The 230,686-nt window shown below is 48.1% G+C and carries 245 protein-coding genes, 1 pseudogene and 1 riboswitch (2 of these 247 cut by a window edge); of the genes and pseudogenes, 214 read left to right on the top strand and 32 right to left on the bottom strand.

Annotated features, from left to right (window positions below):
• From EHV15_RS05475 to EHV15_RS05465, 3 genes are all read left to right on the top strand, one after another.
• On the top strand, window positions 1-1,047 hold the 3' portion of the coding sequence (locus EHV15_RS05475; RefSeq protein WP_128630353.1) for a molybdopterin-containing oxidoreductase family protein. 1,023 nt of this gene lie to the left of the window's left edge; only the last 1,047 of its 2,070 coding nucleotides appear in the window; its start codon lies beyond the left edge, outside the window; the stop codon is at window positions 1,045-1,047.
• Window positions 1,048-1,182: 135 nt separating this feature from the next.
• Complete coding sequence (locus EHV15_RS05470) at window positions 1,183-2,409, top strand: MFS transporter (RefSeq protein WP_128630352.1); 1,227 nt, start codon at window positions 1,183-1,185, stop codon at window positions 2,407-2,409.
• An 85-nt stretch (window positions 2,410-2,494) separates the two neighbouring features.
• Complete coding sequence (locus tag EHV15_RS05465; RefSeq protein ID WP_128630351.1) at window positions 2,495-2,983, top strand: GNAT family N-acetyltransferase; 489 nt, start codon at window positions 2,495-2,497, stop codon at window positions 2,981-2,983.
• A gap of 83 nt (window positions 2,984-3,066) precedes the next feature.
• Here EHV15_RS05465 and EHV15_RS05460 read toward each other — a convergent pair whose 3' ends face one another.
• On the bottom strand, window positions 3,067-3,327 hold the full coding sequence (locus EHV15_RS05460; protein WP_128630350.1) for a DUF2164 domain-containing protein: 261 nt from the start codon (window positions 3,325-3,327) through the stop codon (window positions 3,067-3,069).
• 161 nt (window positions 3,328-3,488) lie between these two features.
• On the opposite strand from EHV15_RS05460, the gene EHV15_RS05455 reads away from it, so the two are divergent.
• The gene (locus EHV15_RS05455; RefSeq protein ID WP_128630349.1) at window positions 3,489-5,177 is read left to right on the top strand and encodes a glutamine--tRNA ligase/YqeY domain fusion protein; all 1,689 of its coding nucleotides are present in this window, start codon (window positions 3,489-3,491) and stop codon (window positions 5,175-5,177) included.
• A 717-nt stretch (window positions 5,178-5,894) separates the two neighbouring features.
• Here the strand turns inward: EHV15_RS05455 and EHV15_RS05450 are convergent.
• Together EHV15_RS05450 and EHV15_RS05445 are read right to left on the bottom strand one after the other, a co-directional pair.
• Window positions 5,895-6,875, bottom strand: coding sequence for a LacI family DNA-binding transcriptional regulator (locus EHV15_RS05450; protein WP_128630348.1), 981 nt, complete (start codon window positions 6,873-6,875; stop codon window positions 5,895-5,897).
• Window positions 6,876-7,102: 227 nt separating this feature from the next.
• Window positions 7,103-8,323: an MFS transporter gene (locus tag EHV15_RS05445; RefSeq protein ID WP_128630347.1), complete on the bottom strand. Its 1,221-nt coding sequence runs from the start codon at window positions 8,321-8,323 to the stop codon at window positions 7,103-7,105.
• A 130-nt stretch (window positions 8,324-8,453) separates the two neighbouring features.
• On the opposite strand from EHV15_RS05445, the gene mobA reads away from it, so the two are divergent.
• On the top strand, window positions 8,454-9,101 hold the full coding sequence (gene mobA / locus EHV15_RS05440) for a molybdenum cofactor guanylyltransferase (protein ID WP_128630346.1): 648 nt from the start codon (window positions 8,454-8,456) through the stop codon (window positions 9,099-9,101).
• Here the strand turns inward: mobA and moaA are convergent.
• Window positions 9,098-10,105 (bottom strand): GTP 3',8-cyclase MoaA, encoded by a 1,008-nt coding sequence (gene moaA / locus EHV15_RS05435; RefSeq protein ID WP_128630345.1) that lies wholly within the window; start codon window positions 10,103-10,105, stop codon window positions 9,098-9,100. The genes mobA and moaA overlap by 4 nt on opposite strands.
• Before the next feature lie 477 nt (window positions 10,106-10,582).
• Here moaA and EHV15_RS05430 point away from each other — a divergent pair, with 477 nt between their 5' ends.
• From EHV15_RS05430 to EHV15_RS05410, 5 genes are all read left to right on the top strand, one after another.
• On the top strand, window positions 10,583-11,272 hold the full coding sequence (locus EHV15_RS05430) for a TorD/DmsD family molecular chaperone (RefSeq protein ID WP_128630344.1): 690 nt from the start codon (window positions 10,583-10,585) through the stop codon (window positions 11,270-11,272).
• A 254-nt stretch (window positions 11,273-11,526) separates the two neighbouring features.
• The gene (cls, locus tag EHV15_RS05425) at window positions 11,527-13,035 is read left to right on the top strand and encodes a cardiolipin synthase (protein ID WP_128630343.1); all 1,509 of its coding nucleotides are present in this window, start codon (window positions 11,527-11,529) and stop codon (window positions 13,033-13,035) included.
• A 205-nt stretch (window positions 13,036-13,240) separates the two neighbouring features.
• Entirely contained in the window at window positions 13,241-14,269 is a 1,029-nt protein-coding gene (gene fni, locus EHV15_RS05420; RefSeq protein ID WP_128630342.1) for a type 2 isopentenyl-diphosphate Delta-isomerase, read from the top strand.
• A 928-nt stretch (window positions 14,270-15,197) separates the two neighbouring features.
• Window positions 15,198-15,758, top strand: coding sequence for an ECF-type riboflavin transporter substrate-binding protein (locus tag EHV15_RS05415; RefSeq protein ID WP_128630341.1), 561 nt, complete (start codon window positions 15,198-15,200; stop codon window positions 15,756-15,758).
• A gap of 110 nt (window positions 15,759-15,868) precedes the next feature.
• Window positions 15,869-16,357, top strand: a complete 489-nt coding sequence (locus tag EHV15_RS05410; RefSeq protein ID WP_128630340.1) for a GNAT family N-acetyltransferase — start codon at window positions 15,869-15,871, stop codon at window positions 16,355-16,357.
• Window positions 16,358-16,689: 332 nt separating this feature from the next.
• Here the strand turns inward: EHV15_RS05410 and EHV15_RS05405 are convergent, their stop codons facing one another.
• From EHV15_RS05405 to EHV15_RS05395, 3 genes are read right to left on the bottom strand one after another with little or no spacing between them, the layout of a single operon-like run.
• Window positions 16,690-18,156, bottom strand: coding sequence for a recombinase family protein (locus EHV15_RS05405; RefSeq protein ID WP_128630339.1), 1,467 nt, complete (start codon window positions 18,154-18,156; stop codon window positions 16,690-16,692).
• Between the two features lie 14 nt (window positions 18,157-18,170).
• Entirely contained in the window at window positions 18,171-18,371 is a 201-nt protein-coding gene (locus EHV15_RS05400) for a helix-turn-helix domain-containing protein (RefSeq protein ID WP_128630338.1), read from the bottom strand.
• A 17-nt stretch (window positions 18,372-18,388) separates the two neighbouring features.
• Window positions 18,389-19,048 (bottom strand): LexA family protein, encoded by a 660-nt coding sequence (locus tag EHV15_RS05395; RefSeq protein WP_128630337.1) that lies wholly within the window; start codon window positions 19,046-19,048, stop codon window positions 18,389-18,391.
• A gap of 148 nt (window positions 19,049-19,196) precedes the next feature.
• Between EHV15_RS05395 and EHV15_RS05390 the strand changes: the two genes are divergently transcribed.
• The 76 genes from EHV15_RS05390 to EHV15_RS05045 all read left to right on the top strand — a co-directional run bounded on the left by EHV15_RS05390 (window position 19,197) and on the right by EHV15_RS05045 (window position 64,021).
• Entirely contained in the window at window positions 19,197-19,445 is a 249-nt protein-coding gene (locus tag EHV15_RS05390; RefSeq protein ID WP_128630336.1) for a helix-turn-helix domain-containing protein, read from the top strand.
• Complete coding sequence (locus tag EHV15_RS36350; protein ID WP_178075771.1) at window positions 19,442-19,609, top strand: hypothetical protein; 168 nt, start codon at window positions 19,442-19,444, stop codon at window positions 19,607-19,609. The genes EHV15_RS05390 and EHV15_RS36350 overlap by 4 nt, the downstream gene beginning before the upstream one ends.
• Window positions 19,610-19,637: 28 nt before the next feature.
• On the top strand, window positions 19,638-19,901 hold the full coding sequence (locus EHV15_RS05385; RefSeq protein WP_128630335.1) for a hypothetical protein: 264 nt from the start codon (window positions 19,638-19,640) through the stop codon (window positions 19,899-19,901).
• Between the two features lie 216 nt (window positions 19,902-20,117).
• Window positions 20,118-20,366 (top strand): hypothetical protein, encoded by a 249-nt coding sequence (locus tag EHV15_RS05380; protein ID WP_128630334.1) that lies wholly within the window; start codon window positions 20,118-20,120, stop codon window positions 20,364-20,366.
• Window positions 20,347-20,532, top strand: coding sequence for a hypothetical protein (locus tag EHV15_RS05375; RefSeq protein WP_128630333.1), 186 nt, complete (start codon window positions 20,347-20,349; stop codon window positions 20,530-20,532). The genes EHV15_RS05380 and EHV15_RS05375 overlap by 20 nt, the downstream gene beginning before the upstream one ends.
• Window positions 20,529-21,326 (top strand): phage regulatory protein/antirepressor Ant, encoded by a 798-nt coding sequence (locus tag EHV15_RS05370; RefSeq protein WP_246061332.1) that lies wholly within the window; start codon window positions 20,529-20,531, stop codon window positions 21,324-21,326. Before EHV15_RS05375 ends, EHV15_RS05370 begins: the two co-directional genes overlap by 4 nt.
• Window positions 21,327-21,342: 16 nt before the next feature.
• Window positions 21,343-21,561, top strand: a complete 219-nt coding sequence (locus EHV15_RS05365; RefSeq protein WP_128630332.1) for a hypothetical protein — start codon at window positions 21,343-21,345, stop codon at window positions 21,559-21,561.
• 6 nt (window positions 21,562-21,567) lie between these two features.
• Entirely contained in the window at window positions 21,568-21,825 is a 258-nt protein-coding gene (locus EHV15_RS05360; RefSeq protein ID WP_128630331.1) for a DUF7667 family protein, read from the top strand.
• A gap of 48 nt (window positions 21,826-21,873) precedes the next feature.
• Window positions 21,874-22,902 (top strand): DUF7666 domain-containing protein, encoded by a 1,029-nt coding sequence (locus EHV15_RS37150; RefSeq protein ID WP_128630330.1) that lies wholly within the window; start codon window positions 21,874-21,876, stop codon window positions 22,900-22,902.
• Window position 22,903: 1 nt separating this feature from the next.
• Window positions 22,904-23,068, top strand: a complete 165-nt coding sequence (locus EHV15_RS36335) for a hypothetical protein (RefSeq protein ID WP_178075768.1) — start codon at window positions 22,904-22,906, stop codon at window positions 23,066-23,068.
• A 1-nt stretch (window position 23,069) separates the two neighbouring features.
• Window positions 23,070-23,264, top strand: coding sequence for a hypothetical protein (locus EHV15_RS36330; RefSeq protein WP_178075767.1), 195 nt, complete (start codon window positions 23,070-23,072; stop codon window positions 23,262-23,264).
• 59 nt (window positions 23,265-23,323) lie between these two features.
• Window positions 23,324-23,527, top strand: a complete 204-nt coding sequence (locus EHV15_RS36325) for a hypothetical protein (RefSeq protein ID WP_178075766.1) — start codon at window positions 23,324-23,326, stop codon at window positions 23,525-23,527.
• Between the two features lie 51 nt (window positions 23,528-23,578).
• The gene (locus EHV15_RS05350; protein ID WP_128630329.1) at window positions 23,579-24,067 is read left to right on the top strand and encodes a siphovirus Gp157 family protein; all 489 of its coding nucleotides are present in this window, start codon (window positions 23,579-23,581) and stop codon (window positions 24,065-24,067) included.
• 4 nt (window positions 24,068-24,071) lie between these two features.
• A complete protein-coding gene (locus EHV15_RS05345; protein ID WP_128630328.1) occupies window positions 24,072-24,713 on the top strand; it encodes an ERF family protein in 642 nt (213 codons plus the stop codon).
• Complete coding sequence (locus tag EHV15_RS05340) at window positions 24,710-25,108, top strand: single-stranded DNA-binding protein (protein WP_128630327.1); 399 nt, start codon at window positions 24,710-24,712, stop codon at window positions 25,106-25,108. The genes EHV15_RS05345 and EHV15_RS05340 overlap by 4 nt, the downstream gene beginning before the upstream one ends.
• A gap of 11 nt (window positions 25,109-25,119) precedes the next feature.
• The gene (locus EHV15_RS05335; RefSeq protein ID WP_128630326.1) at window positions 25,120-25,506 is read left to right on the top strand and encodes a hypothetical protein; all 387 of its coding nucleotides are present in this window, start codon (window positions 25,120-25,122) and stop codon (window positions 25,504-25,506) included.
• 1 nt (window position 25,507) lies between these two features.
• Window positions 25,508-25,906, top strand: a complete 399-nt coding sequence (locus tag EHV15_RS05330; protein ID WP_128630325.1) for a hypothetical protein — start codon at window positions 25,508-25,510, stop codon at window positions 25,904-25,906.
• Window positions 25,907-25,914: 8 nt separating this feature from the next.
• The gene (locus EHV15_RS05325) at window positions 25,915-26,721 is read left to right on the top strand and encodes a hypothetical protein (RefSeq protein WP_128630324.1); all 807 of its coding nucleotides are present in this window, start codon (window positions 25,915-25,917) and stop codon (window positions 26,719-26,721) included.
• Window positions 26,630-27,403 (top strand): ATP-binding protein, encoded by a 774-nt coding sequence (locus EHV15_RS05320; RefSeq protein ID WP_128635191.1) that lies wholly within the window; start codon window positions 26,630-26,632, stop codon window positions 27,401-27,403. The genes EHV15_RS05325 and EHV15_RS05320 overlap by 92 nt, the downstream gene beginning before the upstream one ends.
• Window positions 27,404-27,405: 2 nt before the next feature.
• A complete protein-coding gene (locus tag EHV15_RS05315) occupies window positions 27,406-27,681 on the top strand; it encodes a hypothetical protein (RefSeq protein WP_128630323.1) in 276 nt (91 codons plus the stop codon).
• Window positions 27,682-27,740: 59 nt separating this feature from the next.
• Window positions 27,741-27,989 (top strand): hypothetical protein, encoded by a 249-nt coding sequence (locus tag EHV15_RS05310; protein WP_128630322.1) that lies wholly within the window; start codon window positions 27,741-27,743, stop codon window positions 27,987-27,989.
• Window positions 27,990-28,160: 171 nt separating this feature from the next.
• Window positions 28,161-28,700, top strand: a complete 540-nt coding sequence (locus EHV15_RS05305) for a hypothetical protein (RefSeq protein ID WP_128630321.1) — start codon at window positions 28,161-28,163, stop codon at window positions 28,698-28,700.
• Window positions 28,701-28,855: 155 nt separating this feature from the next.
• A complete protein-coding gene (locus tag EHV15_RS05300) occupies window positions 28,856-29,458 on the top strand; it encodes a hypothetical protein (RefSeq protein WP_128630320.1) in 603 nt (200 codons plus the stop codon).
• The gene (locus tag EHV15_RS05295; RefSeq protein ID WP_128630319.1) at window positions 29,455-29,679 is read left to right on the top strand and encodes a hypothetical protein; all 225 of its coding nucleotides are present in this window, start codon (window positions 29,455-29,457) and stop codon (window positions 29,677-29,679) included. Before EHV15_RS05300 ends, EHV15_RS05295 begins: the two co-directional genes overlap by 4 nt.
• Window positions 29,666-29,932 (top strand): hypothetical protein, encoded by a 267-nt coding sequence (locus EHV15_RS05290; RefSeq protein ID WP_128630318.1) that lies wholly within the window; start codon window positions 29,666-29,668, stop codon window positions 29,930-29,932. Before EHV15_RS05295 ends, EHV15_RS05290 begins: the two co-directional genes overlap by 14 nt.
• Window positions 29,919-30,326: a hypothetical protein gene (locus EHV15_RS05285; protein WP_128630317.1), complete on the top strand. Its 408-nt coding sequence runs from the start codon at window positions 29,919-29,921 to the stop codon at window positions 30,324-30,326. The genes EHV15_RS05290 and EHV15_RS05285 overlap by 14 nt, the downstream gene beginning before the upstream one ends.
• Before the next feature lie 8 nt (window positions 30,327-30,334).
• Window positions 30,335-30,661, top strand: a complete 327-nt coding sequence (locus EHV15_RS05280; protein WP_128630316.1) for a hypothetical protein — start codon at window positions 30,335-30,337, stop codon at window positions 30,659-30,661.
• A gap of 470 nt (window positions 30,662-31,131) precedes the next feature.
• Window positions 31,132-31,935 carry a DNA adenine methylase gene (locus EHV15_RS05275; protein WP_128630315.1) on the top strand — a complete coding sequence of 268 codons (804 nt, stop codon included), beginning with the start codon at window positions 31,132-31,134 and terminating at the stop codon, window positions 31,933-31,935.
• Window positions 31,936-32,033: 98 nt separating this feature from the next.
• Window positions 32,034-32,429: a YopX family protein gene (locus EHV15_RS05270; protein WP_128630314.1), complete on the top strand. Its 396-nt coding sequence runs from the start codon at window positions 32,034-32,036 to the stop codon at window positions 32,427-32,429.
• Window positions 32,426-32,770, top strand: a complete 345-nt coding sequence (locus EHV15_RS05265; protein ID WP_128630313.1) for a hypothetical protein — start codon at window positions 32,426-32,428, stop codon at window positions 32,768-32,770. Before EHV15_RS05270 ends, EHV15_RS05265 begins: the two co-directional genes overlap by 4 nt.
• 277 nt (window positions 32,771-33,047) lie before the next feature.
• A complete protein-coding gene (locus tag EHV15_RS05260) occupies window positions 33,048-33,509 on the top strand; it encodes a hypothetical protein (RefSeq protein WP_128630312.1) in 462 nt (153 codons plus the stop codon).
• Window positions 33,502-33,885, top strand: a complete 384-nt coding sequence (locus EHV15_RS05255; RefSeq protein ID WP_128630311.1) for a hypothetical protein — start codon at window positions 33,502-33,504, stop codon at window positions 33,883-33,885. The genes EHV15_RS05260 and EHV15_RS05255 overlap by 8 nt, the downstream gene beginning before the upstream one ends.
• Window positions 33,882-34,187 carry a hypothetical protein gene (locus EHV15_RS05250; protein ID WP_128630310.1) on the top strand — a complete coding sequence of 102 codons (306 nt, stop codon included), beginning with the start codon at window positions 33,882-33,884 and terminating at the stop codon, window positions 34,185-34,187. Before EHV15_RS05255 ends, EHV15_RS05250 begins: the two co-directional genes overlap by 4 nt.
• A gap of 29 nt (window positions 34,188-34,216) precedes the next feature.
• Window positions 34,217-34,678 carry a hypothetical protein gene (locus tag EHV15_RS37145; RefSeq protein ID WP_246061329.1) on the top strand — a complete coding sequence of 154 codons (462 nt, stop codon included), beginning with the start codon at window positions 34,217-34,219 and terminating at the stop codon, window positions 34,676-34,678.
• A 174-nt stretch (window positions 34,679-34,852) separates the two neighbouring features.
• Window positions 34,853-35,188, top strand: coding sequence for a hypothetical protein (locus tag EHV15_RS05240; RefSeq protein WP_128630309.1), 336 nt, complete (start codon window positions 34,853-34,855; stop codon window positions 35,186-35,188).
• Between the two features lie 26 nt (window positions 35,189-35,214).
• A complete protein-coding gene (locus tag EHV15_RS05235) occupies window positions 35,215-35,472 on the top strand; it encodes a hypothetical protein (RefSeq protein ID WP_128630308.1) in 258 nt (85 codons plus the stop codon).
• A 20-nt stretch (window positions 35,473-35,492) separates the two neighbouring features.
• On the top strand, window positions 35,493-35,723 hold the full coding sequence (locus EHV15_RS05230) for a hypothetical protein (RefSeq protein ID WP_128630307.1): 231 nt from the start codon (window positions 35,493-35,495) through the stop codon (window positions 35,721-35,723).
• A 431-nt stretch (window positions 35,724-36,154) separates the two neighbouring features.
• Window positions 36,155-36,367, top strand: coding sequence for a hypothetical protein (locus tag EHV15_RS05225; RefSeq protein WP_128630306.1), 213 nt, complete (start codon window positions 36,155-36,157; stop codon window positions 36,365-36,367).
• An 81-nt stretch (window positions 36,368-36,448) separates the two neighbouring features.
• On the top strand, window positions 36,449-37,285 hold the full coding sequence (locus EHV15_RS05220) for an ArpU family phage packaging/lysis transcriptional regulator (protein ID WP_128630305.1): 837 nt from the start codon (window positions 36,449-36,451) through the stop codon (window positions 37,283-37,285).
• A gap of 469 nt (window positions 37,286-37,754) precedes the next feature.
• Window positions 37,755-38,024 carry a hypothetical protein gene (locus EHV15_RS05215; protein WP_128630304.1) on the top strand — a complete coding sequence of 90 codons (270 nt, stop codon included), beginning with the start codon at window positions 37,755-37,757 and terminating at the stop codon, window positions 38,022-38,024.
• A 47-nt stretch (window positions 38,025-38,071) separates the two neighbouring features.
• A complete protein-coding gene (locus tag EHV15_RS05210; protein WP_128630303.1) occupies window positions 38,072-39,256 on the top strand; it encodes a hypothetical protein in 1,185 nt (394 codons plus the stop codon).
• A gap of 213 nt (window positions 39,257-39,469) precedes the next feature.
• A complete protein-coding gene (gene terS / locus EHV15_RS05205) occupies window positions 39,470-40,255 on the top strand; it encodes a phage terminase small subunit (protein ID WP_128635190.1) in 786 nt (261 codons plus the stop codon).
• Window positions 40,242-41,531: a PBSX family phage terminase large subunit gene (locus EHV15_RS05200; protein WP_128635189.1), complete on the top strand. Its 1,290-nt coding sequence runs from the start codon at window positions 40,242-40,244 to the stop codon at window positions 41,529-41,531. Before terS ends, EHV15_RS05200 begins: the two co-directional genes overlap by 14 nt.
• A gap of 4 nt (window positions 41,532-41,535) precedes the next feature.
• Window positions 41,536-43,041 carry a phage portal protein gene (locus tag EHV15_RS05195; protein ID WP_246061327.1) on the top strand — a complete coding sequence of 502 codons (1,506 nt, stop codon included), beginning with the start codon at window positions 41,536-41,538 and terminating at the stop codon, window positions 43,039-43,041.
• Window positions 43,007-43,228, top strand: a complete 222-nt coding sequence (locus tag EHV15_RS05190) for a hypothetical protein (protein WP_128630302.1) — start codon at window positions 43,007-43,009, stop codon at window positions 43,226-43,228. Before EHV15_RS05195 ends, EHV15_RS05190 begins: the two co-directional genes overlap by 35 nt.
• Before the next feature lie 26 nt (window positions 43,229-43,254).
• On the top strand, window positions 43,255-45,897 hold the full coding sequence (locus EHV15_RS05185; protein WP_178075765.1) for a minor capsid protein: 2,643 nt from the start codon (window positions 43,255-43,257) through the stop codon (window positions 45,895-45,897).
• Window positions 45,894-46,055 carry a hypothetical protein gene (locus EHV15_RS36320; RefSeq protein ID WP_178075764.1) on the top strand — a complete coding sequence of 54 codons (162 nt, stop codon included), beginning with the start codon at window positions 45,894-45,896 and terminating at the stop codon, window positions 46,053-46,055. The genes EHV15_RS05185 and EHV15_RS36320 overlap by 4 nt, the downstream gene beginning before the upstream one ends.
• Window positions 46,056-46,110: 55 nt before the next feature.
• Window positions 46,111-46,383 carry a hypothetical protein gene (locus EHV15_RS05180; protein ID WP_128630300.1) on the top strand — a complete coding sequence of 91 codons (273 nt, stop codon included), beginning with the start codon at window positions 46,111-46,113 and terminating at the stop codon, window positions 46,381-46,383.
• A gap of 126 nt (window positions 46,384-46,509) precedes the next feature.
• Window positions 46,510-47,160 carry a phage scaffolding protein gene (locus EHV15_RS05175; protein WP_128630299.1) on the top strand — a complete coding sequence of 217 codons (651 nt, stop codon included), beginning with the start codon at window positions 46,510-46,512 and terminating at the stop codon, window positions 47,158-47,160.
• Window positions 47,157-47,516, top strand: coding sequence for a hypothetical protein (locus EHV15_RS05170; protein ID WP_128630298.1), 360 nt, complete (start codon window positions 47,157-47,159; stop codon window positions 47,514-47,516). Before EHV15_RS05175 ends, EHV15_RS05170 begins: the two co-directional genes overlap by 4 nt.
• A 14-nt stretch (window positions 47,517-47,530) precedes the next feature.
• Window positions 47,531-48,583 carry a major capsid protein gene (locus EHV15_RS05165; protein ID WP_128630297.1) on the top strand — a complete coding sequence of 351 codons (1,053 nt, stop codon included), beginning with the start codon at window positions 47,531-47,533 and terminating at the stop codon, window positions 48,581-48,583.
• A gap of 46 nt (window positions 48,584-48,629) precedes the next feature.
• Window positions 48,630-48,797, top strand: a complete 168-nt coding sequence (locus EHV15_RS36315; protein WP_178075763.1) for a DUF7210 family protein — start codon at window positions 48,630-48,632, stop codon at window positions 48,795-48,797.
• 4 nt (window positions 48,798-48,801) lie between these two features.
• The gene (locus EHV15_RS05160) at window positions 48,802-49,287 is read left to right on the top strand and encodes a hypothetical protein (RefSeq protein ID WP_128630296.1); all 486 of its coding nucleotides are present in this window, start codon (window positions 48,802-48,804) and stop codon (window positions 49,285-49,287) included.
• Between the two features lie 14 nt (window positions 49,288-49,301).
• Complete coding sequence (locus tag EHV15_RS05155) at window positions 49,302-49,682, top strand: phage head-tail connector protein (protein WP_128630295.1); 381 nt, start codon at window positions 49,302-49,304, stop codon at window positions 49,680-49,682.
• 4 nt (window positions 49,683-49,686) lie between these two features.
• On the top strand, window positions 49,687-50,082 hold the full coding sequence (locus EHV15_RS05150) for an ABC transporter ATP-binding protein (protein WP_128630294.1): 396 nt from the start codon (window positions 49,687-49,689) through the stop codon (window positions 50,080-50,082).
• Window positions 50,082-50,486, top strand: coding sequence for an HK97 gp10 family phage protein (locus tag EHV15_RS05145; protein ID WP_128630293.1), 405 nt, complete (start codon window positions 50,082-50,084; stop codon window positions 50,484-50,486). The genes EHV15_RS05150 and EHV15_RS05145 overlap by 1 nt, the downstream gene beginning before the upstream one ends.
• A gap of 4 nt (window positions 50,487-50,490) precedes the next feature.
• Window positions 50,491-50,925 carry a phage tail terminator family protein gene (locus tag EHV15_RS05140; RefSeq protein ID WP_128630292.1) on the top strand — a complete coding sequence of 145 codons (435 nt, stop codon included), beginning with the start codon at window positions 50,491-50,493 and terminating at the stop codon, window positions 50,923-50,925.
• Window positions 50,915-51,112, top strand: a complete 198-nt coding sequence (locus EHV15_RS05135) for a YqzN/YkzM domain-containing protein (protein ID WP_128630291.1) — start codon at window positions 50,915-50,917, stop codon at window positions 51,110-51,112. The genes EHV15_RS05140 and EHV15_RS05135 overlap by 11 nt, the downstream gene beginning before the upstream one ends.
• A gap of 2 nt (window positions 51,113-51,114) precedes the next feature.
• Entirely contained in the window at window positions 51,115-52,443 is a 1,329-nt protein-coding gene (locus EHV15_RS05130) for a phage tail sheath family protein (protein WP_128630290.1), read from the top strand.
• Window positions 52,444-52,456: 13 nt separating this feature from the next.
• Complete coding sequence (locus EHV15_RS05125) at window positions 52,457-52,930, top strand: phage tail tube protein (protein ID WP_128630289.1); 474 nt, start codon at window positions 52,457-52,459, stop codon at window positions 52,928-52,930.
• Between the two features lie 20 nt (window positions 52,931-52,950).
• A complete protein-coding gene (locus EHV15_RS05120; RefSeq protein WP_128630288.1) occupies window positions 52,951-53,355 on the top strand; it encodes a phage tail assembly chaperone in 405 nt (134 codons plus the stop codon).
• Between the two features lie 234 nt (window positions 53,356-53,589).
• On the top strand, window positions 53,590-54,234 hold the full coding sequence (locus EHV15_RS05115) for a hypothetical protein (RefSeq protein WP_128630287.1): 645 nt from the start codon (window positions 53,590-53,592) through the stop codon (window positions 54,232-54,234).
• A 48-nt stretch (window positions 54,235-54,282) separates the two neighbouring features.
• Window positions 54,283-56,466 (top strand): tape measure protein, encoded by a 2,184-nt coding sequence (locus tag EHV15_RS05110; protein WP_218571212.1) that lies wholly within the window; start codon window positions 54,283-54,285, stop codon window positions 56,464-56,466.
• A gap of 23 nt (window positions 56,467-56,489) precedes the next feature.
• Window positions 56,490-56,777, top strand: coding sequence for a hypothetical protein (locus tag EHV15_RS05105; protein ID WP_128630286.1), 288 nt, complete (start codon window positions 56,490-56,492; stop codon window positions 56,775-56,777).
• A complete protein-coding gene (locus EHV15_RS05100; RefSeq protein WP_128630285.1) occupies window positions 56,770-57,453 on the top strand; it encodes a LysM peptidoglycan-binding domain-containing protein in 684 nt (227 codons plus the stop codon). The genes EHV15_RS05105 and EHV15_RS05100 overlap by 8 nt, the downstream gene beginning before the upstream one ends.
• Window positions 57,454-57,470: 17 nt before the next feature.
• Complete coding sequence (locus EHV15_RS05095; protein WP_128630284.1) at window positions 57,471-58,424, top strand: XkdQ/YqbQ family protein; 954 nt, start codon at window positions 57,471-57,473, stop codon at window positions 58,422-58,424.
• Window positions 58,424-58,774 carry a DUF2577 domain-containing protein gene (locus tag EHV15_RS05090; RefSeq protein WP_128630283.1) on the top strand — a complete coding sequence of 117 codons (351 nt, stop codon included), beginning with the start codon at window positions 58,424-58,426 and terminating at the stop codon, window positions 58,772-58,774. Before EHV15_RS05095 ends, EHV15_RS05090 begins: the two co-directional genes overlap by 1 nt.
• Complete coding sequence (locus EHV15_RS05085; RefSeq protein WP_128630282.1) at window positions 58,771-59,166, top strand: DUF2634 domain-containing protein; 396 nt, start codon at window positions 58,771-58,773, stop codon at window positions 59,164-59,166. The genes EHV15_RS05090 and EHV15_RS05085 overlap by 4 nt, the downstream gene beginning before the upstream one ends.
• The gene (locus tag EHV15_RS05080; RefSeq protein WP_128630281.1) at window positions 59,159-60,238 is read left to right on the top strand and encodes a baseplate J/gp47 family protein; all 1,080 of its coding nucleotides are present in this window, start codon (window positions 59,159-59,161) and stop codon (window positions 60,236-60,238) included. The genes EHV15_RS05085 and EHV15_RS05080 overlap by 8 nt, the downstream gene beginning before the upstream one ends.
• Window positions 60,231-60,818 (top strand): putative phage tail protein, encoded by a 588-nt coding sequence (locus tag EHV15_RS05075; RefSeq protein ID WP_128630280.1) that lies wholly within the window; start codon window positions 60,231-60,233, stop codon window positions 60,816-60,818. Before EHV15_RS05080 ends, EHV15_RS05075 begins: the two co-directional genes overlap by 8 nt.
• The gene (locus EHV15_RS05070) at window positions 60,815-61,102 is read left to right on the top strand and encodes a ketopantoate hydroxymethyltransferase (RefSeq protein ID WP_128630279.1); all 288 of its coding nucleotides are present in this window, start codon (window positions 60,815-60,817) and stop codon (window positions 61,100-61,102) included. The genes EHV15_RS05075 and EHV15_RS05070 overlap by 4 nt, the downstream gene beginning before the upstream one ends.
• The gene (locus EHV15_RS36970; RefSeq protein WP_218571211.1) at window positions 61,102-62,442 is read left to right on the top strand and encodes a phage tail protein; all 1,341 of its coding nucleotides are present in this window, start codon (window positions 61,102-61,104) and stop codon (window positions 62,440-62,442) included. Before EHV15_RS05070 ends, EHV15_RS36970 begins: the two co-directional genes overlap by 1 nt.
• Before the next feature lie 181 nt (window positions 62,443-62,623).
• Window positions 62,624-62,836, top strand: coding sequence for a BhlA/UviB family holin-like peptide (locus EHV15_RS05060; protein WP_128630278.1), 213 nt, complete (start codon window positions 62,624-62,626; stop codon window positions 62,834-62,836).
• Window positions 62,833-63,126, top strand: a complete 294-nt coding sequence (locus tag EHV15_RS05055) for a hypothetical protein (protein ID WP_128630277.1) — start codon at window positions 62,833-62,835, stop codon at window positions 63,124-63,126. The genes EHV15_RS05060 and EHV15_RS05055 overlap by 4 nt, the downstream gene beginning before the upstream one ends.
• Before the next feature lie 5 nt (window positions 63,127-63,131).
• A complete protein-coding gene (locus EHV15_RS05050) occupies window positions 63,132-63,401 on the top strand; it encodes a phage holin family protein (RefSeq protein WP_128630276.1) in 270 nt (89 codons plus the stop codon).
• The gene (locus EHV15_RS05045) at window positions 63,398-64,021 is read left to right on the top strand and encodes a glycoside hydrolase family protein (RefSeq protein WP_128630275.1); all 624 of its coding nucleotides are present in this window, start codon (window positions 63,398-63,400) and stop codon (window positions 64,019-64,021) included. The genes EHV15_RS05050 and EHV15_RS05045 overlap by 4 nt, the downstream gene beginning before the upstream one ends.
• Window positions 64,022-64,066: 45 nt before the next feature.
• On the opposite strand, the gene EHV15_RS05040 is transcribed toward EHV15_RS05045, so the two are convergent.
• On the bottom strand, window positions 64,067-64,588 hold the full coding sequence (locus EHV15_RS05040; protein ID WP_128630274.1) for a type I-C CRISPR-associated protein Cas8c/Csd1: 522 nt from the start codon (window positions 64,586-64,588) through the stop codon (window positions 64,067-64,069).
• The gene (locus EHV15_RS36310) at window positions 64,585-64,755 is read right to left on the bottom strand and encodes a hypothetical protein (protein ID WP_178075762.1); all 171 of its coding nucleotides are present in this window, start codon (window positions 64,753-64,755) and stop codon (window positions 64,585-64,587) included. Before EHV15_RS36310 ends, EHV15_RS05040 begins: the two co-directional genes overlap by 4 nt.
• Before the next feature lie 349 nt (window positions 64,756-65,104).
• On the opposite strand from EHV15_RS36310, the gene EHV15_RS05035 reads away from it, so the two are divergent.
• Window positions 65,105-65,563, top strand: a complete 459-nt coding sequence (locus EHV15_RS05035; protein ID WP_128630273.1) for a Panacea domain-containing protein — start codon at window positions 65,105-65,107, stop codon at window positions 65,561-65,563.
• 12 nt (window positions 65,564-65,575) lie between these two features.
• Window positions 65,576-66,010 carry a hypothetical protein gene (locus EHV15_RS05030; protein WP_128630272.1) on the top strand — a complete coding sequence of 145 codons (435 nt, stop codon included), beginning with the start codon at window positions 65,576-65,578 and terminating at the stop codon, window positions 66,008-66,010.
• Window positions 66,011-66,084: 74 nt separating this feature from the next.
• Here EHV15_RS05030 and EHV15_RS05025 read toward each other — a convergent pair whose 3' ends face one another.
• The 3 genes from EHV15_RS05025 to EHV15_RS05010 all read right to left on the bottom strand — a co-directional run bounded on the left by EHV15_RS05025 (window position 66,085) and on the right by EHV15_RS05010 (window position 67,360).
• On the bottom strand, window positions 66,085-66,300 hold the full coding sequence (locus tag EHV15_RS05025; protein WP_128630271.1) for a hypothetical protein: 216 nt from the start codon (window positions 66,298-66,300) through the stop codon (window positions 66,085-66,087).
• Window positions 66,301-66,678: 378 nt separating this feature from the next.
• Window positions 66,679-66,936, bottom strand: a complete 258-nt coding sequence (locus EHV15_RS05015; protein WP_128630269.1) for a hypothetical protein — start codon at window positions 66,934-66,936, stop codon at window positions 66,679-66,681.
• Window positions 66,937-66,967: 31 nt separating this feature from the next.
• Entirely contained in the window at window positions 66,968-67,360 is a 393-nt protein-coding gene (locus EHV15_RS05010) for a hypothetical protein (protein ID WP_128630268.1), read from the bottom strand.
• A 333-nt stretch (window positions 67,361-67,693) separates the two neighbouring features.
• On the opposite strand from EHV15_RS05010, the gene EHV15_RS36305 reads away from it, so the two are divergent.
• Together EHV15_RS36305 and EHV15_RS05005 are read left to right on the top strand one after the other, a co-directional pair.
• The gene (locus tag EHV15_RS36305) at window positions 67,694-67,858 is read left to right on the top strand and encodes a hypothetical protein (RefSeq protein WP_178075761.1); all 165 of its coding nucleotides are present in this window, start codon (window positions 67,694-67,696) and stop codon (window positions 67,856-67,858) included.
• Window positions 67,859-67,947: 89 nt separating this feature from the next.
• Entirely contained in the window at window positions 67,948-68,325 is a 378-nt protein-coding gene (locus EHV15_RS05005; RefSeq protein WP_128630267.1) for a YhjD family protein, read from the top strand.
• A gap of 449 nt (window positions 68,326-68,774) precedes the next feature.
• Here the strand turns inward: EHV15_RS05005 and EHV15_RS05000 are convergent, their stop codons facing one another.
• Window positions 68,775-68,996 (bottom strand): helix-turn-helix transcriptional regulator, encoded by a 222-nt coding sequence (locus tag EHV15_RS05000; protein WP_128630266.1) that lies wholly within the window; start codon window positions 68,994-68,996, stop codon window positions 68,775-68,777.
• A gap of 107 nt (window positions 68,997-69,103) precedes the next feature.
• On the opposite strand from EHV15_RS05000, the gene EHV15_RS04995 reads away from it, so the two are divergent.
• From EHV15_RS04995 to EHV15_RS04980, 4 genes are all read left to right on the top strand, one after another.
• Window positions 69,104-69,346 (top strand): hypothetical protein, encoded by a 243-nt coding sequence (locus tag EHV15_RS04995; protein WP_128630265.1) that lies wholly within the window; start codon window positions 69,104-69,106, stop codon window positions 69,344-69,346.
• A 102-nt stretch (window positions 69,347-69,448) separates the two neighbouring features.
• Window positions 69,449-70,546, top strand: a complete 1,098-nt coding sequence (ychF, locus tag EHV15_RS04990; protein WP_128630264.1) for a redox-regulated ATPase YchF — start codon at window positions 69,449-69,451, stop codon at window positions 70,544-70,546.
• 230 nt (window positions 70,547-70,776) lie between these two features.
• Window positions 70,777-71,121, top strand: a complete 345-nt coding sequence (locus EHV15_RS04985) for a TM2 domain-containing protein (RefSeq protein ID WP_128635186.1) — start codon at window positions 70,777-70,779, stop codon at window positions 71,119-71,121.
• Window positions 71,121-71,585, top strand: a complete 465-nt coding sequence (locus EHV15_RS04980; RefSeq protein ID WP_128630263.1) for a TM2 domain-containing protein — start codon at window positions 71,121-71,123, stop codon at window positions 71,583-71,585. The genes EHV15_RS04985 and EHV15_RS04980 overlap by 1 nt, the downstream gene beginning before the upstream one ends.
• Window positions 71,586-71,617: 32 nt before the next feature.
• Here EHV15_RS04980 and EHV15_RS04975 read toward each other — a convergent pair whose 3' ends face one another.
• The 6 genes from EHV15_RS04975 to EHV15_RS04950 all read right to left on the bottom strand — a co-directional run bounded on the left by EHV15_RS04975 (window position 71,618) and on the right by EHV15_RS04950 (window position 77,535).
• Window positions 71,618-72,931: an MFS transporter gene (locus EHV15_RS04975; RefSeq protein ID WP_128630262.1), complete on the bottom strand. Its 1,314-nt coding sequence runs from the start codon at window positions 72,929-72,931 to the stop codon at window positions 71,618-71,620.
• Window positions 72,882-73,634: an isochorismatase family protein gene (locus EHV15_RS04970; protein ID WP_128630261.1), complete on the bottom strand. Its 753-nt coding sequence runs from the start codon at window positions 73,632-73,634 to the stop codon at window positions 72,882-72,884. Before EHV15_RS04970 ends, EHV15_RS04975 begins: the two co-directional genes overlap by 50 nt.
• 25 nt (window positions 73,635-73,659) lie before the next feature.
• Window positions 73,660-74,721 carry an ABC transporter substrate-binding protein gene (locus tag EHV15_RS04965; protein ID WP_128630260.1) on the bottom strand — a complete coding sequence of 354 codons (1,062 nt, stop codon included), beginning with the start codon at window positions 74,719-74,721 and terminating at the stop codon, window positions 73,660-73,662.
• A 48-nt stretch (window positions 74,722-74,769) separates the two neighbouring features.
• Window positions 74,770-75,639 carry an ABC transporter permease gene (locus EHV15_RS04960; protein WP_128630259.1) on the bottom strand — a complete coding sequence of 290 codons (870 nt, stop codon included), beginning with the start codon at window positions 75,637-75,639 and terminating at the stop codon, window positions 74,770-74,772.
• Between the two features lie 33 nt (window positions 75,640-75,672).
• Window positions 75,673-76,470, bottom strand: coding sequence for an ABC transporter ATP-binding protein (locus tag EHV15_RS04955; protein WP_128635185.1), 798 nt, complete (start codon window positions 76,468-76,470; stop codon window positions 75,673-75,675).
• 150 nt (window positions 76,471-76,620) lie between these two features.
• On the bottom strand, window positions 76,621-77,535 hold the full coding sequence (locus tag EHV15_RS04950; RefSeq protein ID WP_246061892.1) for a LysR family transcriptional regulator: 915 nt from the start codon (window positions 77,533-77,535) through the stop codon (window positions 76,621-76,623).
• Window positions 77,536-77,746: 211 nt separating this feature from the next.
• Between EHV15_RS04950 and prfA the strand changes: the two genes are divergently transcribed.
• The 20 genes from prfA (at window position 77,747) to EHV15_RS04850 (ending at window position 100,434) form a co-directional block, all read left to right on the top strand.
• Window positions 77,747-78,814, top strand: a complete 1,068-nt coding sequence (gene prfA, locus EHV15_RS04945; RefSeq protein ID WP_128630257.1) for a peptide chain release factor 1 — start codon at window positions 77,747-77,749, stop codon at window positions 78,812-78,814.
• 4 nt (window positions 78,815-78,818) lie between these two features.
• Window positions 78,819-79,706: a peptide chain release factor N(5)-glutamine methyltransferase gene (gene prmC, locus EHV15_RS04940; protein WP_128630256.1), complete on the top strand. Its 888-nt coding sequence runs from the start codon at window positions 78,819-78,821 to the stop codon at window positions 79,704-79,706.
• Window positions 79,707-79,809: 103 nt separating this feature from the next.
• Window positions 79,810-80,085 (top strand): hypothetical protein, encoded by a 276-nt coding sequence (locus tag EHV15_RS04935; RefSeq protein ID WP_128630255.1) that lies wholly within the window; start codon window positions 79,810-79,812, stop codon window positions 80,083-80,085.
• Between the two features lie 234 nt (window positions 80,086-80,319).
• Entirely contained in the window at window positions 80,320-81,519 is a 1,200-nt protein-coding gene (locus tag EHV15_RS04930) for an FtsW/RodA/SpoVE family cell cycle protein (RefSeq protein WP_128630254.1), read from the top strand.
• A gap of 138 nt (window positions 81,520-81,657) precedes the next feature.
• Window positions 81,658-82,392 carry a stage II sporulation protein R gene (gene spoIIR, locus EHV15_RS04925; protein WP_128630253.1) on the top strand — a complete coding sequence of 245 codons (735 nt, stop codon included), beginning with the start codon at window positions 81,658-81,660 and terminating at the stop codon, window positions 82,390-82,392.
• Window positions 82,393-82,887: 495 nt separating this feature from the next.
• Window positions 82,888-84,228, top strand: a complete 1,341-nt coding sequence (locus EHV15_RS04920) for an L-threonylcarbamoyladenylate synthase (protein WP_425464463.1) — start codon at window positions 82,888-82,890, stop codon at window positions 84,226-84,228.
• A 16-nt stretch (window positions 84,229-84,244) separates the two neighbouring features.
• Window positions 84,245-85,099: a DUF72 domain-containing protein gene (locus EHV15_RS04915; protein WP_128630251.1), complete on the top strand. Its 855-nt coding sequence runs from the start codon at window positions 84,245-84,247 to the stop codon at window positions 85,097-85,099.
• Between the two features lie 145 nt (window positions 85,100-85,244).
• Complete coding sequence (locus EHV15_RS04910) at window positions 85,245-85,805, top strand: manganese efflux pump MntP (protein WP_128635184.1); 561 nt, start codon at window positions 85,245-85,247, stop codon at window positions 85,803-85,805.
• Between the two features lie 104 nt (window positions 85,806-85,909).
• The gene (locus tag EHV15_RS04905) at window positions 85,910-86,497 is read left to right on the top strand and encodes a low molecular weight protein arginine phosphatase (RefSeq protein ID WP_128630250.1); all 588 of its coding nucleotides are present in this window, start codon (window positions 85,910-85,912) and stop codon (window positions 86,495-86,497) included.
• A 60-nt stretch (window positions 86,498-86,557) separates the two neighbouring features.
• A riboswitch (ZMP/ZTP riboswitch) is annotated at window positions 86,558-86,640 on the top strand.
• Between the two features lie 137 nt (window positions 86,641-86,777).
• Complete coding sequence (locus EHV15_RS04900) at window positions 86,778-87,368, top strand: TIGR01440 family protein (RefSeq protein ID WP_128630249.1); 591 nt, start codon at window positions 86,778-86,780, stop codon at window positions 87,366-87,368.
• Window positions 87,369-87,462: 94 nt separating this feature from the next.
• A complete protein-coding gene (gene glyA, locus EHV15_RS04895) occupies window positions 87,463-88,713 on the top strand; it encodes a serine hydroxymethyltransferase (RefSeq protein ID WP_128630248.1) in 1,251 nt (416 codons plus the stop codon).
• 518 nt (window positions 88,714-89,231) lie between these two features.
• Window positions 89,232-91,316 (top strand): BglG family transcription antiterminator, encoded by a 2,085-nt coding sequence (locus EHV15_RS04890; protein ID WP_178075760.1) that lies wholly within the window; start codon window positions 89,232-89,234, stop codon window positions 91,314-91,316.
• Window positions 91,313-91,606: a PTS sugar transporter subunit IIB gene (locus EHV15_RS04885; protein WP_128630246.1), complete on the top strand. Its 294-nt coding sequence runs from the start codon at window positions 91,313-91,315 to the stop codon at window positions 91,604-91,606. The genes EHV15_RS04890 and EHV15_RS04885 overlap by 4 nt, the downstream gene beginning before the upstream one ends.
• Before the next feature lie 44 nt (window positions 91,607-91,650).
• Complete coding sequence (locus EHV15_RS04880; RefSeq protein ID WP_128630245.1) at window positions 91,651-92,919, top strand: PTS ascorbate transporter subunit IIC; 1,269 nt, start codon at window positions 91,651-91,653, stop codon at window positions 92,917-92,919.
• A gap of 165 nt (window positions 92,920-93,084) precedes the next feature.
• A complete protein-coding gene (locus EHV15_RS04875) occupies window positions 93,085-94,152 on the top strand; it encodes an ABC transporter substrate-binding protein (protein ID WP_128630244.1) in 1,068 nt (355 codons plus the stop codon).
• Between the two features lie 19 nt (window positions 94,153-94,171).
• Window positions 94,172-95,827 carry an ABC transporter permease gene (locus tag EHV15_RS04870; protein ID WP_128630243.1) on the top strand — a complete coding sequence of 552 codons (1,656 nt, stop codon included), beginning with the start codon at window positions 94,172-94,174 and terminating at the stop codon, window positions 95,825-95,827.
• A gap of 31 nt (window positions 95,828-95,858) precedes the next feature.
• Window positions 95,859-96,920: an ABC transporter ATP-binding protein gene (locus EHV15_RS04865; RefSeq protein WP_128630242.1), complete on the top strand. Its 1,062-nt coding sequence runs from the start codon at window positions 95,859-95,861 to the stop codon at window positions 96,918-96,920.
• 50 nt (window positions 96,921-96,970) lie between these two features.
• Entirely contained in the window at window positions 96,971-97,993 is a 1,023-nt protein-coding gene (locus EHV15_RS04860; protein ID WP_128630241.1) for an ABC transporter substrate-binding protein, read from the top strand.
• A gap of 103 nt (window positions 97,994-98,096) precedes the next feature.
• The gene (locus EHV15_RS04855) at window positions 98,097-98,978 is read left to right on the top strand and encodes an ROK family protein (RefSeq protein ID WP_128630240.1); all 882 of its coding nucleotides are present in this window, start codon (window positions 98,097-98,099) and stop codon (window positions 98,976-98,978) included.
• Between the two features lie 448 nt (window positions 98,979-99,426).
• Entirely contained in the window at window positions 99,427-100,434 is a 1,008-nt protein-coding gene (locus EHV15_RS04850; protein ID WP_128630239.1) for an Rpn family recombination-promoting nuclease/putative transposase, read from the top strand.
• 113 nt (window positions 100,435-100,547) lie between these two features.
• Here the strand turns inward: EHV15_RS04850 and gtfA are convergent, their stop codons facing one another.
• From gtfA to EHV15_RS04825, 5 genes are all read right to left on the bottom strand, one after another.
• Window positions 100,548-101,990: a sucrose phosphorylase gene (gene gtfA, locus EHV15_RS04845; RefSeq protein WP_128630238.1), complete on the bottom strand. Its 1,443-nt coding sequence runs from the start codon at window positions 101,988-101,990 to the stop codon at window positions 100,548-100,550.
• A gap of 34 nt (window positions 101,991-102,024) precedes the next feature.
• Window positions 102,025-103,707, bottom strand: a complete 1,683-nt coding sequence (locus tag EHV15_RS04840) for a glycoside hydrolase family 13 protein (RefSeq protein ID WP_128630237.1) — start codon at window positions 103,705-103,707, stop codon at window positions 102,025-102,027.
• A 42-nt stretch (window positions 103,708-103,749) separates the two neighbouring features.
• The gene (locus tag EHV15_RS04835) at window positions 103,750-104,580 is read right to left on the bottom strand and encodes a carbohydrate ABC transporter permease (RefSeq protein ID WP_128635183.1); all 831 of its coding nucleotides are present in this window, start codon (window positions 104,578-104,580) and stop codon (window positions 103,750-103,752) included.
• Window positions 104,580-105,464 carry a carbohydrate ABC transporter permease gene (locus tag EHV15_RS04830; RefSeq protein ID WP_128630236.1) on the bottom strand — a complete coding sequence of 295 codons (885 nt, stop codon included), beginning with the start codon at window positions 105,462-105,464 and terminating at the stop codon, window positions 104,580-104,582. Before EHV15_RS04830 ends, EHV15_RS04835 begins: the two co-directional genes overlap by 1 nt.
• 91 nt (window positions 105,465-105,555) lie before the next feature.
• Window positions 105,556-106,875: an ABC transporter substrate-binding protein gene (locus tag EHV15_RS04825; RefSeq protein ID WP_128630235.1), complete on the bottom strand. Its 1,320-nt coding sequence runs from the start codon at window positions 106,873-106,875 to the stop codon at window positions 105,556-105,558.
• 244 nt (window positions 106,876-107,119) lie between these two features.
• Between EHV15_RS04825 and EHV15_RS04820 the strand changes: the two genes are divergently transcribed.
• From EHV15_RS04820 to murA, 15 genes are all read left to right on the top strand, one after another.
• On the top strand, window positions 107,120-108,112 hold the full coding sequence (locus EHV15_RS04820; RefSeq protein WP_128630234.1) for a LacI family DNA-binding transcriptional regulator: 993 nt from the start codon (window positions 107,120-107,122) through the stop codon (window positions 108,110-108,112).
• Between the two features lie 380 nt (window positions 108,113-108,492).
• Window positions 108,493-109,122 carry a uracil phosphoribosyltransferase gene (gene upp / locus EHV15_RS04815; RefSeq protein ID WP_036619220.1) on the top strand — a complete coding sequence of 210 codons (630 nt, stop codon included), beginning with the start codon at window positions 108,493-108,495 and terminating at the stop codon, window positions 109,120-109,122.
• 235 nt (window positions 109,123-109,357) lie between these two features.
• Window positions 109,358-110,512: a non-hydrolyzing UDP-N-acetylglucosamine 2-epimerase gene (gene wecB, locus EHV15_RS04810; protein WP_128630233.1), complete on the top strand. Its 1,155-nt coding sequence runs from the start codon at window positions 109,358-109,360 to the stop codon at window positions 110,510-110,512.
• A gap of 182 nt (window positions 110,513-110,694) precedes the next feature.
• Window positions 110,695-110,931 (top strand): AtpZ/AtpI family protein, encoded by a 237-nt coding sequence (locus tag EHV15_RS04805; RefSeq protein ID WP_128630232.1) that lies wholly within the window; start codon window positions 110,695-110,697, stop codon window positions 110,929-110,931.
• Complete coding sequence (locus EHV15_RS04800) at window positions 110,931-111,305, top strand: ATP synthase subunit I (protein WP_128630231.1); 375 nt, start codon at window positions 110,931-110,933, stop codon at window positions 111,303-111,305. The genes EHV15_RS04805 and EHV15_RS04800 overlap by 1 nt, the downstream gene beginning before the upstream one ends.
• A 34-nt stretch (window positions 111,306-111,339) precedes the next feature.
• Window positions 111,340-112,161 (top strand): F0F1 ATP synthase subunit A, encoded by an 822-nt coding sequence (atpB, locus tag EHV15_RS04795; protein ID WP_128630230.1) that lies wholly within the window; start codon window positions 111,340-111,342, stop codon window positions 112,159-112,161.
• A gap of 114 nt (window positions 112,162-112,275) precedes the next feature.
• Window positions 112,276-112,503: a F0F1 ATP synthase subunit C gene (gene atpE / locus EHV15_RS04790; protein WP_036619226.1), complete on the top strand. Its 228-nt coding sequence runs from the start codon at window positions 112,276-112,278 to the stop codon at window positions 112,501-112,503.
• Window positions 112,504-112,618: 115 nt separating this feature from the next.
• The gene (gene atpF / locus EHV15_RS04785) at window positions 112,619-113,107 is read left to right on the top strand and encodes a F0F1 ATP synthase subunit B (protein WP_128630229.1); all 489 of its coding nucleotides are present in this window, start codon (window positions 112,619-112,621) and stop codon (window positions 113,105-113,107) included.
• On the top strand, window positions 113,104-113,652 hold the full coding sequence (locus tag EHV15_RS04780; RefSeq protein WP_128630228.1) for a F0F1 ATP synthase subunit delta: 549 nt from the start codon (window positions 113,104-113,106) through the stop codon (window positions 113,650-113,652). The genes atpF and EHV15_RS04780 overlap by 4 nt, the downstream gene beginning before the upstream one ends.
• 15 nt (window positions 113,653-113,667) lie before the next feature.
• Window positions 113,668-115,182, top strand: coding sequence for a F0F1 ATP synthase subunit alpha (gene atpA, locus EHV15_RS04775; RefSeq protein ID WP_128630227.1), 1,515 nt, complete (start codon window positions 113,668-113,670; stop codon window positions 115,180-115,182).
• Between the two features lie 143 nt (window positions 115,183-115,325).
• The gene (atpG, locus tag EHV15_RS04770) at window positions 115,326-116,186 is read left to right on the top strand and encodes an ATP synthase F1 subunit gamma (protein ID WP_128630226.1); all 861 of its coding nucleotides are present in this window, start codon (window positions 115,326-115,328) and stop codon (window positions 116,184-116,186) included.
• 34 nt (window positions 116,187-116,220) lie between these two features.
• Complete coding sequence (gene atpD, locus EHV15_RS04765) at window positions 116,221-117,612, top strand: F0F1 ATP synthase subunit beta (protein ID WP_128630225.1); 1,392 nt, start codon at window positions 116,221-116,223, stop codon at window positions 117,610-117,612.
• Between the two features lie 62 nt (window positions 117,613-117,674).
• A complete protein-coding gene (locus tag EHV15_RS04760) occupies window positions 117,675-118,088 on the top strand; it encodes a F0F1 ATP synthase subunit epsilon (protein WP_128630224.1) in 414 nt (137 codons plus the stop codon).
• 358 nt (window positions 118,089-118,446) lie between these two features.
• Window positions 118,447-118,698 (top strand): DUF1146 family protein, encoded by a 252-nt coding sequence (locus EHV15_RS04755; protein WP_128630223.1) that lies wholly within the window; start codon window positions 118,447-118,449, stop codon window positions 118,696-118,698.
• 250 nt (window positions 118,699-118,948) lie between these two features.
• The gene (murA, locus tag EHV15_RS04750) at window positions 118,949-120,298 is read left to right on the top strand and encodes a UDP-N-acetylglucosamine 1-carboxyvinyltransferase (protein ID WP_128635182.1); all 1,350 of its coding nucleotides are present in this window, start codon (window positions 118,949-118,951) and stop codon (window positions 120,296-120,298) included.
• Between the two features lie 352 nt (window positions 120,299-120,650).
• On the opposite strand, the gene EHV15_RS04745 is transcribed toward murA, so the two are convergent.
• On the bottom strand, window positions 120,651-121,685 hold the full coding sequence (locus EHV15_RS04745; protein ID WP_128630222.1) for a zinc-binding alcohol dehydrogenase family protein: 1,035 nt from the start codon (window positions 121,683-121,685) through the stop codon (window positions 120,651-120,653).
• 179 nt (window positions 121,686-121,864) lie between these two features.
• On the opposite strand from EHV15_RS04745, the gene EHV15_RS04740 reads away from it, so the two are divergent.
• The 17 genes from EHV15_RS04740 (at window position 121,865) to EHV15_RS04660 (ending at window position 145,777) form a co-directional block, all read left to right on the top strand.
• Window positions 121,865-122,239, top strand: a complete 375-nt coding sequence (locus EHV15_RS04740) for a winged helix-turn-helix transcriptional regulator (RefSeq protein ID WP_128630221.1) — start codon at window positions 121,865-121,867, stop codon at window positions 122,237-122,239.
• 1,616 nt (window positions 122,240-123,855) lie between these two features.
• A complete protein-coding gene (gene spoIID / locus EHV15_RS38200) occupies window positions 123,856-124,749 on the top strand; it encodes a stage II sporulation protein D (protein WP_246061324.1) in 894 nt (297 codons plus the stop codon).
• A gap of 107 nt (window positions 124,750-124,856) precedes the next feature.
• Window positions 124,857-125,606 (top strand): M23 family metallopeptidase, encoded by a 750-nt coding sequence (locus EHV15_RS04730; RefSeq protein WP_128630220.1) that lies wholly within the window; start codon window positions 124,857-124,859, stop codon window positions 125,604-125,606.
• 604 nt (window positions 125,607-126,210) lie between these two features.
• Complete coding sequence (gene spoIIID, locus EHV15_RS04725; protein ID WP_009223751.1) at window positions 126,211-126,495, top strand: sporulation transcriptional regulator SpoIIID; 285 nt, start codon at window positions 126,211-126,213, stop codon at window positions 126,493-126,495.
• Between the two features lie 240 nt (window positions 126,496-126,735).
• On the top strand, window positions 126,736-127,734 hold the full coding sequence (gene mreB / locus EHV15_RS04720) for a rod shape-determining protein (protein WP_128630219.1): 999 nt from the start codon (window positions 126,736-126,738) through the stop codon (window positions 127,732-127,734).
• Between the two features lie 79 nt (window positions 127,735-127,813).
• Window positions 127,814-128,716 carry a flagellar hook-basal body protein gene (locus EHV15_RS04715; protein WP_128630218.1) on the top strand — a complete coding sequence of 301 codons (903 nt, stop codon included), beginning with the start codon at window positions 127,814-127,816 and terminating at the stop codon, window positions 128,714-128,716.
• Window positions 128,717-128,744: 28 nt separating this feature from the next.
• Window positions 128,745-129,569, top strand: coding sequence for a flagellar hook-basal body protein (locus EHV15_RS04710; protein WP_128630217.1), 825 nt, complete (start codon window positions 128,745-128,747; stop codon window positions 129,567-129,569).
• Between the two features lie 12 nt (window positions 129,570-129,581).
• Window positions 129,582-129,782, top strand: coding sequence for a DNA-directed RNA polymerase subunit beta (locus tag EHV15_RS04705; RefSeq protein WP_128630216.1), 201 nt, complete (start codon window positions 129,582-129,584; stop codon window positions 129,780-129,782).
• A 297-nt stretch (window positions 129,783-130,079) separates the two neighbouring features.
• Complete coding sequence (gene fabZ / locus EHV15_RS04700) at window positions 130,080-130,502, top strand: 3-hydroxyacyl-ACP dehydratase FabZ (RefSeq protein WP_128630215.1); 423 nt, start codon at window positions 130,080-130,082, stop codon at window positions 130,500-130,502.
• Window positions 130,503-130,528: 26 nt separating this feature from the next.
• Window positions 130,529-132,247 (top strand): phospho-sugar mutase, encoded by a 1,719-nt coding sequence (locus tag EHV15_RS04695; protein ID WP_128630214.1) that lies wholly within the window; start codon window positions 130,529-130,531, stop codon window positions 132,245-132,247.
• 203 nt (window positions 132,248-132,450) lie between these two features.
• Window positions 132,451-134,475, top strand: coding sequence for a DUF5693 family protein (locus EHV15_RS04690; RefSeq protein ID WP_128630213.1), 2,025 nt, complete (start codon window positions 132,451-132,453; stop codon window positions 134,473-134,475).
• The gene (csaB, locus tag EHV15_RS04685; protein ID WP_128630212.1) at window positions 134,448-135,656 is read left to right on the top strand and encodes a polysaccharide pyruvyl transferase CsaB; all 1,209 of its coding nucleotides are present in this window, start codon (window positions 134,448-134,450) and stop codon (window positions 135,654-135,656) included. Before EHV15_RS04690 ends, csaB begins: the two co-directional genes overlap by 28 nt.
• Before the next feature lie 8 nt (window positions 135,657-135,664).
• Window positions 135,665-136,426 (top strand): WecB/TagA/CpsF family glycosyltransferase, encoded by a 762-nt coding sequence (locus tag EHV15_RS04680; RefSeq protein ID WP_246061322.1) that lies wholly within the window; start codon window positions 135,665-135,667, stop codon window positions 136,424-136,426.
• A 115-nt stretch (window positions 136,427-136,541) separates the two neighbouring features.
• Complete coding sequence (locus EHV15_RS04675; RefSeq protein WP_128635179.1) at window positions 136,542-137,663, top strand: glycosyltransferase family 4 protein; 1,122 nt, start codon at window positions 136,542-136,544, stop codon at window positions 137,661-137,663.
• A gap of 196 nt (window positions 137,664-137,859) precedes the next feature.
• On the top strand, window positions 137,860-141,777 hold the full coding sequence (locus EHV15_RS04670; protein WP_128630211.1) for an S-layer homology domain-containing protein: 3,918 nt from the start codon (window positions 137,860-137,862) through the stop codon (window positions 141,775-141,777).
• 140 nt (window positions 141,778-141,917) lie between these two features.
• The gene (locus tag EHV15_RS04665; protein WP_128630210.1) at window positions 141,918-142,259 is read left to right on the top strand and encodes a hypothetical protein; all 342 of its coding nucleotides are present in this window, start codon (window positions 141,918-141,920) and stop codon (window positions 142,257-142,259) included.
• 506 nt (window positions 142,260-142,765) lie between these two features.
• Complete coding sequence (locus EHV15_RS04660; protein ID WP_128630209.1) at window positions 142,766-145,777, top strand: S-layer homology domain-containing protein; 3,012 nt, start codon at window positions 142,766-142,768, stop codon at window positions 145,775-145,777.
• A 271-nt stretch (window positions 145,778-146,048) separates the two neighbouring features.
• On the opposite strand, the gene EHV15_RS04655 is transcribed toward EHV15_RS04660, so the two are convergent.
• Both EHV15_RS04655 and EHV15_RS04650 read right to left on the bottom strand, forming a co-directional pair.
• Window positions 146,049-146,495, bottom strand: coding sequence for a hypothetical protein (locus EHV15_RS04655; protein WP_128630208.1), 447 nt, complete (start codon window positions 146,493-146,495; stop codon window positions 146,049-146,051).
• A gap of 498 nt (window positions 146,496-146,993) precedes the next feature.
• The gene (locus EHV15_RS04650; protein WP_128630207.1) at window positions 146,994-147,482 is read right to left on the bottom strand and encodes a hypothetical protein; all 489 of its coding nucleotides are present in this window, start codon (window positions 147,480-147,482) and stop codon (window positions 146,994-146,996) included.
• Window positions 147,483-147,749: 267 nt separating this feature from the next.
• Between EHV15_RS04650 and EHV15_RS04645 the strand changes: the two genes are divergently transcribed.
• The 6 genes from EHV15_RS04645 (at window position 147,750) to EHV15_RS04620 (ending at window position 156,661) form a co-directional block, all read left to right on the top strand.
• On the top strand, window positions 147,750-150,257 hold the full coding sequence (locus tag EHV15_RS04645) for a hypothetical protein (RefSeq protein ID WP_128630206.1): 2,508 nt from the start codon (window positions 147,750-147,752) through the stop codon (window positions 150,255-150,257).
• A 116-nt stretch (window positions 150,258-150,373) separates the two neighbouring features.
• Window positions 150,374-150,934, top strand: a complete 561-nt coding sequence (locus EHV15_RS04640; RefSeq protein ID WP_128635178.1) for a hypothetical protein — start codon at window positions 150,374-150,376, stop codon at window positions 150,932-150,934.
• Between the two features lie 111 nt (window positions 150,935-151,045).
• Complete coding sequence (locus tag EHV15_RS04635; protein WP_128630205.1) at window positions 151,046-151,315, top strand: alpha/beta-type small acid-soluble spore protein; 270 nt, start codon at window positions 151,046-151,048, stop codon at window positions 151,313-151,315.
• 207 nt (window positions 151,316-151,522) lie between these two features.
• Window positions 151,523-152,725, top strand: coding sequence for a methionine adenosyltransferase (metK, locus tag EHV15_RS04630; RefSeq protein WP_128630204.1), 1,203 nt, complete (start codon window positions 151,523-151,525; stop codon window positions 152,723-152,725).
• A 131-nt stretch (window positions 152,726-152,856) separates the two neighbouring features.
• Window positions 152,857-153,303, top strand: a complete 447-nt coding sequence (locus EHV15_RS04625) for a hypothetical protein (protein ID WP_246061320.1) — start codon at window positions 152,857-152,859, stop codon at window positions 153,301-153,303.
• A 250-nt stretch (window positions 153,304-153,553) separates the two neighbouring features.
• The gene (locus EHV15_RS04620; protein ID WP_178075759.1) at window positions 153,554-156,661 is read left to right on the top strand and encodes a SwmB domain-containing protein; all 3,108 of its coding nucleotides are present in this window, start codon (window positions 153,554-153,556) and stop codon (window positions 156,659-156,661) included.
• Window positions 156,662-157,008: 347 nt separating this feature from the next.
• Here the strand turns inward: EHV15_RS04620 and EHV15_RS04615 are convergent, their stop codons facing one another.
• A complete protein-coding gene (locus tag EHV15_RS04615; RefSeq protein WP_246061318.1) occupies window positions 157,009-157,689 on the bottom strand; it encodes a hypothetical protein in 681 nt (226 codons plus the stop codon).
• A gap of 375 nt (window positions 157,690-158,064) precedes the next feature.
• On the opposite strand from EHV15_RS04615, the gene EHV15_RS04610 reads away from it, so the two are divergent.
• From EHV15_RS04610 to pseC, 46 genes are all read left to right on the top strand, one after another.
• Window positions 158,065-160,794, top strand: coding sequence for a stalk domain-containing protein (locus tag EHV15_RS04610; protein ID WP_128630202.1), 2,730 nt, complete (start codon window positions 158,065-158,067; stop codon window positions 160,792-160,794).
• A gap of 48 nt (window positions 160,795-160,842) precedes the next feature.
• Window positions 160,843-162,015 carry a sensor histidine kinase gene (locus tag EHV15_RS04605; RefSeq protein ID WP_128630201.1) on the top strand — a complete coding sequence of 391 codons (1,173 nt, stop codon included), beginning with the start codon at window positions 160,843-160,845 and terminating at the stop codon, window positions 162,013-162,015.
• Complete coding sequence (locus EHV15_RS04600; protein ID WP_036619290.1) at window positions 162,008-162,736, top strand: response regulator; 729 nt, start codon at window positions 162,008-162,010, stop codon at window positions 162,734-162,736. The genes EHV15_RS04605 and EHV15_RS04600 overlap by 8 nt, the downstream gene beginning before the upstream one ends.
• A 666-nt stretch (window positions 162,737-163,402) precedes the next feature.
• Window positions 163,403-163,822, top strand: a complete 420-nt coding sequence (locus EHV15_RS04595; protein WP_128630200.1) for a hypothetical protein — start codon at window positions 163,403-163,405, stop codon at window positions 163,820-163,822.
• A 1,014-nt stretch (window positions 163,823-164,836) separates the two neighbouring features.
• Entirely contained in the window at window positions 164,837-167,356 is a 2,520-nt protein-coding gene (locus EHV15_RS37135; RefSeq protein ID WP_246061315.1) for a helicase-related protein, read from the top strand.
• Window positions 167,357-168,448, top strand: coding sequence for a ComF family protein (locus EHV15_RS04585; RefSeq protein WP_128630199.1), 1,092 nt, complete (start codon window positions 167,357-167,359; stop codon window positions 168,446-168,448).
• Window positions 168,449-168,547: 99 nt separating this feature from the next.
• Window positions 168,548-168,964 carry a TIGR03826 family flagellar region protein gene (locus EHV15_RS04580; RefSeq protein WP_128635174.1) on the top strand — a complete coding sequence of 139 codons (417 nt, stop codon included), beginning with the start codon at window positions 168,548-168,550 and terminating at the stop codon, window positions 168,962-168,964.
• A 133-nt stretch (window positions 168,965-169,097) separates the two neighbouring features.
• The gene (flgM, locus tag EHV15_RS04575) at window positions 169,098-169,385 is read left to right on the top strand and encodes a flagellar biosynthesis anti-sigma factor FlgM (RefSeq protein WP_128630198.1); all 288 of its coding nucleotides are present in this window, start codon (window positions 169,098-169,100) and stop codon (window positions 169,383-169,385) included.
• A 9-nt stretch (window positions 169,386-169,394) separates the two neighbouring features.
• Window positions 169,395-169,895, top strand: coding sequence for a flagellar protein FlgN (locus EHV15_RS04570; RefSeq protein ID WP_128630197.1), 501 nt, complete (start codon window positions 169,395-169,397; stop codon window positions 169,893-169,895).
• A 33-nt stretch (window positions 169,896-169,928) separates the two neighbouring features.
• Complete coding sequence (gene flgK / locus EHV15_RS04565) at window positions 169,929-171,500, top strand: flagellar hook-associated protein FlgK (RefSeq protein WP_128630196.1); 1,572 nt, start codon at window positions 169,929-169,931, stop codon at window positions 171,498-171,500.
• 43 nt (window positions 171,501-171,543) lie between these two features.
• A complete protein-coding gene (flgL, locus tag EHV15_RS04560; RefSeq protein WP_128630195.1) occupies window positions 171,544-172,431 on the top strand; it encodes a flagellar hook-associated protein FlgL in 888 nt (295 codons plus the stop codon).
• The gene (locus EHV15_RS04555) at window positions 172,428-172,820 is read left to right on the top strand and encodes a DUF6470 family protein (RefSeq protein WP_128630194.1); all 393 of its coding nucleotides are present in this window, start codon (window positions 172,428-172,430) and stop codon (window positions 172,818-172,820) included. Before flgL ends, EHV15_RS04555 begins: the two co-directional genes overlap by 4 nt.
• Window positions 172,817-173,245, top strand: coding sequence for a flagellar assembly protein FliW (gene fliW / locus EHV15_RS04550; RefSeq protein ID WP_128630193.1), 429 nt, complete (start codon window positions 172,817-172,819; stop codon window positions 173,243-173,245). Before EHV15_RS04555 ends, fliW begins: the two co-directional genes overlap by 4 nt.
• Window positions 173,246-173,485: a carbon storage regulator CsrA gene (gene csrA / locus EHV15_RS04545; protein ID WP_128630192.1), complete on the top strand. Its 240-nt coding sequence runs from the start codon at window positions 173,246-173,248 to the stop codon at window positions 173,483-173,485.
• Between the two features lie 28 nt (window positions 173,486-173,513).
• On the top strand, window positions 173,514-173,873 hold the full coding sequence (locus EHV15_RS04540; protein WP_128630191.1) for a flagellar protein FlaG: 360 nt from the start codon (window positions 173,514-173,516) through the stop codon (window positions 173,871-173,873).
• 23 nt (window positions 173,874-173,896) lie between these two features.
• The gene (gene fliD, locus EHV15_RS04535; protein ID WP_128630190.1) at window positions 173,897-175,297 is read left to right on the top strand and encodes a flagellar filament capping protein FliD; all 1,401 of its coding nucleotides are present in this window, start codon (window positions 173,897-173,899) and stop codon (window positions 175,295-175,297) included.
• Window positions 175,298-175,333: 36 nt separating this feature from the next.
• On the top strand, window positions 175,334-175,717 hold the full coding sequence (gene fliS, locus EHV15_RS04530; RefSeq protein WP_128630189.1) for a flagellar export chaperone FliS: 384 nt from the start codon (window positions 175,334-175,336) through the stop codon (window positions 175,715-175,717).
• Window positions 175,710-176,114, top strand: a complete 405-nt coding sequence (locus tag EHV15_RS04525; RefSeq protein WP_128630188.1) for a hypothetical protein — start codon at window positions 175,710-175,712, stop codon at window positions 176,112-176,114. Before fliS ends, EHV15_RS04525 begins: the two co-directional genes overlap by 8 nt.
• Before the next feature lie 105 nt (window positions 176,115-176,219).
• Window positions 176,220-177,041 (top strand): flagellin N-terminal helical domain-containing protein, encoded by an 822-nt coding sequence (locus EHV15_RS04520; RefSeq protein WP_128630187.1) that lies wholly within the window; start codon window positions 176,220-176,222, stop codon window positions 177,039-177,041.
• A gap of 115 nt (window positions 177,042-177,156) precedes the next feature.
• The gene (locus EHV15_RS04515; RefSeq protein WP_128630186.1) at window positions 177,157-177,747 is read left to right on the top strand and encodes a DUF8042 domain-containing protein; all 591 of its coding nucleotides are present in this window, start codon (window positions 177,157-177,159) and stop codon (window positions 177,745-177,747) included.
• The gene (locus tag EHV15_RS04510) at window positions 177,744-179,606 is read left to right on the top strand and encodes a motility associated factor glycosyltransferase family protein (protein ID WP_128630185.1); all 1,863 of its coding nucleotides are present in this window, start codon (window positions 177,744-177,746) and stop codon (window positions 179,604-179,606) included. Before EHV15_RS04515 ends, EHV15_RS04510 begins: the two co-directional genes overlap by 4 nt.
• Window positions 179,607-179,608: 2 nt before the next feature.
• Entirely contained in the window at window positions 179,609-180,622 is a 1,014-nt protein-coding gene (locus tag EHV15_RS04505; protein WP_128630184.1) for a UDP-N-acetylglucosamine 4,6-dehydratase family protein, read from the top strand.
• A gap of 335 nt (window positions 180,623-180,957) precedes the next feature.
• Window positions 180,958-182,001, top strand: coding sequence for an N-acetylneuraminate synthase (gene neuB, locus EHV15_RS04500; protein ID WP_128630183.1), 1,044 nt, complete (start codon window positions 180,958-180,960; stop codon window positions 181,999-182,001).
• A gap of 84 nt (window positions 182,002-182,085) precedes the next feature.
• Window positions 182,086-182,751 (top strand): TylF/MycF/NovP-related O-methyltransferase, encoded by a 666-nt coding sequence (locus EHV15_RS04495; RefSeq protein WP_128630182.1) that lies wholly within the window; start codon window positions 182,086-182,088, stop codon window positions 182,749-182,751.
• Between the two features lie 27 nt (window positions 182,752-182,778).
• A complete protein-coding gene (neuC, locus tag EHV15_RS04490; RefSeq protein WP_128630181.1) occupies window positions 182,779-183,912 on the top strand; it encodes a UDP-N-acetylglucosamine 2-epimerase in 1,134 nt (377 codons plus the stop codon).
• An 11-nt stretch (window positions 183,913-183,923) separates the two neighbouring features.
• Window positions 183,924-184,628, top strand: coding sequence for an acylneuraminate cytidylyltransferase family protein (locus tag EHV15_RS04485; protein ID WP_128630180.1), 705 nt, complete (start codon window positions 183,924-183,926; stop codon window positions 184,626-184,628).
• 622 nt (window positions 184,629-185,250) lie between these two features.
• The gene (locus tag EHV15_RS04480; protein ID WP_128630179.1) at window positions 185,251-186,969 is read left to right on the top strand and encodes a hypothetical protein; all 1,719 of its coding nucleotides are present in this window, start codon (window positions 185,251-185,253) and stop codon (window positions 186,967-186,969) included.
• 7 nt (window positions 186,970-186,976) lie between these two features.
• The gene (locus EHV15_RS04475) at window positions 186,977-187,498 is read left to right on the top strand and encodes a hypothetical protein (RefSeq protein WP_128630178.1); all 522 of its coding nucleotides are present in this window, start codon (window positions 186,977-186,979) and stop codon (window positions 187,496-187,498) included.
• A gap of 37 nt (window positions 187,499-187,535) precedes the next feature.
• Window positions 187,536-189,035 (top strand): phosphotransferase, encoded by a 1,500-nt coding sequence (locus EHV15_RS04470; protein ID WP_128630177.1) that lies wholly within the window; start codon window positions 187,536-187,538, stop codon window positions 189,033-189,035.
• Window positions 189,032-189,628: an SIS domain-containing protein gene (locus EHV15_RS04465; protein ID WP_128630176.1), complete on the top strand. Its 597-nt coding sequence runs from the start codon at window positions 189,032-189,034 to the stop codon at window positions 189,626-189,628. The genes EHV15_RS04470 and EHV15_RS04465 overlap by 4 nt, the downstream gene beginning before the upstream one ends.
• Window positions 189,609-189,998 (top strand): NIF family HAD-type phosphatase, encoded by a 390-nt coding sequence (locus tag EHV15_RS04460; protein ID WP_128630175.1) that lies wholly within the window; start codon window positions 189,609-189,611, stop codon window positions 189,996-189,998. The genes EHV15_RS04465 and EHV15_RS04460 overlap by 20 nt, the downstream gene beginning before the upstream one ends.
• A gap of 20 nt (window positions 189,999-190,018) precedes the next feature.
• Window positions 190,019-191,317, top strand: a complete 1,299-nt coding sequence (locus tag EHV15_RS04455) for a Rossmann-fold NAD(P)-binding domain-containing protein (RefSeq protein ID WP_246061891.1) — start codon at window positions 190,019-190,021, stop codon at window positions 191,315-191,317.
• A 63-nt stretch (window positions 191,318-191,380) separates the two neighbouring features.
• Entirely contained in the window at window positions 191,381-192,121 is a 741-nt protein-coding gene (locus EHV15_RS04450) for an SDR family NAD(P)-dependent oxidoreductase (RefSeq protein WP_128630173.1), read from the top strand.
• A gap of 6 nt (window positions 192,122-192,127) precedes the next feature.
• Window positions 192,128-192,688, top strand: coding sequence for a UDP-4-amino-4,6-dideoxy-N-acetyl-beta-L-altrosamine N-acetyltransferase (gene pseH, locus EHV15_RS04445; protein WP_128630172.1), 561 nt, complete (start codon window positions 192,128-192,130; stop codon window positions 192,686-192,688).
• Between the two features lie 69 nt (window positions 192,689-192,757).
• On the top strand, window positions 192,758-192,997 hold the full coding sequence (locus tag EHV15_RS04440; RefSeq protein ID WP_128630171.1) for an acyl carrier protein: 240 nt from the start codon (window positions 192,758-192,760) through the stop codon (window positions 192,995-192,997).
• A gap of 63 nt (window positions 192,998-193,060) precedes the next feature.
• Window positions 193,061-194,410: an AMP-binding protein gene (locus EHV15_RS04435; RefSeq protein WP_128630170.1), complete on the top strand. Its 1,350-nt coding sequence runs from the start codon at window positions 193,061-193,063 to the stop codon at window positions 194,408-194,410.
• Window positions 194,410-195,483, top strand: a complete 1,074-nt coding sequence (locus EHV15_RS04430; RefSeq protein WP_246061313.1) for a LuxE/PaaK family acyltransferase — start codon at window positions 194,410-194,412, stop codon at window positions 195,481-195,483. The genes EHV15_RS04435 and EHV15_RS04430 overlap by 1 nt, the downstream gene beginning before the upstream one ends.
• Window positions 195,480-196,685 (top strand): acyl-CoA reductase, encoded by a 1,206-nt coding sequence (locus EHV15_RS04425; protein WP_128630169.1) that lies wholly within the window; start codon window positions 195,480-195,482, stop codon window positions 196,683-196,685. The genes EHV15_RS04430 and EHV15_RS04425 overlap by 4 nt, the downstream gene beginning before the upstream one ends.
• 39 nt (window positions 196,686-196,724) lie before the next feature.
• Window positions 196,725-197,447: a cytidylyltransferase domain-containing protein gene (locus tag EHV15_RS04420; protein WP_128630168.1), complete on the top strand. Its 723-nt coding sequence runs from the start codon at window positions 196,725-196,727 to the stop codon at window positions 197,445-197,447.
• Between the two features lie 43 nt (window positions 197,448-197,490).
• Entirely contained in the window at window positions 197,491-198,564 is a 1,074-nt protein-coding gene (gene pseG / locus EHV15_RS04415) for a UDP-2,4-diacetamido-2,4,6-trideoxy-beta-L-altropyranose hydrolase (protein ID WP_128630167.1), read from the top strand.
• A gap of 41 nt (window positions 198,565-198,605) precedes the next feature.
• Window positions 198,606-199,526: a methyltransferase domain-containing protein gene (locus EHV15_RS04410; protein WP_246061311.1), complete on the top strand. Its 921-nt coding sequence runs from the start codon at window positions 198,606-198,608 to the stop codon at window positions 199,524-199,526.
• Between the two features lie 15 nt (window positions 199,527-199,541).
• Entirely contained in the window at window positions 199,542-200,588 is a 1,047-nt protein-coding gene (gene pseI / locus EHV15_RS04405; protein ID WP_128630166.1) for a pseudaminic acid synthase, read from the top strand.
• Window positions 200,589-200,645: 57 nt separating this feature from the next.
• Window positions 200,646-201,989 (top strand): DUF4910 domain-containing protein, encoded by a 1,344-nt coding sequence (locus tag EHV15_RS04400; RefSeq protein ID WP_246061310.1) that lies wholly within the window; start codon window positions 200,646-200,648, stop codon window positions 201,987-201,989.
• Window positions 201,986-202,783 carry a formyltransferase family protein gene (locus EHV15_RS04395; RefSeq protein WP_128630165.1) on the top strand — a complete coding sequence of 266 codons (798 nt, stop codon included), beginning with the start codon at window positions 201,986-201,988 and terminating at the stop codon, window positions 202,781-202,783. The genes EHV15_RS04400 and EHV15_RS04395 overlap by 4 nt, the downstream gene beginning before the upstream one ends.
• A 29-nt stretch (window positions 202,784-202,812) precedes the next feature.
• Window positions 202,813-203,760 (top strand): dTDP-glucose 4,6-dehydratase, encoded by a 948-nt coding sequence (locus EHV15_RS04390; protein ID WP_128630164.1) that lies wholly within the window; start codon window positions 202,813-202,815, stop codon window positions 203,758-203,760.
• A gap of 42 nt (window positions 203,761-203,802) precedes the next feature.
• Window positions 203,803-204,990: a UDP-4-amino-4,6-dideoxy-N-acetyl-beta-L-altrosamine transaminase gene (gene pseC / locus EHV15_RS04385; protein WP_128630163.1), complete on the top strand. Its 1,188-nt coding sequence runs from the start codon at window positions 203,803-203,805 to the stop codon at window positions 204,988-204,990.
• A 61-nt stretch (window positions 204,991-205,051) separates the two neighbouring features.
• On the opposite strand, the gene EHV15_RS04380 is transcribed toward pseC, so the two are convergent.
• Window positions 205,052-206,929, bottom strand: a complete 1,878-nt coding sequence (locus EHV15_RS04380; RefSeq protein ID WP_128630162.1) for a glycosyltransferase — start codon at window positions 206,927-206,929, stop codon at window positions 205,052-205,054.
• Window positions 206,930-207,080: 151 nt separating this feature from the next.
• Between EHV15_RS04380 and rfbH the strand changes: the two genes are divergently transcribed.
• Genes rfbH through EHV15_RS04360 form a run of 4 tightly spaced genes read left to right on the top strand, consistent with a single transcriptional unit; the run spans window position 207,081 to window position 211,422 of the window.
• Window positions 207,081-208,628, top strand: coding sequence for a lipopolysaccharide biosynthesis protein RfbH (gene rfbH / locus EHV15_RS04375; RefSeq protein WP_218571210.1), 1,548 nt, complete (start codon window positions 207,081-207,083; stop codon window positions 208,626-208,628).
• A gap of 12 nt (window positions 208,629-208,640) precedes the next feature.
• Window positions 208,641-209,444 (top strand): glucose-1-phosphate cytidylyltransferase, encoded by an 804-nt coding sequence (rfbF, locus tag EHV15_RS04370; protein WP_128630161.1) that lies wholly within the window; start codon window positions 208,641-208,643, stop codon window positions 209,442-209,444.
• Window positions 209,434-210,516 (top strand): CDP-glucose 4,6-dehydratase, encoded by a 1,083-nt coding sequence (gene rfbG / locus EHV15_RS04365; protein WP_128630160.1) that lies wholly within the window; start codon window positions 209,434-209,436, stop codon window positions 210,514-210,516. The genes rfbF and rfbG overlap by 11 nt, the downstream gene beginning before the upstream one ends.
• Window positions 210,517-210,534: 18 nt before the next feature.
• The gene (locus EHV15_RS04360; RefSeq protein WP_128630159.1) at window positions 210,535-211,422 is read left to right on the top strand and encodes an NAD-dependent epimerase/dehydratase family protein; all 888 of its coding nucleotides are present in this window, start codon (window positions 210,535-210,537) and stop codon (window positions 211,420-211,422) included.
• Between the two features lie 52 nt (window positions 211,423-211,474).
• On the opposite strand, the pseudogene EHV15_RS37130 reads toward EHV15_RS04360, so the two are convergent.
• Window positions 211,475-211,670 (bottom strand): annotated as a pseudogene (locus EHV15_RS37130) (fibronectin type III domain-containing protein); the annotation flags it as partial.
• 578 nt (window positions 211,671-212,248) lie between these two features.
• Here EHV15_RS37130 and EHV15_RS04355 point away from each other — a divergent pair.
• Entirely contained in the window at window positions 212,249-213,643 is a 1,395-nt protein-coding gene (locus EHV15_RS04355) for a cohesin domain-containing protein (protein WP_128630158.1), read from the top strand.
• Between the two features lie 678 nt (window positions 213,644-214,321).
• On the opposite strand, the gene EHV15_RS04350 is transcribed toward EHV15_RS04355, so the two are convergent.
• A complete protein-coding gene (locus tag EHV15_RS04350) occupies window positions 214,322-214,510 on the bottom strand; it encodes a hypothetical protein (protein ID WP_128630157.1) in 189 nt (62 codons plus the stop codon).
• A complete protein-coding gene (locus EHV15_RS38195; RefSeq protein WP_082207641.1) occupies window positions 214,507-214,638 on the bottom strand; it encodes a transposase in 132 nt (43 codons plus the stop codon). Before EHV15_RS38195 ends, EHV15_RS04350 begins: the two co-directional genes overlap by 4 nt.
• A gap of 1,090 nt (window positions 214,639-215,728) precedes the next feature.
• On the opposite strand from EHV15_RS38195, the gene EHV15_RS04335 reads away from it, so the two are divergent.
• The 11 genes from EHV15_RS04335 to secA all read left to right on the top strand — a co-directional run.
• Complete coding sequence (locus EHV15_RS04335) at window positions 215,729-216,793, top strand: glycosyltransferase family 2 protein (protein ID WP_246061308.1); 1,065 nt, start codon at window positions 215,729-215,731, stop codon at window positions 216,791-216,793.
• 45 nt (window positions 216,794-216,838) lie between these two features.
• Window positions 216,839-218,635: a glycosyltransferase gene (locus tag EHV15_RS04330; protein ID WP_128630156.1), complete on the top strand. Its 1,797-nt coding sequence runs from the start codon at window positions 216,839-216,841 to the stop codon at window positions 218,633-218,635.
• Between the two features lie 212 nt (window positions 218,636-218,847).
• Window positions 218,848-220,068: a Kelch repeat-containing protein gene (locus tag EHV15_RS04325; RefSeq protein WP_128630155.1), complete on the top strand. Its 1,221-nt coding sequence runs from the start codon at window positions 218,848-218,850 to the stop codon at window positions 220,066-220,068.
• A gap of 160 nt (window positions 220,069-220,228) precedes the next feature.
• Window positions 220,229-220,435: a hypothetical protein gene (locus EHV15_RS04320; protein ID WP_128630154.1), complete on the top strand. Its 207-nt coding sequence runs from the start codon at window positions 220,229-220,231 to the stop codon at window positions 220,433-220,435.
• Entirely contained in the window at window positions 220,386-221,495 is a 1,110-nt protein-coding gene (locus EHV15_RS04315; RefSeq protein ID WP_178075758.1) for a Kelch repeat-containing protein, read from the top strand. The genes EHV15_RS04320 and EHV15_RS04315 overlap by 50 nt, the downstream gene beginning before the upstream one ends.
• A 237-nt stretch (window positions 221,496-221,732) precedes the next feature.
• Window positions 221,733-224,669, top strand: coding sequence for a fibronectin type III domain-containing protein (locus EHV15_RS04310; protein WP_128630152.1), 2,937 nt, complete (start codon window positions 221,733-221,735; stop codon window positions 224,667-224,669).
• Between the two features lie 625 nt (window positions 224,670-225,294).
• Window positions 225,295-225,492, top strand: a complete 198-nt coding sequence (locus EHV15_RS04305) for a cold-shock protein (protein ID WP_007132290.1) — start codon at window positions 225,295-225,297, stop codon at window positions 225,490-225,492.
• Window positions 225,493-225,605: 113 nt separating this feature from the next.
• Window positions 225,606-226,121 carry a VanZ family protein gene (locus tag EHV15_RS04300; protein WP_128630151.1) on the top strand — a complete coding sequence of 172 codons (516 nt, stop codon included), beginning with the start codon at window positions 225,606-225,608 and terminating at the stop codon, window positions 226,119-226,121.
• A gap of 126 nt (window positions 226,122-226,247) precedes the next feature.
• Complete coding sequence (locus tag EHV15_RS04295; protein WP_128630150.1) at window positions 226,248-227,369, top strand: hypothetical protein; 1,122 nt, start codon at window positions 226,248-226,250, stop codon at window positions 227,367-227,369.
• A gap of 87 nt (window positions 227,370-227,456) precedes the next feature.
• Window positions 227,457-228,008 (top strand): ribosome hibernation-promoting factor, HPF/YfiA family, encoded by a 552-nt coding sequence (gene hpf / locus EHV15_RS04290; RefSeq protein WP_128630149.1) that lies wholly within the window; start codon window positions 227,457-227,459, stop codon window positions 228,006-228,008.
• 223 nt (window positions 228,009-228,231) lie between these two features.
• Window positions 228,232-230,686, top strand: partial view of a preprotein translocase subunit SecA gene (gene secA / locus EHV15_RS04285; protein ID WP_128630148.1) — the 5' portion only. Its footprint extends 53 nt past the window's final position; only the first 2,455 of its 2,508 coding nucleotides appear in the window; it begins with the start codon at window positions 228,232-228,234; its stop codon lies off the right edge, out of view.

The raw sequence follows: 230,686 nt of genomic DNA, 5'->3' as shown, positions 1-230,686 counted from the left end.
AACGCGGCCGCGCTGGAACGGGCCGACCTGCGGCCGAATCCGGGCGCCCGCACGGTAAACATGAACCAGCTTGGCGAAGCGCTGCTGACGCTCGATCCGCCGATCCGCGCGCTGTTCGTGTACTGCTCCAACCCGGCGGTGGTCGCGCCGAATACCGCGAAGGTGGAGCAGGGCTTACAGCGGGAGGATCTGTTCACCGTTGTGCACGACCTGTTCCTGACGGATACGGCCAAATACGCCGACATCGTGCTGCCGGCGACGTCCACTTTTGAGAATACGGACTTGTACAGCTCTTATTGGCATCATTATGTCCAGCTTCAGGAGCCGGTCATTCCGGCCCGGGGCGAAAGCAAAAGCAATGTCGAGACGTTCAAACTGCTGGCGGAGGCGATGGGTTTCGCGGAGGAAGCGTTCCAAGACAGCGAGGAGGATATGATCCGGCAGGCGCTGCAGTTCCCGCATAACCCTTATTTGGAGGGCGTCACGCTGGAGAAGCTGCAGGAGCAGCGCTTTGTCAAGCTGAATATGGAGCACAAGAAACATTATCTGGACGGCTTAACGACGCCTTCGGGCAAAATCGAGCTGTATTCCGCCGCGATGGAAAGGGCCGGCCTGCCGCCGCTGCCCGCTTATGTGCCGCTGCAGGAAGGCTATGACGGCGCACGCCGGCCGGGCGAGGGAGAGGTTTACCCGCTGATGTTCATCTCGCCGCCGAACCACAGCTTCCTGAACTCGACGTTCGGCAACGTGGAGAAGCTGACCGCGCTCGAGAAAAGCCCGCTGCTGCAAATCCATCCGCAGGATGCGGAGGAGCGCGGCATTGCCGACGGCGACGAAGTCACGGTGTGGAACGGCCGCGGCAGCTATCACGTAAAGGCATCCGTCACCAACAAAATGCTGCCTGGCATCGTCGTCAGTCAAGGGCTATGGTGGGAGCAGGAAGACGGACGCCGCACGCGGGCCAATGCCCTCACGCCCGACCGGCTTGCCGATATGGGCGGAGGTGCGGTGTTTTTTTCCACCGTCGTTAATGTAAAGCGGCAATAGATGTACTTGCCTGGCTTGCCCTTTTGAGCGATACTATTGTAATCTGGGCAATGTGCAAAAGTGCGGAGAGCCCCTGGGGGCTCTTTTTTTATGGATATACACAGAACTGCATGTACAGAGGGGAGGAGTAACGGAATGAAATGGCTGAGTTCTTACCCGCGCGAGGTTAAAGTTTTTTTGGCGGCCAGTCTGATCAATTCCGCCGGCGGTTCTTTAATGTGGCCGCTGATCACGATGTTCGTGTTTAAAATATTGGGCAGGTCGGTGACGGATGCCGGTCTGGTTATTTTGGTCATGTCCCTGGGCGGCATCGCCGGCCAGCTGTTGGGCGGGGCTTTGTATCACCGGCTGGGGGTGACGCGGCTGATTGTGGGCGGGCTTGGCCTGAACGCGTTGTTTTTGCTGCTTCTGCCTTATGGCAGCGGCAACTGGCATCAGTTTATGCTGCTGATTGCCATGGTTGGCTTTTTTAACGCGATGTCCATGCCGGCGATCCAGGCCTTCATCGGCTTTCGCTTCGCGGAGCGGCGGGGCGAGCTGTTTAACGTCATTTATGTGGCGAACAACATCGGCGTTGCCGTAGGAACGGCGCTCAGCGGGTTTTTGGCGCAGATTTCCTACGATTTGAGCTTTATTCTGAACGGGCTGACATCGGCGGCATTTGCGGTTTTTTTCTGGTTTTATTTGAACAAAGTTCAAAAAAGTCAAGGCGAGTTGCATGTGGAAAAACGTAAAACCGTAGCGGAAGGCCAGAGCGCTTGGACGTTGATGAAATGTTATCCGGTTTATTTGTTTATGGGGATTGGCTCATTTTTCCTGTGGCTGGCCAACTGCATTTGGAACAACGGCGTATCGCCGTTTACGATCTCCCAGGGGATGCCGGAATGGAATTACAGCGTGCTGTGGACGTTGAACGGGGTGCTGATTTTTGTGGGGCAGCCGTTCGTGCTCTGGATCAAACGCACCTTCGCCGGCTCGCCGCAAGCGCAGATGACGGCCAGCGCCTTGTTTTATATGCTCGGTTACGTGACCATCTTAGGCTTTCACACTTACCCAAGCATGGTGCTGGCGATGGTGCTGACGACGTTTGGGGAAATGCTCATATCGCCGGCGATTCCGTCGTTTATTTCCGACCGGACGGGCAAGGGCGCTCCTTTTTACCTCGGTTTGGTCGGAGGGATGGGGGTTGCGGGCCGGGTGGTCGGTCCTTACGCGATGGGCGTGTTGTTCGACTGGAACGGACTGGTCCCGGTGGCCTGGCTGGCGGTGGCGATTGCGGTGCTGGCGATCGGCGCGTTTCTGATCCATGTGTTTATGAACCGGGAAGACCGGGAGACGACAGGCATCGCATCGGGAATGTAAAACGGTTGAGGGTTGTTGTCCAAAACGGACCGCGAAACGTGTAAAATAAAGAAAAAAACGTGGCGACACAAAAGGAGGGAAGCGGATGAAAAGCGAAGTTTGGACCCGTTTGTCGGAAATGCGCGATGCGCCCGCTTTGATGGAGATCGACCGGCTTGTCTGGGATGAGCGGAACACGCCGGCCGGGCGGCTCGTTTGGAATTCGCGCGAGCAGTTTTTGCAAAGCTGCCCGCCGGGGAGCCAAATCGTGGCCGGAATCGGCGGGCGAATCTGCGGCTACATCGGCTTCAAACCGCCGACCCCGCTGCCAAGCAATTCCCATGTGCTCGATTTGAACATCGCCATCCATCCGGAATGCCACCGTATGGGAATCGGGCGCGCGCTGATGGAGGCGCTGCTTGCGCTCGCCGCGCAGCAGGGCGTACGCAAATTGTCCTTGCGCGTGCTGGCCAGCAATCCCGGGGCCGTGGCTTTTTACGAAAGCTGCGGATTTATGGAGCAGGGCCGGCTTGTTGACGAGTTTTTTATGGATGGACAGTATGTGGACGATATATTGATGTGGCGCAAGGTGTAGTGCCGCGAGGCGCCTCAAGCTCTGACAGCCGTCAGAGTGGGGTTGCCCGGGCATCTGCTTTCGAAAGAGGCGGGCAGCGCTAATTATCGCGGCAACTGGGGGCGAACCTCAAGGGCGTAAATATCTTCTTCCAGGGTGGCCATGCGCTCGTTCAACACCTGGCGGCAATCCGCCAACGCCTGATTGTATACATACGGCCCGATGCGGGTCAGAAAAAAGTCGAGCACCCCGTCCGCCGCAAGCTCTCCCAGCGTTTCGCCGCGTTCCTCCTCGAAAAATTGCTGAATTTGGGGGATTACCAGGTTGCGTTGCTCTTTTGTCAGATGGATGGGCTTTAAAGGCATGGTTCGGTCGCTTCCTTTCGCATGATGGTGTGATATATTGATTTTATATTAACAGAAAACAAACGCCAAAGCAGGCGAATGCGCCCGGCCATTGAACAATTGCGGAGATATCGGTATATTTAGAAGAAGAAAATCGGGGATAGTATACAGATACTTATGAAATGGAAAGGTTGATACCTGTGGTAAACAACAGCACCCCTCCCAATTTTATTAAAAACATTATCACGGAAGATCTGAAAAGCGGCAAAGTGCAAACCGTGGTGACGCGTTTTCCTCCGGAACCGAACGGTTACTTGCACATCGGACATGCCAAAGCGATCTGGATCAATTTTACGTTGGCCGACGAGTTCGGGGGACGGACGCATCTGCGGTTCGACGATACGAACCCGGTCAAGGAAGACGTCGAATACGTCAATTCGATCAAGGAAGACGTGAAGTGGCTCGGCTTCGAATGGGAAGAGCTGCATTTCGCTTCCGACTATTTTGAGGAAATGTACAACCGCGCCGTGCTGCTGATCAAAAAAGGCAAGGCTTATGTGGACGATCTTAGCGCCGACCAAATCCGCGAGCTGCGCGGCACACTGACCGAGCCAGGGCAAAACAGCCCTTACCGCGACCGTTCGGTGGAGGAGAACCTCGATCTGTTCGCGCGGATGCGGGCCGGCGAATTCAAGGACGGCGAAAAGGTGCTGCGCGCCAAAATCGACATGGCTTCGCCGAACATCAACCTGCGCGACCCGGTCATTTACCGCATCGTACATGCGACACACCACAATACCGGGGACAAATGGTGCATTTATCCGATGTATGCGTTCGCCCATCCGCTGGAGGACGCGATCGAAGGCGTGACCCATTCGCTGTGCACGTTGGAGTTCGAGGAGCAGCGTCCGTTCTATGACTGGACGATCGCCGAAACGGAAATGCCGAAGGTGCCGCATCAATACGAGTTCGGGCGGCTGAATCTGCTGCAGACGGTGACGAGCAAGCGAAAGCTGAAAATGCTGGTGGACGAAGGGTATGTGGACGGCTGGGACGATCCGCGCATGCCGACGATTTCGGGATTGCGCCGCCGCGGGGTGACGCCGGAAGCGATCAAGGCGTTCGTCTACGAAGCCGGGATTTCCAAAGCTTACGGCAGCATCGATCCGAAAACGCTGGAGCACTTCATCCGCGAGGATCTGAAGCTCAGAGCCCCGCGCACGATGGCGGTGCTCGACCCGCTTAAGGTGGTCATTACGAACTACCCGGAAGGGCAAACCGAAATGCTGGAAGCGGAAAACAACAGCGAAAACCCGGAAATGGGCAACCGCCAAATTCCTTTCTCGCGGGAAATTTACATCGAACGCGAGGACTTTATGGAGAACCCGCCAAGCAAATATTTCCGCTTGTTCCCGGGCAACGAGGTGCGGCTGAAGCACGCGTATTTCATCAAGTGCAACGACGTGATTAAAAACGCGGACGGCAACGTGGTTGAAATCCACTGCACGTATGATCCGGAAACGAAAAGCGGCAGCGGGTTTACCGGCCGCAAGGTGAAAGGCACGATCCACTGGGTGGATGCCAGCGCGGCGGTGCCGGCCGAGTTCCGTCTGTACGAGCCGTTGATTATGGACGAGGAGGCGGATGAGGACACCATCGAGGAGAAGTCGTTCCTCGATCTGGTCAACCCGAACTCGCTGACGGTGGTGCACGGTTTTGTCGAGCCGGGCTTGAAGGATGCGAAGCCGCAGGATAAGTTCCAATTTTTCCGCCACGGCTATTTTAACGTTGATACGAAATATTCGGAGCCGGGCAAACCGGTGTTCAACCTGGTCGTCTCGCTGAAGAGCTCGTTCCAATTGCCGAAGTAATGCGGGCGGCAGTGGGAGCGGTAACCGGGGAACCGGGGAAACGGAGAAACGGAGAACCGGCGTTTCAAGAAACGCTGCGCCGTGGGTTCCTCGCGGTCTGACACCACAAGCAGCGCAATGTTTTGATTGGATATTTCCAATAGATCAGGCTCGGCATGGTGTGAAACGGACGGTTTAAATGAAATCTATTGGATTTTTTCCAATGGACGCAGTCAGTAAATGCCGGAACTTAACGAAGGCGGTCTCTCTCAGCACAACAAACTGGGAGAGACCGCCTTTTCGTCATTGTAGATGAGTGGGTGAAAGAGGCGCATTTTGCTTTGGCATGTTACTTTGGGAGGAACGACCGCTGGAATGGATGGATCAACTGCAAAAGTGCATTTCATATGCTACAAATTCCCGGTTTTGAGCGGCTGAAATGCAAAAGTACATTTGATTAGAGACTATTCGATAAAAAAGTGACTTTTGAGCGGAATTGAACTGCACTTATGCATTTGAACCGTCCGTTTCGAGAGCTTTCGACAAAAGTCGCCTGCACTTTTGCATTTGGTGGGATTTCGCTTGGCCCCGGAACTGGCGTAATCTCGGAACTGGCATAACTGGCATAACCCCGGAACTGGCGTAATCTCAGCTGGCATAGCTGGGAATACCTCCGGACATGGCATAGCCCTGGATCTGACGTATCCTCAGATCGCCAGATTTGCCCCCCTCCCCCCTTCACACCGAGCCGCGCTTGATGAACCGGAAGCCGAGCTCCTCGCTGACCGGGCCCGGCTGCTGGCCGGCAAGCTGGCTGCGGACGCTATCGAAGGCGCGGGCGCCGATTTCCGACAGCCGGTTGTCGATCGTTGTGATGCCCAGGACGGCGGAGATCGGCTGGTTGTCGAAGCCGATGACGGCGAAATCGCCGGGGACCTCAAGCCCCCGGCTGCGCGCGGCCAGGATGAAGCCGGCGGCCACCTGGTCCCCGGTGATGAGCAGGGCATCGGGCCGCTCCGGCATGGCCAGCAGGTGCTCGACAAGCGCGGCGCCGTCCCCGATGTCATAGCAGCCGTCCAGCACCCATTCCTGGCGGGGACTGCCTCCCAAGGCTAGCAGCGTGTCGTTGTAAGCCTGCAGCCGGCGGCGCAGGCTGGGACTGTTGCGGCGGCGGCCCGCGGTGAATCCGATCCGGCGGCGGCCTTTTTCCCATAAATAAGTGATCGCCTTCTGGAAGATGGCATAATGGTCGATGTAGACGGACGACAGCGGCCGGTCCCGCACGGCTTCACATAACGCGATCGGGCCGTAAGCCGCGTAGGCTTCCACTTCGTCCAGCGACAGCGACCGGGAACAGATCACCAGCCCGTCGATCTGCTTGTTGCGCAGCATCTCCAGCACCTTCCGCTCTTCATCGGGCCGGTAGTCCGTTTGGCAGAGCATCAGCTGGTAGTTGTGAAGCAGCGCTTCCTGCGCCATCCCCTCCATCATCCGGGCGAAATAGTAGAGATTGATGCGGGGCAGGACAACGCCGATCGTCCGGGTCGTGCCTTTGATCAAATGAACGGCGTTCATATTGCGCGAATAGTTCAGCTTGCGGATCGCTTCCTCCACGGCTTTTCGCTTGGCTTCGCTCACATAGGGGTGATCGTTCAGCACGCGGGAGACGGTTGTGACGGAGACGCCGGCCGCCTCGGCGATTTGCTTGATATTCGGCAATGGGGCCACTCCTTTCCGGTTTGCAGGGCGGTATATCCGGGCAAAAGCCGGTTTAGCAAACACCGCAAAGCTTCAAACAGGCGAAAAATCCCAAATCAGCGCTTGCTCTGGAATGCATTTCATAATTTACAATGAATATGCAGTGAGAAAAACAATGCATTCCATCCGGCGTAACCTCGGCGGGAGGGCGTAACGCGTGGAATGCATTGTTTTTGTCGTATTCAAGGTTATCGGTGTTCGTTTCGCCCCATGACCGGCGAGTAGCCGTTTTTGTGAATCCGATACCACATGGCCGCGTATCCGAGCGCGCCGAAGAAGGACAAAGCCATGCCGATACGGTACATGACGCCGCCGCCGAAGTTCTGGTACATCCAGCCCCCGAAAAAACCGGCAATCAACGCGGCGAGCCCGCTGAGCGCAAGCGTATAAACCGCATGTCCGGCGGAACGCAGCGGGCGCGGCAGCAGCAGGGCGATCAGTTTGATGCCGACATAGAAGAAGCCGCCGAACGTAACCGAGTGCAGCAGTTGAATCAGCATGATCTGCACCGGCTGGGTCGCATCGGACATCAAATTCCATCTTAACGCGAACAGCAAGCTGACCGCCGTGATGCAGCCGAGCAGAAACGTGATTTTCCGCTTAAAATAACGGTCCAGCACGACAAAGACAAGTATTTCAAAAGCCGTGGACAGAAAAACCGCGCCCCCGACCTCCAGACGGGAACCGCCCAGGTCGGTGATAAACAGCGGCATGAAAATGACGTTGATTGCGTTGGGAACAGCCACCAGCATACCGAATAAGGCAAAAGCGACGAAATATCTATACTGCAGCGTCCGCGCCAGTTCAACCCCTTTCAGCCACGGCGTATTCGACGTTTGGCGGATGGACGGGAGCAGCAGCGCGGACCCGATCGCCAGCATCAGGCAGATGCTGAACAACAAAGAGATGCCGTTATGGCCCACCGCGTCAATGATCGGTCCGGCCCCCAGGGCGACGAGGCTCCAGCCGAGCGAACCCCATAAGCGGAAAGCGCCGAATCTCCGTTCGTTCCCTTCCGTGTAGCTTAAAACAAGACCGTTGTTTTGCGAGAGAAGCGGGCTTTGAAAAAAATAAAGCAAAATCATCGCCAGATACAGCGTATGAAACGTATTCGCTTTAAACACCAAATGGCCCATGACGAGCAGGCCAAGCATCATGGCGATCAGAGCGGCCCGCGGATTTTGGCGCAGATCGCTGATATACCTCCAAAACGGGTGAGCAAGCAAAGAGATGAGCGGCCCGATCGCCATCAGGCTTCCGATCTCCAGCTTGTCCATACCGATATCCTGCAAATATAATTGAAAAAAGGCGGCGAAAATGACCATCGTTCCGTAAACGAAAAAGTTAAGCAGCCTCAGCGGCATCCATGAGGAGGGCGAATATCGTTGATTGTCCCGCAAACGCGCCATTCCTTTCTGTCCGAGTCCATAACGCAACCGAAAATAATTGACTATGTTCTCAATGTAACACAGAGGTGAAAAGGGATACAAACCAAGTTTTCTACAATTTTCCAATATTTTATAAAAGGGAGGTCTGTTTGTGGAGACAACGGCCGTCATCCTGGCGGGGGGGAAATCCAGCCGAATGGGCGAAAACAAGGCGCTCATGGAGCTTGGGGGAATCACCGTGATGGAAAAAATCATCCGGGAGCTGGAGCCGATAGCCGGCCGCATCGTGATCGTAGCGGACGACAAGGAGGCGTACCGGGCGTTCGGCAAAGAGGTTATAACCGATATGTACAAAGGGGCTGGACCTTTGGCGGGATTGCATGCCGGCCTGACAAGCTCGGCTTCAACCTGGAATATCGCGGTGGCCTGCGATACGCCGTTTGCCAACCGCGGTTTGTTCCAAGAGTTGCTCCGGCAGGCCCGGCAGTCGGAGTCCAAAGCCGCGCGGGAAGGCGGTAGCTCCGGCCCCGAAGCGGTGATCGCCCGCACGGGAGACCGGGTTCACCCGCTGCTGGCGGTATACCGGCGCAGCGTGCTGCCGGGCCTGGAGCGGGAGCTTCGCCTCGGTCACTACAAAATGACCGTGTGGCTGGACGGGCTGCGGACCGAATATGCCGACGGGGAGAAACTCGCCGCCGCTGCGGGCCTCCCGCAGGAATGTCTGGCCTTCAATATGAACCGGCCGGAGGATTATGAAAAAGCCAAAGCTTGGCTCGAAAAAATGAAAGGCCCGCTTTAACCGCCGATTTGCGACATGCGGCGTACGGTTGGCGTATGGCTTTGCTGTTTTTTCTCCAGCGCCAGCGCCATTTCATGGTTTTTCGGCTTGCCGCCCAGCGCTTTCAGGAACATCGCCCGGATGCCTTCCCGGTCGCCGGCGGCGGCCAGCGGGCGGACATGCAGTTCGTCCGACCAGTACAGGCAAGCTTTAATGTGGCCGTCCGCGGTCAAACGCAGGCGGTTGCAGTTATCGCAAAAATGTTCGCTGACGGGATGGATCAGGCCAAACGTGCCGGCCGCGCCGACAACCCGCTTGCTTTCGGCCGGACCGTTTCCTCTTGGGCCGGTCACGTCCTCCGTTTCCCAGCCGGCTGCCCGGCATACCTCGTCAACGGTAGACAACGGCAAATAGGTGCTGCGCCAAGAGTCGGTAGCGCTGCCGATCGGCATATATTCGATGAACCGAACATGCAGCGGCTTATCCAGCGTCAAAGCGATAAAATCACGGATTTCATCATCATTGACCCCTTTCATCAGCACGACGTTCAGCTTGATAGGGTCAAGGCCGATTTCCACGGCGGCCTGCAGCCCTTCCAGGACTCTCCGCACTTCTCCCCCGCGCGTGATCATCGCGAACCGGTCCTGGCGCAGCGAGTCCAGGCTGATGTTGACCCGGTTCAGGCCCGCTTGTTTGAGCGCGGCCGCCTTGCTGGTCAGGAACATCCCGTTCGTCGTCATGGCGATATCTTCAATGCCCGGGATTCCCGAAAGCATGGTGATCAATTTGTCCAAATCTTTGCGAACCAGAGGCTCGCCCCCGGTAATCCGGAGTTTGCGCAGGCCCATCGGGGCAAGCGCCGAAACGGTTTCGGCGATTTCCTCATAGCTCATAATTTCTTCATGCGGTTGAAAAACCACACCCTCTGCCGGCATGCAATAAACGCAGCGGAGGTTGCAACGGTCGGTCACGGAAATCCGGAGATAGTCGTGTTTTCGGCCGAAAGAATCAAGAAGCTGCTCCATACGGGACGCCCCCTTTCTTTTTGGTGCTTCAAATTTAATATATATGCTGATGATCAGTCAATGCGTTGGCACACATTGTTCAAGTATATTTTGCGGCGCAGGGCGATAGAATGGTATCAGAGACAAGTGTAAAAAAAATCACATAAAGCGCTTACATTGCCTGTTATAATCAAAGCAAGCGATACGTGACCCCCTTAATCATGTGTCGGTATATGCGATTAAGATGATTTCCGGCATTGAAGGAAGTCATCTTTTTTTCAAAATGCGAGTTCAAAAAGTCAGATTTTCAGCACCGAGAAGGTTGGATGAAGTTAGGGACTGAGTAGCGGAGCGTACGTTTTGGGTACGTGAGCAACGGAAGGCCCGGCTGAATTCAAGATTCGACGTCGAGTCCGCTTCTTGACCTGCTTCGTGATCAAAAGATGACTTTTTGAACAACCTCTTAAGAAGAAATATTGGCAAGGAGATGACCTTCCGATGGCAATGACGTATCCACCGTTTGTTTTTACGCAGGAACAGGTTGAGTGGCTGGAGCGGCGCGGGTGGGGTTACCGGGTGTTGATGGATTTCCTGAGCCGTCCGCCGAGGATGTCCTTGATCGCCCATTGGCGATATAAAGCGGAGTTGATTGGCGTCATTCCGGCGAGCCGGGGCGGGCGCAAACTGATCGGCTATCTGAAAAGCATTCCCGAACAGCAATTCCGCCAAGTTTGCAGCAGAGAGGCGGCGGAATACGAACGCCTGTTTACGGGCCGTGACGCCGTAATGACTTCCTGCGAAAGCCTGTTTCGCCGCAGAACGGAAGGAGCCGACGCATTTGCCTGCATCTCCGAGGTGCGGAAAATATATATGGAAAACGGCGTTGTATTCAATAAATTAAACGGGGAGCGCGACGATCATATTGCGCTGGAGCTGGAGTTTATGGCCGTGCTGGCCGAAGGCATGCTCAGCAAGAGCAGCCTGCCGCACACCTGCCTGACGCTGGCAGACGCGCAGATCGGTTTTCTGGAATCCCATCTGCTGAAATGGGCCCGGCCGTTTGCCAGCGAGTTGATGTTGGCCTCGACAAGTCCGCTGTATACGGGGCTGGCGGAGCTGCTCGACGAATTTCTGGACCATGATCTGCGGCAGCTTCGGCGGTGGCGGGATACGCAGGCGCCGGCCTAGGACCTGGCGTCCTGGCCGATCATTTCCGGGCGTAAACGGCTCTGACCAATGTCCATCAGGCGAGCGATCGGCCGCAGGGCCGTTTACGAACTGACCACTCCGGTATTTCTCCTTTTTCTCTATCGCCCTCTTTTTAAAATCTCATCCTTCCAAACTCCCATCTCTATAATATTTGGCTCTTGCCAGTAGGAAGAAAAGCAACCTTCATGTAGAATAGAATCAGCATCACCTGAGAGAAAAAAAGGAGTACAGGCATGAGACGGGGACTTCAAATCATTATTATCGCGGGGATTTTGTTTGCTTTTTACTATTTCGGATTTGGCGTCTTCGGGAAATTCGGGGGGACCTTGGTCAGTATATTTCAGACGCTCACGGTCATTACGATCGGTATGGCGATTTTTATGGAGAACCGGAATCCGTCCAGTACGGTGGCCTGGATCCTGGTGCTGGCCCTGCTGCCGGTGGTGGGGCTGCTGCTTTATTTCTTGCTGGGACAAAACTATTTCAAGCGGCGCAAGTTCGACAAAAAGGCCGAGCAGAACCAGCTTAGCTTTGAACGGATCCACTTCAACGGCCACATGCTGCCCCGGGATTTGTCGCAGTTCAGCCCGAGCCAGCAGCGGCTGCTGCAATTGTCGCAGCGGCTGGCCCGCACGCCTTTTTCCATGGCCAGCCGCACCAGGGTGCTGACGAACGGGGAAGAGACGTTTTCGACGCTGCTGAAAGAGCTGAAAAAGGCGCGGCATCATATTCATATGGAATATTACATTTACCGTGCGGACGACATCGGCCGGGAAATTCAGAAAACGCTGATCCAAAAAGCCCGGGAAGGCGTTGAGGTGCGGTTTATGTTCGATGCGGTCGGGAGCCTGGGCCTGCCGAAATCGTTTATTAAGGAGCTGCGGGACGCCGGGGTCAAGGTCGGCATTTACGGGCAGGTGCGCTTTCTGGCGCTGTCTAGCCGGGTCAATTACCGCAACCATCGAAAAATCGTCGTAATCGACGGCAACACCGGATTTATCGGCGGGCTTAACGTCGGGGACGAATATTTGAGCCGCAGCAAAACGTACGGCTTTTGGCGCGATACGCATATGCTGGTCAAAGGCGAGGCCGTCCGGTCGCTGCAAATTATTTTTTTGCAGGATTGGCAGTACGTGAACGGGGAAGAAATTATCGACCTCGCTTATTTGTCGCCGGAGCTGGAGCAGGGCTGCAGCGGCGCGGTGCAGATCGTGCCGAGCGGACCTGACAACGAAAGCCGGACGCTGAAAAATATCTTTTTCGCCATGATTACCTCGGCCAAAAAATCGGTTTGGCTGGCGACGCCGTATTTTGTTCCGGATGAGGACATTTTGACCGCGCTGCGGGTGGCCGGGCTGGCGGGGATCGACGTCAGGATTTTGTTTCCGGCAAGGCCGGACAAATGGCTGCCGTTTCTGGCGTCGCATTCGTATTTTCCGTCACTGCTGGAAGTCGGGGTGAAGATATACGAATATGAAAAAGGCTTCCTGCATTCCAAGCTGCTGATCGTGGACGGCGAAGTGGCCACCGTCGGCACGGCCAATATGGACATGCGCAGCTTTCATTTGAATTTCGAGGTGAACGCGCTGCTCGTGCAAAGCGACAGCATCGCCAAAATCGTGGAAAATTTCGAACGCGACCTGCTGTCGACGAAAATGATCGACCGGGCAAGCTTTATGAACAAAAAAATCCTGGTCCGTTTTGCGGAATCCGCGGCCCGGCTGCTGTCACCGCTGCTGTAGCGCATCTTGCCGGCTGTGGCAGCCGGGAGAACCGCGGCGGGATCGGGAGAAACTAAGTTTGGAGCATAAGCGGCAACCTTAAGCAGAACTAAAGCAAACTCAAGCAGAACTCAAGTAACACTCAAGCAATACTCAAGCCAAACCTAGGCGGCATCTAAGCCGAACTAATTTACGATAGCCATCGCGGTTAAGGAGGGGGCGGAACATGGAGAATACGTCCGAACGCAAAACCGAACATATCCGCTTATGCCTGGAAGAGCAGGTCAATGCGGAGGGGATCCGCACGGGGTTTGAAAAATATGTGTTCCGGCATAACGCGCTCCCGGAGCTGAATTTTGACGACATCAGCCTGAAAACGACGTTTCTGGGCGCTCCGATTCGGACGCCGCTGCTGATCAGTTCGATGACCGGAGGCAGCAAGCTGGCCGGGGAAATCAACGTGCGCCTGGCCGAGGCCGCGGAGCGGCGCGGCTGGACGATGGGCGTCGGCTCGATCCGGGCCGCCGTGGAAAGGGAGGAGCTGGCACCTACGTTTGCGGTGCGGCGGTTTGCTCCGACCATCCCGGTCATCGCCAATTTGGGTGCGGTGCAGCTGAATTACGGTTACGGCCCGGAGGAATGCAAGCGGGCGGTGGACATCGCCGGAGCGGACATGCTGGTGCTTCATCTGAATGGCCTGCAGGAGGTGTTCCAGCCGGAGGGGAACACGGCCTTTGGCGGGCTGCTGGCGCGCATTGAGCAGGTGTGCAAGGCGCTGCCGGTGCCGGTCGGCGTGAAGGAGGTCGGCTGGGGCATCGACGGCGGCACGGCGAAACGGCTGCGCGAAGCGGGCGTCGCTTTTACCGACGTGGCCGGCGCGGGCGGGACAAGCTGGAGCCAGGTCGAGAAGTTCCGCAGCGGCGATCCTGTCCGCCGTGCGGCGGCGGAAGCATTCGCGGGCTGGGGCATCCCCACCGCCGAATGCATCCGCGAAGTGCGGGCGGCGGTCCCGGACGCCGCCCTGATCGGCAGCGGGGGCCTGAACACCGGCGTGGACGCGGCCAAAGCGCTGGCGCTTGGCGCGGACCTGGCCGGGTTCGGCCGGGCGCTGCTGGAACCGGCGGTGCATTCGGAGGAGCGGCTCGACGCGCTCTTGGAGCGCGTCGAGTTCGAACTGCGCACCGCCATGTTCGGCATCGGCGCCGGGAGCATACCGGCGCTGCGGAGCACGGCGCGGCTCGTGCGCCGGGAGTAGGCGCCGGGCCGGCGCGCTGGCTGGCTCCGCCGCGCTTAAGGCCGGCCTGCTCGGGGCCGGTTGGGGCGGCGCTCCCGGTGCAGGCGGGGGTGGGCGACCCAGGTATAGGCTAGGAGGCCAACGCTTCGTTACAAGTCGGGCCAGCCAGCCTATGGGCTAACGTCCCTAGGGGCCCGTTTGACCCCTGAGTTGGGGGATAGCCCCAAGCCAGAGCCTTCCTTTCAAAAATCCCGCGATTAGCGGTAATTTTTGTCGCTATTTTAATGTGAGAAGCCAAAAACCTCTGAATAACGGTAAAATTTTCCTCTATTTTATTGCGAAGGGGCTGAAATCCGCACTTTTCCCCCCGCCCCTACCCAATAACGACATAAAAGTCCGCTATTTTTCTCGTGCTGCATTTTGGCCCGTAATAGAGCCCTTTTTTACCGCTATTTTTGGCGCGGTGGCCATTTCCCGTAAAAGGTACCCGGAAATCTAACGGTTGTAACGGTTGTAACAGCGGCTATTTCCCGAAAAAAGACCTTTTCTAAATTCTAACGGTTGTAATCGTCGTTATTTGCCTGAATCTGAGCAAAAATAACCGGATTTAAGCGAAATAAGCACCATGGCAACCGTTACAATTTGAAATCAACGTTTTTGGTACAAATAGCGCTTGTGGCATCCGTTAGAATCGTTGTGTGGCTAGAAAATGTATCATGTTAGAAAACAGATTTGATGCAACGCTAGTGCGCGGCAGCGGTTAGTCCCCTATTTTTCGTTGCATTTCCGCAAATTCCCTATTATATTGAAGGGTAATATCGGCCTGCTGGGACGGCACCCTTCCATGAAACAGCGTATATGGTTGCAGACAGGCCGGCAAATTTACACAGGAATCGAAAACCGGAGTGCCCGGCTTTTCGTTTTTTCCGTAACGCAAGGGGGAACGGCTATGAAACCGTCATTGTGGACATGGAATACAAGAACGGTGGTGACGGTCGGCATCGGGGGCGTACTGTACGCGGCAACCAGTTGGATCGGCATCCCGATTGTGGCGGATACCCAGCTTCGGCCGGCGATCGCGCTGCTGGCGATATTCGGGGCGTTGTTTGGGCCGGTGGTTGGATTTATCGCCGGGTTTATCGGGCATGTCATCAACGACTTGATTACGAGCGGCACCGTGTGGTGGGGCTGGGCGTTGGGGTCGGGCATTACGGCGGCTTTTATGGGGCTGGTTTACATATTCAAGGATTTCAATGCAAGGGAAGGGCGGATGAATAAAAGCCATCTGGTTCTGTTTGCCGTTTGCGGAATCGTGGGGATTTTCGTTTCCCTGGCTTTTTCCGGCTTGTTTGATATCTTCGTTATGGGCGAGCCAAACGATAAAATCGTCGTGGAGGTCGTAACGGCAGGTCTCGCTAACGTCGCGGTATTTCTCATTCTCGGTCTTCCCGCCGTGTGGGCCTATGCCAAACGCAACCGGAGCAACACGAATTTGAGCGTGGACAGATAGGGGCCCGGCCCGTGAAGAGTATGCAGTATGTGATTTTTATCAGTATCCGACGCGATAGACCTGCGGGGGTATCCGTTTTAAAACAAAACAAATGATAAGGTGGGGACTTAATGGTTCAACTGATTCCGATGAGCGACGCCGATTACCGCGATTTCCGCAGCCGGTCGGTCCGCGATTACGCGGAGGATAAGGTGGCTGCCGGGACGTGGACGGCCGAGGATGCGCCGGCGCTGGCGGAAGCGGCTTTCCGCCGCTTTCTTCCGGACGGCAGAATTACGAAGGACGCTTTTCTCTACCTTGTACAGGACGCTTCGAGCGAGGAGGCGGTCGGGCATCTGTGGTTTAACGCCATGGAACAGGAAAAGGGGCGGATTGCTTTTATTTTGGACATCTTGATCTACGAGGAGCATCAAGGCAAGGGCTACGGCAAAATGACGATGGCCGCGCTGGAGGAAGAGGTTCGCCGGCTGGGTCTGGACACCATTTCGCTGCACGTTTTTGGCCACAATCAAAGAGCGTTTGAACTGTACCGGAAGATGGGGTACGAGGTGACGGACATCCAGATGACGAAAGTTTTGGCGGGGGAATCCGAGGCTTGACGGCGAGGATAAACTTGGGACGAAGGCAAGCTGCCAGTGACCTGTCAGCATCTAGCTGCGGGAATCGGCCGACAGTATCTTTCCAAGTGGTGTCTAGCCGCGAAAGGGTTTGACTGGTAGCGACCAACCGACGGTCCCGGCAGCCGGATGGCCTCCGTCATGCGCCAGTTAACATGCCGCCAAACCGCCGGTTTTCGCGGATGTCCTTGAAATATCTCCGGCGTATCGGTACTATGGTTGAAGGAAGATGAGCAATTACATGAATGAGGAGTTGTCATAAATATGGCTTTAAAGGCTGGCATTGTGGGTCTACCAAACACCCTGCGAGAGATTTAATCCGCGCGCCAAATAACAGCTATGTCGCTCCCGTTCAAGACCTCTATTTCATAAACCATTTCTCTAATAACTTCTTTCGTCTTTAAACGATCTCCAGATAATAAATCCTTAATGCTTGCCTTGGCTCTTCTAATAAGTTTTGTTTCTGCTTCATCTTCTAATTTTTCTGAACTCGATGCCTCTAACAATTTGTGGAGTTCTGCACGTTGCCTTTCTACCTTTTGGGTAGCTGCTTTGAGATCGTGTGCGGTTATAAGATCATCATTAAATGCATCTATTTGTTTTTGCATGTTTTTATCCAAACGGGCTAACTTTGCTTTAATTTCATCTTCGTTAATTGATTGGGATTTTGGTTTTGATAAAACTAGATTTAAAGTACCAGGAGAAGCTTCTGCCATCTTCTTTATTCTATTTAGTATTGCTGCTTCTATACCATCTCGACTGATGTAGTGGTGAAAACATTTTGCTCTTTTTAAATACCCGTCGCAGAGGTATTTGTAATGAATATTTTCTTGGTTTAATTTTTTTGAATAACTCCTGCTCATTTTTCCGTTCATTTTACTTTTGCAATGACCGCAAACAACAAGACCTGATAATAAATACCGGTCATCAGTAGTGTGTCTTCCTAATCTTCTTCTTGCTTGAAAAAGTTGTCCTAGTTTCTTGAAAGTTTCTTCATCTAAAATTGCGGAGTGATGGTTCTCGATATAGATCCATTCGTTTTCGGGTCTGGTTATTATTCTCGATCCATCTTTATAAGTTTTATTGTAAACAAAATCACCTATTAAGGTTTCGCGTTGAAATAATTCCCTAAACGTTTTTTCGTGCCATTCGTTACCCTCTTTGGTTTTGATATTGTCGACAAAGTTCCAACGTTTAATTATTTGTCGTAAAGGCGTCCCGGAAAGAAGTTCATTGGCCGCTTTAATAATTTCAGTTGATTCATCAATATTTATCACATATTCACCATTAATGATGTCATATCCAAAGCAAGGACGAGAGATAACCTTGGTGGTATTTCTCGCAATGGAAGTCATGTTATCACGTACTCGTTCTGAGTTGCGCTCCCTTTCAAACTCCGCCACCATTCCAAGCATTTGCAAAACCAACCTGCCGGCAGGTGTTGAGGTATCGAAACCTTCTGTAGCCGAAACATAATTGAAGCCGTGTTTATTGAAAAATTCGTTAAGAGATAAAATATCAAACAGTTTTCTTGAAAGCCTGTCCAATTTTGTTGTTAAAATAATTCCACCTTGTTTGTCCTTTTTTACACGATCCAACATCCGAGTTAATTCAGGGCGATTAAGGTCCTTTGCGCTATAACCATCATCAATAAAGAAAATCGGTTCATCCCATCCCATGGCCTTACAATATGCCGTCATTCTCTCCATCTGTTCACTAAGAGAGTTCCCCCTTTCTGCTTGTTCGTCGGTGCTTACACGTGGATAACCAAAAACCTGCATATAAAATCCCCCTATCAAAAAATTAAATCTGTAATTGTCACTCCAAGAGCTTCCGCTAATTTCTGAACGTTGCCCATTCGAGGCTCTTTTTTACCATCTTCCCAACACCCTATATCCTTCTTTTCAACCCCAATGATTATTGCGAGTTCTTCTTGGCTTACCCCTCTTTCTTCTCTGATTCGTTTCAGGTTCTCGCTTAGTTTTATTTCCTTCATAACTATTCCACCCTTTTTTATAATGAGTTATTGAGTTTGAAATGCCCCATATAAACACCACAAATGGTTATTTCATTAGGTAGCGCTTTAATCGATTTGTATTTTTCGTTTTCTGGCACCAAGTTAATAACGGGCGACCCCTCGCTCCACTTCATTCGTTTTAATGTCCCTTCTTCATCGCCATTAATCAACGCAACTACAACTTGTCCATTAAAATCAGCCCAACTACTTTTCTTAATGTAAACAATGTCTCCATCTTCGATTCCAATTCCACTCATGCTATCCCCCTTTACTCTCAAAGCAAAATCGGGCTGTATTTTGTTGGGCATTGGGTAATAAACGTAATCCTCAATATTTTGTTCTGCGAGCAATCCATCCCCAGCACAAACATTTCCGACTATAGGGATTAGGTTGGAATTATATATATTGTTTTTAGATTGAAATGTAGGGTCGATTTCGGCCTTACTGACTTTCAGATAATCAGCAATTTTTTGAATACTCCCAGGAGTGGCTAAAGTTTTTTCATTAAGGTAGTCAGAAATAACACTAGTGGAAAGTTCCGTACCTTCGGCTAATTCTTTTTGAGTAAGTCCTTTTCTTTTTAAGATTGCTCTTAAATTAAAAGCGATACCTTTCATTAGTTCCTTTTCCACTTCCGTGTATTTCTTTCTTGCCACTTTGTTTATCCTCCTAAAAAAATCATTATATATCCGTTATAAACCAATTTAATTCTGATTTCAAGTAAAAAATTTCGATAAAAACGTATTGACAATTCGATATTAACGGATTACGATGGAATCACACCGACAGAAAGGAGTTGATCAGATGTATCAAATCACACTGCGAGCAGCAAGAGTAAACAGAGGAATGACGTTGGAGAAAGTGGCAAAGGAGGTTAAAAGAAGCGCCAAAACAATAAGCAAATATGAAGAAGATTCAACTAAGATTCCTCGGGGATTATTTTTGTTGCTTGTGAAATTGTATGATGTTCCCGAATCGATGGTTTATTGCGGCAAAGAATCCGTTTTTATCGGATTTAATCGAAATTACAGAAAGAAAAGAAATGTGTCATGAGAAAGAATGAAATCAAAAAGGAAGTCAGGATTGTATCCGAGTCGGTAGTTGATCGTAATGGAAAAGTCATCGGAGAAAAGCCGGAGGATTTTCCATCATTGACCAACAAGGCTAAAGAACTGATTGCTTATTTAGAAACAGGTCGAATTTACAAAGTTATTTAATAACTAACCACAAGGAGGGAAAAGAGCAATGCACTACCAATGCACAGCATTTATTGAATCGGAAGAGGCGACCATCACCACGAACGATGTCAATGAGTTTGATCGCCTACTCGCTGCCGGAGGGACAATGTTATGCCATCCAGAGTTATTCAGTCAACAGGACGGGGGAAACGATTTAGATCAATTGGGATCGATTCCTTATGTCGTTCAAATCCCTCGGGATAAACTGGCTCTGCTTCGGTCGATTCCCACTGATACACTCGAAGGCTATGAGACCCTACTTTCTGATTAGGTCCCGCGATTATCCAACCGGCATCCGTAAATTTTTGATCGATTTCAGCCAGTTGTTCAATCGAAAGATGTTCGACTCGAAGCTTATACTGTGCTCTCAACGTACATTCTCCTTTCCTTGGAATGGATAGCTTAGACAACTTCCATCATACCAAAGAAAGGGGAAACTTAGAAACCGCGATAGAGCGATTAACCCCTAAGGAGGTGAGAAGAGAAGATGAAGGTTAGAAACCTAACTTTGATCAATGGCGAAATATACAACTTAGCGGAAATTGATTCACCAGGAATAGCGTTGCCGGAAGAAATGGACGCCATGGTAGCTGTGAAAACTGGCAATACCACCACTTACATTAATGCGGCAATGATCATGTCATTCGAGGCGGTGGTAGAGCCGCAAATAAGAGCCGCATGGACAAATGCGAATCCCATAAGAAAGGAGCAATCAAGTGATCCTTACCGACGATGAAAAGAAACTTATAATCTGGGCGCTTGAAGCGCGGGCGGCACAGTCAGCAGGTCATGTACACGCCTTCCAAGGGAAGGAACAGTACGAGAAGTACTACAAAGAATCACTAGCAGACCTTGAGAAAACCGTTGATCTGATAAAAAAGCTTGAGGAGGTGCCATTTTGAATCAATTAACAATCAGAAATGCGAACGGCAAGCTTTTGGCAGATAGCCGGGAAGTTGCTGAAATGACGGGAAAACGTCACGACCACTTAATTCGGGATATTGATTCTTATGTAAATATCCTCAATAAAGCAACCACCCCAGATTTGGGGGCGTCAAATTTCTTCATCGAATCAAGTTATGTTGACAGCAAGGGAGAGAAACGTCGGCGCTATGACTTAACCCGAAAGGGATGTGACATGGTGGCTAACAAAATGACTGGCGAAAAAGGCGTGCTATTCACAGCAACCTATGTGACGAGATTTGAAGAAATGGAGCATCAGTTGATTGAACAAACCGTTCCATCTTACATGATCGACGACCCAATCAAACGCGCAGAACGCTGGATAGAGGAACGCAAAGAACATCAGACGTTGCAAACCAAGTCACTCATGTTAGAACAGCGTGTAGCCGAATACGAACCTAAAATCAGCTACTTAGACCGCATCTTACAATCTAAAGGCACGTTGACCATCACGCAAATCGCAAAGGATTACGGCATGAGTGGTCAGGCGCTAAACCAAATCCTGCGCGAAGAGAAGGTCCAGTATAAACAGAACGGCCAATGGCTTTTATACCGGCAGCATCACGCCGAGGGCTATACCAAATCAGAAACGATTGATATAACGCACAGAAACGGCGATCCAGATACACGGTTAAATACCCGCTGGACGCAAAAGGGAAGATTGTTCATTCATGAGATTTTGACGAAGCGCGGAATCCTGCCGGTTATGGATCGCATTAAACAAATTAGCTAATCAAGGAGGAAAAAGAATGTTTTATGTAAAGGCGCAAATCACTGACGACATCGAAATTAAAGTACCCTTGTACGGAGATTGTATTTTTACCAATTGCGGAGAGTGTGGAAAAGAAATCCCTACAGACGAGACATTTTTAGCCGAATTGATTCAAGAAGGTGGGGATTTAATCGGAAGCAACCTCTTTTGTTCGGAGTGTTCTCTTAAAAAAACACGAAATCAAATAAGGAGTTGATACCCCTTGATCGGCATACATCCAATCCACCGCAAAATGGCGTTGATTACATGGATGTCGATGAATCAAGACGGAAAAATCAAATTGGATGAAGTCGCTATTCAGATGCTGAAACCACTCTTAAAACAAAACTTGATGATGATTCAGAGACTCGATGAGCTAAAAAGCCTCTCCTATATCGCTTATATGGCGAAGGAAAACGAATGGCACCATGACATTTGCGCAAGGATAGAGGCGCTTGAAAAGGACTTGTTTGAGGTTTAGACCAAGTTTTCAGATTGATAAACTAATAAATTTTAGGAGGAATTATCAATGATTAAAGGTTGGAAAGGTTTTAACAAGGATTTGAAATGCCGGGGAATGCAATACGAGATTGGAAAAACGTTTGAAGAACCGGAAGCAGAGGCATGTGAAAAAGGATTACACTTTTGCGAATACCCATTAGATGTGCTGGGCTATTACCCACCCGCCGAAAGCCGTTACGCAGAAGTTGAAGCCGATGGAGAGATTGACCGCGATGGGCAAGACAGCAAAGTAGCTACAACTCGCCTGCATATCAAAGCTGAAATTGGTTTGCCCGGGCTTATCAAAGCTGGTGTTGATTACATCAAATCAAAAGTAGACTGGGACAATGCAAAAGAATCCAATACAGGCGATTGGTCCGCAGCAACCAATACAGGCTATCAGTCCGCAGCAACCAATACAGGCGATTGGTCCGCAGCAACCAATACAGGCGATCGGTCCGCAGCAACCAATACAGGCTATCAGTCCGCAGCAACCAATACAGGCGATTGGTCCGCAGCAACCAATACAGGCTATCAGTCCGCAGCAACCAATACAGGCAATCGGTCCGCAGCAACCAATACAGGCTATCAGTCCGCAGCAACCAATACAGGCGATTGGTCCGCAGCAACCAATACAGGCTATCAGTCCGCAGCAACCAATACAGGCAATCGGTCCGCAGCAACCAATACAGGCGATTGGTCCGCAGCAACCAATACAGGCAATCGGTCCGCAGCAACCAATACAGGCAATCGGTCCGCAGCAACCAATACAGGCTATCAGTCCGCAGCAACCAATACAGGCGATTGGTCCGCAGCAACCAATACAGGCTATCAGTCCGCAGCAACTGTAGAGGGCAAGGAATCTGTAGCAATGGCAATCGGTTATGAAAGCAAAGCAAAGGGCGCTTTGGGTTGCTGGATCGTATTGGCCGAGTGGGAAGAGCGCGAAGATGAATATCACATTAAAGATGTACAGTCAGTGAAAGTTGACGGGGAAAAGATCAAGGCAGATACGTTTTATATGCTGCAAAACGGCAAATTCGTGGAGGTTGATTAATTTGAGCGCTCAACGTTTGTTAGAACGCTGGCATGCATGGCGCAGAATATGCGAGTTACGCCGGATGCTTGAAAGTGGCCGTGTAACGGACCTTTGTTGGATCAACTTTTTGAAACTGGAAATTGAGGAACTGGAAGCAGATTTAAGGGTATTGGAGGCGGCTTAACATGTGGGTGCATGAAATGACTGACGAACAAAAGCGGGAATATGGATTCTTTAAAATCCCTGAATCTACCTTGAAGAAGCTTGGCTATAAGCCCGTTCCCGAAGGTTGGAAGGCGGTGGAAAAGCGTGGTGATGTGCGGGTGTGGCAAGGAGGCAAAATACGAGTTATACGAATCAAACCAGCCCCATTGCCTTGAATGTCTTTTAGAAGCCATTGACTGTTCTGTATATGTCCATGTTAGGAGGTTAGATGCACTTGCATATGCCCGTGAGAATCAAAGCGAAGGATGATTTTGCTTCAATGTTAGCTCTGTCTCTTGTCGGTGGTCGGTACGTTGATGGTTCATTTCCAAGATTCTGCTTTAGTTCGCCGGTCCAGCGTGCCGAATACGAACGCATCAGAAGGGATCTACAAAAGAAAAATGACCGCTGCGCCAACAGCGATCATCCAGAGCTTTAACAAAATTTATCACGAACACAATATCACATTATTTAGGAGGTTGTAAAGCCCATGCGTTTATATGAACTGTCTGAACAGTATGAAACATTGCTTGAATTGGCAATTGATAACCCGGATAGTGAGCAGTTGCAAGAGTTTTTAGTCGGCCTTGAAGGAAAGATTGAGGAAAAAATCGAGAACACAATTAAAGTGATTCGCTCTTTGGAAGCAGAGGCAAAGGCCATCAAAGAAGAAGAGGAACGCCTTAATGCTCGTCGGAAATCTATCGAAAACAGTTCTGTAAGGCTAAAAGAAAACGTCGAAGCGATCATGAAAAGAATGGAAATGGAGAAGGTGAAGGGGCAACTCTTTACTATCTCCCTCCAATCTAATCCACCCAAGGTTGTTGTGCTGGACGAATTTCATATCCCACAAAAGTATTTTATTACGCCGCAGCCGGTTCCGCAGCTTCAAAAGAAAGACATCATCGAGGCATGGAAACGGGGCAAGGATATTCCCGGCGTGCAGGTTGTACAAGAAAAGTCTTTGAGAGTGCGGTGATTATATGAGTGAACTTAATTTGTGGCAAAAGCTTGTAAAAGTGCGAGAAGTGGCTGGGGGATTCTCCAAAGATACTAAGGGCTATGGTTACTCCTATGTATCGGGAAATCAGGTGCTGTCCAAAATCAAAGACAAAATGAACGAACTTAACCTTTTGCTTCTTCCTTCAACGCAAGTCGGCGAACACCATACCCACGCTTACAAGACAGCAAAAGGCAAAGACGCGCTAGATTTCGTGGTCAAGGGCGAAATGTCCTACACCTGGATAAATGGGGATAACCCCACAGAAAGGGAAACAGTCACCTGGGCCTATTACGGCCAACAAGACGAGATTTCCAAAGCCTACGGATCGGCATTGACTTATAGCGAAAGATACTACCTCTTAAAAAGCCTGGGCTTACCCACCGACGAAGATGATCCAGATGGTAAGGACAGCAAAGGCAATGAACCAGCAGCTAGAGAACAGCCAAAGCAACCGCCATCAGCACTTAAGGCGAAATGGAAACTTCTCAATAACAACAGCCTGGAAGGGTTCAATGAATGGGTTGCTAAAAAGACGGGAGAAAAATGGAGTTATTCCGATATGGAGCAGGCATTGATTAAGAAAATTCAAGAGAAAAAAGCCGGGGAGGAAAACAACCAATGATGAATAATTGGAGCGGAACGGGGCGTCTTACACGCGATCCTGAACTAAGATATAGCGCTAATGGTACAGCAGTTACAAAATTCACATTGGCGGTTGATCGCGGATACACTTCCCAAGATGGAACGAGTGCGGATTTTATTCCTGTCGTAACCATGAAGCAACTTGCCGAAACGGCGGCTAATTACCTTCGTAAAGGGCGCTTAGTTGGGATTGAGGGCCGTATTCAAACGAGAAGTTACGAAGGAAATGACAATAAAAGAGTATTTGTCACAGAAGTATTAGCCTATAGACTTCATTTTATTGAATCCAATAAAGAGAACAAGCCAAAGAGTGACGACCCTTTTCAAGATGACGGAAAGCCGATTGACATTTCAGATGATGATCTTCCGTTTTGAGGAGGCGCGCCATGGCTGACATCGATCACTACCTCGAACAGATCGTTAAATTGCGTCAGGAGGCTGATTCTCTTTCCGACGACAATCCCGGCGCACTTATGCAAAAGATCAATCTATTATCAACCTGCGTGATGTATATAGGGCGAGTATCTAGCCAAGTAGATGGCGATTATAAACGCCATTATGCCGATCGTAAACTGCAATATGCTTTAGCCTATCGTGAAGCCAAGGGCGGCAAAGCGGCAGCGGCAGAAATAGCGGTGGCAAAGATGCGGCAGAAAGAAGCCGACTTGTATCAAGACATGATGCGCTGGAGAAATGCCCTAACATCTACCACGGAAGAATTACATGCCTTGAAACTGAAAATGCGGATTGATTATCAGTTAGGGGTGAACTGATATGTATGATTTCGGATTTCATCCAGCGCCAAAGCCAGGGAAAACGGAAAGGCGCAACAAGGTTGAAACCCCTTCGCGAAAGCGCAAGAAAAAAGAGAGTGAATTGACCAAAGAACAGGTCCGGGAAGAAGTCAAAAAGCGCGACGGAAATTGGTGCCTCATTAGCGGCAAGCCCGGGCCTGGGCTTCACCTTCACAGAGTCGAGTATGGCGGAATGGGAGGCGGCGGTGGCAAATATGAGGTTTGGAATTGCGTCTTACTTTCAAACGAGATGCACCAAATCGTTCACTCCAACAAAAAGGTTTTTATGCCCTTATTGATACAGTATTTGAACGCTAAGAAGCACGGCCAAGACCCAAGCAACATTCTAGCAAAATTACGAAGTAAGGCAAAAGAGTAGGTGGTGACATGAAAGGCGCGTTTCAAACGAGCCGGGAAATTTTTGAAAATCCGATATGGCAAGACATCCCTAAGTTCCGAATTTTTTTCTATATCGTTGGCAATGCCGTTTATGCCGAGGAGGGGGCCGTTGTCGCTGGTGTACATTTACAGCGCGGCCAATTCCTCCGAGCATACCGGAACCTGATTAAAGATTTGGAATATATCGAGAACCGTTCCGTTAAAAGATACTCACTTTCAGTTATTTCAAGAAAAATTGATCAATTAGTCAAAGAAGAACGATTGAAAATTGAAGACACCGAACTTGGAACGCTGTTCACGGTCGTTAATTACGCGCAGTATCAGGGTTTTGACTACTACAAAAAGAGAACTTGGGACAGCGTTGGAACGGACTTGGAACGCAGTGAGAACGGGGATGGAACGGAGTTGGAACAGGGATGGAACAATAATAATAAAGAGAATAAAGATAAAAAAGAGAAAAATAAAAAAGATAGTATACCCAAAATTCAATTCTCGGAATCCGTTTCTCTTACTCAATCTGAATACGATCGGTTAGTTTCAGAGTTTGGGGAAGGAACGACTAAACAAGCAATAGATTACCTTACCTCTTACAAAGAGGAAAAAGGGTACAAAACGAAATCAGACAATCTTACAATTCGTCGCTGGGTAATCGACGCAGTAACAAAGAAAGGAGGATCATCCTTTGGAAAGCACCAAGGAAATAATGGCACAACTACAGGAACGAGTAAATTTGCTGCGGCAGACAAAAACAAACCATTCGACCCAAGAGAACTTGAAGAACTTGGACTCCAATGATTGTCCTAAATGCAAAGGTGCGGAAGGATTCTTCTACAAAGTCGATGGCGCGGAATACTGGCGAGATTGCGAATGTGTCGTAAAGCGTAGAACGGAACGTTTGATACAAGCCAGCCAGATAACGGATAGCTTCCGGCAAATGAGTTTTGACAACTTCGATTGGAAAACTAGACCGATCGTTGTACAACAAGCTTTTGCAACAGCTTTTAAATACTCAAAGGAGTTTGAAATGGTCCGAAAGGAACGCAGCAATGGACTTTGCTTGCTCGGGAATCCAGGAGCGGGTAAAACGCATTTGCTTATGGCGACAGCAAACAGCCTCTTAAATCGTGGGATTGAAGTCATTTACTTTCCTTGGGTTGAGGGGTGCGCAGACCTAAAAGCGAGCTTCGATCTTCTTCCGGAAAAGATTTATCGACTCCAAACGGTTGAAGTGCTTTATATTGACGATCTATTCAAAGGACGACAGAAACCTACAGACTTTCAACTTGAGCAAATATTCGCAATTATCAATTACCGCTATTTAAATCAACTGCCTGTCATGATCAGCAGCGAATGGACGATTGCCCGGATGTGTGAATTTGACGAGGCGACAGGAAGCAGAATTAACGAAATGTGCCGGGAGTACAAAGTCGTGCTAGATGAAGATGGGCTGAACTACCGGCTGAAAGACGAGGTGTAAAAGTGGGAGCTTGGACTTGGATAATTATTTACTTGGCGATCGGGTTAGCAATTGGAGCATTCATTCAACTTTTTGTAAACAACATTGCTAGAAAGGTAGACAATGCAGAATATGACGAGGAAGAACAGAGAGAGGTCCAAGAAGAAATTGAAAATATAAATAAACTGTTTCGGGATGCCAATGTTACTATGCCAGTTTACTACTCTTTACTGGCGTTGTTGTGGCCGTTAGCATTTGTTTTCTTGTTCAAGGAGGCATTTAATAGTGAATCACATTGACGATTACGAACTGTTCGATAAAGACCCGGAATTATTTATACAAAAAGGGCGTGAAGCGTTTGAATTCAAATCGCAAGAAATACGAAGCGAAGCGGCAGCAGCGGGAAATGAAAGCGACCTTCGATTCATTCGAATATTTACTCCGAGAGAAGTTAGAGGGCGCGGACCAGATTCTAGCGCGGATTGATTACGAGGTATCGGGCTTAGGTGTATCGGTAAAAATGCGCCGCGAATATGTACGGGCGCGGTTGATTGAGATGATCGCAGATATCGCAGAAAAACGGGAGGCGAAGAAAAATGCATTGTAGAATGCCAGGATGCACAAGGTTAGCAAGTAAGCATTGGCAGTTAGTGGACGTTTGCAGATATCATCACGAAGCTTTGCAAAAGGAAACCCAAAAATTTTACGCATACAAAATAACAGCGCCTGAACGGGTGCTATACCAACAAATCCAGAAAATTAAGGAGGAACAAAAACGATGACAAGATTCGTGGGAATTGACCCAAGTGGAGAAACGGGAATTGTGATTTTAGACAAAGACGGAAATTACTTGGATGGCTTTGAGATCGCATCTAAGGCCTTGGACAAAACAGAAAAGATCGACGATATAATAACGGAAATTGTAATCAACCTTGAATTTGACGATGTAATTGCAATCGAGGGTTTTAGCTACAGCTCCAAGGGGAAAGGGATTGACTTTCAATTCGGCCTAGGCCATGCGATCCGTCTCCAGTTATTTAGAACGGGAATGAAATGGATCGACGTTGCCCCGACACAAGTCAAAAAGTTTGCAACCGGCAACCACCAAGCAGCCAAAGATAATATGAGCGTCCCCATCTTCAAACACTGGGGCTTTGAGCATCCATCAAATAATGTCCGCGATGCCTATGTGCTTGCTCAAGTGGCCCGGGCGGTAAAGTTGGGTACAGCAACAACCAAATACCAACAGGAAGTCATACAGGCGATCCTATCACCTCAAAAGACGAAGCAAAAGAAAGGCAAGGTTGCAAACACGTGATGCGAGCGCCGTAATCGCCACGTACAGACGTTTTAATAGTTCGGTAGAGTATTTGCTAGGGTAAAACTTAGAGGCCCCTCACAAAGCCTCCTAGAGCGTCACAACCATAATACAAAGTATACAGGGATTGAAACTAAGTTAAGGAGATGGTAAGGATGCCAACAGGATACACAAGTTCGATTTATAACGGAGAAGAAGTAACGGTTAAGGATTTCGTTTTGAAATGTTCCAGAGCTTTCGGAGCGCTTGTCATGATGAGAGACGAACCGATGGATGCGGAAATACCTGTATTTGAGCCAAGTAGTTACTACCTTGAAAGTTTGGAAAAGGCAAAAGAACAATTGAAAAAATTAACATCACTGAGCAACGAAGAAGTCGAGAAACTGGCAGAAGAAGAATACCAAAATAAGGTTGAAGAATATCAAAAAAACCTCAAAAAAAGAAGAGAGTTAAGAAATCGCTATGAAAGGTTATTAGCCGAAGTTAACGCTTGGAATCCTCCATCAAACGAACACAAGGGACTAAAAGAATTTTGTATAAAACAACTTGAAGATAGTATCGATTGGGATTGCGACGAAAAATATCTAACCCCTCCGGTTCGACTTAGTGGCGAAGAATATCGGAAATCTGGAATTGTTAAGGCGCATAAGGAGATCGCCTATTACTCCAATGCACACGAAGAAGAAGTACAGCGTACGAACTCGCGCAATCTATGGGTTAAGCAATTAAAAGATTCTTTGGGGGAGGAATCCAAATGATAGGAAAAGCCAGTGAGATCAAAACAAAGAGAGTGTTCGATACTTTTGATACTAAAAATAGATATTTTGGAATTGACGAGATGATAAACCGCGCATTAAGTGAGCTTCAACCAAATGCTGAAATTTTGAAAATTGAATATCAGGCTGTTAGTTCGAACAGTGGTGACAATCACTATGCCCTCATCATCTACAAGGAGGCTAAAGAGGATGCCTTGGAATGAACTCAAGAAAATTGCCAAAACGAGAAGACGGCATGAATGCGCTGGTACTGGGAAAATCATACCGGAAGGTTCGAAATGTTGGCACTTTGTTGGTGAGTGGGAGGGCGAGTTTCAATCCTGGTACTTAAGCGAGGAAGCAAAACAATTTATGGATGCTCACCCCGAGTTTTTTAACAATCCCGAAGGTTATGAGTGTCAAGAAATCGGTGAAAGAATGCGAGAGTTTAAGGAGGTTTCCCATGATCAACAATGACCGGATACAAGAGATAAAAGATCGACAGGCGAATATAACGACCGGTAAATGGCACGTGCAACCAGGAGAGCATTACTATGCCGTATATTCTTCACAAGAAACAACATTGACTGTGGTGGCAAGCAGAATCATGCCTAATGATGTAATGGCTATCGCTCATGCTCCAAGGGATATAGCCTATCTCCTATCCGAAGTAGAACGCCTACAAACGGAACTGGAGCAATGGAAACAAGCAGCCGAGACACAAAAGAACAATAACCTAGCGATATTAAAAGAGCGCCGAGATTTGAAAGCAGCGTTGTCGAACATAGCCGAATCAGAAGATGAATGGTACGTAGGCAGAATTCCAATGCGAGAATATGCCCGTACTGCCCTATCCCACCTGAAAGGATGAATAAACGGATGAAAGAAATACGAGAGTTTTGGTCAAACATCGAAAACGTACGGAACGCAAGCCCGGAAGACATCCAAAGTGATGTACTGGCCTATCTGAATTTGCTTACCGAGAAGGACGCAACCATAAAACGGTTAGAAACCGCACTCTTTACACATCAAAGTTACGACCAGACGGCCGGCGAATTACATGAGGAAAATGAGAGACTTCGCAAAGCACTAGAAGAAATACTGTTCGAATGCGGACAAACCGGGCTAGAGAAGACGTACTATGAATCGATAGAGGGAATTATAAAAATTTGTCGTGCTGCTTTAGGGGAAAGTGATAAGGAATGAGATGGTCAGAAGCTGCCGTGTTAATTGTAGCATTGATTTGTTTCACCGCTTTGCTTATCGCACTCAATATTTTTTAGCCCCTATACGGATATAGAAGAGTAGACACAAAAAAGCGAAGGAGGATGAAAGAGTATGAACATTGAACACGAATGCCCGATATGTGGGGCTGACTTGGATTACTGGGGCGGTGTAGCATCTTGCCCGAATGATGATTGCAATTTCGAACGGCCAATGGCGCCTGATGAGTTGGAGGTTTGACACAAATAGCGAAGGAGTGAACGCATAATTGAAACGGCATGAGGTTTTAAAAGCCTTAGATAATATCTATGAAATGTCAGATGAATCCGTGAAAGAAAACTCTGAATATATCCGAAAGGTCGCGATTGCGGCATACAGCCTAATTAAACAGAAATATCCAAGTAAACCACGGGTTCAAAAGAAAAGGTAGCGCAAACGACAGGGAGGGACATATGAGTACACGAAGCCCATTGATTTGGTTTGGCGGAAAAGGGAAGGTGGCCCAACACATTATTAGCAGAATGCCAAATCACACATGTTACGTAGAGCCATTTGGGGGGGCTGCGCACGTAATAGCCCAAAAGCCGCCAGTATACAGCGAAGTTTACAACGACATTGATGGAGAAGTCGTCAATTTTTTAACAATGGCCATAAATGAACCGGATCGACTTCAAAAGGCTTGTGACGACCTTCCTTATAGCCGAGCGATTTATGAAAAGTGGAAGCGAGAGCAGCCGCCGGACGATGATTTTACTCGAACTGTACGATTCTTCTATATAAACCGGTCGGGGATTGCAAAAGGTAATTCAGATTCGGTATTCAGCACTGATACCGGTTGGCGACACAGCAAAGAGCATAACACGGCCCGGACCTATAGATCAGCTTGCGAGATCATACCGGAGTTCGCGAAGCGCATGAAATCGGTCATGATCGATAACCGAGATTTCCGGGACATTATCCGGGTATACGATGCGCCTTACACACTCTTTTACGTTGATCCGCCATATTTGGGCCGGGAAAAGTATTACGCCGGGAATTTCACAGAACAGGACCATCGGGATTTGGCGGAAATGATGAACAAAATCCAAGGCAAAGCAATCATTTCGTACTATGACGATCCGTTATTACACGTGCTGTACCCAAATTGGTATAGAGAAACGTTCCAAGCAGCACGGCAAGTGGTGAACGGAAATAACAATACAGCAACAGAACTGCTACTCATGAACTTTGATAATAGGCAATTAACGCTGTTTTAGCTAAAAGTATGCACTAGGCCGAAGGCCATCGTTTCCGACCGAATATGCACAGCGAAGCGATGGCCGAATAAGGTCTAGGTCAGGGAGGGAATAAAGCAATGAGAGATTATAAATTCAGAGCCAAGGCCATCGAACAATTTGTAGATGGAGATCAATGGGTTTATGGATTTGGTGTAAGTGTAGTAAAACTCACAAGTGGAAAATCGCAATGTTGGATGTACACAGATGGTGGAGTGTACGAAGTCGATCCCGAAACAGTAGGTCAATACACAGGAATCAAAGATAAGAACGGCAAGGAGATTTACGAGGGGGATATCTACCATCAAGGGGATAGAAACATTCTTTACGTTGTCGTGTGGGAAGACACCGGACTAATCGGAGAACAAATAGGCACTCGTAGTTATGCGGGGTTGCAACATTGGAAAGACAGAATCGAAATCATCGGCAATCGCTGGGACAATCCCGACTTATTAGGGGAGGTAAGAGAGAGATGAATAAACAACCAAAGCTAATAGATGAGCTTATAACTGACATGAAGTCAAAGGCGGCAAAGATAGCAAGGGAACGAGACGAAACCACAGATGCCGACCGCTTTATGTATCTGGATGGAAAAGAGAGTGTTTTGCGTTATTACATCACAGAATTGGAGTCTGGGAAGTTTTCCGATCCCATCCCCTTACCAACCATAAAGCCTAAAGATTGGGTTAGGCATAGATCAATTAGAACCAAAGGATTTGTTATTGAAACGTCTGATATTGGAGCGCTAATTTATTGGGAAACTGGGCAAAGATCGTGGTATCCATATGATTATTTGGAGGTAATATCCCATGACTAACAAATGCGGAGATAATCGAAAATTGAGAAGGAGTGACCTCCCTAAATTCGAAAGCTGGCTCAAGAAAAAGGGTTGGACGGTAGGAGTACCGTCAGGGAATTTTGTGGTCCTTCGTGCGCGGAAAGATAAGCGATTTGTCACTCTTTACGGGGCGCCAAATCATGAACACTTATCATGGACGAAGATACATGATGAAATCGTAAACGAGTTTATGGGGGAGGTATAAGGATGTTATGTCAAGATTGCCGAAGAGGAATGATCTACTGCGGCTCGTGCGATGAAGAAGCATATTTCAGATTCCATGAATACAAAGAGGCAAAATGTTTTGATTGTGATGGTAAAGGATGGATTGTTACCACGGGCGTTAATAACCTCCCCGAGCAGGAGAGGTGCCAAGTATGCGATGGAGAAAAAACACTTATGTACTCCAAAGAAGAATATGAGATACATTTTGGCAAAGGAGCAGATGTTAATGCATGACCCAAGTTGGACAAGGCAAATAACGATAATTTGCAATGGATGCAAAGAAACTCATGAGGCTGAAATATATGCCTCTGCAATTCCGCACCAAATCAATACTGTATATCAATTATGCGATAACTGTAAGCAAATACAAATTAATGAACCGTGCAAACATTGTGGATTCGACTATGGATTTATCGTGGATTATAGAGATGACGGTACGGCATATGAATTTTGTCATAATTGTGGTGCTGAAAAGGAGGTATCCCATGACTAAACAGGACAAATTCTTTGAAGGATATAAACCCGACTTTCTTTCTGCCATTGGTAACAAGCCCAACTATGAAACGGTTTGTACAGCCCTAAACAACACATGTGTCACCTTACAGAAACACAAAGAACGCGCTGATTTCGCCGAAAAATTAGCTGTTGAGCAGACTAAGTTAATCCTTCAAGCAGAAGCCCAGGAAAAGAAACTACGTGAAGCACGTCCTATTGACGAATGGCATGAAGATTATGGCGACGCGCTTTGGTGGGCGTTTCCCATTGAGGAATCCCCGTATTGCGGCAATCCCCTTGCCTCAGATTGGCCCGGATACCACACACACTGGACGCCTTTTGTAGTGCCAGATAAGGAGGAAGAAGCAAAGTGAAGGAACTAGCGCTAACCAAAGATCAATATGACAGAATTATGTCGGCTGTATGGGTTATGCATCGTTTTGGCGGTCTATCAGATGAAGCGTGGGACAACCCGGAACTAATGGATAAATGCAAGAACATTAAATATGTAAGACCAAACTGGGATATGCGCGATGGACTTTGTTTTTCCATCAGGTTCGATGGACTTTTCGGAAAAGACGGAACTATCACATTTAATTCAGGGTATGGCGAAACGGTACCAATGTACGACCGGATCATGGAGTGGCTAAACAGTTCAATGGTCAAGGAAAAATAAGCATTAGCTATGAAAGGTAGTGAAGAAGCATGAAAATGGATGAGGTTCAGAAGTTTATCGCAAATAATCAGCATCAATTAGGCTATATCATGGGTGAGGCAAGCGGGTTGTGGATTGCTAAAGACCCGATCGGAGCATTAACGGTGGGTGAATGCAATTATTTTATCCAAAAGCATGGGCAATATCACGAATTGCTAGAAAAAATCGAGAAGTTGGAGAAAGAAAAGTCGGGATTGATACCGTGGGTGAAATATGACCCAACAGACAGAAGCATAGAAAGCCACGTTGACCACATTGTTACAAACGGACATAAAACATTGATAGCCCAACGCGCAAGTGTTCCCGGAACCGGGAGATACAGTTGGATGATTAACAACACGTTGATAGATTGGGTAACTCACTACGCGAAAATAAACTTGCCGGAAAGAGAGTTACCGCCTCACTTTAAGGATATGACTTGGTTTACACCCGAAAGCGAGGGAGAGAAATGAGGATCGGTAAATGGGAATTGACGAAAAACTTTGAAATGAAAAGATTTGGACTCGGCACATACATCGATTTAAGAATTGGTTATATCGATATTTACCTTGGACCGCTCGCCTTACGCTTACGAGATTATGACGAATTGCCGTTTTAGGCCATATAAACCAAAAGGAGGGAATGCGATGAACAACCCTTCAATATTTGAAAACCCATGCCCTATATGCAAGAAAAAGGAAGCAACGCTGTTATGCGACTACGTAACCGAGTATCACAGCCAATCAATCATATTTGTTAATGGCCCCTATGCAGCCTTTAAAGCAGCCAATGAAGGACCTAGGCTGGATACATGTGATCTTCCGATGTGCGAGGAATGCGCGAAGCACATAACCGATGGAGTTGATTTCTGCCCTCATCATTACAAGTTGCACCAGCAAGTGCAGTTACCGGACAAGTTGAGGAAATATCAAAACAGGCAAAAGCAGCAACAGCGCAAAGAAATGTATGGCACTCAATCATAAACCAAAGGGAAGAGGAGTAGTAAAGAGTGAAATTGTACAAAAAAATCCTTGATATGAACCAATCAGGTTTCATCGCAAAAAGCTTGGCTGATTTGGACCTACATACTGAGTCCGAATCTGGATTTTGGACGGTCGGGATTGTGGGCGAAAACCTAATCTACCAGGATGAGGAAACTGCTGAGCATCATCGAACAGAATTTCTTGTAGCAATGGTTCCTGGTACACCGGAAGAATGCCGCGATCAAATGATAGCACTTGAATTATTTGCATCATCAACTGATTAAACCAAAAGGAGAGGATAACAATGGCAAAGTATAAAGTATGGGGAAACTTCACGGGAGCGGTATCAATAACCATAGAGGCTGACAGCGAAGATGAAGCTTTTGACAAAGCATATGCAGAGTTTCAAGGAATCGGTTCATTCGTCGGAAATGGTGGAATTGATAAGCTTATCGGGGTATACGAAGACAATGAATCTATCGATGCCGATGGCGCAGAAGTTCATTGGAATGAAGCAGAAAAAGTAGAAGAATAGGCCGAACGGCCTCCAATCTACTGAATACGCACTTTGAAAATTGAATAAGTACGGCGTTAGTAGTATATTTTTCTTGAGAGGTGATACCGATCTATACTCGAGAACAAGTGGATTACCTCCATGACACCTTGATAGATTTGTTAATCTCCTGTATGCGATCTGGTCACATTCCTATTGTAGTCCCTAAAATTGGTGATTGGTGCATTGAATGGACTTCATTAGTGATTGATCATGATCATTGTATAGGGAGATTAACAAAAATTCTCGCTGATGGAGAATATGAAATTACAACCATCGGTGGAAAGGTAGTCACATGGAGGAATGCTGAACTCGCAAAGATACCCGACAAGTACATGAGGAACAAAAATGATGCCGTACTGTTTGAATAAAGCAGCTACGGCATTTTTTATTTCTATTTTGGGAGGGATACCATGTCACCAGAACAAGCAAAGGTAACAGCGTCAAGTTATTGGGTGTGGACAGAGAAGGCCGAGAAAGCCGATCCAAAGCGCCATAGAGCCGGGGAAAGGGTTTGGGAGCATTATGCGCTTGAAGCGCCTCAAAAGTGGCTGGACGAGGGCTTGATAGTAGATAGAAGCGAATACACAGCGGAAGGGCAGGCGGATTTGTTTGAATTTATGTAGTATAATACAAGTAAATGGCAAAAATACTGACCGTTATATTTAAAAACCATGTAAAATAGTGCAAAAAAAAGGGGTGTAGACGTGAGAGCAGAAGCCAAAGACGTATATCAATTAGCTTTGATGGAAATTAACCGCGACGAAACCCGTAGACGTACAGAAAAAGAGCTTGAGACAGCGAGGGTATACCAAAAGATCGGCTTTGTCCGCAGAGAGATTAAAAACACTCCTAACTACGAACCGCGAGAACACCAGGGAACAAACGCAATCAGCAAACCGTGTGAAGACGTGGCTGTTTGGAACGTGGACAACGAGGCGCGGTTAAGGCAAGCGTATGAACGAGTGCAACGCGGTTTAAACGGGTTGAAGCGAGTAGAGCGGCAAATCATCGAAATGCGGTACTTGGAAGGTGAAGACATAACAGATTTCCAAGTATACATGGAATTGCACTTATCGGAGCGCAGTTATTACCGCAGAAAGTCGGGGGCGCTGTACAAGATGGCATTTGCTATGGGGCTTGAAGTGTACATCACAGATGAAACCGCAAACCAATATCTGAAAGGAGGTCAGGGTATGAATGAGGCCCGAGCATTTATCAACGATTACGGTAAATTTTGTGATGAGACTTACAAAATCGAAGGTCATCATAACGTTTTGATCTTGGCTAACCCTGATTTTAGGGGAGTTTTAATTAACGACGAACTTTTGAAAACTACATTCAGGATGACACCGAACGAAGATGGATCGTTTTATAACATGGTATTTGACCATCAAATCATTTTCACACCAGTTGTCGAAACCTATGAATTTGTAAATTGTGGTTATGACAACAACTTAAAGATTGCCTTGAAGCCATATCAAGAAAAAGAAAGAGAAAGAATAGCGCGTGAGTACCTGAAAAGACTAAGCAATGAGTATTAAAAAAAGTGGCAGGATTTTGGCAGACATTTGGCAGGATATTAGACAAAATACCTGTTATGATTGTATTGTGGGAAATTGAATAAGGGACACCATAGAGGTATGAATACCTTGGTGATATGGCTGGCGAATTAGCTGGCCTCTTTTTATTTGTGGTGAAAAGTTCCCGAGCGATTTCCCCTATGTGGGGCGGACTGGGCGATCCCGGGCTGCTTCATACAAAAGTGCATGACGGCGCGCCTTAGGGCGGTAAGCTGCCGTGCTTATATACCGATGCGCTCACGGTTAAATGAGCGCTTTTATATTGCTTTTACCTCATTTTTGTTACTCCGTTCCTGCTAAAGGTACAGGCTAACAACCTGTGCGCCTCCTTTCAGCCGTGATCGCAGCGGTTAAGGTTCGGATCGCGAGCGCTTGCCGACCGCGTTAATAAGTGTCGGTGTACATAAAAAACGAAGGGAGACATATCGAAATGAAATACCGAAAAAAACCAGTTGAGATTGAAGCATTTCAATGGACCGGGGAATCAGGTGAAATTGAGGTGCCAGAATGGTTTGCTGAATATACCGGAAAGCGATGTAGTCCCTTTGTACAAAACAAATTCGGTGAAAGTGTAGTGCTTATAGAAACGTTGGAAGGAATCATGACGGCAGAACCTGGAGATTACATCATCAAGGGAGTTAAAGGTGAATTATACCCTTGCAAACCTGATATATTCGAAATGACATACGAACCTGTTTAGTCGCTCAAATGAGCGGCTTTTTTATTTGCAACAAAGGGGGTGCAAAGATGCCAAAACACATATGGACACCGGAAGAAGATAAACGCCTAGACGAACTAAAGGGTACAGGTACATACGCCGAGATCGCCGCGAAGCTAACAAACGAATTTAGCGTTGTGATCACATCGGAAGCCGTCCGGAAGAGGATAAAACGAGGAAGGATAGCGGAGCAAGCACCTGCCGGATATAAAGAAACTGTCGAGATATTAGCGGATGGATCACATAGGTCGGATAAGCTGCTAAGAATGTCGGCAGAGCAGAGTAAAGACGTTAACTTTTTGCTCAAGGCGCATGGCTATGACTTAGATGTTTGGGAGCTTGTGAGTGCGAGGAACAACATTTGGAATGTTTACAGTAAGCAGGACGGCGTACAAACGCTTTATAGTAGCAAGATCACTGTCAAACCGAAAGTAAGTGCAGTTAATTGGGACGACATCATCAAGAAGATTGAAACAATAAAGCCGGTATACATTGAGAGAAGGCCGAAGGAATCAGCCAAATACCTCAATGTCCCTTTATTCGATATGCACTTTGGAATAAGCAACTACGAAACATACAAAGAGACGCAGCGAGACATAGCGCTATTGCTTGAACAAGGATATAAAGAAGTGTTATTCATCATAGGTCAAGACCTTTTACACAATGATGATATGCGCGGACGAACATCAAGCGGTCGGGAAATTGAAAAAGTGAACATGGAGAGAGCGTGGGAAGATGCCACGCTTTTTTATATTCCGCTAATTGAACTTGCTTTGGACAAATGCCAAAAGGTGAAGGTTGTCTATTCGAAAGGCAATCACGACGAATCAATGGGCTGGGCCTTTGTAAAATGCCTAGAGGCCAGATATCCGCAAGTGGGCTTTGATACAAGGTTTAAAGAGCGTAAGGCCCACATGCTGGGACATAACTTCATAGGCATTAACCACGGAGACAAAAAGAAGATTGAAAAATTACCAGAAAACTTTTCGACAGAGTTCCCGTTGGAATGGTCGCGGGCCAAAACGAGAGAGTTATTCACCGGTCATGAACACCATGAAAAAGTAATCGATAAAGGCGGCGTAGTGATCCGTAGAATGCCGACAGGAAATGAAATCGATACATGGCACGATGATTATGGATATACAACAGCACATAAGCGATTTGAAGTATTTGAGTATACGGAAGATAAGGTATTGAGAATTCACTATGTGTGAGGTGACAGGACGTGAATTGGATAGAATGGACTGTTATGATTATCAGATTGTTATTGGTTGTTTGTGGGGCTTTGATTGGTTTTATAGCCAATAGATATTACCAGCGCGGTCAATATCAACAAGCCATCTATGGCGTGCTGCTTGTTATCTTTATTGTGCTTTGCATTAAGTGATTTACAAAACCAACTCAACAATGGTGGTGGTGATAATGTAATGACAGAAAATTACGTTTTGGCCGAGCGGGATTACTTGTCAGGCATGAAATATCAAGAGATAGCAGATAAATATGAGGTTTCAATAAATACTGTTAAGAGTTGGAAGCAACGTTACGGTTGGAGTCGCAAAAAGGGTGCACACAAACCGAAAAGTATGCACACAAACAAAGGTGGCGCACCTCCCGGAAATCAAAACGCTAAGGGCAATAAGGGTGGCCCGGGTGGTCCAAAAGGCAACAATAAGGCGGTTACTCATGGTTTTTACCGCAAATACTTTCCTGATGAAGCATTAGAAATCATGGAGCATATAGCCGAGCAATCGCCGCTTGATATGCTTTGGAATAACATCGTCATTCAATACACGGCTATTATTCGGGCGCAGCAAATCATGTATGTTCGTGATCGTGATGATAAGACCATTGAAAAGATCGAGGAGAAAGACGGAAACGTTACTGGCGAGCGTTGGGAAGTACAGCAGGCATGGGATAAACAGGCGACATTTCTTTCGGCACAATCAAGGGCTATGTCGGAACTTAGGGCCGCGATCAAGCAATTCGTGAGTGCTGCTCCCGAAGAGGATGAACGGCGCGAAAAACTAGAACTAATGAGGCTGCAAGTTGACAAGACGAAATTGGACATTGAAAAAACGCGGCTGGAGCTTAAGGATATGCGCGGCGAGAATGACAACGATCCTCACACATTAGGTTCTAGTTATGCCGAAGCGTTGAATGCACAGACAGAACAAGTTTTTGCAGACGAGGTAATAGATGATGCGAAAACGTAAGAAGACAACAACATTCAAATTTCATCCTTTTAGCAACAAGCAAAAAAAGCTGTTAATGTGGTGGACCGATAAAAGCCCTTATAAAGACTATGATATGGTCGTGGCCGAGGGTGCTATTAGATCGGGAAAGACAATAGCCTGCATCGACTCTTTTGTTACTTGGTCGTTAGACAAACACAGGAATCAAAACTTTATCATTGCTGGTAGATCGATGGGGGCGCTCAAGCGGAACGTTTTGGAACCTATGTTTCAAATACTGACCGCAAAGGGCATTGATTACCATTATCATCGATCAGAGAACCCGCACATCATAATTGGCACGAACACTTATTACCTTTTTGGAGCAAGTAACGAGGCGAGCCAGGATACATTACAGGGGTTAACGGCAGCGGGGGCTTATCTCGATGAAGTGGCACTATTTCCTAAATCGTTTGTGGAGCAAGCAATAGGGCGTTGCTCTGCTGAAACTGACGGCAATGGGGCTAAATTGTTTTTTAACTGTAACCCAGAAGGGCCTTACCATTGGTTCAAAGTCGAATATATCGACAAAGCAAAAGAGAAAAAGATATTAGTCCTGCATTTTACAATGGAGGATAATTTGTCGTTGTCCGAAAAGGTTAAAGAAAGATTCCGCCGCATGTTCAGCGGGGTTTTCTTTAAACGCTACATCCTGGGATTGTGGGTGATGGCGGAAGGCGTTATATACGACATGTTTAACAAAGACAAGCATGTTGTAAAAACGATTGATCGGCCATACACACAGTATTATGTGAGTTGCGACTACGGGACGCAAAACCCGACTACATTCGGTTTGTGGGGCCAATGTGATGGTGTTTGGTACAAGGTAAAAGAATACCACTACGACGGACGCGCGAGTAGCCGACAAAAAACGGACGAGGAATATTGCGATGATCTCATAGCTTTTGTAGATAAGTTGTCGATTAAAGGTGTAATTATCGACCCTTCGGCAGCTTCTTTTATTGCCGCTATTGAAAAACGCCGTTTATTCCGAGTGATAAAAGCGAACAACGATGTAATTGACGGCATCAGGAACGTGGCGTCAGCCCTTGTAGAAGGGATTATAAAATATAACGATTGCTGCAAAGAAACATTTCGAGAATTCAACTCTTATATATGGGATGAAAAGGCATCCCAAAGAGGTGAAGATAAACCAGTTAAGGAAAACGATCACCAAATGGACGGTGATCGTTATTTTGTGAATACGATCGTAAAACGCAAGCCTAGCGTATGGTTTCCTGCGGCAAAAGGACGGTGATTAAATGACGTGGATTGACTTGAATCTTATGAACGATCAACAAGACGAGATCGAGACGATATTACGTACCGGCGCTATGTCGGTTATGGACCTAAAGCAAATCGTTTATTCGCGGGTTTCTGAGTGGCGAGCATCCAAAGATTACAAGGCGATTATAGACGGAGAAAACTACTATAAAAATAAGCATGATATTCTAAACCGTGAGCGTAAAGCGGTCGGCGAATCCGGGGCGCTGGAGCCGGTGCAAAACCTTGCTAATAACAAGCTTGTCAATGGGTTCCCGAGAAAGTTGGTCGATCAGAAAGTAGGATATTTGCTTTCTAAACCAATAACAGCGCAGACGGAGAGCAAAGAGTACCAGGAAATCCTAACCAAGAAGTTTGATAAAAAATTCATGCGCCAATTGCAAACGCTCGGTAAAAATGCAATCAATGGCGGATTAGGATGGCTGCATCCTTATTATGATGAAACCGGGAATCTGGCATTTATGGTTATTCCCACGCTGCAATGCGTACCGTTTTGGAAAGACATAGCACACACCGAATTGGCTGCAATGATCCGGTTTTATGAAGTCGAAGTGTACGAAGGGACGAAACAAACGGAGTACACCAAATATGAGTGGTGGGACGAAAACGGCGTCAGGATGTTTGTAGATGCCGGTAATGGTATTGTTCCTGATGTTGAGAGTGGGGAGTATAGGCCGCACGTGGTGGCAGCAAACAAGGATGGTGTGCAGAAAGGTTACAACTGGGAGAGAGTCCCCTTTATAGCGTTTAAATACAATGACGATGAATTGCCGCTTGTTACCCAAATCAAATCCCTGGTGGATGATTACGACCGTAATAAATCGGACAATTCCAACAACCTGGAGGACCTACCAAACAGCATTTATAAAGTTAAAAACTATGGTGACGTCAACGGTGCAGATTTCCGAAAGAACATCGCGCTTTATCGTGTTGTGTTCTACGACAAAGATGGTGATGTTGATACCGTAAACATCGAAATCAACACAGAGGCCTATAAGACTCACCAAGAACAGAACCGGAAGGACATATACGAATTCGGTCGAGGTGTTGATACCCAAGCCGACAATTTCGGGAATGCTTCTGGCGTGGCATTGAAATTCCTTTATGCTGACTTGGACATGGACTGCAACATCATTGAAACAGAATTCCAAGCGGCGTTGGAACAATTGCTCTGGTTTATAAATACCGATCTTAAAAATCGCGGCGAAGGTGACTTCTTTAATGAGGAGGTCACTTTTATTTTTAACCGGGACATTATCATCAACGAAACTGAAGCAGTCAAAAACGCAAAGGATAGCATGGGCGTTATTTCCGACCGAACGATACGGGCTAACCATCCGTGGGTGACCGATCCGCAACAAGAAGAAGAATGGATCGAGGAAGAGGAAAAGGCTGCGCTGAAACGACGAGAGTCAATGGGTTATGGAGGCCTGGGAGGGGGTGAACTGGATGCTGGAGGCGAAGACAACAAGGTTGTTGAATGAGTTGATCCAGGGCATGACGCGGTTTTGTATCGAGACATACAAGTCCAATCAGCCAATCGCATCAGAGGATTTAAAGGCACTGGCGGAGCTTGTCTCGGCTGTAAATGTGCCGCCTGAACAACCTTCAGGTGATCCAGTTCCAGTCATTGGGTTCGTTGCTCCTGTTGGTGATGGTGACGACGAATGAGGTCGGAGGAATACTGGGCAAAGCGGATGGAAACGCTCAACGAGGCCGAGCTAAAAAAAGGTGAAGATTATATTAAGGTTCAGAACGCAGAGTACGACAAAGCCATGGCCCGGATCAAGCGGGAAACAGAATCATGGTACGCTCGCTTGGCTAAAAACAATGACATCTCTATGGCCGAAGCCCGCAAACTGCTCACGGCAAACGAGCTAAAGGAGTTTCGCTGGAGCGTTGACGACTACATCAAGGCAGGCCGCGAGAATGCCATCGACCAGCGTTGGATGAAGGAACTTGAAAACGCCAGCGCTAAGGCGCACATCACCAGACTGGAAGAACTTCAAGTGAAAATCCGCCAGGAAGTTGAACTACTCACAGCGCGGAGGGTAAAGGGCACAACCGAGGTGCTGGGAGATGTCTATAAGAGCGGATATTACAAGGGTATCTATGAGGTTCAGCGCGGCGCAGGTGAAGGAATCCCGTTTGCAAGGTTGGACGGCAAGCAGATTGACAAGGTGCTGTCTAAGCCCTGGACGCCGGATGGTCGGAATTTCTCGGCTCGCATTTGGGCAGATAGGGACAAACTACTGTCTGAATTACAAACGGTATTGACACAAGACTTAATCCGGGGCGAGGCTGCCGACAAAGTGATTACAGACTTTGCCAAGCGCATGGGCGTAAGTAAGAGCGCAGCCGAACGCCTCATTCTGACCGAATCAGCCTATTTTGCTGGGCAATCCCGACTGGATGGATACAAGTCGCAGGGCATTAAAAAATACAAATTTGTGGCGACATTGGATAGTCGAACATCAGAAGAATGCCGACACATGGATTCTGAAGTGATACCGGTTAGCGAGGCTAAAGCGGGAGTGAATTATCCCCCGCTACATGCTTATTGCTACGATGATCTTACAGAGGTCTATACTTCTCGTGGCTGGGTGCTGTTCTCTCATTTACAGGGAGACGAGAATTTTTACAGCATCGACCCCGCAAGCCTGTTACCCGAGTGGCAACCAGCGATAAATTATATCGCATATCGTTACAACGGTCAGATGAGGAGTTTCAGGAATGCGCGATTTGATTTGCTCGTAACGCCGAACCATAAGATGCTGGTCCAGAACATGGATAGCAAAAACAAGGCCCGCAAATGGAAGCTTCGAGAAGCCCGCGCTTTGTCTGGACAGGGCAAGAATCGCTTTCTGTGTGGCATGAACTGGAATGGGGCAGACGTGGATGGTGTCTTGCTTGGGGGCAAGTTGGTTCCTACTAAAACATACTGCAAGTTCATGGCTTACTGGCTTGCAGACGGAAGTTCGACCCCGGATCGGTCGAGTTACAACATTAAGATTGCTCAACAAAACAACGACTGGATGTTTGATGAATTAAAAGATTTTCCGTTTAAAATCTATAAAGGAAAAGAAAGCCTAAGTATCAGAGACAAGCAGCTTGGCGAAGAATTGGCTCGGTTTGGTCTATGCCACGAAAAATACGTTCCTGACATTATAAAACAAATGAGTCCTGAGATGATCAGGGCTTTTTTGATTGCATACTCAAAAACCGATGGAACTACGAGAAAGGGAAAGTTGTGGAAAGGGCATCAGTTCGAAGACTCTATAACATTCTTCTCTACTTCCAAGCGAATGGCGGATGATCTCGGCGAACTCATCATGAAAGCCGGAGGAAGACCAAGCTTTCGTCTGGAAAACATGGCTGGCAGAGAAATTGAATTTCGAAATGGCGTCTATACCATAAACCATAATTTATGGATTGTATCTTGGAACAAACAAATCCATTCTTGGACAAACAATATGGATGTGGAAGACGCACCATATGACGGGATGGTTTATTGCGTGGAACTGGCTAAGCATCACACTTTGTTAGTCAGGAGAAATGGTAAGATCGCGTGGAGTGGAAACTGTCGTTCAACAACGATTCCAGAGTTTAACGATACGGGTGATAACGAGGTTCCAAAACCTAGTGAGCGAGCCGCGCGGGGCAAAGATGGCAAAACTTACAGTGTACCGGCAGATATGACCTATCGGGAGTGGGAAGCCAAACACGCGCCCAAGAATGCTGATAAGCCGCCAGAGGTTTCAGAACCGGCACCAGTGACGCCGCCCGCTGTTAAGACTGTACCGGAAACGCCTGAACCGGATTTTGAGGAAATTGACGCCACAGGAAGCGCCAAGCCAGGTGTTCCAGTGCCGCCAAAACTCACAAAATCTGAAGAGGCAGCAGTTTCGCGTTATGTCGGAGGAGAATCGTATGTATTGAACGAAAAGTTGCGAGAAGGGAAGCCACTCAACAGTGACGAAATGAAGTGGGTTGAACAACTCGACAACGCGCTGCTCAAACTACCGCGCTTTACTGGTGATTTGACCAGATCGCTATTTTTTGCGTCTCAATTAGACGCTGACGAAGCAATGAAAGACATCCAGCCTGGGGCTGTGTTACAATATCCTCAATACATGTCCATGTCTGCTGCAGGTGCCTTGTACAACCCCAAGGGGCAAGTACATTACTACATCCTGGGGGCGGCTGCAGGGGCCGATATTAGGGCCTACAACCAGAGTGAATTGGAAGTATTGTATGGCCGAGATTTCCCTTTTGAAGTCGTTGACATAGAGGTTATCGAAGGTGTGTACCATATCCTGTTACGGGAGTTGAAGAAGTGAGCAACGATAAGAAAAAGTTTTCCGATCCAAGATGGAACGACCTGGGCAAGCCCAAAATAATCGGTTACAACGATGTTCCAGAAAAGGAACAAAAGGAGAATAAAGAACGATTCCGAGAGCAATTGAAGAAAATCGGCGTGCTCAAAGATGAAAAATAGAGGCACTCACGCTACGGCGAGGGTGCTTTTTATATGCTAAAAGGAGGTGATTAGAGTGCCAGTTGAAAACTATCAAGAATGCATTCCGGTACAGGCGATCAAGTTTGAAGGAATGGAACCAACTCACATCCAGGAAATCGTTGGATTTGTGGGCTTACCGATTTCTATTGACTATACTCCAAGCGGCTTGAAGCTTCGCGTTATTCGCAACGCATTGGATGTTTTGGTTGCGAATGTCGGAGAGTTTATTGTCAAGAACACAGAAGGCAAGCTGTTTGTTATGACACAAGCAGCATTTGAAGCGAGATATACAAAAGTTACAGCGTAACCGGGCCGAGGTTGAGACTACCTTCGGCCCTTTTAATTTGCCCTCTTTAAAGGTTCGTGGGTTAAACGAACGTAACCCCATGCGTGAGGTGTAACACGTAAACAAACATCAAGGGAGATGGAGTAGATGGATTTGAAAGAATTGTTAGGCGAAGAACTTTACAAGCAAGTCATTGAAAAGGCTGGTGATAAGCACAAAATCGCAATCGTTTCTGATGGCAGTCATTTCCCCAAGGATAAATGGGACGAAGTAAACGCAGCAAAGAAAAAAATCGAGGCCGACCTAAAAGAGCGAGACAAACAACTTGAGGAACTGAAAAAGTCGGCAGGCGACAACGAGGAACTTAAAGCCAAAATCAAAGAGTTGCAAGATGCCAATAAAGAGGCAGCAGATAAATACCAAAAAGAGGCTAAGGAATTGCAACTCAAGACGGCGCTAAAACTCAAACTTGTCGGAAAAGTACATGAGAACGCAATGGACAATGTGCTGAATGAGTTTAAGTTTGATCAAATTGAGCTTGACGAAACCGGCAATATCAAAAGCGGCTTTGATGATCAGTACAAATCCTTGCAGGAAAGCAAGGGTTTTTATTTTGTCCCTGAAAACTCAAACGAAACGACATTCGTCGGATTCAAACCGTTTAATGGCGGCGGCGCCAATAACGACAAAGGCGATAAGGGCGGTGAGTTTGGCAAGCAATTAGCCGCTCAAAACAAGCAATCTAGCGACAAAATGCAAGAAGCACAAAACCTATACTTTGGAGGGCAAAAAGCATGAGTAAATTTGTTGAAAACACTTATGGCACACCAAAACAAATTATTAAGTTTCCTGATCACTACGTAGCCTTGCCCGTGACGGTAGATGATGCGGGTGTGACGCCGGATGCAAACGGCAGAAAGGTTGTGCCTGCTGGGACAATCCTAGGCGGAGGTTTTATTGCTGACGCTACGAAGAAGGCCGTAGCGGCTAATGACGCAACATCAGAAGGGGTTCTGTTTAACGACACGGATGTAACATATGGCCCGGCTCCGGGCGATGCAATCATTCACGGTTTTATCGATCTTAATAAATTGCCTGTAGCGCCTGCTGCGGCAGCGATTACGGCACTCAAACAAATCACATTCATTAAGTAAAGGAGAGAAACTGAATGCCTACTATTTTTGATCTTATCAATGCGAAAAATATCGCAACGTACTATGAAAGCAATGGTTCTAATCAGATCCCTTACCTTGGGGAGACGTTGTTCCCTGCGCGGAAACAACTTGGTCTGGATTTGAGTTGGATTAAAGGTTTCAACGGGTTGCCGGTATCACTCAAACCTTCTGAATTTGATGCGAAAGCAACTTTGCGGGATCGTATCGGACTGAACAAAATTGATACCGAAATGCCTTTCTTCCGCGAAGCAATGCGTGTCGGAGAAAAGGAACGCCAGGACATCCTGCGGTTGATGGATTCGACGAATTCCCAATACCTGATGCCTGTAATCAATCGGGTTTATGATGATGCAACGAATCTGGTTAATGGTGCGCGGGTTATTTCTGAGCGGATGATTATGCAGCTTCTTTCCGCTGGTAAAATTTCAATTTCGGCAAATCGACTGAATTACGATTATGATTACAAAATGCCTGCATCGCACCAAGAAACTCTTGCCGGTACGGCCCAATGGAACGATCCTGACTCTAATCCAGTAGACGACATCCGCACGTGGCAGGATACCGTAGAGGACGATACCGGCGTTCGCCCTGCTCGGGCTATCTGCACGCGCAAAACCTGGAATTACCTCTTGGCAAACAAAACGATTCGTTTGGACATGAACCCGGCAGGCGGTCAAAACATCATCTTGACGGATTCTATGCTGCAACAATACCTCATGAGCAAGCTCGGCATTACTGTAGCGGTTTATAACAAGAAGTTCGCTCTTGAGGTTGGCGGCGCTGCTCAATTGTTCTATCCAGACGACTATTTCACACTTATTCCCGATGGAAACCTTGGCAACCTGTATTACGGGACAACGCCGGAAGAGGCTGACCTTATGAGTGGCGGAACGGTCGCAGAAGTGCAAATTGTAAACACTGGGGTTGCGATCACAACCGTCAAGGAACCGCATCCAGTGAACGTCGAAACCATCGTCAGCCAGATTTGCTTACCTTCCTTCGAAACAATCGACACGATTTTCGTTGCTAAAGTCGCAGGAGCATAAGGAGAGGTAACCCCTCTCCTGATTTATTTATGGAGGTGTTTGAAAGATGGAAGAAGTAAGAGAAGAGAAGCAAACCAGGAAGCCAAAAGCTAGCAAAGTGACGTTGCTTAAAAACATTAAATATAATAAGCAACGCTATAAAATCGGCGAAGAAATCGAAGTTGACGAAGAGGAAAGAAGGGCGTTTGTAAAAGCCGGAATCATCGAGGGGTGATGATGTGGAAAAGGTAATTTTGCAGTATTACGACCGAGAGCAGGGAAAAGCGATCACCGTTACCCCTGACACTCCGTTGCCCACAGGTGGAAGTGGAGGAACGCCAGCACCCGGAAGCATAACAACCGAAATGTTTGCTCCCGATGCCAAGGCTCCTTTTGCTGGTACGTCTGACGCTGTAGCTTGGAACGGTGTTACGGGCAAGCCGTCAACATTTCCCCCTACAATCGGAACCACGGCGGCGACAGCGGCAGCGGGGAATCACACTCACACGGCGGCAACAACAAGCGCAGCGGGTTTTATGAGTGGTGCGGACAAGACAAAGCTTGACGGCGTTGCTGCGCAGGCCGTTAATGCCGCAGGCGCAGTGTCTGCCTTGGCCTCAAAGACACAGATTGCAGCATTAACGCCTATAGCCACTCCAGCAACAGCATCAATACAGGATGTTGCTACACTTTTAAACAGCGTGATTGCCGCTTTGAAGGCGTGAATTGAGGTGATCTAATGACAAGGCAAGAACAAGAAGCCGAAGTGCTAGGGATCGTCAAAGCTCGCCTGAAAATCACCGACGACACAGATGATACGCTAATCAATTCCTATATCACGGAAATTGGTTGGCGTATTTTAAATATCTGTAATCGTAGAGACATACCAGACGCACTTATTTATGTTTGGGCGAGCATGGTTATCGACGTTTTGCGGATCGAGCAGCCTCAAAAATACGGCGGTGATGCGAATAGTAGCGGACTGAATATAAAAATCGGGGATACATCTGTAGGGCCAGCGTCTAAGAGTGGATTGACGGCAACAAGTAAAAGTGTAATCGATCAGGTTGTTTTTGATTACAGGGCAGACCTTTACCGCTGGCGAAAGATGAAGTGGTGATGCTATGAGTATAAACTTTACCGACTATCGAGCAGCTATAGAAACGACATACACAGACCGAGCAACCATCTATCGCTATCAAGAGGTTAAAGACCCAAATTCCAAGACAACGAAGCTTGTACCCATGCCGGTATACTCTGATCAACCTTGCCGCATCTCTCAAAAGGCACTCGGGCGTAACGGGCAAACCGAAGCGCAAAACGATATTTTATACGAAACCAAACTGTTCATAGCGCCGGAAGTGGAGATTTTGCAAGGCGACATGTTAGAAGTGACCCGGGGCCGAATGACGGCAGCGGGATGGGAGCCAATCGCAGCAACACGGAAATACTCCGCCGGTGAGCCGTTTATTTATCCTACGCATCAAGAGGTTTCGTTGGAACGCAAGGAGTGGGCGTAATGGCTAAAATGGGCAACTTTGATTTTTCGGAGTTCAAAAAGTTTCGGGACAACCTTAAAGAGATGCACAAGGCGTTCCCGGGATTTATGCGTGAATGCGTCATTGAGTTAGCCAACCGTTTACTGGCTAAGGTGGTCCCACGCACACCGGCTGACACCGGGGAACTTCGGCGTAGTTGGACAATTGGACAAGTAGTGATCACGGACGCCGGGGCTGAAATCGAGGTTTTCAATCCGGTGTATTACTCCGCATACATCGAATACGGACACCGCACGGCGAACCATAAGGGCTGGGTAGAGGGCCGGTTCATGATGAAAATATCGAATCAGGAACTAAAGCGAGAATTGCCAGTGATCATGAAGAGAAAAATGGACCAGTTTATTACGAGATATTTGGGGAGGTAGTGCCGTGCAAGTGACATTTAATACCGCTCGATATGCCGTACATGCCGCCTTAGACACTGCCTTTCCTGATATCCGAATAATGGGCGAAGAGATTAAACAGGGCTTAAATCCGCCTTGTTTTTTTGTGCGCCTGCTCGAGCCTGAACACACGCAAGAGTTGGGCAGACGGTACATGCGTCTTCACCCCTTTGCGGTGCGCTATTACGGCGTAGATCGGGCGAATGAGGACTATTACGACATGGCCGAGCGCCTAACAAGCGTATTACAGCAAATCAACGTTAATGACGTGTTGGTTCGGGGTTCAGAAATGAACTTCGAAATCGTGGACGAAGTTCTCCATTTCTTCGTAAATTACAACTTTCTTGTTTGGGAGCCCGCGCCGGATATTCCGAAAATGCAGGAACTAGATGTCCAGGAGGGATTAATCAGTGACAACTAAAAAGGCTGAAACACAAGTTGAAGAAGTAGCCACAGACGGGTTTTCTAAGGAACAAATCTTGGCCTCTAAGCAGTTCAAAGGCGTGGACAAGGACATTCTTTCCGTTGCTCTGACAGACGGCAAGGAATACACCGTGGAGGCTGCTAATAAGGCGATTGAGACATTTAAAAGCAAGGGGGTTAAATAAATATGGCTGGCGGAACTTGGCAAGTACAGAACAAAGTAAGACCAGGCGTTTATATCAACTTCAAGTCCCAAGCGCAACAAGGCGTAACGGTCGGTGATCGCGGTACAGTAGCTTTTCCGGCACCTTTGCCTTGGGGTAAAAACGGCGTTATTACACTTGAGGCTGAATCTTTTATGGAGGATTCGCTTAAATTAATCGGGTTTTACCCTACGGACCCACGTATCCGGCACATTACAGCGGCAATATCGCACGCTAACAAGGTTTTAATCTATCGGCTTGGCGCAACGGGCGCGACAAAAGCCTCGGCAGCAATCGGCAATCTCACAGCAACGGCTAAATATGGCGGTTTGCGTGGAAATGATTTGCAAATTGCAATCCAATCCAATATTGATTTGCCTGGAACATTTACGGTTAACACGATTTTGGATGGTGAAACGGTTGCCTCCCAGGTTGCTGCTACAGCTGATCAGGTAGTGTCCAATGACTTTGTAGACTTTGCAGGGACCGGGGCGCTCGCGGCGACCGCAGGAACGCCGCTCGAAAATGGCACGGCAGGAACGGGGGGCATGGGAGAGTGGACGGATGCTTTCACGGCTTTTGAATCTGAAACTTTTAATGTCCTTGGTATCCCGACAGACGATTCAAGCGTCAAACAACTCGCTGTGGCTTTTACAAAGCGCTTAAGAGAGGACGAGGGCAAGAAGTTCCAAACGGTTCTCTACAACTACCCACAATCGGATTACGAGGGTGTTATAAGCCTTAAAAACAGCGTAGTGACGTCCGATGGATTGACGGTTGATCCAATCTATCTGTTATGGGAAATCGCCGCAATGGAGGCCGCAGCAAACGTTAATGAGTCGCTGACTTATGCGATCATTTCGAATGCCGTGGATACAAACCCAAGATACTCTAATAGCCAGATCATTGACGCCCTGCAAAACGGCGAATTGGTGCTAACCGCTTCAAACGGCGTTGTGCGGATTGAACAGGATATTAACACGCTTACTACGTACACGGTTGATCGCAGTAAAGCATTTAGCAAGAATCGGGTGGTTCGTACGCTCGATGCTATTGCGAACGATCTAAAAAGCAACTTTGAAACAAATTTCATCGGCAAGGTTAACAACGATGCAGATGGCCGGAACTTATATAAAGCATCTGTAATCGCCTATCTAGATACGCTGCAAGGCCTGGGCGCTATTCAAAACTTCGATTCTCAAAATGATATCGATGTATTGCCGGGAAATGATGCCGATTCGGTAATTGCTAACCTTGCAATTCAGCCTACTGATAGCATGGAAAAATTATACATGACCGTCACGGTCCGCTAAGGAGGGATAATACATGGCAGGATTTTTTAATGTTAAAGATGCCGTTAGTGGCAAGCAAGCCAAGGCATTCGTGACCATTAACGGTCGGGTAGAAGAATTGTTCTATGCTAAGACGCTGGAATCTACAATTGAGAAAAACAAAGTTGACGTCCCTGTTTTGGGCCGCACCAGTACACCGCAACGCTCTGCTGGGTGGTCTGGTTCCGGCACGCTGACGATCTATTATATTTCGTCTGTATTTCGACAACTCATGAGAGACTATGTAAAGACCGGGGAAGATTTTTGGTTTGATCTACAGGTTGTCAACGAACAACCCGGGAGTGGTAGCGGTAAGCAAACTGTGGTTCTGAAAAATTGCAATATTGACAGCGTTATAGCAGCGCGGTTTGACGCTACCAGCGACGATATGCTTGAAGAAGAAATTCCATTTACGTTTGAAGATTACGATGTTCTCGACCAATTTAACACGATACAACCTACAAATTAATTAAATAGGAGGAATTATATATGAATTTACAAGAATTTCTGAACGCAAACCCAATTGACGATGTGACGGAGGATGTTGTCATTTCGCCACGATTTAAAGATGAAAATGGGAGTCCGTTGAAATTCACCATCAAGGCCATGACGGAAGAAGAGTTCGAAGATATCCGAAAGAGATCAACTCAAGTTGGTAAGAAAAAGGTCGAATTCGACAGCCGAAAATTCAATTTGCATGTAGCGATTAACAACACGATTAACCCGGATTTTAAAAATGCAGATAGTATCAAAAAGTTGGGAGTATCCTCACCAGAAGAGTACGTTAAACGTGTTCTCTTGGCTGGAGAATTGGCGACCTTGGTACAAAAAATCACCGAACTTTCTGGCTTTGACGTTGAAATGAGCGAACTTGTTGAAGAAGCAAAAAACTAATTGTGGAGGGCGATCCAGAGGCGAATTATGCCTACTATACCCTCCACAAGTTTCGCAAATGGCCTAGCGAATATATGGCCCTTCCCCGTAGGGAACGGGCCTTTGTTATAGCTGCTATTGATGTTCGGATCGACAAAGAGAAAAAAGAAACTGCTAAAATTAAACGAAAATAAGCTTTCTCCGTAAAATTATGGTAATATCATGGGTATATCCGACTATAAGGGGGAGGACTATTTGTTTTACTTCTTTATGATTTTATGGTCGCTCGCATCAATAGCAACCATAGTATTATTTTTTGTATGGTTGGCAGCCAAGCTTTCTAAGAAGCCCTCCAAAACAAAAGGGAAAAGTACGTTGTATCTTTTGGCTTCTTCTATTTTGTTTTTGGTTGTCTCTCTCATAATTAACGGGACTGGGGACAAAGCTGTATCGACAATTGTTAGTAACCAAAACGAAGAAACACCAATGATACTTGACGCAAATAAATTTAGTAGGATATCACCGGATGAATTGATTAAAATTATGGGCGAACCGGAATCTAAAGAGGAATGGAAATATGATAGTTCCAACGGCCAGACCTATGAAGCAATTACCTGGACATATCAAAGCGGGAACCATGAATTTCTTTTCATTGATGGAAAGGTAGTGCGGTTTACGTTTTACGGGACCGGCGAGATATACAAAGATAAAAATCAAGCATTATCACTATTTGGAATTGCTCCCGGGGCGGATATAATGCTTGAAGCGGATACAGGTGTTGCTTTTAGATGCCGACACGTCGATCAATCATCGAAAATAGCTGAATTTTGGTTAATCGAGGGTGGCGAAGAGGATTCTATTGGTACAGTTAAAATAACTTATGATTTGAAGTATTTCTAAACACCCTATAACGGGTGTTTTTATTTTGCGCAAGAAGAAGGTGAAAGCGTGCCAACGATATCTACAGCCTTGAAAATGTTGGATCAATTTTCCACGCCCCTAGCTAGAACTATTACCCAAGCCGACAAGGCCGTAATGGCGATGGAACGGCTTCGTCGCACAGTAGAAACACCGGCTACCTTGCGACTAAATGCCAGTAGCGCGGAACAGCAACTAAGAGGCATCGAAAGAGTCGTAAAGTCCGTCAAACTTGATGTTACCTTTAACGCCAGACAGGCGGTTCAGCGTGCCCAAATGTTAAAAAGACTGCTACAAAGGCAACTTGACGGCATCCAGGCACGTATTAAGGTGGAACTGCCCGCTTCACTAAACGTTATGTTTGCCAACTTACAACGCCTTGTGATGAAATTCATCGCGGCCACCAATCGGTTGCGGGGCGTAGCCGGAGACCAGAGAGCTGCCCAAGAAAAAATCGCCGAACTGCAAGAAAAGATTTTGCAGTTACAAAAGCAAATAAATTCAGCCAATCGTCAATCCGGTCAATCATCTGCGGGCTGGCTATCCAACATGAGAGGGCTAGTCGCAACCTATCTATCGATTCAGGGAGCGCAAAAAGTAGCAAGTATAAGCGATGAGTATATTAATTCACAAGCCCGGCTGAATATGATCAATGATGGGCTCCAAACAACGGCAGAACTACAAGAAAAAATATTTGCTGCTGCCGAGCGCTCCCGTGGTTCGTATACCGATATGGTCGGCGTAATTGGCCGGATGGGTATTCTCGCAAGTGACGCATTTAAAAGTAATGATGAGTTGGTAGCATTTACAGAGTTGATGCAAAAGTCGTTTCGCGTGGGTGGATCGAGTACGATGGAGCAACAAGCCGGTATGTATCAGCTTTCGCAAGCCATGGCTGCTGGGAAGCTACAAGGCGACGAGTTCCGTTCGATTATGGAAAATGCTCCGATGTTGGCCGCCGCCATTGCTGACTTTACTGGAAAAAGCAAAGGCGAACTTAAGGAGATGTCTGCTGACGGCACAATCACCGCAGATATCATAAAAGGTGCCATGTTCAATGCGGCTGACGACATCAATAAAAAGTTTGCATCAATGCCGCTGACGTTTGGGGACGCGATGAACCAGCTTAGAAACAAAGCGTTGCAGGCGTTTGGGCCGGCCATTGAACGCATAAGCGCTATGCTCAATAATCCCGATATGCAGAACAGCATTTCGAATATAGCCACAGCTTTTGCTGGAGCAGCAGAGGGGGCGATAAAATTCCTTGACGCTGCGGCTAAGGTCTATAATTTCGTTTCGTCAAACTGGATGTGGATTGAACCGATTATATGGGGCGTTGTGGGTGCTATAGCTGCTTGGACAGTGGCCCAATGGGGACTTAACATAGCCCTAATATCAAACCCAATCGGGCTTATTATCATGGGCATAGCGGCGGTTATTGGGTTGATAATATTCTTGGTCAAATGGACCATCAACCTGTGGAACACAAATGACAAGTTTGTGGCAGCCATGATTCGGGGATGGAATAGCATTCTAGCTTTCTTTGATCAAATTCCAATTTTCTTTACTAAAGTCGGATATGGTATAGCAGATGCGTTCGATTGGGCATATGTCGAATCCCTAAAAATCATGGAAAAGCTCGTGAATGGGGTTATTGACGATATCAATGAGCTCATCAAAACTCTAAACAACATTCCTATGGTCCAAATTGATGCTTTATCGCACGTCCAATTTGCGGCAAGCGCAGCACTCGAAGCGGAAGCTAGAAAGCAATCTCGCAAAGAGGATGTCGCCAAAATGGAATCGGACGCAGCTAAAAAGGCGGAAGAAAGAGAAAAGAAGCTGCAAAAATATATGGAAGACCGAGCAGCACAGCGAGCAAAAGAGCAAACAGATAAAGATAATAAGGGTAAAGAAGATCCGTATAATTTCGACAAATTCAAATCAGCCGCTCCCCCTAACATCGACAAAATCGGGAAAGTGGGACAGGTGGACAAAATTAAAGATAAGGTTGATATCTCCAGCGAGGATTTAAAAATGATGCGGGAGTTAGCGGAAATGAAGTCAATACAAAATTTTGTAACCTATACACCTACGGTCAGCGTTTCGACCGGCCCAGTTTCGAAAGATGTTGATGTTAACGAAGTTGTCGCGAGAATCGAGCAAACACTTACGGAAGACCTAGCCGCCAACGCTGCGGGAGTATATGCATAAGCAAATTTGAGGGGTGAATAACAATGTTATCAGTTACATTAGATATTGATGCTAGCCAAGCAATAAAAAAATTAGAGAAAGTAAATGGGTTGTTGGATGAGATGGTTCATAAATTAAATGTTTTGAATCAAAATGCTCCTAATGACGATATCGTTGTTTTACGTGAACTGGGACAAGTACAGTCTATTCACGATTTAGTTAATATTTGTCCTACAATAACAGTGAGAACAGAAACTAAAAGCATGAGTTTTGATGAGATTGTTGATCGAATAAGCGAAACGATAAAATCGGAGATGGGTATCCATGCCTAATTACTCCATGACGCTATCGTTCAATGAAGAGACCGAGGCGTTCGAATTTCCGGTACTTCCTGGGCAGATTGATGTATCTGTGGCGGGCAACAATAAAACATATGAAATTTCTATACTTGGAGAAATCAACATTATCAAGAGTCCGAAGTTGACGGAAATTTCGTTTGAAAGTGTGTTCCCTGCTTCTTGGTTTCCGGCCTGTATTGTGGATCGAAATGAATTGTTCCCTCCCACCCATTACATCGATCTTATCGCAAAGTGGAGATCAGAAAAGCAGCCGATGAGACTTGTTTTGACCGGCTCCGTTGGAATGAACATCAATATGCTGGTGAGTGTAGAAAACTTCTCGTGGTCAGAATCTGGGGGATCGCCCGGGGATATCTCATACCAAATAGCATTCAAAGAATACCGTTCCTACGCAGCGAAAATAGCAAAAGTCGAAAAAGGATCAGCAACAAAGACGCCGACTAAGTTACTCAGTTCTAAAACACCGAATCGGCCCGATACGAGGGTGAATCCTAAAACCTATACACTTGTTGCGGGAGATAGTCTTTGGAAGGTCGCGAAAAAGTTTTTGGGTGATGGAAGCAAGTACAAGCAAATCCAGACGTTGAACGGCATCAAGGACAGCGAACTAAAGCGTCTGCCGATCGGAAAAGTAATTAAGCTACCATAGACCATAGGGGGTGCGTGATGTTACAGGTTATACACGATAACAAACAAGGCGTAGTACACGATCTTGCCGAACTCGTCACGGAAGTAACCTGGAAAACCTCTAGGATAGGCAAGCCGGGGAGTTTGGATTTTACAATGATCCAAGACCCAAACCTTACAATTAGCAACGGGGACATCATTGGAGTTAAATGGAATGATGTCCCTCTTTTTTATGGCTACGTCTTTACTTTAGGACGTAGTCAAGAAGAAAAATTAAGTGTTAAATGTTACGATCAAATCCGTTACCTTGCAGCTACAGACACATACGTTTTCAAAAACAAAACCGCTGCGGCAATTGTGAAGCAAATAGCAGATGACTTTGGCCTTAAGTGGGGGCATATCGTTGATACGAAATACGCGATCCCGACAATGTCAGAGGACGGCAGCAAGCTGCTAGATATCATCGACAAAGCGTTGACTCTTACAACGATTAATACCGGTAGCATTTATGTGTTTTATGATGATTATGGTCAACTGGCCTTACAAAATGTTAAAGACCGCGTGCTTAAACTGACGATCGGCGACGAAAGTCTCATGACGGATTTTTCATATGATCAATCGATTGATAGTGACACATACAACCGAATCAAGTTAGTACGGAACAATGAGAAAACAGGAAAACGTGACATTTATATTGCTCAGGATAGCGCAAATGTCGCCAAGTGGGGACGACTGCAATATTACGAAAAAGTAGACGAAAACAAGAACGAGGCTCAAATCAACGCTCTACTCGATCAACTGTCAAGGCTCAAAAACCGGGAAACGAAAAGCCTTAAAATCGATGCACTTGGCGATACATCTGTTCGGGCTGGATGTTATGTGCGTTGTGAAATTGCCGAGTTGGCAATAGGCGATCTTTTTTTGATCGAAGAATGTACGCATAAATTTTCGGGCGAGGACTATACAATATCAATTGAATTGAAGGTGTTTTAATGTCCTTGAGTGATCTGATAAAACAAATGAGCGTGGGTGCCAATGATGCAAGCAAGCCGGTAAACGTGCTGTATGGAACAGTAACAAAAATAAATCCTCTTGAGGTAAACGTGGATCAACGTTTTACACTCGACGAGGATTTTTTAGTTGTCACAGAACGCCTAAGCCGATATGAAGTTGATCTAAAGCACAATCACACATACATCAATGATGGATCGCAAAGCAATACGGGAGATGCCTTACCAGATAAAATTGTGATCCGCGAAGGGTTGAAAGTCGGCGACAAGGTTCTTTTGCTCCGGGTGCAAGGCGGTCAACAATATGTTGTATGGGATAAGGTGATCACATGATACCAATTGGCGGCGCTATATTAGACGCAGAAGAGACGCAAGAGACGAGCCGGACGTATGGAGTAGACTTCGCAAACAAACGTACTACGGGCTATGTAGACGGCTTAGGAGCGGTTAAACAGGCGGTTTACAAGATACTCCAAACAGATCGATTCATGCACCTAATCTATGATGCGAATTATGGCAGCGAATTAAACGGACTACAAGGACGTAGCGAGGGGTATGTACGGTCAGAAATCGCACGGCGGATTACGGAAGCGCTATTGCAAGACGACCGTATATCGGCAGTTGAGAACATGCAAATCACCACGAGTGGAGATCAGGCATTATGCACCTTTACAGTGGTATCTACCTATGGGGATTTTAAAAGCGAGGTGACAGCGAGTGTATGAAGGTCAGACCTATGAAGTGATTTTACAAAGAATGCTTGATCGGGTAAGTAACGACGTTGATAAGCGTCCTGGCTCTGTAATTTGGGACGCCCTGGCCCCCGCAGCGGCGGAGTTGGCGCAAATGTATATTGAATTGGACGTCAACTATAACCTCTCATATGCAGACACAGCGACAGGGGACGACTTGACACGCAAAACTTCCGAGTTTGGGGTTAACCGGGAACCGGCAACCAAAGCACGCCGCAAAGGGCTATTTTATGCGTCTGGTGATGTGTTAATGGATATCCCGGCAGGCAGTAGGTTTTCGATTAACGATGTCAACTATACGGCGGTTAGCAAGATCACGACCGGTCAATGGACGCTGGAATGTGAAACAGCCGGAACGATCGGAAATCAGGAATTCGGGGCGTTGCTTCCAATCGACTATATCAACGGTTTGGCCCGAGCAGAAATAACGGATTTGCTTGTCCCTGGCGAGAATGAAGAAACTGACGATGCACTTAGGGCGCGTTATTACGAAGCAGTAAACGAACCGGCATTTGGTGGTAATGTTTCCGACTATGAACAGTTTATAAATGCAATCGACGGTGTTGGAGCGACGAAAGTTTTTCCTGTATGGAACGGCGGCGGAACAGTTAAATGTACAATCATCGGCGCAGACTGGAATCCTCCATCAACGGCTTTGATTAATGACGTACAAACAAAGGTTGATCCGGTTGTAAATAGCGGAAAAGGATATGGAACCGCACCTATCGGGCATCGAGTGACCATTACAGGTGTTACGGATCAACCTATCAATGTATCAACTACCGTGGCGCTTGAAGCAGGCACGACAGTAGGACAGGTACAAGGGCCAATCGAGGATGCCATAAGCGCCTATTTGCTTGGCTTGCGTCAATCCTGGGCGACACAAGAACAAATCATTGTGCGTGTTGCATTAATTGAGGCCGCGATACTTAACGTGTCTGGTGTGATCGACATAACCAATACGATGCTAAACGGATCGTCTGCAAATATTACGCTTGGAGCTGAGGAAATCCCGAGCCTGGGGACGGTGGCTATTAATGGCTGATCGCATTATGCCTTATTGGCCGGAATACTACGATGATATCCCGGATTTTATCCAAATGGCAGAATCCGAGGACGCGGAACTTGATCGGATGGACAGCGCCATACAACAACTGTTTAATGATCAATTTGTATTGACGTCCAGCGTCCACGCGATCAAGCGCCGGGAGCAAATGTTGGGGATACAGGCTGATCCAACAACAGAATCCCTTGAGTTTCGCAAACAACGCATTTTGAATAGGTATCAAACAAAGCCGCCCTTTACAATTCGATGGCTGCAAGAGCAATTGGATAGGCTTGTTGGGCCGGGGATGACGATTGTAAGCGTGGACGTTCAGGATTTCATCCTGTATGTAACTGCTAATATCGAAAACGCCAACGTTTTTAAAGAGGTTCAACACACAGTCCAAACGGTTAAACCGGCCAACCTAATCTATCAGCAGAACACATCTCTTGACGCTGATATCGGTCTACAAGAACACGTTTTTAAGCAAGATATCACATGGAATTACGAGTTAGATGGGGTTTGGAAACTCGACGAGAAACCGTTTTGGAGCTTAGGCGAGGAGGTGCAAGTTAAATGATAGCAACAGAGTTTTTACATGATGTCGCGGAATACGTAGATACAAGAGTGGCTAAAGTTGTTTTAAACAACACTTATGAAATCACTAATTTTGACCAAAAAGCCGTGACGGATTCAACGTTGGCAATCAATTACGTTGTACCAGCAGTAGACATTTCGCTGATCACGCAAATTGAGCTTAGAGATGCATCCAACAAAGTGATAACATCAAACGCCGTGAACGTCCCGGTCCCGTCAGATACTCTTATGTTGCAAACGATTGAAGTCAAGGAGGTTAACGACTAATGGCAAAAACAAATTGGCAGCCAAGCGATACTGTCAAAGCGGTAGACATGAACCAAATCGGCCAAGAAATCAATCAACTCAGAACGGATATAGACAATATCGATGTGCCTCCAGCGTCACTTACAAAGCCCGGTATTGTGCAACTATCCAGCGCCACGGACAGTGACAGCGAAACAATGGCGGCAACACCAAAAGCTGTTAAAGCGGCTTTTCAGTATGGAATTGAGCGAAAAGCGGAAGTGGTAGCCGCGCTTAATTCCATTGGTGTACCGGCTACCGTGGATGAATCTTGGGATTCGTTGATTAGTAAAATGGCGGCAGTCATCAGGGCCACAGGCAATGCCGTGCCTGCTGATTTATTGAGCGGAAGAACCGCCTCGAACATTAACGGTCCCTTTACTGGCACAATGCCAAACCGTGGAGCGGGCGGTACGGTCACACCTGGAACGAATAATCAAACCAAGTCCGCAGGTTACTACGGCAGCGACATTACAATACTTGGAGACTCTGGCCTTGTGTCTGGAAACATAAAAAGTGGGAGTAGCATTTTTGGGGTACCGGGAAATTTTACGTCAGATGCCACGGCCCAAGCTGGTCATATCCTGTCAGGGTACAGCGCTTATGTAAATGGGGCTAAAGTTAATGGTGCTATGCCCAAACAGCCCTCTGGTGCGCGGCCTGCATCCCCAGACGCTGGGTACGCCGATGGTGTGGGGAATTTATTTTCGAAAGTTCCGCCTGGGTATTATTACGAGGACAACGTATATATCTCTTCATACGACCCCGACTTTATTGCGAATAATTTTCCTAAGGATGTTAATATATTCGGCCTGGTCGGGGCTTTGGAGCGCATGACTACGGCGGAAAAGCAAGCAATCGCGACCGCAATCTCAAATAAAGGGGTAGCTGCAAACGTAAATGATTCGAATACGGTACTGGCTCAGAAGATCGGGCAGATTGTGACGGGGAAGAGGTTTGCCTCGGGGACTGCGATAAGTGGCTCTACTAATCAACCATTCTATGTTTCGGGTGGAGGTGGAGTTAGGATGTATCCCATGTCAGTAGATTATAATTTTGGGTTTGTTCCTTCTTTTGTGATCGTCACTCTAAGCAACAGTAACGAACCAGTGGCTTTTTATTATAGTGGGATACTGGTACCTGGAACTGCCTATAGCGCGTTCAACGCTTACGACCCGAACAACGGGTATAGGAGAAATTTTTATACGCGGTCTGAACCCAACGGCACGGATTTTATTATTTACACGGTTGTTAATAGAACTCAACTATATTTACCAATGGAGCGGTCTTCATACACCTATCAATGGTACGCGTTTGAGTAATGGTTATAAATCGACTTTATGGAAAGGTGGTACAAATGATCAGGATGTTTGTTTATTTCAGTAATTAGAAATAAAAAAATCCCTGTGTAGTGGTAACGGGAGGGACGCCTTGGACGGCAAACCCTCCCGACTTTCTGCACAGGGACAGAAAGTAATTTTATATTAACACAGGGGTGGGTTTATGGAAAATGAAATCGTAAAATATTTTATTACACAGGGGCCATTCGGAGCGTTGTTTGTATGGCTTCTTATTTATGTTATGCGTACCAACAAGGAGCGTGAGAAAGATTTAAACGGCATAATTCAGCAGCAAAATAACGTCCTCTCTAAATTCTCGGAAAAGTATGATCTAATCATCTCGGAATTGCGCGAGCTTAAGGAGAGGCTAAAATGAAGCAGAAAATCATCAGTGCATCATACATCGTTGTGGCAATCTGTTTCGCGCTCATTGTTGCTGCTATGACTTTAGACTGGATCACAAAGTACACTATCTATCTCCAACAACGTGATGAACTACATAGATTAATCAACGCCAGGATGGATATAGAAGCTGTCAAATCCACCGTTTCGTATTTGCAAGGCGCTGCTACAAGGCAGTTAAACAAACTCAAAGACGTGAGCATAGTCTTCGGACTAGCGTTTGCGTCTTTTTCATTATATATAAAACTCATTAAGAGAGGTTGATGGAAATGGAATGGAACGCAGTACTTGAGTTTATTAACCCGGAATTGCTTATTGTCGTCGCAGCTTGCTGGATCATCGGATTTACCCTTAAGCAAACTCCGAAGGTGCCAGATTGGACAATCATCTACATTGTTACAGGCGTAGCTATTGTATTTGCTTGCTTGCTGCTAGGGTTTACAGTGCAGGCCGTTATTCAAGGCATCCTGTGCGGCGCTGTAGCGGTCTACAGCAATCAATTCATTAAGCAGTACGGGAAGCGGGGCGAAAACCAATGAGCCGTAAAATATCGCAAGCGGGAATCAGGCTCATCCAAAACTTTGAAGGTTGCCGCTTAACAGCCTACAAGCCTGTCCCCACGGAAACATATTGGACTATCGGATGGGGGCATTACGGGCCGGACGTCAAACAGGGCATGACCATCACGCAGGCACAGGCGGACGCCATGCTTGTCAACGATTTGGCCAAGTATGAGGCGTATGTCAATAATCCGGCGTACGTGCCTGTTACAGCGCAGTTAAATCAAAACCAATTCGACGCGCTCACAAGTTTTTGTTACAACTGCGGAGCTGGTAATCTCCGCAGTCTATGTAAAGGCCGTACAATCGCGCAAATCGCCGGGAATTTGCCGAAGTACAACAAAGCTGGCGGTAAAGTTTTAAAGGGGCTTGTACGCCGCAGGGAAGCAGAGTTGAAACTTTTTAACGCAAAATGTGAGGGGGATGACGAGGATATGGCAATGGACAAGGCAAAAGTAATCGCCAATGGCAAAAAGATTGACGATGGATATATCATTGATGGACACGTATATGTCCCACTTCGTGCAGCAGGCGAAGCGTTCGGGGCAAAGTTCGATTGGGATAATAAAACTAAAACAGCAACAATCACCGCTAAGTAAATAAAAACCCTCACTGGCTTTTGTGGCTGGTGAGGGTTTCTCTTTTTAGTCTTCTTTTATCTTGTTTCGAGCATCCCGATAATCAATAATTTGCTTCTCGTACCAAATAGGCCCGCTAGCGAGAACCTGTAACGGCTTTGGAAACATCCCCTTAGGCCATCCTTTTTCTTCTGCTCTCTTTAGGTATGTGTTTAGCATGGTGCGATTTTTTTCATAGTCCCAACCAAGGATTACATAGGCTTCCTTATATCCTACTATTTTCAAGGCGTGTTTTTGCTTGTAGTAATGTATCAGGTAATCCTGATCCAATGGTTGGTTATCGAAGGTTTCAAGGTCCAATTGGTCTATCAACTCTCCGAACATGTCCAACAGTTGCATTTCCTCCGGGCCAAACTTATGAGCGTGTTGCATGAGACGCTCGTGAATGATCGCTATAGTTTTAGCTGGTTCCCTTCCAATGCGAGTTAAAAACTGACTCGCAATAGTTGGGGTGCCTTTGTCAAAAACTAATTCTCCAAGAACGGTTGCGATTGCGATCAGACGGGCGAATATAACTTCTCTACTCACGAATCACACCGCCAGTTCAGCATGATGCGCTCCATATTGTCCTCCGCTTCTATCCTGGTCATAAATTCGCCTTTTTCTTGCACTCCATCACTGATCGTGAAGTAATAATCGCCATTCTCGTTAGGCCATTCAGATTTTATGATTTCAAAATGAGTCACTTGGAACATATTTCATCACTCCTGTTTGCTTTGTTGAACAAAGTATAACAGATAGTTGAATAAAGGTCAACATATATTATGAATAATTTTCCTCATTTTGTGCTTGCTGATCGTATATACGCAGCATTTGACACGCCCTGTCAACGTCTAGTTGGTGGGGCTCTTTTTGTTGGACCGCAATTTGTCCTCTGATAGTCCCTTGGGGTTTCGGAATATTAAGTAAGATGGATATAGTAACATGAATGGCGAACAAAGGAAGGAGTGGTACATAACTAAGAAATACTGGAAAATAATGCTTTCCTTTTTAGTGCTTAAGTTGTAATATCAAATTAGAACAGATAGCAAGGAGGTGTCTTTTGTGCCGCGCGACATATTAGAAATTGCCGCAGCAGTAAAGGGTCTGTACCTATCAATCTTTAAAATGACAGAAATAGAAAACGACCTTACCGAAATGAAACTGCATAAATTACTTTATTTTTGCCAAAAGAGACATTATGAAAATTTCGGGGAATGGCTTTTTGCGGACGATTTTGAAGGATGGGTACACGGACCAGTAAATAAAAAAGTACGCAACAATTTTTATTTACTCGACGAGCAAGTTACTCTTACCGATGAAGAAGAATACACAATTAGAGAAGTTTTGCATGAATATGGCCCCCTTTCAGCGTGGACATTAAGGGAAATGTCCCATGCAGATGAATGTTACAAAATATCTCGAGCAGGATTGAGCGCACACGACCAAGGGAACACGATCATATTGAAAGAAAACATGATCTTGGATATGAGAAAGAACGATGAAGATAGCGTCTTGCAGTGAGGTGTAATAATTTTGTCTGATCCCAAAGAGAATGTTGGAAAAATCTTTAAATCGCTCGAAAAGTATTTCGATCCCGGGGCAGGAAGGATTAAGGTAAAAAGCCGTCCTGTCCTGGTTATCGGTTATGAGAGGAATGCTACATCTTATTTCAATATTGATTATGAAACCCTTCCAATATCTAGTCTGGGTAATTTTGAACCGGACCCGGATTTCGACATCTTGATTACACAACAAACTCAAACTAAGCTCGGATTAAATAAAACAAGTTATATAAGAACGCATAAAACCGCGTGGAATCATTGCAAAAACATGGCAATTGACGCTGAAATAGGAGATTTGAAAAGTGAATTTCCAGCGTTGTTTGAAAAAATATTGAAGTTAAATGAAAAATGGGTTTCTGATAGAAATACCGCCAATCTAACAGAGGAACAAGAGAGTGTCTCTTAAAAAACTAATATACATAATAAAAAGAGCAAAGCCCACTAACCTATATGTTCGGTGGGCTTTTTAGTGTTATGAGATTACTCTATATCTTCTCCTTCTCTGACATCACGCTGTGCCTGCAAAATGGCATTAAGTGACCATTCTTGACCATCATTAAACCCATCTTCATACATATACTCCATAAGCCTAACCATATCAACCTTAAATTCTTCTGGAAAACCAGCGCCCAAATATTTCAGATTTTTTTCAACAGTTGACCGTTTTTTTGATACTCTTTCTTCATAACTGCTCATTCTGGAATCCTCCAATCGATTTGGATCAGGCGGGTTATTTGCGTTTGATTGTCCGAACCAGCGCCACAACCGACAGCACAAGTGCTGCGAAACTGATTATCAGCGTTACTGTTTCCATGCGTTATTCCTCCTATTGTGCATTAATCTTCAATTGGTTGACAGGTATACTCAACAGATATCATAACAAACATTCGTTTACTGCATTTCGGACAAGTCACTGTTTGGCGATCCATATCCGCATTACATGCATCTCGCCCATTGAAGACGTGTCCACAATACACACACTGGCAATTATCAATCATCGTTGTTTCCTCGCTAAAAAGCTTTTTCTTTGACATGTTTGACCATCCTTTCTATATCGTTCTTTGTGTCAATTAGTCAGCGATTAGCCAGTCGTACCCTATCTTCCTGCACTAGCATAGCGTCCAGTTTTATCCGCAGTTCTCGTTCTGCTGTGAGGTATTGTTCGTCTGAAATGTCATCCGGTAGAGACTCAAACTCCCTAAATAGAGCTTCCCGCTCTGACGAGATTTGCGCTAACATCTGCTTGGTCTTGGGGTTCAATCTGTAGTCACCACGCCAATGCTGCGGGGTTTTATCGCGGCGCGTGAAGCCGATATTCCCGTATATTCCCATCGTTTATCCTCCTTAGAGGGGCCGAAGTCCCTTATTTATAATCCGCTGCCGTTAGTTCTCTATTGCTCGCGTCCTCAATGATGTCAAAGGAAACAACCCGGTCTTTGTCTCTCCAACCTTTAAGTTTGTCGAAAGCCTTTCCTAACGCGAATACCTTGTTTTTTGCTCGCACACTGACCGAAGATTGTATACCGCCACCTTCGTACTTGAAGATGATCGTGTACAAGTTATCCAACGGGCGGACCTCGGTGCGGTCCTTCAAGATGTACTCAAAGTTTTCTCCGTCGTCCAAGATATAGTGAAGTTCGCTTTCGTCGTACCATTTGGCTACGATCCAGGAGTTCTTGTTAGGGTCCTCCACATCCGCTGAGTTACTAAAATTGGTGTACCGATACTGTATAAGTTGGCCCGCTACAAAGTTCATGATAACTACCTCCCGCGTAAGGCCGCCGCCAGATTTATTTATTGATCCGTTTATGTTAAGATTGGGAGGAGGGGCGGTAACCCCTCCGAGGAACCTATTTACGTTTGCCCGGTCGGCTGCGTTTGGTTCCTTTTTTCTTTTCCTTGAGCATCATCGCCGCTGTTATGAGTTGGATGATTGCTGTCAGGAGTGTTACCCAATCTTTCATGTGCTCTTGTTCACCTCCTTTCTAATACCTATTTTACAGCATTTAAAATGCTTTGTAAATACTTATTTCGAGTGTTGCAAAATGTTTTTAAATGCTTTAAAATGCGTTATAAGGGAGTTGATTATATGCCAAGACCGCCGAAGCCTAAAGAGGAAAAGAAGATAAGAGAGGCCATCTATTTTGAACCGCCGCTCTTGGAGTGGCTACAGGAACAAGCCGAACAACAAAAATGCACGGTTAGCGTGATTGTGAATAAAATTGTCGAAGAAAAAATGACCGCCGAGGCATGACGCCAAAGTGGTCATTTTTGCGTATTGCACGCCTCGTATTCCTCGCGTATAATACAAACAAATGTTCGTGCTCATGCGAGGTGATATTTATGAATGGCAAGATCACAACCGAAGAACTTACAATGATCCGAGACTACGTTTTGCTTCCACACATGGAACAAATGGTGGAAAGGAGCCTCACTGATGTGGAACACTCGACTAACATTCTTAAAAGCCTGTATACGATGGCCGGGCGCTATGTCCTGAACTCGATAACGAGCGATATGCGCAAACTGCGGGCCGAACTCAGACAGCGCAACATCAAAATATCGAACGAAGAGCATTCGGATTTTATCGTGTACTACCGTTATTATTGTCGCGGCTATCAGGATCGATTCGGAATGACACGTGACGTGATGCGGTCGGAAATAAGCACCCGACTTGGCGCGTACGTTGCGGCGGTTGGTGGGGCAATCAAAAAACCTTAAGGCATGAGGAAGAAAGGACTATCGAGGCTTAGGCCGAAGTGGTCTTTTTTTATCATGTAACATTAAACTTGATTACGCCGTCTATTAGATACAAATGTATCCATTGACTATTTGACAACTTTGTTACCAAATCGGTAATTTTTATATTGAACAAGAACAAACGTTCGTGTATAATTGGGTCAAACGATTTAATTTCATCAGCCGAAGAAACGTTTCCAGGAAATCGCAGTATTACAATTAAGGAAACGCTTACGGACAGTTCTTTATTAAAAATTTTTAATGTTAGTATTCGACACGTTTCGCAGGAAATATGTGTCGAATAAATAGTACAATGTTACCAATTCACTAAAACTATAGGAGGGGGTTAAATGAAAAAGGAGAGGGGATGATTGCTTTCGGGTAGTATGTGGTTTGTAAGGTGTCACCTTACAAATATCCGGGGGAGAAGCTTACTCTTTATTATGCCGCTCCCATTGATAAAGGTCCTCCATGTGACATCCTAGTACATATGAGATCGTCTTCATAACTTCAACGGACATAGAGGACTTATTATTGGCGTATTGGGATATCATCTGCCGGGATATGCCTGTTCTTCGGGCTAATTCAGCTTGCTTAATACCCCGTTCTTTTAAGCGGACTTTGAGTAAACTTCTCCCACGGGAGAAGTACAAGTATATGCTCCTTTCAGTCGGACAAGTTGTATCGTCGCAATTTTATCATTTAGTCTGTCGTCAGTCCATAATTTGTTAACTTCTTAGGAAATAGGAGATGATCTCTTATGTTGATTAAATGGTTGGAACCGGTAATTGAAGCAAGCTGCGACGAAATCAATAACGATCTCTTAAACAATGAGGATAAGGAAATGTACGAAAATGTAATGAGGATCGTCAAAGAAAATAAGCATCTAAGCCAAGACGACGTTTTTGAAATAGAAAATTACTTCTTGTTGGCAATAAGAAATGCTGTGGTTGTCTCATATACCTCTGGCTTGCGTGATGGGATAAATATATATAGGAAATAAGAAAGGCAGATCAACCGATCCGCCTATGCTTGTTGGTTTAAGTTGTTATGATATATAATATCATGAGATTAGCGCACAAATAGTAAGGAGTTGTTATATAAAATGCTCTCTTGTGGGATTGTAGGCCTTCCGAACGTCGGGAAATCCACATTGTTTAACGCGATTACCCAAGCGGGAGCGGAATCCGCAAACTACCCATTTTGCACCATCGATCCGAACGTCGGCGTGGTGGAGGTGCCGGACGAGCGGCTCGACAAACTGACGGAGATGGTAACCCCGAACCGCACGGTGCCGACGGCGTTTGAATTTGTCGACATCGCCGGGCTGGTGCGCGGTGCAAGCAAAGGCGAGGGGCTTGGCAACAAGTTTTTGGCCCACATCCGCGAGGTCGATGCGATCGTGCACGTCGTCCGCTGCTTTGAGGATGAGAATATTACCCACGTGGAAGGCAAAGTCAACCCGATCAATGACATCCAGACGATCAACCTGGAGCTGATTTTGGCCGATGTGGAAAGCGTGGAAAAAAGAATTGAACGCGCCCGTAAAAATATGAAAGGCGGCAATAAGCAATACGCCCAGGAAGTCGAGGTACTGGAACGGATCAAGGAGGCGCTCTACAACGATCAGCCGGCGCGCAGCGTGGAGCTGACGGATGAAGAGAAGGTGCTCGTGCGCGATCTGCATCTGCTCACGGTCAAGCCGGTGCTGTATGCGGCGAACGTCAGCGAGGACGGCGTGGCCGACGCGGACAACAACCCGTATGTGCAGCAGGTCAAAGAATTCGCCGCGGCGGAAGGCGCCGAAGTCGTGCCGATCAGCGCCAAGGTGGAAGCCGAAATCGCCGAGCTCGATGGCGAGGATAAAGCGATGTTCCTGGAAGAGCTCGGACTTCAGTCCTCCGGGTTGGACCGCTTGATCCAGGCCGCTTACCGGCTGCTGGGCTTGTATACGTACTTCACCGCCGGCGTGCAGGAGGTCCGGGCTTGGACGATCCGCAAAGGCACAAAAGCGCCGGGGGCGGCGGGCGTCATCCACTCCGATTTCGAGCGCGGCTTCATCCGGGCGGAGGTCGTATCTTATGAGGATCTGGTCGCCGCCGGTTCGATGAGCGCCGCCCGCGAACGCGGCCAACTGCGTCTGGAAGGCAAAGAATACGTCGTTCAAGACGGAGACATCATGCATTTCCGTTTTAACGTATAATGTAAATTCTGGCTGATGGAAGCCTTCAAGTCCCTTGTTCAAGCGGATTTGAAGGCTTCTTGAATTTCCGCTGAAAGGAAACTGAGAGTTTGTCTTTAAGGATGATTTACCCAGGTCCTTCGACTTAAGCGCGGAAATGGGAAAAATTTGTATTGTTTTGCTCAAAAGCTATGAGTATACTGGAGTCAGCTTTTGCTTTATTTATCGATTAGGAGGAGTTTTTTGTGAGTATGGATTACTTGATGTCCAGAAAAAGCCAGTTGGACACCCGGGAGCTGCTGCTTCTTGAGTCGGAAGTGAAAGCCCAGGGGAAAAACATGGTTGTGGCCTATGTTCTGTGGTATTTCCTGGGAATGTTCGGAGGTCATCGTTTCTATATGGGACGGACCGGTTCGGCGGTAGCCCAGTTGATTTTATCGCTTACCGTTATCGGAATGGTCGTCACGTCCATCTGGTGGATCGTTGACGCGTTCCTTGTGCACACTTGGGTGAAACAGCACAATGCGGGAGTGGAAAACCGTTTGATCGACAGAATTTTTTATGACCGCGGCAGATCTCCGGAGTACCCTATCTAATGGCGCTGACGAAAAACGATCTGTCCACGAATGAGCTGCTTGTGCTGAACTCGGAAATGAACAAGCGGGAAAAGTCGCTGGTGCTTTCTTATCTGATGCTGCTGGTAGGCCATCTGGGCGTGCACCGTTTTTATCTGAAAAAAATCGCCACAGGAATTATCCAGCTCTGCTTGTCTGTTTTTGCGTTTGTGTTTTACTTTGTGTTTGCGATCGCGGCGGGCATCGAAAGCGTGGAATCGCCCGACACCATGGTATCGGCGCTGTTCCTGATTCCCGTTGTTCTTTTTGGCCTGGCCCTCACCGTATGGGTTGTCGTAGACGCTTGTCTGCTTCCGGGAATGGTCCGGGAGTGGAATGCGCGGCTTGAGAACCAGCTGATCGCCCAAATCGCCGGGGCCCGGTCCGCTGGCCGGTCCGCCAGTTCGGAACAGCCGCAGCCGAACGGAATTAACTTGACAAAGTGATGGCGGGAAGTAGCTTGAAGAAGGCCGTGAATTCAACCGTTACGTTGAAATTCGCGGCCTTTTTCCATCGTCCTGGCCCGGGAAAGAGGTTCTTTTTCCGAGGAAAGGTAAAGCCGAACGGTAAATGCGCAGCAAACGAGCAGAAGGACGCCTACCAGCAGAAATGACGTCCGCAGGCTGGTAAAGGCGGTGAAAAAGCCGAACAACAGCGGGTCCATCAATTGGGCGGCGCGGTTGGACATCAGGCGGAGGCCGATCCCCAGCCCCCGTTCCTCCTGCGTCGTGGCCCCCGCGATCATGGACAGCGTCATCGGCTGGTTGATGCCCAGCGCAAGACCGGTCACGAACACTAAAGCCGCTATGGCGTAAAAGTTGCTCAGCAGAGGAACGGCAAAAAGCAGCATCAGCGAGACTCCGTAGGTCAGGATCAGCATCCAGCGGAAGCTCAGTTTTGCCATTAGCCGCGGATAAATCGGCCGGACAAACAAGGCGGACAATGCGCCGACGGCGACGAGCAGTCCGACGCGGGTGTTGGAAATCCCCAGCGACTCCAGATGGATGGGCAGGTACGCCGTGCGCACGTCAACGATAAACAAGGAGATGAAGGTGGTCAGCAAAATGACGGCGAACCTGCGGTTGCGGACCATCGTCAGACACTGCCGAAACAGCCCGCGCACTTTAAACGAAACCGGCTCCTCTGCCTGGAGAAACCGAGCTGACGCGCCGATTGAGGGAGAAGGCGCCGTTGCAGCCGGATCGGGAGTACGGCTCTCCTCCCGGCAGCGCCAGGAGGTCAGCATAAGCAGCAAGCTGCTTAGCGTATAACCGGCAAACACGGTTCGATACCCGAACTGGTCCGACAAAAAGCCGGAGACAATCGGAGCAACCATTTGGCCGATAGCCATATACAAAGAAAAAGTCGCGAACCTGCTTTCGCTTCCTTCCGCGGGTCCTTCCGTAATCAGTACCTGGACGGCCAGCCATACGGCCATTTGGCCGAGGCCGGCTATTAGTTGGGCCAGCGCCAGAATCCAAGGGCCGGCGGAAAGCCCGTAAAGCAGACCGCTGACTATCATCAGCAGGGCTCCGGCGCGCAATACTACGGTTCTGCCCAACCGGTCGGCGATGAACCCGCCGGGTATGGCCGCCAGCAGCGGGAGCAGAGCGTAAACCGCCAGCACGAGGCCGGCGGCAATGCCTTGGATGCCAAGGGAGGCCGCGTACAAAGAGATGATGGGCCGGGTTAACGAAAAGGCAAACCAGTATAATCCGCAGGATAAGGAAACCCAGACAAAATTACGGTGCTGCATGGGAGCTTGCGGCGGAAAAATCAATTTTTCCGTCAAACAAGCCTTTTTCCGTTTGATAGATATAATTGATGGTCTCCTCCGTACTGACCACGTCGGCGTATTTGGCGTTCATATCGAACAGATTGATGGCATGGCACGCTTCGCCCCGGTCAAACGTGCATTCCTCCACGACGCCAACGAAGTAGTTGTAAGAGAAAGCGTCGATGACCCCGGCCCGCACGCATCCGCCGGTGGTCGTGCCGCAAATCAGCAGCGTGTCGACGCCGAGATCGTTCAGAAAGCCGAGCAGCGGTGTGCCGTGAAACGGCGAGGGTTTTAGTTTCTCGATGACGATCTCGTAGGGCTCGGGGGCGATTTCCCGGACGATCTCGTTGCCGCCGTAGCCCGGGACTCCTTCCTGTTCCTCTGAACGGGTATTTTTGCGTCTCCAGCCGCCGGCGTCGAAACCGTCGGGACGACGGTCGACTCCGGTCGAGTAGAAGACCGGTATACGCTGCTCACGGGCGGCCTGCAGCAGCTTCTGAATATGCGGGATCGCCTCCCAGGCGGATTCGCCGCAGCTGTTGCGCCAGCGTTTGACGGAATCGAGGATCGGTTCTTGTTGATGACCGCAAAACCCGTAGCTGACATCGATGACCAGCACGGCCGGCCGTTTCCCGAAACCGGCTTTGGCGTCATAACCGGCGCTGCCGAAAACCTGTTTGTCGCGTTCCGTCAAAAACTTGTCCCAAACTCTCATGATATTCCCTCCCGATTTTTTTTGCTTATTTAACAAATTGCATGTCCACGATATCCGTATAACCAATTGCTTCGTCTTTCAGCAGCCCGGCCGCGCGAACGACAGATAAGCCTGTGTTTACGGCATCTTCGATGATCTGGCCCGTGTATTCCCACATTTCGTCCTCATAAGACCGGTCGATCGTCGCCGCAAGCAGTTCATCGGCCATCGACGGGAATTCCAGCTTGGCGATCTCCATACTTTCCGCTTTGTTGTCGCGGATAAATTCAAGTCCTTTCAGAATGCCGTCGACAAATTTCCGCGCGGTTTCCGGATCATTTTCGATGTTGTCCTGCTTGATGTTGATCGTCGAATAGGCATACGGACCAAGCTCCTGTGGCACATTGTAGAACGGTTCGCCCCAGATGCCCTCCTTGATGCCCTGCGTCAGCATCGGTTCGGTTACGACGGCCACGTCGCCTTGATTTTGCTGCAGCACCGCGGGGATCGCTCCGGTATCGACCTCCTTCAACGTCAAATCCTTGTCAAGCTCAAGTCCCCATTCTCCCGCCAGGTAACGAATGATTGAATTGGGGGTCCCGCCGTATTGGGACACGGCCACAGTTTTGCCTTTCATGAAGGCGGCGATGTCGTCGCCGGGGTCAAGGCCGGACCGGGCCACCAAATAAACATTGCCCCGGTTGACGATGTTTACGATGGCCCTAAGCTCAGCGCCCTTGGCTTTGGCGAAGGCGTTATGCTCGGGGCCGCCGATAAAGCCGAAAGCCTGATCGGTCAGTACCGCGTTGGTGTGGGCGCTGCCGCCGGACAGCGTAATCGCTTTGACGTTCAGGCCGTCGAAAAATCCTTTGCGGATGGCGATATAAAGCGGCAAATACCCGGTGCTGTGAACCGGCTCGGCGATGACGATCTCCTTGGTGCCGCCCTTGTTCTCGCTGTTCGAGCCATCGGCGACGCCGGCCGCGGGTGCCGTTCCGGCTGCCGTCCCCGGCGGAGCTTGACCTCCTCCGCAACCGGCGATCAGCGCCGTGATGAGCAGTGCGGCAAGCATCCATGCTTTACGAGATAAAAGTTTGACATTTGTCATGATGGCAACCAACCCCCTATTTGCTCCTTGGCATATATAGCCCTCTTTTTATTTTTGATGGGTAAATCCTTTCAGCAAGAAGACTTCCAGCCTGCCGACCAGGATGTACAGCAGCATGGACAGGATGGACAGATTAAAAATGTTGGCCCAGATCAGGCTGATTTCGTACGTTTGCCCGGCGTAAAAGATCATGCGTCCAAGCCCTTGCTCGGAGCCGATGTATTCGCCGACGATCGCTCCCGTGAGCGCCAGCCCGATATTGATGCGCAGCGCGGATATCATCGCCGGAATCGCCGTGGGCACGATCACTTTGCTGAACACCTGCAGCTGGGAGGCGCCAAGCGAATAAACCATCCGCACGAGATCCTTGTCGACGCTGCGTACGCCGTTGTAGGTGGTGAGCGTGGTGATCACGACGGTAATCGCAAAGCCCATGGCGATCTTGGACCCGATGCCGATGCCGAATACGAGCACGATAATCGGGGCAAGCGCCAGCTTGGGCATGGCCTCGAACATAATAATAAAAGGCTCGAAAATCCGGGCATAATATTTGGACCACCAAAAGGATAGACCGATCAGCGTTCCGCCCGCCGTTCCCAGCAGAAAGCCGTAAATGGTGGAACGAAAGGTATAAAACGTATCTTGCCAAACGGAGCCGGACTGTACGCCGGTCCACCAAGTGCGGGCGATCTCCGCCGGCTGGCTCCAGAAAAAGGCGTTGATGAGACCGGTGCGGGCGCCGCTTTCCCAAAGCAGCAAGATGACCAGAAATAAGGCGATGCGGCCTGCGTTAACCAGCCATGGCTTCGGCTGGCTCATTTCGTACTTTAAAGCGTTGGATTTGCGGCGCTGACGGGCCGCACGGCCCGCGCTTCCCAATTTGCCGCCGTTCTCCATGACATCCGCTTCGCTTTGCATCGTTGTTCGCTCCTTTCCAACGGTTATTTAGCGTTATACGGCCGCTTCCTGCCGGTAAGCCTTCAGCGTTTCTTCCGAAAGAATCCGCAGCGCTTCCTCCTTCAGGGCGATGAACTGGGGGGAAGTGACGATCTGCGGCTTGCGCGGGCGCGGCAAATCGATCGTAAGATGGCGCTTGATCGTCCCCGGTCTTGAGGTCATGATGTACACTTCGTCGGACAAGTAAATCGCCTCTTCCATGTCATGGGTAACAAACAGGATCGTTTTCTGAAAATCATCCCAAAGATCAAGCAGCCACTCCTGCATCATCGCCCGGGTCTGGGCATCCAGCGCGCCGAACGGCTCGTCCAAAAGGATGATGTCGCGATCGTACAAAATCGTCCGCAGCAGCGCCGCCCGCTGCCTCATGCCGCCGGAAAGCTGGGCCGGATAATGATGCTCGAATCCCTTCAACCCGTATTTGTGCAGGAGTGGGAGCGCTTTGGCCTTCGCTTCTTTTTTCGCCACGCCTTGAATTTCCAGTCCCAAAATGACGTTGTCCAAAATGTTCCGCCAGGGAAGCAACAGATCTTTTTGCAGCATATAACCCGTAATTCCGGTCAAGCCGTCGACGCGGTTGCCGCCTACATAGATCGCTCCTTCCGTGTTGTCCACCAGGCCCGAAATGATATTGAACAGGGTGGATTTGCCGCAACCGCTCGGACCGACGATGCTGATAAAGCGGTGATTGGGAATGCGCATTGCGATCGGGCCAAGCGCTTTGACGGCTGTTCCGTCCGCAGCCAGATAGGTTTTGCTTACGTTTTCCAGCTCCATTTTGTAGGGATTCATCATTGCCACCTCCTTTGTGTTAAGTAAATAGTAATATAGGTGACGTATGTGAGGTCATAAGGAGTTTTTATGTCAGGATATATGACTTAAATCTAACGGTTTTGGTTGAAGACGGGTTCTTTGGCGGGCGGGAAAGAGCCCTGCGGCAGCTTAAGCCAGGCCGTTGCTGCGGAACAGGGCGACTTGTTCTTTGATGCTGGCAAGGAGTGCGGGGAGCAGTTGCCGTACGGGTTCGGCAGCCGATTGCGGGTAAGCGCAGTAAAAGCTTTGCTTCAGGCGGATTTCCGCCAGCGGAAGAATCTCGATCGACGCGTCGCTGCCGGCCGGCCAAAGGGATGACATGGGTAAAAAGGAACAGCCGCTGCCTTGTCCGACCATTTGGCGGATGATGTGGGAAGCATCCACTTCGATCAGCTTTTGCGGGCGCACGCGCAGCGGCGTGAACAGGTTATGCTCCAGCAGTTCGCGCAGGGGCATATGGCGTTTGAGCAAAATGAAGGGCACTTCCTGCAAATAGGTGGCGAGGCTTTGATAACGGGGGAAACCCGGCTGCTTCGGGCCGATGAAGGCCAGCGGCTCCTCAAACAGCTTGACGGTTTCGATCTGGGGAAGGGGGGCGAACATCTGGTTGATGAAGGCGATGTCCAGCTCTCCGGAAGCGGTCCGCAGCGCCAAATCCAGCGATGGCCCGGTGCTGATCTTCCATTGGGCGGCCGCGCTATGCTCCTTCATCGAGCGGATGACGGACGGAAGCATGACATGCGTCAGCGACTCTACGATGCCGATTCTAAGGCCGGTTTCTTCCGGAGGCCCGGACAGTTTGCGCACCGAGTCCAGTCCCGCGTCCAGGGCGCTGAGCGCATATTGGGCGTAAAAATAAAATTTCCGACCAGCCTCCGTCAGGAAAGCGCCGGACCGCGTTCGATGGAACAGCGGGGCGCCCAGCTCCATCTCCAGCCCGGCGATGCGCAGGCTGACGGCCGGTTGGGTTAAAGCGACATACCTGGCCGCTTTGCTCATGCTTTCGCTTTCGGCCACGGCAATGAACACCTTGAGATCCAGCATATCCACGGGCTTTCCTCCTTTGGCGTCTTCATGTGTGAGATGATTTTACATGAAAATGTTCCTTTCGAACAGTAGGACATAGGGAGCTACGGATATAACCTGGTTATTTTTGTTCGCATATGGTATAATAAAAAGTCGTTTAACCTAGTTATACTATATCGGGAATAAACGGCTTTTTTCAGGAAATTGTGAGATAAGAGAGGTGATTTCCTTGTTGGACCGACTACAATCCCTGGCCGACCGGTACGAGAAGCTGAGCGAGCTGCTCTGCGATCCGGATGTGGCGAATGACGCAAAGCGACTGCGGGATTATTCCAAAGAACAATCGGATTTACAGCCGGCTTATGAGGCGTACACCGAATATAAACAAGTAATCGGCGAGTTGGAAGCGGCCAAGGTGATGCAAGCCGAGAAGCTGGATGACGAAATGCGGGAAATGGTGAAGTTGGAAATCGAGGAGCTGACCGCGCGCCAGCAGGCACTGGAAGAGAAAATCCGCATTTTGCTGCTGCCCAAGGACCCGAACGATGATAAGAACGTAATCGTAGAAATCCGCGGCGCCGCCGGCGGGGACGAAGCGGCCTTGTTCGCGGCGGATTTGTACCGCATGTACACCCGTTATGCCGATTCTCAAGGCTGGCGCATCGAATTGATGGATATGAACGAAAGCGACCTCGGCGGCTTTAAAGAGGTTATCTTCATGATTAACGGCCGCGGCGCGTACAGCAAGCTGAAATACGAAAGCGGGGCGCACCGCGTGCAGCGCATCCCCGCTACGGAGTCCGGCGGACGGATCCATACGTCGACCTCGACGGTGGCGGTTCTGCCGGAAGTCGAGGACGTCGACATCGAAATTTTGGATAAAGATATCCGCGTCGATACGTTTTGTTCCAGCGGCGCCGGCGGCCAATCGGTCAACACGACGAAGTCGGCCGTGCGGGTGACGCATATTCCGACGGGCATCGTGGCGACCTGCCAGGACGGCAAATCGCAAAACTCCAACAAAGAAAAGGCGCTGCAGGTGCTTCGCGCCCGCATCTTCGACATGAAGCGGCAGGAAGAGGAAGCGAAGTACGCCGGCGAGCGGAAAAGCAAGGTCGGCACCGGGGACCGCAGCGAGCGGATCCGGACGTACAACTTCCCGCAAAGCCGGGTTACGGATCATCGCATCGGCTTGACCATGCACAAGCTGGATCAGGTCATGAACGGCGAGATCGAAGAGATCGTGTCGGCGCTGACGATCGCCGAGCAAGCGGAATTGATGGAAAAAGGAGAATAATCTATTGAACAGTGAAGGATATCGGTTATCCGGAGCGATCAGTATTTGGGAAGCCCGCAAAGAGGCTTCTTCTTTTTTAGCGGCGGCGGGCGTGCGGGAGCCGGAGTCCAATGCCGAGCTGCTGCTGCGGCATGTGCTGGGCGTTTCGGGCGCGGGGTATTTGGCCGCGCTGCGTGATCCGTTCCCGGCGGACAAAAGGGAAGCCTGGGAGGAGGTTGTCCGCCGCAAAGCGGCGGGCGAGCCGGCGCAGTACATTACCCGGGAACAGGAATTTTACGGCCTGACCTTTCAGGTCACGCCGGCTGTGCTGATTCCCCGCCCGGAAACGGAGCTGCTCGTCGAGCGCATCGCCGCCGAGGGCGATGCGCTGTGGCCCGGCGGCGCGCCTTACGCCGCCGATATCGGCACCGGCAGCGGGGCGATCGCCGCTGCCCTGGCTCACCTGCGCCCGGCGTGGCGCATCGCGGCGAGCGATATCTCGCCGGACGCTCTGGCGGTGGCGCAGGATAATGTCCGGCGGCTCGGCCTGCGGGTGGAGTTCAAGCAGGGGAACCTGCTTGAACCGTTTGCCGGCGAGCCGCTGGACATCGTGGTGTCGAACCCGCCGTATATCCCGGCGGGGGATATCCCGCACCTTCAGCCCGAGGTGCGGGACTACGAGCCGCGCGGCGCGCTTGACGGCGGTCCGGACGGGCTTGCGCCCTACCGGGCCATGCTGGCGCAGCTCGCGCTGCTCCCGAGGCCGCCTCGCCTGATCGGCTTCGAGCTCGGCCTGGGCCAGGCCGCCGCGGTCGCGGACCTGCTCCGCGCGGCAGGGCAGTGGCGGGAAATCGTCACAATTCCCGACCTGGCCGGCATTGACCGCCACGTGATCGGCATCGGCATCGGCTAAGGCGGCCGTGATAAAATAGGTGAATCTTCTCTAGTAAACGTTGCTACCAAAATCTTGATAGCTTCATAGATTGTGGTATACCACGAAAGGAGGAGATTCAATCATGCCAGTCACTTTAACGTTTCCTTATTCGCAAGCGGCCGGGATCGGCCGGGGGTATTTTGTGGCAGCGAACGCTCCGGGAGTTGCCGGTATCGTTACGGTAGCCAGCACGGCCGGCGACGTGGAACTGCGCATCACCCGTTACAACGCCCCTGATTTTGTCACCACCGTCACTTCCGGTACGACGTTTTCGGTAAGTATCAGCAACATCCAAACGATTGGTATTTTGGCGTTGCAAGCCGCAACTGGTACGCTGTCGCTGATTACGAACGTTTAATCCCTTCTCCGCTGCCGATCTGCCCGGAGGGCGCCGACGATTTAACCGTCGGCGCCTTTTCCGCGTCATAATGGCGTATCGATGGAAGCGAGATAGCAGTACTTATGTAGGATTTTATTTGAATACGGGAACATTTGTGCTTTTAGGCGGATTCTTTTACAGTATAATAAGGGATGAGAGCTGCTTCAGGTAAATAGACGGCGTTTCTAGCCATCAAAGGAAAAGAGGATGAACGTGCTGAGCAAACTCAAAAAGGTCGACTACACGATTGTGTTTATTTTGCTGCTGCTGATGGCGATCAGCATCGCGGTGCTGTACAGCGCTACCTCGCATACCCAATACCACGGTTACCACATTCGCATGCTAGCCTATTATGCGCTGGGTTTTGCCGCGTTTTTCGGGTTTGCCGTTCTGGACTACCGCCTGCTTATGAAGTATGCGCCTTATTTATACTTGTTCGGATTCGGGCTGCTTGTCGTCGTTATGTTCATCGGCAACACTTACTACAACGCCACCGGCTGGATCACGATTCCGGTAATCCAACAGAGCTTTCAGCCGGCGGAATTTTTTAAACTGCTCCTGGTCATCTTTCTCGGTTTTATGCTGCTGCGCAAGCGCAAGCCGCGCCTTTCGTTCTGGCGCGATGTGGTGCCGATCTGCATGCTGACGTTTATTCCGTTTGTGGCGGTCATGGCGCAAAACGACCTCGGGAACGCGCTGAGCTACGTGGTGATTCTGGCCGGGATGCTGTGGATCGGAAACATTAAATATACACATGCCCTGATAGCCGTGGCCATTTTTGCCGGGACGGTGATCGGCGGGATCAGCGCCTACAAGGCTTATCATGATCAAGTGTACGTGTTCTTTCAGGAGATCGGGCGGGAGCACTGGATCAGCCGGATTGATCCCTGGCTGATGCCGGAGAAAGCGTCGGAAGATGCTTCTTACCATACGAGGAACGCCAAGCTTGCCATCGCTTCCGGGGGGATGACGGGGGAAGGATATATGAAAGGGGAGACCGTACAATCGGAGCGCGTGCCGCTGACGTATTCGGACTCCATCTTTGTCGTGATCGCCGAGGAGTTCGGCTTTCTTGGCAGCTCGGTGCTGCTCCTGCTCTATTTTGTGCTGATCCACCGGCTGATCTTGATTTCCCTGGAATGCCGCGACACCGGGGGCCCCTATCTGATCGTCGGCATCGTCGCGATGCTGCTGTACCAGATTTTCGAAAATATCGGGATGTTTATCGGACTTATGCCGCTTACGGGCATCACTTTGCCTTTCATCAGTTACGGCGGCACCTCCTTGCTGATCAACATGGCGAGCATCGGAGTGGCGATGAGCATCCGCATCCACGGCCATGAGAAGGAAGAGGAGGCCAACATCCCCTCCGGCCGGTACGCTTCCTTGAAAGCCAAGAGAAGTACGGAATGAAATTAGGCGGGCGGCGGCTTTAAAGTCCGCTCTATTATTTTTTCATAGATTCCTAGGTTTATGGACTCTCCTAACCGGACATACTGATAGACATCAGCTGCTGAAATATCGGTTTGAGGTTAAGGAGAGACACGAGTCATGAGCCAACGGAGACCGTCGATTCGAAAAATTGCACTTTTCTTTTTTAGTATCGTTATGCTGCTGATGTCCTGGGAAGGGCAGATGAATGATACCGCCGCGGCGGCGGGGACGCCGGGGGTGATTCCGCAGGAATCGATCCGGCTGCGCATTTTGGCCAACTCGGACGGAACCGGAGATCAGGTGGTCAAACGGCGCGTCCGCGATGCCGTCGTCGAGCAAATGAACGGCTGGGTCAGCCGGCTTGACCATCCGCAAAGCCTGGAGGACGCCCGCCGCATGATCCGCGAAAACCTGCCTGCTATCGAGGAACAGGTGGGGAAAACGTTGAAAGAGAGCGGAAAAAGCTACGCTTATAAAGTGGAGTTGGGCACCGTGCCGTTCCCGACAAAAATGTACGGCGGGGCGGTGTATCCGGCTGGAGATTACGAGGCGCTGCGCGTCACGCTCGGTGAAGGCAAAGGCAAAAACTGGTGGTGCGTGCTGTTTCCTCCGCTTTGCTTCATCGACGCCGGCAGCGGGGATGCGCTGGCTGCAGGCGGAAAAGCGGCCGTCAAGACGACGGCTGTATCGGCGAAAGGCGCTTCGGACGAAGCGGGCGCAGCGGCTGCTGTTGGCGGCGTTGGCGCAGACCCGGGAGCCTCGCCGGTAGATCCCGAGCAAGTCGAGGTGCGGTTTTTCTTGTGGGACATGCTGGCCAAGTTGTGGAGCTGGATCACGGGTTTGTTTGCTTGAGCTATGGACTGATGATATCTATTAAAAAAACGGCCGTGCGAAGTGTATCGCGCGGCTTTTTTTATTTCTCGGCTTGAGCGGGCGTTCTGATTGGAGAAATCCAATAGAATTAGAAATATGTTGATATACAGCAGCTCTAAATGGCATAGGTTACCTCCAATCTATTGGATTTTTCCAATGTGAAGTGGGGGGGCGACTGGGTTGCGGGGAGTTTTGGCGGGTGTGTATGGAAAGTGACAATTTTGTTGGACGTAGAGCGGGGACAAGTGTTCAAGGGCAAACCGATCAAGGACGGTCCTTCGCAATCGGCGATCCGTAAACCGTGAAAGATTCGCCGTAGCCGTACATGTGTAATTATTACTGCGTACTATGTTCCGGGACCCGATCGGGTATAATAGAAGAATAACTCGAAGTTAGGACGCGATACGAATGAATAGAGAGAACCATGTGGACCGGGCGAGCCGGGAGGGAAGAGCGGACTCCGCCACCGCGCAGATGGCGGAACACCGGGCGATGCCGGCGGACAAGTCCCCAGCGGGGGCAGCTGAGACCGGGGAAATACGGCAAACTCGGTGGTGGAAGGTTGCTTCGACCTGGGCGGCTGCCGATCAACAAATAAAAACGGGACAGGAAACTGTTCAGAACATCGTGGATGATAGAGGGGGCGCAGGTGTTCAAAGGGCTGCAAAGGCCCGGACTACTGCTGAGGCTTCAACTGCCGTGAATGCTCAAGCTGTTGCAGGCGCTCAATCCGTTGGCGGTGGTCAAACCGCTTCGGTCCCGGCTGCCCAGGCCGCGCGGGATGCCGAGGCTCTGGCCGAAGCCGCCGCGGTGCTGGCCGCCGGCGGGACGGTGGCGTTTCCGACGGAGACGGTGTACGGGCTTGGCGCGGATGCGCGGAATACGGCGGCGGTGGAGGCGATTTTTGCCGCCAAAGGCCGCCCGTCCGACAATCCGCTGATCGTGCACATCGCCGAGCTGAGCCAACTGGACGGTCTCGTCATCGAGGTGAACGAGACGGAGCGGCGGCTTATGGAGGCGTTTTGGCCCGGGCCGCTGACACTGGTGCTGCCCGTGACCCCCGGCGCCGTCTCGCCGCGCGTGACGGCGGGCCTGTCCACCGTGGCCGTGCGCATGCCGGCCCACGATGTCGCGCTGCGGCTGATCGCCGCAGCGGGGTGCCCGGTGGCGGGGCCCAGCGCCAACCGGTCGGGACGGCCGAGCCCCACGTTGGCCAGCCACGTGGGCGAGGACCTGTCCGGCCGGATCGACGGCATCGTCGACGGCGGGCCCACTGGGGTGGGCCTGGAGTCGACGGTGGTGGAGGCCGGCCGTGACGGCACCGTGACCGTGCTCCGCCCAGGCGGGATCACGGCGGAACAAATCGCCCGCGTGACGGGTGCGGGCGTGAAGCTCGACGCCGCCCTGCGGGAAGCGGGCGGCGGTGCGGACAGCCCGGCGCCTCGCTCGCCGGGCATGAAGTACACCCACTATGCGCCGCAAGGGGTGCTGCGCATTGTGCGCGGGGCCGCGGACCGGGTCGCGGCCCGCATTCAGGCCGAGCTCGCGGCGGCCGCGGCGCGCGGGGAGAAGACGGGCGTGCTCGCCTTCGACGAGCGCCTCCCGTCCTACCGCGCCGACTTTGCGCTTTCGCTCGGCAGTGAAACCGAGCTCGCGGCGGCGGCGCACCGCCTGTACGCGGCGCTCCGCCGCTTCGACGAATGCGGCGTCACCTACATTCTCGCCGAGTCCTGTCCCGAGGACGGACTCGGCGCCGCGGTGATGAACCGGCTGCTGAAAGCGGCCGGGCACCGCGTCATCGACGCCGGAGAATGAAAGGCTGGGATGGAGCATGATCAAGATCGGGCTGTCCGGCTGGGGCGATCATGATGATTTATACCCGCCCCGCACGCCGGCCAGAGACAAGCTGGCCTGGTATGCTCGGTATTTTTCCTTGGTGGAGGTGGACAGTGCCTTTTACGCCGTGCTCGGTACGGAGGTGTACCGGCGCTGGCTTGCCGAAACGCCGGCGGATCTGACTTTTATCCTAAAGGCGTACCAGGGGATGACCGGACATTCCCGGGGCAAAACGCCATACGGCGGACCGGGCGAAATGTTCCAGGCTTACCTGGATTCGATTCAGCCGGTCGTGGAGGCCGGCCGCCTCACGGCGGTGCTGTTTCAATTTCCGCCCTGGTTCGACTGCAGCCCGGAGCATGTCCGCCAGCTGCGCGCCGTCCGCAAGTGGATGGGACGGCTTCCGCTGGCGCTGGAGTTTCGCCATCAAAGCTGGTTTGCGAAAGAGATGCGCGAGCGGACGCTGGCGTTTATGCGGGAAGAGGGCTGGATTCATGTCGTTTGCGACGAGCCCCAGGCCGGCCAAGGTTCGGTTCCGACGGTGCTGGAGCCGACCGATCCGGACCTGACGCTGGTCCGCCTGCACGGCCGCAATGCCGCCGGTTGGAGCCAAAGCGGGTCGCCCCGGTGGCGGGAGCTCCGCAATTTGTACCGCTACTCGCGCGAAGAACTGCTGGAATGGCGGGACATGCTGGCGGAACTGACCGGGAAAGGCACGCGGGAAATCGCCATGATTTTCAACAACAACTCCGGGGGCGACGCCGCGGGAAACGCGCTGGAGATGATGGAGATCCTCGGCCTAAGGGCGCAGGAACTGCCGCCCAGACAGCTGGATTTATTCGATGTATAAGAGGTTGTTGCCTGACTTTTTGAACCTGCATTGTATCTGACAGCATATCACAAGCGCCAGGCGCACGTTTGCCCTGTCCATGTCATGAAGTCGGACCTGTCCGCATATGGTTGTACAAAACACTCGGACATGGAGGATACCGATGATGACGGAGGTATATGTGCGGCTGGGCGAGCTTTTTACCATTCTTCTGATGGCGGTGGCTCTGGGGATGGATGCATTGTCGCTGGGCATCGGCATCGGAATGAGAGGGGTCCGGTCGCGGGATGCGATCCGCATCGGATCAGCGGTGGCTCTGTTTCATGTGCTGATGCCTCTGCTCGGCATATTGGCAGGTAAATACTTCGGCTATATGCTGGGCCATCTGGCCCGGTATGTGGGCGGGGGACTGCTGATTGCCCTCGGGGCGCACATGATCGTCAGCTCGGTGAAGGGCAGCGGCGTGCAGTCGATCAACCATCGGACATGGTTCGGCGTGCTGCTGTTTTCGTTAAGCGTCAGCATCGATTCTTTTTCCGTCGGCGTTTCGCTTGGCATGTTTCACGGGGACTGGATTTTGACGGTGCTGGCCTTCGGTTTTTTCGGTGGTTTGATGTCGCTCGTTGGCCTGGTGATGGGCCGCCGGGTGGGAAGGACGCTGGGAGAGTACGGAGAGGCGGCTGGCGGAGCGATTTTGCTCGCGTTTGGCCTTATGTTCATCTTTTGATAAAATATCATCAAGCAGGTTCGCAAGCTGCGGATTTACGGTTCGCGGCTTTTGAATTTGCATAAGATAGCGAATGGAATATCCGGACGTGGGAGGTGAAAGGCATGCGCATTTTGTTTGTATGTACAGGGAATACATGCCGCAGCCCGATGGCGGAAGGATTGCTGCGCAAGATTGCGCGGGAACGCGGTTTGGACGTGGAGGTACGGTCCGCCGGTGTGGCCGCGGCGAAGGGCGCTGCGATGTCCATGCATGCGGAGGCCGTGCTGAAGGATCGCGGTATCGCGGAGGCGTTCGAGTCGACCCCGCTGCATGTGGAGCTCGCGGAGTGGGCGGACCTCATTCTGACCTTGACGCAAGGCCATAAACGTCAGGTGGTGTACTCATTTCCTCATTCCGCGGACAAAATATACACTTTGAAGGAATTCGTTGAAGACAATAAAACGGTGCTCGCGGAGCGCGAAGAGCTGCAGCGCCTGATTGCCGACCGGGAGCTCGGCAAAGCGCTCGGGGAGAAATGGACGGACGCGGAGGAACGCCGCTTGAACGAACTGCAGCAGCGAATGCCGGTTTACGATATTTCCGACCCGTTTGGCGGATCGCGGGCGGATTACGACCGGACGGCGGCCGAAATCGCCGCCGCGCTGGAAAAGCTGGCGGATAAACTGCAGCGCGGGGAACTGGGGAAATAACACAGCGAAAACCCGTTGCATTTGTCGGCCTAATGCTTTATTCTAAGATCAGATAGTTTTTGGTTCCGATGTAACTGGCGACAAAAGTGGATCAAACCACGGTGGAGCATCGGAGTATACGGCCGGTCGCCTGGGCAAAGAGCAAGACGCAGCGGATGCGTTCTGCTCTTTTTTTGTTGCATGAAGCGTACTTGCTTGCCGGGCGGCATTTGTCGGCACGAATTCAGGCGGTTTTAGGTATAATAAGGACAGACTCTTGAACCTGGAGGAGGCCGCATGCATGGAACAAGTAGAACTCGGAAACATCCGGGACCAAGTGGCGGAAATTGCCGAAGAATTGGCGGCGGTTGCCAAGCTTGGCCCGGGGAAATTGGTGGTGATCGGCGTGAGTACGAGCGAAGTGGCGGGCCAAAAAATCGGCACCGGCGGAGCGGAAGACATTGCCGCCGCACTGTTTGAAGGGCTTGAGCAGGTTCGCGGCAAATTCGGCTTTGATATCGCCTTTCAATGCTGCGAGCATTTGAACCGCGCCCTGGTGGTGGAGCGTGCGGTGCTGGAGCGGCTTCGTCTGACGGAGGTGGCCGCCGTGCCCGTGCCGAAAGCCGGCGGATCGATGGCGGCCACCGCTTACCGCCGGCTTGCCGATCCTTGCCTGGCCGAGAGCCTGGAGGCTCACGCCGGGATCGACATCGGCGAGACGCTCATCGGGATGCATCTGCGCCGGGTGGCGGTGCCTTTCCGCCCTTCGCGCCGAGCGATCGGCTTGGCCCGGGTAACTGCGGCCTGGGCGCGCCCGAAGCTGATCGGCGGAGAGCGGGCGGTCTACGCGCTGCCGCAGGCTGCGGACGGGAACGCCCCTCACTGCCGGTAAAGCGTTGCTGCGCAGTGATTCGTAATCAGTTATGAGATTTTGCTGGGGAACAAGTCATCTGTAGTTGTATATTATTCCAAGGAGGAATTTAACAATGGAAAACTTGAAAAAACAAGATCCGGCCGTGCTGGAAGCGATGAACCTGGAACTGAAGCGCCAGCGCAACAATATCGAGCTGATCGCTTCCGAAAATATCGTCAGCGAAGCGGTAATGGAAGCGATGGGTTCGGTGCTCACCAACAAATATGCGGAAGGGTACCCGGGCAAACGTTATTACGGCGGCTGCGAACGCGTCGATATTGTGGAAAACATCGCCCGCGACCGGGCCAAGGAACTGTTCGGCGCCGAGCATGCCAACGTGCAGCCGCACTCCGGCGCGCAGGCCAACATGGCGGTTTACCTGGCTGCGCTTAAACCCGGAGATACCGTTCTGGGCATGAACCTGGCTCATGGCGGACATTTGACGCACGGCAGCCCGGTCAACGCCTCCGGCCTGCTGTATAATTTCGTGGCATACGGTGTACAGGAAGATTCGTTCCTGATCGATTACGACGAAGTGCGCAAAGCGGCCTTCAAACACCGTCCGCGCTTGATCGTTGCCGGCGCGAGCGCTTATCCGCGCATCATCGATTTCGAGAAACTGGCTTCGATCGCGAATGACGTAGGGGCTTTGTTCATGGTCGACATGGCGCATATCGCCGGCCTGGTCGCTGCCGGCCTGCATCCGAACCCGGTGCCGCACGCTCATTTTGTGACGACGACGACGCACAAAACGCTGCGCGGTCCGCGCGGCGGCCTGATCCTGTGCCGTCAGCCGTGGGCGGCCGCAGTCGACAAAGCGGTGTTCCCGGGCACGCAGGGCGGACCGCTGATGCACGTGATCGCTTCCAAAGCGGTTGCGCTTGGCGAGGCCCTGCAGCCTTCCTTCAAAACTTATGCGGAAAATGTGGTTAAAAACGCCAAAGTGCTGGCCGAAACGCTGCTGGCCGAAGGCCTGAACATCGTATCCGGCGGCACGGACAACCATTTGATGCTCGTTGATACCCGCAACCTGAACATCACCGGTAAAGACGCCGAGCATGTGCTGGATTCGATCGGCATCACGGTCAACAAAAACGCGATTCCGTTCGATCCGACGAGCCCGTTCGTAACGAGCGGCATCCGGATCGGCACGCCGGCCGTAACTTCGCGGGGGATGGACCAGGAAGCGATGAAGTCGATCGGCCGGATCATCGCTCTAGTCCTGAAGAACCCGAAAGACGAGGCGTCTTTAGCCAAAGCCCGTCAGCAAGTTGTCGAATTAACCGATAAATTCCCGATCTATCCGGAACTCAGCTACGAATAAGCGCCTGGTTTAACGGAGGCCAACCCGTCGATGCGGGTTGGCCTTTTTTAACCTTATAGAATTTCGGGCACGGTAAAGGGCGATGCGCAGGTAGAGAGGGGAGGAAAAAAAGGAATCTGGAGGCTAAGGGACACCAGAGCCGTTATTTGAGGGAAAACGGAGGTTTGCAAAATGTAACGGACACAGAAGCCCTTATTTACCTCAAATCGGCCTGGATGAACGGGTTTAGAGCGAAATAGGGTCGCCTGTGTCCGTTAGGCTGGGAAATACCCGGGAAATGAGCGGATAAGGTCGCTGGTGTCCGTTAGAGCAGCGTCCAAAGTTTAGGAAGAGCCTCCAATCGCTCCAAAGCAGAAGTCAGAGCCACTAAAGGACGCCGACAGGCGTTTTTCTCATCTTGGGTTCTGTTAGAGGACAGATGACGCGGCATATGTAAATATGTAATAATAAATTTATGATAGCGCATACAAAAGTGCAGACCGCCGGGGGACATTATGATATCAAGCAGACAACAGAGAATGCTTAAGCAATTGATGGAAAGCGACGGGGCCGCCTATATTCCTCTGCAGAAATTGGCGGATGATCACGGGATATCCCTGCGAACGGTGCGAAATGATTTGCTGCGGCTGGAGGATTGGCTCAGAGAGCGGGGAGTGCGTCTGGATCGCAACCGCTCCGCCGGCGTCCGGCTGCGGCTTGGGAATGGCCAGTCGGAGCGCCTTGCCGAGCAAATGGAGCAGCGCCCCGATTATATGGATGCAACACAGCGAATCTGCTTGCTGCTCAAGCAGCTCTTGCAGGCCGTGAAGCTGTCCGTCAAGGAGATCATGGAAGAATTCGGGATCAGCAAAAATACGCTTTTACAAGACTTAAACGAAATTAAGCAGCGGCTTGGGCGCTGGGAGCTAACCTTGGTTCGTGACCGGGGAGTGCTTTACATCGAAGGGACGGAGAAACTGAAGCGAAGAGCCTATTTAAGTTTGCTTCGCGCCGAAATTACCGATGACCGGCTGCTTCGGTATATCCTTGATCAGCGGGTGCGGGAAGAACCGCAGTTGCCGCTGGCGCCGTGGAAGGAGTGGTTTGAGGCCGGAGATGCGGCCATGCTGTTCGATACGGTACAGCGGCTGGAGGAGAAGATGGGCGTTCAGTTTACGGACGCCGGATATTCCACATTGATCCTTCATATGCTGATGGCGATGGAGCGGCTGAAGGAAACGCATTCGATCGAGATGGACCGCGAATCGCTTTCCGAGCTGCAAGGCCATGACGTGTATGAACTGGTGAATGCGGAAGCGGCGCCGCGGATTGAACGGCATTTCGGGGTAAAGCTGCCCGCGGCGGAAATCGGCTATATTACCCAGCATATCCTCGGCGCCCAGAAGCAAAGCCTGCCGGCCGAGGAGTTGATGATCGCCGAGCTGGCGAAGCAAATGGTGGTCCGCATCGAGCGGGATTTGGGCCGTCCGCTGCAAATGGCCGAGCAGATTGTCCAGGGCTTGGCCATTCATTTGAAGCCGGCCATTTACCGCGCAAAGTTTGGCCTGCAATCGAAAAATCCGCTGATGCGGCAATTGGAGACGCAGTACGGCACGCTGCTCGATTTGCTGGAGCGGGTTGTAAACGAGGTGATGGAGCCGTGGTCCGTCGTCTTCGACCGGGACGAGGTCGGTTATATAATGCTCCATATCGGGAGCGGGCTGATTCCTCCAAAAGCGCCCGTGCGCAAGCGCGTGGCGATTGTATGCGGTTCGGGTCTCGGCACTTCGGCGATGCTGAAGAGGCGGATGGCCGCTATTTTTCCCCAGGTCGATATTGCAGGTACTTATTCGTATAAGGAATCCGGAAGCATCACGCTAGGAGAGGCCGACGCGATGATAAGCACGATGGAGATCAGCCATCCGCTGCAGGTGCCGTGGGTTAAAGTATCGCCGCTGCTCGATCAGCACGATCAGCAGCGGATTGCCGGGTTTCTGGGCGTTGCTCCTTCGGGCGAATCGGCGGCGGCCGCGGCGGCCGTGCAAGCGGTTAATGATATTTTTCAAGCGGTTGAGCGAAATGCCCATATCCATAACCGGAACCGATTGCTGGAGGAACTGCTCCATCTGTTTCAGGGCGGAAGCGGGGTGGACAAGGGGCCTTATGAGGATTTTGCGCTTACTTCACTGTTACCGCCGGTCTCCATCCGCCTTGGATTAGCTTCTGTACCTTGGGAGGACGCCGTTCGCGAGGGAAACCGGCTGCTGATGGAAAGGGGCGTTTCGGACGCCAAATACGGAGATGCGCTGCTCGAAATTATTCGTTCCAACAAGCATCCTTTTATTATACGTTCAGGGGTGGCTTTTCCCCACGTGTACATGCCGGAGTGCGTGACAAGAACGGGCTTTAGTTTGCTGAGCTTTCGCGAGGCGCTGGCGTTCGGGCCGTCCGCGCAGCCGGTTTGGCTTGTGATTACTTTGGCGGCCATCGATAAGGAGCGGCATGTGACCGCGCTCGGAACGCTGCTTGATGTCATGAACGATGAGTCGTTTATGGCCGATTTGCGGCAAACGGTGGATGCGGAAGGCGTGTGGCAAAAGCTGCGGGAGAAGGAGGGCTTATGAAAAAGATCATCGTTGCTTGCAACAGCGGTCTGGGGACGAGCCTGATGATCCGGCTGAATGTGGAGACGCTTATGAAGGAATGGGGAATAAAGGCCCACATCGAGCATACGGACATTACATCGGTTGATGCCTGTGATGATGCCGATCTGATTATAGGCTCCAGTTACCATATGGAATCGCTGCATATTGGCGGGAATGCGGAGACGATCGGGCTGGAGGATATTACGGACCGCCAATATTTAAAAGCCCGGCTCATGGAGAGTCTTACGGTCCGCGGTTGGCTCGAATAGCGCAAAAAACTTACGGATATCACCACAAGACGGGAGGGTTACCCATGAATGCGACGCAAATCATCAGCAAGGGGCTGCTTGGGGAACCCGCCCTGCTGCTCGGATTAATCGCGCTTGTCGGATTGCTGCTGCAGAAGCAGCCGTTCCAAAGGCTCATTCACGGCACGATCAAAACGATGCTCGGATACACACTATTGCAAATCGGAGCCAACGCCGCCGGATCCTCCCTTTCCAATTTATCGGCGGTCATTCAGAAGGGGTTCCAAATTATCGGTATTATTCCGCATAACGAGACGATTACCGCGCTGGCGCAAATCAATTATGGCGAGGAAATCGCGCTCATTATGCTGGCCGGGATGATCGTCCACCTGATGATCGCCCGGTTCACCCCGGTGAAATACATTTTTTTGACCGGGCATCATATGCTGTTTATGGCTTCTTTGCTGGCGGGGGTCTTGGTGTCGATGTCCATCCCGTTATGGCAGGTGGCGCTTAGCGGCGGAGTGGTTCTGGCTTTGTGCATGTCTTTTGCCCCGCTGATCGCGCAGCCTTATGTTCGGCGGGTAACGGGCAACGATGATTTTGCGCTCGGGCATTTCAACAGCGCCGGCTATGTTCTAAGCGGGTTTATCGCCTCCTGGTTCAAAAAAGGGACGGAGCCGCCGGAGTCGCCGGGACTGCAGAAGCTGCGGTCTTTTTTTCAGGACCATATGGTCGTGATTACGGTATTTACGTTCGTGTTATTCCTCTTCTCGGGGCTGTTCGTCTCTTCCGGCGGGGTCGCGGAGATGTTCTCCGGCCGGCATATTCTGGTGGTTTCGCTGATTCAGGCGACCTGGTTCGCGGGGGGATGTTATGTCATCTTGGCGGGCGTGCGAATGCTGCTGTCGGAAATCGTCCCCGCTTTCAAAGGCATTGCCGACCGGATCGTGCCGGGAGCCGTTCCCGCCTTGGATTGTCCGGTGCTGTTCAAATTTTCGCCGTTTTCGGCGATGATCGGCTTTCTGCTCAGTTTTGCCGGAGGGCTGGCGGCGATGGCCGTTCTGCTGCAGGTTCAGTACACGGTCATTATTCCCGGGGTTATTCCGCATTTCTTCTCCGGGGGGGCTGCCGGCGTCATCGCCTATAAAATCGGAGGGCGCAAGGGGTTGATCGTATCCTCTCTATGCCACGGGTTTGTGATTACGATCCTGCCGGTGTTTCTGATTCCGCTGTTGTCGAATCTCGGCTATTTACGGGCGACGTTTGCCGACAGCGATTTCTCGGTAATCGGCGTGCTGGTTCATGAGTTGTTTGGCTGGTTCAAGAGGTAGCTTCCGGCCGTATAAAGAAAGCCCGATTCCGCCTTTGAAGGGGGGGATCGGGCTTTTTTGCCGTGTCCGTTTTTTTGCCGGAAGAAGTGGCAGAGACTTGGACTCACAGTGTTGTAAGCGCAGCCAATATAATTGACTCATAAATAGTGAAGGGGGATTTCAAGAATGAAGAAGAAAAAATGGATCAGCTCCGTTGCCGCGTTGACGATGACCGCCATGCTGTTTACGGGCTGCGGATCGGCAGGCGGAAACAATGCTGCAGGGGATAGGGCAGGGAAAGACGCTTCGGACAAGCCCCAAGGCAAGCTGACGGTTTATATCGGATTTCAGGAGGACCATGCGGTAGCCGCCATTAAGAAGTTTACGGAAGATACCGGCATCGAAGCCAGCATGATCCGGATGTCGGCGGGGGAAATCCTTGCCAAGGTTCGGGCCGAAAAAGACAATCCGCAGGCGGACGTTTGGTATGGCGGGCCGGCCGATACGTTTGTTCAAGCGGCAAGTGAGGGATTGCTGCAACCTTATCAATCGCCGGTTGCCGAGAAGATCGACGCAAAGTATAAAGATCCGGAAGGCTACTGGACTGGCGTATACGTAGGCGCTGTCGGTTTTGCCTCCAACAAGGAATTTCTGGAGAAAAAAGGCGTGCAGGCCCCGACAAAATGGGCGGACCTTCTTAATCCGGCGTTTAAGGGCGAAATCGTCATGGCGGACCCGGCTTCTTCCGGTACGGCTTATACGGCCATGTATTCCGTGTTGAAGGTGATGGGCAGCGAGGAGAAAGGTTTTGAGTATCTCAAAAGCCTGCATCCGCAAATTCAGCAGTATACGACAAGCGGCGCCGCTCCGGGCCGAATGGTCGGCATGGGCGAAGCCGGGGTGGGGATTTTGTTCGCGCACGACATTATCAAGTATCAGGAAGAAGGCTTTGACAGCCTCGTGCTGACGGTCCCTCAAGACGGAACGGGATATGAGACAGGCTCGATCGGCATCATCAAAAACACAAAAAACGAGGAGCTCGCGCAAAAATTCGTCGATTGGGCCTTGTCGCCGGGCGCACAAGAGCTTGGCAAGACGGTGGGCAGCTTCCAAAACTTGACGAATCCGGATGCGGTAGGGCCGGAACAAGCCTTGGACCTGTCCGATATCAGAACGATTGATTATGACGTGGTTGAAGCCGGTAAGGAACGCCAGCGCTTGATCGACAAATGGAGCGCCGAGGTCAAAAAATAACTGTGAGGAGAGAGCTGGAATGAGCGCCATGTTCAAGAGATTCAAGCGCGAGCCGCTCCTGCCGATTCTGATCGTGTTGGTCATGCTCTGCTTAGTCGTTTTTATCGTCTATCCGTTACTCCAAATTCTAAAGTCCAGCTTCGTCGGCTCCGCCGGCGAGGTTGGCATGCAAGGATATCAGCGGGTGCTCTCCGGGGGAGGATTGCTGCAATCCCTGGTGAACTCCCTGATCCTGGCCGTATTGACGTCCACGCTGTCCACAGCAATCGCCTATGTATTCGCCTATACGTTCGCCTATGTAAAGGTGCCGTTTAAGAAGCTGTTTAACGGAATTGCTATTTTACCGGTCATATCTCCACCGTTTGTGATCGCGTTATCCGCGATGCTGCTGTTCGGAAAACAGGGATTGATCACCAAAAACTTGCTGGGCCTCGAAAATGCCAACATTTACGGGCTGCATGGCCTGGTGCTGGTACAGACGTTATCGTTCTTTCCGATCGCGTTTCTGACGCTGTCGGGCCTGCTTCGCTCGATCAGCCCTTCTTTGGAGGAAGCGAGTCAAAATATGGGGGCCAGCCGGTTGAAGACGTTCCTTAGCGTCACTTTACCGCTTTCGGTTCCGGGAATCGCCAACGCTTTTTTGCTTGTGTTTGTCCAATCTCTTGCCGATTTTGGCAATCCGATGACGATCGGAGGGAACTACTCCACCGTTGCCAGGGAAATCTATTTGCAGGCGGTCGGGAGCTACAATTTGCAAGCGGGCGCGGCTCTGGCGATGATTTTGCTTACGGTTACGATAATCGTGTACATTTTGCAAAACTTCTGGGTGGGCAAAAAAAGCTATGTCACGGTAACGGGCAAGCCGACAGGACAGCGGAGAATGATTGAGTCCGGGGCTGTGAAACAAGGGTTATTCGCTTTTTGTATGATCATGTCGCTGGCCGTTATCGCTTTTTATGCTCTGGTACCGGTCGGATCGTTCATCAAGCTGTGGGGGATCAACAATAGCCTGACTTTGGACCACTACAAATATGTATTCTCCATCGGGCAAAAGGCGATCAAGGACACGCTGACGCTGGCCATCGTCGCTACCCCGATCGCCGGCCTGTTGGGGATGATCATCGCCTTCCTGATTGTCCGCAAACGTTTCTTCGGCAAAAAGGCGCTGGAGGTTATCAGCATGCTGTCCATTGCCGTACCGGGTACGGTTATCGGGATTGGCTATATTCTTGCCTTCAATAAGGCCCCGTTGGCATTGACGGGAACGGGAATGATTATCGTGGCCGCGTTCGTCGTCCGTTCCATGCCGGTGGGCATTCGTTCCGGGATCGCCGCCTTGCAGCAAATCGACCCGAGCATCGAAGAGGCCGCGACGAATCTGGGAGCCGGGGGAAGCAAAGTGTTCACCAGCGTGGTGCTTCCGCTGATCAAGTCCGCTTTCTTCAGCGGCCTCGTCAACAGCTTTGTCAAAAGCATGACCGCGATGAGCGCCGTCATTTTCCTTATTTCGGCCAAATATAACCTCATTACCGCGTCGATTCTGGCGCAAGTCGAGGCGGGCCGGATCGGCGTGGCCAGCGCCTACTGTACCATTCTGATTCTCATCATGATCGTTGCTCTGGCGCTAATCAACTTGCTGGTGAAATGGATGGGCGGCAAAGAGCGGTCCGTTTAATTGGCGCCCATTCTTGAAGGAGGTATTGTTTATGGCTAAATCTGTCACTCTTAAAAATATATCAAAGGCATTCGTGAACGACAAAGGCGATCGGTCATACGCGGTAACCGGGGTTGATCTGAGCATCGGGGAGGGCGAGTTCGTCACTTTGCTCGGCCCTTCGGGCTGCGGCAAAACGACGACGCTTCGCATGATTGCCGGATTCGAGGAGATTACCGATGGGCATATTTATTTCGGGGATGAGGCGGTCGATGGGATTCCTCCAAATCGGAGAGACTGCACGATGGTGTTCCAATCCTATGCCCTGTTCCCGCATTTGAACGTCTTCGACAATATCGCTTACGGACTCAGGATCAAGAAGCTGGCCAAGCCGGAGATTGGCTCGAAAGTTGAATCCGTATTGGATATAATGAATTTGCAGGATTACCGGGACCGGATGCCGGGCCAGTTGTCGGGCGGGCAGCAGCAGCGGGTAGCCTTGGCCAGAGCGCTCGTGATGGAACCCGGCGTACTGCTGTTCGATGAACCGTTGTCCAACCTGGATGCCAAGCTGCGTTTGGTGATGCGGGACGAGATCCGGCGGATTCAGCAGCAGGTCGGCATTACGGCCGTTTATGTCACGCATGATCAAAGCGAAGCGATGAGCATGAGCGATAAAGTCATCGTTATGAATAAAGGGAAAATCGAGCAGGTTGGTACACCGATGGAGATTTACCAGCGCCCCAAAACGAAGTTTGTGGCGGACTTTATCGGAACCGCCAACTTTATGGAGGGGACGGTGAAAGGAACGGAGGAAGGGCGGCTGCTGGTGGAGACGGACGCAGGTTTGCTGCGGGTTCGCCGGGACGGTTTTGAGGCGGGGGACCGCGTTACCGTCGTAATCCGCCCGGAAGCCGTATCCTTGTCCAATGAATCGGTGCACCGGGGTGTCGTGCGAAAGAGCGTATTCATGGGGCAGACGCAGGAATACGAAGTGCAGTTTGCCGGCCAGTTGTTCCAAATTACCGAGCATAACCCGATCCAGGAGAAGGTTTACGCGGTTGGCGCTAACGTATCGCTGCAGTTTGCCGAAGATGCGCTTCATTTAATTTAACCCAAAACATTACGTTCGGATGACATCAAGCAAGGGGGAGAAGGGGCGGCATGAAACGAATAACTTTAGGTATAGTGCTGCTGTCCCTTATGGTAACACTGCTTCTGACCGCTTGCGGCAGGGAGAGTCAAGGAACGTTGACGGTGTATGCGGGACTGTATGAGGATCACGCCATCAAGGCGATCGAGACGTTCCAGAAGCAGACCGGCATTAAAGTGAATTATGTGCGGATGTCGAGCGGGGAAATCCTGGCGCGAATCCGGGGGGAGCGGAACGCGCCCAAAGCGAGTGTGTGGTATGGCGGACCGGCGGATACGTTTATTCAAGCAAAAACCGAAGGCTTGCTGGAACCGTATCATTCGCAAAATGCCGCGTCGATTCCCCGCGAGTATCGCGATCCGAGCGGATATTGGACGGGAATTTACGTCGGTTCCATCGCGTTTGTGTCCAACAAAACCTGGCTGCAGGAGGTAGGGCTGCAAGCCCCTCAATCGTGGAATGACCTGCTGCAGCCGGAGTACCGGGGGATGATCTCGATGGCGGATCCCCGTTCATCGGGCACGGCCTATACGACGATGGCTACGCTTGTGCAGTTGTTTGGCGAGGATCAGGCGTTTGACTATTTGCGCCGGCTGCATCGGCAAAATGTCATTTACACCACCTCCGGGAGCGTTCCGGGGCGAACGGTAGGCATGGGGGAGTCAGGCACGGCGGTCATGTTTGCTCATGATGCGCTCAAATATTACAAAGAAGGGTTTCAAAATCTCGTCATTAGCTTTCCAACCGAAGGAACCGGCTACGAAATCGGGGCGGTTGGCATCATCAAGGGCGGACCGAATCAGGAGGAGGCCCGGCAGTTCGTCGATTGGGCGCTAACCAAGCAAGCTCAGGAACTCGGCAAGCAGGTCGGCAATTACCAGCAGTTGACGAATCCCGACGCCGTTGCCCCCGAGGAAGCGATCCCCTTGGAGAAACTGAATGCCATTCCATACGACCTTGAATGGGCCGGCAAAAACCGCGAGCGCCTGATCGGCAGATGGACCGCCGAGGTGCTGGGTTCGGGAGCCGATTAGGATATTCTATTAACGCGGCCAATATCATGATATAATTTTTATAATACTGATATGGTAACGTTGGATATATCTTATCTGCGACTGAAAATGGAGGTTGGCATCATTGAAACTGCTGGGGGCTATTGAAGCCGGTGGAACCAAATTTGTATGCGGTATCGGCCATGAGGACGGCACGATTCTGGACCGGGTCAGTTTTCCGACGACGACGCCGGAAGAGACGATGGGCCGGGTGCACGATTATTTCCGGGATAAGGAGATTGAGGCGATAGGCATCGGCTCGTTTGGGCCGATCGATCCGATTCCGGGGAGCCCGACCTATGGCTATATCACGACAACGCCGAAGCCGCACTGGAGCAACTTTGATCTCGTCGGGGCCGTTCAAAAGGCCAAGAACTGCAAGGTAGGCTTTGACACGGACGTAAACGGGGCGGCGCTGGGCGAATTGCGCTGGGGTGCGGCCCAAGGGCTGGACAATTGCCTTTACATCACGGTCGGAACGGGGATCGGGGCCGGCTCCGCTTTAAACGGTGGGCTGATTCACGGCTTGTCCCATCCCGAAATGGGGCATATTCTCGTGCGCCGTCATCCGGACGACAAATATGAAGGCACATGTCCTTATCATGGGGATTGTCTGGAAGGCCTGGCGGCCGGACCTGCGCTTGTGAAACGCTGGGGAGTCGGCAACGGCGCGGATCTTCCTCCCGACCATCCGGCTTGGGAAATGGAGGCCTATTACTTGGCGCAGGCGTTGATGAGCTATATTCTCGTGCTTTCTCCGCAAAAGATCATTATGGGCGGCGGAGTCATGAAGCAGAGCCAACTCTTCCCGCTGATCGCAAGCAAATTGCAGGCTCTGCTGAATGGGTACGTCCAGCACCCGAGCTTGCGTGAGGGAATCGCCGATTATATCGTTCCGCCGGGGCTCGGCGACAATGCCGGACTGGCCGGCGCGCTGGCTTTGGCCGACGCGGCCTTGTCCGTGTAAATCTGAGCGGGGGTCAAAAGGCGCTTTTTCCAAGCCTGATCTACAGAATGGACCGAAAAGCGGGCCCGGTTTTGAATGTAACGGACACCAGAGCGCTTATTTGGCCCAATAACCATGTTTCCAACTTTTAACGGACACCAGAGACCTTATTCAGGTGAAAGCGGAACATTTCAGCTTGTTTTGGATCGAATAAGGTCCTTCTGGTCCGTAAGCTTGGGAAATAGGCTGGGAAATTAAGAATAGCGTCATTTCAGTCCGTTAGGAAAAAGACGATGTTTACTGCTACTTCAACGGCATTGCTTTCCCATGCTGATCGATGATATAGTGTATATATAAATGAAACGAAAAAGTGAAGCACACTTGCTGGCGCCTTAGGGGCGCTGTGGCGGTGTGCTTTTTTTGTTGCAAAATTGTTGGATTATGGTAGAGGAAGGGGAAGGGATTAATCATGAGTGCTTATGAACTAGCGGTAAAAGAAGAGAAAGCAAGATGGCCGAAAGGCAGGGCGTTCACCCCACATGACGAAGCGTTTAAGAAGCTGCTGCAAACCTTTTTTGCGGAGTTTATCGAACTGTTTTTTCCTGAGCTGGACAAGCTGCTCGATCATCGTCATACCCGTTTTTTAATGCAGGAGCTGCTTGTGGATATCGTTGGCGAGGAGAAGCGGACGCTGGATCTGCTGCTGGAGACGAGATACTTGGAGCTGGATGCGTACATATTGATCCACATCGAGCCGCAGTCCTATCGGGAGAACGACTTCCACGAGCGAATGTTCATCTACTTCAGCCGTTTGTTTGAGCGGCATCGGAAGGAGTATAAACTGATTATTCCCATCGCTGTTTTTACAGCGGACGAGGCTAAGGAGGAGAAAAATACGCTGGTGATGAGTACGCCGCAGCAGCCTATTCTTTGGTTTGAATTTATGAAGGTGGAACTGCGGAAGCAACCTTGGCGGCAATTTATCGATTCCGGCAATCCGGTGGCTGCTGCACTGCTGGCGAAAATGGGCTATACTGAGGGAGAAGAGCGAGAAATACGCCTGGCGTATTTACGGATGATTTTACGGCTACAAGGAAAGCTGGATGATGCGCGAATGGCCTTGATCATGTCGGTGGCGGATCAGTATTTCAATGCCGATCCCGAGCAAGACAAGCGGTTGCTGGAAGAGTTGAAAGAACAATACCCGGAGGTAGGTGAGTCTATTATGAAACTGATGCCTGTGTGGAGTCGTTTGGGGTATGAGGAAGGCTTGAAGGAAGGTTTGGAAGAAGGCTTGGAGAAAGGCATTGAACAAGGCATTGAACAAGGCATAGCAGTGGGAATGGAAAAGGGAATCGAAAAGGGCATGGAAAAGGCGGCGCTCAATATGCTTCGCGAGGGAATGGAGATATCGCTGGTGGCTAAAGTTACGGGGCTGTCCGAAGAGCTGGTGGCAAAGCTGAAGAAGCAGTCTTGAATTCAGCCGGGCGGGGCGCATAACCTAGCAGCAGCAAAAAATAGACGCCTGTACACGGGAAATTTTATCCCTGGCAGGCGTCGTTTCTTAAGTGTGACTTATTCGCTTAAGAACTACATCAATGTGGTCCAGTCTGTTTCTGTGTCTTTGTATCGGATGCTGAATTGTTTGGTAGCGAGGTTCGCTTCCAGCTTCGCTTCGGAAAGGCCATTTTTCCAAACGATCCGCAAATTGTTGACGTCCACTTGCTCGGCTTCGACGGTTCCGTCAAACGCCGGGCAGGTATTTCTGAACTTCAGCAGCCGGAACAGCTGTTTCACGACAGGACGTTCCACTTCGCGTTCGATCTCCTCCAGCGTGTAGTAATGGCGGTTGATGTTCCGCCCTTCTTTGGTGCTCTCCAGCAGCTCGATATCATTTTCGCCGGCGAGCAAGCCTACATAGTAGATTTGCGGGATGCCTGGAGCGAAGCATTGAATCGCCCGCGCCAACAAGTAGCTCTGGTCATTGTTGCCGAGCGCCGAATAATAAGTGCAGTTGATTTGGTAAATATCGAGATTGTTGTAGGCTTCCGTGCTGTAAATCTTTTTGACGTTGGCGCCCTGGCTGTACAGGCTCTCCCGGGTCATTTCGCACTCCTCGTCGGACAGCAGATCCTTAACGTCGACGACCCCGATGCCGTCATGGGTGTCCAGCGTGGTAAACTGCTTGCGCGGGCAAATGCCCATCCAATGAACGAGCCGGTGGACCTGGCCGCTGTACAAGGCATGCAGCACCAGCATCGGCAGGGCGAAGTCATACACATAATAGTCCTGTTCGGCGATTTTCAGCTGAATGCTGTAATGCTCGTGAATTTCAGGGAGGACCGTAATCCCGGAAGGGGAAATGATGTCCTCGGAATACCGCAGCATGTCCCAAATATCCGGTTCCACGAAAAAGCAGTTCGTGCCGATTTTTTTGTTGGCGTAAGCAAAGGCGTCAAGCCGGATGATAGAGGCTCCTTTTTGGGCCAAGAACGTCAGATTGTCGCGGATGAACTTTTTCGTGGTGTCTGTCGTCACATCCAGGTCGATCTGCTGCTCGTCGAAGGTGCACCATACCTTTTCCGTGCTCCCGTCTTTAAAGGTCACCTCGACATAAGGGGCGCGCGGCTTGCGCTTGTAGATCAAATCCACGTCCTCCGGGGTAGGTTCTCCGCCGGGCCAGAAATTTTTGTAGCGGATAAACAGATCCTTGTAAGCGGACTCGTCTTTTTTCTCCAAAAAATCTTGAAAATACGGCGATTGCCGGGAGATATGATTAATCATGAAATCATACATCATGTAATATTTTTGGCTCATCTGCTCGACATCGGACCAATCGCCGAAGGCCGGATCGACCTTGGTGTAATCCATGGGGGCAAATCCACGGTCGCCTGAAGAAGGATAGAAAGGCAACAGGTGAACGCCGCCGACGACTCCTTGCAAATGCTTGTCCAGCACCTGATTTAATTCCTTCAAGTTTGTCCCGAGGCTGTCTGCGTACGTAATCAGCATCGCTTCATTTTTAATCTTCATAAGTTCTCCTTCTCTATCGGAAAATAAGCGGTATTTATTTCAACCGGTACACTCTGGCTTCATACGGCTTAAGCCGGAATGACCGGAAATCTTCCTCATCATCGGCCTCGTAATTGGAGATCAGCAGTTCGGCCCGGGTGCGGGTCAAACCTTCCGGCAGCGTGAACAGAGGACGTTCTGCGGAAAAATTGCAGATCACGAGCAATTGGTCTTCTTGCAGAGTCCGCGTGTAGGCGTATATTTGTTCGTGATCGTCCAGCAGCAGCTCGTAGCCGCCGTCCACGATCACCGGATTTTCCTTGCGCAGGCGGATCAGTTTTTGATAGTAATAAAAAATCGAATTTTGATCCCGCATTGCGGCTTCGACATTGATGTAGCGGTAGTTCGGGTTCACGGCCATCCAAGGCTGCCCGGCCGTAAATCCGGCATGCTCCGCGTCCGTCCACTGCATCGGCGTGCGGGCGTTGTCGCGGCTGCGTTCGTGAATCGCCTTCATCATTTCCCCATGGGTAAGTAGTCCGGCCGCCAGATAATCTCTGTACGTATTTAAAGTTTCGATGTCGCGGTAGTCGTTCACGGATTCGAACTGGACATTGGTCATTCCGATCTCTTCGCCTTGATAAATGTAAGGCGTCCCTTTGAGCATATGCAGGCAGGTGGCCAGCATTTTGCCGGATATTTCGCGGTATTCCTCGCTGTCGCAGCCGAAGCGGGAAATCGCCCGCGGCTGGTCATGGTTGCTCCAGTACAAGCTGTTCCAGCCCTGTTTTTCCAGCCCTTTTTGCCAACGGGTGAAAATCGTCTTTAAATCCGTCAGCTTCCACGGCTGCGGGGACCATTTTCCGAATTTGCCGTTGCCGACATCAACGTGCTCGAAATGGAACACCATGTTGAGCTCCTGGCGCTCCTTGGCGGTGTACAGCTTCGCTTCCTCGACGCCCACGTTTGGCATTTCGCCGACCGTGATCGTATCGTATTTAGCGAGCACTTCCTGGTTCATGTCGTGGAGAAATTCATGAATGCGGGGGCCGTTCGTGAAGTGGGGCCCGCCGTCGCCGTAAGCCGTATCGCCAACAACGCCGTCGCCAAAACTTTGGTCTTTCGATATGAAATTAACGACATCCATCCGGAATCCGTCCACGCCTTTGTCCAGCCAGAAGGTCATCAGATCGTACACCTCCCGGCGCAATTGCGGATTTTCCCAATTCAGGTCGGGCTGCTTCCTGCTGAACAAATGCAAATAATATTCGCCAGTGGCGGGATCGTGTTCCCAGGCGCTCCCACCGAAGAAGGAGCCCCAGTTGTTAGGAGGACCGCCGTTTTTCCCCGGTCTCCACACGTAATAATCGCGGTAAGGGCTGCTCTTCGAGCTGCGCGACTCGATAAACCAGGGATGTTCGTCCGAGGTATGGTTCACGACGAGATCCATCATGATTTTTATATTTCTGGCATGGGCTTCAATCAGCATTTCGTCGAAATCGCGCATCGTTCCGAATTCATCCATAATGGCGCGGTAATCGCTGATGTCGTACCCGTTGTCATCGTTGGGGGAACGGTAAACCGGCGACAGCCAAATGACGTCGGCGCCCAGGTTTTGTAAATGATCCAGGCTTTGCGTAATTCCCTTGATGTCGCCGATCCCATCCCCGTTACTGTCTTTGAAGCTGCGCGGATAAATTTGATAGACAACGCTTTGTTTCCACCACTCCTGATTCATGGGCTCTCCTGCTCCTTGTTTCGTTTTGTCTCTATAGTCCGGTTACGATTTGACGGCTCCTTCCACGACGCCCTGGATGATCTGCCGCTGCATCGCTACGTAGAAAATCACGATCGGAATCATCGAAAGAACCAGCGCCGCCATGGCTACTCCGTAATTGGACGTATATTTACCGAAAAAATAAAAGGTGGACAGCGGTAACGTCCGATCTTCCGGCGATATGAGAACCAGCGAAGGAAGAAGAAAGTCGTTCCAAATCCAAAGTACGTTGAGTATGGCGATCGTGGTCGTGATCGGTTTCAAAATCGGGAAAATCACGCTGCTGAACAGCTTGATTCGTCCGGCCCCGTCAATCAGCGCCGCTTCGTCCATATCGACCGGGACGCCCTTAATGAAACCATGGTACATAAAGGTCGACAAGCTGATGCCGAACCCGAGGTAAAAATAAATGAGCCACCATTTGCTGCTGAGCATGTCCAAAGATCCGAACACCGAGACGAACGGAATCATGATCGCCTGGAACGGGATAATCATCGAAGAGATCAGCATCAGCAGGATGATATGATTGATTTTCCATTTCCATCTCACCAGGAAAAAAGCGAGGCTGGAAGAGAAAATCAAGATCAACGCGACGGCGAAGACCGTGATGATCAAAGAATTGACAAAGGCGCTGCCGAATCCCATGGTCTTATAAGCTTCGGTGTAGTTGGCAAAGCTCCAGTCCGCCGGCGGCGCAAGCGGATTGCGCACGATATCGATCCGCGATTTCAACGAGTTCACGATGATCATGAGCAGCGGGAAAATGAACGCAACCAGCAGCAATACGTTCAACACGAGCGCGGATGCTTTTTTCATTCGGGATGACCCTGTCATCATGCTTCCACCTCCACCTTTTTCATCACGCTGACCTGAACGATGGCGATGATCGCCACCACGGCAAACAGGATAAACGCTTTGGCTTGCCCCGGGCCGAAACGCTGGTACACAAAGGCTTCATTGTACACGTGCATAGCGATCAATTCCGTCGAGCGGAAAGGATCGCCTTTCGTCAGCGACAGGTTCGTATCGTACACCATGAAGCTTCTTTGCAGCGTCAAAAACAAGCTGATCGTAAAGGCGGGAACCATGAGCGGAATTTTAACGCTGAACAGCTGGCGGATATAAGAAGCTCCGTCCAGACTGGCCGCTTCGGTCAGCGATGCCGAAATCCCGTTTAAGCCTGCTACATAGATGAGCATCATGTATCCGGCATTTTGCCAAATACTCACGATAATGAGGGCCCATAGCGCTTTATCGGGATCGCCCAGCCAGGACGAGGACAGAAATCCCCAGTCCAGCTCGCGGCCGGCATATGTAAATACTCTGGCAAAAATAAACTGCCATACGAACCCCAGAATAATGCCCCCAATGAGATTGGGCGTAAAATAACCGGCACGGAAAAAATTTTGCCCTTTAAAACCGCTGGTGACGAGCAGGGCGAGCCCGAACGCGACGACGTTGGTCAGCACAAGCGTGATGACTACGTATTTCAGCGTCGTCCCCATCGATGTCCAGAACGTTGAATCGGTCAGGGCGGCTTGATAGTTGGAAAATCCTAAAAAATGAAAGGTGTCGGAGGTGCCGTTCCAGTCCGTGAGCGTCGTGAATATTCCCATGCAAAAGGGGACAACGATGACTGTCGCAAAAGCGAATAAAGGAATAAAGCCAAAGGTCATAAAAACTTTCAGTTTGTCGATCCATGTTTTTTCGTTGTACATAAGGAACCTCCCATCTGGCGCCTGAAATGAAGCCGGGAGTAAGCGGCCATGCTTATTCCCGGCAGTTTATATTAGTGATGCGGCACTTCTCTTATTTCTTGCCGGCAGAAGCCCAGTAAGCTTGAAACTCCTTGGTTAACCCGGCTCTGTCGGTTTCTCCGCCCAGGTATTTTTGCAGACTGGCCGCCATAGCAGGGAAGGCATCGGGCGGATAATAGGAGTTCATCCATGCCAGTGTGTTCTCGGATTCCGTGTAGGAAAGCACCGATGTGGAGACCGGATCCGCAGGCTTGGTCGTGAAATTGTCGTAAGCCGGCAAAAATCCGAACTGATTCACGTAGTAGTCCTGTCCTTTTTCGCTGGACACCATCCAGTTCAGGAAATCCTTCGAAGCCTGCTGTTCTTCAGGCGTGGATTGGCTGGCATCGACGACCCAATATTCCGGTACGCCCACGGAAATGCGGCTGTTTCCGAAATCGCTGGCGTTGTTGCTGACCGGAACCGGCAGGAATCCATACTCTCCTTCAGGGTCGATTTCCTTGATTTGAGTATATGCCCAGTTGCCCATGAACCACATGCCGGCTTGTCCGTCCGCGAGCACGATCGGAGCGTCGTCATAGGTTGCGGTGAGCGGCGCGTCCTTCGCATAGTTGTACTGTTTGATCAGATCCAGCGTGTCCAGCCAGCCGTTGAAAACCTGGTCTTGGGCCAAGTCCACTTTGCCGCTTTTCAGATCTTCGAGATATTGTAAACGTCCCGCGTGATCTTGGGCTTCGTTTGCGGCGAACACGTTTGTGAAGTGCGCGCCCAAGGACCAGTCCACCGGAGTGATTTCAACAGCGCTTACGCCGCTGGCTTCGATCTTGCCGAATAAAGCTTTCAAGTCGTCCTGGGTGCGGATTGTGGAAGGATCAAAGCTGCCGCCTACGGCTGCATCCAGCACTTTCTTGTTGTACAGGAACCCGAAGGCTTCGATCGACATCGGCATACCGTATACCTTGTTGTCGACGGTGACATAATCAAGAGTACCGGCATTGGCATGCTGCACCCATTCCTGATCGGAAAGATCGGCAAGCTTGTCCTTCATTTGGTCAAATTCGCTCAAAAAGTGCATAATGTTCGGCGCGTTATTGGAAGCGTAAAGGGTGGTGATCCGCTGGTAGCCGTTCTGTCCGGCCATCGGAATCAGAGAAACTTTGACCTTGTCCTGCGAACTGTTATATTCCTGGACCATTTCCTCAAATTGTTTTGAAATTTCCTGTTTGCCGACAAGCACCGAAATTTCCGTTTTCGCTCCGCTGCCGCCCGCATTCCCGGCTCCGGCGTTGTCGGTGCCCGCCTTGCCGCCGCATGCCGCAAGCGCCAGGGACAATAGGCCGACAAGCAGGAATGATGAAAGCGTTCTCTTCATGACTATTAGACCTCCTAGGTTTTGAATACAACTCATTTTATAACTGAGCAAAAAATATGTCAAACGTTTTCCTATGAAAAAAACCCGAAAAATAAGGATATAGTAGCTGATAATTTACACTGATTTATGGTATCGTTAATCATATGAAAACAGTTGTATGCCAGGATATGGCGGACTATTATGGAAATATACAATTCCGAACTACGGGTTCTCTTCCGATAGATGAAGTGAGGGGATGCATGAAATGGCGAGTATCAAAGATGTGGCCAAAGTTGCCGGGGTATCCGTGACAACCGTTTCCAGAGTGATGAACAACCGGGGATATATCAGCAAAGAGACCCGCCGCAAGGTGGAAAAGGCGATGGAGATGATCGATTATCATCCCAACGAGATCGCCAGGGCGCTCCAGAAAAATCAGTCTTATTTTATCGGGATTATCGTTCCCGACTCCAATCATCCGTTTTTCTCCGATTTGATCAAATACGTTGAAGTAAGCGCGAATGAAAAAAACTACAAGCTGCTCGTTTGCAATTCCCTTGAGGATCCGGCAAAAGAAGCCAACTACATTAGCATGCTGCGCCAGAATCGGGTGGACGGGATTATTATGTGCAGTCATACGATGGATATCGAAAGCTACAAGAAGGTTCCCTTTCCGATCGTTTCCTTCGACCGCCTCGTATCGGCGAACATCCCTTGCGTCGGTTCCGACAATTACAGAGGCGGGGAGCTGGCGACGGAGCATCTGATCGGGCGGGGATGCAAACGGCTGCTGCATATCTCGGGGCCGCTCGGGCTTGATATGCTCTCCAACCGGCGAAGGGACGCCTTTGTAATTACCTGCATGAAGCACGGAGTTTCCTACGATATCATCGAAGGCGCGCATAACAAGCTCACCTTCGATTATTTCTGGTCATTTATCACCGAAAAGTTGCCGCCGGACAAGCTTTCCGAATACGACGGCGTATTTTGCAGTAATGACATCGTGGCTTACGCTTTGTACATTTACGCACAGCAGAATGGGATCCGGGTGCCGCAGGACTTTAAAATCGTCGGCTACGATTATCACAGCTTCACGCGGATGCTGCAAAATCCGAAGCTGACCACCATCATGCAGCCAAGCGACCGGATCGGGGCCATGCTGACCAACACGTTGATCCGGATGATCGAAAATACGGAAGGGGAATTGATCAACAATACGACGGTGGACATCACCCTGATTCAAGGGGAAACGACCTGATTTCCATCAGATACGGCTATTATATAGAAGAGTCATGAGCCGAGGGTTCGCGCCAAACGGCGCGAGCCGCCGGCTAAAAGACGGATTTTGTCGCCGGGCGCCTTGGGCGCTTTTTTATAATAGAAGACCGAGCCCATTTTGGGGGCTTTAGCGAAAATGGCCTGCACTTTTGCATTTCGCTACCAAGTTATCTCCGCTTTCCATCGCAAGTACGTCGATACCACGTTTTTCTTTTACTCTTTTTTGCCAGTTGATCCCATGCCAGCCCTTCATGGCATTCGAAAAAAGACAGTGATATAATAAACAAGATTTGTGGCGTATTGGAGTTTAGAAAACTTGATGCAAGTGGAAACTTAGCAATAGAACCGGAGGGACTAACTATGGCGAAATTGGTGGTATGCGATCACCCTTTAATCCAACACAAACTGACATTTATCCGTGATATGCGAACGAACACGAAGGATTTCCGCGAACTGGTAGATGAAGTGGCCACGTTAATGGCCTATGAAATTACGCGGGATATTCCGCTAGAATCTATCAAGGTGCAAACCCCGGTGGCCGAGGCCGAATCGCGGGTCATTTCCGGCCGGATGCTCGGGCTCATTCCGATTCTCCGCGCGGGGCTGGGGATGCTGGACGGTGTCTTAAAACTGCTGCCCGCGGCGAAAGTGGGACATGTCGGATTGTTCCGCGATCCGCAGACGCTGCAGCCGGTGGAATATTACATAAAGCTGCCAACGGATGTGCAGGAACGCGAGCTGATCGTCATCGATCCGATGCTGGCGACAGGCGGCTCGGCGATTGCGGCGATCGACGCCCTGAAAAAACGCGGCTGCACGCAAATCAAAATGATGAACCTGATCGCCGCGCCGGAAGGAGTTAAGGCGGTGCACGACGCCCATCCGGACGTCGATATCTACGTCGCCGCGCTGGACGAACGCCTGGACGATCACGGCTATATCATCCCTGGCCTGGGCGACGCCGGCGACCGCTTATACGGCACAAAGTGATCAAAAGACGACTTTTTGAACTATCTCATTATAAATATTGTTCAAAAAGTTGGCTTTTCAGCACCAAGAAGGTTGGATGAAGCCAGGGACTGAGTAGCGGAGCGTAGGATGATCCTACGTGAGCAACGGAAGGCCCGGCTGAATTCAAGATTCGATGCCGAATATGCTGCTATGTACCAACTTCGTGATCAAAAGACGACTTTTTGAACTACCTCTTTAAGGAAGGAAATGAGAGATGTCTAAGATTAAAGTAATGACCGTCTTCGGCGTTAGGCCGGAAGCGATTAAAATGGCGCCGCTGATTCTGGAATTGCAAAAGCATAGCGACCGGATCGAGTCCGTCGTTTGCGTGACGGCTCAACACCGCGAAATGCTGGATCAGGTGCTGGACGTATTTAAAGTCGTTCCGGACTACGATCTGGATGTCATGAAGCCGAACCAAAGCCTGAATGAAATCACGATTCGCGTGCTGCAAGGACTGGAAGGAGTGCTGCGCGAGGCGAAGCCGGATATCGTGCTTGTCCACGGCGACACACTTACGACCTTCCTGGCCAGCTATGCGGCATTTCTGCAGCAGATCAAAGTCGGACATGTCGAAGCGGGCCTCCGTACCTGGAACAAGCTGTCCCCTTATCCGGAAGAAATGAACCGCCAGCTGACAGGGGTACTTGCCGATCTGCATTTTGCTCCGACGGATTGGTCGGCTGGAAATTTGCGGAAGGAAAATAAGCCGGCGTCAGCTATATATGTCACAGGCAACACGGTCACGGATGTGTTTCAATATACAGTACAACCTGATTATAAGAACGATGTGCTCGACTGGGCCGCGGGCAAACGATTGATTCTGATGACGGCTCACCGCCGCGAATCGCAGGGCGAACCGCATCTGAATATTTTCCGCGCCGTGCGGAGAATCGCCGATGAGTTTGCGGATGTGGCCATCGTGTATCCGGTGCATCCGAGCCCGGCGGTTAGAGAGCCGGCTTACGAAACCTTGGGCGGGCATCCCCGTATTAAACTTATCGATCCTTTGGATGTGGTGGATCTGCACAATTTTTATCCGCACACCCATCTTATACTTACGGATTCGGGCGGTTTGCAGGAAGAAGCGCCATCCTTTGGCGTTCCTGTTCTCGTGCTGAGAGACACGACGGAACGTCCGGAAGGGATCGAGGCGGGCACGCTGGAATTGGTCGGCACAAACGAGGAGATGGTTTATGAACGGACAAAGGCGCTGCTTAGCGATCAGGAAGCTTACGCCGCCATGAGCCATGCTGCTAATCCATATGGTGACGGAAAGGCATCTGGAAGAATTGTCAATGCGATTTATCACCATTTTGGAATTTTGGATGAGCGTCCGGAGGATTTTCACAGAAAGTTCACAAAATGATGAAAATTTGTTTTGATCGCAAGCATAAAAAAGTATACAGTATTACTGTACGCTGTACGCGTTTACTCCAGGATTTCAAGGACGAATTTAGCATTTCATGACTTTAAATCACTAAAAAACCTCAATTGACAATAACTGTTCACAATTAGTAAAATAAATTGGGATTATTAGGGTGAATTGAAATGGAAGATCCGACTAAACCTGGAGCCGGTAACAGCGTGTGGAAGGTTGCCGCTTTGGTAACGGCCTTAGGGACGAATTTTGCCATATGCACAATCGGCGGTTTCTACTTCGGTTCCTGGTTGGATAAGCTTTGGCTGACGAATGGTGTCGGTATCGGTCTGGGCGTTCTAGCCGGAATTGCGGTCGGAATCGTCAGCATCGTCGCGCTGATCAGATCAGTCGTGAGGGGGAAATAATGGATGAGCTGTCGAAATTAAGCCGCGCTTTGACAGCAGGGACGTTAGGTTTCTTGGCCCTTTGCTTTTTGGGAGGCGCTTTATTGCCGGGTTTGCAAAGCATTATGCTCGGTATGGCCCTGGGAGCGGCGGTAAGCTGGATCAATGCGTATTACCTGGGCCGCAAGGTGCGGCGTTTAGCCGATGCGGCTGCGGCCGGTGAACCCAAGCGGATCAACATGGGTTTTCTTACCCGGACGGCTACGGCGGTTTTGGCGGTGTTTGCCGCCATGAAATATCCGCAGTATCTCAACGTGTACGCGGTTGCCGGAAGCCTGGTTTTTGCGCAATTTTACCTTCTTATTATAGGCATCAAATATTCTCGCAAACCTTGAGTTGTATTCAACCTGAGAATGGGGGTGAGAAAGCATGCATGAAGCTCCGATTATCTTATTGGGCGGGCTGCGCATCGACCTGTCGATTGTTTTGATGTTGGTGGTGACCTGCACGATTGTGTTCGTTATCGCTCGTCTGGCGACGCGGAATCTATCCGTGGAGAACCCCGGGAAACTGCAAAATTTCATGGAATGGGCGGTAGAATTCGTTCAGAACCTGATTTCGAGCACGATGGATATGAAAAAAGGGAAACCTTTTCTCTCCTTGGCTTTGACGATGATTATGTTTATTTTTGTCGCTAATATGCTTGGACTTCCGCTTGGGGTGGTCACGGAGTATCACGATCCGGCAAAAGCTACCATTTTCGGACAAGAAATTACTTCCGTTACGACCGCGCTTGAGGAAGCGCACGTCAAGCACCCGGATGAAGAAGCTCATGCCGAGGTGGCCTGGTGGAAGTCGCCGACCGCCGATGTCAGCGTGACCATGGGACTCGCGTTGCTGGTATTCCTGTTATCCCATGGACTTGGATTGGCAAAGAACACGAAAAATTACTTAAAGCATTACATTCAACCATATCCGTTTTTCCTGCCGATTAACTTGATCGAGCAGCTGTCGAAGCTGCTGACGCACGGCGTCCGTCTTTATGCGAACATTTTCGCGGGCGAAGTGTTGATCTCCACGATCATGACTTTGGCAAAAGCAAGCGTTATCGGGGCGATCGCGTCGGTGCCGCTGCTCATGGCATGGCAAGGATTCAGTATTTTCGTCGGGGCGATTCAGGCCTTTGTATTCGTGATTCTGATGATGGTGTATATTTCGCAAAACCTGGAAAGTCACGAAGAAGAGCATTGATGTTGTGAGAATTTATCAGCAAAGTCTTAAATCAGTTTCAAGTTACGGATTGGAGTAGGCCTTCATCCTGACTGAACTATACAAATTGAATTTATTTTTAAGGAGGATATACAAATGGGAGCAATGGCATTATTGGCAGCAGCTATCGTAGCAGGTTTGGGCGCGTTTGGCGCAGCGCTGGGTAACGGGATGGTTATCAGCAAAACGGTCGAAGGGATCGCTCGTCAACCTGAAGCGAAATCCACTCTGCAAACGACGATGTTTATCGGCGTTGGTTTGATCGAGGTACTTCCGATCATCGGCGTGGTCTTGGCCTTTATGTTCTACGGCTTGGCCGGCTAATTGAAAAGGGAAAGAAGAACTGGCGGGGAAGGCCACAGCCGTCCACGCCTTCTTTTTAGCCCAGGCAGGACGATACGCTATATGCGGATAGGCTTCGGAAAGGAGTGACTTGAGATTGGAATTCGTATGGGAAAATACCGTCATCGCACTGATCGCGATCGGAATTCTATACTTCTTGTTAAATAAATATGCTTTCGGCCCGCTGTTTTCCGTAATGGAGAAACGCCGCGAGCTCGTGCAGCAGCAGCTGAGCGAAGCCGCGCAAACCCGCGAGCAAGCAAGCGCTTTTGTGGAGGAGCAGAAGGCGGCTCTGCAGCAAGCGCGTAAAGAGGCGTACGACATCATCGAGCAGTCCAAGCAAACGAGCGGCAAGCAGGCGGCTCAAATGCTGGAGCAGGCCAAGGAGGAAGCGTCTCGTTTGAAGGAAGAAGCGGTTCGCGATATTCAAAACGAGAAAAACCGCGCCGTGGAACAACTTCGCAACGAAGTGGGAACTGTCTCCGTGAAGATCGCTTCCAAGCTGATCGAAAAAGAAGTCAGCGAAAACCAAGTTCAGGGCGAACTGGTTGACAAGTATCTTAAAGAGGTCGGTGGCCGCTCATGAGCCGCGAGACCGTAGCTGCTAAACGGTATGCCAAGGCGTTGTACGAAATTGCGGCGGGGGAAAACCGGACGCTGGAAGTGGAAGATGAACTGAAAGCGCTGGTTGGCGCCTTCCGCTCCGGAGCAGAAGTCTCGCATTTTATTTCTTCGCCGAACATCACCGAAAGCCAAAAATGGGAAGTGATTTCCCAGGCGATCGAGGGCAAGTTGTCTAAGCCCGTCGTTTCGCTGGCGAAGCTGCTGGTGGAGCGCGGAAGAGTCGGGATTTTGCCCGAGCTGTTGGACGCTTACATTAAAATCTCTAGCGATGCCCTTGGAATTGCCAATGCGCTGGTGTTCACCACATACCCGCTAAGCGAAGAAGAGAAAGGGCAGGTTGCCGCCGAATTCGGCGCGCTTGTGGGCAAGAAAATTCGCGTCCGGAACGAGATCGACAACTCGCTGCTCGGCGGCATGAAGGTCAGAATCGGCGATACGTTGTACGATGGAAGCTTGGCCGGTAAGTTGGAACGGCTTGAAAAGTCTTTTCGAAGACAAGCACTGTAGATAGGGGTGAAACACTTGAGTATCAGACCTGAAGAGATCAGCACGCTGATTAAAAGTCAGATCGAACAATATAAATCGGAAATCGAAGTGGCCGAGGTCGGCACCGTTATTCAAGTTGGTGACGGTATCGCCCGTGTCCACGGACTTGAAAACGCCATGGCAAACGAACTGCTTGAGTTTGAAAACGGCGTTTTTGGTCTTGCGCTTAACCTGGAAGAAAGCAATGTCGGTGTCGTTATTCTTGGACCATACAGCGAAATCCGCGAAGGCGCTCAAGTAAAACGCACTGGGCAAATCATGCAGGTTCCGGTAGGGGAAGCTATGCTGGGCCGCGTCGTGAACCCGCTCGGTCAGCCGGTTGACGGCAAAGGGCCGATCGAGACGACGGAATTCCGTCCGGTGGAAAACAACGCGCCGGGCGTTATTGACCGGAAATCGGTGCATGAGCCGATGCAAACCGGTATCAAGGCGATCGACTCGATGGTTCCGATCGGCCGCGGCCAACGCGAGCTTATCATCGGCGACCGTCAAACCGGTAAAACGGCGATCGCGATCGACACGATCATTAACCAAAAAGGCAACGGCGTGAAATGTATTTACGTCGCTATCGGGCAAAAGCAATCCACCGTCGTTAACGTCGTGGAAACGCTGCGCCGCCACGGCGCGTTGGATTACACGATCGTAGTAACGGCTTCCGCTTCGGAACCGTCGCCGCTGTTGTACATCGCTCCATATGCCGGCGTTGCGATGGCGGAGTACTTTATGTACAAAGGCGAGCATGTTTTGATTATTTATGACGACTTGTCGAAGCAAGCCGCGGCTTACCGCGAATTGTCCTTGCTGCTTCGCCGTCCGCCGGGCCGCGAGGCGTTCCCTGGCGACGTATTCTATCTGCACTCCCGTTTGCTGGAACGCGCCGCGAAGCTGAGCGACGAGCTTGGCGGCGGGTCGATTACGGCGCTGCCGTTCATCGAAACGCAGGCGTCCGACGTATCGGCCTACATTCCGACGAACGTTATTTCGATCACGGACGGCCAGATCTTCCTGGAGTCCGACCTGTTCTATTCCGGTCAACGTCCGGCCGTCAACGTCGGTATTTCCGTTTCCCGGGTAGGCGGTTCGGCGCAAATCAAAGCGATGAAGAAGGTTGCGGGCAGCCTGCGCCTTGATCTCGCCCAATATCGCGAGCTTCAGGCGTTCTCCCAGTTCGGCTCCGACCTGGACAAATCGACGCAAGCCCGGCTTACGCGCGGTTCGCGGATGATGGAAATCCTTAAGCAGGGCGTAAACCAACCGCTTGCCGTCGAATTGCAGGTTATCAGCTTGTATACGGCGGTTAAAGGTTATCTGGACGATATCCCGCTGGGCGATGTACGCCGTTTTGAAGCCGAATTCCTGTCTTTCGTTCAAAACCAGCATGACGACGTGCTGCAGTCGATCCGCGATACAAAGGATTTGACCGCAGACAACGAAGAAAAGCTGAAACAAGTGATCGAGCAGTTTAAACGCGGATTCGCGACGAATGCATAAATGAGTTGAAGCATAAACCGGCTTTGGCTTTATGGCGCAAACGCCGGTTTGTGGCTGTGTAAAACAACTTTGGCTCCGCCAAAGTTTTAGCACTTGCTTACGAAGTAACTTTGGCTCCGCCAAAGTTTTAAGGTGGTGAAATCATGGCAAAAGGGATGCGCGAAATCAAGCGCCAGATCAAAAGCGTTCAGAACACCCGGCAGATCACGAAAGCGATGGAAATGGTAGCTTCGGCCAAGCTGCGCAAAGCGCAGGAAAAAGCGCAGGCTTCCCGCCCTTATGCGGAAAAGCTGAAGGAGGTCGTTTCCAGCATTGCCGCCGGAACTCAAGGGGTTAGTCATCCGATGCTCGAATCGCGTCCGGTGAAGAAAACGGCGTATATCGTCATTACTTCGGACGGCAGTTTGGTCGGCGGCTACAATGCGAATATTTTGCGGAAAGTAACGGATCTGATCAAGAGCAAACACGCCTCTTCGGCGGAATATGGCATCTTCGTTATCGGACGAAAAGGCAGAGACTATTTAAAACGCCGCAATTATACGGTTGTTGAAGAAGTAACCGAACTGTCCGATACGCCGAAATTCGCGGACATCAAATCGTTGGCGTACGCCGCGGTTCAAGGTTTTGAGACGGAACAGTTCGATGAAATTTACGTTTGTTATAGCCGGTTCGTCAATGCGATTACGCAGGTGCCGACGGTCGAACGTTTGCTTCCGTTCGAGTCCGTGCACGCGGAAGGCCCAACCAGCAGCTATGAGTATGAGCCTTCACCTGAGGGAGTGCTCGAAGTGCTGCTTCCGAAGTATGCCGAAACATTGATTTTTGGAGCGCTTCTTGAAGGCAAGGCGAGCGAGCTTGGTGCCAAAATGACGGCGATGGGCAGCGCGACGAAAAACGCGACAAAAATGATCAATGAGCTTACCCTGACATATAACCGCGCTCGTCAAGCCGCGATTACCCAAGAAATTACGGAGATTGTCGCAGGGGCGAACGCGCAGAGCTGATAGTTCCGAAAGCATTATTAGGAGGGAAACGAAGATGAACAAAGGACGCGTTGTCAGCGTAATGGGTCCGGTTGTTGACATCGAATTTCAGCGCGGTCAACTGCCGGAAATCTTCAACGCAATAAAAATTGAGAAACAGGATGGCCAGTCCGCCCTGGTTCTGGAAGCTTCCAATCATCTCGGCGACAACCTGGTGCGTTGTATCGCCATGGCCTCGACGGACGGTCTTGTGCGCGGCACGGAAGCGATCGATTTAGGGGGGCCGATTTCGGTTCCGGTCGGGGAAGTGACTTTAAGCCGCGTATTTAACGTCCTTGGCGAAACGATCGACAATAAAGGCGAAGCCGTAACGGAATTAAGATATCCGATCCACCGCGAGCCGCCGAAGTTCGAAGAGCTCTCGACGCAAGCGGAAATGCTGGAAACCGGGATTAAGGTCATCGACCTGCTGGCTCCTTATGCGAAAGGCGGTAAGATCGGCTTGTTCGGCGGCGCCGGCGTAGGGAAAACCGTTACGATCCAAGAGCTGATTAACAATATCGCACAAGAACACGGCGGTATTTCCGTGTTTGCCGGTGTAGGGGAACGGACGCGCGAAGGGAACGACCTTTACATGGAGATGACCGAATCCGGCGTTATTTCCAAAACGGCCATGGTATTCGGGCAAATGAACGAACCGCCGGGTGCTCGCTTGCGCGTAGCGTTGACCGGCCTTACAATGGCCGAGTATTTCCGTGACCAGGAAGGCCGCGACGTTCTGCTGTTTATCGACAACATTTTCCGGTTTACGCAAGCCGGTTCGGAAGTATCGGCCCTGCTCGGCCGGATGCCTTCCGCGGTAGGTTATCAGCCTACGCTGGCTACGGAAATGGGTCAGCTGCAAGAACGGATCACCTCCACGAAAAAAGGTTCCGTTACTTCGATTCAAGCCATTTACGTGCCTGCGGACGACTACACCGACCCGGCGCCGGCTACGACGTTCGCCCACTTGGATGCGACGACGAACCTCGAGCGGAAAATTTCCGAAAAAGGGATTTTCCCTGCGGTTGACCCGCTGGCTTCCAGCTCACGGATTCTGAGTCCAGAAGTCGTGGGACAAGAACATTATGAGGTTGCCCAAGGGGTAAAACAAATTTTGGCTCGTTATAAAGAGCTTCAGGATATTATCGCCATCCTCGGTATGGATGAACTTTCCGATGACGATAAGACGCTGGTGGCACGCGCCCGGAAAGTCGAACGCTTCCTGTCGCAGCCGTTCCACGTAGCAGAGCAGTTTACCGGCTTCAAGGGCAAATATGTGCCTGTTGCTGAAACGGTCCGCAGCTTCAAGGAAATTCTTGACGGCAAACATGACGATCTTCCGGAAGCCGCGTTCCTCTTCGTTGGTACGATTGAAGAAGCTGTCGAAAAAGCAAAGACGCTGTAAAACCGCACCGTTAAAGCGGATGCTTCAGAAATGAACTATCCCGCGAACAGGAGGGATAACAAGTGAGCACCTTTTTATTAGAAATCGTCACGCCGGAGCATGTGGTGTACTCGGAAGAGGTGGACAGTCTGACTGTCCGGGGCATAGAAGGGGAGCTTGGCATTATGCGCGGCCACATCCCCCTCGTCACGCCGCTCCAGGTGGCACCGATTGTGGCTAAAAAAGGCAAGGGAACCATTTTGATCGCCGTGCATGGCGGATTCATTGAAGTGCAAAGCGACAAAGTGATCGTACTCGCCGAAAGCGCCGAGCTGCCGGAGGAGATCGACGTGGAACGCGCAATCGCCGCCCGGGAACGGGCCGAACGCAGATTGGCTTCGCGAAGCAATCAGGACCGTATCGATCATCGCCGGGCCGAGCTTGCGCTGCAGCGGGCGGTTACGCGGATCAACGTATCCTCTAAAGCTAAGAAATAGGCCCCCAAAAACCAGGCATCCTCTTAGGTGCCTGGTTTTTGACGAATTAGGGCGTTTTGCTTATTTGATTCCGTTTAAAATTGGGGCTTTCGCAGGAAAATTTACCGTTCATGGAGAACATACTAAAGATGCGGTTTTAAGCAAAAGAAATCGCTTTTAAAATTGATGTTTTTGTAACCCTTTGCAGACAAAGAAAAGCTGGATTATTCCTGCGCGGGCAAGTATGATATATAAGGCTCTATATTTTTGACCAAAATTATAAAGCGGGGACATGAGCCATAGGGTTACTTTGCAAAGAGGCATTAACCGATTAGGTGCTTGCAGCATAAATATAAAACGTAATGGAGTGAATGTAAGCATGAGTCCGGTCGAGACCGTGCCAACCTCGGTTGGGGTGAATGGCCTGGCGGCGATCCTTATCTCGTTAGCCTGTATCGCCGTCTCCTGGTGGGCGCTGCAGAACCTGAAGCTGGACCTTGTAATCCGGCATCCGAAAAGCCCGCAAGGAAAGCTGCTGCAGCTGCTGCTCGCCATTGTGCTTGGGCGCTTTGTCGCCGACTTTGTAATGGAATATTGGGGTTACACCCAAATGTTGAAGTATATGTTTTGAAAGATCCGTGGTAAGAAAATGTCGAATAACATCATTTCAATGTGTCAACAATGGTGAATAAGGACTACGACTCGAAAGCAAGCCCGAGAACGGGACAAATGGCTGTTTCCTAGCCAAAACGAGCTTATTCGACAAGATTAGCGCCTTGTACGCCTTAAATGACAGGTGATATGATGGAGTTTAGGGAATGAACGGGGTACCTTCTTCCAATCGGGGAAAAAAGTGAAAATGAACGCGCGGAGGGAACATGATGAGCAAATTTATCGTCCGCGGTGGCAATGTATTGGCCGGGAACGTAAAAGTAAGCGGTGCAAAAAATTCAGTGCTACCGATCATTGCAGCGTCTTTATTAGGTGAGGAAGGGATCAGCGTTATTCGCGATGCTCCTCCGCTTGACGATGTAATGACCATTAATAAAGTTTTGGAATCACTTGGAGCGACAGTTACATATGACCGGGAAGTGATCACGGTGAACGCACAGCACATCGCTTCATGTGAAGCCCCTTATGAATGGGTGCGCAAAATGCGGGCGTCTTTTCTTGTCATGGGTCCTTTGCTGACACGAACGGGTTTCACGCGAATTTCGCTGCCTGGAGGATGCGCGATCGGAACGAGACCGATCGACCAGCATCTGAAAGGGTTTGAAGCGATGGGGGCCGAGATCAACCTTGGTCAGGGCTTCATTGAAGCCAAATCGCAGGGACGGCTGCGCGGCGCTAAAATATATCTTGACGTGGCCAGCGTCGGAGCGACGGAAAACATCATGATGGCAGCAACGTTGGCGGAAGGGACGACCGTCATCGAAAATGCGGCCAAGGAACCGGAAATCGTCGATCTGGCCAACTACTTGAACGGAATGGGCGCGAAGGTTCGCGGCGCGGGAACCGGCGTCATCCGCATCGAAGGTGTGGAGAAGCTGCACGGCTGCGAGCATACCGTCATCCCCGACCGCATTGAAGCGGGAACCTTTATGATTGCCGCCGCCGTTACGGGTGGAAACGTATTTGTCGAAGGAGCGATTGCCGATCATTTGGGACCGGTCATTTCCAAGCTGGAGGAGATGGGCGTAACCGTGGAGATTCAGGAGAACGGCGTTCGCGTCATCGCCTGCAAACCGCTTAAAGCGGTAGACGTTAAGACGCTGCCGTATCCGGGATTTCCGACCGATATGCAGTCGCAAATGATGGCCTTGCTGCTCGTTTCCCAGGGAACGAGCGTGATTACCGAGACGGTTTTCGAAAACCGCTTTATGCATGTGGACCAGTTCCGCTTAATGAATGCGGAGATCAAGGTGGAGGGCCGCAGCGCGATCGTAACCGGAGAGTCCAAGCTGAGCGGAGCCAAAGTTTGTGCGACCGACCTGCGCGCGGGCGCGGCGTTGATCATTGCCGGGCTGGCTGCCGACGGAACGACCGAAGTCAGCGGTACGCACCATATCGACCGGGGTTACGTTCATTTGGCCGAGAAATTGTCCGGACTTGGCGCAGATATTTGGCGTATTGCCATCGACGAGAAACAGACCTCGCAGGAAGCCGAAAAAGTTCTTGTAACCGTCAAAGAGGAAATGCCGGCTTTGAAAATCCAGCCTTCCTGGGCGTAATGAATAAACTTTTTTCCGTGCATGACCGAAATGATGGTTATATTATAGGAGTGAAGGAAAACCATGCTGACAGCAGCATGGTTTTTTTTGTTGAAGATATCAGCTTCCTGATAGCGGAAGAACAACTGCCGCGAGGGGGAGCCGCTGAATAGCTGTAAAACATACAATTATTAATACGGATATGTAGTCAAACGCTTGTCTAATTGCAAATCCTACAATTAAATCTGATTAATCAGCAAGGCTGACAGACATGTTTGGATGTAGTTGCAGGAAATGCAATTAAAACATACAAATCCGTATCTTGGATTAAATCTAGTTGTAGCTTTTGCAACTAACCGGCTAAGTACGTTGATCAACTAAAGTTCTCTAGAACGATCTTGCCGATGGTCCGGCCTGTTTCCAGCATGGCGTGAACTTTACGCAGGTTGGCGGCATGGATCGGTTCCAGTTTTTCGGCTATCGTTGTGCGAATTTGGCCTTCATCCACGAGCCGGGACAGCTCGCTTAGCAGCTTATGCTGTTCGATCATATCTTCCGTTTGGAACATCGGGCGGGTAAACATCAGCTCCCACACGAATGTTGCGCTTTTGTCCTTCAGGAGCGTCAAATTTAGCAGTTCATCGGTTTCCACAATCGAGCAGATCTTTCCTTGCGGGGCGATCGCGTCCGCCATGTTTCCCCAATGCTTTTCCGTACTGTTCAAGCAGAAGATGTAATCCACGTGCTTCAAGCCGATGGCCTGGAGCTGCGGCACAAACGTTTCATAATGATTGATGATATGATCGGCCCCCATTTGTTTGGCCCAATCGGCGGATTCCGGCCGCGAAGCGGTGCCGATAACCGTCAGTCCGGCGAGTTTGGCCAGCTGCGTGGCTATGGAGCCGACGCCCCCGGCGGCGCCGATGATGAGCAGCGACTTGCCGGCGTTTTCTTTGGCGTTTGTGGAGATGCCAAGCCGGTGAAACAAGCCTTCCCAGGCGGTAATTCCGGTCAAGGGCAGGGCCGCCGCCTCGGCAAATCCAAGCGAAGCCGGCTTGCGTCCGACAATCCGTTCATCGACGAGGTGGAATTCACTGTTTCCGCCGGGCCGTACGATGCTTCCGGCATAATATACTTCATCGCCAGGCTTAAACAACGTTGTTTCCGGACCAACTTGCTCCACGATGCCGGCGACATCCCAGCCGATCACACGCGGCGCCTGTTCGATGCGATTTTTGGGAGAACGCACTTTAACGTCCACCGGGTTCACGGAAATCGCTTTGACTTTTACGAGCAAATCTTTGCCGGCCGGAACCGGCTTTGCGATTTCCACATCCAGAAGACTTTCAGGATCGTCAATCGGCAAATACTTGTAGAACCCTACTGCTTTCATCATTTCTTTAGCCATTTTTTAATACCTCCGTGTTGGTTTGAATTAGTTAACCCCTTTAACACTTGTTAATGTAAAACATATATTTTAAAATTGTAAGTACGCACAATCATGTTATATAGTATTCATTTGTATACTATTAATACGAGTTTAAAAAGTCAGGTTTTCTGCAACCTCTATTAAGGAGTTGAGCAAAGATGCGCGATCGCAAAAGCGGCTACGGTGTTTGCCCCAATGAGGAAGGCTGCCCGGTCGAATATACGCTGGATGTCATCGGCGGCAAATGGAAAGGTGTGCTGCTGTATCATTTGATCAACGGACCGATCCGGTTCAACGAATTCCGGCGGATCTGCCCGACGATCACCCAACGGATGCTGACGCTGCAGCTCAGGGAGCTGGAGCAGGACGGCATCGTTCACCGCGAGGTGTACCATCAAGTGCCCCCGAAGGTGGAATATTCGTTAACCGAATTCGGCCAGACCCTAGTCCCGATCATTCTAAAGATGAAGGAATGGGGCGAAATCTACAAAAACCAAAAGTCGCTCCTGAAATCGGCGGAAGCGCAGTCGTAGTCCGGGTTTTAGGCAGAAGAAAACGTGATGAGAAAGATGGGCAAGGCCCGTCGGATTTCAAAATAGCGGAATTATATGTACTTATTATCCGGAGCCCAGCATGTTCATCTCCATTAGCGGTATTTTTTGTCCTTATTTTCCTATGAATGGTCAGAACGTGGGCATTTTCTGGCGGCGGGGGGGAAATAGCGACATAAATTTCCTTTATTTCTCTCAAGTGGACGGGTATCGCTGGGATAACGCCATTTTTTACCCTTATGTTTTTCGCTGTTCAGCGGCGTCCTGCTCGCTTCGGGCCCTTCGGTCAAAACATCATCCTGCTGCTGGAAGGCAAATTAGATAAGCAACTTTAAGACGGTATGGAGCCCATGCCGTTTTTTTACGTTTATGATAGACGTTCGCTCTGCGGGAAAAGGAGTTCATAGTTTGCGAAGTCACAAGTTAATGTCACAGTCGTTGTTTGACCACACTTCTAACGGACTCAGGAGACGCTATATGGTCCAAAACGAGGGGGGCAAAATTTTAACGGACTGAGGAGCCGTTATTTCCATCAAAATATCGCAAATCGCCTCATTTGGGGGGCGAATAACGTCATCTGAGTCCGTTAGGGCGGGAAATACCGGGGAAATGAGCAAATAAGGGCTCTGGAGTCCGTAAGACCAGACATTTTGAAACGAAACCTTTCAAAACATCGGAATTTCGGTAGCTTACCCGCCCATTCGAAGATTTTCGGTTCTAGCAAATCCTGAAAACTCATATCTATGAGTATAGCGATCAAACGATATAACGAGGCAAAAGCTAGGATGTGCTTGTTATTAGGAGTTCGCTGACAGCATGAATCCGATGGAGGTACCCAGTTGATGCAGGAAAAAACGCGTTCTTTGAAAATAAACGTCGCGCCAAGGCCGGAGACGCCGGCGGGCAGAGCAGCGACGGAGTTGCCGCCGGCCGTGCGGGCGGGCTGCGGTAAGGTGGAGCCGCTTGGCGGGGCAAAGCCGCCGCTGGCGGGAAGAGCCGCAGGCGGTGCGGGCACGGCTGCGGCAGGGAAAAGCGCGAGCGGGGCGAAGCCGCAGGTAGCGACAGGGGCCGTTAGCGGTGCGGAGCCGATCGTGGCGGTGGGGGCCGTACGTGGCGCGAAGCCGGGGGCGGTAGCAGAAGCCGCAAGCCGGGCAAAAGCGGGTGCGGTGATAGAAACAGCGAGCGGTGCGAAGCCGGCGGGGGCGGCAGGCAGTGCGCGCGGCGCGGAGCAGGCCGCGGCGGAGACGCCCGCGCGCGTCGCAGACGCTCGCGCGCGGGCGGACCGCGTGCGCGTCAGCGTGCGCACGCGAAAGCCCCCCATCCGCCGCCCGGCGGGCGGATGGGGCGGGCGGCGCGCCGCCGCCTGGCAGGCGGCGCTCGCCGTGCTGGCGCTGGCGCTGCTGCTGCCAGCGCTGCACGCCTGGCGCGCGGCGCATGCGCCGGCCGCGCGCACGGACCCGGCGGCGGAGCCGGGCACGCCGCCCGCCGCCGTCCAGGCGCACGCGCCGCGCCAGCCGGGCGCTGGCGGCGCGGACGGCGCCGCTGCGCCGCCAGCGCAGGCCGGCGAGGCCCCGGCCCCGCTGGCGGACAACACGCCGGTGCGCGTCTACCTGTCGCGCACCGGCGCCGTCGAAACCGTGCCGCTCGAACAGTACGTGACCGGCGTCATCGCCGCCGAAATGCCGGCCGACTTCGAGCTGGCGGCGCTCAAAGCGCAGGCGATCGCGGCGCGCACCTTCATCGTCCGCCGTCTGGCCGCCGGCGACACGAGCGGCGTCCCGGCGGGAGATGCCGACGTTACCGATACGGTCGGCCATCAGGTTTACCTTTCCCGCTCCGTGTTGAACGGATGGAAAACGAACGGCAAAGCCGAGCAGCTGGCCAAGCTGCAGGAGGCGGCCCGGCAAACGCAGGGGATCGTCATGACCTACCGGGGCGAGCCTATCACCGCGTCCTTTTTTTCCTCCAGCGGAGGCTATACGGAAAATTCCGAGGAATACTGGTCTTTGAAAATTCCATACTTGCGCAGCGTTCCCAGCCCCTGGGACGCGAGCATCAACCCCAAAAACCGGGACACCGTCAGCATGCCGGTAACGGAGTTGTTCGGCAAACTGGGCCAGGAGATGCCGGAGGACGTCAAGGCCGTTTTCGGGAGCAGCGGTACAAGCCGGCAGGTGTCCGCCTCTCGCAAATCCGCCCCGTTTAAGGTGCTGTCGTGGACGACCGGGAGGCGAGTAAAAGAAGTTCGTATCGGCGGCAAGGTGTACACCGGCCGGGAAGTGAGGGAAAAGCTGGATCTGCGCTCAAGCCAGTTTACGATGACACTGGACGCAGGCGAGGTGAAAATCACCACCTACGGATACGGCCACGGTGTCGGAATGAGCCAGTGGGGGGCCAACGGCATGGCCAAACAGGGCTTCACGGCCACGCAGATTTTAAAACACTACTATACGGGGATCGCCTTCCAGCAGGCCTCGCATTTTTTAAAGTAGCCGAAAGAGTATGGCAAACTTGTATTCTAACTTTTTTTGAAATTTTAATATAATCCGAGTATAAAAGAATCCGCCCCGGTAACAATGGTTACTGAGGTGATGACCAAATGAATGAACAAGATCAAAAGAAACAGTCCCGCGAGGAATCTCCTAAAATTGGATTGGGGGAACCGGTTGCTCCGGTATCTTCGTGGAAAAGGTTATTGTCGAAGAGATGGGTTTACCCGGCAGCATATGTGGCGGCAGCGGCAATTATACTAACCTTAGTGTGGGTCTACCAGGATGCGAGCAACAAGCCGATGGACTCGACCCCCGCCAGCGTGACCGACTCCGTAAACCTGTCCGGCGAAGAGGATGTGACGGGCCAAGAGAATGCTCAGGGAGGAGAAGCTGCCGAAGTGATCGCTTCTTCCGAAGATCTGGCATGGCCGGTCGCGAATGTGTCCGAGGTATCCGTCGTCAAGCCTTTCTATGAAAAGGATGCTACGGCGGAGGAGCATCAGGCGGCATTGGTGCAGTATAACGATACGTTTACGCCGAACACCGGGATTGACCTGGCGCGCGAAGACGGCAAGCCGTTTGATGTTCAAGCCGCAATGAGCGGTAAAGTGACACGGGTGGAGGAAGTTCCGCTGCTCGGTTATGTCGTGGAAATTACCCACGCCAATAACCTGAAAACCGTGTACGAAAGCTTGTCGGAAGTAAAAGTGAAGAAGGACGCCGAAGTGAAGCAAGGCGATGTGGTCGGCAGCGCCGGTCGCAACGAGATGGAAAAAGATCTCGACAACCACGTACACTTCGCCGTTTATGAAAACGACGAGCTGGTGAATCCGCAAACGGTTCTTCCGAAGAACTAACTATACCCGGCGAAACCAACATAACGCAGAAGCGATCCGGCCATTGGATCGTATGTATGACGGAGGGCGAAAGTCCTCCGTTTTTTTAACATAGAGGAGAAGAGGAATCTGGGGGCTAAGGGACAGCAGAGCCGTTATTTGCGAAAAAACAGGAGTTTGCAAAATGTAACGGACACAGAAGACCTTATTTACCTCAAATCGTCCTGGATGAACGGGTTTAGAGCGAAATAGAGTCATGTGTGTCCGTTAGCCTGGGAAATACCCGGGAAATGGGCGGATAAGGTCGCTGGTGTCCGTTAGAATAGCGTCCAAAGTTTAGGAAGAGCCTCCAAGCGCTCCAAAGTAGAAGTCAGAGCCATTCAGAGCCATTAAAGGACACCGTCAGGCGATTTTTCTTATCCCCAAGCATTTCTCAGCCTCAACTGCAATCTCCCCGAAAAACGCGTATGCCATTTGCACTTTTCCCCCGCCGGGCGGCAGACATTTGTAAGCCCCGAAAATAAATTGGTTCCACGGAAGCTTGTCAGGCTTGGAAACAAAGAATATATAGGCCCGCCACTCATATAATGTACCAAACTATCTCGAAGCAGAGGGAGGCGGGAGCGTGCACGATTACATCAAGGAACGGACGATTAAAATAGGCCGGTGCATCGTTGAGACGCGGCACACGGTCCGGACGATCGCCAAGGAGTTTGGCGTGTCGAAGAGCACGGTGCACAAAGATTTAACGGAACGTCTGCCGGAGATCAATCCGGATTTGGCCGATCAGGTCAAACACATTCTCGAGTACCACAAGTCGATCCGTCACCTGCGGGGTGGGGAAGCGACCAAGATCAAGTATAAGAAAAAAGGCCAGTCCAAACGCGAGGTGATCAGCTCGGTAAACTAATGGGTAAATATTAAGATTGCTCTAAGCTGATTAGGATTGAACACTTCCCCTAAAGTATGGTATTTTTAACTAAGGTATAAGATCGTGGAGTTTCATCCATTATTCCCGAATTTTAACGATTATGATCGGCATTTGTCGAATCCGACTTCTGAGATATGGGACTTTTACCATAGGGCTCTGGAAATGGCTGTACCGTCTTTTCCGTGATCCGTTAAAAATACGCTTTGGGGGAGCATCGTGATGATGAGCAAGGATATTGGTATTGATTTAGGCACGGCCAATGTGGCGATTCATATCAAGGGAAAGGGCGTTGTTCTAGACGAACCTTCCGTTGTGGCTATTGATAGCGAAGGAAAGCGCGTTATGGCCGTTGGCGAAGAAGCGAGGCGAATGGTGGGGCGCACGCCGGGCAACATCACCGCGATTCGTCCTTTGAGGGACGGGGTTATCGCCGATTTTGAAATTACGGAAACGATGCTGAAGTATTTTATCGATCGCGTTGGGGGAAGAAGCTGGTACAGCCACCCGCGCATTCTGATCTGCGCCCCGACGAACATCACCTCGGTGGAGCAGAAAGCGATTCGCGAAGCCGCAGAGCGCAGCGGCGCCAAAGAAGTTTTCTTGGAAGAGGAACCGAAGGCGGCAGCCATCGGGGCCGGAATGGATATTTACGAACCGAGCGGCAACATGGTTGTCGACATCGGCGGCGGGACGACGGATGTGGCGGTGCTCTCGATGGGGGACATCGTCACGGCTTCGTCCATTAAAGTCGCGGGGGACAAGTTCGATGCCGCCATTATTAAATATATTAAAACGAAGTACAAGCTGCTCATCGGCGAACGGACGGCGGAGGATATCAAAATCAAGATCGGAACGGTCTATCCGAACGGACGATCGGACGAAATGGATATCCGCGGGCGGGACATGGTTTCCGGGCTTCCGCTAACCGTGACGATTACGGCGAACGAAGTGCAGGAAGCGCTGGCCGACCCGATTTCGTCCATCGTGGCAGCGGCCAAATCGGTGCTGGAGCGCACTCCGCCGGAACTATCCGCCGACATTATCGACCGCGGCGTGATCTTGACCGGCGGAGGCGCTCTGCTGAACGGACTTGACGAGTTGCTGGCGGAAGAACTGCGCGTACCGGTGCTGATCGCGGAAGATCCGATGCACTGCGTCGTGAAGGGGACCGGCATCATGCTCGACAATTTGGACAAGGCCCTCAAGAAAAAGTTCTGATCCGCCGATATTATAATGAAGGAATGTTATTGCCCATGGGGCAATTGAACATAAAATTTGGGCTGATGGAGGGAAGGCCATGTTAAGAGGTCTTTATACGGCGGCTTCGGGCATGCTGGCGGAGCAGCGGCGCCATGATACGGTGACGCAAAATATCGCCAATCTCAATACACCGGGGTACAAGCAGGTGAATTCGGTGGCGCACTCTTTTCCGGAGATGCTGATCGCATTAATGGGAGACAAGCAGTCGGGAAGCCCCGCACCCATCGGAAAGCTGGTGACCGGGGTGTTTGCGGAGGAAAGTTTGCCTTCGTTCGTTCAGGGCGATCTTAAGGAAACGCAAAAAAGCACCGATTTTGCCCTGTTTTCCAGCTTGAGTTTGAATGACCCGGCCACCGGTCAGCCGATTGCGTTCGACGCTTCGGGAAAATACGTTGGTCAGGACGGTACGGTGACTTATCAGCCGCAGGCGTTTTTTACCGTGGCGGATGAGAACGGCAATGTCCGATACACGAGAGACGGCAATTTTTCGGTTAACGCTGCCGGCGAACTTAGAACTTCGACCGGATACCGCGTTTTGGATGGTCAAGGGAACGCCATCGTTTTGGAACCCGGAATGTCGGTGGACGGCCTGACCAGCAATGCTGCCGGGGAATTGACGACTTACGATAACAATACGGGGACGACGGTTCCGGTTGCAACGCTTGGCATCACCGTCGCAGCACGCCCGCAGCAGTTGGTTCGCGAAGGCAACGGCGTATATGTCGCACAGGATGATGCGGCCGCCGGTATCCGCGATTTTGTGCCGGGTACGGATGGCGCCATCGTTCGCCAGGGGTATTTGGAAGTGTCCAACGTGGACGCGGCCCAGTCGATGGTTGATATGATGGCTGCCCAACGAGCGTATGAGTCGAATCAGAAAATCATCCAGTACTATGACAAGAGTTTGGAAAAAGCGGTAAATGAAATCGGCCGCGTATAACGCGTGCTAGGGAATAGGGAGGTATGGCATGAACAACTCCATGATCAGCGCCATGGTATCGATGAGCGGAATCCAGCAGCGCCTCGATTTGCTCGCTGATAACATCGCGAATGTGAATACCGTAGGGTATAAGCGTAAAGAGGCGTCGTTTGAAGATACATTGACCCGGGTTCAGCAGCAAATTCCCGAATTTAATAATTTGCCGGGGCGGGCGACGCCGTCCGGGTTTAATTTGGGCTTTGGTTCGAGAATGTCTCATGTGGCGTTGAATTTTCAGCAAGGCTCGATCAAGGAAACCGGGAACTCCACCGATTTGGCGATCGAAGGGAACGCTTTGTTGAGCGTGCTGACGCCGGACGGAGTCAAAGCTTATACGCGGGCCGGGGATTTTCACATTCAGCCGAATCCCAACGATGGGGAAAGTACCTATCTGATGAACAACCAGGGATATGTGGTGCTTAACTCGGATGGAGAACCGATTGAAATTCCGGCCGGAGCCAAACTGGAAATTGACGGTGGGGGCAATATCCGGGCTACGCTTGGGGAAGAAGTGACGGCAGTGGGCCGGATTGCTTTGCTGACGCCGGAGCGGCCGGAGGCGCTGCGTCAACGGGACGGTAATTTGTTCGTATTGGCTGACGGCGCAAATGAAGCCGATGCGCTTGTCGATACGCTGACGCTTCCGGTGGGGAAACAGGCTGGAGTGCGGCAGGGAGCGCTGGAGCAATCCAACGTGGATTTGACCGATGAAATGGCGGAGATGGTGCAGGTGCAGCGGGCCTATCAACTTTCGGCACGCGCCTTAACGTCCAGCGAGACGATGATGGGTCTGGCCAACAACTTGCGCGGATAGGTGGGGAATTCCATGACTGAAGAGCGTCGCCCTGCACCCAAGCGGGCTGCCTGGATCGTAATCCTGCGCATCGTACTTATCCTATTGTTTCTTGTCGTCGCTTTGGTGGCAGGCACCGTCGTCGGTTACGTTGTATTCGGGAAGCAGGACGCTTCGGACATCTGGCAATGGTCTACCTGGCGGCATGTGTTTGATCTGGTGTTCGCCCCTTAAGAGGAAGTTCTGAACATACATTAAATAGAAGGAATTGAACGGAAATGTCCACAAACTCCCGGCTACGGGAGTTTTCTTTTTGCCTGCGGAAAATGTATAATGATGGGGGACCGTATGGCGAAAAAACAGTTCAAAAGGGCTTCATCCGTAAGCGGCGTTGGCGTCGCCTGCGGATAAGCCCCTTATCTTAACCTCCGCTTTGCGCAGATGCGAAGGATAACTACAGTTTGACCGAATGCCTTACGTTTTATTCAGGCGAGGGCATACGCTATTTTTTAAAACCGAAAGGAGATACATATGTTGGATATTAAACAGATACAGGAGATCATTCCGCACCGCCCCCCGTTTTTGCTAGTTGACCGGATCGTGGAGATGGAGGCAGGAAAGCGCGCGGTGGGGATCAAAAACGTGACGATCAATGAGCCGTTTTTCATCGGACATTTTCCGGAGTATCCCGTCATGCCCGGCGTGCTGATCACGGAAGCGCTTGCCCAGGTAGGGGCCGCGGCGATGTTGCAAGTGGAGGAAAACCGCGGTAAAATCGGTTTTTTGGCCGGATTGGACAATTTCCGGTTCCGCGGTCAAGTCGTTCCCGGCGATACGCTTCGCCTGGAGGTTGAGATAATCCGCCTTAAAGGCTCGATCGGCAAAGGGCGCGCGGTGGCCAAGGTTGATGAGAAAGTGGTTGCCGAAGGCGAGATTATGTTCGCATTGCAATAAGGAGAAAATAAGGAGGAGCATAAGCCATGACTGAAATCAGCGCATCCATCAAAGCGAAAGTAGAAGGATGGTTGCAGGACCCTTCCGTAGATGAAGCGACCAAGCAGGAGCTGCGTGGTTTGGAGAACGATCCGCAGGAGCTGGAGGACCGCTTTTACCGGGATCTCGAATTCGGGACCGGGGGGCTTCGCGGCGTAATCGGCGCCGGCAGCAACCGGATGAACCGTTATACGGTGGCGCGGGCTACGCAAGGCTTCGCCCAATATATTCTGGAAGCGCATGCCGGCAAGGAGGGGAAACCGTCGGTGGTTATCGCCCATGATTGCCGCCATTTTTCGCCGGAATTTGCCCTAGAGGCCGCGTTAGTGTTGGCCGGCAACGGGATTGCCGCCAAGCTGTTCCCGTCGCTTCGCCCTACGCCGCAGCTTTCTTTTTCGGTACGAGCTCTGAACGCGACTGGAGGTATTGTCATTACGGCCAGCCATAATCCGCCGGAGTATAACGGGTACAAGGTATACAACGCTTCGGGCGGTCAATTGGTGCCGCATGAAGCGGAACGCGTGATCGCGCACATTCAGGAGGTCAGCGCCTTTGCGCAGGTGCAGCGGCTGACCCGCGAGGAAGCGGAAGCGAAGGGCCTTCTCGTTTGGCTTGGCGAAGCGGAGGATGAAGCGTTTGCGAAGACGGTCGCCAGCACCAGCGTGAATCGGGAGTTGCTCTCGGCAGGGGCGGCCAAAGATTTGGTCGTCGTCTTTACACCGCTTCACGGTACAGGTAATGTGCCGGTGCGCCGCGTGCTGGAGAAGTTGGGCTTTACGCAAGTGCATATTGTGAAGGAGCAGGAGCAGCCGGACGCTAACTTCTCCACGGTGAAATCGCCGAATCCGGAGGAGCGCGAGGCGTTTGCGATGGCGATCGAACTGGGCAAACAAGTGGGAGCCGACCTGCTGATCGGAACGGACCCGGACGCGGATCGGATGGGGGCCGTTGTCAGAATGGCAAACGGCGAATATGAAATACTTACCGGTAACCAATCGGGTTCGTTGCTTGTACACTATGTACTAAGCCAGATGAAAGAAGCGGGGGCGCTTCCGGCAAACGGGGCGGTCGTCAAAACGATCGTCACCAGCGAACTTGGCGCGGCGATTGCCCGCCATTACGGAGCCACCGTGTTTAATACGCTGACTGGTTTCAAATATATCGGCGAGAAAATGAACGAATTCGAAAAACACCAAGACTATACTTATTTGTTCGGCTATGAGGAAAGCTATGGATATCTGGCCGGCAACTACGCCCGCGACAAAGACGCGGTCGTGGCTTCAGCGCTGATCTGCGAAGCGGCGGCTTATTACAAACGCCAAGGCAAATCGTTGATCGACGTGCTGGAGGAACTTTACGCACAGTTCGGGTATTACCGGGAAACGCTGGCGTCCCGTACGCTAAAAGGCAAGGACGGTCTGGCTAAAATCGGCGCATTGATGGAGGATTTCCGCAGCAATCCACCCCAGCAAATCGGAGGCGTTCGAATTGGCGAAATGCTCGATTACTCGCTTGGCCTGGACGGATTGCCGAAGGAGAACGTGCTGAAGTTTTTGCTGGAGGACGGCTCCTGGTGCTGCTTGCGGCCTTCGGGCACGGAGCCGAAAATCAAATTTTATTTCGGCGTCCGCGGTACGTCCAATGAAGATGCGGCAGCGCGGCTTGGACGCATGCAGGAAGAATTGCTGGCCCGCGTTGATGCTTAATCGACGAGAATTCCTGTTACATTTTCTTAGACTTTAAATGACAATCTGAGAAGATTTAACTGCAATGGTGCATTTATGATGAAGGTGTTGGTATCATGAACGGTTTCGTCGTATGTGCGCTTTTGCAGTTGTCTTCTTGATAGGGATAACCCGAACTTCAGCCGATAAGCAACTGCATTTATGCATTCTGAGGAGGTACCTTTGTGATTCGAAGTTGGCAGCGGTGGAATAACTTTTCCCGCAAATGGTTGTGGATATTGGTGATTGTTGGAATCGTGGCTTCATTGCCGGTGATTTATCAACGGGTGGAAACGGAGTCATCCGCTAACAAGGTGGAGTTTGTTTTCAATTATCGCGGTTTGTTGGAGATCGCTTCTTATAAAGCGGACCCGGCGGCGTATATGAACGAACAGCTCGATCGGCTGAAAACGGCCGGAATTCACACGATGGCGATGTTTGAAAGCACGCTCGACGAGTTGTCGAAAGCACGCCGAATTATGGTGTTTAGCGCGCTCGAGGCGGCAAAGTTGAACCAGTCCGTCATTTCCCCGGACGGCAACTACACCTATATCGCTTTTACCAGCGAGGAGAACGAGAAGCAGCTTCGGCCGATGATCGAAGAAACGTTCCGGAAGCTGGACGTTCCGGTGGCCGATTGGGAGTATCAAGGCCACGGCGGCTTAATCATAGGCATGAGCATGGAAGAAGCCGTACTTAAACCGATGCCGCAGGATCCGATTGCGTTTGCTATGCTGCGGGACAAAGGGTTTCAAATTTTGCCCCGGCTTGCGGACAGCAAGCCTTACGATCAGGAAGCGATGGACCGGCAGTTGGCTTTTTACGCGGAAAACGGGGTAACCCGTATCTTGTTCGACGGGGACTCCGTCAAAGGGTATAACAACAATGAAAATATGAACAGTTTGCAGGGTTTTGCCGAACTGCTGAACAAATACCATATCGGCATCGCCGCGATCGAAGGCTTGAAGGCGCCGCAAAAAGGCTTCAACAAGCTGGCGTATTTGATCGATTACAACGTGGTCCGGCTGCATTCTCTGGCGGATGCGGAAGCCGTTCAGGATACGGCTACTTTGGCTGACCGTTTTGTACTGGCCGCTAAGGACCGCAATATCCGGATGATTTACTTGAATGCTTCCCCGTCCAAGGATGCCAGCAAAGCGGCGATCACGGACCCGCTCGACAACCTGGTCCATTCGCTGCTGGCTCCGGGGAACGCGATTCAGCGCATTGAAAACAACGGCTTTGAGCTGGGGACGGCGGAGCCTTTCCAAATTCATGATTCAAGTTGGCAAAAATATCTGAAAGCCTTGGTCGTTTTGGGTGGTGTCGCTTTTGTCGCCCTGCTGATTTCCTGTTTTCTGCCTTCGCTCACGTTGGCCGCTTTTGCCCTCGGTTTGATCGGCTCGGCCGGACTGTATGTGCTGAAGCCGGTGATGCTGGAGCAAGCGCTGGCTCTGTTCGTGGCGATCAGTGCGCCGACCGTGGCGATGGTGCTGGCGATCCGCAAGGTTCAGGAACTGCGGGACAAGCATCCGCATCCGGGCATGACAAGCGGACGAAGATTGACGCATACGTTAGTATTGTATGTCAAAACAGCGATTATTTCGCTCGCTGCGGTTCCGTTCGTGATTGCGCTGCTGAACAATATTACGTACAGCCTCGTGCTGAATCAGTTCCGCGGCGTCAGCCTGCTGCATTTGGTGCCGATTTTTTTAATCGCTGTTTACGTGTTCCTGTACCGGGGCAATTCGGTATGGGAAGAGCTTAAAAATTGGATGAAGATGCCGATCACGGTGATTTGGGTTGTGATTGCCGTGGTACTTGCCGCTGCTGCGTATTATTACCTGACTCGAACGGGGAATGCCGGCACGCTGCTGCCGGGCGAAGCCGCCTTCCGTTCGTTCCTGGAGAACACGTTTGGCGTACGCCCGCGCAACAAGGAGTTTCTGCTGGCGCATCCGCTGTTTATCGTCGGCGTCTTCGCCGCTTTCCGTTACCGCTGGGCGTTTTTTGCGATGATCGTGGCGGTGATGGGGCAGCTGTCGATGGTCGATACGTTCGCCCATATTCATACGCCGGCGGCGATTTCCCTGATTCGCGACGTGTTGGGCCTCGGGCTTGGTTTGGTATTCGGACTGATTGCCGTGCTGGTTTGGCAAATCATTGAAAGGTGCTGGGATAAATGGTCGCCGCGACTACTAAAACATTAGTTTTGTCGGGGTATTACGGGTTTCGCAACAGCGGGGACGAAGCGGTGTTGAAATCGATCCTGCTCGCGCTGGAAGAAGAGGGGCTGACCTCGGGCGTCGATATCAAGCCGGTCGTGCTGTCGATCGATCCGGAATGGACGCGCCGAACCTATGGGGTCGAAGCGGTGCATCGGATGAAAATCGGCGAGGTTAGGAAGGCTATAAAAAACAGCGACGGATTGATCAGCGGCGGGGGAAGCCTGCTGCAGGACGCGACGGGGATCAAGTCGATTCCGTATTATTTGGGCGTCATCAAAATGGCCCAATGGATGGGCAAGCCGACCTTCGTTTACGCTCAGGGCATCGGCCCGGTGAAACGCAAGCTGTTCCGGCCGCTGATCGCCGCGGTTTTCCGGCGCTGCGATTACATCTCCGTCCGCGACGCCGAATCGGCCAGCCTGCTGCGCAGCATGGGCTTGCGCGGCGGCGATGTCCAGGTGGTTCCGGACCCGGTGATGGGGCTGATATTGCCGGAAAGCGGGAGCGGTGCCGATTCGCCGGCTGCGCGAGCTTCGGATGAATCCGAGCGCGTATCCGCTGTAACCGAGGGGCAAACGGGAGGTGCAAGCGCAGACTCCTCCGGCGCCGCTCTGCCGATCGTCGGCGTGTCGGTCCGCTTCTGGAATCCGCAGCGAACCGAGCTATCGCAGCTGGCCGAGGGGCTGTCGCTCCTTTGTCGACGCAAGTCGGTGCATATCCGCTTTTTGCCGTTTCATTTCCCGGGTGATGACGAAGCTTCGCGTTTCGTGATGGATCGGCTCGGAAATGTGACGGAACGCGGCTGTGCCGTAAGCATTGCGCCGGAGACGGAGCACCCGCAGGATATGCTGCGGGAGGTGAGCGAGTGCAGCCTGCTGATCGGCATGAGGCTGCACAGCTTGATCTACGCCGCCTCGCAAAACGTGCCGCTGCTCGGCGTCTCGTATGACCCGAAAATCGACCAATTCCTCGGTCGAATCGGGAGCGTCCCGGTCGGTACGGCGGAGGAGCTGGACCCGCGGATTTTGGCCGCCGAAGGCGAACGCCTTCTGCAGGAAGGCGATGTCTGGCGGAAAGGGCGGGCTTCGCAAATCGCCGGCCTCAAACGCGAGGCGCGCGTGCCGGCGCGGCGGATCGTGGAATTTTTACGGAGCAAAGGGTGAGCAAGGTGTTGACGAACTCAAAGGAAGGGATTCCTACGGTACCGGTGTACGGCGTCCCCGTCTGCAAATGGGGGATGAAGGATACGGTAGCCTACTTGACCCGGGCGGCCAACGATGGAAAGCCGCATCAGGTGATTACGGCCAATCCGATTATGATGATGACGGCCCTGGAAATCCCGGACTATAAGGCGGTCATGCAGGACGCCGAGCTTGTAGTTCCGGATGGCACCGGGCTGGTGTGGGCCGCACAAAAAGGCGGGGACCCGGTAGCCGAGCGGGTACCGGGGTACGAGCTGCTGCACGAGCTGATGAAGCAGGGTGAACGCCACCAATGGAGGGTGTATTTGCTCGGCTCCACGCCCGAAGTGGTCAAGGAAACCGCCCGGCGGCTGGCGCTGCAGTACCCCGGGACGGAAATCGCGGGGTATCGCGACGGTTTTTTTGGGCCGGATAAGGATGAAGAAGTTATCGCACAGATCGTCAAAGCCGCTCCGCATCTGCTGTTTGTCGCTCGGGGAGCGGACAATCAGGAACCCTGGATCGCCAAGTACAAGGAAAAGCTGCGTGTGCCGGTGATGATGGGAGTTGGCGGCAGCTTTGACGTCATTTCGGGACGTACAAAAAGAGCTCCAATCGCTTTTCGCAAGCTCCGCCTTGAATGGTTATACCGTTTGTTGAAGGAACCTACCCGTTTCCGCAGAATGCTTGCGCTGCCTAAATTTGCATTGCGCGTGCTGCGGGACAGAGAAAACCTTACGAAAATGGGCTAAAAGTCACGATTTATGGGCAAAACATCGGAATTTTGCACAAATACGGGGTTGGTGTTTCTCTCTAAACGGAGTATAATTCATTCCGGCAGAACAATTGGAGGTCGAAAATTTAATGTTGTGGATGATTTATATCATCGGATTCATCATTTCGCTTGGTTTGGCCTTGGGATTAACGCCGCTCGTCAAGAAGTTCGCTTTTGCCGTCGGCGCCGTGGATGTGCCAAACGCCCGAAAAGTTCATACGCGAATTATGCCGAGACTCGGCGGTTTGGGGATTTTCGCTTCGTTTATTATTGCGATGCTTCTGCTTTTCCCGTTTATTCCGGAGATCTTCACGCTTCGTGAAGTGAACTTTATCAAGGCTTTCCTGGTGGGCGGCTCGATCACCGTGCTGCTGGGAGCATTGGACGACCGCTTCGATTTGCCGGCAAAGCTGAAATTTCTCGTGCAAATCGCGACGGCGTGCATCGTTGTGTTCGGCTTCGATATCCGGATTGAATTTGCAAATATTCCGTTTCATTCTTATGCTGCCGTGGAAACATGGATCGCGATTCCGTTCACCATTTTGTGGATTGTGGGCGTGACGAACGCGATCAACCTGATCGATGGACTGGACGGCTTGGCGGCCGGCGTATCCGCGATTGCCATCGGCACGATTGCCGTCATGGCTTTTGTTATGGGCAATGTTATGGTGGCGCTTTTATGCTTGCTGCTGCTTGGCAGTATATTGGGATTCCTGTTCTTTAACTTTCACCCTGCCAAAATATTTATGGGCGATTCGGGCGCGCTGTTCCTCGGCTTTTGCTTGGCGCTGCTGTCGCTGCTCGGCTTTAAGCAGGTGGCGATTGTATCTTTCCTGACACCGCTCATTCTGATTGGCGTTCCGCTTTCCGATACGATGTTCGCGATCGTGCGCCGTTGGATGCAGAAGAAGCCGATCTTTTCGCCGGACAAGGGGCACCTGCATCATTGCCTGCGCGAACTGGGCTTCAGCCATCGCCAGACGGTGCTGATCATCTACGGTATCGCCGCGTTTTTCGGCGTGCTGGCCGTCATCCAGTCTTCGGCGGCGATGTATAACGCCAACTGGGTCACCTTCGTCGTCATCTGCGTTATGGTGTTTTTCCTGCAGATCGGCGCCGAGATCATCGGCCTCATCGGCAAAACGAAACGCCCGGTGCTTGACTTCTTCGGGCGCCTGCGCATGAAGGTCGGGGAAGAGCGGGGATCGAAGTAATCTATAAACTCATATCGGTTTGTAATGGACAACCCCCGTTAGCGTGGTACACGTTGCGGGGGTTCCGTCTCTATACATACAAAGTCAGAGCCTGCGCTAACGCCAGGCTTTTTTACTTTTTTATCGGATATTCTTCAAAATTTTGCTGCTTTGACCGATAAAATAGATAATATTAACACAAAGGAGAGATCGTTACATGCTACGCAAAAAGACGCCACTAGTCTGGCTGCTCTTATTGTCGCTGGTCATCTCGTTAGTCCCGATTGGGCTAACACCGCCGGCAGCCCAGGCAGCGACTTTAAAGCCAACAAGTTATTTCACACCGGATACTGCCGAATTACGAAATACGGTTGATTTAACATTGGATAAATCGGGTACGCAAATCTCCCGGGACAATGTATACCATGTCACCGAAGCGCAACTGACTGTAGAAGGTACCTATACTAAGGTAACAAGCTCGACGCTGACTGCAAATGTTCAACAGCTGAACTGGGACCCGCAGCAGACCAAATGGGTCGAGGATGCGACAAAAATCATTCCCGGGGTAATCCAATTGGACACAGACCGCCCGGACAATCGCTTTAAGGCGAATCTTACGCTGCACTCCGGGATGAACCGGGTGACTTTCTCCGGATCGCAAGGTTTAAACGAACGTTCCGAATCGTTCTATATTCTTTTTGATAAGGTGCCTTATCTGGATGAACTGAAAGTGTTGGACGGATCGTCCAAGCTGGACCTGAACCAAGGGGCGCGAGTGGTTGTTCAAAAAAATGAGATTACTCTTCAAGGGAAGGCCCAAAACGCCACAAGAATTAACGTTTCTGTGAACGGCGGCTCGGCTTTGGCAACGACATTGCTGCAGGACGGTACGTTTTTCTCGCCGCAGCTGCAAATGAATCCGGGGTTAAACGATCTTAGCCTGGTCGTTCAGAATGGCTCGGATACGTTGTCTTTCCAATATTCGTTATATTATTATGATGAGAAAAATCCGCTTGTAGCGTTGTATTTGGTTGATTCCAGCGATTACCCACAAGATTTGTTGGGAAGAGAAACACCGATCTTTACCGAAGGCGCAACCCAAGCGAGATTATTCGCGCAACTGCTGATTCCCGATGCAGGCTCGTCCTTTGCTGGCTCGGCCACGGTGCAATTGGACAGTACGACGGTGACTCCGACTTACTATGAAAGTTTTGATATCGGATCGGACGGCAAGCTGTCTCCGAAAGGCGGCAGCGAGATTTATATTCCTTCGGTATCACAGAACACGCCGGCTTACCGTATGGTCACTTTTGAAATCAATCCGCTAGTGTTCCAAACCGATGCGAATGACAGTTCGATTATTTTGCAGAAACAAAGCCATCCTTTGTCCATCACGTATGGCACAAAAACAATTAATAAAAGCGTTGATTTTCAATATATGCAAGGTCAAACCGTTATTACGGATCTGAAGTACCTGAACGGATACGATGGTGGGGATAACATTCCTTCCGGCGAGCCTTTAAATGGAGCCAGAGTCAATTCCGGTGAATTTTACATCATGGTCACGACAAACAGCAAGCCAAACGATGCGCAGAACGGCTTGGCCGCCAACTATATGCCATTGGCTACCCAACCGATTTCGTATGAATTTGTCAAATCGAAGTCGGATACGCAGCATATCTACAAGATTACCGGATTCCAAAACGGCAACCAGACCGTCCGCTTCAACTATCAAGGTTCTACAGCTTATAAAGATGCAACGATTTCTTTTGCATCCAAAAACTATATTTATGTAGCGAACCTTACCGACGGCCAATCCTATCCGATTGACTCCGATGCCAGCAAGTTTTTGCCGATTAACGGGAAATATGTCGACTTTGACAATCTGGACAGCCAGTACTTTATCGCGGAAGTTTTCGCCAATGGTTTAAAAGTGAAATCGACGAGTTCCGAAGGACCGGATTCTGGTTGGTTGAACAAAACTTCAGGAGAATTTAGTTTCAATCTTGAAGTCAATGTTGATACGGGGCCATTGGTTTACGGGGAAAACCGGATTGTGTTTACCGGATCAGGCACGGATTCCAAAGGCCAAACGCAGCAAGTCAAAAAAGAGCTGCGCATTTATATTGTAGATAATAATGTTTCTACGATTGCGAATTTCCAACCGGCGGTGGGCAAGGATCGCCCGGATTTTCCGCCGAGGGACTTTGGTTCCGATGATCCGCAACTTTCGAAAATTTTCAATTTAACGCCGGACTTTACTTATAAAGATAAGGTGTACACTACCAGCTTGAAGACGTACGATCTGGTGCTTAGAGGTTCGGGCGCGGTCAAATTGAACCTGAATATGGGAACAAAAAACATTTTGACCGCCGATATTCCGGAAAATTCATCGGGAGATGCCGATGTTAAGTTTGCCGACGAGAGATACACATATGAATTCGCAGGGAACCGGAAAGATTTCATTATGCGGATTCACGACTTGACCAATGAGAGTCCGGGAACCTTTATTTACACCTTGGAGCTCATCAATGAAACCGGAGCCAAGACAAGCCAGAAACTTGAGCTGGTGCGGGAAGCGGCGCCTTACCGGATCATCTCGCCGCAGCCTACAGTTGGGAATCAAATTATTGTCAACAAAAACTTCGTGCATTTCGATATTGAAGCCGAAGGGGCGACCGAAGTTAAGATCGACAAAGAGGTTGCGGTAGCGCGGCCGGATCTTGGCGAAAACCGCTTTGTACTTGATTACGTAGGGTTGAAGCAGGACAAGTCCAACAAGATCAAAATCGAGATTTCCCGGGGCGGCACCAAGAACACAGATACGATAGAAGTGTTCTATACGGGCGCTGTTGGGATCGACGCACAATATATGGCGCCTAAAGTAGCCAATAAATATAGTGTGTTTAACAAATCGCTTGAACTAAATTTCCCTAAGGGAACCATCCTGGAGAGTACGGATACTCGGGGAATTGTAAAATATTATCCGCAAACGAAGCTGCTGTTCGGGATCGCCGATCCTAGCACAGGGATCGTGGAACGCCGCAACGACTATGGAAATGTCATCGGCTTCCCGGGTACGGGAGAGGACAGCGGTATTCCTTCCTGGTCGATTCCGGACGAGTATCTGCTGAATTTCAGCTCCAACTACGATACCCGGAACTTCTCGCGGGTGTCGGATATATACTGGATCAGCGGCGGTCTGGGTGAACAAGGCGATAAGGGAGAGGCCAACTACAAGCCGGCCACCAACGGCGTAGTACCGTATTCCGTAGAAGCGTTGTTCGGGGACCCGCAAATTCCGGCCGAACGTAAAATCACTCCGTCTCAGCGGGGGACGTTAAAGCTTAAATTTGATGGCAACGTGGTGGATGAAGCAGGGACTACAGTTACCGTCTACCGCTACACGCCCAACAAAAAATGGGTTAATGTCGGTGGTGTGGTAGACTCGAAAAACAATACCATTACGGTATCGTTTGATGAATTCGGATACTATACGGTCATGAAAATGAGACGCGGTTACAGCGATATTACGAACCATTCATGGGCCCGCAATATCCTGAACGCGCTGTATGCCAAAGGAATCATGAACAATGTCCGGTTCGAGCAGTTTGGCGCCGATGATCAAACAACGCGCGGCGAGTTTGCTACGCTGTTGGTCAAAGGTCTCGACTTGCCAATGAACACTGACGATAATCCAACTTTTGCCGATCTCGTTCCTGGGGCAAGTTCCGCTACATGGGATTATGATCACATCGAGACGGCCGCCAGAGCGGGCATTGTTACCGGTCTGTCGGAAGGTGTGTTTGGCCCGGATCAGCCGATTACACGCGAGCAGGCAGCTGTCATGGTCGCTCGGGCGCTCAAATTGAAGCTCCCGGCCAACGATCAGAAGCTGAAGGACGCGCTGGCCAAATCGTTCCTGGATTCAGGGCAAATTGACACATACGCGCAGCCTGCGATTCAGGCGGTCACCAAAGGCAAGATTATGGCCGGCTTGCCGGTTACCCAACAGGGAAGCAAAAAAGCATCTTACAATTTCAACCCGAAGGCTAACATGACTCGGGCGGAAGCCGGTAAAATTGCCGTAGAGCTTCTGAAGAAGAGCAAGCTTTTCCCTAAAAATCTAAGCTAAACGGGAAGCGGAGAATCTGTCTATGCGTATGGAGCATAGGCAGATTCTTTTTTTCCAATTTCATCTTTTTGTAATTTGTGAAAGTTTAAGTTACAATAAGCAGAGTAATAGAACATATGCTAAAGGGTGAACTTGTACTGATGAAACCGATCCTATCCAAACCTCAACTGGGATACACAAAAGCCAAAAAGAAATTTGAGGATAGAGCAAGAGTATTGGAACTGAAAATTGAAGAAACGGCCAAGGTGCAGGAAGTGACGCAAGAGGTAATGGAAGGCCTTGTCCTCGAAACCGGCTTCCACGATGCGTTCAACGACTTGCGCGCGGCGGAGAACGAACTGATTGAATGGTCTCATAACACGATGAAACACGAAAAGACTTATAAGGATCATAAGCAAGCGATTGACGATATGTACGAGAAATTGAATACGGATCCGCAAATGCGGGCCCGGATTATCCAACTGGCGATGAGAGTTCGATAATCAAGGCCTTGGCGTATCCATTTTACTGATAAGGCGTCCCAAAAAGGACGTCTTATTTGTCGTGCAAGTACATACATTATAGTTAGGTGTAATTGGCAAAAGTTGCTTAATGACTGACATATTCAGGCATGTTATACTAATTTCCGTCAGGCGGCAGTGAAGTCAAAAAGACGTAAATGAGGGGAACCTTGGAAAAGGTAACAATCTCGCAAATTTTTTTTAAAACCCCGCAACTTTTTGATTTCTCATGCGTTTAAGGATGTAGAGCAATGACAACGGTGACCAATTTAGACAAGGAAGCTTGTTCCTCATAGGGAAACTTGTCTATCTTTTAGAAAATTTAGCTTTACGGCACCTGGGACTCATTGTATAATGTTTTAGGTAGGATTAGGAAACTAGTCTATTTCTACATTCTCTTAAACATGGTTTGCAAGTTTCTGCGATTATGTCGCAGACCTAATTTATAGGAAACCTGCTCAGGCTCTGGAAAGGGGGTGCAATGGCTAATGAGTAACACGAGCTCATCTAAAGAAATCTCTCATTTGTTAGTTAATCAAGGAGGAGAAAAAAAGGTTATGAAGAAAATTTTATCCGTAGCTTTGTCTACAGCAATGGCATTCTCCATGTTTGCTTCTGTAGCATTTGGCGCTGATGCTTCGACGCCAGAACAAAAATTCAACACTCTGAAACAAGCTGGGATCGTAAATGGTTTCCCTGATGGCTTGTCTCACCTGGACAGAACTCTGACTCGCGCTGAGTTGGCGAAAATCGTTGTTAACGCAATCGATCTGGAGCCGGTAACTGGCGTGGCTACTTACAAAGACAAGAACTACACTGCTTCCCACTGGGCAGCTCCTTACATCGAAGCTGTTACCGCAGCCGGCATCATGGAAGGTAAAGACACTGTAAAAGGTCTTTTCGATCCGAGCGGCAACGTAACGGTTCAAGAACTGGCTAAAATCCTGTCGATCGCTTTGAAACTGGAAGTTCCTAACGATGCTAACAACACTGCATCCGAATGGGCTAAAGGTTATGTAGAAGCAGCTGTTAAAGCTGGCTACATCGACGCAGGCATCAACTACCAAGCTAACGCTTCGCGTTCCCAAGCAATCGTAGCAGCTTACGCTATCTACGAAGCGAACCAAGTTCCTGCGGTGAAATCCTACAAAGTAGTAGATCCGAAGAACGTTGAGTTCACAATGTCCGATGGTGAAGTGGTTAAGGTTGAATTGGAAACAGCTCTCGAAGCTAACAAAGAAACCGAAGTTAAATTCACTTACAAGGACAGAGAATACAACGAGAAAGTTGTTTACAAAACAACTGTAGCTCAAAAGGTAGAAAGCGTAAAAGCTGACAACCTGAAACAAGTAGTTGTTAAATTCGACGGTACGGTTGACAAAGTATCTGCTGAGTCGAAGTCTAACTACAAGATTGACGATGTAACTATTGATTCCGCTAAGCTGTCGGAAGACAAAACAACAGTTACTCTGTTGTTGACTGAAACTGGCGGTGAACTGGACAACAAACAAGAAACCGAACTCGAAATCAACAATGTGAAGAACGAAGACGGTACGGTTACTTTCGATACTAAAGTCAAGTTCACTCCGGCTGATGTAACGGCTCCGACGGTTAAAGAAGTCGTTGGCTTGGGTACTAAAGCATTCAAAGTTAAATTTAGCGAGCCGGTTTCTCAAGATCAAGCTACGATTTCCAGTAACTATGAAATCGACGGCGGTACTGTAGGCGGATCGATCGATTACATCTATCCGGATACAGTGATCATGAATGCTAACCTGTCCGTAGGTACTCATAAAGTGGCTATCAGCAACGTAACTGATTACTCTGATCTGAAAATTGCTCCGGTAGAACACAGCTTTGAAGTTGTGGAAGACACGCAAGCTCCGACAATCGTTTCCGTTGAAACTAACGATTTGAAAGAACTGACGATTAAGTTCAACGAAACAGTTAAGAGCGTTGATAGCGTTTATGTAAATACGTCTTCCATCGATGCCAAGACTATCGAAGTTAAAGACGACGAAGTTAAAGTTACGCTCGATGATCCGATGAACTACGGAGAAAACACCGTATATGTTAAAGGTGTAAGAGATTACAGCGATAACAAAGCAGATCGCGACGCTAAAGTAACTCCGACGCTTGATACTATCCGTCCTACTGTTACTAAATCGGAGATTGAAAAAGATAGCAACGGCGACTACTTGGTTACGCTGACGTTTAGTGAAGAAGTCAACAAAGATGATGCTGAGGATCTGGACAACTACATCTTGAAAGATACTAATGGTAAAATTGTCGATGACATTGATACCATTGATGATGATGGACATCCTACTTTGCCTGTTGACATTGCTGATCTCGAAGAGGATAACAAAGTTGTTGTTAACTTGGGTCCTGACCTCGATAAGGATACCAAGTATCAATTGGAAGTTCGCGGCATCGGCGACAGAGCATATGTGAAAAATACTATGCTGCCGCAAACGATTGAGATCAATACGGCTAAAGCCAGCGACTCTGCTTTTGATCAAGCTTGGCTTGATGGCAACAACCTGTATCTGCAGTTCTCTACAGACTTGGCTACCAGCGGTAACGGTGATGCACGCGATAAGAACAAGTATACGCTGTATGAGAAAGATACTAAGAAGAGATATGTGTACAATGGTACAGTGAATATCTATAACTCGGATAGCGTTCGCTTGTATGCCGACAAATTTAAAGACTTCAAAGGCAATACATCTGACCTGGATAAAGGCAATTACGAAATCGAAGTTGCTTACATTGCCGATAAAGATGGAGACTACATCAAGAACTCCAATGGCGGTTATGTATTAACTCAAGCAATTGAGAAAAATGATGAATTGCTTAAAATTGAAGTGGGTGGCGATACGAAAGTAGTATCGACGAAAGAAGTTCAAATTAAATTCAATGCAAAAGTCAATAGCTTTAATAAGAACTACTTCCGTGTTGATAACCAAACACCAAACGATGCTTCCCTGAGCAGTGATAAGAAGACTCTTACCTTGAAGTTCAATAGCAATAATGAACTGAAAAAGACTGCTCCTTACAATCTCACGGTAACGAATCAAAATGCTGCTGTTGATGTCTTCGGTAATAAAATTAAAGCAACAGATTACATCTTGAAGGATAAAGTTGCACCTGAGATCGTAGGATCTACTTTCAAAGTGACTACCGCAACAGATGCTACTTATCTCTTGCTTGATGTAACAACAACTGAAGAACTTGTGATTAATACAACTGGTAAGTTTACTCCAGACTTTGTAAAAGGCTTATTCACTGTAACAGTTGACAACGATGACGATAAAGAACTTACTGTTAGCGATGTTACTTATGGTGACACTAAGAATGTTGTGCGTGTGAAAGTAGCTCTGCCTGCTGACTTCACTTACAGCAGACTGAAGCTCGAATTTGACGGCGGAAAAGACGCTATCACTGACGTAGCTGAAAACGACCTCAAAAAAGATACTCTGTACTACAACAAGAAGTAATATGATTTATAAAAAAGCGAACCCTTTACCAAGGGCTCGCTTTTTTTGTGTACGCCCAGTCTGGGCGTCATCTCTAGGGTGGGTTAGTCTGATGAGTTGGCAAACGACGATAGTTCGCGAGTATGGGACGTCAAAAAGGAAGGGCCAAACCGAAAGGAGAGGATAACTATTATTAATGCAGCCGAATAGGATAAATAACGAAGATAAAGAAAGCCTGTTGAGGGTTTCTCAACAGGCTGAAAACCTAATGGTGCTTTTTAAACAAGAATTTTCAATTAAGAAATTCCTTCTGAATATTCAAGGTATACCCAAGCCCTTTAGCATTACTGCCCCAAGCTCCATCATGACCAACGACTTTTAAGTACATTACTTCCCCTGGGGCCAGACCACCAATACCAACGATATCTTCCTCCCCTTGTCCATTGTCTTCTGCCCAAAGTACATCTCCATCAGGGAAATAAGCTACAATATCATAATTAATATATTGTTGACTTTTTAAAGTGGCAACTACCGACATATCTCTGTAGCTCGAAGTATTTTTTACTTTAAACCAATCGACATCATTTTTATCCAGGTATGATCCGAAGTGAAAGTTGTCAGTTTGTACATTCAGAGCTGCTTCTTCGGTATCATACTGACCAGATACAGCAAAAGCGCTTTGCGACATCGTCAACGTCAACGTTGCTGCAAAAAGAACCGAAAGTAATTTTCTTTTCATATTTCTTCCACCTTTCACTATTTTATGAATCGGCCGATTCGATTCTATTATATATTTACAGAAAGGATTTGAATGTGATTTATTTCCTAATAATGTTAAAAAATATTTATTTACCCAAATACTTTTGTAGAGGATACAAAACCTCAATATGCAAATGGAAGACAATCTGATATATTGTATGCGATGAGTAAAGGGAAAGGTCATGGATTTACTAGGGATAATTTCATAATTCCTAATGGAGCTATAGTATATCTAGTTTGTGGAGCAATATGGAGAGTTCGAATTGAATGCAGGGTATAGGGTATACTTGATTCGGTGAGTGATGGTAAAGATACAGAATACTTAGATAAATGAATTCCATCTTTTTTGAAAACTAAGCGAGAACTTATATATGTCTCGGTGTTTCGTTGAGCTAACGACGGTATATGCCCGCTCTAATCTTTTGAATAGACGGGGCTATAAGCTCCTGCTCTCTTTATCTAATACGGATACAAAATATTAAACTGCCCAAAAATTAAATTCATAAGGGCCGATTTCCGTAAAAGTGACTGCTTTAACCCTTAGATAAACTGTAGCATCCTCCGGAACGATTAAATTATCAAACATCGAAGGATTTCCTATATTCCCCAACTCTGAGGGTTCAGCAAGCAGTAAGTTGGTTTCCTTTCCATTAGCATATTTCACAATTACACCGACATTTACGTTATTATAGTTATTCCGGCTATAAACCCAACTTGAAATATATTTAGGCGAGCCCGTATCATTAGTCCATTTAAACCAATCTTCATCATCCGGGCCTTGTACAAAGAGATTTAGCATCTGATTAGGGAGTACATCGATAGCATCCTCTCTAGTGTCTCCCAGTCCATGAACAAATGGAGTTACAATCTCATTATCCGAGCCGGCATCCTGTGCATAAGTCGGTGTATACGGAAGCGAAATCGTTGCAGCAACAAGTAATGCGGATACGATTGTTTTAATTCTCATTCTATCCCCATCCTTTTCAAAAATAAAATATAATCGGCCGATTCAATCCATATTATACCGTAATAAAGGAAATATGAATCATTACTAACAATATTTTCATATATTAAATAATTTTATCCATATGGATAAGGGCCAAGGCATTTTCTCTTTCCTATGATAAAATATAATTTTACCTAAGTTCTTTTTAGATTTTTTAAACTTATTTTAAGCTTGTGCGTATATAATATATAGGCAAGAAATATAATATGTATTTTAGGAGGTTTGGATTTGAATAAAACGAAATGGATCGCTGCGTCGTTGGCTGTTGCAGCTTTGGTTGGTACGAGTACAGTAAGCCCGGCATATGCGGCGTCTACTACCAATACGAAACAACAACAAGCAGCAGTCAAGACACTGCAAAACTTGAAGGGCGTGCAGTTAAGTTCCAAAAGCTCGGTGAAATTAAGTAACGTCAACATTTTAACCCAGGATGATCAAAGCGTATTGACTTACACATTGACTTACTACAACAATGGTACGCAAAGTTTGTCTCTAACGGACTACTGGACAAAGGTGAAAACGAAAAAAGGTACGGTTTACAGCGTGTCAGTTGTAAGCTCGGACAAAGAGAAAAAGAAGGTTGTTCCAGGTTCTACGTTAAGTGTTACATACACAACCCAAATTGCTAAAGGTTTGAAATACAGCGACTTGAATTTCCAAATCATTAAGTGGGATTTCAGCGCGTCCAACTACGAACGTTCGTTAGGAACGATTAGCATTCCTTCCGGCTATACGGCGGCAACTCCTTTGAATAGTACACAAAAATTAACGATTGGAGATTTGACAGCTTCCGCAAAGGTAAAATCCGTTAGCGTACTTGGTCAAGGGAATAATAACTATATTCATGTGGCTCTGAACTTGAAAAATACCAGTGCCAAGACGATGACAAATCCTGCGCTGAAGTATTATGTTCAAACCCAAAGCGGTACACCGTTTGCTTTAAATCCGGATTCCTCCAGTACGAATGTGGAAATTTTGCCACAAGAGGATAAAACGCTTAATTTAATAGCCAAATTGCCAAGCTCCGTGAATACGGCCAATTTACAGCTTGTTATGTCTGTTACCGATGAAACGGCAAAAAGCGAACTGCCTATTGCTTCCATCAGTTTAGGAACGAAGAAGGGTCAATCTTCCATTACAGCTGCTAATGCTGAGAAAGTGTTGGATGTAGACAGCACCAAAATTGCCACGAAGATTCTCAGCGTTTCACGGAATCAAAGTTATGGTGAAAGTGCACTTTCTGTACAGTTTTCCATCAAAAATAATGGGGATCAGACGGTTAAACTCCCTGCGTATTTGTTCGAGCTTCAAGCCGAAGGCAAAACTTATACTTTAAACACCAGCAATTTATCCGATATCACTTTGAAGCCGAATGAAGAACAAATTATATCGGTCGATGGTACGGTTCCGGTTATCGCTAATGCCGATAAGTTAAAATTGGTGCTGAAAACACCAGCATCTGTTGCATCGTCAGAAGGAGGCAATAACGCGACAACCGGCTCGAGTTATCCTATTGCGGTATACAGCTTGCCAAATTATGAAGAAATGCAGCATGCGGTTGGGCAAGAACGCGTAGTCAAAAATAACGACGGTACCTTTGGCGTAACATTGGATAATGTACAAGAGTTGCCATGGAGTGACGGAAGCATCTTGTCTTCCAAAATCACTATTGAAAACAAAGGTAATCAAGCAGCGAAGCTACCGGATTTTGCCGGTGCTTATAAACTTGACTCTAGTGATTTAACCAGCAAGGTTAATGTGGTTAGCACCAACAATACACAGGTATTGGGTGCGGGAGAAAAAGCGGATGTTTACGTTACAGCAAATATCCCTTCCTCTTTGAAATTCTCGCAATTACAAGTTCAATTGCTCAAAAAAGTCGCTGAGGATAAAACCTCGAATTGGGTAATGTTCTCTAACTTCGGTAAAACAAGTGACATGAAATTGGTTGCCGACGGTGAGTTCTTTAACCTGAATACCACAGGTAAAAAAGCGGACCTGCAAACCAGAAAAACATACTTGTACAGAGGAACTACGAACGACACTATTTACACCGAGTTTATTATGCACAATCTTGAGGATAAGCAGGCCAACCTTGCTAATTTGACCGGCTACTTCCGTACCAAGGATGGGCAATACTACAAGGCAACGGCAAATCAACCTAAGCACCAGGTGGGTCCTAAATCGGCCAGCATTGTCACTTTCTCTGCACAAATTCCGAAAAACACGGATGTAGCCAATTGGGATCTTGTAATTGGGGAAAGCGTTGCTGAAAACAAATTTGTAAGCTCGGCCGAAGAGGCAGCAACCGGTTACGTCAACGCTTCCGCCATGGAACTGACGCTGGATAGCCGAGATATTAAAAACTCTTTGATGGGCATCGAATTGTTCCCGTACACGTTAAGTATAGTTAACATAGAAGGGCACACTGGCGGTTCGGGGTTGGATGTAAAATTCAAATATGAATTAAAACGCGACTTGTCGTTTGAGATGGGTGAATTCCAGCATAAATTCTTGTTGGAGGTCATGGATTCCAGCGGGGCCAAATTCGAAAAAGAAATCGAGTTGGAGAAAGACTTTGAGCTTGTAACCAATAGAGAGTACACTTTTACGGTTAATGACCCAATCTTCACATCGTTTAGAAGTGGATCCTTCCAATTCTCCGTTTACGATCTTTATCAAGGAGTTAAAACTAAGATTGCCACTCAGGCGGTGGGATACACCGATACTTACTAATCTATAATTAGCTGTATTTGATCACAAGGCCAAAGTCATTCGACTTTGGCCTTGTTACGTTTCTCTTAAACGAATATGATAGAGACAAGATTAAAAGATGCTAGAGGAGGAACATGATGAAGACAGGTTGGAAAATCGCAGCGGCGGTGGCATTGATAGGCGGCAGCGTTGGAGCAGGATCGCTGTTGAACTTGCGAGCGGAAGGAGCGGGAACGACGCCGGGAACTGCGGATGATCCCGTGGTTACCAAGAGTTATGTTGATCAGGCGATTCAACAGGCGCTTAATGGCGGGGGCAGTGGTAAAGGGAGCGGTAACAGTAATAGCAGTAGTACCGGCAAAGACGGTAATTCCTCTTCCTCATCTTCGTCTTCTTCAAAAGGCGAGGCGAGCAAAGGGGCAACCGATGGGATTGAAATCGTTGAAGTGAAACCGGGGAAAATTTTATACGGTTATGCCGGTGCAGAGTTTGTTGTTCGTTCGGGAAAAGCGGTGGTTTATAGCGCTGATGCTAGCGGTGTAGCGGATCTCACCGATGGGATAGATATCGGCAACGGTGGGACGGTCGAGAAAAATCATTTGCTTTCTTTTCCTAGAGAAGGCCGGGGAATTCAGGTACAAGCCGGAGACACGCACAATTTGACCGTGATGGTACGCGGCGGATATGAATTGAAATAAGTCTTTGTAACAACCTTGATATTTCCAAAAGTAACAAACATTCGTCAGCGTAGCGATGGTCGTCATGTACATACTATACCTGAAACAATCCAACAGGAGGTGCCTTCGATCATGGCAAGAAGCAATCGTAAGCTTATCCCGGAAAGCCGTCAAGCGCTGGAACAATGGAAATATGAAATCGCCGCCGAATTTGGGCTTCCGGTTGGGGGAGCAGGTGCTACGAATACCGATGCCGAGTTCGCTGGCGAGCTTGGTGCAATGGGAGCATCACAAGGCTCCGGTGGAAGCTGGAGGTATTTAACCTCTCGCGAAAACGGCTCTGTCGGCGGTGAAATCACAAAACGTTTGGTTGCTCAAGCGGAAAAGGATTTTTTGCTGTAATTCCTACACAATTCATCTGATTTATTTTGACATGACATGGCAAATGCGATAATATGGCTTTGAGGATTGTCAAACAACCTTTTCCGATCAGGGAAAGGTTCATTTTTTGGAAAATAGAGTTGGAAAATCTGCCCACAATTTAATGGGAGGATTTTAGTATTGGATATGAAGGCATTCGCCATACTATCCATGGGGAGGTTGAATTTTATGTCCGTACAAGGACGACACTTATTTACTTCCGAGTCCGTTACAGAAGGACACCCGGATAAAATTTGCGACCAAATTTCCGATGCGGTTCTTGACGCATTTTTGGCCAATGATCCCTATGCCCGGGTTGCATGTGAAGTTTCCGTAGCCACCGGGTTAGTGCTCGTTATCGGGGAGATCAGCACCAACTCCGAATATGTCGATATTCCTGCTATTGTTCGTAAGACAGTGAAAGAGATCGGCTATACCCGTGCGAAATACGGTTTTGATTTCAATACTTGCGCGGTGCTTACCTCGCTTAATGAACAGTCCGCAGACATTGCCCAAGGCGTAAACGCTGCTTTGGAACACCGGGATCCTGCCCAGGTCGACAAAGAAACGGAAAATATCGGCGCCGGCGATCAAGGGTTGATGTTTGGTTTTGCTACGAATGAAACGCCGGAACTCATGCCGCTTCCCATTGCTTTGTCACACCGAATTGCTCGCCGCCTGTCCGAAGTTCGGAAGGACGGTACGCTTGGATATCTCCGGCCGGACGGCAAGACCCAAGTTACCATTGAATATATCGACGGCAAACCAAAACGGGTGGACACGATCGTTGTATCTTCGCAGCATGCGGAAGAAATTACGCTGGAACAAATTCAAAAAGACATTAAGGAGCAAGTTATTCTTCCTGTCGTTCCTGCCGAATTATTGGATGGGGAAACGAAATATTTCATTAACCCGACAGGCCGATTCGTGATCGGGGGGCCGCAGGGTGATGCTGGGTTAACGGGCCGCAAAATAATTGTCGATACGTACGGCGGATACGCTCGTCACGGCGGCGGCGCATTTTCGGGTAAAGACCCGACAAAGGTCGACCGTTCTGCAGCTTACGCAGCGCGCTATGTGGCGAAAAACCTCGTTGCAGCTGGGCTGGCCGACAAAGTGGAGATCCAGTTGGCTTACGCGATCGGCGTTGCTAACCCGGTATCTATAAACGTTGATACTTACGGCACCGGTAAAGTTCCGAACGAAAAACTGGTTGAACTAGTGCGCCAGAACTTCGACCTTCGTCCGGCGGGCATCATTCGTATGTTGGATCTGCGCCGTCCCATTTACCGCCAAACCGCAGCTTACGGACATTTTGGACGTACGGACATCGATTTGCCTTGGGAACGTGTAGATAAGGCCGAGGCGCTGAAAGCGCAAGCTGGACTTTAATATCATAGTTTATTAAATTGCAACGGATACCTCTTTCGGTAAGGAAAAAGGTGTCCGTTTTTGTGATATAATAGTCCTAAACAAAATGATACGGCAGAAGTGGAATATCCTACAAGAAGGGAGCGAAGGGCATGAGCGAACAAAAGTTGGATATCATCATTGAACAGCTTAAGACGATGAACGTTCGGTTTGACGGCATCGACAAGCGTCTCGACAACATAGACAATCGCCTTGATGCGATGGACAAGCGCTTTAATGCCATTGATAATCGCCTTGATGCGATAGACAAGCGCTTTGATGCTATCGACAATCGTCTTGACTCAATGGACAAACGTCTTGATCAGCAAGAGGGGCTTTTAACGCAGTTGATAGGTGTTGTCAAATCGACGAATGAGAAAGTGACAGTTCTGCAACAGGATATGGAGGAAATCAAAGGAACCGTTTCAGGGATGAAGGTAGCGATCGACGAGCAGCGAACCGTCAATCATCGGCAAGATCGGATTATGGAATCGCTGGCGATGCGCTCGTTGGAGCAGGAAACGCGGTTGCGGGAGCTTCAGAGATCCGAAGCGGTATGAATTTATAGGACTAGTGTATAGAACGTAGGAACAGTCTCTCCTGCAGCCCAATGCTTCATAGCCATTGCTGCTGAGGGGCTGTTTTTGCTGTGTTCTGAGTTTCATTATATTTTCTCATTGTATTATTGGAGCGAATTCCTAAAGTTGGAGGGCTGGTTAACCGTTAATATAAATAGGTGTGTATTTTGCTGCTTTATTTGCATGAATGCCATTTACATAGATTTAACTGATGGAAAGGGGAACAAGAGAAATGAAAAGGAACGTATCCATTTGGTTGGTGATGCTGCTCGCCATCAGTATGGTTTTGGAACCGGCGGTGGCTGCAGGTGCATCCGCGCTAACTCAGGTTAAGGAAGCAGCAGCGGCAACCTCGTATGAAGGAACGGCTCTAAATCAGGTTGGACAGTTGAGCATGACTGCCGGAAACAGCAGTATTTTAAGCAACTCGCTTGCGGCAGTATCCGCGACACAGGCAACTTATTATCCGTTGAAGACTGCTCTAAGCCCAGCAAATGGGGGGACGAATGTAAACGTGAATGCGGATTTGGTCATTACTTTTGACCGGAACGTTGCGATAAATTCCAGCAGCGGCATTACTTTAAGGAAGGATAGCAACGATTCTTCCGTATCGATCAGCGTGAAAGCCAGCGGCAGACAAGTGATTATTACACCTAAAAGTTCATTGAGCTCGGGCACCAAATATTATGTAGAAATTTCCAGTAGGGCGATCGTCGATGCATCAAATTCGTCTTATGCCTTTGCCGGGTTAAGCAGAAATGAGTGGAACTTCCAAACCACGTCCAATTCCAACGATAAAACCGCTCCAGTGCTAAAAAATGTAACGATGTACAACAATACAACTATTCGCTTGGAATACGATAAGCGCTTGGAATCGGACAGTGACTTGCGGACTTCTTACTTTGCGGTAACCGTCAACGGAGAGAAACGCGAAATTGATGACGCCTATTCCTCTGGAGAGTATGTTTATGTAGTATTGGAGGCTGGAGTTGCGGTAGGGCAAAATGTGCGGATCAGCTATAGCGGCAGCGGTTACCGCGCTATCCAGGATAGAAACGGAAATCTAGCGGCTACCTTTTCCAGTAAAGAAGTAGTTAATAGCTTGGATTCCGTGCTGCCTAAGCCGAAAGAAGGTAATGTCTCAGGAAGTACGCTGACTTTGTATTTTAATGAGAGCTTAAAAACCGTGCCGAGTTACGCGTACCAGCAATTTACGGTAACGGCCGACGGTTCGGTCAAAAAGATCGACCGTCTCAACCATAGCGGATCGACAATTACGTTATACTTATCCAGTTCCGTATCCAACGGGGAAGTCGTCAAAGTGTCTTATACTCCGGGTTCTTATCCGATCAAAGACAATCGGGATATGAATATTCCGGCGTTCAGTGATTTTCTCGTGCGAAATAATTATGATACCAAAGCTCCGGAATTAGTTGGCGTGGATGGTTCCGTCAATAAAATCGTTCTAAGATACAATGAAGCGCTCAAAACCAATCAAATACCGCCGAAAAGCTACTTTTCGGTGCTGGTAAACAATTCGGCTGTTTATGTAACCAATGTGGAAATCGCGACGGATCAGGTGATCCTTACGTTGGCTTCTTCTTTTACAAAGGATCAGAATGTTACAATATCGTACGTGTCCGGTCCGGACGGGATTGCTGATTTAAACGGGAACCTGGCGGGTTATATCAATTTGAAAGAGGTCGTTTACAGCACGGTGGCCGATGGGATTCGCTCAGCAACGGTAAATGGAGACCTTCTGGCGCTCGTCTACAATAAAACGTTGCGGACAGTATCTAATGTGCCAACCGGACAATTTTCCGTGTTGGTGAACCAGGCGACCCGTGGCGTTCAATCAGTCTCGGTTAGCGGCGATACCGTTACGCTGAAGTTGACGACGCCGGTGACGTCGGGCCAGACGGTTGAGTTGACATATTATACCGGCACCAATCCGCTGTATGACAGCCAGGGCACGATGCTGAGAAACTTCAGCAACATGCCTGTGCAGAATTTGACGGGCGGTGGGACAGGTGCTGTAGGGGCAACTCAGTTGGATTTTCTTAACACGCTGTCTTCTGCGGATTTCGGAACAGGCGGTTATGTGTTCAACACGAAGGCCGTCACCACTTCCGTTAGCCAGTCAAGACGCGGACAGGCCATTAAACGGTATGTGGTCGATAGCACGAAGCTCCGGGAAGCCTTGCAGTTCTTGGACAGCAGCACAGCAACATCGCGAAATTTAGTAGTTGAGGTTCCGTCCACCGAGAGAGCTGCGGAGGTGATTTTCCCGCTGGGGTCATTGCTTGACTATTTCAGCCTCGGAAAAACGGGCAACATTGCGGTTAAATATAAGGATATGATGTATGAGTTGCCGCTGGAGAAAATCCCTTACGCGGATATCTCCCGGGTATACGGGAACATTAATCTGATTTCCGCTTTTCTGAAAGTAGAGATTGAACCGGTGCCGAGAACCGAGATATCTTTAAAATATAACTCGGGTTTGTCCACCACTCCGGTAACCGACCCGGTTCAGATTTATGTGTCAACCTACAATGGCACGACGTCCGGCAATACGGTGGATGTGGCGCATACGGGGAAAATCTATTATAAAGTGGCAGCGGCCCAATCTTCGTACGGAACGATCTTTTTGGCCAAGTTTGATATTGCCGCAGGGACGGTCTCCTATATTCCTTCCGGCAAATCGACAAGCGGCAGCAACACGGTATTAACAGGCAAGCTGAATGAAAACACGATTATTGGACCGACAATGGGGTATAGTTATTTTTCCGATACGACAAAGCATTGGGCTAAAAATGAAATTAATGAGCTGGCGGGCAAGCTGATCATTAGCCCCCGTTCTGCGGCGAGTTCGCAATTCGAGCCGGATAAAAATATTACCCGGGCTGAGTTCGCCGAATTCCTAGCCAAAGGGCTTGGGCTTACTGGCGATGAATCGAGTGCGCGCCGCTTTCCGGATGTAATGAACGGGACAACCGGGGCTTATATCGGAGCGGCCGCCAAAGCTGGAATCATTACAGGTTATGCGGATGGCACGTTTAAGCCAAACAACAATATCACCCGCGAGCAAATGGCCTTGATGATGGTGCGGGCCATGGAATATGCAGGCTACAGCACATCAACGACTGGCGCTAACGCCGCTACATTATCGAAGTTTAAAGACGCCTCTAAAATCCAGTCGAAAGACACGGTGGCCAAAGCTGTGAAGGAAGGCATTATCCAAGGGATGACCAAAAATACATTCCAGCCTCAAGGCAATGCAACCCGCGCACAAGCGGCAGTGATGCTGAAACGGGTGCTGGAGAAGTTGAATTATAATTAAGAGGTGGAAGCTCCCGGTTCCTGGGTTAGGAGTCGGGAGCTTTTTTTGTGGGGGATTGCTCGGGCCTGTTGGTATGTAGGTAAGTCGTTAAATAGTTGTAGAATGTACATTTATTTTCAGGGTTTTGTTGTTCAGAGCTTGTTTAAGTGCAAAACATACAATTAAATCGGCATATTTCGAAGGACGGCCGAAGTTGGTTGATTGTAGTTGTAGGAAATGCAATTAAAACGGATTAACCTGCACCTTAGTATAAATCTAGTTGTATGTTATGCAACTAATCGTTCGAGCCCCATCCAACGGGACAAGGCAGAAGTGGAATGGCAGACCTAGCGTGATGCCAGATTTGGTCAGTCGATCATCTCCCAGCTTCCTTGAAGCCATTCGTAGCGATGAATTCTTTGTCCGCTTCCGTTTCGGACCGGTTGCATCCACCCTTTGGCGGAAAGTGATTGTAGCAAGCGCATCGCAGTCCGGTAATTGATGCCAAAAAATTGGCACACCTCTTTAGGGCTGATGGACCCTCCAGAACATAGTGCCAGGCGTAGAACTTCCTTTTCTGCAAAAACTGAACGTTCCTTAGGCTGCGGATAAGCTTGGTACCGGCTAATTAACATTTGCAGGAGATTTTTACACAGATCAGGTCTTTGTTCGATATCGTCGTAGGCGATGGAGATTACCCGGAAACCAAGGGACTGCTGGTATAATTCGCGATTTAATTCATTGCAAAACTTCTGACGATCCATTTCCTGCACATGAGGGCCATACCCCTTAATTTCAATCATAAATTTAAGAAACCCCGGCAAATAGGCAAAATCGCCAAAGTATGAGCGCCCCCGCCAATCGAGAATTTCATATTCGGGATGAAGATGTTCGAAATTTCCATACAACGGCCACCATACATTTTTCAAAAATAATGTCTCCCCATGCCCGTGCCCCCGTAAAAGACGGGCTTTACGTTCTCCCTTTCGTAATTCTGAGTGCTGCTTTAGGAAGGCTTTATGAGCCTGTTCGAAAGTCAACGTTTTCATTATTACAGATCTACTCCTCTCATTTTAACAGTAAAAAACAAAAAATCCTGACCCTCTATCCACAGAGAAGATCAGGACGTGCTACGCCTCATATATTGAAATAGTAACATTTTATCCATGGAGTTTCCACAATGTCCACATTATCCACAGAACATATCCACAATATCAACAGATTTTATCCACATAATCCACGTTATTCACAACTACCAACTTCCACTTTTCAAAAACATAGAGAACTTTGACAATCTTGCTTTTTTTCGTAACTTTTCGGCCGGAAAGTAGTCTATAATTTATAGATTAGGTTTCCGAAGTGATAGAGTATGCAGTCTGCTGCTTTGGATCATTTTTGAAAAAGTTGGGAGAGTAGCAAATCAAATGGTAGTGGATAAAAATCAGGACTCGAAATGGATGCAGATTGTGGTGCGGGGCGGGAAACGATTGGCGATCGTCTCCTTGGCGGGAATGATTTGGATTCAGCCGGCGATCGGATGGGGACCGGTACCAATTGGGGGAACAGCTGCTACGGCATATGCCGCAAGCAATCAAGCCGTTAAATTAAGTGAAGAGATTCTGACGTCCGGAGCGAAGCTTGTTAAATATCAATACACGGTGACGCGTTCGGGCAAGTCCGTCAAAGTGCTGACGGATGTGGTCGAAGTCGATTTAACCAATCCTTACGTCAGTTTGGATGTAATGACCGGTAAAGGGAGTCAACTGACAACCAGACAATCGGTGGAAGGCATGGCTAAAGAGACCGGTGCCGTGGCCGGGGTCAACGGCGATTTTTTTGCCACCGGAGGGCAAGGCGTGCCGATGGGAGCGGCAGTTTCCCAAGGAACGCTCGTCACGAGCCCGGCCCAGCTTGAGGGCATGTACGCGTTTGGGGTGAAAAACGACGGAACACCGTTGATTGACCGGTTTGGCTTTAACGGGACGGTGGTTGCCGAGGACGGCTCGTCGTTTGAGCTTTCGGGGATCAATCAGGAATCGTATGTAACGGAACCGGATAAAGTCCGCAGCCACGTCAACAAAATGTTTATTTACACCAGCGCCTGGAAATCCGAGCAACGGCCGGTGGACAGCTCGACGACGCCGACGGAAGTGCTGGTGCAGGGCGATGTGATCTCGCAGATTTCGATCAAAGCGCCGATTCCGGGAACCGTGCCGGCGGACGGGTATATTTTGCGTGCCCATGGAGCGGCGGCGGACTACGTAGAACAGCATTTGGCGGTCGGGCAGCGCATCAATGCGCAGTATGAACTGCAATCTTTAAAGACAGGGGAAGTCCTCAATCCGGCGGATCTCAAGGTGATGATCGGCGGTCATACGCTGCTGGTCGATCAGGGCAAAGCCTCGGCGTTTACCCGCGCGACGAACTCGATCAGCGGAGGCAGCGCCGTGGCGCGCACAGCCGTCGGCTACTCCAAAGACGGAAAAACGGCTTACATTATTACCGCTGAGAAAAACGGCAACAGCTCCGGGCTGACGTTAAAGGAACTGCAGGGTTTTATGACGAACATCGGAGTATGGAAAGGGCTGAACCTGGACGGAGGCGGTTCGACAACGATGGTGAATCGTCCGCTTGCCGAAACCAGCGTACAACTCACCTTCACGACGTCCAACGGATCGGCGGGACAACGCGCCGTCGCCAACGGCCTCGGCGTTTTCACTTCGGCACCGCAAGGCACGCTGAAAGGCTTTAAAGTCAGCGGGTCGTCCACGCTGTTCATCGGACAGACGGTCTCTTATGCCCTGAAAGGCTACGATACGTACTACAATCCGATTGCGACGGAAAGCTCGGAGGCATCATGGAAAGCGAGCAACGGAAACGTCAAATGGACAGGCAGCGGATTTAAAGGCGTTAAAGCGGGCGCAGCAAAAATCACGGCGACGAGCGGCTCGGCCAACAGCAGCATGGAAGTGACGGTGCTGGGCGGCAGCGACCTTACGAGCCTGACGCCGGGCACGACGTTTGCGCCGCTTGAAGCGGGCGCTTCCGTATCCGTGCCGGTTACGGCGAAGCTGAAGAGCGGAAGCACCGCGGAAGTTCCGGCGGAATCCGTGAAATGGACCTTCAGCGGCATGAAAGCCAGCGTGAAAGACGGCGCGCTCACCGTACAGTCGGTAAATTCCGGCACAAAGGTCGCCTACGCCACACCTAGCTATGACGGCTTCACTGGCACGCCGGTCGTCTTGTCGGCTTCCACGGACACGATTTGGGAAAGCTTCGAAAACGTGTCTTACCCGATTTCGTTTACGGGGCTTCCGGCCGAGTCGCAGGGAACGGCAACGATTGTCCAGGGAACGGGCGAACGGGCGAACTCGAAAGTGCTGCAGCTTAACTACGATTTGACCGGCGGCACCGGGAATAAATTCGCTTACGCGCAAATTAACGGAACGGCCGGTAAGGAGATTCCGGAAAACGCCACGGCGATGACGATCGATGTCCTGGGCGATGCCAGCTTGAACTGGGTGCGCGCGGAGCTGGCGGATGCCGATGGCAAACCGGTGTACCTCGATTTGGCGCGGCCGCTGGACTTCACGGGCTGGAAAACGCTGAACGTCGACTTAACGGCGGCGGGCATCAAGTATCCGGCCAAGCTGAAACGGCTGTATGTCGTTAATGTCGAGGAAGGGCAAGATGAACGTGCGCTGACGGGCAGCGTGTCTTTTGACAATATCCGGTTTACCGCTCCCGCCGCCGCTACAGGGGAAGTAGCCGCAACGCAGCCCAGCGTCAAAGCCGTCATGGTTGTCGGCCAAAAATCGATGACGGTGGACGGGGCGAAACAAAGCCTGGAAGTGGCTCCGCTGCTGAAGAACAACACGACGTATGTGCCGATTAAGTATGTGCTGGACGCCTTCGGCGGGACTTCCACCTGGAACAATGCCGCGAAAAAAATTACCGTAACGCGCGGGACGACCGTACTCGAGTTGACCGTGGGGGAAAAGGAATTTTTTGTGAACGGAACCAGCAAATTAGGTGAGGTTTCACCGATTGTCGTCGATAGCAGGACTTTAGTCCCATTGCGTTTGGTGTCCGAACAGCTGGGGATTGGCGTAAATTGGGAAAAGAAAACCAAATCCATCACCCTCGAATCATGATATGATTAGTCTGGGACTATTCGGACTACAGAAACGGAGAAGGTATAGGTGGATTTTCAAGCAGATGCCATAGATCGCGTAATAAATAACGCTGTTAACGTACTTGAAAGTAGTAAGCTGCAAATACTCGAAATTTTGGACTCGGCACGAAATGAGCTGAAGACGCTGAACGCGGAGCTGCAAAACGTGATGAAAGAAACGGCGGAAACCGTGGAGAAGGTCGACCAGCTCGAGGTGAACTACAGACGTTCCCGCATCCGGCTGACGGAAGTCAGCCGGGATTTCGTACGGTACAAAGAGGAAGACATCAAGCAGGCTTACGAGAAGGCGACGCAGCTTCAGCTTGATTTGCTGATTTATCGCGAGAAGGAAATGTATTTGAAGGCCAGACGCGATGAGCTGCAAAAAAGAGTTCGAAACGTGGAGAAATCGGTCGAACGCGCTGAAACGATCAGTACGCAAATGGGCGTTGTGCTCGAATACTTTTCCGGCGAATTGGGACAGGTGACCCGGATCTTGGAATCCGCTAAAAACCGGCAGTTGATTGGTCTCAAGATTATTTTGGCGCAGGAAGAGGAACGAAAACGAATCTCGCGGGAAATTCACGATGGTCCCGCTCAGCTTCTCGCAAATCTAGTGCTTAGGACGGAAATTGTAGAAAGAATGCTCGCTAAGCAGGAATTTAAACTGGTACAGGACGAAATAGTAGATTTGAAGGCTCAGGTTCGCTCCAGTCTCGAAGAAATGCGGAAAGTGATTTTTAATTTGCGTCCGATGGCCCTCGATGATCTCGGTCTGATTCCAACGTTGCGTAAATACGTTCATGACTATGAAGAGAAGACCAAGATTCGGGCCACCTTTGAAACCAGGGGCAAAGAGCATCGGTTATCCTCGCCGATGGAAGCGGCGATTTTTCGTCTGGTGCAAGAAGCGCTCACCAATGCGGCGAAGCATGCTTTTCCGACCTATGTTGGCGTGGAGATCACGTATCAGGGGCAAATGCTGCGCATCGTAGTGAGGGATAACGGCCTTGGCTTCAAGGTGGATCAATTGGAGCAAAAGACAAAAGGGCATACCCATTTCGGACTGATTGGCATGCGGGAAAGAGTCGAATTACTCGAAGGAAGAATGGAAATCGAATCGGCAGCGAATATGGGTACCAAAATCGTCATCCACATTCCAACGAACACAGAGAAGAGAAAGGAGTACCAGGATGGATAATCTTACGAGTGGCAGCAGACAAGCAATCAAAGTTCTCTTGGCTGACGATCACCAATTGTTTCGGGAGGGTCTGAAGCGGATTTTGAACATGGAGGAAGACATCGAAGTCGTGGGAGAATGCGGCGACGGCACTCAAGTGTTGGAATGCTGCCAGCAGTTTGCTCCGGAAATCGTGCTGATGGACATCAACATGCCGCAATTGAACGGCGTGGATGCTACGGCAGAACTCCGCGAGTCGTATCCCGAGGTCAAGGTCATCATATTGTCGATACACGATGACGAAAGCTATGTGTTTGAAACGCTGCGCAAAGGTGCAACCGGCTACTTGCTGAAAGACATGGAGGCCGAATCCTTGGTTAATGCCATCCGTACGGTGGCCGAGGGGAATGCGTTCATTCATCCGAAAGTAACCGGCAAACTGATTCAGCAGCTGCGCCGCATGGAATATTTGAGCGAGACGGGAGCGATTGCCGAGGACAACGCGATCCGCGAAGCGGGCGTCAAATTCGTCGCCGGCGACGACAATCCGCTGACGAGACGGGAAGCCGAGGTGCTTCGTTTAATGGCGGAAGGACGCAGCAACAAGATGATTGGAGAGCATTTGTTTATTAGCGAGAAGACAGTCAAAAACCATGTCAGCAGCATTTTGCAGAAAATGGACGTTGACGATCGTACCCAAGCGGTCATTAATGCGATTAAGTTCGGTTGGGTCACCCTTTAACCGGCTGAAATATTTACACCCTTGAATTCGGCCTGGCGCGCCTAAAAATGCAACAGAGCCGATTCCGCGGCAGCGGATACAGCCTGAGCGGAAGCAGGTCGTAATTTTGGGACAGCAGAGACAGCTGAGCGTTTTTTAGAGTAGATAGATGTAGCAAATGATGCGGGAATCGTTTTTGACTGGCCTCCTCCGCGCCTTTGTTTCCATATTATTCATGATATTGAAATGAGAGGCGAGTTCCTATTTATTTGAATGCCATAGGGACGGGGAACCGGCCAGGTACATAGCAGTATGGCGCTGCCGGCCTAATAGAGGTTGTTCAAAAAGTCAGCCTTGATGCTGGAAACCGGCCTTTTTGAACACGCACTATATGTTGCGGAAATTCTTGCATACAGCCGTAATGCAGTATGCCGGCCCAACGGACAGGAGAGCTGTTTCGGGCACGGCACAGCAGCGTTTAAAAGGTCTAGTCATCTGTCCAACTTCGATTGAAAAAAAGGGAATAGAAGGCTAACGTTATTGCGGGCAGCGGTCTGCTTGACGGGAGCCCAGTAACCCTCCTTTTGCTAGCGGCATATATTGTCGCTATAAGGGAGTGTTCAAAAAGTCAGGCTTTCAGCAGCGAGACGAACTTTTTGAACTACCTCTATAAGGGAGGTGAGTTCCGTGGTTCCCTATATGGGTTGGGTCCTGCTTAGTTACGGATTGGCCGCGGCGTTGGTTCATTTTCTGCACGGGATATATCTGCGGCGGAAATCTACGATCAGAACGATACATTATATTTTGGTGACGAGCAATCATGAAAATCAAATGGAATGGTATTTGCGTGCATTGTCATGGTATGCGAGATTGCGCGGATTGCCGCTGCGGGTGACGGTGCTCGACGAGGCTTCAGAGGATGATACGCTTGCGATTATGAGGAAGCTGCAGACGCAAGGCGATATGGAGCTAACCATTATCGGTTTGGCGGCGGTCCGGAAAGAAGATGTGGAGGCGCAGGTTGCCAAAATGGCCGGAGACGCCCCCGTATGCATCGATCTTCGGATTCCGCAGGAGGCGAATAAAATCCCCTATGTCCATGTGTAAGCCGCCAAGTTCATTGCCCGCATCAGGCTGCGTTTGGGAGCGTACGGGATATTGGAAGCGTACTGAATATTTGATTTCAAAAGATTTCCAGGCGTTGCAGGAAAACGCCAAGCCGCAGCGAATATCAATAAGTGAGCAAAAACAAAACCATATCTTTATACTCGCGCATCGGGATGCGCGGCACAAAGTGTGAAGCACACTCTTATTCAGGTCATCGGCCGGAGGAGTGTGCTTTTTTGCGTTTTATTGTTTGTTTGTGTAGAAAGGTGGTGTCGAAAAAAGGGCCTAAAACCGAAATCGGGGCTTAGCAGGGGCTGGACGAAACTATTCGGAGTACGTGGGGGGCTAACGGACCGAAATAACCTTATTTCGTCGAAATCAAGCGTTTTAGGCACCAGCGTTGTGTTAATTTTTGTCCAAGATTTCCCAAAAGGGCTGCCTGGTAATTTAACGGTTGTAGCAGCGGCTATTTTACGAAAAAAACCTTTTCTAAATTCTAACGGTTGCGGGCGCCGTTATTTGCCTGAATCTAAGCCAAAATAGCCGGATTTAAGTGAATTAAGCACCATGGCAACCGTTACAATTTGAAATCAACGTTTTTGGAACAAATAGCGCTTGTGGCAACCGTTAGAATATTTGTGTGGCTAGTTATTTGGCCCATGGCCGGCCGTCAAGCACCGATTTTTAGGTTGAGCCGAAAAAGGGGGCCAAACAAAAAAGAAGCAAAAAATGATAAAGGAATATAAGTAAATAGAGGAATTATCTTCAAATTGTTGAAGTATGCAATAAACTGCTGTTTTTTGGCGGGGAGAGGTGGAAATGAAGGCGGGGTTGTACGCGGTAAAACTTATAACGGGATGGCGGCTTTTGATTAGTTTGGATTTACGGGTTGACTTGCTTTGGTGGGGTGTGGGAGGAAGCATGGGGTTAGGTGATCCAAGGGAAGAGCCAGGCAGCATCGTGCGCGTAACGAATAGTCGAGGGAGTTCTGAAAGGCAGCAGGTGAGGAAAAAGGTGGTTTCAACCGATGGGCAGGCCTTGGCTGGAGGGACCATTGGTTCAGGCGGGGGTACGAGCGGCGTTGAAGCTTTACATGATGCGGGAGTTGAGCCGGGAGCCTTGGTGATGTATTTGCTTTCGGATGGCTTGCCCTTAGGTTGGGCGGTGAAGCTGCGGGACCGCTTTAAGACACAGGAGGCGATGGATCGATGGAAGGCGGAGGATTGGGAGAGCTTCTTAAAGCTCGGCTTAAAGCCGGAGCTCGAGGCCGAAAAAAGGCTAATGGATGATGAACGGGGATCTGTCCGGAAAAGTGCAAAACGTTTGGGACCCGCAGGCGGAATGAATTTGAGCGATGAGCTGGAAAGAGCTGAAGAAAAGGCTTGGACGGGAGTTCATGGCTGGTTATGGAGAGGGGAGTCGGGTTTGACTCCGCTAGGTTTCAGGGTGTTGGAAAGCGTACCGGGAGTCGGTGGAAACGCAGAGGTATGGAGGGAGAACAAGCGGTCATGGAAGGATAACAAGCTTTTTTTAAATTGGGCCGATCCGGTGGGGAGGGAATTGCTTGCCGCAGGGGAAGCGTGGCTTGCGCACACGCTTGAGGAGGCGCGGCGGCTTGCGGCCGCGCTCGCGGGCAGGTCGCTGCTGGAGGCGGAGCTCCAGCAGCTGCTGGCGGAACGCCTGCCGGGCCTTGCGCCGGCATGGCGCTCCGCCGCCCAGCACGCGCACCTGCAGGGGCGCGTGCGGCTCACCTCGGGCGTGGGCGGGATAAGCCGCCACGCCCGAGGTGGTACGGGCCCGCGCTGGCGCCGGGCCCGGGCGGGCCTCCGCTGCCGGCGCTGCGGCAGCGGGGTGCACCGCCGCACGCCCTGCGGGTCGTGCGGCTCCCGCGGCTGCGCCTACTGCGAGGCCTGCCTCGCGCTGGGGCGCAGCCGCTCTTGTGCGCTGCTGCTTCGCGGCAGCGCTGGGGCCGAGCCGCCCGCGGCGCCGCAGGCGGCGGGCGGCTCGGCCGTGGCCCCCACCGCGTCCCTGCTGGACCGGTGGGGGCTGAGCCCCGCGCAGCGCAGCGCGGCGGGGCAGGCGCTGCGCTTTCTGGCGCAGCCGTACGAGCCCTTGGCGCAGCCGGCCGAGGCCTCGGCAGAGCTTGCGTTGGTCACCCCGTCCAAGCAACCGACAGCCTCGATGGCGAGGCCTTATACGTCTGTTTTTGCTAAGCGGGCGGAACAACAGACCGTACCGCTTGCCGAGCGCACTTTTGACCAAAAGGTTCTATCCGAAGCGGCACCGCCGTCAAGTTTTCCATTTGCTTTGGGTGGCCTGCGCTCGGCGTCAAAGTCCATAACTGGATCATCGCTGTCAGGACATTGGGCTGCCTTGAAGAGCCTGCGTTGGGGGCAGAGGTCCATAGCTACGCCGCTGTCAGGCCCGAGGCTTGCCATGCAGGCCCTTCATTCAGCCCCGGAGGCCGCACCCCGCTCCGCGCCCTTTGCCCGGCTTTTACGCCTGCTGCCCTTGGACAGGCCGGCGAATACTCGGCCTCCCCGTTTTTTGCTATGGGCGGTGACCGGGGCCGGCAAGACGGAAATGATTTTTCCGCTGCTGCGTTTCGTGTTGGACAAGGGAGGGAGGGTCCTGGTGGCTACGCCTCGCCGGGACGTTGTGCTCGAGTTGGCGCCGCGGGTGGCCAAAGCTTTTCCCGAGGTGCCGCTGGCGGTGTTGTATGGCGGGAGCGAGCAGCGTTGGGAAGAGGCAAGGCTGTTTATTTCCACGACCCATCAATTGCTGCGTTTTTACGAGGCGTTTGATTTGGTGATCATCGATGAACTTGATGCGTTTCCGTACCATAATGATCCGATGCTGGAATTTGCCGCGGAAGCGGCCTGCAAAAAAGACGGACGGTTCATCTTTTTGTCCGCCACGCCGCCACCCGCCATGCAGCGGGAAATTCGCGCCGGCAGGCTGCCTCATGCCAAAGTGCCGGCCCGTTTCCACGGCCATCCGCTCCCGGTACCGGTTCGAATTGCGATGGATCCGGTCGGGGCCTGTCTGCGCCGCCGTTCTCTCCCGCGTTGCCTGCTTCGGCCCCTGGAGGAATCGGTCCGCCGCGGCGCGCAAGTTTTTGTGTTCGTCACCCGCATCCGGCAAATCGAGCCGTTTACGGCGCTGCTCCGGAGTTGTTTTCCCGGGCTGCCGCTTGCTGGGACCTCTTCCCAGGACCGGGAAAGGAGCCGGAAGGTGCTTGATTTCCGCGAAGGAACAATCAGGCTGCTCGTGACCACGACGATTTTGGAGCGCGGCGTTACGGTGCCGCGAAGCGATGTATACATATTGGATGCGGACAGCGGCCTGTTCGATGAAGCATCCCTCGTGCAAATGGCCGGGCGTGCGGGACGATCAAAGGATGACCCGAACGGTACGGTGATGTTCGCCTCGCGCGAATGGACGAAATCCCAGCGCGGAGCTCTGCGGCAAATTCGCTGGATGAACAAAGCCGCGCTAAGGGGCGGTTTTTTGAAACAAAAGGAGGTAGTCTAAATGACGAAGTCATCCCAAAGTTTGACGGTTCGGGGGCCACGCAGAAGAAGACGGAGCGGGACGCGGGTTCATGCGGCGAACGGCAGGCTCCGCCTGCCATCGCCAGGAGTTCATTACGCTTTGACGGAGGGGAATTCCCCTTTGACGGGGTTGTTATCCTCTCTGCACACTCTGCTTGCCCCTCCGGGTATTCCGTGCTTAACCTGCGGTAAAACGATTTCCGACCGCGTTCGGGGTTACCCGGAAATCTGCATGTCCTGCTATTTGTCGATCCCTTGGATCAAGCAAACCCGCTGCCAGTTTTGCGGACGGCCCGTGGGTTGTCCGGATTGCAGCAGACCCGAGCGATCACACTCCAGTTTTGTGATGAACCGCAGCGCGGTAAGCTACAATGCGGTGATGCGGGAATGGCTCGCTCAATATAAATTTAGAGGAAATGAATCTTATGGGGCAGTGCTCGCGAGAATGACGGCTCAAGCGTATAGGGCGATGCTGCGGGAACTGGAAGAAGCTTATGGCTTTGGGCGTTTCCGGTTTGATGCTGTTACCTATGTGCCGGTCAGCGGCGACCGCATGCAAGAGCGGGGATTTAATCAGGCCAAGCGTCTGGCCTACGGCGTTGCTGCTATTGGACATCTCCCGCTGCTTAGTTTGGTGGAGCGCTCCCGGCATACCGAAAAACAAAGCTTTAAAAGCCGCTGGGAATGGCTGCGGGATTTGCATGACGTATTCCAGCCGGCAGCTCATGGGGTACAGCAGTTGTCTGAGGTTCTGGCGGCTGCCGGACGAAAGCGGAACGGTTTCTCCATGTTCACCGACCGCTGGTTCGGCAAATACGCCCCCGCGGAGCATGTCGCCGAGTCCGGTGTTGCGGGGACGGGGCAGCTTTCCGTTTCATCGGCCTTCACTTTCCCGGATGCGGCAGCTATGAAGTTTACCGATCCTTCTGCGGCCCCCGTACGGATCGTTCTGGTTGATGATGTATATACGACAGGCAGCACCATTGAGTCGTGCTCCAAGGTTTTGCATGACATTTGCGGGCGGTTGGGCCGACAGGCGGAAGTTTACAGTTTGACGTGGGCCCGTTCCTGAATCTTACATATTTTATGTAAATAATATAGACGAACCCCCCTTGGATAGAGTAATCTAACATTATATAGATGTTATGTGAAGGGACGATTAAGAATGGGTATGAATCTTGGAAATTGTCCGCGTTGTGGAAGATTGTTTGCCAATAATTTTAGAGAAATCTGCCCCTCTTGCATTAAGGAGATCGAAGAGGAGTACGAGAAATGCCTGAATTATTTGCGTGAGGAGAAATTGGCCACAATTCAGGAGGTCCACGAGGCAACAGGCGTTTCGATCCGGCAAATTACCAAGTTCATCAAGGAAGGGCGTATTTCGGTTGCCAACAACCCGAATATGACGTATCCTTGCGAGGTATGCGGAGTGCTGATTCGGGAAGGCAACATGTGCGATTCCTGCCGTACCCGGTTGACTCGTGATTTTGCCTCGGCCGCGAGGGAAGAAACGCAGAAGCTGGCGGGCCAGAACGATAAATCCGGTCAGGGAGCCTACAGCGCCATGGACAAATTTCGCAGTCCGTAATCGACTAAAAGTGCGATAGTTCGGTATAATATTCTTTATAATCCAATAGTTCGCTATTAAAAATGATTCAAACGCCGCCGATAAACTTAGTAAAGATTATCGGCTTTTTTATTTGGAAAGAAAGGTGGAGCCCATGAAAATCAATGAAACCGGACGGGCCGGAGCCATTAACAATTATCAGCGCCAACTGGATTCCCAGCGTAAAGATACAGACAGTAAAGCACGCCGCAAGGACGAACTTTCTATTTCCGAGGAGGCCAAAGAGCTTCTCAAGGCGCAGGAGGAAGGCATGGATACAGAACGCGCCCAAAGAATCGAGGATTTGAAATCGCAGGTATCCGCGGGAACGTACCAGGTAGACGCCAAGAAACTGGCGGAGAAGCTCGTTCCGTACTTTAAATCTTTTTTTAATGATAATTAGGGGGCGGCTATGTCAGTTCAGTTAATCATCGACAGTCTGTCGCAAATGGATCAGCAGCAGTCGGCTTTGCTGGAAATCATGTTGCAAAAAAAGCAAGCTATATTGGACCGGGACTTTGATGAACTGGTACGCATCTTGTCGCGCGAATCCAAAATGCTGAAATCGATTGAAGAGCTGGAGCAGCAGCTTCTGGCGGTTGCCCAGACTTTTTTGCAGTCCAAGGGGATCAAATCAAAGCTGAACTTGACGATTACGGAAATATCAAGACTCGTCTTCGACCCCGAAGAGAAACGGGTGCTAACGGAGTTTAAGGAGAAGCTGGAGAGCCGCTTGGCTGAAGTGAAACGGGCGAATGAGCTGAATCAGGAGTTGATTAAGCAGAACCTTTCGTTCATCGACTTTTCCTTGAACTTGCTCACCGGCTTCGAGGATGATGACGCGACCTATTCGCCGCCGACGGGACAGGACAAAAAATCCGCGACCCGAAGAATGTTTGATACAAGAGCTTGATTCATATAGAAACGCGTAAAGGAGATGGGATAAATGACCTCCACTTTTCATGGAATAGAGACTAGCAAACGAGCGCTTTTTGTAAATACGGTATCGATGCAAACCCTGGGGCATAATATTGCCAATGCCAACACGGAAGGGTATTCCAGACAGCGGGTGAACTTGACCGAAGCGAATCCGATCTGGGCTATGGGGATGACGAAAAGCCAGCAGCCGGGTCAATTGGGGACCGGGGTTGAGTACACCAGCATTACCCGGGTAAGAGACAGCTTCCTGGATACGCAATTTCGCCGGGAAAATCAGCTGCTTGGCTCTTGGGAAGTGCTGAATTCGACGATGACCTCCATTCAAAACATTCTGAACGAGCCTTCGGGCAGCGGACTTAGCTCGGTCATGGATGATTTCTGGAATTCCTGGGAGACCTTGAACCGCGATCCTTCCCTCCTTAGTGCGCGTGTAGCCGTGGCCGGCGCTGCCAGCAACATGGTGGATACGTTGAAGCACATTAGCGAGTCGCTAACCAATTTATCGACCGATGTGAACTCCAACATAGATAAGAAAGTGCAGGAAGCCAACAATATCGTGGAAAATATCGCGCGGTTGAACGTGCTGATTCGCGACAACGAAAGCTTTGGCGACAATGCCAATGACTACCGGGATCAGCGGGATTTGCTGCTGGATAAGTTGTCGACGATCGTCGACGTCCAGTATACCGAGGATGAAAACGGCATGGTCAGCATTACGTCCGCAGGCGTCAACGTTTTGGCCGGAGAAGCGATAACCGCTTTGACCGCGGCGAACGCCAACACGGCAACGGCGGGACAACTGTACGGATACGTTCAATCGCTGCAGGAAACCGACTTGATCCGCAACCAGTTGAACGGTTTGGTCAGCACGCTTGTGACAGGGGACATTAAAGTCACTTTGAGCAATGGTTACATTACTTCCAATCCTATTGTCGCTTTGAACGATGTGACGGTGGAGGGCATGGGGACAGTCCCTGCCGGCACCACGATCCCGGCGGGTTCGAAGATCACCTCGTCGATGGACGTCATGGTGAAAGGCTTCAACGGACTGCATCAACTGGGTTATACGCTTACCGAGCCTACTACTTCCGGCATTCCCTTTTTCGTATCCAACAGCGGGACGTTTACGATTGACGATATTCAAGTGAATCCCGAAATTCTTGCCAATACGAATAAAATTGCCGCTTCGTCGCAGTATGAAGTTGTGAATGGAGTAAATAAGGTTATCCGCGGGAACAGCGACATCGCGAACGCCATTGCCAGCTTGCGGGACGGCATCTTTACCTTCCCCAACGCGTTAACCTCACTGTCGCAGGGGACAACGGACGATTATTTCCGGGCATTGACCGCCGATCTGGGGATTCGGGCCAGCAATACCGAACGCAACTTCGAAAATCAGCAAACGATGGCGGACAATTTGCAAATTCAACGCCAATCCGTCAGCGGCGTCTCGATGGACGAAGAATTGGCCGACATGATTCGTTTTCAACAGGCCTATAACGCTGCCGCCCGAAATATGACCACGGTGGACGAAATGCTCGACCGGGTCATCAACCAAATGGGCCGGGTAGGTTTATAACATAGATAGCTTGTAGCTTTGGATTTATAAGGAGGTTTATGGAATGCGTGTAACGGGTATGATGCAGAACTTGCAGCTGTTAAAAAACCTGCGAAACATCAACACGGCGATGACAACCGGCCAACAGCAGCTGGCAACCGGCCAAAAAATCAGCAAACCGAGCGACGATCCGGTCGGAACGGGTTATCAAATGCGATACGATACCGACTTGGCGCGGAGCGACGAGTTTTTGACGAACGCTCAGACGGGCACGGAAATTTTGAAGACGATGGACTCCTTGCTGCAACAGGCGAGCGATGTGTTGAAGCGTTCGCGTACGTTGGCGCTTCAAGCCGCCAACGGGACATTGGATTCGCAGCAAAGACAAACGATCTCATCGGAAATCAAACAATTAAAAGAGCAGTTGGTTACGATCGGCAACAGTACTTTTAACGGTAGATATTTGTTTAACGGGCAGAAAACGGATCAGGCTCCCTATACCGTGGCTGGGGCGGCTACTGCGGAAACGGATCCGGGTTTGTTTTATCTTAACGTAAGCCCGTCCGTCAAAGTGCCGGTAAGCATTACCGGTGAAGTTGTTTTCGGAGCGGCCGGAACGGATAATGCCTTTAAGGTTCTGGACGATCTGGCGAATGCGCTTGATACCAATAATGAAGCCGGAATTCAGACAGCCATCGATAATATCGATGTTACTTCCGACCGGCTTAATGTGAGTTGGTCGGAGATCGGGGCGCGGATGAACCGTTTTGACTTGATGACAAACCGGATCCAGGATGAACAGGTAAATATAAAGGAACAAAGATCAAACGTAGCCGACGTGGATTTTTCGGAAGCGATTGTGGATTTGAAGATGAAAGAAAATGTTCTTCAAGCAGCCCTGTCTACGGGAGCGAGAATTATGCAAACCTCGCTGGTTGACTTCCTGCGATGATTAGCGCCATTTTGCCAAATGACTGGGGGAAGTATAGGCCGGCGGAAATTAATGTTCGCCTAACTCCTCCTGAAATGGAAACCGATTGGACAGGCGTTTATGATGATTTGGGGCTGAAACGTCCATCTTCCTTTAAGAGGGAGTTAGACGGACAAGCTCAGGCGGCGGTTTTAAGGGACATTACTTCCAAGGCTCAAGAAGGTGACCGGGTAGCGAATATTTCCTCGGGCGAAAAAAACGTGTTTGGTCACATTGCCCATGAAAGATATATGCGAAAGGGACAAAAGGAAGTAACGATCGAAGCTCTTCCGAAGCAAGGAGTGATTATCGACTTCCGGATTTATCCCCCAGAAATTCAAGTTGATCCGAGAGGAGCACTTCCAAAATGATGCAGATTCATAGTGAGACATACGGGGTGCTTGAAGTTAAGGAAGAGCAGATTTACTCCTTTGAACCCGGAATTTTGGGTATTCCTGAAATTAAGCAATATGCATTACTTCCTATGCAGGATACCCCTTTCTATGTATTGCATTCTTTAGAGGATGAAGTCAGCTTCATTTTACTTCCTTCTCATCAGGTGGTTGAGAATTACAGCTTTCGCCTTCCGGAAGAAATCGTGGACTCGCTGCAGCTTTCATCACCGGATGAAGTGGGCGTGATGCTTATTGTGAACTTCCAGTCGAGCGAACTGTTTGTAAACCTGATGGCCCCTGTCCTTCTTGCTCCGCATTCGCAAAAAGGATGCCAGTATATTATCAAGGATCAGGAGTTACCGATCCGGCATCCCCTTCTTTTGCAAAAAGGAGGCGTGTAGATGCTGGTCCTGAGAAGGAAAGTAGGAGAAGCGGTCATGATCGGAGACGAAATCCAAGTTCAGATTTTGGGGATCGAAGGCGATCAAATCAAGCTCGGCTTCTTGGCCCCTAAGGATGTATCTATTTTACGCCAAGAGTTGTATCAAGGAATCGTTGCCGAAAATTTGGCAGCAAAGGAGCAAATCAGTCTATTGCAGCAAGAACAAATCCTGGACCTGCTAAAAAAATTTAAAATGTAAATCATTTTGAAGGTAGGTGGGTTAGGTTATGAACCTTAATCGGTTGGATGCGAATGTTCAAGAGCTAAGGTCCGGGGATTACGGCTTGTCAAAGACGACCCCATCTCTTGCTCAGAACAGCAGCAAAATTGAAGAGCAAAGAGTTCATGCGCTGACAAAGGAAGAACAGGCAAAGCTGGAGGAACAAATCAAGAAGCTTAACGAGTCGATCGCGGCCTCGGGCAAGGAACTCAGATTTAAGTACAACAATGATGCGGAGCAGCTGTACGTAGAGGTGCTGGACGCGAAGACGCAAGAAGTCTTAAGCAGCCTGCCGCCGGAATTTCTCATCGATCTTTCGGTCAAGATGAAGGAATTAATCGGCATGTTTTTTGATGAAAAAATTTAAAACGAGAGGAAGAGGTGTAAATCATGGGAGTTGCTTTATCGGGTTTGGCATCCGGTATGAATACCGGAGATATCATAAAAGGCTTAATGGATATTGAAAGAATTCCTTATACTAAACTGGAAACTAAAAAAAGTACAATTACAAACAACAAAAGTATTTTTAACAGCATTAATTTGAAATTGAAAAACCTGCGGGACGCAGCTTCGGCTTTCACGGACCTCGGTTCTTTTCAAGTGAGTAGCGCAGTCAGTTCCGACACGACCAAATTGACGGCTACGGGCGGAGGAGCTTCGGTCAACGGCAATTATACCGTAGAAGTTACGAAATTAGCCAAGCAGCAGATGAATGCAACAACCTCGATTCAGGTTAAGGATGCGGACGGCAAAGACATTAAGTTTAGCGCTGATGATCTGGCCGCAGCAAGGTCGATTTCGATTGGGGGAAAGAGCCTTGTCCTAAGCGACGATCTGGACTTAACCAATAAAAGTTATAGTGACGCGCTTTCGACCATCGCAGGGCAGATCAATAAGCAATTCGGAGATGTCCAGGCTTCCGTCGTGCAAACATCCGATGGATATAAGAGCTTGGTCGTCACGGCCAAAGACGGGAAAACAATCGATATGAGCGGTACCGGCTCGTTTACTCTAGAAAATAAAGTAGCGGCGCAACCGGCCATTTTAAAAGTTAACGGTATTGATATTACCAGTTCCAGCAACACGGTAAAGGATGCTATTCCCGGGGTAACCCTGCAGTTATTGGCCGAAGACACCAAAGTTAATGTTGAGGTCAAGCAGGATGTGGATAAGATTGCCGAAAAAGTTCAGACTTTTGTCGATGCGTACAATGATGTTGTTAAACTTATCCGCGAAAACACCAAAAAGGTTGAGAATGAAAAAAATGCAGACGGCTCCTACAAGGATTTCAAAACGAACCTCCAAAGCGACTCCTTGCTTAGACAGTTGAACTCGGAACTGTACGATATCGTTAGTACTGTTTCCGGCAGTGCGGATAACCTTAGACTTTTGAGCGATATTGGCCTGGAAATCGATAAAGGGAAAAAATCAGCTTCGGAGATGACCGGGGAGCTTTCCTTTGATAAAGAAGTGTTTAAGAAGAAATTGACAGATAATCCGAGCGCTGTAGAAGAATTGTTTAATGGCGAGAACGGGCTGGGAACCATAGCCAAGGACCGGTTATATAACTATACTAAGACTAACGGCCTGATGGCTTTGAAAATGGAAGGGCTCGAACAAGACATCGATTTTATTGATGAACAAATGGAAAATATGGATGCAAGATTAACGCTAAAACAAGAGAGACTTACGAAACAATTCACCCAAATGGAAGTAGCGTTGTCTAAGCTGCAAAACCAACAATCCTGGATGGCCGGCCAGCTAAGTTCGTTAATGTCGTCCAGTAGTTGATCGTTTTTATAGTTCCTTTTAGGAGATGAAAAATCCATGGCTATGCCCAATGCTTACCAAAGCTATCAAAAAAATAAATACGAGACGGCCTCTCCTCATCGTCTCACATTAATGCTGTACAATGGAGCCGTGCAATTTGCCGAGCGTGCCCATAAGGCCATCTTAGAAGGAAGCTTGGAAGATACCAACAAGTACATACAGAAGGCCCAGGACATTATCTATGAATTGATGACTTCCTTGAATGAGCCGGAGGGCGGCGAATTGGCTCGTAATTTAAAAAATATTTATGTATATTTGATTGATAGATTAGTGCAGGCTAACATCAAGAAAAACGCCGACTATGTCGAAGAGGTTATCCGTCATCTCAAAGAGCTGCAGTCTGCTTGGGAGCAAATCGGAAAGGAAGTCAGCCTTGGATAATCACGACACTTCAATCATGGCGGAATATCGGGAGCTTTTCGGCCAATTGCTTGAGTGTACGAAACATCAGTTGGAGTTATTATCGGCTGAGGAGTCGCTGGAACGCATGACGGAAGTTTATCTGCAGTCAGCGGAAAAGTGGGAGGAGATCAGAGGCGCGATTGATCGCATGGCTTTGGAATTTCCGACTTTAAAAGAAATTCAGGATGCAGCTTTGGCAGAGACGATGAAGAACATTCAGGCTTACCTGCAGATGATTGAAGCCCGGCTCAGCGATTCGATCCATGAAACGGGTGATGACTTGCGGACGGTAAAGGACCAAAAGATGCTGATGAACGCTTATTACGGCATGAATCGAAGAGGATATCATTCTTTTTATTTTGACGAAAAAAAATAAAAAAATTTCTTTGGATAGGTATAAAGTTATATTTTAACGATGCCGATATATTGATTAGGCCACAAGGATGTAGCCAATATAAACCAATCACGGAGGATGATTAGAATGGGAATGTTTATCAACACGAACGTTGGCGCATTGAACGCTAACCGCAACCTGAACTTCAACAACACGCAAATGGGCAAGACAATGGAAAAATTGTCTTCCGGTTATCGTATTAACCGTGCTGCGGACGACGCTGCTGGTCTTGCGATCTCCGAAAAAATGCGCTTCCAAATCAACGGTTTGACGCAAGCGCAACGCAACGCTCAAGACGGTATCTCCCTGATTCAAACGGCTGAAGGTGCTTTGACAGAAGTTCACTCCATGCTGCAACGTCTGAACACGCTGGCTAACCAAGCAGCAAACGGAACTTACGACAGCACGGACCGCGAAAAGATTCAATTGGAAGTTAAAGAATTGATCGGAGAGATCAGCAACATTGCTCAAACGGTTAACTTCAACGGCATCAGCCTTCTTAAATCAGCTACATCTGTTTCGTTCCAAATTGGTTCCGATGCTGACACTACAATTTCAATTGATCTTAAAGCTATGACAACTACTGCATTGAAAATTAATGATCTTTCGGTTTCTGGTGCTACTGCAGATAATGCGAACAAAGCTATCGCAGCTGTTAAATCGGCAATCAGCACAGTGTCCACTCAACGTGCTAGTTTTGGTGCCGTACAAAACCGTCTGGAACACACAGTTAACAACTTGGGCGTAATGGTAGAAAACCTGTCCGCTTCCGAATCCCGTATTCGTGATGCTGATATGGCTACTGAAATGACTTCGTTCACGAAGAACCAAATCTTGGTGCAAGCAGGTACAGCAATGTTGGCTCAAGCTAACTCTGCTCCACAATCCGTTCTTAAATTGCTCGGATAAGTTCAAACCTTTTTGCGGACCCCCTTTTGGGGGTCTTTTTGCTTTATTTTACCTATACAAATCCACTATGTTTATTCCGATATATTAGGTATACATGAATAAGGACGTGAGTGAATTGAAGGTAAGGATTAACCAGCAGCAGGAACAAGTCATTGACGGATCGATTGAGCAGCTTGATAAATGGTGGAAAGAGGCGACGGGCTCTATTTTTCAAACCGGGCAGCTTATCCACTGCGTTGAGATTGACGGCAAAATCTTTTATGACGGATACGAACAATATTTATTTCTTAATGTGGATCAAATACAGTGCGTTAATATTAATACCTTGTCGAGATTGGAAAGTATAGTGTCTACTGAACAAGAGTTAGACCAATATCTCAGCCGATTCATTCCAGCGGCCAAAAGTGTCGCTAACCAGTTATATGGTGGACTTAATCAGGAAAATGCAGGTTTGTTGTCCCAACTTGTGCAGGGGCTGGAATGGGTAAGCAGTGCAGTTGCTTTAAATGTTAAACTTTATATGGAGGAAACAGAGAATCTTCCGGAGTATCTTGCCGAAATTACTTCAGTAAATCAATATATTAGCGTTATGCATACCAATATCCAACAAGATGATTTTGTAGGAGTAAGTGATGTACTGGAATACGAAATCATTCCTGCTCTCGAAAACTATCATTCACAATATAAAGAAAAGGTGTCAGCATGAAATTGTTGGAAGCTAACGAACAGATATTACAAGACAAATATCCCGAGTTGGCCCGGGTTATTGATCACAATGTTCCGGATCTGGAACGATATGAAGTCGTTTGCACGAAGAACAATGAGTTTAATCTGAAACGGCAAGAAGATGACGTAGAATACTTTTTCCATAGCAAATATAATGCCGAAGTGGAAGCTGTTAGATGGGTTCAGGCAACGATGGATGGGAAATCAGATAATGAAGGGCCTTTACTGCTGTTTGGAGTGGGAATGGGCCATTTTTTGAAAGCTGTATTGGAAAAGACCGAGGTTAAACAGATCATTGTATATGAGCCTGATATAAATGTATTCCATAGCATGTTACGAAACCAGGATGTTAGTGGATTGTTAGACAATGATCGTGTTAAGATGGTGGCTTTGGGAGAACATGAGCTAGTCCTTTCAGAGCTGGCAGATTATATCAGTGGACAGTTGTCCGGAACAATTACACTGATCGCTGCACAAATATACAGACGGCTATATAAAGAAACGTTTAATCAATTAGAAGAAGTGATTAAACACGGAGTTCTCAATAGCCAGTCAAACTTTCAAACTTATCAAAGATATCAAATGGAATGGGTGCGGAACATCCTTTATAATATCCCCCATTGTATTGTAAATCCATCTATAGCCGCTCTTAAAGGAATTAACAACAAAGGGGCAGTGGCGGTTATCGGTTCCGGTCCATCATTACAAGAAGATATTCATTTACTTGAGCAATTGAAACAAAAATGCATTCTGATTGCAGCCGGTTCCAGTATTCAGATTTTGCAGCACCATCACGTTGATCCGCATTTTATAGTAACAATGGATGGTGGTAGTCCCAATTTACAAGTTTTTAATAATATAGATCGTGGGCGTACTCCCCTTATCTTTGTCAATCATAGTCATTTTCAAATCCAAGACATGTATCAATTGGAGATGTTTCATGCCACTTTTGAAGGTGATACGATAAGTCAATACTTGTTGGAAGAGGATATGGGCCCCTCATTTAAACCAACTGCGTCAGTCACTGGAACAGCCATACAATTAGCGGCTTATATGGGCGCAAAGGATATCATTTTACTTGGGCAGGATTTATCTTTCCCTGATCAAAAATATTATAGCGCTGGAGCTAATCATGCGTCAGAAAAAGGATTGACCAACGCTCTAAGCAGTGCAACGGAATTTGTAGAAAACGTATCTGGCGGTATGAATCCCACCAATGCGGTTATGACGATTACCCGCAAGAATATAGAAAATATTATCTCTGTTTTACAGCTTAATGGAATGAGTTTTACAAATACTTCCTCCAAGGGAGCGAAAATAAAAGGTGCAGAGTGGGAAAGCCTTGAGCGCATCATAAAGGTATTGCCAGCAAACCAGGTGCCTGCTTTGTATCGTTTAAATGCCATGCCAGTAACGGAAGAAAACTTAAGTGAGAAAGTTTCGAAGAAAATGAATCATATATTAAGCGAAGCCCAAACACTGGATAAAAGTTTGACTAAGATAAAGCAAGAATTGATTTCGATGGCCAAAAATGTAAAAACTAAAAACGCAAATAATTTAAACAAAAATTTGCTGAAAGTCAATAAGCTATGGCAATCAATAACTGATCAAGACATCTTTAAGTATTTTCATAGTTTTGGACTGGCTCATCATATCAACCACTATATGAGATTTGTTCCCAAGATCGTTGACGCAACGAATCCATTCACGAAAGCCTCATTAATTATAGAGCACTTAGGCAAATTAGTAGATGAACTGATCTCTTTTAACCCCCAAATGACTAATTATATCCAACATGCTCTTCATCGCATGGATCTATTGCATCAACAGGAGGAATAGCCGTGAGTTTATATAAAGGTAAGAAAATTTTAATAACCGGGGGGACTGGGACAATTGGTCAACATCTTGTTAGACGTTTGTTGCAGGAAGAACCCGGTGTTATTCGCATATTTAGCAGAGATGAATTCAAACAGTTTGAAATGGCGCAGGAGTTGCAGCAGTATGCTCAACAGTTGCGTTTCTTGATAGGTGATGTAAGAGATGAGCAAAGGCTGTCCCGGGCCATGGCGGACGTAGATTATGTCTTTCACTGTGCTGCTATGAAGCATGTCCCTGCCTGCGAATATAATCCTTTTGAAGCTGTACAAACAAATATAATCGGTACGCAAAATGTGATACAGTCTGCATTGGAAGCTAGAGTGAAAAAAGTCATTTTTGTGAGTACAGACAAAGCCATTGCTCCAACAAATACTTATGGTGCATCTAAATTAATGGCCGAACGTCTAATTTCTTCTGCACAATACCAAGCGGGTTCAGCCAATACCACATTTGCAGCTGTGCGTTTTGGAAACGTTATGGGATCAAGAGGCTCTGTCATACCACTTTTTAAAAAGCAGATCGAATCTAAACGTAAAATTACAGTTACTCACAAAAATATGACTCGTTTTATGATGACTATGGAGGAAGCTACTGAGTTAACCCTTAAAGCTGCAGATTACGCTCAAGGTGGAGAGGTTTTTGTATTAAAAATGCCTGTAGTTAGATTGGAAGATCTAATAAATGCTGTGATTCTAGAAATGTCAAAAAAAATAGGAATTACTCCTGAAGAAATAGAGATTGAAGAAATTGGTTTGCGGCCCGGTGAAAAAATGTATGAGGAACTTATGACGGAAGATGAGGGAAAACGGGCAAGAGAACTAGCAGAAATGTTTGTCATTCCAAATGAATTTGTTAAAAAAGGAATTTATCCAAATTCAAAACCGGTTAAAGATGGAAAGTATAGTTCAGAGGATCAAAAAACATTGGAATTTGATGAGGTAACAGAGTTGCTAATACGATCAAGGGCTTTGGTCTGATGAACGATATAAAGGGTATTCTATTCCCAGTTTAGCATGCGTCAACGAAAATCCATAAATACCGGACAAGGTATACTTGTTGGTGGACAAAGGAATCGTGTTCGGTGAGATGAGCGGGTTGCGGCTCCATTCTGATAGCGGTTCTTTGTTTAGATCTTAGCGGTTTTCAGCTTATATCGTTGATTGTGGGATCAATTACCAATAAATAAATTCTCTACTCAGCAGAGTAAAGTGCCGATATATTAGATAACGTTAGAAAACTGCATTCGTTTAACTTTTGTAATTTCGTCTAATTATTCGTCAAAAAAACAATAGAAATAGGAACGTGATTACAGATGAAACCTAATATTAACATTAATGGAAGAGTTATAGGTGAGGACTATCCTCCAATTGTTATTGCTGAAATTGGAATCAATCATGAAGGATCTCTGGAAGTAGCAAAAGAAATGGTGGATGCAGCTTACAATGCAGGCGCTGAGATAATTAAACATCAAACGCACGTTGTGGATGATGAAATGAGCGCCGAGGCTAAAAAGGTAATACCGGGAAATACGAATGTATCTATATATGAAGTTATGGAACGTTGTGCTTTAAGTGAAGCTGATGAATTAGAATTAAAGAACTATGTAGAATCTAAGGGAATGATCTTTATCAGTACTCCTTTTTCTCGGGCAGCGGCTAATCGGCTAGAGAAAATGAATGTCGCAGCATATAAAATTGGCTCAGGAGAATGTAATAACTACCCTTTAATAGAACATATATCTCAATTTGGTAAACCGGTTATTCTATCAACAGGCATGAACAATATTGAAAGTATTCGAAAAGCAGTTGGGATTTTGGAAAAGTATGATGTGTCTTATGCATTACTTCATTGTACAAATGTCTATCCTACACCTGCTCACCTAGTGAGATTAGGCGGCATGCAGCAACTTCAAGAAACTTTCCCTAATGCAGTAATAGGTTTATCAGATCACACTATAAATAACAATGCTTGTTTGGCAGCTGCTGCACTAGGGGCCTCGATATTAGAGAGGCATTTTACGGATCATAAAGATCGACCGGGCCCAGATATCGTTTGTTCCATGGACACTCACCAATTGCGTGAACTTATTCAAGGAGCTAAGGAAATTGCACTCATGCGAGGTGGTAATAAGGAGGCGGCCCAGGAAGAAATGGTTACTATTGATTTTGCTTTTGCTACAGTAGTTGCCACTAAGAACATCGCTGAAGGCGAAATTTTAAATGCGGATAATATTTGGGTAAAACGTCCTGGTACGGGTGAAATAAAGGCAGAGCATTTTAATGATGTGTTAGGAAAAAGAGTGAATCGAACTATTCAGAAAGATGAACATCTAAAATTTAGTGATATATTAGATTGATTTTTCAAAATAATAATTGGAAGCGGTTGGTGTCTAATATCTTAAACATGCAGCGAATAGAATTTTATTTTTGGAGGATTAAGCATGATATTTAAATATGATAAAGATAAAGCTTTCGATTATGAAAATGGGTTTATGCTTACTTCAGACATCTATAGAATAGGGAATTTTCTGGCTCACTATGAATTGTATAAAAAAATTTTAGGGTTACCTGGGGATATTATAGAATTAGGAGTTTTTAAAGGTAACTCTTTGATTCAATTTGCTTCTTTTCGAGAATTATTAGAGAATGAGAATTCTCGGAAAATTATTGGTTTTGATGTGTTTGGTGAATTTCCTTCAAGCTCCGCGTTTGAAAGTGATAAGGAATTCATATATGAGTGGAATGAGCAATTCCAAGGAGAGTTTTTATCAAAAGATGATTTGTATAAAAGTTTAGAACTGAAAAATGTAAAGAATGTAGAGCTAGTTGAAGGAAACATTTTAGAGACACTTGAAGTTTTTTTAAAAGAAAATCCACATACTAAAATATCACTATTACATATCGATACAGATGTGTATGAACCTTCTATTTTTGCATTGGAGTTGCTTTACAATAGAGTGGTTCCAGGTGGCGTTATTGTTTTTGATGATTATGGAACTGTTGAAGGGGAGACTAGAGCAGTGGATGAGTTTTTTGCGGGTAAAGAGCATAAGTTGCAAAAATTCACCTTTAGTCATACAAAACCATCATTCTTGATAAAAAAGTAATAATAGGGGCACTGGGGAGTATTCTACATGAAAAAGATGGTTTTCTTAACGGGAACTCGCGCAGATTACAGCAAACTCAAGTCGCTTATGAACAAAATTAAAGTTGATCCAGAGTTAGAGCTGCATTTATTTGTAACAGGTATGCACATGCTTTCACGATACGGTTCTACGTGGTTGGAGATTGAAAAAGACGGTTTTAGAAAAGTATATCAATTTATTAATCAAAGTCAAAATACGCCAATGGACCTGGCATTAAGCAATACCATAAGTGGGCTTAGTAACTACATTGCCGAAATAAAACCGGATATGATTGTTGTTCATGGAGATCGCTTGGAAGCCTTTGCTGGAGCAATTGTAGGATCCTTCAATAATATTTTAGTTGCACATATTGAAGGAGGCGAAGTCTCCGGAACGATAGATGAATCAATACGTCATGCAATTACTAAGCTTGCTCATGTTCACTTTGTAAGTAATGAAGAATCTAAGAAGAGGATAATGCAGCTAGGTGAGAACTCCGAAAATATATATATCATCGGCTCTCCAGAAATAGATATTATGTACTCGAAAAGTTTACCTTCTCTCGAAGTTGTAAAGCAGAGATATAACATTGGATTTAAGGAATATGGTATTGTTATGTATCATCCTGTCACTACTGAATATGAGCATTTGCGTAAAAATATTCAGTCACTCATAGATGCGCTTTTACTTTCTGGAAAAAATTACGTTGTTATTTATCCAAATAATGATTTAGGCAGTGATATTATTATTGAGGCTTATAAAAGCTTGGAAGGTAATCCTAGTTTTGCAGTTTTTCCCTCCATCCGCTTTGAATATTTTTTAACTCTGATGAAATATGCTCAATTTGTTATTGGAAACTCCAGCGCTGGCATTAGAGAATCAGTTGTGTATGGGACGCCAGCCATTGATATTGGTAATCGGCAGAATGGGCGATATGATCATGAGAAGGAAATCCTCATTCAGCATGTTCATGAGAATCGAGAGGAAATATTATTTGCCATAAAAAATGTTCCTAGTCATAATATCTTTCAAGCTAAAAGTTCTTTTGGATGGGGAGATAGTGCTGAACGCTTTATGGAGATTGTTAAGAATCCTCATCTGTGGGAAACACGTATCCAAAAGAAGTTCTCAGACTTGCTGTAGGAGGTTATACCATGTTCCAGAACAAAAAGATAATAGCCATAATTCCAGCACGTGGTGGTAGTAAAGGCATCCCTAATAAAAATATAGTAGATGTATGTGGAAAGCCACTCATTGAATATACCATTACTGCGGCAAGACAATCACGTTATATTGATATGGTATATGTCTCCACAGACAGTTTACAGATAGCAGAGCTTTGTGTGGCTAGGGGGATAAGCGTTCCTGAACTTAGACCCAGAGAACTTGCCACTGATGAGGCTAAAACTATTGATACGTTAAGGCACACGCTTAAGCTGCTTAACTATGAGAAATTCGACTATGTAGTTTTATTACAGCCTACACAACCATTACGACTTCCCTATCATATAGATGAGGCCATACAATTAATTGTTCCTGGACAACGAGAAAGCATCATTAGTGTAACTAAGGTCAGTGAGCATCCTGTTTTTATGAGAAGTCTAGATGCTAATGGTAAACTGAATTCAATTTTAAACACAAATAGTACCATTAGAAGACAGGACTTAAGTACGTTTTATAAGGTTAATGGAGCGATTTATATTAACAAGGTAAGTGACATATTAAACTATGACATTAGTTTGAATGATAATGAGTATCCATACATTATGGATAAGGCGTATGATCTAGATATAGATACAGAGGAAGACCTTAATAAATTTATTCAAATACAATCTTTGAGAGAAAAGAATAATATTTAAATCATCTAGTGCTTTGTTTTTGATAAGAAGTGGAATTAAGTACATATTCCTTGAAAAGCCAAGTCAAGGATTAAGAGAATCGCAGAAATGGCATCGACTTATAGTTGCAAAGTATTTATTGCATACAATAGAAGTTTTTATTCCAGCGTCATTGAAGTAATCTTACAAGAGGACGGCCTTAAGCTCGTTTTTGAATTCACTGAGTGGAGCCATATTGTTAACTCAGAATCAAAAATCAGAATTTATTTTAGTATTTTTTAGGTGCTGGGATTACAGAAAATGACGTCCTATTCTCATATCATGCTAATTGGTCAGCATCTTGAAGCTGGAAGTTGGATCTAATGACCGATCAATCTCGGTACATATTAAAACCTCTGGAAAAACTCAAAGTGCAACGGATTGGCAAACTAATTGAAGAAGAAGTCGTGACGATGATAGCTTAGATCAGAGATATAAGTCAGGTTTCTTTGGTGAGTTGAACGCGTTCCTGAATCAGGGCAACGGAAAATCACCATTGCTTAGTATTCATGATGCGGTGAAATACTATGAAATCTATGAAAGAATAGTCACCTCGACCAATAATCCATCATGATCAATTAACTTAAGGTGAGTGAACTGCGATATGGATATTTTGAAGGAATTATCAGAACATCGTTTTGTTGCATATGGTTACGGTCAGGCGTTTAAGATTGTGAGTAAATTTGTCGATATTAATTGTAGTATAGTTGTTGATAATGACCCTCAAAAGTGGGGCACTAATGATGGATTCTATGTCATCGGATCAAAACATCTGAAGAGGATTGATCTCTCGCAGTATAAAATACTAATTTTCCCTTTCGACTATTACGGCATTTTTATTGAACTGTTAGCGTTAGGGGTGGAAGCGTCGGCTATTTATACCTTATTTGAGCTAATGAAGGATACTAAGTTCCGTGAGTTGTACAACGAGCATAAATTATCGGTTCCCTTTCCCAGTACTTATTCCGTAGATGCAGAACTTAATTGTTTTACGCGTAAACTCAGATATCAAAATGTGGCAAAACAGCCCTTAAATTGCAGGCAATTATTTAGCCGCTGGTTCAATGCCTCAATACCCTTGATATATCGTGGTATTAATTTGCGACAGGTGTTGGCCGCAAATGTCTCTACTCTACTGGAGTATGTGTATCTTTTTGAAAGTGATGTTTCTTTACACTACCCTCCAATATCTGAGTCATATGACCTGCGCGGAAATGGAGATATTCTAGTTCCAATGTTCGCACGTCCAAGAATAGATCATGTAAATCGAATGCGATCGATAGTCAATGATATTACCTCTGATATAACTATCATTACCTATAGTGATATGGATGTAAACATTCATCTACTTCCAAGAAGAACATATAAGTTCAAATTTTCCTTCAGCAGAGATGAACAATATTGGGTTAAGCGTATTACTCAAGAGCTTGAAGTTGCTTTTTTTATTTTGACAAATGATGAGAAAGACTGGATGAGCTATCTAATCAACTACTATATTCAGTTGATTGATTTTTATATTGACGTATTGCGCATCAATTGTAAGGTCATGCTTTCCATTTTCCCATATTACGAACAAGAAAACCTTTTGTTCCAAATGGGCAAACTTCAGGGTGCTGTCGATGTTGTATATCAACATGGGAATTATACAGATGCTACATCCAACGAGCGGTTTCATCCACATCTATACACATTTGCACTGAAAAGCGATTATTATCTCGTCTGGAATCAAAAAGCAAAACATGATCTGATTAACGTGTATGAAAAAGAGGATACTCAAGTTATCGTATTAGGTAATCCGATGCAAATTGAAAAAAATAATACTGCCTCAACAAGTCTAAAAAAATTTCTAATCGTTTGTCCGGGCAAGGTGTTTGATCATTTGAACAAAGTAAATGAGTTGCTTAATGATGCAGAGCTTGTCGCAGATATATTCAGATTGAAATACGACATCAGGTACCACCCATTAAATAAAATAAATCCGAAGGATAGCATTCTCTCTCATTTTGACAAGAATGTTTATGCGAACAATTGTAACTACGATGATTATGCTTTTTTTATAGGGAGAGAATCGACATTATTGGACGAGATTCGAGATGGGGGATTTCGAGTTTTTACCAAATCCGAAAAAGTAACTATGCCATACGAGTATAGCAATAGCCAAGAGCTGCAGGTACTTGTTAATCAGGCAGTTCATACATCCTTTAATGAAGATAATAGACCTAAACAAACATCAGCAGAAGAGATCAGAAAAAAATATGCTGAGTTCCTTATAAATCTGCTCAAGAAATCTTCCAAGCAAAGAATAATAGAGAGTTGGGAGTAACGTCGATATGGATATAACAAAACAACTAGACATCCAGTTTAGCATGGCGGAAAAAGGAAGAAGGCTATGGTTGGGACTAGTCGAAGACAATCAGTTGGATTTGCAGGACTATGTAGTATTGTTCCCTAGCGACCAGCCCAATATCAATTATTACGGCTTGCTGTACTTAAATCAATTTATTAATAACAAAAGAGCAAACAAAACCGTTATTGTTACCAGTGATGGAACAGTGCAGAAAGCATATGATTACTTCACTGATAAAGTAACTCACTGCTACTTATTTAATAACGATGATATAGACTCGCTACTGAATTTCTACAGATTGTACATGTTCACGAACAAGTTAATCATCGTCTCTCTAGATAATTTTTCAGGACGTACATTAGGCAATCTACTTAATATTCGTGGTATTACACTTGAGGAAATAATCTCCTTAGGGATTTACCAGCTTCGTGAATTCAAACAAGAGCAGCCCATAAGCTTTTTAGGGAGTAATCAAGCGTTAAAAGATTTCTTTAACCTATCCTGATGGGTTAGCAAGGAATTACTGATGAGGAGCTGCTGATATGAATTGTGATTATATTATTGTTCAAGCTGGCGGTAAAGGAACAAGATTGGAGCATTTGACCATAAATAAGCCAAAATGTTTAGTTCCTATTAATAATTTACCGATGCTTTTTCATTTATTTCGTAAGTTCCCCGATAAAAAGTATATTATTATTGGAGATTATAAATACGATGTTTTACGTGAATACTTGAAGGTCTTCGCCGATATTCAATATATCCTAATAAATTCTCAAGGAAGACATGGGACACTATCTGGAATTTCCGATTCTTTAAAGCTCATTCCGAATAACAAGCCATTCATGCTGATATGGTCGGATTTAGTACTATCCGAGGAATTTATTTTACCTGAGTCAGGCGATTATATTGGTATTTCAAAAGATTTCAGATGTCGCTGGAAGTACGAAAATCATCAGTTTCAAGAAGAACCGTCAGAGGAGCATGGAGTCGCTGGATTATTTGTTTTCTCTAACAAACAAATGCTTGGAGATGTTCCAGAGGAAGGTGAATTTGTAAGATGGTTGGGCGGAAAGAGTATTATCTTTAAAGAACTTCCTTTATACAAATCAAAAGAATACGGTCTATTATCTGAGTACAAAAAGCTAGAAGTTCCAAAGTGCCGTCCTTTTAATCAACTAATAATTGCAGGTGATCGGGTTACCAAAATTGGAATTGATCAACAAGGACAGCATTTAGCCAGAAAAGAGAAAGCATGGTATCAACTGATTGAACAGGTCGGTTATACGAGTGTGCCTAAAATTTATAGCTATGAACCTTTTACCATGGAGAAAATAAAAGGTCAAAACATCTATGAATATAAAGAACTGCCATTTGAGCAAAAAAAGTCTATTCTAGAGAATATCATTATGGAAATAAAAAAACTCCATAGTTTAGGAAAACAAGAAACCGATTATTTCAGCATGAAGGAAGCATATATAACCAAAACATTCGATAGGTTATCACAAGTGAGAGATCTGATACCATTCGCAAATCAGGACTATATCGTTATTAATGGAAGAAAATGCAAAAATGTATACTTTTATCAAAATAAACTAGAGGAGCGGTTAAGTCAATTGGAAGCTACAGAGTTTCGGCTCTTGCACGGGGACTGTACCTTCTCCAATTTAATGCTGGACGAGCACCATCGCCCAATATTACTAGATCCTCGCGGTTACTTTGGATTTACTAAGTATTACGGTGACGCGGCATATGACTGGGCAAAGCTATATTATTCGCTTGTAGGAAACTATGACCAATTTAATATTAAAAATTTCAATTTAAGTTTTGTTGAAGGAGAAGTTGAATTAAGAATTGCTTCAAATGGATGGGAAGCATTAGAGGCACAATTTTTCAAACTTCTTGGGAACGAGGTTACAGAAAGACAAATAAAATTAATTCATGCTGTTATATGGCTTTCCTTAACAACCTATGCATGGGAAGACTATGATTCAATTTGTGGAGCTTTTTATAACGGATTGTATTATTTGGAGGAAGTACTATGATTGCATATTTTGAGAGCCTGCTTAAGACCATCTCAAGTGCCATCGAGGGCTTGGATGAAATGACGTTCAATCAACTTGTCAACGATTGTGTTACTACGCTCAATCAAGGCAATAAGCTGGTCGTATCCGGTTTGGGTAAAAATGTATCTATCTGCGATAAATTTGTCGGATCCATGGTATCCTTAGGATTAAACGCTTGCTTCCTTCATACGAATTCTGCTATTCACGGCGACATGGGGGTAGTGAAGGATGGGGACTTAGTCATTATATTAACAAAGAGCGGAGAAACCTCGGAATCGATTTATTTAACCAGATTGCTTCAAGAAAGAAAGATAAACCTATGGTTGATGACTTTTGAAGCAGAGAGCACCTTAGCAAGAGCAATCAAAAATAAACTCATAATTCACTTGGAGCATGAGGGCGATATGTGGAATATCATGCCAAACAACTCTACTACGCTTAATCTCATTATTTTGCAGGCCTTAGTTATGCAAATCGCTGAAAAACAGAACCTGCAGCTTGAAGACTTCAAACGAAATCATCCAGGGGGCCACATTGGGGAGGTGCTAAAAGGTGAGCTATCAAAAATTTGAAACTGTATATCTTTCACCTCTAGGAAAAACCTGGATCTTCGATTTGGACGGGACCCTTGTGAAACATAATGGATATAAAATGGATGGCAAGGACTCGCTGCTGCCTGGAGTAGCACAGTTCTTCAAACAAATCTCTGACAATGATTTCGTTCTTATTATTACAGCGCGTGCTGCAGAGTGGAAGGATAATACAGTGGCCTTTTTAATCGAGAACGGAATTAGATTCAATCATATTATTTTTGATGCTCCGCATGGAGAAAGAATTCTGATTAATGATCGAAAAAATTCCGGTTTAAGCACAGCCTATGCGATTAATACAAAACGAGATGAGTTTTTAACTACTGCATTTATCATTGATGATAAGCTATAGGGGGAATAGCTTTGGAAGGTATGCTGCTACAGAAGCTTCTGGATATGTTGGTAGCTTTAATGGAAAAGGGCATATTTGATAATAGGTATATTGTCATATTTGGAGCAAATGCCCCGGGCACTGTAATGATTAACTACCTCGAGAAACAAAATATAAAGGTAGATGCTGTCATAGATAATAATACTTTATTGCATGGGAAACATTTCATGGAAATATCAATCAGTTCTCCGGAAGAGGTGCTTAGCAACTTTAAAGAAAATGCATTAATCATGATAGCTTCCAAATATTATGATGAAATGAAACAACAATTAGAACAGATGGGTTATAAGAACCAAATTCATATTTTACAAATGCTTAACTTAAGTGGAAATGTGAAATTTGATACATCAATTGATGCATTTCAAAATGCAAAAGAAACGGTGAAGTGTGGTCTGAGCGTTTATCAAAGAATCAAAAAAAAATATGGTGACACTATCATTGTCATGGCGCCTGTCCGCCCCAATGGCGATGTCTATATAATTGCCTCCTACTTGGATGCATATGCTAAAAAAATGAGTAGCACGAGTAATAAACCCATAGTACTAACTGTAATTGGAAATGCCTGTGAAGCTTCCGCAAAGCTATTTAACATTGAACATATCGAAAAGTTATCCTGGGATGAAAGTGCTCAGCTGGCTGCATATGCTAACTTTCTGCCCCATAAAATAAAAGTGATTAATCCATACATCTCTCACTTGGAGACCTATCAATATATTGATGGCTATAGAGGTTTAACATTTCTAGATATAATGAAACATGGACTACTTGGATTAACACCTGAAGATACCATAGTCAGACCCGAGCATGAATATAGGGGAGAGGTCGTACAAGAAGTATTCGATAAATACGAGCTTAGAGAACATAACACGGTTATACTGGCTCCTTACGCAAACAGTATACCTCAAATAAGGTGGGATTTATGGGAAAAGGTCGCGGAACATTTAAAAAACAAGAATTATATAGTTTGTACTAATTGTGGAACAAAAGAGGAAAAACCAGTAAGAGGTACCAAACCTGTGATGTTTAGCTTTCGTGATGCTGTTGCGGTTATCGAAAAAGCCGGGTATTTAATCGCATACCGAAGTGGATTTTGTGATATTGTCGCACAAAGTAAGTGCAAAAAAATCATCGTCTATCCGCATCACTTTTCGGGGTTAAGCAGCTTAAGGGACTTTTTTGGAATGGAACACGAATTATATAGACAAGAAGAGTTAATTCAAATTGAACATACATTTGCAACAACAGATGAGTTGGTGGATGAAATAGTTAAACACTTTTAAAGGCCACTAATCTGCTTTGAGCGGGTGGTCGTTTAATTGGGAAGCTAAAAGAAGGGCGGACATATGTTAGCGAAAAAAATCACTTTTATTACCGGTGCATCACGAGGCATCGGGCGAGAGACCGCCATTCAATTCGCCAAGCACGGAGCTGTGCTTGTCTTGAATGGGCAAAATAAGGAAGCACTTGAGCACCTGCAGGCAGAATTGCAACACGAATATAGCGCAGAGGTCCATCTTTTGCCGTATGATGTGCGTAATACAGCTGAGATTAAGCATGCTTTTCAGTGGATCAAGAAGAACCTCGGAACACTGGATGTGCTTGTGAACAATGCCGGCGTGATGGATGATGCTCTGCTGGGCATGGTGAATGAGCAGCAAATGGAGTCTAGCTTCTCGATCAATATCGAAGCGGTGATCTATCATATGCAGTATGCTTCGCGCTTGATGACCAGACAAAAGCAGGGCTCGATCATCAATGTCAGCTCGATCATCGGCAGAACAGGTAATGCAGGACAAGTAGTGTACGCCTCAAGCAAAGCAGCCGTAATCGGTGCAACCTATTCGGCAGCCAAAGAGCTTGGCGTGCATAATATCCGAGTCAATGCCGTTGCTCCGGGCTTCATCGATACCGATATGACCAAGCAGTTTTCCGAAGAGGTGTATAAACAACGATTGAGCGGAATCAAGATGAATCGAATGGGAAGGCCGGAGGAGGTTGCTAACACGATTCTGTTCCTGGCCTCCGACCTCTCCACATACGTAACGGGGCAAGTCATTGGAGTGGATGGCGGTATGGTGATTTAATACTTAATGGCTGATGGTGGTGAGTTTGTGATTAACTTTAAAAAGCTGGATGAAGGTGATTTGGAGCAGGTATTGGAGTGGCGAACAAGCGAGCATGTTACCCGGTATATGTATAGCGATATTGACAAAAATCTGGATAATCAAATGAAATGGTATAAGGCTATTTCGAAGGATGACACCCAGTATTATTGGATCATTGAATATAAGGGTACGGCAATTGGCTTGATATCCATTAATAACTTGGATAGGATTAACCGGAAGGCTTCATCTGGTTACTATCTTGGCGATCTAAGATACTCAATGATAGCAGGACATATTCTTCCTTATCTTTATAATTTTGCTTTTTTTCAGTTGGGCTTAAATAAGCTCTATGCCGAAGTTATGGAAGGCAATGACGGTATAATGAAAATGCATCTTCACCACGGATATACACATGCGGCTATCTTTAAGGAGCACATTTATAAATACGGGTATTATCATGATGTACATTACTTTGAATTGCTGGCCTCGACTTGGAAAGAGAACTGTCAGAAATTTCATAGGTTTACTGCACAGTTTACGCTGTAATACATATAAAACGATCATGAGCAAAGACCGATATATGTTATATACGTCTTTAGTTAGGTGGGTAAAGAGATGAATAATGAACAAAAGCTGCGTGAAATCTTTGCAGAAGCGCTGCAAATCGATATAGAGCAAGTAACGGACGGATTATCCTATAATGGCATTCCTGAGTGGGATTCGATTGCGCATATGACCTTGATTGCAGAGATCGATAATGTGTTCGACACGATGTTGGATACAGATGACGTGCTGGACATGAGTTCTTTTGCCAAGGCCAAGGAGATATTAGCTAAATACGACGTACAGTTCTAGGGATCAAGGGTGTGGTTAAGTGACCATGCCCTATTCTTTTACAGCCTTGAAAGGGAGATTGCGATGTTTTTCAATATACAACAATATGGGGAACAATACGCCGTAATTACGGAGGAACGCAAGCTTACGTATGCTGAGCTGCAAGCCTTGGCTGATCAGTATGACTTTCGATCTGACGACAAAGAGCTGATTCTTTTACTCTGTGATAACGAAATAGAGATCGTGGCCGCTTATGTGGCGGCCTTGCAAGCGAAGCAGGCTGTAATGCTGCTGAATGCTTCTACTAATATAGAGCTGTTAAATCATATAGTTATGACCTACCGGCCGAAATGGATCGTTGTCTCGAGCGAGCTGAACTTTGATGGATACCGTCAGAATGGCAATGTATTAGATCGCGAACAGCATTCCAGAGCAGCCATTCATTCCGAGCTTGCTGTGCTGCTTAGTACATCCGGCACTACGGGCAGTCATAAATTTGTACGCTTGTCCTACGCGAATATACAGTCCAATGCTGAGGCCATCGCACAGTACCTGGAGATTGATGCTGGCGAGCGGGGGATTTTGAATCTGCCATTATCCTATTCATATGGATTATCGATATTGAACAGTCATTTTCAAGCTGGAGCCGCTGTGCTGCTAACCGGGGAAAGCGTCGTTGCCAAAACATTTTGGAACTTCGTGCGGGAACAGCAAGCGACCTCCCTGCCTGGAGTTCCATTTACATATCAAATGCTGGAACGAATAGGCTTCTTTAAGATGGATTTGCCGCATCTCAGTACCTTAACCCAGGCTGGGGGAAGACTCGAGGAGCGGCTGGTGCGCCTTATGGGCGAGTACGCCAAGGAGCAGGGAAAGCGATTTTTCGTAATGTATGGACAGACCGAAGCTGCGCCGCGTATTTCCTATATTCCTAGTGACAGAGTATTGGATAAACCAGGATCCATAGGCATCCCTATTCCCGGCGGCAGGCTGGAGCTTGCGTCAGAGACAGGAGAGCTGATCTACTACGGCAGCAATGTCATGCTGGGCTACGCGGAGACGCTGGCTGATTTGGCTAAAGGTGATGAGTGCGGTGGGGTGCTGCATACAGGCGATACAGCTACCGTGGATGAAGAAGGATTTTTTACGATTACGGGAAGAATGAAGCGGTTCATCAAGCTGTTTGGTCTTCGTATCAACCTGGATGAAGTAGAAAGAAAGCTGGAGGCACTGCTTCAACAGCCTATAGCTTGTGTCGGAAACGATGACAAAATGCTTGTTGCAACGGAATCCAGTCAGCATGTTACCGAGATCAAACAACATGTTGATCAGCTGTATAAGTTGCATCCTACAGCCTATAAAGTGATTATAGTAGATGAGATTCCGAGATTAGCCAATGGCAAGATTGATTATCAGGCATTAAAGGGTGAATAATGATGAGCTATCCCTATGACTTGTATAAAGATGCGAAGCAGCAGCTGCTGCTGACTGGATTATATGAGCTTACTTTGCATCATACAGAGAACAACGCGGCATACCGTGCTATGCTTGAAAAATCGGGTTCCCAACCGCAAAATCATCTTCTTGAATCAGTCCCTTATTTGCCAGTGCAGCTATTTAAGCTGATGGACCTGGTCTCTGTTCCACAGGAGAACATCGTGAAGGTACTAACCTCAAGTGGAACTACAGGTCAGCAGGTATCCAAAATTTATTTGGACAAAGAGACAGCTGCGCAACAATCCAAGGCATTGGTGGAGGTCATGAAGCCGCTCCTAGGGACTCAGCGCCTGCCGATGATTATATTGGATACGAAATCCGTGCTGAAGGATCGGCGTTCCTTTAGTGCCCGTGGAGCGGGTATATTAGGGTTTGCCAACTTTGGCAGGCAGCATTTTTATGCTCTGCACGATGATATGTCCGTGGACTGGGATGGTCTGGCCCAATTTTTAAGCAAGCATGAAGGCAGCAAAATTTTGCTGTTCGGATTCACCTATATGATTTGGAAGCATGTGTATTTGGAAGCAAAACAGAAGGGGATCGCAATTGATTTCGGCGATAGCTTGCTGATTCATGGCGGAGGCTGGAAGAAGCTTCAGGATGAAGCAGTGGATAACGCTACGTTCAAATCTGAATTGGGGCGTGTGCTAGGCATTCGCCAAATTCATAATTATTACGGTATGGTCGAACAAGTAGGCTCGATTTTTGCAGAGTGCGAGCACGGTCACTTGCACACTCCTAATTATGCCGACGTCATCGTCCGGGACCCGATCAGCTTTGCTCCGCTGCCGTATGGACAGCAGGGTCTGATTCAGGTGCTGAGTCTGCTGCCCAAGAGCTATCCAGGTCACAGCTTGCTAACGGAGGACCTTGGAGTCATTCACGGCGAAGATGATTGCCCATGCGGCTGGAAAGGAAAATACTTCAGTGTGGCGGGGAGAATCCCCAAGGCTGAGCTGAGAGGCTGCAGTGATACCTATGCATTCGGACAAGGGGGGCGTGAGGCATGACGAAGAGATTCTTCTTTCCGTATGAACAAGGGGAGCAGACCCTGCAGCAATTGTCAGGCAAACCGCCGCTGGCTCCATTCCACCAGGTAGTGCTGGATTTTGTACAAGCTTTGTCTCAACGTTTTGTCAAAATGCGCCAGTACCCAGAAATCGTGGCTCTAGGATTTTGGATGCGCAAAGCGAATATGAAAGCCATGCAGCAGCAATGGGAGCAGGATACAGACGGGCGAATCATGAAAGCGCGAGGGACCGTGTTCCATATTGCGCCGTCTAATGTGGATACCATCTTCATTTATTCCTGGATGCTGTCTCTATTGGCAGGTAATCGCAACATTATTCGCTTGTCCAGCAAGGAACAGCCGCAGCAGCATGCTTTGCTGCAAGTGATCCTTGAAGAGCTGACACAGCCGGCTTGCCAATTGCTTGCTGAGCGGAACGTTATTCTAACGTATGAGCATAACGAGCAAAAGACAGCCGAGCTTAGCGGAATTTGTCATGTTCGTGTGGTATGGGGAGGCGATGAAACGGTAAAGGCCGTGCGCCGCATTCCACTTTTACCGGTGGCTAGTGAACTGGTGTTTCCTGATCGTTTCTCGCTGTCACTAATCAAAGCCCAAGCCATTATTGAACTGGAACAATCCGCATTTGTGCAACTCGTTCAGCAGTTTTATAATGATGCCTATTGGTTTGATCAGATGGCCTGCTCTTCCCCTAGGCTGATCGTATGGCACGGAGAACATGAGCAGGTTGAGCGAGCGCAGGACAGGTTTTGGCAGATGCTTGAGCAAGTGCACACGGCTAAGGCCTCGGAGCTGCTACCGGCGCTGCAGGTGCAGAAGCTGGCGACAGGCTTATGGCTGTCTGCAGAGCAAGAGGCGATCCGGATGAATAACCGCCCTGCCTTTGCCAGGGTCATGCTCAATCAGGTAACGGCGGAAGTAAGAGAGCGTCATTGCGGCGGCGGCTTTTTCCTGGAGACAGCTGTGAACGAACTGTCCGATCTGGTCCCCATGTTGAATGACAAGGATCAGACGTTATCCTATTTCGGTTATGACAGGGAGGAATTACTGGAGCTGACCGCCTTCATTCATGCTCGGGGCATTGATCGTATCGTCCCGATCGGCAAGGCGCTGGACTTTCATGAGGTATGGGATGGGCAAAGCTTTTTGCACTCATTTACGCGAGAAATTGTTATTATATAATGGGTTGAAACGATGCAGAAAAAAGGAAGTGCGCAGCCTATGAAAACAATCGTAGTTATTCAAGCAAGGATGGGTTCCACGCGATTGCCGGGAAAAATCTTAATGCCGTTAGGCGATCACGATAATTTGTTCTATGTAACATCCCGCTGCAGAAGTATTCGCGGGGTCGATGAAGTGATTGTGGCTACTTCAAGGTTACCGCAGGATGATGCGGTGGAGCAGTGGTGCAGCAAGCATCAGATCGTCTGCTGCCGCGGCTCGGAGGAAGACGTATTAAGCCGCTATATGGAAGCGGCTCAGCCCTACCAGCCTACTTATGTTGTACGAGTCACAGCCGACTGCCCCTTTGTCGATGTGGAGATGGCGGAGGACATGATTCGTCTAATCCAGCAGGAGCAAGTCGATATCGTCGATCTCGGGGCTGCTTTGCCTAGGGGACTTGCTGTCGAGGCGATCTCCTATACTGCATTGCAGGTTATAGATAAGCAAGGACAAGAGCCTCGCCATAGGGAGCATGTGACCTATTATGCTTATGAATATAGGGAGCAATTTACCAGAACGGTGTATCATCCTCCTGTGAACCGACTGCATACTCAGCTTCGCATCACGCTTGATACAGAGGAAGATTACGCATTGATCTCTACGGTAGCAAGACATTTTAATGATCCTTACATCTCTAGCGCAGAGGTCATTCAATACTTGCTGGACCGTCCTGAACTTGCTAGCCTCAATGCTCACGTGGAGCAGAAGCCAGTCGTCTGAACAATCACAGGCTAATTATATTAAACAAAAGTCGGTGGTGTAGTTGGAAGATATCGTATTTATCCGAGCAGATGCTTCGGAGGAAATTGGGACTGGGCATGTGATGCGATGTTTAGCTCTGGCAGATGAATTGAAACGTCATGGTCATCAGCCTCTGTTTATCTGCCGGGCGCTTAAAGGACATATGGCGGATTATATTAAAGCCCGAGGGTTTAATGTTTATGTGATGGAAACGGAGGATCCTTTATCTTTAGAGAATATGGAGTTTGATGTTCAGTTTACTGCCGATATCGCTCTAAATTTAGAAGTAAAGCCTAAATGGATGATTGTTGATCATTACGGAATAGACGAGCAGTGGGAAGCCAGAATCCGCCCTTACATTGATAAACTGCTTGTTATTGATGATTTAGCTAATCGGAAGCATCATGCGAATGTTCTACTGGATCAGAACTTAGCCAAAAACCCGGAGGAAAGATATCGTGATCTTGTCCCTGATAAGTGCAGACTGCTGCTTGGACCATCCTATCTGCTGCTTCGGCCGGCATTTTATACAGAACGCCGAAAATTAAGGAAAAGAACAGGGCAAATACACAGACTGCTAATGTTCTTCGGGGGTAGTGATCCAACCAATGAAACGACAAAAGCGATTGATGCGCTGAAAGAACTTTCGCTGTACGATCTAACGGTTGATGTCGTGATTGGTCATTCTCACCGATTTAAAGAAGAAATTAAGCGAAAATGTGAAACGATTGATCGTCTCACTTTACACATACAGATTGAGTATATGGCTGAATTGATCGCCGCCGCTGACTTTGCACTAGGGGCCGGAGGCGTCGCTATGTGGGAACGATGTTACCTCGGCCTGCCTTCATCCGTCACTGTAGTGGCTGATAATCAATTGGAGGCTGCGCGTTTAGCCGATCAAATGGGAGTTATTTGGAACACCGGATCATATAGACAAATGAATTCACATAAATATGCCGATATTTTAAGGAGAGCTATAGATGCTCCTGAGGAGATGAGGGCTATGAGCAATCGCTCCCTGGAGTTGATGAACAGCCATGCCGAGACTAGTGGAAGTCAAGTTATTAAAGAACTTTTTTTCGAAGCACTATAATTTATGTATTAGCAAAATTACATGGGGACAATTGGGAGGCAATGATGGAGGAGAAGCTGAAACAGCTAAAGAATATTAAAAAGTTGTATGACCAGCAAAAAAACATTATCCAACATCTAAAGCAAAGTGCAGGAGAAGAGGCTAACTCTACCTCTGATATTTTGATTAGTTATGATTTTCAGGCGGGCAGCTACATACAAAGTTATTATAATAACCGCAAACCAAGAGATGATTTTGCCGCTAAACTTGCTGAAGTAATAAACGGCCTGGGATCGTTAGATTCTATGTTGGAGGCAGGGGTTGGGGAAGCCGTTATGTTAGGTAACTTGATAACCCGGCTAAAGCAAAGGCCCAAGGACATTTATGCTTTTGATCTATCCTGGTCCAGAATTAAATATGGGGAAAAATTCCTGAGAAGTTTGAACATTAATGATGTTAAGCTCTTTACCGGAGATATGTTTTGCATGCCAGTCAAAGAGAATTCAATGGATCTTGTTTACACAATACATGCCGTTGAACCAAATGGCGGCCGAGAACGGGAAGCCTTGACTGAACTGTATCGAATCGCTAGAAAATATGTACTGTTGATTGAGCCTGCATTTGAACTGGCCGATGAAGCAGCGAAACAGCGAATGCTGTCTCATGGATATGTCACAAATTTGTATGGTACTGCTAAGGAGCTCGGGTACAAGGTTATAGAATATCGCTTGTTTGAGGTGAATCTCAATCCGTTAAACCCGGTGGGATTAATGATCATTCAGAAGGATGATAGTCACGGTGAAACCGAAGAGGGGAACGACACAGACATACTGTGCTGTCCAATTACAAAAACAACGTTAGCACTCAAGAGTGCGGCTTATTACTCAACTGAAGGGATGCTTGCGTACCCCATCCTTGAGCAAATTCCGTGCCTTTTGCCGCAAAATGCCATCGTCGCTACTCATTTTAATGACTTTCGATAGGACAGGGTGGGATTCATGAAATTTCAAATTGGTAGTCGGTGGATTGGTAAAGATCAAAAGCCATTTATTATCGCAGAAATGTCCGGTAACCATAATCAATCGCTGGACCGGGCGCTGGCCATTGTGGAAGCTGCTGCCAGAGCCGGAGCCGATGCTTTGAAGCTGCAAACTTACACGGCGGATACGATGACCCTGGATATTCATGATGGGGATTTCTTTATCGAAGATCCCAATAACTTATGGAGTGGTTCGTCACTCTATAACTTGTATCAAGAAGCCTATACCCCGTGGGAATGGCACGAACCCATATTTAAAAAATGCGCCGAATTAGGTTTACTTGCTTTCAGCACTCCATTCGATGAGACGGCGGTAGATTTCCTGGAAGGTTTACATGTTCCGGCCTATAAAATAGCTTCATTTGAGAATACAGATATTCAACTTATTCGGAAGGTTGCGGCTACGGGAAAACCTCTTATTATATCGACGGGAATGGCTTCTATAGCGGAGTTGGACGAAACCGTTCGGGAGGCAAGGAAGGCTGGCGCAAAGCATATCGTGTTGTTGAAATGCACAAGCACTTACCCTGCCTCACCGAATAATACAAACATATTGACCATCCCCCATATGGAGCAACTGTTCAACTGTCAAGTCGGCATTTCCGACCATACCATGGGCATCGGCGTGTCAGTGGCAAGCGTTGCTCTTGGAACCACAGTAATCGAGAAGCACTTCACCCTCAGCAGAGCTGAAGGAGGGGTTGATTCCGCTTTTTCACTTGAGCCGGATGAGTTGAAAGCATTGGTGGTTGAGTCCGAGCGGGCCTGGCAGGCATTGGGTACGATCACTTACGGGGCAACGGATCGAGAGGTTCCATCATTAAAACACCGCCGTTCTCTTTATATTTCCCAAGATGTAAAAAAGGGAGAAGCATTAACAAAAAACAATATAAAGGCTATTCGACCAGGTCTAGGATTACCGACGAAATATTTAGATCATCTCTTAGGGAAAACGGTTAAACAAGATATAAAGAAGGGTACTCCTGTAACGTGGGATTTATTGTAGTAACTCATTATATTAATTAATTTTTGTTAGAAACGTTTAGGCTGGAGTTGATTGGACTTGGGTGAAAATGAGATTACCGAAATGGACGAGTTATTTGACCGCTTGTTCCCGATATGCCGAAGTATTACCGGGACGGGTTTGCGCGAAACTTTGAATATTTTGTCAGAGTATATTCCACTTGAACACTTTGGAGTGAAGTCGGGAACTGAAGTTTATGACTGGACGGTTCCTAAGGAATGGGTTATTAATGAAGCTGTATTGAAAGGACCGGACGGAAATACGATCGTTGATTTTAAAGATCATAATCTTCATGTATTGAATTATAGTACAGCAGTCAATAAGGAAATGGAATTGGAAGAATTGCAGGAGCACCTTTTTTCCATTCCGGCACTGCCAGAGGCTATTCCTTATGTAACATCTTATTATAAAGAACGTTGGGGATTTTGCCTCCCGCATAAAGTAAGAGCAGATCTTAAGCCGGGGAAATACCATGCTTATATCGACAGTGAATTTATAGATGGAGAATTAAACTATTCTCACGCTATATTGCCTGGAAAGAGTAAAAAGGAAGTGCTGATTAGCGCATATGTTTGTCATCCTTCTTTAGCGAATAACGAGCTGAGCGGGCCCATTGTATCAACTTTTCTATATAAACGACTGGCTAATCGTCCCAAAAGATTTACTTATCGGTTTGTTTTTCTTCCCGAAACGATTGGCAGTATAAGCTACTTGCATCGTTTTGGTGAAGAAATGAGGTCCAAGATTTACAGTGGTATTGTACTTACCTGTTTGGGCGGGAGTTCAGCATTAAGCTATAAAAAGTCAAGAAAAGGAGATGCTCCAATTGATTTAATGTGGGAGCATTTAAATCAATTTCATGCACTGGAGGGTGATACTAGGCCGTTTACTCCGACTTATGGATCGGATGAGAGACAGTACTGTTCCCCAGGGTTTAACTTTCCGGTTGGGCAAATGGCTAGAAGCGTCTATGGAACTTATCCCGGTTATCACAATTCTCTGGATACTAAAGAAACGATGATGATTGAGGCGTTACACAAAAGTGTAAATGAATTAGAACTGCTGATTGAGGCTTTGGAGTGGGATGGCTATTATATCAATAATTCCCCATTTGGCGAAGTCAAGCTGGATAAACATGAGCTATACCCTGATTTAAATGCTGCCGGAACGGGTATGGGGCTTTCGACTAATCAATTAAATGACAATAGAGTGCAGTTATCGCGGATCTTAATGATTCTCAACTATTCTGATGGAGAGCATCCATTAAGAGAAATCGCTGAAAAGTGCCGCTGCAGCATTTTAGAACTTGTACCTATCATAAAATTATTATTGGAGAAAAAAATCATCTCGGGACCATTTGATGAGAAGGGAGAACTATATTGAAACTGTTGTTATTAACCGGTTCACATCCCCGTCACCTATATTTTGCACAGACTTTGTATAATGCCGGATATTTAACTTCTCTTATTATTGAGCAACGTGAAGAATTCCTTCCCTTGCCGCCAGCTAACATAGAAGAGAGAGATAAGAAGTTATTTTTAAGGCACTTTGAAGATAGGGAACGGACGGAGCACCAAGCCTTCGGCGAGATTGACTTATCAAACTGGACTGTTCCGGTTCTGTACGTTAATACATCCGAATTAAACGGGCCATCTGTGATGGATTGGGTTACTAAATATGATCCCGATGTTGTAATCAGCTATGGGGTTCATAAACTGAATGACGAGGTGCTGAGATTATTTCCTGAGTATTCTTGGAATATTCATGGCGGCTTGTCTCCCTGGTATCGTGGGAATACTACTTTATTCTGGCCATTTTATTTTATGAAGCCCAACTGGGCGGGAATGACGATTCATCGCCTTACTTCAAAATTGGATGGTGGGGGGATTATTCATCATTCTGTGCCTCATTTAAATTACGGCGATGGGATACATGATGTGGCCTGCAACGCCGTGAAGCAAACCGCGGTTGACCTGATAGAAATTCTAAGGAAGATTTCTTTAGGTGAAAGCATCGTAGAAGTACCGCAAAAGAGCAGCGGTAAGTTGTTTACTTCGGCGGACTGGGAGCCATATCATCTTCGTGTAATTTACGAGTTATATGATAACAATATAGTAGATCTCTATTTGGACGGGAAGCTTGGAAATACGCCTCCTCCACTGGTACGTGCTTTTTGAAGAATTATATTTTAAGGAGCTTCTAACCTATGAACATCTTACTCACCGGCGGGGCCGGATTTATCGGGCGTTGGGTTGCCAAACGCCTTTTGGATGAGGGCCACAATCTTTGGATTTTGGACGATCTGTCCAATGGGCGGGAAGAAAACATCCGCGAGTTTCACGGCCACCAAGGATTTAAACAGTTTATCAAAGGAACGATTTTGGACGAGCCGTTGCTCAGCGATTTATTTGGCCAGCATAAGTTCGATATTTGCTACCATCTCGGGGCTTCCATCAACGTCCAAGATTCGATCGACGACCCGCGAACAACGTTTAATAATGACACGGTCGGCACGTTTTATATTTTGGAGCAATGCCGCAAGTATAATACCAAGGTCGTATTCATGAGCACTTGTATGGTCTATGATCGGTGTAATGACGACACCGGCATCACCGAACGGCATCCGACAAAACCGGCTTCGCCTTACGCCGGGGCTAAGGTTGCCGCTGAAAATATGGTCCTTTCCTATTATCATGCCTATGGTCTGCCAACCGTGGTCATTCGCCCATTTAACACTTATGGTCCGTTTCAGAAGACCGGCGGTGAGGGCGGCGTGGTTGCTATTTTCATCAAAAATGAATTGGATGGAAAAGAGTTCCGCATTTACGGAGAAGGCACACAGACGCGCGATCTTCTTTATGTGGAGGATTGTGCAAACTTTGTTGTTTCAGCTGGTTTTTCCGATGCCGTTAATGGTGAGATTGTGAATGCCGGGTTGGGGCGGGACATTGCGATCAACGATTTGGCGTTGCTTATCGCGGGCGATCGCTCGCGGATCAGGCATGTGGAGCATATTCACCCGCAGAGTGAAATTCAGAAGCTGCTATGCAATTCGCAAAAAGCTAAACGTTTGCTCGGTTGGGAGCCACGGGTAACGCTGGAGGAAGGTATTGCCCGGACACGCGAGTGGATTCGATCCGGAGGGTTGGATTAGCAACCGGTATAATTTGCATTTTGAGGAAGAAGGGAAAGCGGAATGTCAAAAGAACATGAATCTAACCAGCCGGTTCGCGCTACGCTGCTGCCTTACGGGCAGCAGTGGCTGGATGAACAGGATATTGAAGCGGTGGTTAAGGTTCTGCGGGGAGACTTCATCACCCAAGGGCCCGCCATTCAAGCTTTCGAGCGAAAAGTTGCCGAATATGTCGGTGCCAAATATGCGGTGGCCTTCGCCAACGGCACGGCCGCGCTTCATGGCGCCTGTTTTGCGGCTGAGATCGGCCAAGGTGACGAAGTGATAACGACGCCGATTACTTTTCTGGCCAGCAGCAACTGTGTGCTTTATCAAGGCGGAACGCCGGTTTTTGCAGATATCGACATGGATACGTACAATGTCGATCCGGCGGAGATAGAGTCGAAAATAACCGAACGAACCAAGGCGATTATAGCGGTTGACTTTACGGGGCAGCCGGTGGAAATCGACCGAATCTCGATGTTGGCGCATGATCGAAACCTCGTTTTGATTCAGGATGCCGCGCATTCGTTAGGGGCTACTTATGCTGGGCGTAAGATAGGCTCCTGTGCCGATATGACCATGTTTAGCTTCCACCCGGTCAAACATGTTACAACCGGCGAAGGCGGTATAATTACGACGGACAATGAGCGCTACTATGAGCGGCTGTTGTTATTCCGCAGCCACGGGATGACTAGGGAGCCGGAAAAACTAACGCGGACGGACGGACCGTGGTATTACGAAATGCAGGAACTGGGCTACAATTACCGCATGACCGACATGCAAGCGGCGTTGGGCGCAAGCCAGATGGACAAGCTCGACGATTTTATTGCAAGAAGACGAGAAATCGCGGCAACCTATAATGAATTTTTCTCCACGTTGCCTGGCCTTGTCGTTCCTAAACAGTACCCTATGGCCGAGTCTTCATGGCATCTTTACATAATTCGCTGGTTGCCGGAGTACTTTACCGCAGATCGGAGAGAGATTTTTGAGGCGCTTCGCGCGGAAAATATCGGGATAAATGTGCATTATATTCCCGTTTATTTGCAGCCTTACTACAAGGGACTTGGTTATTGCTCAGGTTTGTGCCCTAATGCGGAGACATATTATAATACAGCCATAACATTGCCGCTCTTTCCGAAGATGATGGACAAGGATGTGGTAGATGTGATGACAGCGGTCAAAAAGGTATACGGTCTTTTTTTGAAGTAATCTGAATGAAAAAAGGATCTTGAAAAAGATCCTTTTTGAGTAGATTTTTTTAACTTAGTATTTAAATTGACTTTTTAAAATGCTCGTAATATCGAGTAATTATGTTTAGATCATGTCGATAATAGTCATCATTATGGTTTATGTTAGTTTTATAGAAGCTTTCTTTTGAACATAAATTATACGATTGTTCGTATAATTTATGGATGTCGGTACTTGTTTTTTTATAATAAGCATTTATTGAAAGCGTTGATAGAAACAAAGTATGAAAGCAAAGCTTGAGGTACATTTCCCTTAATAGGTCGAGGTTCTGACTAGCTATCTCTAAATCATTAAAAATTTGGATAAATCCTTCGTGCTGCTCCAAACGACCTTCAATTGTTGCATAATAAGGCATTACAACCTCATCATTTATGTTCAGCGCATCGAATTCAGTTTTTTCAGCCCTTCCTTCGTTTACTAGAATGAGATCTGTACTCTCTACTTTTCCGTATTGACATAATAATAGCTCCCAGAACATATGAGGATACCAGAAACAGACGCTGTTATTCAATCTTTCTCTAACGTATTTGATTCCCTTATACTTTTTAAGAAGTTTATTGTTAAAAATAATACCTGACATATAATTAGATGATAGCATAAAGTTTAACAGTGCTTCTTTTCCTGAAGCTGCAACTAAATTCGATAGCTTGTTATGTGAAGTACATGAGGTCCTCATCAAAGCTAGAGTATCTTTTGAAGCATACAATTTATTCATGATGAAATGTAAATTATTAAAGTTAATTAAATCCTCATCGCTTAATAATAAAATAAATTTCCCGCTTGCCAATTCGCAGGTTTTGCAACAGTTATTGGCAAATCCCTGATTTTCTTCAAAGGCAAAATATTTTAATCTTCCGTCTCCAATCTCCCTAATTTTATCATAGTACGCTTTTGTTTCATTTTGTGTTCCATTATTAGACAGAATAATTTCTATTTCCTCATCATAGTAGGATTCCAGCAGATGAATTATATTTTCATAAGCTCTTTTCCCTCTGTTGTAACTAGGAATACAAATACTGAGTAAAACTCGATCTCCCTTTCGATTTTCTTTAAGAATCCGGGTGTTATGAATTTCGTCTAAAATTTGTTGAGGCATTGAACTTTTATCTGAAAGGTTAATGATATTCCTTGGGAGAAATAAATTAGAGTCCGATAGATACTCATTGAAACGATTAAGATTATCAAATATTAATACATTAGATATAGTTTCATTATTTAATAATGCACCTTGCAAACATGAAAGAAACTTCTCAATCTCCTTAATTATGATATAAGTTTTCTTGTTTCTTTTTTTAATAGAATTTGTATATGTCAAGACATTACTCCAATTCCAATCCTCTAGTAGCAAATAATCTGCAAAGGCATCTGAGGTCGGCAGTGATTGAAGTTGCTGATAATTATATAGTGTTATTTTTTCTTGTATAAGCTTTTGTTTCTTATGATATAAATAGTATTCATTTGGAATACCATTGGGGAGAAGCCAAAATGGTAGATCATCAAAAGCTACAGTTTTCTCGATATTTATGTATTTATTCCATTGTAAAAACTTGATATTAGCTTCATAAAGGGTTTTAAATTCATTTAAGTTAGGCTCGACAAAAGCTTCTAAAAGTATTTTTTCTAAATCATCTCTTGAGTATCCATATTTCTGAGCTTTTATTAGCATCTTAAAAAACTCATTGAATTCTGACACGCTAAACAAAAAATAAGCAAAAGAGATGAAGGCTTTGGCTTTATATTGAATATCAATATCTTTGTATTCCGTACTTTCTATCTTTTTTACAAGATTAATATATTCTGAATATGCTGCTTCAACCAGTTCATTAGCTAACAGATCATCTATTTTTTGTAGCTCTTGATCGATCTGTTGAGTCAGCTCAGATAGTTCTTTTTTGATCATCTTCGTTCAGCACCTTTTTTATTTTTGATTAAATTATAGCATTAATATTGGTGGTTGATTTATGTTTATTTATAACGATAACATGCCGATATGATAGTATTGATACTTTTAGATTTTAAAAATAGGTAAGGCCAAAAGGAGTGCCGAAATAATGGGGAAAATCGTCTTTGTTAAAAGTATTAAAAGCTATGTAGTTATTACTAATGAACAACTTATGTATGGCTATTCTTTATATAAAAATCTACCTGAAGATTTTTCAAGTACTTATAACCTGGAAATCAATAATTCTAATTTTGATTTCCCGCTATATCTGGATATACGTAAAAAAATTAGTTTGAACTCGGAAGATATTGAAATATATTCAGATATAAGCCGGAATGAACTTGAAAAGATTATAAGATTAGAAATTTTGTACAATGTCGAAAATTACCACAATTTGTTCCATTTAGACAAAAAGAATGATAATGATTCTACTCCTATAGTATATGGAGGCAGGGTCTACGATGAACAAGAAATGAGGAATCTCGTCGATTCTTCATTGGATTTTTGGCTTACAGCCGGCAGATACCATAAGCAATTTGAAAAAGAATTTGCCGAGTATTTGGGAGTAAGATATGCTTTGTTAACAAATTCCGGATCATCAGCAAATTTATTGGCTATTTCAGCTTTAACTTCTCCCAAATTAAAAGAGAAGCGTATCATGCCAGGCGATGAGGTTATTACTGTAGCAGCGGGTTTTCCTACTACAGTTGGCCCCATTGTTCAAAATAAAGCTGTTCCGGTCTTTATTGATGTCGAGCTAGGAACATATAACATCATTGCAGAGCGTATCGAAGAGGCTATTACACCAAAGACAAAAGCGATTATGATTGCCCACACCATGGGTAATCCATTTGAACTGGACAAGGTGCTGGAAGTTGCCAACAAATATGATCTGTGGGTCGTTGAGGATAACTGCGATGCTTTAGGATCTACTTATAAAGGAAAATTAACAGGCACACATGGCCATATTGGAACGTCCAGTTTTTATCCTCCTCATCATATGACGATGGGGGAAGGTGGAGCAGTCTATACGAATAATGCACTGTTGAAGACTATCATAGAATCATTTAGAGATTGGGGGCGAGATTGCTGGTGTCCTTCAGGTTGCGACAATACATGCGGTAAACGGTTTGGCTGGGAATTAGGCTCTCTACCATATGGTTATGACCATAAGTACACTTATTCTCATATAGGGTATAATTTGAGAGTTACCGACATGCAGGCTGCTGTTGGGGTAGCGCAATTGAAAAAGGTTCCTGAATTTGTCCAAGCTAGAAAAAATAATTTTAATCGGTTGTACCAGGGATTAAGAGATTTAGAAGAATACTTCATCTTGCCTAGGGCAACTGTTAATTCAGATCCAAGTTGGTTTGGATTTATATTGACAGTTCGTGACGGAGCTGGATTTACCAAGAATGAGATTGTTAAATATCTTGAAGAAAACCGGATTCAAACACGCATGCTCTTTGCTGGAAATTTAATTCGTCAACCTGCGTACCAAGGCGTTAACTATAGAGTGCACGGGGACTTAACCAATACGGATAAGATATTGCATGATACATTCTTAGTGGGGGTTTATCCAGGACTTACAGATGCAATGATTGATTATGTGATCGGAAAGATAAGAGAATTTGTTCTTTCAAAAAATGCTAACTAGGGGGTCCTTGTTGTGAAAGTAGTTATTCTTGCAGGCGGATATGGGACTAGAATAAGCGAAGAATCGCATCTTAAACCAAAGCCCATGATCGAAATAGGAGAGCGGCCGATTTTATGGCATATTATGAAGCATTACTCTTATTATGGATTTAATGATTTTATCATTTGCTTAGGTTACAAGGGATTTTACATTAAAGAGTATTTTGCCCACTACTTTTTGCATGAATCAGATGTGACCTTTGATTTTCAAAATAACAACCAACTCATTACTCATAATCATACAGCTGAACCTTGGAAGGTTACTTTGGTTAATACCGGTTTAGATACAATGACTGGCGGCAGGGTAAAGAGAGTTCAAAAGTACATAGGAAATGAACCATTTATGCTTACCTACGGTGATGGGGTTTCCGATGTCAATTTATCAGAATTGGTTGAGAACCATAAGCTTTATGGAAGACTTGCAACGGTTACCACGGTACAGCCAAGCGGAAGATTTGGTGCACTTACTATAACGGCAAGTAATGAGGTTAAAGGTTTTCAAGAAAAACCCAAAGGTGATGGCGCATGGATTAACGCAGGCTTTTTTGTTTTACAGCCGGAAGTCTTCAACTATATATCTGATGACACTACTGTTTTTGAGAAGGAACCATTAGAAGGCTTGGCTAAAGACGGTGAATTGATGAGTTATAAACACGAAGGGTTTTGGCAACCCATGGATACAATGAGAGATAAGAACCTACTTGAAGAGTTGTGGAAAAAAGGGAAAGCTCCTTGGAAAACATGGGACTTGGATACGGTGACGATCGATGGCGAATAAAAATTTTTGGCAAGATAAGAGGGTGTTTTTGACCGGACACACGGGTTTTAAAGGGTCTTGGTTATCGTTGTGGCTAACACAATTAGGTGCCAAAGTAACAGGATTCTCTTTGCCGCCCTCCACAAAACCTAATTTATTTGAAGTGTGTAATATTGAATCGCTTATAGAAAAAAGCGTTATTGGTGACATTAGGAATTTTGAGTTGTTAGAGCAATCAATAAAGGAAGCCAAACCGCAAATTGTCATTCATATGGCGGCTCAACCGCTTGTTAGTGAGTCTTATATTAACCCAGTTGAAACATATATGGTAAATGTTATGGGCACCGTTAATTTGTTAGAAACGATCAGAAGAATTAATAATGGGAATGAAATTAAGGCTGTTGTAAACGTGACTACAGATAAGTGCTATGAGAATAAGGAATGGTTCTGGGGATACCGCGAGAATGAACCGATGGGTGGATATGATCCTTATTCCAGTAGCAAAGCTTGCTCTGAGCTAGTTACGGCTTCTTATCGGAATTCTTTTTTTAATACTGAAAATTATGAAAAACATGGTGTGGCCATAGCAACCGCAAGAGCAGGTAACGTTATCGGTGGTGGGGATTGGGCCAACAATAGGCTCGTACCCGATATAATGAAGTCTTTATTAGAGAATACTCCCATTATAGTTAGAAATCCTGACTCAATTAGACCATGGCAACATGTTCTTGAACCATTGGGTGGATATTTATTGCTCGCAGAAAAGCTGTATTTGTATGGTTGCGAGTATGCGGAACCTTGGAATTTTGGACCGAGTGACGATGATGCTAAAACCGTTCAGTGGATTGTTGAAAGATTTTGTTCTAAATGGAACGGGAATGCAGGATTCCAAATAAGACGCGATAATCAATTTCATGAAGCGCATTATTTGAAACTTGACTGTTCAAAAGCCAAGTATAAGTTGGGATGGGCCCCTAAATGGTCACTGGAACAATCCATTGAAAAGATCATTGATTGGAATTATGCTTACATGGATAAAAGAAATATGCAAGAAGTTTGTGAGCATCAAATTCTTGAATACAGCAGCCTATAAAATTTGAGGATTGAGCCAATGAGAATTCTTGTAACTGGCGGGACTGGGTTCGTAGGGAGTCACCTAGTCAAAGGGCTACTGGATGATTATCATCATGTAGTTATTTTGAAAAGAAGTTTCTCGGACACCTATCGGATTGATGGCATTTTAAACAAAGTCGTGTCGTATGATATCGATAAAATTGCAATTAATAATGTATTCGCTAATGAATGTGTAGATGTTGTTATCCATGCAGCAACATCTTATGGCGGCAATGAGTCTTTAAGTGAACAAATAGAGAGTAATGTTGTTTTCCCCATGAAGTTATTAGAGAACGCTATTGAGCATAAAGTACAAGCTTTTATTAATACGGATACTTTTTTTAATAAACCTGCTCATCAGAACTATAATTATCTTAGTTCATATTCAAAAACAAAACGATACTTTTTGGAATTAGCCGATATATTTAGGGGGAAAGGAGATACGAAATTAATAAATGCTCGTTTAGAGCATGTCTATGGACCGAATGACAATCCCAATAAATTTACTATTAATACAATCACTCAATTATTGAATAATATACCATCTTTGGAACTAACTCTTGGAGAGCAAAAGAGAGATTTTATATCGATAGACGATGTGACTTCAGCATATCGACAAATAATAAATAATTTACATCTTTTTGCGGATTTTTATAATGAAATAGAAATCGGCAGGGGAATAAGTTTATCAATAAGGAACTTTATTGAGTCGGCTCATTTGCTAACAAACTCTAGTACCCAACTATTATTCGGTGCTTTACCGTATCGAGAATCGGAAATTATGGATTCCTATGCCAATACTTCAAAATTAAAAGAGTTGGGCTGGAGTTGGAATGATGGGATCGAGGAAGGCATAAAAAAAATAATCAATGTTATTCATTTGTAAAATTGTATTCATTCACTTTAAACTATAGAATCTTATCGAAGATAACTTAATCCTATCTCGCAGAGAACGGACCTTTATTGTTACCATGCTTATTAATAGCAAAAGATACAGCCAATACTGTCCCTGACCCAGTTTGTTTATTCTCATACAAAGTTATAAAATCGTTTAACCTACTACATCGAGAGTTCTTTCTCAAGTCCAGTGTTCATAGTAACGATGAGGATAGCGCGATTACCAATAGGATGTTCCAGTTCTGTATTTTCATTTTTCGTTACTATAACATTCTAACAGTTTTAAAAGCAACTTAGTTTTGTAAAATTCGAAGATTAGTCTTATGGTATCTATTTATTCATGCACAAATTTCCTTCTGCCGCCTTTACTTGGATTCTGTCCCTTCAACGCATGCTGGAGCTTCAACGAGAACGTTTCAAGAAACATGGATTCTTTAGTTACAAAGTTAGGTGGATATTTTATAGCAAAAAAAAGTCGTAAGTAGGCCATTCTCCCAGTGAAGGTCTATTTCTGGATCATTCCGAAGCGGCCCACTTTTATAGCGATTCTTTGTATCAGGGGATCGGGTGTAACCGATCCCTTATTATCTTATTGCCGCACTCCAAAAATATACAAAGATCCAATTTTATACCCCAAAGTTGTACCATTTTTTCCCGGATCACTTCTTGATAATATAATGGAGTATATCTCATTAAATGATAATAAAATGATTATATTACTTATTATGATATATTATATATGGAATTGTTTAGACGAATTATTATGTATGATTTACCATATAAGAGTTTTTAAATTATTATGTGGGGGGATTTGTATGAAATTAAAGTTCGGTAAATTATTTTCAGTATTCGGTGTAATTTTATTATCAGTTTTCATTTTTTCGCCAACAAGCACATATGCGGCAGTAACCCCAATACAACTTTTTCAACCCGAAGAAGGCTGGACAAGGTTTGATGACACGAATGCAGCAATTTCTTATAGTGGGACTTGGCAAGTCTATAAAGATAATAGTTCCGCCTTTTGGAAGGGAGGGCATCACTATTCGACTAGTAATGGGGCTAGTTCTAAATTTAAGTTTACGGGAACTAAAATTCGTTTGGTCAACAACTATGCGCCTGGTAACTCTTCCCGAATTCAGGTTACTATAGATGGCGTTTCAGAAATAATTTCAGAATATTCGTCAACGTATAAATATTTAACGGTAGTATATGAAAAAACCGGTTTATCTCCAGGCACTCATACAATCGAATTAAAAAATCTAGTTAGTGGAAAAGAGTTACTTGTAGATGCGATTGATCTTGACGAAGGTGGTTACCTAATCGGAATCAATTCTCCGGCAATCTTAAGTGCTTCGTCTGGAGACAGCCAAATTACACTCTCATGGGATAAAGTGGATAACGCAGAAAGTTACACCGTTTATTATGGAACAGAATCTGGAAAGTATACAAACTTCGTAACAGTGACGAGTGATGTTTATTCAAATTACACTATTCCCAATCTCACTAATGGAGTAACCTATTATATTGCTGCAACTGCTTCAGTAAATGGAGTCGAATCCGGCTACTCAAATGAAGTTTCTGCAACTCCATCTGCTGTAGCTTTAAATCCAGTCTTGGCTGTTATCATCAACGAAGATACCGTTACTGTAGGCCAGGAGTTTGATGCTACCATATCTTTGAAAAATGTGGACAAAATTTACGCGGAAGATTTTACGATCAATTATGACACGACCCTATTTAAATATCTTGGTTACGAAGAAATTACAGGATATAAAGTCTACAACGAGTCGGCAGATAAGTCTGGTAATATTCGATTTATTATCGCGAGTCAAGGTGAGGAATACGGTATTCATGAGGACACGACTATTTTAAAGCTCAAGTTTAGAGCCATTAGCATCGGAACTGGGGATGTTGATGCCCTAAGAGGGAGAATTGCAGACACCGAACGAGAATTTGATCTGGATGAAGAGAACTGTCTGTTAGACTCCGTAATCGTTGAGGCTGTAACCGTCGATGATGTAAACAGATCAGGTGAGTATACGCTCGTTGACCTTGCAATCGACGGATATTATTTTGGAAAGGCAGTGGCTGATACAGATACAGCCAGACATAGTGCAGATCAAGTTATCGATGGGTACGTAAACGATGAGGACTTGGTTTATATCGTCAATCAAATGCTTAACAATGCAAATTACAGCCGGAATCTCTAATTTTGATTCATTGGGAGCTCAGTCTTAAGGTCGGAGTTATAAAATGGCTCAATCTAATAATCAGTGCTTGACTTTCAGGAGATTAGCCAATGACAATTACATTCAACGAGGATCCCCACCTTGTAACCGTTGCGGTTTCGCGTGAAGTAGTGACGGTTCTTAAAGACTTTTATCCTATTGCGACGCCTTTCGACGTTGTTGTTAGTGAAACGACATTGATGGTAGTTTACAATCTCTGTTTCCTAGTTACGCACTGTTTTCAGAGGGCTTGTGGTAGATGGCCTCCCCTTTGGGGCACCAATGCACAAAGCCTTGCTTGGCCACGGTATAATTAAGGGAGCAGTCGTACGAGACTGGTGGCCGCTTTCCATTACCTGCTCATAAATGCGTCTCCTTCTACGGGAACAGCTTCGTTATGTATGAATTGGACGGTGCTGGAAGAAGGTTGCTACATATGAGTACTATGGGCTGCTGTAGACCTCAAAAGCTTGCTCCACGGTTGAGCGCGGAAGCGTCGGCTATACCTTTGTTTGGGATCCAGAAACTGATAAGTCTAGACGAGGCCCACTTGGCAAGATAGGCGAAAATCGGAATCGAAGGGACAAGCAGGTAGGCCTTTTATCATAGAGCGCAAATGCTGGATGACTCGCAAGCAGGCTTTACATTTTTGTGCTTGTTCTATCCAAAAACGAGATGGTGGTATTTGTAGTGCAATCTTTCTTGAACCTTCAAGGGCAACGTTTGTACGTCGGTCGGCGTGCCATCGAGGCGCTTGGCGAGATCTCCTTTCACCGCAGGGTGGTAGCGATAGCTCCAGGCTGATTCCACCAGGGCTCGGCGTAAACGCCCATTATCGGTTCTGGTCATGCTTCCCCTCCGAGTGCTTTGGCCGGTGAGTACTCCCGAGGTACCAGCCCTAAGTACGCCATAAGTTGAGCAGAAGAGCGGAAGCGTGCAAATGAACCGATTTCAGCTGCAAGAGTGATGGCCGTCATTAGCCCAATACCACACAAGGACTGAAGTACCTGAATCAGAGATGCTTTTGGGCCAACCGTGGCTTACTGACCGAATGCTCTTTCCAATCGCCCCATGCGTTGTTCGATCTCATCCATCCAGGGCATGAAGCATCTCATCAAAGGCCACTTGCATAGGCTCGTAAGGGAATGTCAATTGCCCCAGCCAGGCACGATACTTCTTCGTCCAACGACGCTTTATCGTAGCCGGCGGTTCGACTTGATGGTGAAGCAGAACTTCAATATCCGCTGACGTGCCCGATGCGTGTCCTTTTTGGCGGCTTCCCGGGCGCGAACCAACTCCCGCAAAGCCTCGTCTTCCCGCTCCAGGACGTAGACAGGCGTTAATTCTCCTGCATGGAAAAGACGGGCAAGCTACTCGACGTCCCTGTCGATCCGTCTTGACGTGGTCGTCGGGGCGTTTGGGAATGAGCGACGGGGCAATGACGAAGCAATGGACTCCCATGGAGGTGATCTAGCGATAAGTTTCGTAACCCGTTGGACCTGCCGCATAACAAAATGATAGTGTTTCGGCCCCCCCAGCTCTTTGATAAGTTTGCGGAGCGCTGCCGGTGTGTGAGGAATGCTCCCGTAATAGCGCGGAGCTTTCCCGCCACATCTGCAATCACAACCGAATTTTTTTCTTTGGATACATCTAAATCGACAAATTTTGTGGTAGACTGCATAGTATCAGTTCTTCTTTTGCTATGTAGCTCTGAAATGGTTTGGTTTATCACTATACATTTTAACCTGCGAGATGTAGCAATATGGAGGGCTGTCTTTTGTTTACGTTCATCTTAGCTTGTAAATCATAAAAATATTATGTTCTTAGATAAAATCGTTACATTTGAGGTTAATGCTTACAATATGGCGTTAGGGATTTCGAATACTTCATCCCTATGATCCGAAATCCCGTTAAAATAGCTGAAGTTTAAAGTGAATTAAGCTCTTGGAGTGTTATTAGCGCTGCCTAAGAGTGATTAAAAACTTTCTATATAAGTTGAACATTGAAGGCAATATACGACCTTTTTTTGTAGTAAGAGTCAGCAAGCGCGGATCGGGAGGATTCTGAATGAAGACTGTAGCGTTGACCATGATCGTCAAAAACGAAGAGAAAGTTCTGGCGCGCTGCCTCGACAGCGTCTGTAAACTGGTTGATGAGATTATTATTGTCGACACGGGATCAACAGACCGCACTAAATCAATTGCTCAAGATTTCGGCGCCAAGATCTATGATTGGGTATGGAATCAAAATTTTGCGGATGCCCGAAACGCCGCCTTAGAGCACTCGACAAGCGATTGGAACCTGGTATTGGATGCTGATGAATATGTAAAAAGCGAGGACAGCACCGCTATTCGTCAGTTCATAAACGGTGAGAAGGCTATCGGCAGAGTCAAAATCGTCAACCAATTTATTGGTGATGATGGTTTGGAATCCACCGCGCAAAGCTTTATATCGCGGATTTTTCCGTCCGGAGTCAGATACGAGGGCAGCATCCATGAACAATTGGTTTCCGATCTTCCCAGAATTAAGCTGCCTGTGGAGATTTGGCACGATGGTTATATGAAATCAAAAGCTGAGCGGAATATTCCCATTTTGAAAAAAGAGATCGAAAAAAGCCCCCACGATTCGTATTATCATTTTCAGATCGCCAAAGAATACAGAGGGATTAACGATCATGCCCAGGCGTGCCAGCATCTAGAGCAAGCGTACAGGCTGCTGACAAGAAAGGAATACTACGCTCCCAACGTCATCGTCAATTTGCTTTATGAACTGATCGCAACGGGCCAACTGGAGAGCGGATTGCCGGTGATTCAGCGGGAAAGGGATTTTTTACGGGATTTCAGTGATTTTCATTTTGCTTGCGGGATATTTTACATGAAGCTGATTTTAAGCAATACCGCAAAATATGTCGATTTGTTTCCGTACATTGAAGCATCCTATTTGCGATGCCTGGAAATTGGAGAAACGGACCAATATGACAGCGTTAGGGGAACCGGCAGTTTTACCGCATTGCACAATTTGGGCGGCCTATATGAAGTGATGGGGAACATAAACAAGGCAAAAGAGTGCTATCGGGAGGCTGCAACAACATATGGTTACCAGCCATCGAACGAAAGGTTAAAACAACTGTAAGCTATTTTAGCAGAGCAGTATACGGAATTGATTGGAGCAGATGAGATGAAGACACTCACCAGCATCATTATCCTGACATACAACCAACTGGATTACACAAAGCAATGTATTGATAGCATTCGGAAATATACTGCAGCGGGAACTTACGAATTGATTGTGATTGATAACAAGTCTACCGATGGAACTCCCGAGTGGTTAAGCCAGCAGCATGATATTCTGGCCGTATTGAATGATCGGAATGAAGGCTTTCCTAAAGGCTGTAATCAGGGCATTGCACTTGCTAAAGGTGAGAATGTTCTTCTTTTAAATAACGATGTAATAGTAACCCCTAGATGGCTTGAGCTTTTGGTGGAGTCTTTATACAGCGATGAACGCATTGCGGCAGTAGGGCCTGTAACCAATAGCATGTCCAATTTTCAACAAATTGAAGTTCCTTATAAAACGATCGAAGAAATGTTTATTTTTGCTGATCAGTTTAACGGAAGCAATCCAAATGTCACTGAATTTCAAGAAGCTTATGAATATAGATTGCGATTAATGGGCTATTGTTTGTTGATAAAAAAACAGGTTATCGATCAAATTGGGCTGCTGGATGAAAGGTTTACTCCAGGCAATTTTGAGGATGATGATTTCAGTTTTAGAATGATCGAAGCAGGCTATTATCTCGTTCTTTGCAAAAATGTTTTTATTCATCATTATGGATCAGTGTCTTTTGGGGCCAAAAATGAAAAGTACATGGCTTTAATGAACAGCAATAAACAGAAGTTTGTGGAAAAATGGGGATTTGAACCGGGACGATCATCATTAATCAGAAATGATATTATTCAATTATTAAGCCCTTTTGATCGGAACGCAGTTATTCGTGTATTGGAGCTCGGTTGCTTATGCGGCGGAACGCTCATGGGGATAAAAGGGAAATTTAAAAACGCGGAATTACACGGGATTGAAGAAAATAAAGCTGCGGCAGCGATGGCTTCAAATTTTGCGAGTGTTAAAACAGCGAATATTGAGGAAAGAATTCCGGACTATCCAGCTAACTATTTCGATTACATTATTTTAGCGGATACACTCGAGCACCTACAGGAGCCATGGGAAGTACTGAAAAATTTGAGCGGACTCCTTAAACCAAGCGGCAAGATCGTGGCTAGTATCCCCAACTTTATGCATTATAGCATCTTGCGAGAAGTGCTTTACGGAAGAGGTATATATAAAGAGGCGGGCGTAGTAGATCGTTCTCAATTGAGACTGTTTACGCAAAAAGATATTAAAGCCATGTTTACAAATGCTGGCTTTTTAAATCTTCGATTATACGGTGAGACTGGTTCCATTAATGATCTGGATCAACAGTTTGTTGATGAGCTTGTTAAATTGGCCGGTCCTTCGCTAAGAGAACAATATGAAACTAAAAAGTATCAGATAGAGGCGAATTCGCCTAATTTCGACAATTACATAACGGATCTCGTTGATCGCTTAAGTTTGGATATGGAAAATGAAGAAGACCTGTTGAAATTATTGGATAATGCCTGTGACGGCAACTTAACAAGTGAGCAAACTATAAAAATTATCGATAGTTTATCTTGCAACAGAATAGAGTATGCCAATAAACTAGCGTTTTTTTTCTACAACAATGGATTATTTAATATGGTGATACCCTTGTTACAATATGCGATACAACTGGACTCTAACGATGAAAATTCACTTTACAATTTGGGTTATATTCTATTTAAGGCTAATGAGTATGAATTAGCTCTGCATTATCTAGATCAGATTCAAAATAAAGATGAGGACATTTGTCAGTTAATGGATGAGATTAGACGGGGGAGTATTTTATGTAATCAATAAGCATCATTACAATAAAAGACTTTTATGTGTTCACTATTACTACTGCTACTTATTAATAAAATTTTCTGTTTTTGAGTCGTCACTGGCGGCTCTTTTTTTATTCAAAAAAATTGTTTCGACATCAATTTGCAAATATAGACATTATTGTTTAGACAATCCTTGGGTTTAATTGTAATGTTGTTGATGAAAACAATACATAAGGAGTGAGGATATTGAAAGTTAAAGTAAGTATAGTGACTTTAGTATTAATTATTTTTGCTAGCAGTTTTGGAAACTTTGCTATGGCAGAAAGTCCATTCTGGAAGACAAGTGGAGAAATGCCATTTTATAAAGGAAGACCTGCATCGGGTGTCATTAATAATCAGCTCTACGTTGCTGGGGGGATTGATAATACTGGTACCTATACAAATACAGTTTTTCATTACAATCCGACAACTGAAGCTTGGACAAAGACCGCACCGATGAATCAAGGTAGAGAACTGACCGCTTATGGAGTTGTGGGAGAAAAGCTGTATGTGGCCGGTGGGGTATACCAGAATTCAGGTCAAAACCAAACCGATGCTCTTGAGGTGTTTGATCCCCAAGCCAATACTTGGTCTAATTTAACTAAAATGACTGCACCCAGATTTGGAGCATCCGGAGCTAGTTTGAATAATCTTTTTTATGTTATTGGAGGAGCTTCTCTTGATCTCAAGTACTTAAATAAGGTTGAATCATATGATACCAAAGCAAATAAATGGAACACTGAAACAAGCCTCCCAGAAGCAAGATTGTATGGTTCTGCAATTACTTTTGAAAATAAAATTTACTTTTTTGGCGGATTAAATCTTGACAAAAAAGCAACAAGCTCGGTTTATTCTTATGATGCCACAACAAAAAAATGGACTCAAAAAAGTGATATGCCTATTGCTAGATATGGAGCAACAACTGTAATCTATAATGACAAAATTTATGTACTAGGTGGCTCCAACACAACAAATGTAAACCAAGTAGACATATACGATCCGAGCAGCGACACTTGGGCTACAGATGAAGCATTCCCTACCAGTCGTAAACATCCATTCGCAACTGTGTTTAATGAAAAGATCTACTTATATGGTGGTTACATAGATTCATCAATCTCTAATTTAATTGAAACCTATCCCAACTATAGTGAACCTCAACCAGAACCATCCGATGAACGTGCTATCCTAACTATCACCATGATAACAGGCTTAGAAAAAGAATTTGACCTCTCTATGGTCGAAGTAAATGCCTTTATTACCTGGTACGATCAAAAAGATTCCGGTTCTGGCCCATCCAAATATGCAATAAATAAACATAAGAATAATATAGGGCCATTTAGCAAGCGAACTGACTATGTAATTTTCAACAACATTTTAACATTTGAAGTAAACGAATATAGTACCGTTACTGCTGCAACTTATGAATAAAGTTTTCTGTTTTTTGGGTCGTCGATGACGGCCCTTTTTTTGTTCTAAAAATATTTATTGTTCGACATAAACTTACACAAATAGACATATTTGTTTAGACAATCCTAATTTTCTTTAGTAAAGTCAACTCCATATTACAAAGTAAGGGGAGGCTATTTTTATGAAGAAACTATCTATTGCATTTGTATTCATGTTGCTTTTCGGTATTGCTTTTAATTCATCACTTATTTTTGCCAATGGTGAAGATTGGGTAAAGAAAAGCGATCTTCCAGCTCCTCGTATGGGGTCTGCTGTCGCCACTCTGGATGGGAAAATTTATGTTTTCGGTGGAGCATCAGACTCTAGTTTTTGCTCACTTAGGAGTTAAAAAGAATAACACATACGAATATGATCCTGAAACGGACAAATGGACTGAAAAAAAGAATATGCCTACAGCAAGAGCAGGTGTTACTGCTACAGTATATAATGATAAAATTTATGTAATTGGTGGATACCTTGATGTTGGTACTAAACTACAGCGAACAAGTAAAGTTGAGATTTATGACCCTAAACTCGATACATGGACGACTGCCCCAAATATGCCTACCGCCAGATCATGGGCTGCAGCAAGTACGGTTGGGAACAAAATATATGTTATGGGGGGAGCAAAAAACGGAAATGATAGTGGAACTATAAGCACTGCTCTTCCGACAATTGAATGTTTTGATATTGAAAAAAACTCCTGGTCAACCTTAAAAGATATGCCTTTCTCAGCCAATATCACATCTCAGAGTATCGGGGATAAGATATATGTTTTGGGGGGATTTAACTACTCTTCTACTTATGGCACAATATATGAATACGATCCAGCCAATGAAACTTGGACACTAAAAAAAGAAACCTCTTTAAGAACAGCTATGGGTACAGCTATTATAAATGGAAAGATATATTTGTTAGGTGGGAGCTCCAATGGGCCTAACGGTATTATGGATACGGTTGAAGTATACGACCCTATTGACAATTCATTGAATTCTTTTAAAAACCTTACATTTTCAAGAGTTCAAAACGTTGCAGCGTCAGTGGGAAATGATCTATACGTAATTGGCGGTACTGATGGCTCTACTAACGGTGCTCTAAAGACTGTTGAAATGATAAAAATCGCGAACGATGAAAACCCGGAGCCAGAGCAACCGACGACAGGAAACCGTGCCATTCTTGTAATTACAATGAACACAGGATTTGAAAAAGAGTTTGACCTTTCAATGCAAGAAGTTAATGATTTTATAACTTGGTACGAGAACAAACAAGCCGGTACGGGAACAGCTTCTTACGCAATTGATAAACATGATAACAATAGAGGACCATTTAGTGCTCGAAAAGACTACGTTATTTTTGATAAAATACTGACTTTCGAAGTAAATGAGTACAACAGTGTTACAAATGAATAATTTTATAAAAGGAGTCGCTGAAGCGGCTCCTTTTTGATTTCTGTATCTTTCAAGAATGAAGAAACTTATTACACAATTTATGATGTTAGTTTCCTTGATGCCGCAGAGACCCGAGCCAAAAGTGGTTAATCGTAGGTTGTTTTTATATTAATGGAAATTTTAGTATAGACACCCATATTTAAAAATGCTATTTTACTAGTATAAAAGAACCAATAAATTACTAAAGGAGGGTAAAAATTGAAACGAATTGGGCATTTTTTACTAGTTCTAGCAATTTTTTTGAGTGTGGTCATTGTCGGTCCTACAGGTGTAAGCGCAGCATCGCAATATACAGGCGGGCTGCTGGATGGTGAGCCGGTGCAAGTTGGCGCCGCAGTGGGACAATCATCGACAGCGGTCAAACAAATAACGGACGGTAATATAGCTACTTATTCCAGCATCAGTGGCGGTAATTTTATCTGGTACACTTTCAATTCTCCAGTGGAGATTTCGGCGGTCGTTGCAAAATACACAGGGACCGTAGCCGCTGAATTTTATGACGCAAATAACAACTTGCTGCAAAGATATGACTTATTAAACAATGACGGAATTCAGACGCTGCCGGCTACGGTAAAGGGAGTTTCCACCGTGGCTTTAAAGTACACGGCGGGGGCCAGTGCGACTATTTACGAATGGAATGTCTTTACTACCCCACCCGTAGCGCCATTGCCTACAACGATTAGCTGGATACAAAGCGGCGATAAGACCGTGAAATTGGAGTGGGCGGCAACGGGGGCGGAATCGTACAACGTGAAACGCGCAACCTCCCCTGGCGGACCCTTTATTCTGCTTAAAAATGTGAAGGAAACATCATATACCGACTCAACCGTAACCAATGGAACGACATATTATTATGTGGTTTCCGCGGTGAATAAGGCGGGAGAAAGCGTCAACTCCCCGGAAAAAAGCATAAAGCCGGATGCCACCAGGTACACGGGAGGATTGCTCGACTGGCTTACCCTGCAAGTGGGTCAATCCATATTCAATCCGACGAGTACCTCGAGAGTAATGACGGATAATAACATAGGCACTTATACTAGCCTCAGCGGTGGTAATTTTGTCTGGTACACCTTCTCTTCTCCAGTGGATATCTCATCGGTCGCTGCAAAATACACAGGCACCATAGCCGTTGAATTTTATGACGCAAATAACAACTTGCTGCAAAAATATGATTTATTAAACAATGACGGAATTCAAGCGCTGCCGACTACGGTAAAGGGGGTTTCCACCGTGGCCTTAAAGTACACGGCGGGAGCCAGTGCGACCATTTATGAATGGAATGTCTTTACTACCCCATCCGCAGCGCCATTGCCCACAACGATTAGCTGGATTCAAAGCGGCGATAAGACCGTGAAATTGGAGTGGGCGGCAACGGGAGCGGAGTCGTACAACGTGAAACGCGCAACCTCCCCTGGCGGACCCTATATTCTGCTTACCAATAATGTCAAGGAAACATCATATACGGACACAAGCGTAAGCAATGGTACGACATATTATTATGTGGTTTCCGCAGTAAACCGGGCGGGAGAAAGCGCCAACTCGCCGGAAAAAGGCATAAAGCCGGATGCTACCAAATACACGGGAGGATTGCTCGACTGGCTTACCCTGCAAGTGGGTCAATCCATATTCAATCCGACGAGTACTTCGAGAGCAATGACGGATAATAACACAGGCACTTATACCAGCATCAGTGGTGGTAATTTTGTCTGGTACACCTTTTCCTCCCCGGTGGATATCTCAACGGTCGCGGCAAAATACACAGGCACCGTAGCTATTGAATTTTATGACGCGAATAACATCTTGCTGCAAAAGTATGAATTATTAAGCAATGATGGAGTTCAGGCGCTACCGGCTCCGGTGCAGGGGGTTTCCACCGTCGCCTTAAAATACACGGCGGGGTCCAGTGCGACCATTTACGAATGGAATGTCTTTACTGCTCCATCCGCAGCGCCATTGCCTACGACGATTAATTGGATTCAAAGCGGTGATAAGATTGTGAAATTGGAGTGGGGGGCAACGGGAGCGGAATCGTACAACGTGAAACGCGCCATTTCCCCTGGCGGAACCTATATTCTGCTTACCAATGTCAAGGGAACTTCATTTGCGGATACAACCGTAACCAACGGAACGACATATTATTATGTGGTTTCCGCAGTAAATCGGGCGGGAGAAAGCGCCAACTCACCGGAAAAAAGCATCAAGCCGGATGCGACAAGCTACACGGGGGGCTTGCTCGACTGGCTTAACCTGCAGGTGGGCCAATCGATATCCAACCCGACTAGTACTTCGCGGGAAATGACGGATAATAACATAACCACTTATACTGACATCAGTGGCGGCAATTTTATCTGGTACACCTTTGCCTCCCCTATGGAGATTTCAGCGGTCATAGTAAAAAACACCGGCACGTTAGCCGTTGAATTTTTTGATGCGAATAACAATCTGCTGCAAAGATATGCATTGTTAAACAATGACGAGATTCAGACGCTTCCGACCCCGGTAAAAGGTGTTTCCACCGTCGCCTTAAAGTACACGGGAAGCAGTGCAAGAGTATACGAATGGAATGTCTTCGGCAAAGGCGGGGAGATTCCATCTCCGGAAGAGCCGTTGAATTTAACCGCAACCGCAGGGAACAAGAAGGTTAATTTAACTTGGAGCGGAGCCAGTAAAGACGTCACGGGCTTTAACGTGAAGCGGTCCACGGTTTCCGGCGGTCCATACGATGTGATTAACACGGTTACGAGCGCCACTTACAGTACTTACACGGACAACAATGTTATTAACGGGACTACTTATTATTATATTGTCACAGCTATTACCGCTGCCGGTGAAAGCGGAAGTTCAAATGAAGTCTCCGCTACGCCGCAAGGCGATGTGGTAAATCCCCCCGATCCTGGTCAAGAAGGTGAGCGGGCATTGCTTCGGCTGATCCTCATAAACGGCATTGAAAAAGAATACGACTTGTCCATGACAGAAGTAAATGCCTTCATTAACTGGTACGAGGAACGCGCCAACGGATCGGGAAGCGCTATGTTTGCTATTGATAAGCACGACAATAATAAAGGTCCGTTTGTAAACCGCAAGGACTATGTGTTCTTTGATAAAATCATTACGTTTGAGGTTAATGCTTACTGAGTTCTAAAGCGATTTAAGCTCTTGGGAGATGCATAATCTTTGCCCAAGAGCTTTTTTCAACCTTATAGAATTTATAAAATTCCGGTCATGGTAGAGGGCGATCCGCAGGTAGAGAGGGGGAGGAGAAGAAAGACCTGGGGGGGCTAAGGGACACCAGAGCCGTTATTTGCGAAAAAACGGGAGTTTGCAAAATGTAACGGACACAGAAGACCTTATTTACCTCAAAACGGCCTGGATGAACTGGTTTTGGGCGAAATAGGGTCATGTATGTCCGTTAGGCTGGGAAATATCCGGGAAATGGGCGGATAAGGTCGCTGGTGTCCGTTAGAGCAGCGTTAAAAGTTTAGGACGAGCCCCAATCGCTCCAAAGTAGAAGTCAAAGCCATTAAAGGACGCCGTCAGGCGTTTTTCTTAGGAGCAATGTTTCATAATTTTCTGTGCGGGGTATTATTTATTAACAGATCTGACTCCAAAGTTCACCAATCGACAAGTTTTTACAAATTATTTACAGTAAAACCTTTTCTTTGGTAATTGACACTGGATAAGTCGGGTGGTATAGTCAGAAATGTGGGGCTTGGTTTATTGGGGTCACACGCTTATTTGAAAATGAAGGGAATGTTAGTGCATGCAAGGTAAAGTTAAATGGTTCAACGCAGAAAAAGGCTACGGGTTTATCGAAACTGAAGAAGGCGGCGACGTATTCGTACACTTCTCCGCAATCCAATCCGAAGGCTTCAAAACTTTGGAGGAAGGGCAATCCGTCGAGTTTGAAATCGTTGAAGGCGCTCGTGGACCGCAAGCCGCTAACGTAATCAAATTATAATCATCCGGCATAGCCGACCTACATAGCACGGTACGATGGTTAACAATTAAAGATTCGCTAGCAATAGACCCTGGGGAAACCTGGGGTTTTATTTTTGCTTATCGTTGAAAGAGGTGAACTCATTGCGCAAGTTGTACAGATGGATTCCCGCGCTTGTGCTCATGGCGATTATTTTCGGGTTTTCTTCCCAGTCGTATGAGGCACAGGACCTGAAACCCGACATCGAAAGGGCGATTTCGGATCGGTCGATTGCCGAGCGCTTTGGCGGGATTGCATTTCATTATGCAGGGCACGAGATAAGCATTGGCAGCCTGGGGGTGGCGGGTTTTATCGAGTTTTTTATCCGGAAAAGCGCGCATTTTTCGTGTTACGGGTTATTGGGACTGCTGTTGATGTACGCGCTGAAATCCGGCGGACGGCCCAGACGTTTGCTTATTGCGGTGCTGATTTCGTTCCTTTATGCTTGCTCGGACGAGCTGCATCAGATGCTCACGCCCGGGCGCACGGCGTTGTTTCAGGATGTGCTGATTGATACGGCGGGGGCGATCTGCGGCGGGCTACTTATGATCCTGCTAGAAAAATGGAGGGAGAAACGCGAAATCCATATATTGCCAAACACTGAGGGATAATTTACTATAAAAATAGTGAAATGGATATAATATTATATTTTAGCAGTCACCGTTGTATATGTTCATTTCACCGCAAGCTCTAAGGTCCAAGCTTGTCAAATCCCACGGAAAAGAGGAGAAGATGAGATGCTGAAGAGGAAGAGCAGAAGCGGTAAAGTACTAACGGTGTTGGTGTTGCTGTTCGTAATAGTTGGGCTGTGCGGATCGGCGGTGTCGGCCGATGAGCCGAACGTGGAGACGAAGCTGCCGGAGGCAAAACTTCAAGCATTTGACGCTTCGGCGTTAGAGTTGCCTGGGGCTTCATCTTTAGGAACTGCGGAAACGGACTTGAAGACGTTTGATGGGGTTGATTCCGACAAGAAGTCGGGCATCGCGGTGGAAAGACCTATCGTCACCAATGCGGTTTATGAAGTGGACGGCTCGCTGATGAACTTTACCGACTCGCTTCAGGTGGATGATCCTGACGATTTCTGGTTTTTCAGCGTCAATACGGACAGAAGCATGGTGCTGAAGTTGTTGTCAGGCAATAGCGATTACCTCGCACAATTGTATATTGTGGATTGGAGCACCGGACAGGCCTATCCCACAAGTGTAGGTGCGTATGCGCAAACGCAGATCGCGCTGAAAAATTTGCCGGCGGGGGATTATGTGTTCCGGGTTTACTCGGAGGGAAGCGTCGGGGATAACTATACGCTGCGGATGAACGCAGCGAATCCGGCCGATTATTCAAGCCTGCTCTCCATCTCGGATTCATTGAAGTATGTAGTGGCTTCCTATGCTAACGGGAACATCTATTCCAGCGGAGTTCTGGTCGGGAACACCCAGAGCTACAATTCGCATCTCGACTGGACACGTGAATTCTATTTCTCATGGGGAAGCGGGTATAACTCACGGACTCACAAGATATCTAACGTCAAGATCGCCTCGGTTTCGGCGCCGGTAAGCTATACGTCCGCTTACGCAAGCTCCAACAATGCGATTTTGATTTATCTCAACGAAGGTACCTCGTTTATGCATCATGCGGCATATTATCAATCCGGACCTGATCATATTTATGAAAGCACCTTTGACGACACGCTGGGCAAAAGAACGCCAAGATACCTGGATGAAGAGGATATCGAAGGCTATGGGCCGCACATTTTGGTCTACGACCTGAATACCCAAAAGGCGATCGATTTCTACAGTGTGCTGAATTATTACTATGCCGCGGGGATCGAAGCCGCGCCGACCGTTCGTGCGCTGAATTGATAGGGGTCTTTACACTCCCTTAACTCTTTTTACTTTGCCTTAACACCTGTGGTATAATGAAGGTGCAAAGCAAAGGAGGAGTGCCCTATGAATTTTAGTATTCGAGGACAGCAGATTGAAGTGACTGAGGCCTTGCGTGACTACGTAGACAAGAAGCTCAGCCGGCTAGACAAGTACTTTGATGCACCCCCCACCTCGGACGGTACTGTTACGTTAACTGTGGTACGAGGTTTGCACGCGGTAGAGGTGACGATTCCTCTTACCGGCGTTGTGCTTCGCGCGGAGGACCGCAGCGACGACATGTACGCATCGATCGATGCGGTTGTGGACAAGCTGGAACGTCAAATTCGCAAGCACAAAACGAAAATCAACCGTAAGCTGCGCCAGAAAGGCGTCAAGATCGGCCTGTTCGCCGAAAGCGCAAACGGCGGTTCCGTAGCCGTGGATGAAAGCGACGAGGAACTGGAAGTCGTCCGGACAAAACGCTTCACCCTGAAGCCGATGGATGTGGAAGAAGCGATTTTGCAAATGAACATGGTAGGGCATAATTTCTTTGTCTTCTCCAACATCGACACGCGTGAAGTGAATGTCGTTTACAAACGGAACGACGGCAAATACGGTTTGATTGAACAGGGTTAACCTCTTAATTTCTCCATTCTTTTTGACGATTGGGTGAATGAGGTGGTAATTCCTGCATCCCGAACGTAAAGGAAACGAGCCTTATCCCCTCGCGGATAGGGCTCTTTATTCGTATAGATGGCCGCTTTAGCGCAATAGAGGTGTGATTGGGCGTGTTGCGGCGACCCTTACAAACTGTTACAATTTAGGCAAATCATCTGTTTATGCGTGAAAGGGGTAAATCATGCTGGGATTAGTAAAAAAGATTTTTGGCGACACGAATGAACGTGATGTCAAACGTCTTATGAAGACGGTGGACTATATAAATTCATTGGAGCCGCAATTTGAAGCATTGTCGGACGAGCAATTAAAAGAGAAAACGGCGGAATTCCGCGAACGGATCGAAAAGGGGGCAACGCTCGAAGAAGTCCTTCCCGAAGCGTATGCTGCGGTAAGAGAAGCTTCCAAACGCACGCTGGGCATGCGCCACTTTGATGTGCAGATGTTGGGCGGCATCGCCCTCCACGAAGGCAAAATTGCGGAGATGAAAACCGGTGAAGGGAAAACGTTGGTCGGGACCTTACCGGTTTATTTGAATGCGCTCCTCGGGAAAGGCGTGCATGTCGTTACCGTCAATGACTATTTGGCACAGCGTGACAGCGAGCAGATGGGGCAGATCTACAACTTCCTGGGCATGACGGTCGGACTCAACCTGAACGGCATGGAGCACCACCAAAAACAGGAAGCGTATGCCTGCGACATTACGTACGGAACGAACAACGAATTCGGATTCGACTACCTTCGCGACAATATGGTGCTGTATAAAGAGCAGATGGTGCAACGTCCGCTTTATTTTTGCATTATTGACGAAGTTGACTCCATTTTGATCGACGAAGCGCGGACGCCGCTGATTATTTCCGGGCATGGGCAAAAATCGACGGAACTGTATTATGCCGCCGACCGGTTCGTGAAGACGCTTGTACCGGAAGAGGACTACACCGTTGATATTAAAGTGAAGGCCGTGTCGCTCTCGGAAAAAGGGGTTGCCAAAGCGGAACGCGCCTTTGGCCTCGACAACCTGTATGACCAGAAGCATGTGACCCTCAACCACCATGTGGTGCAGGCGCTCAAGGCGAATGTCATTATGCGGCGCGACGTCGATTACGTCGTCTCGGAAGACGAAGTGTTGATCGTCGACGAATTTACCGGCCGTTTGATGGCGGGACGCCGTTACAGCGACGGTTTGCATCAGGCGATCGAAGCCAAGGAAGGCATCAAGGTACAGAACGAAAGCATGACCCTGGCCACGATTACGTTCCAGAACTACTTCCGCATGTACCGCAAGCTTGCTGGGATGACCGGTACGGCGAAAACGGAGGAAGAGGAATTCAAGAAAATTTACGGTCTGGAAGTGCTGCAGATCCCGACCAACAAGCCGAACCAGCGGGCCGACATGCCGGACGTCGTATACAAGAGCGTAGACGGCAAGTTCAAGGCGGTCGTGGAGGAAATCGTGAAGCGGCACAAAAACAACCAGCCGGTTCTCGTCGGCACGGTGTCGATCGAAAACTCCGAACGCGTCTCGGAAATGCTGAAGCGCAAAGGCGTTCAGCATAAAGTGCTGAATGCCAAATACCATGCCGAAGAAGCGGAAATCATTTCGCGTGCCGGCCAAGCCGGAGCCGTAACGATCGCCACCAACATGGCGGGCCGCGGTACCGACATTTTGCTGGGCGAGAGCGTTGCCGATGTTGGCGGCCTTCATATCATCGGTACGGAACGCCATGAATCGCGCCGGATCGATAACCAGCTGCGCGGCCGTGCCGGACGCCAGGGCGACCCGGGTTCGACCCAATTCTACCTGTCGCTTGGCGACGAACTGATGAAGCGGTTCGGGGCGGACAACGTGCTGAATATGATGGACCGTCTCGGTTTTGAGGAAGACCAGCCGATCGAAAGCAAAATGATTACCCGGGCGATCGAATCCGCGCAAAAACGGGTCGAAGGCAACAACTTCGACTTGCGGAAAGTCGTCCTGCAATATGACGACGTGATGAACCAGCAGCGCGAAATCATTTATAAGCAGCGCCGTGAATTGCTGGAATCGGAGAACATCAAGCAAATTATCCTCGATATGATCAAACCGGTCATCGAACGGGTGGTCGAAGCGCATACCGCCGATGAAATCCCGGAAAACTGGGAGCTCCAGGAAGTAGCCGACTTCGTCAACAGCAAGCTGCTGGAAGAAGGGGCTATTTCCAAGGATGATCTGTGGGGTAAGGAGCCGCCGGAAATGGTGGAGCTTATTTTCGAGCGCGTTTTGACCAAATACGAGGCCCGCGAACAGGCGATCGGCCCGGAAATGGTGCGCGAATTCGAGAAAGTTATCGCCCTGCGCGCCGTGGACAGCAAATGGATGGACCATATCGATGCGATGGACCAATTGCGTCAAGGCATTCATCTGCGGGCATACGGCGGCACGGATCCGCTGCGTGAGTACCAATTTGAAGGCTATGAGATGTTCAACGCGATGATTGCCAGCATCCAGGAGGAAGTGGCGACATATATTATGAAAGCGCAGGTGGAATCGAACCAGGAGCGCCAGGCGGTTGTGGAAGAGAGCAAAATTTCCACCAGCGGCGAACCGGTCGAGAAACGCCCGGTCAAGCGCAGCGAGGAAATCGGCCGCAACGACCTTT

Source organism: Paenibacillus oralis (genome assembly GCF_003863965.1).
Classification (GTDB): Bacteria; Bacillota; Bacilli; order Paenibacillales; family Paenibacillaceae; genus Fontibacillus; species Fontibacillus oralis.
Note: the sequence above shows the minus strand (reverse complement) of the source record. Positions and strands in the feature narration are given on the sequence as shown.

Coding starts and splice junctions, on each gene's coding strand:
- EHV15_RS04885 (WP_128630246.1), top strand. CDS start 91,313: ATGAAAAAGATCATCGTTGCTTGCAACAGCGGTCTGGGGACGAGCCTG.
- fabZ (WP_128630215.1), top strand. CDS start 130,080: ATGTTGGATATTAAACAGATACAGGAGATCATTCCGCACCGCCCCCCG.
- EHV15_RS04915 (WP_128630251.1), top strand. CDS start 84,245: ATGATCAAGATCGGGCTGTCCGGCTGGGGCGATCATGATGATTTATAC.
- EHV15_RS04480 (WP_128630179.1), top strand. CDS start 185,251: ATGGATATTTTGAAGGAATTATCAGAACATCGTTTTGTTGCATATGGT.
- atpE (WP_036619226.1), top strand. CDS start 112,276: ATGGGAGCAATGGCATTATTGGCAGCAGCTATCGTAGCAGGTTTGGGC.
- EHV15_RS05075 (WP_128630280.1), top strand. CDS start 60,231: ATGGCTGATCGCATTATGCCTTATTGGCCGGAATACTACGATGATATC.
- flgK (WP_128630196.1), top strand. CDS start 169,929: ATGACCTCCACTTTTCATGGAATAGAGACTAGCAAACGAGCGCTTTTT.
- EHV15_RS05005 (WP_128630267.1), top strand. CDS start 67,948: ATGAATGGCAAGATCACAACCGAAGAACTTACAATGATCCGAGACTAC.
- spoIIR (WP_128630253.1), top strand. CDS start 81,658: ATGAGCCAACGGAGACCGTCGATTCGAAAAATTGCACTTTTCTTTTTT.
- fliW (WP_128630193.1), top strand. CDS start 172,817: ATGATGCAGATTCATAGTGAGACATACGGGGTGCTTGAAGTTAAGGAA.
- gtfA (WP_128630238.1), bottom strand. CDS start 101,990: ATGAAGATTAAAAATGAAGCGATGCTGATTACGTACGCAGACAGCCTC.
- neuB (WP_128630183.1), top strand. CDS start 180,958: ATGAAACCTAATATTAACATTAATGGAAGAGTTATAGGTGAGGACTAT.
- moaA (WP_128630345.1), bottom strand. CDS start 10,105: ATGGAGCAGCTTCTTGATTCTTTCGGCCGAAAACACGACTATCTCCGG.
- EHV15_RS04835 (WP_128635183.1), bottom strand. CDS start 104,580: ATGACAGGGTCATCCCGAATGAAAAAAGCATCCGCGCTCGTGTTGAAC.
- csrA (WP_128630192.1), top strand. CDS start 173,246: ATGCTGGTCCTGAGAAGGAAAGTAGGAGAAGCGGTCATGATCGGAGAC.
- EHV15_RS38195 (WP_082207641.1), bottom strand. CDS start 214,638: ATGACGGCCATCACTCTTGCAGCTGAAATCGGTTCATTTGCACGCTTC.
- rfbH (WP_218571210.1), top strand. CDS start 207,081: ATGGGGAAAATCGTCTTTGTTAAAAGTATTAAAAGCTATGTAGTTATT.
- EHV15_RS04420 (WP_128630168.1), top strand. CDS start 196,725: ATGAAAACAATCGTAGTTATTCAAGCAAGGATGGGTTCCACGCGATTG.
- EHV15_RS05200 (WP_128635189.1), top strand. CDS start 40,242: ATGCGAAAACGTAAGAAGACAACAACATTCAAATTTCATCCTTTTAGC.
- EHV15_RS04540 (WP_128630191.1), top strand. CDS start 173,514: ATGAACCTTAATCGGTTGGATGCGAATGTTCAAGAGCTAAGGTCCGGG.
- EHV15_RS04985 (WP_128635186.1), top strand. CDS start 70,777: ATGGATTACTTGATGTCCAGAAAAAGCCAGTTGGACACCCGGGAGCTG.
- EHV15_RS04965 (WP_128630260.1), bottom strand. CDS start 74,721: ATGACAAATGTCAAACTTTTATCTCGTAAAGCATGGATGCTTGCCGCA.
- EHV15_RS05105 (WP_128630286.1), top strand. CDS start 56,490: ATGTTATCAGTTACATTAGATATTGATGCTAGCCAAGCAATAAAAAAA.
- EHV15_RS05340 (WP_128630327.1), top strand. CDS start 24,710: ATGATGAATAATTGGAGCGGAACGGGGCGTCTTACACGCGATCCTGAA.
- EHV15_RS05050 (WP_128630276.1), top strand. CDS start 63,132: ATGGAATGGAACGCAGTACTTGAGTTTATTAACCCGGAATTGCTTATT.
- EHV15_RS05385 (WP_128630335.1), top strand. CDS start 19,638: ATGCACTACCAATGCACAGCATTTATTGAATCGGAAGAGGCGACCATC.
- hpf (WP_128630149.1), top strand. CDS start 227,457: ATGAATTTTAGTATTCGAGGACAGCAGATTGAAGTGACTGAGGCCTTG.
- flgL (WP_128630195.1), top strand. CDS start 171,544: ATGCGTGTAACGGGTATGATGCAGAACTTGCAGCTGTTAAAAAACCTG.
- EHV15_RS05430 (WP_128630344.1), top strand. CDS start 10,583: ATGGCAATGACGTATCCACCGTTTGTTTTTACGCAGGAACAGGTTGAG.
- EHV15_RS04870 (WP_128630243.1), top strand. CDS start 94,172: ATGAGCGCCATGTTCAAGAGATTCAAGCGCGAGCCGCTCCTGCCGATT.
- EHV15_RS04320 (WP_128630154.1), top strand. CDS start 220,229: ATGAAGAAACTATCTATTGCATTTGTATTCATGTTGCTTTTCGGTATT.
- EHV15_RS05265 (WP_128630313.1), top strand. CDS start 32,426: ATGAATAAACAACCAAAGCTAATAGATGAGCTTATAACTGACATGAAG.
- EHV15_RS04585 (WP_128630199.1), top strand. CDS start 167,357: ATGACGAAGTCATCCCAAAGTTTGACGGTTCGGGGGCCACGCAGAAGA.
- EHV15_RS04350 (WP_128630157.1), bottom strand. CDS start 214,510: ATGACCAGAACCGATAATGGGCGTTTACGCCGAGCCCTGGTGGAATCA.
- EHV15_RS05070 (WP_128630279.1), top strand. CDS start 60,815: ATGATAGCAACAGAGTTTTTACATGATGTCGCGGAATACGTAGATACA.
- EHV15_RS05255 (WP_128630311.1), top strand. CDS start 33,502: ATGACTAAACAGGACAAATTCTTTGAAGGATATAAACCCGACTTTCTT.
- EHV15_RS04970 (WP_128630261.1), bottom strand. CDS start 73,634: ATGAGAGTTTGGGACAAGTTTTTGACGGAACGCGACAAACAGGTTTTC.
- EHV15_RS04840 (WP_128630237.1), bottom strand. CDS start 103,707: ATGAATCAGGAGTGGTGGAAACAAAGCGTTGTCTATCAAATTTATCCG.
- EHV15_RS04665 (WP_128630210.1), top strand. CDS start 141,918: ATGAAACCGATCCTATCCAAACCTCAACTGGGATACACAAAAGCCAAA.
- murA (WP_128635182.1), top strand. CDS start 118,949: ATGAGCAAATTTATCGTCCGCGGTGGCAATGTATTGGCCGGGAACGTA.
- EHV15_RS05300 (WP_128630320.1), top strand. CDS start 28,856: ATGCCAACAGGATACACAAGTTCGATTTATAACGGAGAAGAAGTAACG.
- EHV15_RS05190 (WP_128630302.1), top strand. CDS start 43,007: ATGCTGGAGGCGAAGACAACAAGGTTGTTGAATGAGTTGATCCAGGGC.
- EHV15_RS05210 (WP_128630303.1), top strand. CDS start 38,072: ATGCCAAAACACATATGGACACCGGAAGAAGATAAACGCCTAGACGAA.
- EHV15_RS04905 (WP_128630250.1), top strand. CDS start 85,910: ATGCGCATTTTGTTTGTATGTACAGGGAATACATGCCGCAGCCCGATG.
- EHV15_RS04755 (WP_128630223.1), top strand. CDS start 118,447: ATGAGTCCGGTCGAGACCGTGCCAACCTCGGTTGGGGTGAATGGCCTG.
- EHV15_RS05015 (WP_128630269.1), bottom strand. CDS start 66,936: ATGGGAATATACGGGAATATCGGCTTCACGCGCCGCGATAAAACCCCG.
- EHV15_RS05270 (WP_128630314.1), top strand. CDS start 32,034: ATGAGAGATTATAAATTCAGAGCCAAGGCCATCGAACAATTTGTAGAT.
- EHV15_RS05100 (WP_128630285.1), top strand. CDS start 56,770: ATGCCTAATTACTCCATGACGCTATCGTTCAATGAAGAGACCGAGGCG.
- EHV15_RS04390 (WP_128630164.1), top strand. CDS start 202,813: ATGAACATCTTACTCACCGGCGGGGCCGGATTTATCGGGCGTTGGGTT.
- EHV15_RS05120 (WP_128630288.1), top strand. CDS start 52,951: ATGAATTTACAAGAATTTCTGAACGCAAACCCAATTGACGATGTGACG.
- EHV15_RS05285 (WP_128630317.1), top strand. CDS start 29,919: ATGATCAACAATGACCGGATACAAGAGATAAAAGATCGACAGGCGAAT.
- EHV15_RS36350 (WP_178075771.1), top strand. CDS start 19,442: ATGAGAAAGAATGAAATCAAAAAGGAAGTCAGGATTGTATCCGAGTCG.
- EHV15_RS05090 (WP_128630283.1), top strand. CDS start 58,424: ATGTCCTTGAGTGATCTGATAAAACAAATGAGCGTGGGTGCCAATGAT.
- EHV15_RS05305 (WP_128630321.1), top strand. CDS start 28,161: ATGACAAGATTCGTGGGAATTGACCCAAGTGGAGAAACGGGAATTGTG.
- EHV15_RS05460 (WP_128630350.1), bottom strand. CDS start 3,327: ATGCCTTTAAAGCCCATCCATCTGACAAAAGAGCAACGCAACCTGGTA.
- EHV15_RS04660 (WP_128630209.1), top strand. CDS start 142,766: ATGAGTAACACGAGCTCATCTAAAGAAATCTCTCATTTGTTAGTTAAT.
- EHV15_RS05335 (WP_128630326.1), top strand. CDS start 25,120: ATGGCTGACATCGATCACTACCTCGAACAGATCGTTAAATTGCGTCAG.
- EHV15_RS04705 (WP_128630216.1), top strand. CDS start 129,582: ATGACTGAAGAGCGTCGCCCTGCACCCAAGCGGGCTGCCTGGATCGTA.
- EHV15_RS05175 (WP_128630299.1), top strand. CDS start 46,510: ATGGATTTGAAAGAATTGTTAGGCGAAGAACTTTACAAGCAAGTCATT.
- EHV15_RS04710 (WP_128630217.1), top strand. CDS start 128,745: ATGAACAACTCCATGATCAGCGCCATGGTATCGATGAGCGGAATCCAG.
- EHV15_RS04995 (WP_128630265.1), top strand. CDS start 69,104: ATGTTGATTAAATGGTTGGAACCGGTAATTGAAGCAAGCTGCGACGAA.
- EHV15_RS04470 (WP_128630177.1), top strand. CDS start 187,536: ATGAATTGTGATTATATTATTGTTCAAGCTGGCGGTAAAGGAACAAGA.
- EHV15_RS05240 (WP_128630309.1), top strand. CDS start 34,853: ATGAACAACCCTTCAATATTTGAAAACCCATGCCCTATATGCAAGAAA.
- EHV15_RS04695 (WP_128630214.1), top strand. CDS start 130,529: ATGACTGAAATCAGCGCATCCATCAAAGCGAAAGTAGAAGGATGGTTG.
- EHV15_RS05330 (WP_128630325.1), top strand. CDS start 25,508: ATGTATGATTTCGGATTTCATCCAGCGCCAAAGCCAGGGAAAACGGAA.
- EHV15_RS05095 (WP_128630284.1), top strand. CDS start 57,471: ATGTTACAGGTTATACACGATAACAAACAAGGCGTAGTACACGATCTT.
- EHV15_RS05455 (WP_128630349.1), top strand. CDS start 3,489: ATGGAAAGGTTGATACCTGTGGTAAACAACAGCACCCCTCCCAATTTT.
- EHV15_RS04355 (WP_128630158.1), top strand. CDS start 212,249: ATGAAATTAAAGTTCGGTAAATTATTTTCAGTATTCGGTGTAATTTTA.
- EHV15_RS04510 (WP_128630185.1), top strand. CDS start 177,744: ATGAAATTGTTGGAAGCTAACGAACAGATATTACAAGACAAATATCCC.
- EHV15_RS04425 (WP_128630169.1), top strand. CDS start 195,480: ATGACGAAGAGATTCTTCTTTCCGTATGAACAAGGGGAGCAGACCCTG.
- EHV15_RS04360 (WP_128630159.1), top strand. CDS start 210,535: ATGAGAATTCTTGTAACTGGCGGGACTGGGTTCGTAGGGAGTCACCTA.
- EHV15_RS04920 (WP_425464463.1), top strand. CDS start 82,888: ATGGCGGAACACCGGGCGATGCCGGCGGACAAGTCCCCAGCGGGGGCA.
- EHV15_RS05415 (WP_128630341.1), top strand. CDS start 15,198: ATGAAACCGTCATTGTGGACATGGAATACAAGAACGGTGGTGACGGTC.
- fni (WP_128630342.1), top strand. CDS start 13,241: ATGGAGAATACGTCCGAACGCAAAACCGAACATATCCGCTTATGCCTG.
- EHV15_RS04435 (WP_128630170.1), top strand. CDS start 193,061: ATGTTTTTCAATATACAACAATATGGGGAACAATACGCCGTAATTACG.
- EHV15_RS04335 (WP_246061308.1), top strand. CDS start 215,729: ATGAAGACTGTAGCGTTGACCATGATCGTCAAAAACGAAGAGAAAGTT.
- EHV15_RS05390 (WP_128630336.1), top strand. CDS start 19,197: ATGTATCAAATCACACTGCGAGCAGCAAGAGTAAACAGAGGAATGACG.
- EHV15_RS36310 (WP_178075762.1), bottom strand. CDS start 64,755: ATGTTCCAAGTGACTCATTTTGAAATCATAAAATCTGAATGGCCTAAC.
- EHV15_RS05155 (WP_128630295.1), top strand. CDS start 49,302: ATGACAAGGCAAGAACAAGAAGCCGAAGTGCTAGGGATCGTCAAAGCT.
- EHV15_RS05085 (WP_128630282.1), top strand. CDS start 58,771: ATGATACCAATTGGCGGCGCTATATTAGACGCAGAAGAGACGCAAGAG.
- EHV15_RS04570 (WP_128630197.1), top strand. CDS start 169,395: ATGTCAGTTCAGTTAATCATCGACAGTCTGTCGCAAATGGATCAGCAG.
- EHV15_RS04900 (WP_128630249.1), top strand. CDS start 86,778: ATGGAACAAGTAGAACTCGGAAACATCCGGGACCAAGTGGCGGAAATT.
- EHV15_RS05445 (WP_128630347.1), bottom strand. CDS start 8,323: ATGGCGCGTTTGCGGGACAATCAACGATATTCGCCCTCCTCATGGATG.
- ychF (WP_128630264.1), top strand. CDS start 69,449: ATGCTCTCTTGTGGGATTGTAGGCCTTCCGAACGTCGGGAAATCCACA.
- rfbG (WP_128630160.1), top strand. CDS start 209,434: ATGGCGAATAAAAATTTTTGGCAAGATAAGAGGGTGTTTTTGACCGGA.
- wecB (WP_128630233.1), top strand. CDS start 109,358: ATGTCTAAGATTAAAGTAATGACCGTCTTCGGCGTTAGGCCGGAAGCG.
- EHV15_RS04450 (WP_128630173.1), top strand. CDS start 191,381: ATGTTAGCGAAAAAAATCACTTTTATTACCGGTGCATCACGAGGCATC.
- EHV15_RS04805 (WP_128630232.1), top strand. CDS start 110,695: ATGGAAGATCCGACTAAACCTGGAGCCGGTAACAGCGTGTGGAAGGTT.
- EHV15_RS04715 (WP_128630218.1), top strand. CDS start 127,814: ATGTTAAGAGGTCTTTATACGGCGGCTTCGGGCATGCTGGCGGAGCAG.
- EHV15_RS04465 (WP_128630176.1), top strand. CDS start 189,032: ATGATTGCATATTTTGAGAGCCTGCTTAAGACCATCTCAAGTGCCATC.
- EHV15_RS04780 (WP_128630228.1), top strand. CDS start 113,104: ATGAGCCGCGAGACCGTAGCTGCTAAACGGTATGCCAAGGCGTTGTAC.
- EHV15_RS37150 (WP_128630330.1), top strand. CDS start 21,874: ATGATTAAAGGTTGGAAAGGTTTTAACAAGGATTTGAAATGCCGGGGA.
- EHV15_RS04495 (WP_128630182.1), top strand. CDS start 182,086: ATGATATTTAAATATGATAAAGATAAAGCTTTCGATTATGAAAATGGG.
- EHV15_RS04740 (WP_128630221.1), top strand. CDS start 121,865: ATGCGCGATCGCAAAAGCGGCTACGGTGTTTGCCCCAATGAGGAAGGC.
- EHV15_RS05400 (WP_128630338.1), bottom strand. CDS start 18,371: ATGAAGGAAATAAAACTAAGCGAGAACCTGAAACGAATCAGAGAAGAA.
- flgM (WP_128630198.1), top strand. CDS start 169,098: ATGAAAATCAATGAAACCGGACGGGCCGGAGCCATTAACAATTATCAG.
- EHV15_RS04950 (WP_246061892.1), bottom strand. CDS start 77,535: ATGCTGGATCTCAAGGTGTTCATTGCCGTGGCCGAAAGCGAAAGCATG.
- EHV15_RS05320 (WP_128635191.1), top strand. CDS start 26,630: ATGGCACAACTACAGGAACGAGTAAATTTGCTGCGGCAGACAAAAACA.
- EHV15_RS04745 (WP_128630222.1), bottom strand. CDS start 121,685: ATGGCTAAAGAAATGATGAAAGCAGTAGGGTTCTACAAGTATTTGCCG.
- fliD (WP_128630190.1), top strand. CDS start 173,897: ATGGGAGTTGCTTTATCGGGTTTGGCATCCGGTATGAATACCGGAGAT.
- pseH (WP_128630172.1), top strand. CDS start 192,128: ATGGCTGATGGTGGTGAGTTTGTGATTAACTTTAAAAAGCTGGATGAA.
- EHV15_RS05350 (WP_128630329.1), top strand. CDS start 23,579: ATGCGTTTATATGAACTGTCTGAACAGTATGAAACATTGCTTGAATTG.
- EHV15_RS04430 (WP_246061313.1), top strand. CDS start 194,410: ATGATGAGCTATCCCTATGACTTGTATAAAGATGCGAAGCAGCAGCTG.
- EHV15_RS37145 (WP_246061329.1), top strand. CDS start 34,217: ATGAAAATGGATGAGGTTCAGAAGTTTATCGCAAATAATCAGCATCAA.
- EHV15_RS04650 (WP_128630207.1), bottom strand. CDS start 147,482: ATGAGAATTAAAACAATCGTATCCGCATTACTTGTTGCTGCAACGATT.
- EHV15_RS04860 (WP_128630241.1), top strand. CDS start 96,971: ATGAAACGAATAACTTTAGGTATAGTGCTGCTGTCCCTTATGGTAACA.
- EHV15_RS05295 (WP_128630319.1), top strand. CDS start 29,455: ATGATAGGAAAAGCCAGTGAGATCAAAACAAAGAGAGTGTTCGATACT.
- neuC (WP_128630181.1), top strand. CDS start 182,779: ATGAAAAAGATGGTTTTCTTAACGGGAACTCGCGCAGATTACAGCAAA.
- EHV15_RS04555 (WP_128630194.1), top strand. CDS start 172,428: ATGATTAGCGCCATTTTGCCAAATGACTGGGGGAAGTATAGGCCGGCG.
- mreB (WP_128630219.1), top strand. CDS start 126,736: ATGATGAGCAAGGATATTGGTATTGATTTAGGCACGGCCAATGTGGCG.
- EHV15_RS04620 (WP_178075759.1), top strand. CDS start 153,554: ATGAAAAGGAACGTATCCATTTGGTTGGTGATGCTGCTCGCCATCAGT.
- EHV15_RS04315 (WP_178075758.1), top strand. CDS start 220,386: ATGTTTTCGGTGGAGCATCAGACTCTAGTTTTTGCTCACTTAGGAGTT.
- EHV15_RS05275 (WP_128630315.1), top strand. CDS start 31,132: ATGAGTACACGAAGCCCATTGATTTGGTTTGGCGGAAAAGGGAAGGTG.
- EHV15_RS05165 (WP_128630297.1), top strand. CDS start 47,531: ATGCCTACTATTTTTGATCTTATCAATGCGAAAAATATCGCAACGTAC.
- EHV15_RS04865 (WP_128630242.1), top strand. CDS start 95,859: ATGGCTAAATCTGTCACTCTTAAAAATATATCAAAGGCATTCGTGAAC.
- EHV15_RS05325 (WP_128630324.1), top strand. CDS start 25,915: ATGAAAGGCGCGTTTCAAACGAGCCGGGAAATTTTTGAAAATCCGATA.
- atpG (WP_128630226.1), top strand. CDS start 115,326: ATGGCAAAAGGGATGCGCGAAATCAAGCGCCAGATCAAAAGCGTTCAG.
- EHV15_RS04615 (WP_246061318.1), bottom strand. CDS start 157,689: ATGAAAACGTTGACTTTCGAACAGGCTCATAAAGCCTTCCTAAAGCAG.
- EHV15_RS04580 (WP_128635174.1), top strand. CDS start 168,548: ATGAATCTTGGAAATTGTCCGCGTTGTGGAAGATTGTTTGCCAATAAT.
- EHV15_RS05195 (WP_246061327.1), top strand. CDS start 41,536: ATGACGTGGATTGACTTGAATCTTATGAACGATCAACAAGACGAGATC.
- EHV15_RS04880 (WP_128630245.1), top strand. CDS start 91,651: ATGAATGCGACGCAAATCATCAGCAAGGGGCTGCTTGGGGAACCCGCC.
- EHV15_RS05125 (WP_128630289.1), top strand. CDS start 52,457: ATGGCAGGATTTTTTAATGTTAAAGATGCCGTTAGTGGCAAGCAAGCC.
- EHV15_RS05405 (WP_128630339.1), bottom strand. CDS start 18,156: ATGCAGGTTTTTGGTTATCCACGTGTAAGCACCGACGAACAAGCAGAA.
- EHV15_RS04980 (WP_128630263.1), top strand. CDS start 71,121: ATGGCGCTGACGAAAAACGATCTGTCCACGAATGAGCTGCTTGTGCTG.
- EHV15_RS04610 (WP_128630202.1), top strand. CDS start 158,065: ATGGTAGTGGATAAAAATCAGGACTCGAAATGGATGCAGATTGTGGTG.
- EHV15_RS04935 (WP_128630255.1), top strand. CDS start 79,810: ATGCCAGTCACTTTAACGTTTCCTTATTCGCAAGCGGCCGGGATCGGC.
- pseC (WP_128630163.1), top strand. CDS start 203,803: ATGTCAAAAGAACATGAATCTAACCAGCCGGTTCGCGCTACGCTGCTG.
- EHV15_RS05230 (WP_128630307.1), top strand. CDS start 35,493: ATGGCAAAGTATAAAGTATGGGGAAACTTCACGGGAGCGGTATCAATA.
- EHV15_RS04455 (WP_246061891.1), top strand. CDS start 190,019: ATGCTGCTACAGAAGCTTCTGGATATGTTGGTAGCTTTAATGGAAAAG.
- EHV15_RS04635 (WP_128630205.1), top strand. CDS start 151,046: ATGGCAAGAAGCAATCGTAAGCTTATCCCGGAAAGCCGTCAAGCGCTG.
- EHV15_RS05345 (WP_128630328.1), top strand. CDS start 24,072: ATGAGTGAACTTAATTTGTGGCAAAAGCTTGTAAAAGTGCGAGAAGTG.
- EHV15_RS04440 (WP_128630171.1), top strand. CDS start 192,758: ATGAATAATGAACAAAAGCTGCGTGAAATCTTTGCAGAAGCGCTGCAA.
- EHV15_RS05170 (WP_128630298.1), top strand. CDS start 47,157: ATGAGTAAATTTGTTGAAAACACTTATGGCACACCAAAACAAATTATT.
- EHV15_RS04730 (WP_128630220.1), top strand. CDS start 124,857: ATGAATGAACAAGATCAAAAGAAACAGTCCCGCGAGGAATCTCCTAAA.
- EHV15_RS05185 (WP_178075765.1), top strand. CDS start 43,255: ATGGAAACGCTCAACGAGGCCGAGCTAAAAAAAGGTGAAGATTATATT.
- cls (WP_128630343.1), top strand. CDS start 11,527: ATGAGACGGGGACTTCAAATCATTATTATCGCGGGGATTTTGTTTGCT.
- EHV15_RS05465 (WP_128630351.1), top strand. CDS start 2,495: ATGAAAAGCGAAGTTTGGACCCGTTTGTCGGAAATGCGCGATGCGCCC.
- EHV15_RS05380 (WP_128630334.1), top strand. CDS start 20,118: ATGAAGGTTAGAAACCTAACTTTGATCAATGGCGAAATATACAACTTA.
- atpD (WP_128630225.1), top strand. CDS start 116,221: ATGAACAAAGGACGCGTTGTCAGCGTAATGGGTCCGGTTGTTGACATC.
- EHV15_RS04800 (WP_128630231.1), top strand. CDS start 110,931: ATGGATGAGCTGTCGAAATTAAGCCGCGCTTTGACAGCAGGGACGTTA.
- EHV15_RS04955 (WP_128635185.1), bottom strand. CDS start 76,470: ATGAATCCCTACAAAATGGAGCTGGAAAACGTAAGCAAAACCTATCTG.
- glyA (WP_128630248.1), top strand. CDS start 87,463: ATGGAAAACTTGAAAAAACAAGATCCGGCCGTGCTGGAAGCGATGAAC.
- EHV15_RS05290 (WP_128630318.1), top strand. CDS start 29,666: ATGCCTTGGAATGAACTCAAGAAAATTGCCAAAACGAGAAGACGGCAT.
- EHV15_RS36970 (WP_218571211.1), top strand. CDS start 61,102: ATGGCAAAAACAAATTGGCAGCCAAGCGATACTGTCAAAGCGGTAGAC.
- EHV15_RS04475 (WP_128630178.1), top strand. CDS start 186,977: ATGGATATAACAAAACAACTAGACATCCAGTTTAGCATGGCGGAAAAA.
- EHV15_RS04410 (WP_246061311.1), top strand. CDS start 198,606: ATGATGGAGGAGAAGCTGAAACAGCTAAAGAATATTAAAAAGTTGTAT.
- EHV15_RS05260 (WP_128630312.1), top strand. CDS start 33,048: ATGAAGAAGCATATTTCAGATTCCATGAATACAAAGAGGCAAAATGTT.
- EHV15_RS04485 (WP_128630180.1), top strand. CDS start 183,924: ATGTTCCAGAACAAAAAGATAATAGCCATAATTCCAGCACGTGGTGGT.
- EHV15_RS05365 (WP_128630332.1), top strand. CDS start 21,343: ATGTTTTATGTAAAGGCGCAAATCACTGACGACATCGAAATTAAAGTA.
- EHV15_RS04850 (WP_128630239.1), top strand. CDS start 99,427: ATGAGTGCTTATGAACTAGCGGTAAAAGAAGAGAAAGCAAGATGGCCG.
- EHV15_RS05130 (WP_128630290.1), top strand. CDS start 51,115: ATGGCTGGCGGAACTTGGCAAGTACAGAACAAAGTAAGACCAGGCGTT.
- EHV15_RS36305 (WP_178075761.1), top strand. CDS start 67,694: ATGCCAAGACCGCCGAAGCCTAAAGAGGAAAAGAAGATAAGAGAGGCC.
- EHV15_RS05225 (WP_128630306.1), top strand. CDS start 36,155: ATGTCACCAGAACAAGCAAAGGTAACAGCGTCAAGTTATTGGGTGTGG.
- EHV15_RS04640 (WP_128635178.1), top strand. CDS start 150,374: ATGAAGACAGGTTGGAAAATCGCAGCGGCGGTGGCATTGATAGGCGGC.
- EHV15_RS04890 (WP_178075760.1), top strand. CDS start 89,232: ATGCTTAAGCAATTGATGGAAAGCGACGGGGCCGCCTATATTCCTCTG.
- pseI (WP_128630166.1), top strand. CDS start 199,542: ATGAAATTTCAAATTGGTAGTCGGTGGATTGGTAAAGATCAAAAGCCA.
- EHV15_RS04830 (WP_128630236.1), bottom strand. CDS start 105,464: ATGTACAACGAAAAAACATGGATCGACAAACTGAAAGTTTTTATGACC.
- EHV15_RS05025 (WP_128630271.1), bottom strand. CDS start 66,300: ATGAGCAGTTATGAAGAAAGAGTATCAAAAAAACGGTCAACTGTTGAA.
- EHV15_RS05215 (WP_128630304.1), top strand. CDS start 37,755: ATGAAATACCGAAAAAAACCAGTTGAGATTGAAGCATTTCAATGGACC.
- EHV15_RS04295 (WP_128630150.1), top strand. CDS start 226,248: ATGCTGAAGAGGAAGAGCAGAAGCGGTAAAGTACTAACGGTGTTGGTG.
- EHV15_RS05280 (WP_128630316.1), top strand. CDS start 30,335: ATGAAAGAAATACGAGAGTTTTGGTCAAACATCGAAAACGTACGGAAC.
- metK (WP_128630204.1), top strand. CDS start 151,523: ATGTCCGTACAAGGACGACACTTATTTACTTCCGAGTCCGTTACAGAA.
- atpB (WP_128630230.1), top strand. CDS start 111,340: ATGCATGAAGCTCCGATTATCTTATTGGGCGGGCTGCGCATCGACCTG.
- EHV15_RS04520 (WP_128630187.1), top strand. CDS start 176,220: ATGGGAATGTTTATCAACACGAACGTTGGCGCATTGAACGCTAACCGC.
- EHV15_RS04305 (WP_007132290.1), top strand. CDS start 225,295: ATGCAAGGTAAAGTTAAATGGTTCAACGCAGAAAAAGGCTACGGGTTT.
- EHV15_RS04655 (WP_128630208.1), bottom strand. CDS start 146,495: ATGAAAAGAAAATTACTTTCGGTTCTTTTTGCAGCAACGTTGACGTTG.
- EHV15_RS05150 (WP_128630294.1), top strand. CDS start 49,687: ATGAGTATAAACTTTACCGACTATCGAGCAGCTATAGAAACGACATAC.
- EHV15_RS04670 (WP_128630211.1), top strand. CDS start 137,860: ATGCTACGCAAAAAGACGCCACTAGTCTGGCTGCTCTTATTGTCGCTG.
- EHV15_RS04330 (WP_128630156.1), top strand. CDS start 216,839: ATGAAGACACTCACCAGCATCATTATCCTGACATACAACCAACTGGAT.
- EHV15_RS04600 (WP_036619290.1), top strand. CDS start 162,008: ATGGATAATCTTACGAGTGGCAGCAGACAAGCAATCAAAGTTCTCTTG.
- upp (WP_036619220.1), top strand. CDS start 108,493: ATGGCGAAATTGGTGGTATGCGATCACCCTTTAATCCAACACAAACTG.
- EHV15_RS05010 (WP_128630268.1), bottom strand. CDS start 67,360: ATGAACTTTGTAGCGGGCCAACTTATACAGTATCGGTACACCAATTTT.
- EHV15_RS05060 (WP_128630278.1), top strand. CDS start 62,624: ATGGAAAATGAAATCGTAAAATATTTTATTACACAGGGGCCATTCGGA.
- EHV15_RS04910 (WP_128635184.1), top strand. CDS start 85,245: ATGACGGAGGTATATGTGCGGCTGGGCGAGCTTTTTACCATTCTTCTG.
- csaB (WP_128630212.1), top strand. CDS start 134,448: ATGGTCGCCGCGACTACTAAAACATTAGTTTTGTCGGGGTATTACGGG.
- EHV15_RS05470 (WP_128630352.1), top strand. CDS start 1,183: ATGAAATGGCTGAGTTCTTACCCGCGCGAGGTTAAAGTTTTTTTGGCG.
- terS (WP_128635190.1), top strand. CDS start 39,470: ATGACAGAAAATTACGTTTTGGCCGAGCGGGATTACTTGTCAGGCATG.
- EHV15_RS05055 (WP_128630277.1), top strand. CDS start 62,833: ATGAAGCAGAAAATCATCAGTGCATCATACATCGTTGTGGCAATCTGT.
- EHV15_RS04825 (WP_128630235.1), bottom strand. CDS start 106,875: ATGAAGAGAACGCTTTCATCATTCCTGCTTGTCGGCCTATTGTCCCTG.
- EHV15_RS04625 (WP_246061320.1), top strand. CDS start 152,857: ATGAGCGAACAAAAGTTGGATATCATCATTGAACAGCTTAAGACGATG.
- EHV15_RS36330 (WP_178075767.1), top strand. CDS start 23,070: ATGTGGGTGCATGAAATGACTGACGAACAAAAGCGGGAATATGGATTC.
- EHV15_RS05045 (WP_128630275.1), top strand. CDS start 63,398: ATGAGCCGTAAAATATCGCAAGCGGGAATCAGGCTCATCCAAAACTTT.
- EHV15_RS05145 (WP_128630293.1), top strand. CDS start 50,082: ATGGCTAAAATGGGCAACTTTGATTTTTCGGAGTTCAAAAAGTTTCGG.
- EHV15_RS36315 (WP_178075763.1), top strand. CDS start 48,630: ATGGAAGAAGTAAGAGAAGAGAAGCAAACCAGGAAGCCAAAAGCTAGC.
- EHV15_RS04820 (WP_128630234.1), top strand. CDS start 107,120: ATGGCGAGTATCAAAGATGTGGCCAAAGTTGCCGGGGTATCCGTGACA.
- fliS (WP_128630189.1), top strand. CDS start 175,334: ATGGCTATGCCCAATGCTTACCAAAGCTATCAAAAAAATAAATACGAG.
- EHV15_RS05410 (WP_128630340.1), top strand. CDS start 15,869: ATGGTTCAACTGATTCCGATGAGCGACGCCGATTACCGCGATTTCCGC.
- EHV15_RS04960 (WP_128630259.1), bottom strand. CDS start 75,639: ATGCAAAGCGAAGCGGATGTCATGGAGAACGGCGGCAAATTGGGAAGC.
- EHV15_RS04875 (WP_128630244.1), top strand. CDS start 93,085: ATGAAGAAGAAAAAATGGATCAGCTCCGTTGCCGCGTTGACGATGACC.
- EHV15_RS04380 (WP_128630162.1), bottom strand. CDS start 206,929: ATGATCAAAAAAGAACTATCTGAGCTGACTCAACAGATCGATCAAGAG.